The organism is Salinimonas chungwhensis DSM 16280, from assembly GCF_000378185.1.
In the GTDB taxonomy this organism is placed as follows: domain Bacteria; phylum Pseudomonadota; class Gammaproteobacteria; order Enterobacterales; family Alteromonadaceae; genus Alteromonas; species Alteromonas chungwhensis.
The window spans coordinates 729,072-915,747 of record NZ_KB899376.1 but is presented as its reverse complement, the minus strand read 5'-3'; the positions used below and the strand labels follow the sequence as shown (position 1 = coordinate 915,747).

Annotated in this window: 156 protein-coding genes and 3 tRNA genes (1 of these 159 running past the window's edge); 99 read left to right on the top strand and 60 right to left on the bottom strand. The window is 47.2% G+C overall.

All coding sequences use genetic code 11. The features are described from left to right. Together F458_RS20840 and fadR are read left to right on the top strand one after the other, a co-directional pair. The coding region (locus F458_RS20840; RefSeq protein WP_026294478.1) for a hypothetical protein at positions 1–466 on the top strand (466 nt) is incomplete at its 5' end. Positions 467–1,322: 856 nt separating this feature from the next. Then, positions 1,323–2,033 (top strand): fatty acid metabolism transcriptional regulator FadR, encoded by a 711-nt coding sequence (gene fadR, locus F458_RS0104145; RefSeq protein WP_018982120.1) that lies wholly within the window; start codon positions 1,323–1,325, stop codon positions 2,031–2,033. A gap of 63 nt (positions 2,034–2,096) precedes the next feature. On the opposite strand, the gene F458_RS0104140 is transcribed toward fadR, so the two are convergent. Beyond that, positions 2,097–3,527, bottom strand: a complete 1,431-nt coding sequence (locus tag F458_RS0104140) for a hypothetical protein (RefSeq protein ID WP_018982119.1) — start codon at positions 3,525–3,527, stop codon at positions 2,097–2,099. A gap of 310 nt (positions 3,528–3,837) precedes the next feature. On the opposite strand from F458_RS0104140, the gene F458_RS0104135 reads away from it, so the two are divergent. After that, a complete protein-coding gene (locus F458_RS0104135; RefSeq protein WP_018982118.1) occupies positions 3,838–5,460 on the top strand; it encodes a GMC family oxidoreductase in 1,623 nt (540 codons plus the stop codon). On the opposite strand, the gene F458_RS0104130 is transcribed toward F458_RS0104135, so the two are convergent. Beyond that, positions 5,432–6,046: a TetR/AcrR family transcriptional regulator gene (locus tag F458_RS0104130; RefSeq protein WP_018982117.1), complete on the bottom strand. Its 615-nt coding sequence runs from the start codon at positions 6,044–6,046 to the stop codon at positions 5,432–5,434. The two genes, F458_RS0104135 and F458_RS0104130, sit on opposite strands and share 29 nt — an antisense overlap. A 115-nt stretch (positions 6,047–6,161) precedes the next feature. On the opposite strand from F458_RS0104130, the gene F458_RS0104125 reads away from it, so the two are divergent. Continuing rightward, complete coding sequence (locus tag F458_RS0104125) at positions 6,162–7,028, top strand: crotonase/enoyl-CoA hydratase family protein (RefSeq protein ID WP_018982116.1); 867 nt, start codon at positions 6,162–6,164, stop codon at positions 7,026–7,028. Positions 7,029–7,058: 30 nt separating this feature from the next. Next, entirely contained in the window at positions 7,059–9,101 is a 2,043-nt protein-coding gene (locus F458_RS0104120) for an NADPH-dependent 2,4-dienoyl-CoA reductase (protein WP_018982115.1), read from the top strand. A 58-nt stretch (positions 9,102–9,159) separates the two neighbouring features. On the opposite strand, the gene F458_RS0104115 is transcribed toward F458_RS0104120, so the two are convergent. The 4 genes from F458_RS0104115 to F458_RS0104100 all read right to left on the bottom strand — a co-directional run bounded on the left by F458_RS0104115 (position 9,160) and on the right by F458_RS0104100 (position 12,534). Continuing rightward, a complete protein-coding gene (locus F458_RS0104115; RefSeq protein ID WP_018982114.1) occupies positions 9,160–10,251 on the bottom strand; it encodes an alkene reductase in 1,092 nt (363 codons plus the stop codon). A gap of 62 nt (positions 10,252–10,313) precedes the next feature. After that, positions 10,314–10,874: a type 1 glutamine amidotransferase domain-containing protein gene (locus F458_RS0104110; protein ID WP_018982113.1), complete on the bottom strand. Its 561-nt coding sequence runs from the start codon at positions 10,872–10,874 to the stop codon at positions 10,314–10,316. Positions 10,875–10,966: 92 nt separating this feature from the next. Continuing rightward, positions 10,967–12,094, bottom strand: coding sequence for a retropepsin-like aspartic protease family protein (locus F458_RS0104105; RefSeq protein WP_018982112.1), 1,128 nt, complete (start codon positions 12,092–12,094; stop codon positions 10,967–10,969). Further along, complete coding sequence (locus tag F458_RS0104100; RefSeq protein WP_018982111.1) at positions 12,091–12,534, bottom strand: acyl-CoA thioesterase; 444 nt, start codon at positions 12,532–12,534, stop codon at positions 12,091–12,093. The genes F458_RS0104105 and F458_RS0104100 overlap by 4 nt, the downstream gene beginning before the upstream one ends. Before the next feature lie 125 nt (positions 12,535–12,659). Here F458_RS0104100 and F458_RS0104095 point away from each other — a divergent pair, with 125 nt between their 5' ends. From F458_RS0104095 to F458_RS0104070, 6 genes are all read left to right on the top strand, one after another. Then, a complete protein-coding gene (locus tag F458_RS0104095) occupies positions 12,660–13,214 on the top strand; it encodes an elongation factor P hydroxylase (RefSeq protein ID WP_232362628.1) in 555 nt (184 codons plus the stop codon). Next, complete coding sequence (locus F458_RS0104090; protein ID WP_018982109.1) at positions 13,211–14,341, top strand: ATP-NAD kinase family protein; 1,131 nt, start codon at positions 13,211–13,213, stop codon at positions 14,339–14,341. The genes F458_RS0104095 and F458_RS0104090 overlap by 4 nt, the downstream gene beginning before the upstream one ends. A 10-nt stretch (positions 14,342–14,351) precedes the next feature. Further along, entirely contained in the window at positions 14,352–14,654 is a 303-nt protein-coding gene (locus F458_RS0104085) for a YfcL family protein (protein ID WP_018982108.1), read from the top strand. A gap of 172 nt (positions 14,655–14,826) precedes the next feature. Then, entirely contained in the window at positions 14,827–15,462 is a 636-nt protein-coding gene (locus tag F458_RS0104080) for a FlgO family outer membrane protein (RefSeq protein WP_018982107.1), read from the top strand. A 5-nt stretch (positions 15,463–15,467) separates the two neighbouring features. Next, on the top strand, positions 15,468–16,214 hold the full coding sequence (locus F458_RS0104075; protein WP_018982106.1) for a FlgO family outer membrane protein: 747 nt from the start codon (positions 15,468–15,470) through the stop codon (positions 16,212–16,214). 4 nt (positions 16,215–16,218) lie between these two features. Continuing rightward, positions 16,219–16,920: a FlgO family outer membrane protein gene (locus tag F458_RS0104070; protein WP_018982105.1), complete on the top strand. Its 702-nt coding sequence runs from the start codon at positions 16,219–16,221 to the stop codon at positions 16,918–16,920. On the opposite strand, the gene mnmC is transcribed toward F458_RS0104070, so the two are convergent. Then, positions 16,917–18,941 (bottom strand): bifunctional tRNA (5-methylaminomethyl-2-thiouridine)(34)-methyltransferase MnmD/FAD-dependent 5-carboxymethylaminomethyl-2-thiouridine(34) oxidoreductase MnmC, encoded by a 2,025-nt coding sequence (gene mnmC / locus F458_RS0104065; RefSeq protein ID WP_026294476.1) that lies wholly within the window; start codon positions 18,939–18,941, stop codon positions 16,917–16,919. The genes F458_RS0104070 and mnmC overlap by 4 nt on opposite strands. 171 nt (positions 18,942–19,112) lie before the next feature. Between mnmC and fabB the strand changes: the two genes are divergently transcribed. From fabB to F458_RS0104000, 11 genes are all read left to right on the top strand, one after another. Then, positions 19,113–20,327, top strand: coding sequence for a beta-ketoacyl-ACP synthase I (fabB, locus tag F458_RS0104060; protein ID WP_018982103.1), 1,215 nt, complete (start codon positions 19,113–19,115; stop codon positions 20,325–20,327). Between the two features lie 99 nt (positions 20,328–20,426). Beyond that, positions 20,427–21,575: a 4-phosphoerythronate dehydrogenase gene (locus F458_RS0104055; RefSeq protein ID WP_018982102.1), complete on the top strand. Its 1,149-nt coding sequence runs from the start codon at positions 20,427–20,429 to the stop codon at positions 21,573–21,575. A 65-nt stretch (positions 21,576–21,640) separates the two neighbouring features. Next, a complete protein-coding gene (locus F458_RS0104050; RefSeq protein WP_018982101.1) occupies positions 21,641–22,657 on the top strand; it encodes an aspartate-semialdehyde dehydrogenase in 1,017 nt (338 codons plus the stop codon). Positions 22,658–22,978: 321 nt separating this feature from the next. Continuing rightward, a complete protein-coding gene (locus tag F458_RS19015; RefSeq protein ID WP_018982099.1) occupies positions 22,979–27,217 on the top strand; it encodes a FimV/HubP family polar landmark protein in 4,239 nt (1,412 codons plus the stop codon). Between the two features lie 101 nt (positions 27,218–27,318). Next, on the top strand, positions 27,319–28,110 hold the full coding sequence (gene truA, locus F458_RS0104035) for a tRNA pseudouridine(38-40) synthase TruA (RefSeq protein ID WP_018982098.1): 792 nt from the start codon (positions 27,319–27,321) through the stop codon (positions 28,108–28,110). A 153-nt stretch (positions 28,111–28,263) separates the two neighbouring features. After that, complete coding sequence (gene accD, locus F458_RS0104030; protein ID WP_018982097.1) at positions 28,264–29,109, top strand: acetyl-CoA carboxylase, carboxyltransferase subunit beta; 846 nt, start codon at positions 28,264–28,266, stop codon at positions 29,107–29,109. 6 nt (positions 29,110–29,115) lie between these two features. Then, positions 29,116–30,390 carry a bifunctional tetrahydrofolate synthase/dihydrofolate synthase gene (gene folC, locus F458_RS0104025; protein ID WP_018982096.1) on the top strand — a complete coding sequence of 425 codons (1,275 nt, stop codon included), beginning with the start codon at positions 29,116–29,118 and terminating at the stop codon, positions 30,388–30,390. Between the two features lie 24 nt (positions 30,391–30,414). Next, positions 30,415–31,002 (top strand): SPOR domain-containing protein, encoded by a 588-nt coding sequence (locus F458_RS0104020; protein ID WP_018982095.1) that lies wholly within the window; start codon positions 30,415–30,417, stop codon positions 31,000–31,002. A gap of 165 nt (positions 31,003–31,167) precedes the next feature. Further along, positions 31,168–31,656, top strand: a complete 489-nt coding sequence (locus F458_RS0104010) for a CvpA family protein (RefSeq protein WP_026294475.1) — start codon at positions 31,168–31,170, stop codon at positions 31,654–31,656. 15 nt (positions 31,657–31,671) lie between these two features. Then, entirely contained in the window at positions 31,672–33,189 is a 1,518-nt protein-coding gene (gene purF / locus F458_RS0104005; protein WP_018982092.1) for an amidophosphoribosyltransferase, read from the top strand. 126 nt (positions 33,190–33,315) lie between these two features. Next, a complete protein-coding gene (locus F458_RS0104000; protein ID WP_232362627.1) occupies positions 33,316–33,984 on the top strand; it encodes a tRNA-uridine aminocarboxypropyltransferase in 669 nt (222 codons plus the stop codon). An 11-nt stretch (positions 33,985–33,995) separates the two neighbouring features. Here the strand turns inward: F458_RS0104000 and F458_RS0103995 are convergent, their stop codons facing one another. After that, positions 33,996–34,595 carry a Yip1 family protein gene (locus tag F458_RS0103995; protein WP_018982090.1) on the bottom strand — a complete coding sequence of 200 codons (600 nt, stop codon included), beginning with the start codon at positions 34,593–34,595 and terminating at the stop codon, positions 33,996–33,998. 166 nt (positions 34,596–34,761) lie between these two features. Further along, the gene (locus F458_RS0103990; RefSeq protein WP_026294473.1) at positions 34,762–37,242 is read right to left on the bottom strand and encodes a vitamin K epoxide reductase family protein; all 2,481 of its coding nucleotides are present in this window, start codon (positions 37,240–37,242) and stop codon (positions 34,762–34,764) included. Between the two features lie 173 nt (positions 37,243–37,415). On the opposite strand from F458_RS0103990, the gene miaE reads away from it, so the two are divergent. Both miaE and F458_RS0103980 read left to right on the top strand, forming a co-directional pair. Continuing rightward, a complete protein-coding gene (gene miaE, locus F458_RS0103985) occupies positions 37,416–38,195 on the top strand; it encodes a tRNA isopentenyl-2-thiomethyl-A-37 hydroxylase MiaE (RefSeq protein WP_018982088.1) in 780 nt (259 codons plus the stop codon). Between the two features lie 119 nt (positions 38,196–38,314). Beyond that, on the top strand, positions 38,315–38,983 hold the full coding sequence (locus F458_RS0103980; protein WP_018982087.1) for a hypothetical protein: 669 nt from the start codon (positions 38,315–38,317) through the stop codon (positions 38,981–38,983). Here the strand turns inward: F458_RS0103980 and F458_RS0103975 are convergent. From F458_RS0103975 to F458_RS0103965, 3 genes are all read right to left on the bottom strand, one after another. Further along, complete coding sequence (locus tag F458_RS0103975) at positions 38,980–39,588, bottom strand: OB-fold-containig protein (protein ID WP_018982086.1); 609 nt, start codon at positions 39,586–39,588, stop codon at positions 38,980–38,982. The two genes, F458_RS0103980 and F458_RS0103975, sit on opposite strands and share 4 nt — an antisense overlap. A gap of 102 nt (positions 39,589–39,690) precedes the next feature. Beyond that, positions 39,691–40,416 carry a UDP-2,3-diacylglucosamine diphosphatase gene (gene lpxH, locus F458_RS0103970; protein ID WP_018982085.1) on the bottom strand — a complete coding sequence of 242 codons (726 nt, stop codon included), beginning with the start codon at positions 40,414–40,416 and terminating at the stop codon, positions 39,691–39,693. A gap of 65 nt (positions 40,417–40,481) precedes the next feature. After that, on the bottom strand, positions 40,482–40,973 hold the full coding sequence (locus tag F458_RS0103965; RefSeq protein ID WP_018982084.1) for a peptidylprolyl isomerase: 492 nt from the start codon (positions 40,971–40,973) through the stop codon (positions 40,482–40,484). A 160-nt stretch (positions 40,974–41,133) separates the two neighbouring features. Here F458_RS0103965 and cysS point away from each other — a divergent pair, with 160 nt between their 5' ends. Next, positions 41,134–42,507, top strand: coding sequence for a cysteine--tRNA ligase (cysS, locus tag F458_RS0103960; RefSeq protein ID WP_026294472.1), 1,374 nt, complete (start codon positions 41,134–41,136; stop codon positions 42,505–42,507). Here cysS and F458_RS0103955 read toward each other — a convergent pair. The 4 genes from F458_RS0103955 to gloB form a co-directional block, all read right to left on the bottom strand. Next, the gene (locus F458_RS0103955; protein ID WP_018982082.1) at positions 42,488–42,967 is read right to left on the bottom strand and encodes a methyltransferase family protein; all 480 of its coding nucleotides are present in this window, start codon (positions 42,965–42,967) and stop codon (positions 42,488–42,490) included. The genes cysS and F458_RS0103955 overlap by 20 nt on opposite strands. Positions 42,968–42,981: 14 nt before the next feature. After that, a complete protein-coding gene (locus tag F458_RS0103950) occupies positions 42,982–44,037 on the bottom strand; it encodes an ion transporter (protein WP_026294470.1) in 1,056 nt (351 codons plus the stop codon). Positions 44,038–44,044: 7 nt separating this feature from the next. Further along, the gene (locus F458_RS0103945; RefSeq protein ID WP_018982080.1) at positions 44,045–45,733 is read right to left on the bottom strand and encodes a LysM peptidoglycan-binding domain-containing protein; all 1,689 of its coding nucleotides are present in this window, start codon (positions 45,731–45,733) and stop codon (positions 44,045–44,047) included. Positions 45,734–45,818: 85 nt separating this feature from the next. Next, the gene (gene gloB / locus F458_RS0103940) at positions 45,819–46,616 is read right to left on the bottom strand and encodes a hydroxyacylglutathione hydrolase (RefSeq protein WP_018982079.1); all 798 of its coding nucleotides are present in this window, start codon (positions 46,614–46,616) and stop codon (positions 45,819–45,821) included. Positions 46,617–46,701: 85 nt separating this feature from the next. On the opposite strand from gloB, the gene F458_RS0103935 reads away from it, so the two are divergent. After that, positions 46,702–47,502 carry a methyltransferase domain-containing protein gene (locus F458_RS0103935; protein WP_018982078.1) on the top strand — a complete coding sequence of 267 codons (801 nt, stop codon included), beginning with the start codon at positions 46,702–46,704 and terminating at the stop codon, positions 47,500–47,502. Between the two features lie 44 nt (positions 47,503–47,546). Here F458_RS0103935 and metG read toward each other — a convergent pair whose 3' ends face one another. Continuing rightward, the gene (metG, locus tag F458_RS0103930) at positions 47,547–49,610 is read right to left on the bottom strand and encodes a methionine--tRNA ligase (protein WP_018982077.1); all 2,064 of its coding nucleotides are present in this window, start codon (positions 49,608–49,610) and stop codon (positions 47,547–47,549) included. Between the two features lie 109 nt (positions 49,611–49,719). Between metG and apbC the strand changes: the two genes are divergently transcribed. The 4 genes from apbC to dcd all read left to right on the top strand — a co-directional run bounded on the left by apbC (position 49,720) and on the right by dcd (position 52,025). Continuing rightward, on the top strand, positions 49,720–50,808 hold the full coding sequence (apbC, locus tag F458_RS0103925; RefSeq protein ID WP_018982076.1) for an iron-sulfur cluster carrier protein ApbC: 1,089 nt from the start codon (positions 49,720–49,722) through the stop codon (positions 50,806–50,808). 107 nt (positions 50,809–50,915) lie between these two features. Continuing rightward, a complete protein-coding gene (locus tag F458_RS20835; protein ID WP_169334822.1) occupies positions 50,916–51,089 on the top strand; it encodes a bacteriocin in 174 nt (57 codons plus the stop codon). Between the two features lie 61 nt (positions 51,090–51,150). Next, the gene (locus F458_RS0103915; protein ID WP_018982074.1) at positions 51,151–51,402 is read left to right on the top strand and encodes a hypothetical protein; all 252 of its coding nucleotides are present in this window, start codon (positions 51,151–51,153) and stop codon (positions 51,400–51,402) included. A gap of 32 nt (positions 51,403–51,434) precedes the next feature. After that, complete coding sequence (gene dcd / locus F458_RS0103910; protein ID WP_018982073.1) at positions 51,435–52,025, top strand: dCTP deaminase; 591 nt, start codon at positions 51,435–51,437, stop codon at positions 52,023–52,025. A gap of 286 nt (positions 52,026–52,311) precedes the next feature. On the opposite strand, the gene F458_RS19010 is transcribed toward dcd, so the two are convergent. Continuing rightward, entirely contained in the window at positions 52,312–52,512 is a 201-nt protein-coding gene (locus tag F458_RS19010) for a Blp family class II bacteriocin (protein ID WP_018982071.1), read from the bottom strand. A 337-nt stretch (positions 52,513–52,849) separates the two neighbouring features. Between F458_RS19010 and F458_RS0103895 the strand changes: the two genes are divergently transcribed. Further along, positions 52,850–52,926, top strand: a tRNA-Pro gene (locus F458_RS0103895). A gap of 1,008 nt (positions 52,927–53,934) precedes the next feature. Continuing rightward, positions 53,935–55,461: a BCCT family transporter gene (locus tag F458_RS0103890; RefSeq protein WP_018982070.1), complete on the top strand. Its 1,527-nt coding sequence runs from the start codon at positions 53,935–53,937 to the stop codon at positions 55,459–55,461. 73 nt (positions 55,462–55,534) lie between these two features. On the opposite strand, the gene F458_RS19005 is transcribed toward F458_RS0103890, so the two are convergent. Further along, on the bottom strand, positions 55,535–56,305 hold the full coding sequence (locus tag F458_RS19005; RefSeq protein ID WP_018982069.1) for an NF038132 family protein: 771 nt from the start codon (positions 56,303–56,305) through the stop codon (positions 55,535–55,537). A gap of 241 nt (positions 56,306–56,546) precedes the next feature. Next, complete coding sequence (locus F458_RS0103880) at positions 56,547–58,013, bottom strand: DUF3360 family protein (protein ID WP_018982068.1); 1,467 nt, start codon at positions 58,011–58,013, stop codon at positions 56,547–56,549. A gap of 212 nt (positions 58,014–58,225) precedes the next feature. On the opposite strand from F458_RS0103880, the gene sbcD reads away from it, so the two are divergent. Beyond that, the gene (gene sbcD, locus F458_RS0103875) at positions 58,226–59,461 is read left to right on the top strand and encodes an exonuclease subunit SbcD (protein WP_018982067.1); all 1,236 of its coding nucleotides are present in this window, start codon (positions 58,226–58,228) and stop codon (positions 59,459–59,461) included. Continuing rightward, entirely contained in the window at positions 59,458–63,150 is a 3,693-nt protein-coding gene (locus F458_RS0103870; protein ID WP_018982066.1) for an AAA family ATPase, read from the top strand. Before sbcD ends, F458_RS0103870 begins: the two co-directional genes overlap by 4 nt. Here the strand turns inward: F458_RS0103870 and F458_RS0103865 are convergent. Beyond that, on the bottom strand, positions 63,126–64,370 hold the full coding sequence (locus F458_RS0103865; protein WP_040610099.1) for a methyl-accepting chemotaxis protein: 1,245 nt from the start codon (positions 64,368–64,370) through the stop codon (positions 63,126–63,128). The genes F458_RS0103870 and F458_RS0103865 overlap by 25 nt on opposite strands. A 393-nt stretch (positions 64,371–64,763) precedes the next feature. Between F458_RS0103865 and F458_RS0103860 the strand changes: the two genes are divergently transcribed. Both F458_RS0103860 and F458_RS0103855 read left to right on the top strand, forming a co-directional pair. Continuing rightward, positions 64,764–66,068, top strand: a complete 1,305-nt coding sequence (locus F458_RS0103860; RefSeq protein WP_018982064.1) for an OmpP1/FadL family transporter — start codon at positions 64,764–64,766, stop codon at positions 66,066–66,068. A 241-nt stretch (positions 66,069–66,309) separates the two neighbouring features. Further along, a complete protein-coding gene (locus F458_RS0103855; protein WP_018982063.1) occupies positions 66,310–66,666 on the top strand; it encodes a winged helix-turn-helix transcriptional regulator in 357 nt (118 codons plus the stop codon). Positions 66,667–66,673: 7 nt separating this feature from the next. On the opposite strand, the gene glpK is transcribed toward F458_RS0103855, so the two are convergent. After that, positions 66,674–68,158 carry a glycerol kinase GlpK gene (glpK, locus tag F458_RS0103850; RefSeq protein WP_018982062.1) on the bottom strand — a complete coding sequence of 495 codons (1,485 nt, stop codon included), beginning with the start codon at positions 68,156–68,158 and terminating at the stop codon, positions 66,674–66,676. A gap of 255 nt (positions 68,159–68,413) precedes the next feature. Here glpK and asd point away from each other — a divergent pair, with 255 nt between their 5' ends. From asd to F458_RS0103835, 3 genes are all read left to right on the top strand, one after another. Continuing rightward, positions 68,414–69,535, top strand: a complete 1,122-nt coding sequence (asd, locus tag F458_RS0103845; protein ID WP_018982061.1) for an aspartate-semialdehyde dehydrogenase — start codon at positions 68,414–68,416, stop codon at positions 69,533–69,535. Positions 69,536–69,754: 219 nt separating this feature from the next. After that, on the top strand, positions 69,755–70,246 hold the full coding sequence (locus F458_RS0103840; RefSeq protein WP_018982060.1) for an acyloxyacyl hydrolase: 492 nt from the start codon (positions 69,755–69,757) through the stop codon (positions 70,244–70,246). 119 nt (positions 70,247–70,365) lie between these two features. Then, the gene (locus tag F458_RS0103835; RefSeq protein WP_018982059.1) at positions 70,366–71,460 is read left to right on the top strand and encodes a GGDEF domain-containing protein; all 1,095 of its coding nucleotides are present in this window, start codon (positions 70,366–70,368) and stop codon (positions 71,458–71,460) included. Here the strand turns inward: F458_RS0103835 and F458_RS0103830 are convergent. Both F458_RS0103830 and F458_RS0103825 read right to left on the bottom strand, forming a co-directional pair. Then, positions 71,457–72,455: an NADP-dependent oxidoreductase gene (locus tag F458_RS0103830; RefSeq protein WP_018982058.1), complete on the bottom strand. Its 999-nt coding sequence runs from the start codon at positions 72,453–72,455 to the stop codon at positions 71,457–71,459. The genes F458_RS0103835 and F458_RS0103830 overlap by 4 nt on opposite strands. Before the next feature lie 73 nt (positions 72,456–72,528). Next, entirely contained in the window at positions 72,529–73,170 is a 642-nt protein-coding gene (locus tag F458_RS0103825; protein WP_018982057.1) for a DsbA family oxidoreductase, read from the bottom strand. 286 nt (positions 73,171–73,456) lie between these two features. Here F458_RS0103825 and F458_RS0103820 point away from each other — a divergent pair, with 286 nt between their 5' ends. Continuing rightward, positions 73,457–74,023 (top strand): hypothetical protein, encoded by a 567-nt coding sequence (locus tag F458_RS0103820; RefSeq protein WP_018982056.1) that lies wholly within the window; start codon positions 73,457–73,459, stop codon positions 74,021–74,023. Positions 74,024–74,344: 321 nt separating this feature from the next. Continuing rightward, positions 74,345–74,740: a response regulator gene (locus tag F458_RS19000; RefSeq protein WP_018982055.1), complete on the top strand. Its 396-nt coding sequence runs from the start codon at positions 74,345–74,347 to the stop codon at positions 74,738–74,740. Between the two features lie 145 nt (positions 74,741–74,885). Here F458_RS19000 and F458_RS0103810 read toward each other — a convergent pair whose 3' ends face one another. After that, positions 74,886–75,917 (bottom strand): endonuclease/exonuclease/phosphatase family protein, encoded by a 1,032-nt coding sequence (locus F458_RS0103810; protein ID WP_018982054.1) that lies wholly within the window; start codon positions 75,915–75,917, stop codon positions 74,886–74,888. A gap of 287 nt (positions 75,918–76,204) precedes the next feature. On the opposite strand from F458_RS0103810, the gene F458_RS0103805 reads away from it, so the two are divergent. The 4 genes from F458_RS0103805 to F458_RS0103790 all read left to right on the top strand — a co-directional run bounded on the left by F458_RS0103805 (position 76,205) and on the right by F458_RS0103790 (position 80,934). Further along, a complete protein-coding gene (locus F458_RS0103805; protein WP_018982053.1) occupies positions 76,205–76,870 on the top strand; it encodes a BON domain-containing protein in 666 nt (221 codons plus the stop codon). A gap of 290 nt (positions 76,871–77,160) precedes the next feature. Beyond that, on the top strand, positions 77,161–77,331 hold the full coding sequence (locus tag F458_RS20630; protein ID WP_018982052.1) for a hypothetical protein: 171 nt from the start codon (positions 77,161–77,163) through the stop codon (positions 77,329–77,331). A 299-nt stretch (positions 77,332–77,630) separates the two neighbouring features. After that, positions 77,631–78,509 (top strand): MlaA family lipoprotein, encoded by an 879-nt coding sequence (locus F458_RS18995; protein ID WP_051084983.1) that lies wholly within the window; start codon positions 77,631–77,633, stop codon positions 78,507–78,509. Beyond that, positions 78,499–80,934, top strand: coding sequence for an efflux RND transporter permease subunit (locus F458_RS0103790; RefSeq protein WP_018982050.1), 2,436 nt, complete (start codon positions 78,499–78,501; stop codon positions 80,932–80,934). Before F458_RS18995 ends, F458_RS0103790 begins: the two co-directional genes overlap by 11 nt. A gap of 658 nt (positions 80,935–81,592) precedes the next feature. Here the strand turns inward: F458_RS0103790 and F458_RS0103785 are convergent. Together F458_RS0103785 and F458_RS20375 are read right to left on the bottom strand one after the other, a co-directional pair. Next, positions 81,593–81,820: a hypothetical protein gene (locus F458_RS0103785; protein ID WP_018982049.1), complete on the bottom strand. Its 228-nt coding sequence runs from the start codon at positions 81,818–81,820 to the stop codon at positions 81,593–81,595. A 22-nt stretch (positions 81,821–81,842) separates the two neighbouring features. Then, positions 81,843–82,019 (bottom strand): DUF1328 domain-containing protein, encoded by a 177-nt coding sequence (locus F458_RS20375; protein ID WP_018982048.1) that lies wholly within the window; start codon positions 82,017–82,019, stop codon positions 81,843–81,845. A 242-nt stretch (positions 82,020–82,261) separates the two neighbouring features. Here F458_RS20375 and yfbR point away from each other — a divergent pair, with 242 nt between their 5' ends. Continuing rightward, positions 82,262–82,900: a 5'-deoxynucleotidase gene (yfbR, locus tag F458_RS0103775; protein WP_026294465.1), complete on the top strand. Its 639-nt coding sequence runs from the start codon at positions 82,262–82,264 to the stop codon at positions 82,898–82,900. A gap of 70 nt (positions 82,901–82,970) precedes the next feature. On the opposite strand, the gene F458_RS0103770 is transcribed toward yfbR, so the two are convergent. From F458_RS0103770 to F458_RS0103725, 10 genes are all read right to left on the bottom strand, one after another. Beyond that, complete coding sequence (locus F458_RS0103770) at positions 82,971–83,411, bottom strand: DUF2383 domain-containing protein (protein ID WP_018982046.1); 441 nt, start codon at positions 83,409–83,411, stop codon at positions 82,971–82,973. A gap of 316 nt (positions 83,412–83,727) precedes the next feature. Beyond that, positions 83,728–84,303, bottom strand: coding sequence for a CC0125/CC1285 family lipoprotein (locus F458_RS0103765; RefSeq protein ID WP_018982045.1), 576 nt, complete (start codon positions 84,301–84,303; stop codon positions 83,728–83,730). Positions 84,304–84,313: 10 nt separating this feature from the next. Further along, positions 84,314–84,565 (bottom strand): hypothetical protein, encoded by a 252-nt coding sequence (locus tag F458_RS0103760; protein WP_018982044.1) that lies wholly within the window; start codon positions 84,563–84,565, stop codon positions 84,314–84,316. Position 84,566: 1 nt separating this feature from the next. After that, the gene (locus F458_RS0103755; RefSeq protein ID WP_156824151.1) at positions 84,567–85,067 is read right to left on the bottom strand and encodes a hypothetical protein; all 501 of its coding nucleotides are present in this window, start codon (positions 85,065–85,067) and stop codon (positions 84,567–84,569) included. An 18-nt stretch (positions 85,068–85,085) separates the two neighbouring features. Further along, the gene (locus F458_RS0103750; RefSeq protein ID WP_018982042.1) at positions 85,086–85,430 is read right to left on the bottom strand and encodes a hypothetical protein; all 345 of its coding nucleotides are present in this window, start codon (positions 85,428–85,430) and stop codon (positions 85,086–85,088) included. 168 nt (positions 85,431–85,598) lie between these two features. Continuing rightward, positions 85,599–87,650 carry a response regulator gene (locus tag F458_RS0103745; RefSeq protein WP_018982041.1) on the bottom strand — a complete coding sequence of 684 codons (2,052 nt, stop codon included), beginning with the start codon at positions 87,648–87,650 and terminating at the stop codon, positions 85,599–85,601. Positions 87,651–87,672: 22 nt separating this feature from the next. Further along, complete coding sequence (locus F458_RS0103740; protein WP_018982040.1) at positions 87,673–88,125, bottom strand: response regulator; 453 nt, start codon at positions 88,123–88,125, stop codon at positions 87,673–87,675. After that, on the bottom strand, positions 88,115–89,629 hold the full coding sequence (locus tag F458_RS0103735; RefSeq protein ID WP_018982039.1) for a sensor histidine kinase: 1,515 nt from the start codon (positions 89,627–89,629) through the stop codon (positions 88,115–88,117). The genes F458_RS0103740 and F458_RS0103735 overlap by 11 nt, the downstream gene beginning before the upstream one ends. Positions 89,630–89,632: 3 nt before the next feature. Further along, the gene (locus F458_RS0103730) at positions 89,633–89,860 is read right to left on the bottom strand and encodes a hypothetical protein (protein WP_018982038.1); all 228 of its coding nucleotides are present in this window, start codon (positions 89,858–89,860) and stop codon (positions 89,633–89,635) included. 14 nt (positions 89,861–89,874) lie between these two features. After that, positions 89,875–91,209, bottom strand: coding sequence for a sigma-54-dependent transcriptional regulator (locus F458_RS0103725; RefSeq protein WP_018982037.1), 1,335 nt, complete (start codon positions 91,207–91,209; stop codon positions 89,875–89,877). A 223-nt stretch (positions 91,210–91,432) separates the two neighbouring features. Here F458_RS0103725 and F458_RS0103720 point away from each other — a divergent pair, with 223 nt between their 5' ends. Beyond that, complete coding sequence (locus F458_RS0103720; RefSeq protein WP_232362626.1) at positions 91,433–92,011, top strand: exopolysaccharide biosynthesis protein; 579 nt, start codon at positions 91,433–91,435, stop codon at positions 92,009–92,011. Here F458_RS0103720 and F458_RS20035 read toward each other — a convergent pair. From F458_RS20035 to F458_RS0103705, 3 genes are all read right to left on the bottom strand, one after another. Then, complete coding sequence (locus F458_RS20035; RefSeq protein WP_018982035.1) at positions 91,992–93,866, bottom strand: putative bifunctional diguanylate cyclase/phosphodiesterase; 1,875 nt, start codon at positions 93,864–93,866, stop codon at positions 91,992–91,994. The genes F458_RS0103720 and F458_RS20035 overlap by 20 nt on opposite strands. A gap of 214 nt (positions 93,867–94,080) precedes the next feature. After that, complete coding sequence (locus tag F458_RS0103710) at positions 94,081–94,998, bottom strand: LysR family transcriptional regulator (RefSeq protein WP_018982034.1); 918 nt, start codon at positions 94,996–94,998, stop codon at positions 94,081–94,083. A 78-nt stretch (positions 94,999–95,076) separates the two neighbouring features. After that, entirely contained in the window at positions 95,077–95,427 is a 351-nt protein-coding gene (locus F458_RS0103705) for a rhodanese-like domain-containing protein (protein WP_018982033.1), read from the bottom strand. 180 nt (positions 95,428–95,607) lie between these two features. On the opposite strand from F458_RS0103705, the gene F458_RS0103700 reads away from it, so the two are divergent. After that, on the top strand, positions 95,608–95,931 hold the full coding sequence (locus tag F458_RS0103700; protein WP_018982032.1) for an ArsR/SmtB family transcription factor: 324 nt from the start codon (positions 95,608–95,610) through the stop codon (positions 95,929–95,931). A gap of 3 nt (positions 95,932–95,934) precedes the next feature. On the opposite strand, the gene F458_RS0103695 is transcribed toward F458_RS0103700, so the two are convergent. The 3 genes from F458_RS0103695 to maoP all read right to left on the bottom strand — a co-directional run bounded on the left by F458_RS0103695 (position 95,935) and on the right by maoP (position 98,568). Further along, the gene (locus F458_RS0103695; RefSeq protein WP_018982031.1) at positions 95,935–97,251 is read right to left on the bottom strand and encodes a class II fumarate hydratase; all 1,317 of its coding nucleotides are present in this window, start codon (positions 97,249–97,251) and stop codon (positions 95,935–95,937) included. Positions 97,252–97,255: 4 nt separating this feature from the next. After that, positions 97,256–97,987 (bottom strand): PRC-barrel domain-containing protein, encoded by a 732-nt coding sequence (locus F458_RS0103690; RefSeq protein WP_018982030.1) that lies wholly within the window; start codon positions 97,985–97,987, stop codon positions 97,256–97,258. Positions 97,988–98,208: 221 nt separating this feature from the next. Continuing rightward, positions 98,209–98,568 (bottom strand): DUF413 domain-containing protein, encoded by a 360-nt coding sequence (gene maoP, locus F458_RS0103685; RefSeq protein WP_018982029.1) that lies wholly within the window; start codon positions 98,566–98,568, stop codon positions 98,209–98,211. A 310-nt stretch (positions 98,569–98,878) separates the two neighbouring features. Between maoP and F458_RS20830 the strand changes: the two genes are divergently transcribed. From F458_RS20830 to F458_RS0103650, 7 genes are all read left to right on the top strand, one after another. Beyond that, positions 98,879–99,043, top strand: coding sequence for a hypothetical protein (locus tag F458_RS20830; RefSeq protein WP_018982028.1), 165 nt, complete (start codon positions 98,879–98,881; stop codon positions 99,041–99,043). Between the two features lie 101 nt (positions 99,044–99,144). Then, positions 99,145–99,960: a LysR family transcriptional regulator gene (locus F458_RS0103675; RefSeq protein WP_018982027.1), complete on the top strand. Its 816-nt coding sequence runs from the start codon at positions 99,145–99,147 to the stop codon at positions 99,958–99,960. A 212-nt stretch (positions 99,961–100,172) separates the two neighbouring features. Further along, positions 100,173–100,529, top strand: a complete 357-nt coding sequence (locus tag F458_RS0103670) for a DUF2750 domain-containing protein (protein WP_018982026.1) — start codon at positions 100,173–100,175, stop codon at positions 100,527–100,529. A gap of 146 nt (positions 100,530–100,675) precedes the next feature. Next, entirely contained in the window at positions 100,676–100,918 is a 243-nt protein-coding gene (locus F458_RS0103665; protein ID WP_018982025.1) for a DUF2789 family protein, read from the top strand. Positions 100,919–101,064: 146 nt separating this feature from the next. After that, entirely contained in the window at positions 101,065–103,245 is a 2,181-nt protein-coding gene (locus F458_RS0103660) for a S46 family peptidase (RefSeq protein ID WP_018982024.1), read from the top strand. 203 nt (positions 103,246–103,448) lie between these two features. Then, positions 103,449–104,747 carry a ribonuclease J gene (locus F458_RS0103655; RefSeq protein ID WP_083928582.1) on the top strand — a complete coding sequence of 433 codons (1,299 nt, stop codon included), beginning with the start codon at positions 103,449–103,451 and terminating at the stop codon, positions 104,745–104,747. Positions 104,748–105,224: 477 nt separating this feature from the next. Beyond that, a complete protein-coding gene (locus tag F458_RS0103650) occupies positions 105,225–109,367 on the top strand; it encodes an EAL domain-containing protein (RefSeq protein ID WP_018982022.1) in 4,143 nt (1,380 codons plus the stop codon). Here F458_RS0103650 and F458_RS0103645 read toward each other — a convergent pair. Together F458_RS0103645 and F458_RS0103640 are read right to left on the bottom strand one after the other, a co-directional pair. Beyond that, entirely contained in the window at positions 109,364–111,607 is a 2,244-nt protein-coding gene (locus tag F458_RS0103645; protein ID WP_018982021.1) for a xanthine dehydrogenase family protein molybdopterin-binding subunit, read from the bottom strand. The genes F458_RS0103650 and F458_RS0103645 overlap by 4 nt on opposite strands. Continuing rightward, complete coding sequence (locus F458_RS0103640) at positions 111,604–112,062, bottom strand: (2Fe-2S)-binding protein (protein ID WP_018982020.1); 459 nt, start codon at positions 112,060–112,062, stop codon at positions 111,604–111,606. The genes F458_RS0103645 and F458_RS0103640 overlap by 4 nt, the downstream gene beginning before the upstream one ends. A gap of 217 nt (positions 112,063–112,279) precedes the next feature. Here F458_RS0103640 and F458_RS0103635 point away from each other — a divergent pair, with 217 nt between their 5' ends. Both F458_RS0103635 and F458_RS0103630 read left to right on the top strand, forming a co-directional pair. After that, entirely contained in the window at positions 112,280–113,956 is a 1,677-nt protein-coding gene (locus F458_RS0103635) for an AMP-binding protein (protein ID WP_018982019.1), read from the top strand. A gap of 92 nt (positions 113,957–114,048) precedes the next feature. Then, positions 114,049–114,414: a hypothetical protein gene (locus tag F458_RS0103630; RefSeq protein ID WP_018982018.1), complete on the top strand. Its 366-nt coding sequence runs from the start codon at positions 114,049–114,051 to the stop codon at positions 114,412–114,414. A 38-nt stretch (positions 114,415–114,452) separates the two neighbouring features. Here the strand turns inward: F458_RS0103630 and F458_RS0103625 are convergent, their stop codons facing one another. After that, a complete protein-coding gene (locus tag F458_RS0103625) occupies positions 114,453–115,106 on the bottom strand; it encodes a dUTP diphosphatase (protein WP_018982017.1) in 654 nt (217 codons plus the stop codon). A 387-nt stretch (positions 115,107–115,493) separates the two neighbouring features. On the opposite strand from F458_RS0103625, the gene recC reads away from it, so the two are divergent. From recC to F458_RS0103600, 4 genes are all read left to right on the top strand, one after another. After that, positions 115,494–118,811 (top strand): exodeoxyribonuclease V subunit gamma, encoded by a 3,318-nt coding sequence (gene recC / locus F458_RS18985; protein ID WP_018982016.1) that lies wholly within the window; start codon positions 115,494–115,496, stop codon positions 118,809–118,811. Next, positions 118,808–122,404, top strand: a complete 3,597-nt coding sequence (recB, locus tag F458_RS18980) for an exodeoxyribonuclease V subunit beta (RefSeq protein WP_018982015.1) — start codon at positions 118,808–118,810, stop codon at positions 122,402–122,404. The genes recC and recB overlap by 4 nt, the downstream gene beginning before the upstream one ends. After that, a complete protein-coding gene (recD, locus tag F458_RS0103610) occupies positions 122,404–124,266 on the top strand; it encodes an exodeoxyribonuclease V subunit alpha (protein WP_018982014.1) in 1,863 nt (620 codons plus the stop codon). Before recB ends, recD begins: the two co-directional genes overlap by 1 nt. Before the next feature lie 652 nt (positions 124,267–124,918). Further along, on the top strand, positions 124,919–127,306 hold the full coding sequence (locus tag F458_RS0103600) for a zinc-dependent metalloprotease (RefSeq protein ID WP_018982012.1): 2,388 nt from the start codon (positions 124,919–124,921) through the stop codon (positions 127,304–127,306). A gap of 35 nt (positions 127,307–127,341) precedes the next feature. On the opposite strand, the gene F458_RS0103595 is transcribed toward F458_RS0103600, so the two are convergent. After that, a complete protein-coding gene (locus F458_RS0103595; RefSeq protein WP_018982011.1) occupies positions 127,342–128,475 on the bottom strand; it encodes a M14 family metallopeptidase in 1,134 nt (377 codons plus the stop codon). Between the two features lie 3 nt (positions 128,476–128,478). Continuing rightward, on the bottom strand, positions 128,479–129,231 hold the full coding sequence (locus F458_RS0103590; RefSeq protein ID WP_018982010.1) for a HesA/MoeB/ThiF family protein: 753 nt from the start codon (positions 129,229–129,231) through the stop codon (positions 128,479–128,481). Positions 129,232–129,348: 117 nt separating this feature from the next. Between F458_RS0103590 and moaB the strand changes: the two genes are divergently transcribed. From moaB to F458_RS20030, 7 genes are read left to right on the top strand one after another with little or no spacing between them, the layout of a single operon-like run. Then, positions 129,349–129,861: a molybdenum cofactor biosynthesis protein B gene (gene moaB, locus F458_RS0103585; protein WP_018982009.1), complete on the top strand. Its 513-nt coding sequence runs from the start codon at positions 129,349–129,351 to the stop codon at positions 129,859–129,861. Beyond that, a complete protein-coding gene (gene moaC, locus F458_RS0103580; RefSeq protein WP_018982008.1) occupies positions 129,858–130,340 on the top strand; it encodes a cyclic pyranopterin monophosphate synthase MoaC in 483 nt (160 codons plus the stop codon). The genes moaB and moaC overlap by 4 nt, the downstream gene beginning before the upstream one ends. Then, entirely contained in the window at positions 130,337–130,582 is a 246-nt protein-coding gene (locus F458_RS0103575) for a MoaD/ThiS family protein (protein WP_018982007.1), read from the top strand. Before moaC ends, F458_RS0103575 begins: the two co-directional genes overlap by 4 nt. Beyond that, positions 130,583–131,050, top strand: a complete 468-nt coding sequence (locus F458_RS0103570; RefSeq protein WP_018982006.1) for a molybdenum cofactor biosynthesis protein MoaE — start codon at positions 130,583–130,585, stop codon at positions 131,048–131,050. It abuts the gene before it with no gap. Then, positions 131,047–131,829, top strand: coding sequence for a molybdate ABC transporter substrate-binding protein (gene modA / locus F458_RS18975; protein ID WP_018982005.1), 783 nt, complete (start codon positions 131,047–131,049; stop codon positions 131,827–131,829). Before F458_RS0103570 ends, modA begins: the two co-directional genes overlap by 4 nt. Then, the gene (gene modB, locus F458_RS0103560; RefSeq protein ID WP_018982004.1) at positions 131,819–132,499 is read left to right on the top strand and encodes a molybdate ABC transporter permease subunit; all 681 of its coding nucleotides are present in this window, start codon (positions 131,819–131,821) and stop codon (positions 132,497–132,499) included. The genes modA and modB overlap by 11 nt, the downstream gene beginning before the upstream one ends. After that, positions 132,484–133,515 carry an ATP-binding cassette domain-containing protein gene (locus tag F458_RS20030; RefSeq protein ID WP_018982003.1) on the top strand — a complete coding sequence of 344 codons (1,032 nt, stop codon included), beginning with the start codon at positions 132,484–132,486 and terminating at the stop codon, positions 133,513–133,515. The genes modB and F458_RS20030 overlap by 16 nt, the downstream gene beginning before the upstream one ends. 3 nt (positions 133,516–133,518) lie before the next feature. Here the strand turns inward: F458_RS20030 and hemN are convergent, their stop codons facing one another. Then, positions 133,519–134,886, bottom strand: a complete 1,368-nt coding sequence (hemN, locus tag F458_RS0103550) for an oxygen-independent coproporphyrinogen III oxidase (protein ID WP_018982002.1) — start codon at positions 134,884–134,886, stop codon at positions 133,519–133,521. Between the two features lie 228 nt (positions 134,887–135,114). On the opposite strand from hemN, the gene F458_RS0103545 reads away from it, so the two are divergent. The 4 genes from F458_RS0103545 to F458_RS0103530 are packed head-to-tail and all read left to right on the top strand — an operon-like array spanning position 135,115 to position 139,057. Beyond that, entirely contained in the window at positions 135,115–135,798 is a 684-nt protein-coding gene (locus F458_RS0103545) for a histidine phosphatase family protein (protein ID WP_018982001.1), read from the top strand. 14 nt (positions 135,799–135,812) lie between these two features. Further along, positions 135,813–137,039: an acyl-CoA dehydrogenase family protein gene (locus F458_RS0103540; RefSeq protein ID WP_018982000.1), complete on the top strand. Its 1,227-nt coding sequence runs from the start codon at positions 135,813–135,815 to the stop codon at positions 137,037–137,039. Then, positions 137,036–138,061, top strand: a complete 1,026-nt coding sequence (locus F458_RS0103535) for a phosphotransferase family protein (RefSeq protein ID WP_018981999.1) — start codon at positions 137,036–137,038, stop codon at positions 138,059–138,061. Before F458_RS0103540 ends, F458_RS0103535 begins: the two co-directional genes overlap by 4 nt. Before the next feature lie 21 nt (positions 138,062–138,082). Next, the gene (locus tag F458_RS0103530; RefSeq protein ID WP_026294461.1) at positions 138,083–139,057 is read left to right on the top strand and encodes an NADPH:quinone oxidoreductase family protein; all 975 of its coding nucleotides are present in this window, start codon (positions 138,083–138,085) and stop codon (positions 139,055–139,057) included. 281 nt (positions 139,058–139,338) lie between these two features. Here F458_RS0103530 and F458_RS0103525 read toward each other — a convergent pair whose 3' ends face one another. Further along, positions 139,339–140,106, bottom strand: coding sequence for an SDR family NAD(P)-dependent oxidoreductase (locus F458_RS0103525; protein WP_018981997.1), 768 nt, complete (start codon positions 140,104–140,106; stop codon positions 139,339–139,341). 237 nt (positions 140,107–140,343) lie between these two features. On the opposite strand from F458_RS0103525, the gene F458_RS0103520 reads away from it, so the two are divergent. Continuing rightward, on the top strand, positions 140,344–142,140 hold the full coding sequence (locus tag F458_RS0103520) for an acyl-CoA dehydrogenase C-terminal domain-containing protein (protein WP_018981996.1): 1,797 nt from the start codon (positions 140,344–140,346) through the stop codon (positions 142,138–142,140). 294 nt (positions 142,141–142,434) lie between these two features. Here F458_RS0103520 and F458_RS0103510 read toward each other — a convergent pair whose 3' ends face one another. The 4 genes from F458_RS0103510 to F458_RS0103495 all read right to left on the bottom strand — a co-directional run bounded on the left by F458_RS0103510 (position 142,435) and on the right by F458_RS0103495 (position 145,697). Continuing rightward, on the bottom strand, positions 142,435–142,830 hold the full coding sequence (locus tag F458_RS0103510) for a DUF3718 domain-containing protein (RefSeq protein ID WP_018981994.1): 396 nt from the start codon (positions 142,828–142,830) through the stop codon (positions 142,435–142,437). A 603-nt stretch (positions 142,831–143,433) separates the two neighbouring features. Then, a complete protein-coding gene (locus tag F458_RS0103505) occupies positions 143,434–144,339 on the bottom strand; it encodes a LysR family transcriptional regulator (protein WP_026294460.1) in 906 nt (301 codons plus the stop codon). Positions 144,340–144,495: 156 nt separating this feature from the next. Then, positions 144,496–144,621: an entericidin A/B family lipoprotein gene (locus F458_RS0103500; protein WP_408640333.1), complete on the bottom strand. Its 126-nt coding sequence runs from the start codon at positions 144,619–144,621 to the stop codon at positions 144,496–144,498. A gap of 56 nt (positions 144,622–144,677) precedes the next feature. Further along, positions 144,678–145,697, bottom strand: a complete 1,020-nt coding sequence (locus tag F458_RS0103495) for a mechanosensitive ion channel family protein (protein WP_018981991.1) — start codon at positions 145,695–145,697, stop codon at positions 144,678–144,680. A gap of 301 nt (positions 145,698–145,998) precedes the next feature. Here F458_RS0103495 and F458_RS0103490 point away from each other — a divergent pair, with 301 nt between their 5' ends. From F458_RS0103490 to F458_RS0103430, 13 genes are all read left to right on the top strand, one after another. Further along, the gene (locus F458_RS0103490) at positions 145,999–146,301 is read left to right on the top strand and encodes a 4a-hydroxytetrahydrobiopterin dehydratase (protein ID WP_018981990.1); all 303 of its coding nucleotides are present in this window, start codon (positions 145,999–146,001) and stop codon (positions 146,299–146,301) included. 170 nt (positions 146,302–146,471) lie between these two features. Further along, positions 146,472–146,548: transfer RNA gene (locus F458_RS0103485), tRNA-Met, on the top strand. 22 nt (positions 146,549–146,570) lie between these two features. Beyond that, positions 146,571–146,647, top strand: a tRNA-Met gene (locus F458_RS0103480). A gap of 389 nt (positions 146,648–147,036) precedes the next feature. After that, complete coding sequence (locus F458_RS0103475) at positions 147,037–150,381, top strand: MHYT domain-containing protein (RefSeq protein WP_018981989.1); 3,345 nt, start codon at positions 147,037–147,039, stop codon at positions 150,379–150,381. Then, entirely contained in the window at positions 150,362–151,354 is a 993-nt protein-coding gene (locus F458_RS0103470) for a response regulator (protein WP_018981988.1), read from the top strand. The genes F458_RS0103475 and F458_RS0103470 overlap by 20 nt, the downstream gene beginning before the upstream one ends. A gap of 281 nt (positions 151,355–151,635) precedes the next feature. After that, positions 151,636–152,094, top strand: coding sequence for a ribosome maturation factor RimP (gene rimP, locus F458_RS0103465; RefSeq protein ID WP_026294459.1), 459 nt, complete (start codon positions 151,636–151,638; stop codon positions 152,092–152,094). Positions 152,095–152,138: 44 nt separating this feature from the next. Continuing rightward, positions 152,139–153,632, top strand: a complete 1,494-nt coding sequence (gene nusA, locus F458_RS0103460; RefSeq protein ID WP_018981986.1) for a transcription termination factor NusA — start codon at positions 152,139–152,141, stop codon at positions 153,630–153,632. A gap of 24 nt (positions 153,633–153,656) precedes the next feature. Beyond that, on the top strand, positions 153,657–156,272 hold the full coding sequence (infB, locus tag F458_RS0103455; protein WP_018981985.1) for a translation initiation factor IF-2: 2,616 nt from the start codon (positions 153,657–153,659) through the stop codon (positions 156,270–156,272). 74 nt (positions 156,273–156,346) lie between these two features. Next, entirely contained in the window at positions 156,347–156,742 is a 396-nt protein-coding gene (gene rbfA / locus F458_RS0103450; protein ID WP_018981984.1) for a 30S ribosome-binding factor RbfA, read from the top strand. Next, a complete protein-coding gene (gene truB, locus F458_RS0103445; protein ID WP_018981983.1) occupies positions 156,743–157,714 on the top strand; it encodes a tRNA pseudouridine(55) synthase TruB in 972 nt (323 codons plus the stop codon). Between the two features lie 123 nt (positions 157,715–157,837). Then, positions 157,838–158,107: a 30S ribosomal protein S15 gene (gene rpsO / locus F458_RS0103440; RefSeq protein WP_018981982.1), complete on the top strand. Its 270-nt coding sequence runs from the start codon at positions 157,838–157,840 to the stop codon at positions 158,105–158,107. Between the two features lie 122 nt (positions 158,108–158,229). Beyond that, positions 158,230–159,594, top strand: a complete 1,365-nt coding sequence (locus F458_RS0103435; protein WP_018981981.1) for a hypothetical protein — start codon at positions 158,230–158,232, stop codon at positions 159,592–159,594. Between the two features lie 117 nt (positions 159,595–159,711). Further along, the gene (locus tag F458_RS0103430) at positions 159,712–160,200 is read left to right on the top strand and encodes a c-type cytochrome (RefSeq protein WP_018981980.1); all 489 of its coding nucleotides are present in this window, start codon (positions 159,712–159,714) and stop codon (positions 160,198–160,200) included. A gap of 64 nt (positions 160,201–160,264) precedes the next feature. Here F458_RS0103430 and F458_RS0103425 read toward each other — a convergent pair whose 3' ends face one another. Together F458_RS0103425 and F458_RS0103420 are read right to left on the bottom strand one after the other, a co-directional pair. Further along, a complete protein-coding gene (locus F458_RS0103425; RefSeq protein ID WP_018981979.1) occupies positions 160,265–161,059 on the bottom strand; it encodes a hypothetical protein in 795 nt (264 codons plus the stop codon). 252 nt (positions 161,060–161,311) lie between these two features. Continuing rightward, positions 161,312–162,865 carry a bifunctional GNAT family N-acetyltransferase/carbon-nitrogen hydrolase family protein gene (locus F458_RS0103420; protein WP_018981978.1) on the bottom strand — a complete coding sequence of 518 codons (1,554 nt, stop codon included), beginning with the start codon at positions 162,863–162,865 and terminating at the stop codon, positions 161,312–161,314. A gap of 210 nt (positions 162,866–163,075) precedes the next feature. On the opposite strand from F458_RS0103420, the gene F458_RS0103415 reads away from it, so the two are divergent. The 3 genes from F458_RS0103415 to F458_RS0103405 all read left to right on the top strand — a co-directional run bounded on the left by F458_RS0103415 (position 163,076) and on the right by F458_RS0103405 (position 166,974). Beyond that, on the top strand, positions 163,076–163,750 hold the full coding sequence (locus tag F458_RS0103415) for a 2OG-Fe(II) oxygenase (RefSeq protein ID WP_018981977.1): 675 nt from the start codon (positions 163,076–163,078) through the stop codon (positions 163,748–163,750). A gap of 465 nt (positions 163,751–164,215) precedes the next feature. Next, positions 164,216–165,142 carry a diguanylate cyclase gene (locus F458_RS0103410; protein ID WP_018981976.1) on the top strand — a complete coding sequence of 309 codons (927 nt, stop codon included), beginning with the start codon at positions 164,216–164,218 and terminating at the stop codon, positions 165,140–165,142. A gap of 167 nt (positions 165,143–165,309) precedes the next feature. Continuing rightward, entirely contained in the window at positions 165,310–166,974 is a 1,665-nt protein-coding gene (locus F458_RS0103405) for a response regulator (RefSeq protein WP_018981975.1), read from the top strand. Between the two features lie 11 nt (positions 166,975–166,985). Here F458_RS0103405 and F458_RS0103400 read toward each other — a convergent pair whose 3' ends face one another. Then, positions 166,986–168,362: a DUF2252 family protein gene (locus F458_RS0103400; RefSeq protein ID WP_232362625.1), complete on the bottom strand. Its 1,377-nt coding sequence runs from the start codon at positions 168,360–168,362 to the stop codon at positions 166,986–166,988. 276 nt (positions 168,363–168,638) lie between these two features. Here F458_RS0103400 and ahpC point away from each other — a divergent pair, with 276 nt between their 5' ends. The 7 genes from ahpC (at position 168,639) to F458_RS0103365 (ending at position 178,607) form a co-directional block, all read left to right on the top strand. Beyond that, positions 168,639–169,196 (top strand): alkyl hydroperoxide reductase subunit C, encoded by a 558-nt coding sequence (gene ahpC / locus F458_RS0103395; RefSeq protein WP_456300015.1) that lies wholly within the window; start codon positions 168,639–168,641, stop codon positions 169,194–169,196. 75 nt (positions 169,197–169,271) lie between these two features. Beyond that, the gene (gene ahpF / locus F458_RS0103390; protein WP_018981972.1) at positions 169,272–170,858 is read left to right on the top strand and encodes an alkyl hydroperoxide reductase subunit F; all 1,587 of its coding nucleotides are present in this window, start codon (positions 169,272–169,274) and stop codon (positions 170,856–170,858) included. Positions 170,859–171,051: 193 nt separating this feature from the next. Further along, positions 171,052–171,615, top strand: a complete 564-nt coding sequence (locus F458_RS20025) for a TetR/AcrR family transcriptional regulator (RefSeq protein ID WP_018981971.1) — start codon at positions 171,052–171,054, stop codon at positions 171,613–171,615. After that, positions 171,605–172,699 (top strand): efflux RND transporter periplasmic adaptor subunit, encoded by a 1,095-nt coding sequence (locus tag F458_RS0103380; RefSeq protein WP_018981970.1) that lies wholly within the window; start codon positions 171,605–171,607, stop codon positions 172,697–172,699. The genes F458_RS20025 and F458_RS0103380 overlap by 11 nt, the downstream gene beginning before the upstream one ends. Continuing rightward, a complete protein-coding gene (locus tag F458_RS0103375) occupies positions 172,696–175,740 on the top strand; it encodes an efflux RND transporter permease subunit (protein WP_018981969.1) in 3,045 nt (1,014 codons plus the stop codon). The genes F458_RS0103380 and F458_RS0103375 overlap by 4 nt, the downstream gene beginning before the upstream one ends. A gap of 142 nt (positions 175,741–175,882) precedes the next feature. Further along, on the top strand, positions 175,883–176,662 hold the full coding sequence (locus tag F458_RS0103370) for a DUF748 domain-containing protein (RefSeq protein ID WP_018981968.1): 780 nt from the start codon (positions 175,883–175,885) through the stop codon (positions 176,660–176,662). A 673-nt stretch (positions 176,663–177,335) separates the two neighbouring features. Then, positions 177,336–178,607: an APC family permease gene (locus F458_RS0103365; RefSeq protein ID WP_018981967.1), complete on the top strand. Its 1,272-nt coding sequence runs from the start codon at positions 177,336–177,338 to the stop codon at positions 178,605–178,607. A gap of 215 nt (positions 178,608–178,822) precedes the next feature. Here F458_RS0103365 and F458_RS20020 read toward each other — a convergent pair whose 3' ends face one another. After that, positions 178,823–180,700 carry a phytase gene (locus tag F458_RS20020; protein WP_018981966.1) on the bottom strand — a complete coding sequence of 626 codons (1,878 nt, stop codon included), beginning with the start codon at positions 180,698–180,700 and terminating at the stop codon, positions 178,823–178,825. A gap of 106 nt (positions 180,701–180,806) precedes the next feature. Further along, entirely contained in the window at positions 180,807–183,500 is a 2,694-nt protein-coding gene (locus F458_RS0103355; protein WP_018981965.1) for a TonB-dependent receptor, read from the bottom strand. A gap of 288 nt (positions 183,501–183,788) precedes the next feature. On the opposite strand from F458_RS0103355, the gene F458_RS0103350 reads away from it, so the two are divergent. Beyond that, positions 183,789–184,712 (top strand): GGDEF domain-containing protein, encoded by a 924-nt coding sequence (locus F458_RS0103350; RefSeq protein WP_083928571.1) that lies wholly within the window; start codon positions 183,789–183,791, stop codon positions 184,710–184,712. Continuing rightward, positions 184,709–185,722, top strand: coding sequence for an AraC family transcriptional regulator (locus F458_RS0103345; protein ID WP_083928570.1), 1,014 nt, complete (start codon positions 184,709–184,711; stop codon positions 185,720–185,722). Before F458_RS0103350 ends, F458_RS0103345 begins: the two co-directional genes overlap by 4 nt. A 76-nt stretch (positions 185,723–185,798) precedes the next feature. Here the strand turns inward: F458_RS0103345 and F458_RS0103340 are convergent, their stop codons facing one another. Next, positions 185,799–186,191, bottom strand: a complete 393-nt coding sequence (locus tag F458_RS0103340; RefSeq protein ID WP_018981962.1) for a DUF3718 domain-containing protein — start codon at positions 186,189–186,191, stop codon at positions 185,799–185,801. A 236-nt stretch (positions 186,192–186,427) separates the two neighbouring features. On the opposite strand from F458_RS0103340, the gene F458_RS0103335 reads away from it, so the two are divergent. After that, on the top strand, positions 186,428–186,676 hold the 5' portion of the coding sequence (locus F458_RS0103335) for a winged helix-turn-helix domain-containing protein (RefSeq protein ID WP_018981961.1). The gene runs 120 nt beyond the window's last position; only the first 249 of its 369 coding nucleotides appear in the window; the start codon lies at positions 186,428–186,430; the stop codon falls past the right edge of the window.

The following is a 186,676-nucleotide window of genomic DNA, read 5'->3' as shown; positions in this document are numbered from 1 at the left end:
TGTCCAATTCGACAGTCTCAAGGGTGAGGATGATAATCAATTTAGATTTGAGGTAGATGCAAATTCTCCTTCGAATGATCAGGAGGCTAGAGTTGACATATTTGCAACCAAAGCAAGCAAAGATCTTGGCGCATTTAATCAACACGCCTTTGAAACTTTAATGCATCATGATATACGGGTTATTCAAAAACAAAAGATATCCCCAGATTTAGATATTCCAGTAAGAACTTACCGTGACGATGATCATGAGAGAATGGAAAAACTCGCTATTACAGTAGATTGCAATTCGATTAAGGGAAGTACACTAACACTCGTAAGCCGATTACTAAACGGAACGCTTGGAACGAACCAAAACTCTCAATCGGCTAGCGTACTCAACAGCTCAGCCTCTGTTGACCGGATTAGATGCTCGAATACAGATATTGATCAGTTTATTCAGCGACGTTTGAATAAAGCACAAGACTGAGGGCGGCTGCACGTAGGAACAATATTAACTCTTTTTATAGAAAGCATTATTGAGCGTCTGCCCCTTGTCTTCAGCAGACCTTCGCACCAGCAGCAGTGAAGGTCTGCAATTCGCACAGAGAAGACCTCCAACTACTATTACCCGGTCTCTGGGTCATACAATCGTGCTTGCATATAAACAAGTTGAAGCACTAAGAACTAAGTTGACGCCACACTAATTATTTCCCCTACCACTGCTCAGACTATCCAGAGAGTCACGAGATTTGGTCAACAGCCTGTTGACCAAATGCTTCGTTAAGCTAGCAGAAGACAGTTTCTTAGTCTCCGTGAACGAATGAGAGCTCTGAACTATACCACCCACTATAATGAGTAGCCTTCTGGGTATTCACTTTACCGATGAATAATTAATAAGCACATCAACGACACAGATAAATCTTCTTCGCAAAGCGGGAAAGGCTGTCGCTAACACAGCCGCTGATTTCGCTTTATCCAGACGAGTATCTTCGCCATCGTTCTCCCTCTCCGGATTCAGTCTTGCACCACAGCGTTGGTAGTATCATCGATTATCAATTTCCATTCGAGATCATAAGTATACCTTTGTCATCTCATGATAGATGCGGAGTAGTTAGTTGTATCCGCCGCCTTTCCAGACGTTTGTATAACCCAGCCTTATCCTTTATTTGCATGCGCGTTCTAGCGACAGAGTATCAGTAAAGCGTGGTACGCAATCTCATCTTGCCGTAAAATCTCAATTTAAGTGGCAATGGCCACAGAGACGTTAATAAATTGTGTAAATGAAAATTCATCTGGTACAATCAGTCGAATAACCACAATAAGAATAGTTCAGGCGAATAACTATGATTTACAAAGCCCAGAGTCCTGCTGGATTCGCGGAAGAATACATTGTCGAGTCGATCTGGAGCGGTCGTTTCCCGCCGGGCACTATTTTACCTGCTGAACGCGAGCTTTCCGAACTTATCGGCGTTACCCGCACTACCTTGCGCGAGGTCCTTCAGCGTCTGGCACGTGATGGCTGGCTTACCATTCAGCATGGAAAGCCTACAAAAGTAAATAATTTCTGGGAAACCTGTGGCCTTAATATTCTTGAAACACTGGCCCGTTTAGACCAGGAAGGTATCCCCGAACTGGTCGATAACCTGCTTGCAGCCAGAACCAACCTGAGCGCAGTTTTCATTCGCGGTGCTATAAGAAATAATCCGGAAAAAGCGGTTGAGATTATTGCTCGCTATAAGAATCTTGAAGCTGACGGAATTGCATTTGCTGAATATGATTATCAGATGAACCATGACCTGGCATTAGCTTCGGGTAACAATGTGTTCGTTTTGATGATGAACGGTTTTAGGGGCTTGTATTCCAGAATTGGCGGTTACTTCTTTTCTCATGAAAGTGCCAGGGAGGTTGCCCGAAATTTTTATCAGGAGCTGCTGGATGTGGCTCAACAACATGATTATGAAAGTGTTCCGGTGGTTATCCGTAAATATGGTATTGAGTCGGGCAAAGTATGGCAAACTGTTCGAGAGGACATGCCAAAGGATTTAGTAGACTGATTAGTTGTCTCAAGGCAGACAAATAGAAGTTGAAAAGAAAAAGGTGCAGAGATTGCACCTTTTTTATGTCTTATTCCACATGTTCTGGTTTTTCTTGTCGGAGAAATAATCTGATGGTTCCCAGAACCCGGGTACCAGATCGTCCACAGCATTTGGCGCCGCGTTGGGATTGAGTTGACGAATAATTTGTTGCAGACGATCCCGGCCCATTTTTATTAGCTTTTTTCGGTTAGCTGGAAAATAAAGATTGCGTGTACGGCTCACCACCTCATCACTACCTGAACAAATATAGGTAAGATTTCTGGATGCTACCCGACACACGGGTTCAGCGGGATGCGTTGGATTCAATCTGGACACAATGGCGAATTCAAACTGCTCCTTTTCGTAACCTTGTTCATTTACCGGTATAAATGTCACCCCAAAGCCCTGGGGGAAGTAACCAACGATTTGAGTGAAGGCGTCGGCCACCTTTTTATTAACGGCACCTTTTTTACCCAGTTGTTCTACCAGCAGATAGCCCTTTGGCAATTCCTGCCGTGAGTAATCGCTTTTAGTCGAAAGAACAACAGAGCAGTAAACCTGTGGTACCTTGAGAATTTCACCCAGCCCGGTTTTAGACAAAAACGCATCCTGTACCAGTTTCTCTCTGAATTGATTGGCCGCTTCGTGCATCTTGTTATACCGGTGACGTTCTTCGCGATCATTACCAACGTAAGCAGGCATGCCAAGGCCGTTTTTCAGGTAATTCATGGTATGAGTATAATTAAGCCTTAACAGTTTTTTTCGGTCGTCAGCGTCAAGTAACCGAAATTCGTCTTTATCCTTTTCTTCGCCCAATAAAACCAACTGCGCCTCTGGATGTTGTAACCCAATATCCTGCAAAATTGCTGCGCTGATTAATGGAATAGCCAGCTCTTCTTCCCACTTTCGGCGCCAGTAATCGTTATTTTGAAAGCGATTAGCTGAGTCTCTGTACAATGACAAATACGGATGAGAAATCGCATCTTCACGGATGATGCGGTCTACCAGACGCAGAGTGAGTACAGCTTTATACAGCGGCTTGAGCCTCTGGTGGTGGCGGGCGAAATTACGCTGGGCGCCACGGGTAAGCAACATTACCGTGCCTAAAAATTTGGCACTGAGTAATTGTGTTTCTTCATAAGAGTCTGCTTCACACAAAGCCAGCAAATCTTTTGCAATGCTAGTAATTCGCGTAATTCGCGCCTGTCGTTCCTCTTCGCTGCGGGCTTTGGCGCGCTTAAGTTTTTTTTGCAAATCGACCGGAATAGCTTTATCGGAATCCCTGGCCTTAAGCCGTGCGATCTGTGACTCAATATCCCTGATATATTTCGCCGTTTCTTCCTGTAAACTAAAAAAGTGTCTGGCATCTTCAAGGACGGAACCATATCCTGCTTCTTGCGGATGCACTTTATCAATTAAGCTTTTAACATTCTGTGTATACAGACTGTCAGGATTATCAACTTTTTTATTCACGTATATCCTCACGCCGAAATACGCCACAGGAGCTTGCGCGAAACTGTAGGGATTGATGTTTACATTTAACCATTGAAGCTCTGAGCAGCGGTTACCTGCTAAACGCCAGGCGTTATATGGGCAATATTGCTGGTATTCTGGTTATTTTAAACGATAAAGAAAAATTCTTGCGTATCGATATTTATTCGTAAAAGGTTCTTCATAGATATTTTTATACCTATGGAACGTTCAGAAAAGTTATCATCTGATAAACCATCAGGCGACAGATATTTTCAGGACGTGTTTGGCGCCAAAAAACAAGGAACAGTCTGTGTCACAATCCATAGCACGTTACGACTATATTATTGTTGGTGGCGGGTCCGCCGGCGCTGTGTTAGCAGCACGCCTGTCGCAGAAAAAAGATTGTACAGTATGTCTGTTAGAAGCCGGTCAGGCGGATAAAAACCCTCTCATCCATATTCCATTCGGACTGGCGTTCTTATCCCGGGTGCGTTCGTTAAACTGGGGGTATTCGACGCAGCCGCAAAGCCATTTAAATAACCGTAGTCTATTCTGGCCCAGAGGCAAGACGCTGGGCGGTAGTAGTGCAATCAACGCGATGTGTTACATCCGCGGACAGCATAGCGATTATGATGACTGGGAAGCACAGGGCGCAGAGGGGTGGTCGTATGACGCTGTATTGCCCTGGTTTAAAAAAGCCGAAGGGTTTGAAGGTGGCGCCAGTGAGTTGCACGGCGCGAAGGGGCCGCTGAAAGTTGAAGCATTACGGCATGTTGATCCGCTATCAAGCGCATTTACTAGAAGTGGCAAGGATGTAGGGCTGCCAGTGATACCAGATTTCAACGCGCATGATCGCTATGGTCTTGGCCTCTATCATGTCACGCAGTCACAGGGCGAGCGTTGTTCAACTTCACGGGCGTATCTTAAGCCTGTGCGCACGCGTGCTAACCTGACAATTCTTACCGGCGCTCATGCGCTGAAAATTATCCTTGAAAAAAACCGGGCCGTGGGTGTTCGAGTAGCGCAAGGTGACGGCAATTTTGACCTATATTGCAATGACGAAGTCATTGTCAGCGCCGGGGCTATTAACTCTCCGCATTTATTGATGTTATCAGGTATTGGTCCTGACTCAGTGCTACGTCATCACAAAATACAGGTGAATCAGGCGTTGGAGGGAGTGGGGCGCAATTTACAGGATCATCTGGATGTCATTATTCAATGCCAGGGCAGAACGCGCCACGGTTACGCGCTGGCTCCGGCTAAAGTCGGTACATATTTTCGGGCAGCCTGGCAATATGTGTTCAAACGCAAGGGGTTACTAAGCTCAAATATTGCTGAAGCCGGGGGGTTTGCCTGTTCTTCTGGAGCCTCGCCGGATAAGCCGAATTTACAGTTTCATTTCTTACCCGCTATTTTAAAAGATCACGGCAGGCAAAATGTGTTCGGTTATGGCTATGGCTTACATGTTTGTAACCTGTATCCACGCAGTCGGGGAACGGTTTCGCTACAAAGTGCAGATCCAGCAGTGCCCCCGCTTATCGATCCTGCCTATTTAAGCGATGAGGCCGATTTAAAGGTTTTAACGGATGGTGTGAAACTGGCCCGTCAGTTGCTACGCAGCGAACAGATGCGGCCATTTTTTAAAACGGAATTGCTACCCGGTGAAGAGGTTGAGGATGATGAAGCCCTGACACGCTTTATCAGACAATATGCTGAGACTATCTACCATCCGGCTGGTACCTGTAAGATGGGCGCACCCAATGATCCGATGGCTGTGCTGGATCCTCAGTTCCGGGTTTATGGAACAGAAGGTTTGCGCGTAGTAGATGCATCAGCTATGCCCACATTAGTCGGTGGCAACACTAATGCCCCGGTGGTAATGATGGCAGAACGGGCGGCCGCGTTTATTCACGATCTACCGACGCCTGCATAAATAAGTCTGCAGCGGTATCACACATCTGATCAATGTGACTACGATCAGCATAGATACCATCAATGAGCAAACGAGCGATACCATGTAATGTGCCCCAGGTAACCTGAGCCAGACGCAGTGGTTCGGGGCCCTGCGGCAGCAACCCTGACATTTGCCAAAAGCGTGTCATTTGTACCTGAAACTGAAAACACGGAAAGGCAACAGCTTTCAAATCATCTGTTGCTGATTGCGCCTGCCACAATGTACGGCCAAACATAAGTTCATACAGCTGGGGGTGGTCGGCCGCGTAACCAATATATTCATGAATAAACTGTCTGAAGCGAGCGGCAGCTGGCATATCCTCTTGTTCAAAAATTTTTCGGGCTGTGGCATGCCACTGTCTGAAACCTTCTGCAGCGATGGCACTTAACAATGTATTCTTATCGGCAAAATGGTGATAAGGCGCGGTGCGAGAAACACCGACGTCCTCCGCCAGCTTGCGTAGCGACAAGCTATCAACACCTTCTTTGTCGATACGCCGGGTGGCCGCATCAAGCAGAGCACTGCGCAAATCACCGTGGTGATAGCGGCTGGCGGCGATACTCATTCAACAAACCTCATTTTCGTCTCCCGTAAATGCTGAGTGATATTATCTTGACAGTGTCAACATAGCCTTTTATCTTGACAGTGTCTAGTTTGCAAAATTGTTAACGGAGAGGTCGGTGAGCAAAGAAACTTCCTTAAAAGAATCAGGTTTTGAATCTTTAACGGTGACCTATCAGGAGAACATTGCCATTGTGACCCTGGACCGACCGCAAGCGCTAAATAGTATGACAGTGGCTTTCTGGGAGGAGTTTCCTCGGGCCATACGTAGCATTGATGATGAGGGCAGAGCCAGAGTAATTATATTGCAGGCTAACGGAAAGCATTTTTCAGCGGGTATGGATCTGCAGGTTTTTAACGCCATGGGTAAGTCATTTCGAGCCGACCCGGCACGCAGAGCGGAGCAAATGCGCAGAAAAGTATTGTTACTTCAAGATGCTTTCAATGTGTTGGAACGTGCGCGCATGCCGGTTATTGCGGCGGTTCATGGGGCTGCCATTGGCGGCGCAGTGGATTTGCTCTGTGCTTGCGATATGCGGTATTGCACCCAGGATGCTTATTTTTGTGTGAAAGAAACGCAACTAGGGATGACGGCAGATTTAGGGACATTACAGCGTTTGCCCCGATTGATTTCTCCGGGTCTGGCTAAGGAGCTTGCTTATACCGGCCGCAATTTCAGCGCTGAAGAGGCCCTGCGAACAGGATTTGTAAATCAGGTTTTTGCTGATAAAGCTTCCATGTATGAAGAAGTTGCTGCCATTGCAGCAACTATTGCCCAGCATTCACCGGTCGCGGTGTCTGGGACTAAAACAATGATAAATTACGCTGCTGATCACAGTTTACATGACAGCCTTGATTACATGGCTACGTGGCAGGCAGGCATGTTTCAGATGGAAGATATTCAGACAGCGATGCAGGCTCAGCAGAAGCAGAATATTCCCGAGTTTTCACCACTGAAACCTGGTATCAGCCGACTTGACGATTGAGCGTAACCAGGTAATCAAAGGAAATTTTTTATGACTAAGACCGCAACAGAGAACACCACCCCATACCCGCATTTATTCAGGCCTTTAGATCTTGGCTTCACGCAGCTAAAAAACCGTATCATTATGGGCTCAATGCATACTGGGCTTGAAGAGATGCCAGCCGGCCATAAACATATGGCAGCGTTCTATGCTGAACGCGCCCGCGGCGGGGTTGGTCTGATTGTCACAGGCGGTATCGGGCCGAATGAAGAGGGCTCGACACACCCAATCACTAAACGTCTGGATTCTGACAAGGCGGTGGCTAATCACAAAGAAGTGACCGATGCAGTGCACGAGGCTGGCGGAAAAATCTGTATGCAGATTTTGCACACAGGCCGTTACGCCTACACCGAAAAACTTGTCGCACCTTCTGCCATCCAGGCCCCAATTAATCCGTATAAACCCAAAGCGCTCACTGATGAAGAGATTGAAAATCAGATAGAGGATTTTGTTTTTACCGCTAAGCAGGCCCAGCGGGCCGGGTATGATGGCGTCGAAATCATGGGCTCGGAAGGTTATTTTCTGAATCAGTTTATTGTTACACGTACCAACCATCGTGATGATAAATGGGGGGGGGAATACGAAAACCGTATTCGTCTTCCTATTGAAGTGGTTCGTCGGGTTCGTGAGGCGGTCGGTAAGAACTTTATTCTTATTTATCGCTTATCGATGCTGGATCTTGTCGAGGACGGTTCAGACTATGACGAAGTGGTGCAGTTAGGTAAGGAAATTGAACAGGCCGGTGCGACCATTATTAATACAGGGATTGGCTGGCATGAAGCGCGAATTCCTACGATATCAACGCGGGTTCCCCGTGCTGCATTCACCTGGGTGACAGCCAAATTTCGCGCCGCGCTCTCCATTCCGGTTATTACATCAAATCGTATCAATATGCCCGAGGTGGCTGAGCAGGTTCTTAAGCGAGGCGATGCTGACCTGATTTCAATGGCCCGGCCATTCTTAGCCGATGCGGAGTTTGTTGTAAAAGCAGAGCAAAACCGTGCGGATGAAATCAATACTTGTATCGGGTGTAATCAGGCATGTCTTGATCACGTGTTTAATGGCAAGCTCACCAGCTGTTTGGTTAACCCGCGTGCCTGCCATGAATTGGAACTGACTATCCAGCCAACCGAAAAAACTAAGCGTATTGCTGTAGTCGGCGCAGGGCCCGCCGGGTTAGCTGCAGCGGTCACCGCGGCGTCGCGTGGTCACAATGTGACATTATTCGACAAAGATGGCAAAACCGGTGGTCAATTCAATATCGCCCGTCAAATTCCCGGTAAAGAGGAGTTTAACGAGACACTGCGCTATTTTGACCGACAGCTGGCGTTACATAATGTCACAGTGCGGCTGAATACCGAGGCGACTGTAGCGTTGCTGAACGAGGAGTGCTTTGATGAGGTGATTCTGGCAACCGGTATCTTACCGCGCACCCCTGAAATTCCTGGTATTGAAAGCGAAAATGTATTGTCATATGTTGATGTGATACGGGGCAAAAAACCAGTAGGTAAACGGGTCGCGATTATCGGTGCTGGTGGAATAGGGTTTGATACTGCTGAATATTTATCTCATGGTGATATGCAGCCTAGTCTGAATATTGATGAATTTATGAAAGAGTGGGGCATTGATATGACATTCTCCACCAGGGGCGGCGTAAATGGTATGAAACCTCAGCCAGAACCCTCTTCACGACAAATTTATCTATTGCAACGCAAAACCAGCAAAGTTGGAGCCGGACTGGGCAAAACAACCGGTTGGGCGCACCGTGCAAGTCTCAAGATGAAAGGTGTCACTATGTTGCCAGGTGTTGAATACGAAAAAATCGAAGATAATGGTATACAGATCAAGGTGGATGGAGAGTCGACATTTCTGGAATTGGATAATATGATTATATGTGCTGGTCAGCAACCTCTTCGTGAGCTGGCAGAGGGGTTGAATGCGCCTTGTCATTTAATTGGTGGGGCGGACAAAGCGCTGGAGTTGGATGCCAAACGGGCCATTGACCAGGGTACGCGTTTGGCGGCGACCCTGTAAGACTCTGCCACATAGATGAGCAATACAAGTACGGGCCTGTATAGGCCCGTTCAATATTTTACATATCAGCTTCATCCATAAATGGATAATCAATATAACCCTTCTCGTCGCCGCCATAAAAGGTATCGGGATCAGGCTCATTGTAGTTGGCACCGGCTTCCAGCCGCTCAGGTAAATCGGGGTTGCTGATGTAAGGCCGACCAAAGGCCACCGCATCTGCATAGCCAGATTTAACCGCCATTTGTCCGCTTAAATAGTCATAATCACCATTAGCAATATAAAAACCTTTCCATGTGTTTCTCAGACTCTCCTGAATTTTCAACTCTTTATTGCTGGTAGCCATGCCAGGAAAGCGCTCCACCATATGAAGATAGGCCAGGCGGTAATCATTAAGATTTTGAATAAAGTACGTGAATGATGTGAGGGGATCACTATCGGCAATGTCATTCTGGTTACCGATTGGAGAAAGCCGGATCCCTACATTGGCCGGATCCCACACCGACAAAACGGCATCGGTAACTTCATTGAGAAACCGCATGCGGTTTTCCAGCGAGCCACCATATTCATCTGTACGCTTATTAGTCTTGTCTCGTAAAAACTGATCGATCAGGTAACCATTGGCAGCATGAATCTCAACCCCGTCGAACCCTGCACGTTCGGCATTTTCTGCTGCCGTCCGATAGTCTTCTACAGTCTGCTTAATCATCTCATGTGTCATGGCCTGAGGCTCTGAAGCGGGTTGCTTTTCACCATCAAAAAAGACCTCGACGTCAGGCGCAATTGCAGAAGGTGCTAAGGGTTTGTCACCGTCTGGCTGGAAGTGGCAGTGACTGATACGGCCAACATGCCACAGTTGTAAGAAGATTTTCCCACCCTTCTCATGAACCGCTTCTGTGATTTCCCGCCACTTCTGAACCTGCTCAACGGTATAAATCCCAGGCGTAGAGACATACCCCTTACCCTGCGGATTAATTTGCGTAGCTTCACTGACAATCAACCCTCCAGAAGCACGTTGCTCATAATAGGTAATTGCCATATCGGCAGGAATATCCGAGGTGTCGTGCGCGCGGCTACGTGTTAAAGGCGCCATAAAAACGCGGTTGCGCACAGACGTACCGCCCATGGTCCCGCTTGAAAATAAATCTGTCATTAATACATCCTATAAATTAAGAAAAAGCCGGATAATGGTTTACCCGGCACCATCACGAGCCCTTAAGGCGTCTGACGGTCGTGCTTACCTTCACGAAGCTCTTCAACCACTTTTTTACAGAATGCTTCCATATCGTCGGGGGTGCGACTGGTCGTCAGGCCTTGGTCCACAACCACCTCTTCGTCGACCCAATTGCCACCGGCATTTAAGATATCTGTTTTAATAGACGGGAAGGAGGTTACGGTGCGGCCATTCAGGACATCGGCTTCAACCAACATCCATGGCCCATGGCAAATTGCCGATACCGGTTTATGCTGTACAAAGAAGTCCCGAACAAACTGAACCGCTTTTTCATTGGTTCTCAGTGTATCCGGGTTAAGCACACCACCGGGCAGAATCAGACCATTATAGTCATCGGCTGACACCTCATTGACCGTTTTATCAACAGGGAACATGTCACCTTTTTCATCGTGGTTCATGCCTTGGATTTCGCCGCTTTCAAGTGAAACGATTTCAACGTCTGCACCGGCAGATTTTACTTTCTCCATCGGCTCGGTGAGTTCCACTTGTTCGAAGCCATTTGTCGCAAGAATTGCTACTTTTTTACCTGTAAGAGTACCCATTAATATTACTCCTTTCACTTTGAATGTGCCGATTGCTACGGTATATGGAGGTCATATGGTTTGATTAAAATTATTAAATTTTGGGCCGGTTGTTACTGATCTTTTTTCAGGTACAACGTGTTCAGCGACTGGTCGATAAAAAATGTGAACTGACCGAGAATATTCATGCCTAGCAGACCATCTGACTCATTTTTAGCCGCTTCTGGCAGGACAAACATTTTCACATCTGGCAACACATACGGCCCGAATTGCAGTTCATCAACCTCAATAAGAGCAGCCTGACTGCTTCCAGAAGCGGTGGCAATGGTGAAATTACCAATAAACCGATAGGACAAGTGTGTTCGGATTTTTTCAAATGAAGCGGCGAATACCGCGCTTTGAGTAGCGCCCGTGTCGAGCAGCAGCGACAACTGAATATCGCCAATAAAAACAGGGGCCTCAAAATGTGTTCCTTTTCGCAACAGTGATATTGTGGCATCACTATTATCCACAACGGTACTGACACTATCAGGCTGTGTCACATCGCCGGTTGGGGCGACGACGGAGCGGGCGTAAGCGGTGGAAAATTGCCGGTGGGCCGGATCATCCACAGGCAGAGCAGCCAGAGTTGTCTGCATTAATGTAATGTTTTGCTGTTCGCCATAAGCAGTTGCCAATGCCAGTGTATAAGCACGGTTGCCGGGCGCATACTGATAAAGTGGTTCCATAAACATGGCAAGTGCCGTCCAGCTTTTTGCCTGTTTCAGGGAAGTGACGGTTTCCTTCACCAGCGTCTGTAAGCGCTGTTCAACCTGTTTGTGTTCAGCCACTGTCAGCGGCATATCGAGCATGTCATAGTAATGCAGGACTACGTCACTTAGTGGCGCGGTTAACCGCAGGAGCCGGGCTTCCAGGTACAATAATGAAACCCTATGCGGCGCGGCGTTTAAAGCCTCACGCAATGAATATCTTGCATCAGCATAGCGTTTGTTATCAATCAGACGGGCGATTCGGGCAGCCTTATCACCGGGTCGCTCGACGCTGCCAGCAGCCGGCTTAACATCCTGTACGTTGGTAAGTTGCAATGGAGGTTCGTGATTTTCCGAAGGAAGCGCTGAAGGTAGCCTGGATAGTGATTGCCTCGCAGTATCTGAAAGATAGTCAAGGCGTATCAGCAGATAAGCGTTCATCATCAATGATACAGTCAGCGCGATGCCAACGAGCCACCGGATACCAGTCATACCGGTGTTACTGCAGCTGTGTAGGTTTCTTTAAACGCTGGAGGCATTCGGCGCGGCGTACCACTGGATAACCGAGTACAGACAAATGCGGTGTGCGCTGAGAAAACCGTTTTTTTACGCCGCATACAGATAAACTGGAATTGGCGGGTTAACTGAAGACGTCCGTCGCAGGCTGTAATCCAGGTACCACAGGCAAGCGTATCGCCCAGATGACAAGCCATGGCATAGTCAAGCTCATGGCGACGAATAACCATCGCGCTGTCGAGATTTTGATAGTCTGCAAAACTAAGACCCAGAGCATTTGTGTGTGACCATGCCAGTGCCTCAAGCTGAGCAAGATAAGCCACATTATTTACGTGCTGATAATGATCGATATCTTTTTCCCGGATGTCCCAGGTCAAAGTATATGGCGAGCTAAATTTCCAGGGTAATTCGTGCATAACAGGGTTACCAGTAAATCGTCCTGTTATGCTACCCAATTTTGTTTATCCCGTCTTCCATAGTTTAATCTGCCAGGGTTTGCTAAACTTTCGCCCAGTTTTTTAAGTGGTTTGAAAGGTCAGTCTTGAATAGCATCAGCGCAAGCGAACAATGTGACGTGCAGCGGCTTATCGCGCTGTTCGATAAAACATTTTATGCTGAATATAATACCCGTCTTGTCAAAGGTGACGATGAGCCGGTCTATTTACCCGCAGGTGACACCTGTGCTTGTCATCGCATTATTTTTGCTCACGGTTTTTTCGCCAGTGCATTGCACGAAATTGCTCATTGGTGTGTAGCTGGCCCGCGCCGCCGCTTATTAGAAGATTATGGTTACTGGTACTGCCCGGATGGCCGAAACGCCGAGCAACAGAAGCAGTTTGAGCAGGTTGAGGTTAAACCCCAGGCGATAGAATGGGCATTCACGCTGGCGGCGGGAAAGCAGTTTTCAGTCAGTACAGACAATCTTAATGGCGCTGAACCTGACCGCGAGGCATTCACACTTGCGGTGAAAACACAACTACTGAGCTATGTTCGAAATGGCTTTCCATCCCGTGCACAGTATATGCTTGACGCATTGCACACAGAGTTTAACACGCCAAGACTTTTAATTGAGCAAATAGCAGGAGATGCGGCATGACGCAACGGGCCCCATTCAGACTTGGTGTACTGGTTAACCCCTATGCAGGTATTGGTGGTGCGGTGGCGTTAAAAGGCAGTGATGGCGCAGCGATCAGAGAGCAGGCACTACAACAGGGCGCAAAGCGACAGGCGCCTGAAAAAATGGCCCGGGCGCTGGAAGAGCTAATTGATGTTGCTGACCTTCGGATTTTTACTGCCGGTGGTGAAATGGGCGAACAAAGCTGCCAACTGGCTGGGCTTGAAGCTTCTGTTGTCTATCACGCTCAAGCATCGCAAACCGAAGCTGAAGATACTCAGGCCGCGGCTCGTGAATTATGTGAGCAGAATATTGATCTATTGCTTTTTGCCGGCGGTGACGGCACAGCGCGTAATTTATTTGATGACATCGCAGACCGATTGGTTGTACTGGGCGTTCCTGCGGGCGTGAAAATTCATTCCGGGGTTTATGCGGTAACGCCTTCCGGGGCTGGCAGAGTAGCCAGAAAAATGGCTACCGGTGAACTAGTCAGTGAGTTTGACGCCGAGGTCAGGGATATTGATGAAGAGGCGTTTCGCCAGGGTAAGGTAACTGCCAAGTATCACGGTGAAATGCGTGTTCCCAGAGAACTGGAGTATATTCAGGCTGTAAAAATGGGCGGCAAAGAGCATGAAGAGCTGGTGCTTGATGATATTGCCGCTTTTACAGCCGAGATGATTGAACAGGATGATACCTTCTTTTATGTGATGGGATCCGGCTCCACTGTTGCCGCGATTATGGAGGAGCTTGGCCTGGAAAACACCTTACTGGGCGTAGATGTCATTCATCGTGGCAAACTGGTCGGCGTAGATGTCACTGCAGATGAACTACTCAGAATTACTGACAGCCAGCCCGTTAAACTTGTGGTTACTCTTATCGGCGGTCAGGGCCATATTCTCGGCCGTGGTAATCAACAGCTAAGTCCGGCTTTTATACGCCGCTTAGGAAAACAAAATATGATAATTGTTGCCACCAAAGCAAAAATACAGGCACTGGAAGGCAGACCGCTGCGGTTTGATTCCGGTGACAGTGAGCTGGATGAGCAATTAAGAGGCAGCGTACAAGTTATTACCGGGTACGACGATAAAGTATTATACCCGGCAGTGTAGGAGGATTTATATGCAACCGAGCCCACTAGCAGATAAAACATTTATCGCATCTATTGAGCAAATTGAAGGCCAGCTGGACAATGTGGTCAACCATGGTAGTGATGACGAGCTGTTCATCGCCAGTTACTTGCAGGGCCACTTTGCAGTTATTGCCCGCCCCCTGGAGATGAACGAAGAGGCGTCACTGTCGCTGCTGGATAAAACAGTAACAGAAAGTCTGGAGCAGGCGTTTGTCAATAAAGAGCTAACACCGGATGATCAGGCTAAGGTCACCGCGCTATGGCGGCGTCTGATTGAGAACGCCCGGACTTAGCGGCAGGAAGAATCCTTCGACGGCATAAAATTGCCGTTTTAACCCTTAACATTTGTGTCCAGTGTGCATCTTACTCATCTCTGCGGCGTTAAGGCGACAGTAAGCCGCTGGTATGATTCTTGCCATGAGTAATCTATCAGTTGCTTATTCGCAGAGATTTTGACGCAGACCTATGAACGCACAATCATCACGTTTTTTGTTTACTTGTTTATTTTTTGGCGTCCTGTCAGGCTGCTCCCAATGGTCAGTTGCGCCCCAGCAGGCTGCACCAGTTCAGGCGCAGATATCAGCTTCGCAACCGGTTGGCCAGTCCTTGGGCAACATTGAATATCAAACGTATCTATTGGCCAATGAATTGTTCGCTGATGTGCGACCGGCCCGTCATCTTCGTTATGCTGTGGCTGGTTTTGTACCGGTTTCTTCCCTGAAATTTGACGCCAGCCAGCAATCTCCCCTGATGTTGCTAGGACATCAGTTAGAGCAGGGGCTAATCACTGAGGCAACAAAACGCGGCTATACCACTCAAGAGTTTAAACTTACGAACGATATAGTAATAGGGCAGCAAAGTGATCGTGTACTTTCTCGCAATATCGAGCAGCTGTCAGCACCGGAACGGGTCGACTTTTACATAACCGGCACCCTGGTCCATCAGCAGGGGGGCGCGGTGGTCAACGCCCGGGTTATTGAGGCAAGAACCAAGGATGTGGTAGCCGCCGCGACCCGGTTTTTTCCTGCAGGGCTATTTTGGGACACAGAGCAGGTCACTACCCGCGAGGGTCGTTTGTATCGTATTGAAACTAAGGGGTAAATCAGATGAAGTTGCACTATCAGGCGCTTGGCGTGATGACAATATTACTGACGGCTTGTACCAGCATGGACGAGTCTTCCAAGCCGGTCCCTGAGAAAACTGCTGCCTCAGAGATACAGGGTATTATAGATGTTCAGGATGCCGATCGGCAGGGCGCACCTGAACCGGCTGATTATAATGGAGATGATACCGATAGCTTTGGCGCTGTTGGCCAGCCCCGCATATATTCCAGTGTTCAGGGTGCCTACAAGGGACGCCCATTGACGCGTCACATCGGTGATTATGTCAAAAACCTGACGCAGGATCTTATTTCAAATATGGAATATGTCACTGCAAAAACACCGATAGCGGTGACCAACTTTGCCTTGCTGGATTCGAATCTGCAACAGACCAATTTATTGGGGCAGCAGATGGCTGAATCATTTGTTCATGAACTGCACAAATTCCGCATTCCGGTACTGGATTTTAAAGCCACCGATTATATCCGTGTCACCGACCGGGGGGACTTTCTGCTCTCCAGAGATTACCTTGACCTCAATGGCAGTTTGCCAATTGAATATGTGCTAACCGGTACTATGGCAAAACACCAGGGTGGTGTGATGGTAAATGCCCGCATACTGGGTATTGAGTCGCGCGCGGTGGTCGCCAGTGCGCAACTGCTCATCCCATTTTATGTTGTTGATGCATTAATTCCCAGTGATGGCGCACAGAAGCCAGGCACCCAGGATGGCGTCAAGCTGACACAGGGGTAGAGTGGTGAGCACAGGCAAATTTTTTCTTATCGGAATGCTGGCGACACTATCTGGCTGTAGCGCTATCGATGAACAGTATCATGCCATGCGGGCAGCTACCTGGGATACATCGAAAAGTGAACCTGTGATCATTCCCCATGAGGATACCGGGCTGGTTTACCGCCCGGATTCAAGAGATTTACAGCCACTGCCTGAAGCGTCTGACCCAACCCATTATCACGATCCGCTGCAGGATGGCTTTTATGCCGACCTGACCCACAAATCGCTCAATGATTATGCCGGGCAACTGGCAATGAAGCTGATGGACTCCGTCAGTGTCCTGCGACCTGATGAAAAGATAGGGGTCGCCAGCTTCGTAAGGCTTAATCATACCCTTAACGACACGACTGTACTGGGAAATCAGTTGGCTGAGTATATGCTTGGTCAACTGCAAAGCTATGGCTTGGCTGTCGTTGATTTCAAGTTATCTGACACCGTGTATGTGACCGGACGCGGCGACCTCGTAATGCATCGTGGGTTTCAGAAAATTGCTACCCAGGCCCGTATGGATCATATTTTAACCGGCACCATGGTTGAAACTCGCCGCGGTGTGCGGGTTAACGCCCGCATTGTCAATGTAAGCGAGCATGTGTTGGTGGCGAGCGCATCGATTGATGTGCCAGCATTTATGGTGACAAGTCTTAATCCCATCAGCGGGACCAATTAATCATCCAGTTGATTACGAATACACTGCCTGACTAAAAAGCGCTGCGGACTGATAGCTTGCAGTAATTTTTCAGGTAGTGGCAGTGGCTCTTCACATAACTGGCTGACTAATGTTTCAGCCATGAGAGGTGCAGTGGTCAGGCCCCGTGACCCCAGCCCGACCAACATGTGGACAGACTGTGGTTCAGCCAGTGGCATCACAGATAAAGGTTTGCCTTTTGCAAGCTCTCGCCATTGAGGTTGCTGCGCCAGGGTCGCCGGCAATGCACCGCAGGCAACCTGATGGTCTGGCAGCCCCAGTCTTACGGCAGCTCTGGCCTGACCATCTGTATCAAACTGATGGATCCAATCGTGATCGGCCAGCGCTGCACGATGCGTAGCTATATTTTGCTGAGTTTCCGAGGCTCGGACCTGAGTACTCATATCCTGTTTAACATACGTTGAGCCCAGTGCCTGACGGCCGTGACTAAGTGGTGTCATATAGCCCTTGTGACAAAGCACCGTTTTGAGCTGACTTAATCTGGTATCCTGCTGTGGAATGGCTTCCACCTGACCACGAACAGGGCGCAGAGGCAGGTACGCATTAAGCATCGTGTTTATACTTTCGGCCCCCGTGGCCATAATAATATGGTCGAATTCAAAAAATTCATCGTGCTTTTCGGCATACACACAAGCCGGGGCGCCATTAGTTATACGCGTAATTTCTCTATTACCGATAACCGTTAACAGACCGGATTGCTGCGCCTGTGTGACCATTGCCCTAACCAGTGAGGCGGGGCTGATCCAGCCGCCGGTGGCAATAAACAAGCCGCCACAGATTAAAGGCACACCTGCCAGTTTACTGGCTGCATCAGCCTCCACATGCCTGACCAGCGTGCTGGGCCAGGCGGACTTATCCATAAGTTTTTCATGTCGAATGGCTTGTTGTTCGGTAAAGTCGAGCTGTAGTACGCCACACCAACTGTGGTCAAAGTCCTGCTGTCGGGCAAGCTCATGATACACCCGCGCGGCATACATAAAGCCGTGGGCCTGAATAAGACTCGCCGGATTGGCCTGAGCATGTAACTGGGGATAGAAGCCGCCCTGGCGATTACCCGACGCACCGTCAGCAAGCGTTTCTCCGCGCGTGAGCAGAGTGACCCTTACACCTCTTTTAGTCAGCGCCAGTGCGCAGTTTACCGCTGCCAGACCGGCGCCGATAATACCAACGTGATCGCCGGCACGAACCGGTTGCCCGCCGTAGCGGTAGTAAGGCCAGTCTCGCGCAAAACGCATTGCATCCGCCGCTTTATCTTGCTTGTAAACCGCGGTAAGCATGTCACGCTTGCGTCCAAAACCTTTGGTTTTAGATATCTCAAATCCTTGTTCGAGCAATCCTCGTTTAACCACGCCGGCGGCGGTGAAGGTGGCCACTGTGGTGGTGTTTTTGGATAAGCGGGCCATTTGACTAAACAATGCCGCTGTCCACATATCAGGGTTCTTACTGGGTGCAAAGCCGTCTAAAAACCAGGCGTCCACCAGGCCAGTGACTGGTGCATGCCATTGCGGCAGGGTAGTGTGAATATCTCCCATCCAGATATCCAACGTGGTATGAAATGCGCTCAAATCTAATCGATGGCAGCCTTGTAGCGCAGCAGGGTAGTGCGACAGCAGGGCTGTTGCGGGTGCTGCAAGCTGCGGGAAATGAGCCAGTGCAGTGGCTAAATCTTCCTGCTGCAATGGAAATTTTTCGGTGGTTATAATAAATAAACGTTTTAGTGGGTGCTGCGGGTTATCCCTGCGAAATTCTGCAAATGCCTGCATGGCTACCAGGCAGTTGAGACCTGTACCAAACCCGGTTTCAGCAATGACAAAGTGGGCCTGATCATGGTCTTCCCAGCGCGCTGGCAATGCATTTCCGGCCATAAACACGTGCATGGTTTCATCGATGCCGCTGTCATTGGAGAAGTAAACATCGCCGAAGTCATCAGCAACCGGGGTACCCTGTTCATTAAAATGTACTTTTGCGTGGTCAGTTTTCAACCGAATTTCCTGCATGCGTAAGTGATTTGACTGCATGATCATAGCGTGCATGATACAGTGCGCATAGTGTTTACCAAACTTACTGACGATTTGCTGAACAGTGGGCTAAAGAGCAGACCACTTTAGCGATCAAAATCGTTACCATATGCCCATCCAGATAAAGGGTAAATTATGAAAAGAGCAGTCATTACCGGTCTTGGTATTGTTTCAAGTATCGGCACCAATAAAGATGAAGTGCTTGCTTCTTTAAAAGCAGGCAAATCGGGAATTTCATTTTCGGAACAGTTCGCTGAGAAAGGCCTGAGAAGTCAGGTTTGGGGCGATATTGATATTGATTTTAAAGAGCATATCGATCGCAAGGTCATGCGTTTCATGGGCGATGCTGCGGCGTACGCTTACATTGCCATGCAGCAGGCGATTGCTGATGCCGGTCTTGAAGAAAAAGATATCTCCAACGAGCGTACCGGTATTATTGCCGGATCCGGTGGGGCATCATCGGAAAATCAGGTCTTATCAGCGGATATTTTGCGCGAAAAAGGCGTTAAACGCATGGGGCCCTATATGGTCCCACGCTGCATGGCGTCTACTGTTTCAGCCTGTCTGGCGACGCCTTTTAAGATTAAAGGTGTAAACTATTCTATCGCCTCTGCGTGTGCCACCAGTGCACACTGCATTGGTAATGCGCTGGAGCTTATACAGTTAGGCAAACAGGATGTGGTCTTTGCCGGCGGCGGTGAAGAGCTGCACTGGTCATTGTCCAGTCAGTTTGATGCCATGGGTGCGTTATCTACAAAGTATAATGACAACCCTGCGGTGGCATCACGAACGTATGATACAGCCCGTGATGGTTTTGTCAGCTCTGGCGGCGGCGGAATGGTTGTGGTTGAGGAGCTTGAACATGCACTGGCCAGAGGCGCTACCATTTACGGCGAAGTCGTCGGCTATGGTGCGACATCTGATGGCTTTGATATGGTGGCACCTTCCGGCGAAGGCGCTATTCGCTGCATGAAGATGGCGATGCAAAATGTTGATGCCAGTATTGACTATCTCAATACCCATGGTACTTCCACGCCAGTTGGCGATGTTAAAGAGTTGGCCGCTATACGGGAAATATTTGCCAATCAGAATGTTCCTATCAGTGCAACAAAATCCATGACCGGCCATGCGTTAGGGGCCGCGGGTGTTAATGAAGCAATTTACAGTTTGCTAATGATGCAAAATAATTTCATTGCCCCGTCTATTAATATAGACAATCTGGATGAGCAGGCCGAGAGCCTGGATATCGTCACCCAGACCAGAGAAGCGACATTGAACACCATTATGTCCAACAGCTTTGGTTTTGGCGGTACCAACGCCACGCTGGTGATGCAACGCTACCAAAAATAATTATTGGCTGTGTCAGTACACCAAAAACAGCGCCCCGTGCGCTGTTTTTTTGTTTTTACTTAACCTATTATTTGCCACCCCCATAAATTCCGGATAGCTATGAAGATTCTGTACGAAGATACTATTCCAAGAGGCCGCGAATATTTCTCCACGCTAGGTGAGGCGAGAAGCTATGCTGCCGCTGATGTCACGCCGCACGCTGTCAGCTGGTGTGATTATCTGGCAGTGCGTTCAACAACACCCGTTAATGAAACGCTACTGCAGCAGGCAGAATCATTGCGCTTAGTGGCAACAGCGACGGCTGGATCTAATCATCTGGATAAGACATACCTGCAGGGGCAGGGTATCCCCTGGCATGATGCTGGCGGATGCAATGCCATTGCCGTGGCAGAATACGTTGTCAGCATTCTGTTGACAGCCCATCAACAAGAAAAGCTCGACCTGAGCCGCATTCGGGTTGGTATTGTTGGCGCCGGACATGTGGGAACCGCGTTGTCGAATTTGCTTAACGCCTTGGGTATCGCGTTTGTACTGAATGATCCGCCCCGAGAGCAAAACGGAGATAAGCGAAATTTTGTGGGCCTTGAAGAGGCTCTTTGTTGCGATGTGGTGACCTTACATGTGCCTTTTGTCAAAGACGGCTTGCATCCTACGGTTAACTTATTAAACGAAAAGCACCTGGCCGCCCTGAACAGCTCACAGCTTTTAATTAATGCCTGTCGCGGTGAAGTGATTGATGAAAATGCTTTGTTACAGCGTTTGCGATCGAGCCAGCCACCCCTGGTAGCCCTGGATGTCTATCAGAATGAGCCGCATATAAACCGTGATTTATTAGCGCACCTTTGGCTGGCGACCGGGCATACTGCGGGTCATTCTGTGGAAGGTAAATTACGCGGCACGCAAATGGTTTACGAACAGTTTTGTGAGCACGCGCAAAAGCCTGTAAAATTGCAGCTTGATGACTTTCTTGTCGCACCCGAGGCGATATCTTTTACGGCTGAAAATCCATCTATGGAAGCACTTAACTGGGATGAGCTTTGTGCGTTATTGTTGTCAATGTATGCTGTGACAGAGGACGACCACGGATTCAGACAGGCAATGAAAGAAGAAGGTCAGTTTTCAGAGTATCGCAAGCAATATCGAGTCAGACGCGAGTTTAACGCCTACACATTGCAGCTTAATGGCGTTGTTTCCGAGGGAATATTGCGGCAATTAACCGGATTGGGCTTTGTGATTGAAACTTTGTAGTTTGATAACACAGCGCCCTAACCACTACTTATTTTATTTTTTATTTAGCAGGAGTAACGCTTTTTATGTCACAAGCCTTTGATGTCGCTGTTTTAGGTGCAACAGGTCTGGTCGGTCAGATGATGATCGAGATGTTGGAAGCCCGGGGCTTTCCTGTCAACACCCTTTATCCTTTGGCCAGTGAGCGATCGGCCGGCGGCACAGTCAATTTCAGGGGTGAAGATATAGAAGTGCTTAATGCTGACGGGTTTGACTTTAGTCAGGTTCAGCTTGCATTTTTCTCTGCTGGGGGAGCGGTCTCGGCAACGTACGCTCCTATCGCCGCTGAAGCTGGCTGTGTGGTTATCGATAATACGTCGGAGTTCAGATACGATCCGGATATCCCTTTGGTTGTACCGGAAGTGAATCCCCACGCGCTGGCCGATTTTCGTAACCGTAATATTATTGCCAACCCGAACTGTTCTACCATTCAGATGCTGGTGGCGCTGAAACCTCTTCATGACGAAGCAGGTGTGGAGCGCATCAATGTCGCCACCTACCAATCAGTATCGGGAGCGGGAACTAACGCAATGGAGGCATTAGCCCGCCAGACTGCCGCGTTGCTTAATGCTAAAGAGATCGACACCGATGGATTTAGCCGGCAAATCGCATTTAATGCCATTCCGCAGATTGATGCGTTTATGGATAACGATTACACCAAAGAAGAAATGAAAATGGTCTGGGAAACCCAGAAAATTCTTGGTGACCAAAGTATTTTGGTGAATGCCACTGCGGTGCGGGTCCCGGTATTTTATGGTCATGGCGAAGCGATACATCTTGAAACCCGGGTTCCCATAGATGCTGAGCAGGTCAAGCAGTTGCTGGAAAATGCCCCGGGCGTCAAAGTGTATGACACCCCGGAAAGCTTCCCCACGCAGGTCTCCAGTGCCAGCGGCAACGACCTCGTTCATGTGGGAAGAATACGCAACGATATTTCTCATCCAAATGGTATTAATATGTGGGTGGTATCGGATAATGTCAGAAAAGGTGCTGCTACTAACAGTATCCAGATTGCAGAGGTGTTAATTCGCGATTATCTGTAATTAAGATAAGGGTAAACTTTTCAAACAGCCGGCCGATAGGAATGATACGCTGTTATCTGTTGATATATAGACAGAATACCGTTGCTGCTAGCCTGAATGCAGCGACTGGTTTATAGTCTGATTTACTGTCAGGTTATTGTGTTGTACTCCCACAATAAAAGGCTGAAATGTCAGCCGGGCACCAAGGCCCGGCTGACGCAACTTAGCATAATGATTTACGACAATCTGGCATCCTCAGAAATATTGCAACCGCCTGCGATATTTAGTGGATACACCATTTAAGCGCTGTTGGCGTCACATTTGAGGGCTTATAGGAACGCTATGAAATTGCATTTTACGGGTTTGGTTGTACTGCTTTTACTCGGCAGTTTCCCTGCCACAAATGTGGATGCTCAACAGAGACAGACCCAGCTGCGTGGCCCCAAAGATGCTACTGATCAATATTCTGGCGCAACCTACGGGCCTATTGATGAACAAGACACATTATGGCGCATTGCCAGTCGCTACAGACAAAATCCAGATTTGTCTGTGTATCAGGTTATGCAGGCTATTTACCAGCTAAATCCGCAGGCATTTGAACAAAACAACTTCAATCTGCTGGTAGATGGTGCCACGTTGCGCCTTCCCTCTGAACGGTATATTGCGCGAATAGACAAAGCCCGGGCAAAACAACGGGCTGACAAGGATGATGCGCAGTTTACCCAACTGGCAAAAGAGCCGGCCAACAACATCAAGCCAACTGTTCCTTTGGTTAATCAGGAGGAGCTTTCAGATACGCGGAATCAGATTGAAGCAAAAATAAATGCGTTGGATGCCGAGCAGGTCGAAAAATTCGAAGCATTGCGCGATCAGTTCGCGATGTCCTTAAACAATGTTGAAGCATTGCTTAAAGAAAATCGTAAGTTATATGACAGGGTAGAACAGGTTAATACCGATCTGATGACACTGCGCGACCAGGTGGAAGGGGATGTGCAGGCGCAGATGGATGAGCAGTTAGCACTGCAAAAAGAATTACTTAACATTGTCAGACAAGAGCAGTCACAACGCCAGGCCCAGGAAAACAGTGGCATAATGGCTACCCTCAGCCAGCCAGCCAGCCTGATTATTGGCTCGGGAATTTTAACGCTACTGCTGGCCGGAGGGCTAGGTGCATGGTTGCTTAAACGGCGGGATAAGGAGGCGCCTGCCACCACCGAGGCCGTCGCCTCGGAAATACCCGCAGCACCAGAGCCAGATGCTGAAATTGATGATCTTTCAACTAGTCTGACCAGTGAATTAGCCCAGGATGATGCTGATTTATCCGATGAAGAGCTCTTCAATGATGAGGAAATGCTTGACGACGTCCTGTCATCGGAGCTTGAAGAGGCACTTGACGACGAACTGGACAGTCTTTCTGATCTCGATGATGACATGCTGGTGCCAGATGAAAATATAGTAGAGGAGTTCGAAACCGGCGACACTGAGCTGGAGCAGGATGAACTTGACAGTCTCTTCGATGATGATGATGTTGCCACGTCTCCAGAGCCTGAAGAATTTGACGGTATTGATTTATCCTCGGATGACGCGCTCACTGATAGTGACGACGATCCCTCTGAATCTGGCGATTTCGACTCAGAAGCTGCTAATACATTTTCTGAACCGGTAAGTGAAGATGACTTTACTGCGACGGTGGAAGACTCTGCCCCTGGGTCTGATGAACAGTCCGATACTCCGGCCGAGGAAGATATACCACAGGCCGCATCACTTCCTGGTGCGGTAAAAGATGATGATGCCAAGCCTGAAATCAGCATCGATGACCTGCTGGAAGAAGAGCAACAAAGCATTGAAGACAAACTGGATATCAATAGCGGCCATGTGGACGAGTCTATGCTTGAAAAGCTGGACAAAGAAGTGCACGAGCAAAACGAAGAGCTGGATAGGCTGGCCGATGATATTCTTAATGAGATTGACCAACTCGAGCAGATGGGCGGTTTACCCGATGTTGAAGATGATTCGGACGATGAGCTGCTCGAGACTATGTCCACATCACCATCGCCCCAATCTATTCAGAATCTTGATGAACTGGCTGAGGGCCTCGATGATGTTAACCTTGATGAAATTGAAACTGATGAGATAAGTTCCGAAATTTTCGATGATGACATTATCGAAAAACTACAAGATGAGGAAGGCGAGTCGACAACCAGCTTCAACGACCCTATTGGTGATGAGCTGTTAGCCGAGCTAACCGCAGAGCAGGGGGAGGAAGAACAGCAACTTAACGAGCTTTCTGATGAGTTACTGGCAGAGCTTGAGTCAGGTGTGGAAATTGACGATGACGCCAGTACCGAGCTCGATGCTGCATATGGCTCTGATGAGAGTTCATCCATTGACGACCCGCTTACCGATGAACTTCTGGCTGAGCTTGAGTCGGAAATTGACCAGGCATCTGACAGCGACGAAAATGATGATACTGCTGATACACCGGAACAAAGTACAGAGCAAGATGAAACTGCAACAAGTTCGGCTGCTAGTGATGATGCATTGGAAGATGCTGAGTCGCACAGTGCCGCTGATGATACTGATATTGAACGTGTACAATCAGGCGATATTGCGAACGCAGAGGAAGAAGACACCAACAATGATGCAGCTGCGCCAGAGGCTACTGCAGTAAGTGATGAGGAAACGCGAAATCAGGATGATACCGCGCCGGACGAAGCACAGCCAGATAATGATGAATCTGCCTCTGGCCATGAAGCTGATGACAGTGTCGATGAACTCTCCACGGTTAATGAACCAGCTAATGCTGAGCCTGCTGACTCAGTCTCTTCTGATAATGTAAGCGAACCTGTTGATAATGAAGTTGAAGATACTGAATCGCCCAACACTTCAGATGCGCGTGATACCAATGACAAGCAGTCGGTCGATGCTGGGTTGGACGAAGAAGATGACGACAGCGAGAATGTCACCGCTGAGCCTGATGCTCCTGCAGTAAATAATGATGAAACAGAAGATCATTTTGACACTGCACCAGACGAAGCACAGCCAGATAATGATGAATCTGCCTCTGGCCATGAAGCTGATGACAGTGTCGATGAACTCTCCACGGTTAATGAACCAGCTAATGCTGAGCCTGCTGACTCAGTCTCTTCTGATAATGTAAGCGAACCTGTTGATAATGAAGTTGAAGATACTGAATCGCCCAACACTTCAGATGCGCGTGATACCAATGACAAGCAGTCGGTCGATGCTGGGTTGGACGAAGAAGACGACGACAGCGAGAATGTCACCGCTGAGCCTGATGCTCCTGCAGTAAATAATGATGAAACAGAAGATCATTTTGACAATGCACCAGACGAAGCACAGCCAGATAATGATGAATCTGCCTCTGACCATGAAGCTGACGACAGTGTCGATGAACTCTCCACGGTTAATGAACCAGCAAATGCTGAGCCTGCTGATTCAGTCTCTTCTGATAATATAAGCGAACCTGCTGATAATGAAGTTGAAGATACTGAATCGCTCCCCATCCCGGATAAATCTGATACCGATGACGAGCAGTCGGCCGATGCTGCGTTCGACGAAGAAGGCGAAGACAGCGAGATTGACATAACTGAGCCAGATGCTTCTTTAATAAGTGATGAAGAAACTGAAAATCATGAAGACACTGTGTCACAAGACGCACTGGCAGAAAATGACGATTCTGTCACGGTCGATGAAACAGGTAGTGAACCTGACAGTCTTTTGCATAATGATACTGTGGCGGCCGAACCAGACAATAACGCGAACGCGGCTGACAGCGATCCATTAGACGATGCACTAGCTGAATTCGATCGACAGTTTATTGATGATATACCAAGCTTTGCTGACAGCGTTACGTCGAATGCCCCTGAAGAACCTGCCAGTACGCCGTCAAAACGTGACTTTGATGATAGCGTACTGGATGTTGATTATGACAGTGAAGCCGCTGATATTGATGAATTTTCTCTTGAGCAAGAAACCGATGGCGTAGTGCCTGAGTCAGGCAGTTACGAAATTAATGATCTTAAAGATGTTCCGGGGCTCGATGATTGGTTAACCGAAAATAAAAAGGACAGTCAGCATCTTTTTGACGAGCTGGAATCCTCAGAGTTTGATGAACTGCTGGATGAAATGAGCCCGACAGAAGACAAGACAACTAGCAACGTTTCTGAAGACGAGCTCAAACTGGATAATCCTGATTTGGATCTGGCCACCCTGCTAAATGATCCCGATCTGAGTAAAAGCGAAGAAGACACTCGCGAAGAGGGGTTTCTGGATGTAGACACACTACTGGATGAATCAATGGATGATGATTCGCAGTTTGAAGAAATGCCACTTGATCTAGATGTAAGCCTGTCAGAGTTCAGTGGTGTTAGTGATGATGTGGATGTTATCGACATTGATAAAGACGCAGGGCAAAGCGCTAATCTTGATTTAGCCAGAGTGTATATTGAAATGGACGATGTACCCTCTGCCCGGGAGCTGCTCACAGAAGTGGTCGAGAAGGGAAGTGATGAGCAACAGGAGGAAGCGCGCACGCTGCTGGTTAAGCTTGGAAGATAGCAGCCTGAACCGGGGCAAGCCATGTTCGCTGTTGATTGCATCTTGGACGCGGTGTGACTAAACTTACGCGTTTTTAAGAATCTGACAACAACGAGGGTGCGATGAAGCGGTACGCTTTAGGTATCGAATACGATGGCGCAGCATATTACGGTTGGCAACGGCAACAGAATGTTCCGAGCGTACAGGCCTATCTGGAAAAGGCGTTGACCAAGGTTGCTGATACCACTATTCATGTACAGTGTGCAGGACGTACTGACGCTGGCGTTCACGCCACCGGGCAGGTGGTGCATTTTGCAACACCGAACACGCGGCCTTACAGGGCGTGGACCATGGGTGTAAACGCAAATCTGCCTGATTCAGTGGCGGTAAACTGGGCCGTAGAAGTAAACGATGATTTTCACGCCCGCTTTTCTGCTACGCACCGGCGTTATCGTTATATTATTTTCAATGCGGTCAATCGGCCAGCGATACTGAACCATGGTGTCACCCATGTCTATAAACCGTTGGATGCTTCTCTTATGCAGGAGGCTTCCAAAGCATTGGTTGGTGAACATGACTTTAGTGCTTTTCGTGCTGCGCACTGCCAGTCCAATACGCCACACAGAAATGTTACTCATGTCAATGTGACCCGTCAGGGGCAATATGTCATTATTGATATTCAGGCGAATGCGTTTGTTCACCATATGGTACGAAACATTGCCGGATCACTTATCGAAGTGGGCGCGGGCGAACAACCCACTAACTGGATAACAACATTATTAGCCAGCAAAGATCGCACCCAGGCGGCTGCAACCGCTAAACCCAATGGTTTATATCTGGTGGATGTGACTTATCCAGCACACTTTGGCATTCCCCGTCGATCTCTCGGTCCGCTTTTTTTGACTGATGATTAATGACGAAGACGTCGCGCTATAACTTCTAAGACCAGTTTTATTTTTTCGATTTTTCTGTATTGTGGTGTAATAGCGGGCTAATCAGAACAATGTGTTGTCGCAATACCAAAAATACTTACAACGCGGCACAAACAAGTAAAAGGATTCTCCACGATGAGCTGGATTCAAAAAATTCTACCCAGAACGCAAACGTCGACAAAGGGGAATGTACCGGAAGGTATCTGGACAAAATGCACTTCCTGTCAGGCAGTCTTATATAAGAATGAACTGGAAAAACTGCTGGAAGTATGTCCCAAATGCGACAATCATATGCGGATCAGCGCGCGCCGGCGGTTGGATAGCCTGCTGGATAAAAATGATCGTAAAGAGCTTGGCGCTGAATTCGAGCCACAGGATATTCTTAAATTTAAAGATTCCAAACGCTACAAGGATCGTATTTCTGCCGCGCAAAAAAGTACCAGTGAAAAAGATGCACTGATTGCCATGCAGGGAAAACTAAAAGGCATGCCAGTGGCTGCGGTAAGCTTTGAATTCGCGTTTATGGGTGGCTCCATGGCCTCAGTGGTGGGGGCCCGTTTCGTCGCAGCGGTAAATGCATGTCTTGAACACAACATGCCATTAATTTGTTTTTCTGCCAGTGGCGGTGCCAGAATGCAGGAGGCATTGATGTCCCTGATGCAGATGTCCAAGACATCGGCTGCTTTGGCGAAAATGCGCGAAAAAGGGTTACCTTATATTTCTGTTTTGACGGATCCCACCATGGGCGGCGTTTCTGCCAGCCTTGCTATGCTGGGAGATATCAATATTGCTGAACCGCGCGCTTTGATTGGCTTCGCAGGCCCTCGGGTTATTGAGCAAACTGTTCGTGAAACGCTTCCTGAAGGTTTCCAACGCAGCGAATTCTTATTGGAAAAAGGCGCAATTGATATGATCGTCGACCGCCGTGAAATGCGTGAAAAGCTGTATAGTTTGCTGGTTAAACTGCACCGGCCCGATTAATCCACTATGAACACATCTTCAAACCCTGCGCCAGACCAAAAGTCTCTGGCGCAATGGTTATCTTATTTAGAAACCCTTCATCCCAGCGTCATTGACTTAGGTCTGAACCGCATTAAGTTAGTTGCTGAACGCCTGGATATTGATGTTTCCCGACAAACCGTTATTACTGTCGCGGGAACTAATGGCAAGGGTACTACGTGTCGCTTTTTGGAGCAGGCCTGTCTGGTGCAGGGCAAAACAACGGGCGTTTACAGCTCGCCACATCTGCTTGACTACAGGGAACGGGTTAGAATCAACAATGTGAATCCTGCAGCCCGGCAGTTTTGTGATGTTTTTGAAATTATAGAAAGCGCCAGAGATGGGATTACGCTGACCTATTTTGAATTTGGCACACTCGCTGCGCTTTTGCTTATGCAACAGGCCGCCGTGGATGTCATAATTCTTGAGGTAGGTTTGGGTGGCCGGCTTGATGCAACCAACATCATTGATGCAGATCTTGCCGTGATTACTACGATTGACCTGGATCATCAAGACTGGCTGGGTGATACCCGAGAAGCCATCGCGCGGGAAAAGGCTGGTATCATGCGTCAGGGTGGGCGGGCCGTTATTGGTGAATTATCCCCCCCGGCAAGTCTAACCGACGTGGTCTCTGAATTAGCTGTAACAGCGCGCTGGGCCGGACAGGATTTTCAGACCTTTACTGAGAATGAGACCTGGCAGTGGCAAGGCTTTCATTCCACTATTAGCGAGCTTCCTGTACCTCGGATCCCGGCTCAGAATATTGCCACCTCACTGGCTGCTCTGGAAATGCTGGGCTGGTTACCAGATTCGGCAACTGTGCAGGCGCTTGTCGCCCGGGTAAATCTTCCTGGCAGGCTGGAAACCATAGCCACCCAACCGTGGGTTGTGGTGGATGTGGGACACAATCCTCAGGCTATGGCTGCGCTGCGAAAATGGCTACATCAACAGCAGTTCCATCAGCTAAGACTCGTGGTGGGAATGTTGAAGGATAAATCTATACGCGCGACATTGACAGAGCTTGCCGGATTAAACGCACACTGGTATCTGGGTACCACACAGGGCCCCCGGGGGGCTGCAGCATCAGTATTGCAGGAAAATCTTGATAATGCAGATCAAAATCAGTCAAACTGTTACACTGACGTAGAGCAGGCGTATCTGAATGCACTTAATGATGCGCAGGATGATGATATTATCGTGGTTTTTGGCTCTTTTTTGACTGTTGCGGATGTTATGCGAGCATCCTCGACAACGTCGCAATAACTCAGGTTGTAACAGGAGTATTCAGTGAGCTCGGCCCTTCAAAACCGCTTGGTAGGAACTGTCATCGTGGTGGCATTGGCGGTGATTTTTCTGCCTGATTTTCTTAATGGTAAAAAAGAAACTGTAAAGACTGATTTTGCCAGTGTTCCGGCGACTCCGGCCAAGAAACCGATTGTAGAGCCCGATACTTTTCCCTCAGAGCGGGTTGCGCGGGCTGCCCAGCGTCCGATAGAAATCGTCGATGATGTAGCCGTCGATGAGCCACGCCCTGCAAGTCAACAAACTAATGCGCAAGCATCAGCGCGGGATACCTCTGATGATCTGGCTAAGCAGACGGTGGTTAACGCGCCTGCTGATGCTGCCGACGATGCCGGATGGGTTATTCAACTGGGGAGTTTCAGGCACAAAAAGAATGTTCAGCAGTTGCTGGAAAAACTTGAAAAGGCTGGCTATCGGACCTATAGCCGGGGTATTCGTACCAACTCTGGCGCATTGACAAAAGTTTTTGTGGGTCCAGATTTAGACAAAAATAAACTCGAGAACGCGTTGCCTCATTTAAAAGAACTGACCGGGCTCAGAGGCAAAGTAACAGAATTCAAGGTTAATCAGTAAGCATTCGTTCACTGTCAAAAAATGTATACTTTTGCATCGAAATCCCCATTATCGAATTGGTTTTCGCTTTGGTAATACCCTGTGCATCTGGTAGAATGCGCGCCATCTTGACGCTGAAAACATCTGGCGTGTTCATTGATAAAAGGTATGGGCTAATTTAACGTGTTGAACTGGGTCGATTTTTCCATTATCGGTATCATTGCGATATCTACCCTTATTAGTCTCATCCGGGGTTTTGTAAAAGAAGCCATCTCTCTTATCGTCTGGTTCGGTGCGTTATTTGTAGCCAGTCAGTTTTTCGCAGATTTAGCCGTCTATTTCACCAGTATTAATGATCCAGTGCTGCGCAATGGGGCGGCAATCGCGGTTTTGTTCGTGATGACACTGATCATCGGCGGGCTTATTAATCATACTGTTGGTCAGGCCATACAGGCTTCGGGGCTATCTGGAGCAGATCGTATTCTTGGCGTGGCTTTTGGCGCCTTGCGCGGTGTGCTGATAGTCAGTGCGCTTTTATTTTTCATGGATACCTTCACGGCTGCGGCAACCGCAGCGTGGTGGCAGCAATCTTTGCTGATCCCGGAGTTTGGGATCATCATCGAGTGGTTTTTTGCATTTGTGAAAGGCAGCTCCAGTTTTTTAACTCCCGCTTAAGATAGGTAAAAACAGATGTGTGGTATTGTCGGAATAGTAGGTAAAACGCAGGTAGCGCAATCACTTTACGATGGACTCACTGTGCTGCAGCACCGTGGCCAGGACGCTGCAGGTATTATTACCATTGATCACAATCGGTTTAACCTGCGCAAGGCAAACGGGCTAGTGCGGGATGTGTTTCATACCCGCCACATGAAGCGTTTGACCGGTACCATGGGAATAGGACATGTTCGCTATCCTACTGCCGGGACCTCCAGTTCGGCAGAAGCACAGCCATTTTATGTTAACTCGCCATTCGGTATTGCGTTTGCTCACAACGGTAATCTGACCAATTCCCATGATTTGCAGGAAGAGGTGTTTCGCATTGCCCGTCGTCATATTAATACATCGTCAGACTCTGAATTGCTGTTAAATATTTTTGCTCATGAGTTACAGCAATGTACTGAATTAACGGTAAGTGCCGAAGAGATTTTTAAGGTTGTGACCCGGGTTCACGAAAAGATTCGCGGGGCCTACGCAGTAGTAGCTGCCATTATCGGGCAGGGTGTTGTCGCTTTTCGGGATCCAAATGGCATTCGGCCGCTGGCATTAGGTAAGCGAATTACTGAAATGGGCGAAGAGTATATGGTGGCCTCAGAAAGTGTCGCATTAGATGCTGTAGGTTTCACATTTATCCGTGACGTAGCCCCTGGTGAAGCGGTGTTTATCAGTGAGCAGGGTGAGTTGTACACGCAGCAATGCGCGCAGAATCCATCGACGTCACCATGTGTGTTTGAATATGTTTATTTTGCCCGACCTGACACCTTTATTGATGGTATCTCGGTTTATGCCTCTAGGGTGAACATGGGCCGCAAGCTGGGTGAAAAAATAGCCAGGGAATGGGCGGATAAGGACATTGATGTGGTTATCCCTATTCCCGAGACATCCATGGATGTGGCCTTACAGATCGCAAATACTCTGCAACTACCGTATCGCCAGGGCTTTGTGAAAAATCGTTATATCGGCCGTACATTTATCATGCCCGGACAGACGATGCGAAAGCAGTCTGTGCGCCGCAAGCTTAACGCAATATCCTCCGAATTCAGGGGTAAAAATGTATTGCTGGTAGACGACTCAATTGTACGTGGCACCACGTCAGGGCAAATTATTGAAATGGCCCGGGAGTCGGGGGCAAATAAAGTCTATTTTGCGTCAGCAGCCCCGGAAATTCGTTTTCCTAATGTGTATGGCATTGATATGCCTTCAGCCAATGAGCTGATCGCTTATGGGCGTGAGATTGAACAAATCGCAGACTTGATTCAGGCAGACGGGCTTATCTTCCAGGATATAAAAGATTTGGTCGAGGCTGTTCGAGAAGAAAACCCGGAAATAGAGCGATTTGAAACATCCGTTTTTGATGGTAGTTATATCACCGGCGATATTGACCAGGAATATCTTGAGCGTATTGATTTGGCGCGAGGTGAGTCCAGTCAGGGGCCGGTTGTCCAGGCTGAGCTGTCCAATTTAGAAATGCACAATATGGACAGTGATTAACTCTAACGCCTGCAACGAAAAAAGCCGCGCACTGCGCGGCTTTTTTGATATTATCTCCAGGACGTAACGCAATACCGACCGGCGCTTAGTCACACCACTTAACTTCTTTTCCTATTCGTGAATCACATGTCTAATTCAGTTATGACGCTTCGCAAAACAGAGCTGGCCAGCTCCACCAAGCCGTTTGTTACCCGGGGAAGCCGTGTTAAACGCTGTGAGTTATGCTTGTTACCCCAACAGCACTGTCTGTGTGCCGATAAACCGATGCAGGGTGGCCGCTGCGCAGTAATTATGCTTATGGCTAAAGGCGAATATTACAAACCTTCCAATACGGGCCGGCTGATTGCTGATGTCATTGCAGAGAATTATGCGTTTAAATGGCATCGCACAATGCCTCAGCCAGAATTAATTGCGTTACTGGACGACCCGACATACAAGCCTTATGTCATTTTTCCTCATCAATATGCGACACCTGCGCGCCGTGTAAGCGGGGTTGAGGATACAAAGACCCCGTTATTTATCTTTCTAGATGGTACCTGGCGTGAAGCTAAACGCATGTTCACTAAAAGCGCTTATTTGCAAGGATTGCCAGTGCTTGGCGTACAACCTGATTTTCATAGTAACTACCGTTTGCGGGAAGCTGCTCATGATTATCAGCTTTCTACTGCAGAAGTGGCTATAGAGGTGTTAAAAATGGCCGAAGAAAACGCTGCGGCCACGGCATTAGAAAACTATTTTACGCTATTTACCGAGCGCTACCTGAAAGGTAGGCCTGATCGAAAAGATCGGGGCTGATGGCATGTTGATTAATGAAGAAATTGCGGGCCGAACCCCGATCCCCAGACAATAATCGTCGCTGCCATCAGAACACTTAGTAACACCAGACCGCAGGTCACTACTGAGCTGGCGTAAATAAATCCCTTCTCTTCAGGTATATGCATAATAATGGGAACCCCAGAGTACAATAGGTAGACCGAGTAGGTTAGCCCCACTAATCCGACACTCATCACAAACCATAGCTGGGGATAAAGGCCGGCAAAGCCCACCATAAACAAAGGGGTGGATGTATAAGCGGCTAATTCCAGCGACTGCGTATAGGTAGGTTTTGCATCAAAAATCGCCGCAAGCTCGCGGACCAGTAATGCTAATGCCAGCACACCCAGTATGAGACCTGCGTAGAGACCAATACTGACAATCAGCGCGCTCTGTTCGGTCAGACGAATAGTATCACCGGCACCAATTTTCCAGCCAAGTTGTGTAGCGGAGTAATAGGTTACCAGGGAAGGTATGAGTGCGATGACCAGAATATGGCTTAGCGCATAAACATAATTTTCATGCTTTTTGTCGATAGTAGCCCATTCTTCTCTGGGATGCGTGTAAATGCCTAATATATGATTCAGAATCATAACCTGCCCCTGTGACGGTTGTTTACAACTGCTTAACAAATAACCTATCGCTTATAGACCAGCTAAGTCAATAAAAATAGTTGAAAAATTAATCAAAGTTGCAGGCGTTAAGAACGTTAACGAGTACCAGGGTGCTGTTAAATGGCAGCCTGGTACTCGATAACCATTACACGATGGCTTTTTCCCACTTGCCGTAACGGCATGAGATTGGTCCTCTGCGCAGACTCAGAGCAATCAGCAATGGCCCGCATACCAGACTTGATACCATTGACAGCATACTTGCCTCGTACACAAACGGTGCGGCCATCAAAGCCATTCCTAGTGGGATGAGACCATAACGGACTGCGCGACCGGACTCTGCAGTGGCGGTGATTACAACCGTCAGCGCCAGTGCTCCTATGATATGGTCAGCGTTGGCCATGCCGCCGCTGGCATCCAGCGTGACTCGGGTAAACATCAGCCACAGTCCAAGCGGAATGCAAAGTGCCAGATTCCAGGGCAGGGTGACACCGCCCATCACCATATCTTTTAAAACAATCAGCGGGCCACGCTCAAACTCACGTTCGTCACCTTGCCACTTACCTTCATCTGTATCGCCGGTAAAGAATATTCTCAATAATGGACGACCCTGCTTTTTGCGACGCCATAAAAACTCAGTTGTTGCGACTAATTCATCCAGCGAGTAGGGAATCTGAATCAACATAGCAGCTGCACCGATTAAACATAAAGTACACCAGGTTCCAATAACAATAGGTTGAATGATAATGAAGAAAATTGATACTGCCCCAAGTGGAACAATCATGATGCCAAACAGCATTACCAGCCACGGCATCGTACGCCAGCGTCTGGTCGACCCCATCAGGCCTGTAAGTATTTCCAACGCATAGGTGAGCGCCCCAAGACCGGCATCCGGCACCGGCCAGGCTTCTGAAACCTTGGATGTGATAATTTCTTCCGTACCATTTTTTCCATTGCCGGCGGCACCAGCGAAAAAAGGGTCCCAGACGGCGTCAATATGACCAAGCTGATAAGCACACAAATAGCGTGAAATAAAAAAGCCGACAAAAGCAAGCAGGATAATTGGCATCCGTTGAACCCAGCTGGAGGGATTGAAATCCCAGCCAGGAGGCACATTTGGGCCAGTTTCTGCAGCTATCAGTGAAACGCCCGGGGTCGGCCTTGAACAGACTGCAAAGCCGATGATCAGCATCCCCACTATCGTGCCGTTTAAATAGGCCGCGGCGGTGGGCGCCCAAAACACCAGTGGGGCGCTTAGCACCCATAATCCCACAGCCCCGGCAGCCCATCTGGCCAGGCTCATACGCCACGAGAGACTCAACGCCCCGAAAATCAGCAATGCGCCACCGGAAATCATGTCACTGACGACCATGCCCTGACTTTCATACCCTAGCAAAAATGGTGACGTGAACAGCCAGAAAGCCAGCCCGATGTTCATAAAGTGGGCCCAGATAAAATTGTTATGGCTGGTCTTATAATTTTCTTCGTGCTTTTCCCGAATCGTATCTGCGTTCACCTTTTTTTCCGTGGATGTCTGCATCCAGTCGGGCATTGTTATGCCATTGGCTTTATACCAGGCGGGCGGGTCGTTCTTTAAATTATCAATAAGATTGGCCAGCTCATCATAGATATGATGGCTGGGCTCCCAGCCAGTTTGGTCTTTGACTCTGGAGAGATCCAACTCATAGTGGTCGCTGGCCAGGTCGATCATAAAGGGCTTGATGAATGGCTTTTCTCCATGATCAAACGCATCCGGAACCACGGGTTCTGTTTTTTCTTCAAGCCACGCGCCCTGCTTAGCAAAAAATTGTGGGATATCGATGGTTTCCCACTCTTTTTCCCCATAAATCAAATTACCAATGCGGTTTTGCAGGGCCTGATAGCCCATAACAGAGTCTTCTCCGGCAAGCACCACATTCTGTTCGGGCAACGAACCGCGCGATAGCACCATTTGCCGGAACAAGGCGACCATATCGTCTTTATGCAAAAATGCCTGACCGGCCATTTTATCGCCACTGTAAACCCAGCTCTTGAGCTGGCGCTCGTAAATTCTGGCTATCTGATAGCTTAACGTCGGTACGGCCGTATGTTCATCGTAAAGTCCGGCCAGCCGAAGCAATGAAAAGGGAATATGGCCATGGTGTTCACGTACTGCCTCTTCGGCATTGGCTTTTGATTGAGGATACTCCCAACCCGGGGCAATAGGTGTATCCTCAGTAATTTTCTGGCCTGGGACGCCAGCTTCATGAACCAGCATAGTGGAAGCGTAGAAAAAGTGCTCGACATGAAAATCCTGTAGTAAGTCCAGAAAATGAGCGGTGCCCTGTACATTGAGTTCTTCATATAGTGGGTTAGGCTCACCGGTGAAATCAAAGTAGGCAGCAAGGTGAATCACTGACGCTATTTCATCATCGTGTTTATCACGGATTTTGCGCAGCGCCAGCGCGATGGAATCTTTGGAGGTGAAGTCGCACTGATAGCTTTCATCAGCACTATCAGACTCTACAATATCCAGCCCGATTAGATGAAATTCAGACTTAAGGGCGTTGCATAGTGCGCTTCCCACCGATCCTGACGCCCCTGTCACCAGCACGATATTCTTATCGGAAGATTTCGTCGTTGTAGCCAAATCCTTACCCCAGAACGAAAATTTGTAGTGTGACTAATGAAAACGATTGAATGTAACAATCGGGTCAGTCGCGGTAACGGTTTTCGCTGCTAAATGCCGGATAGCACTGCGTACAGCCGTTGTGCTATCATCCGACCCACTAAAATTTACTGTCAAACGGGTGTTTAACTTTCGTGTTTGATTCTTCCTTATTGCAGCCGATTAACACTTTTTTACAGGTACAAACACCGCAAAGCTGGGTTGAAAAGGCGCAGGAACCCGAAAATCTTTCAGTGGTTCTTACCGATCATCTTATCTGCGAGCTCAAAGCAGCACAGTCAGCCATGTTTCTTATTCGTCGTTATGCGGTGGATGAACAAAGCGGCCAGGCCTTGTTGCAGTGGCTCAAGCCTTACGAAGATTTTGTATACCGCAACAAAGGTGACGCAGCGATGCTATCTGCAAATGGTCGGCTCAGCAAAACCATGCTGCCCAAATCAAACTCGCTGTATGGTCAGGAACTGATTGATAAAATGGTTTTGCTTATCAAGGAAGAGTTGCACCATTTTTGTCAGGTACTTGAAATCATGCATGAGTACAACATTGAGTATAAAAATGTGCCGTCCAGCCGCTATGCCAAAGGGTTGTTAAAGCATGTCAGAACATATGAGCCTCAGGCGTTAGTAGATAAACTCATCTGTGGGGCTTATATAGAAGCAAGATCGTGCGAAAGATTCGCCATGCTGGCGCCTCATGTAGATGAAAAGCTTGGGCAATTTTATGTCTCGCTGTTACGTTCTGAAGCACGCCATTTTGAGGATTATCTGGCATTGGCGCAGAAAATCGCCAATGAGGATATCAGTGAACGTGTGGCATTTTTCGGGCAGGCAGAAGCCTTGCTTATTTCTGAGCCTGACGAGGATTTTAAATTTCATAGCGGAAGACCTGTTGTGCAGCAAAATGCATATGCATAACCTTTTGTTTATCTAACTGAACTTGTTAGTGGCTTTTAAACTACATAGAAAGATTAAAACGTTATTAATGAGCAACGGTCTAGCGGAGAATTTTGTTTCTTTAAGGATTCGGCAATAGTATGGCTAACACGCAACATGAAGCAAATGCGCCCTATACCACAGCACCTGTGCGGCTTAGCGTGCTTGAGGGATTACTGGTATTCTGCACGGCGGGACTTTATCTGCCTGTATGGTTTTTTCTCGCCAGCCGGGACATACGTGCCGTAAATGATGACGATGAAATAACGCCTTTTTTATGGTCTTTGGTGCCGTTAGTTTTTATTGTTCAGCCTATTGCCTTCAAGCGATTTTTTGTTTATTTGCGACGCGCTGAAAAACGTCTCAATATACGAAGCTGGCCATCTCTTCTGGACTATCTCTGGATGAGCCTATTTTTCTCTTGCGGGCTGTTTTTTGCGGTCGCCAGCGTGATCGAGGTAGAAACAGTTTATCGTGTAATTGTTTCTGTAGGCTCGGTGGTCATTTTCATGTTTTTGCACGCTCGACTTAATACGTTGCGTAAACGGTGTAAGACAGAATCGGTAGCAGTCAGACGGTGGGGGTATAATTCTCTTGAGTGGTTGTTGGTGCTTATTTTTACGCCAATTATCCTGTTGTTATTCTTGTACACGTATATTAACTCCGATCTGCATCAAAACCTGCGGTCAAAAAAATTACTCCAACTGGAACAGGCTCTGGAAGCTCCTCAAAATGAAGAGCAAAAAGAGAATGAAGGGTCAAAAGACTAAATTTTTGTCGCTTTCCAGCGGTTATTCTCCCAGTTTTGTACCCTGACCATGTCACCAGGCCTGAGTATCTCAGCGTCGTTTGCAGGCACCACCATCAGATACCTTGGGCAATCGGGGCTGGTGATGATTCGGGCCTCCGCGGGCTGCCTGGCAATGGCAATTCCCATAGTAATCACAGCATGCTGTCCAGCCATGTCCTCTGTTTGCTGTTTAGGTGGAAGAGTCCACAATAACCGTATCAGGTAATGCACACAGCGTTTACACAGGATCAGGCTAATGCCCCCACATAGCAGTAGCTGCAACGTCAGCGGTAACTCAGAAGCGGTAAACCACACGGCAATAATATTCAGGCCAAAAGTCACAATTACGAACAGGCTCAGAAAAGTCACCATCCAAAGCAGGAAAGGGGCTTGTTCAAGACCTGTCCAGTGTAATAAGGAGGGCATATTTTTTTGAAGCGAGATGTTATTTTCAGGAAACGTTTTATCCAGTCCAAGTAAGCTGGTATTGCAAAAAATAGCAATAACCTCTGCGACGAAAACAAACAAGACGATTACAATGGCAATAGTGAGCAAAAAAGGTAACGTAAAGATAGTGTTAGCCATAATAATACTCAGGTGAATTCAGACAATTTAATGTATAGCATTAATTGAATATAAACTAGTCTGATGAGCGTCAGAGAGCTGTAAACTTGCCGATGTTGATGATTACAAAAAGTTTCTGGTTTGTAAGTCTGTGGAATTCGGCGTGACTTTTAGTACGGAACCCTGTTCATACCAGTCACCCAAAACAATACGCTGAGCAGGCAAGCTGTTCGCGGTAAAAGTATGTATGGCAGGTCGATGGGTATGCCCATGAATAAGTCGCTGTACGTGATATTGCTCCATGACAGCAGTAACTTCTGAAGGAGTTACATCCATGATTTCCTGATGCAGATGTTTTTGCGTTTCACGGCTTTCCCTACGACCGTTTTCAGCGACACGGCGTCTGAACCATAGCGGCATGGCCAGCATCAGGCGCGGCCACCACCAACTGCGGGATTTTTTTCTGAATTTCTGATACGCGACATCGCGAGTACAAAGCTCGTCACCATGGGTAATAAGCGTTGCCTGACCGTATAAATCGATAACCGTCTGCTCATTAAGAATTGTCATGCCGGCCTTCGTCGCCCACTTTTGGCGAATGGCAAAATCCCGGTTTCCGTGAATAAAGTATATTGGTACGGATTGGCTGAGATGATAAAACGCTTTCGCCACCGCGTCATTGAACGGCGTGACATTATCATCACCGATCCAGACCTCAAAAAGATCACCCAACACATACAGAGCATCGGCCCCGCGCGCGTCTTCTTTCAAAAAGCGAAACAGGCATCCGGAAATGTCAGGTCTGTCAGCGGTAAGATGAAGGTCGGCAATGAAGTAAGTAAATGGCATGAGCAACTGAGGCGAAAGTTTAATAAGCACCGGACAGGCAAACTGTCCGGCTAAGAGTCGACTGATTAATTCAGTTCTGCTTTTTCAATAATAACAGGCTCTACTGGCACATCCTGATGGAAACCATGACTGCCGGTCTTAACGTCTTTAATCTTTTCGACAACATCCATGCCTTCTACCACTTTAGCAAAGACGCAGTAACCCCAGCCATTGACCGATTCGCTGGTAAAGTTTAAAAAGTCGTTATCTTTTACATTAATAAAAAACTGCGACGTGGCTGAGTGAGGATCATTGGTGCGAGCCATAGCCAGCGTGCCTTTTTCGTTAGCAATACCGTTATTTGCTTCATTTTCGATGGCGGCACCGGTATTTTTTTGCTCCATATCTGGGGTAAATCCACCACCCTGAACCATAAAGCCGTCAATGACCCGATGAAAGACAGTATTGTCATAAAAACCTTCTTTAACGTAGTTAATAAAGTTTTCAACGGTCTTAGGTGCTTTATCCTCAAACAGTTCTATCTTGATGTCACCAAAATTGGTTTTTAACGTTACCATGTAAATTTGCCTTTCTATAAGGTGTCAGAATGAGATTATGGTAGCCCAAATTCAGACAAAGATAAATCGGCACAATAGCTGGCTGAACAAACACTGTGACTTGCCTGCTGACAGTGCTAAACTTTGCGCCGATTTTTATTCAGAACAGGAACATAAAAAGATGCTGCACCTTTACAATACCCGTACCCGAGAAAAAGCGCGCTTTGTACCGCTCAATGAAGGGCAGGTGGGGTTGTATGTGTGTGGAATCACAGTCTATGATCTGAGTCATATGGGGCATGCCAGGACTTACCTGTCGTTTGATGTACTGGTGCGTTATCTGCGGCATCTGGGCTACAACGTAAAATATGTACGTAACATTACGGATGTTGACGATAAAATCATCGCGCGAGCCAATGAAAATAGCGAGACAGTCAGTGCGTTGACCGAGCGCACTATTGCGATGATGCATGAGGATTTTGCCGCAATTAATCTGGTAAAGCCTGATGTGGAGCCGCGGGTCACCGACCATATGCCAGAGATTATCACTATCATCGAAACCTTGCTCGACAAAGGCTATGCGTATCAGTCTGAAAGTGGAGATGTGTTGTTTGATGTCAGTAAATACGATGATTATGGCAGGCTAAGCAAACAGAACCTTGAACAGTTAAACGCAGGCGCCCGGGTAGATGTTGCAGCAGGCAAAGATGATCCCCTCGATTTTGTGTTATGGAAGTCGGCCAAAGCTGGCGAACCGGCGTGGGAGTCACCATTTGGCAGTGGCCGTCCCGGCTGGCACATTGAATGCTCAGCGATGAATCATAAGCATCTTGGTGAGCATTTTGATATCCATGGCGGAGGTTCCGATCTGATGTTTCCCCACCACGAAAATGAGGTGGCGCAATCGTGCTGTGCCTATGATACGCCTTATGTGAACACCTGGATGCATACAGGGATGGTGCAGGTGGACAATGAAAAGATGTCTAAGTCGCTGGGCAACTTCTTTACCTTACGGGATGTGTTAAAACAACACGATGCAGAAACACTTCGTTTCTTTTTGATCTCCGCCCACTACAGAAGCCAGTTAAGTTATTCATTGGATAATATCACCCAGGCACGCGCTGCTCTGGAGCGCTTGTATACAGCGCTGCGGGGCGTAGAGGTCACAGAGCAGGTCATCGACGACGATAATGAGTATCTTGTTCGCTTTGAACAGGCGATGAATGATGATCTGAATGTGCCAGAGGCGATGTCAGTATTGTTTGATGTCGCCAAAGCGCTGAACAAGCAAAAAGCCGATACTGAAGAGGCGTCTCACCTGGCCGGTGTGCTCAGAACGCTTGGTCGCATATTGGGCATTTTGCAGTCAGAGCCAGACGTCTTTTTACAGGGTGGCAGTGATGATAGCGCGGAAATTGAGGCGTTAATCAAACAGCGTAACGACGCCCGTGCCAGTAAAAACTGGGCAGCAGCCGATGAGGCGCGTGATGCGCTAACTGCCAGAGGCATTGTGCTTGAAGACGGCCCGGAGGGAACTATCTGGCGTCGTCAGTAGTTTTTATTCCCAGCCAGCGCCTCGTGCGCTGGCAATAGAGGTTATAAGCGCTACCGAAATGCGCACGTAAGGCGTGTTCTTCGGGAATAATTTGAAAGTGCTGAATATACATGCAGAACACGAATAGCGGAATAAGTGTGAGCCAGTTCGAAAGCCATAGTGACTGCGCAGTCAGCACTAACGCCATAGCCAGATAAATAGGATTGCGGGAGACGCGAAAAATACCCTGCGTAATCAGTGACGATGCGCTGTCAGGATACCTGGGATCTACGGTTGTTTGATGGTGCCGAAACTGTACTATAGCAAGGATGCCGATAAACAAAGCTATAACAAAGACCAGCACAGCGCTAATCGTCATTGCACGATGTTTCTCACCCTCAGCGTAAAAATCAGTGATCTGTTGCAGCACACCTGCTATTAGCAGCACAATCACCGGGGGAATGCGAAGGGCCATCTTCATGTGCAACATGCCTGTTACTGTTTATTGGGGTCGACCGGGTGTTCATTGACATCCGGCATGGGAACGGTTTTTGCGCTACCACTTAAGTGCGCTTTCCAGCGCTGTTGCGACACATGCGCTTTGACCAAATCAAAACATTCATCGACTACCTTCAACACTTCTTTGTCCAGCGCTTCTGTCTTGGGCGAATAACCTTTTACGCCTGACTGGATAAATTCATTGATACGCTCATCACTGACATCGCTAAGCAAATTGATCAGCGATGCGGTAACGATATCGGTGATGGTTTGCTCCAGTGTATTTTCAATGGTTTTTCCCACCACAGGCAAATAGGCCAGATTGTTGAACTGCTGGTTGTTCTTGACTGCTTTGCCAACGCTTTGTTTAACGTGTTCACGAATAACAGAGCCCTGTTCGTTATCTGACAGGCCATTGCCCATATGTTGCATAACCCCGGCAACCCATTGAGTGAGCACCGGGCGGCGCGGCGCCAGAACCTGGTCGGTAATTTTATCAATCAGCGGGGAGCCTTCCCGGATATCTTCCTGAATATCGGCCAGAATTTTTACCACGATGCGGTCGCTAAGCTCTTCTACGAACACGTCATAGTAAAACGCAAAAAAGCGGTAGGTGCGGGTGCGGTTTAAATCAATGATTTCGAACTTATGCAATCGATGTAAAATTGAAAATATACGCAGAAAACGAAACAGGCGGGTAAATGTCAGCGGAATTAGCCCGACAATATCGTACCAGTGTAACACCGGGAAAAAGTACCAGCGCAAATGTTCTTTTTGCGCTACAGATACTGCCCATCTTACACAAAACTCTGTTAAAAATATGGCGATGAAAACCAGATCAATAAGCAGAAAATTTTGATGGACAGGTTGATAACCACGGTAGACAGCGGGCAAATAAGTAGATAGCACATGTTGCATTGATGCTGTGGAATACAAGGCATCAAAAATTAACCACCCGAGATTAATTAACAGCAGAACCAGCATGAGTAAATCGACGACTAACCAGGGCCCCTGATGGCTTTTTCTTAGATTTTCCCGGTTAATCCTTAACATACCAATGCTATCCTATATTTTTAAGTCTGGTGATATCCACAAATAATTTAAGCTTTTGTCCAGGCTGAAGATAACGCTGGTTGGCAATATCATTCCAGTCTTTTATATCTTTAATTCGCACGTTAAATTTGTTTGCGATGACCGATAATGAGTCGCCTTTTCTAACGGTATAGGTAAGGGTTTTAATCACTGCATCGTTGCGCTGCGAGTCGCTTACTTTATTTACCCATACAACCAGTTCTTTGCCTGGATGAAGCGGATCGGTGGGCGCCATGCCATTCCATTTGGCCAGTTCACGGGTATCAACCTTATATTTACGACTTAGCTCCCAAAAGGTATCCCCCGACTTAACCTTGTGTACCAGTTTATGGTCGGCGCGCTGAATGTTTTGCAGCGATGCAAGCCGCTGATCCTGGGAGAGGGCATAGGCATTGAGGGCTTTTAAGGCAACAGGAACCATGATGTGGTCGCCAATGCGGATCATGTTGCTATCGAGATTGTTTACCTGACGAATTATCTTGGCGGTTGTATGATATTGGTTGGCAAGTTTCAATAAGCTATCACCACGCTTGACGGTATGCCGTACCCAGTTAAGTCGCTCATCACGATCAATACTGGCAAGCTGGCGCGTGAAATTCTCAGCTTTATCTGCAGGCAATACCAAGTGGTGAGGGCCGTCAGGGTCGGTAGCCCAACGATTAAAGCCAGGGTTTAGAGCCTGTAAAGCCTTTAAGTCCATCCCTGCTAAATCAGCGGCAAATGCCAAATCAACCTGAGAGCCAAGATCCACAATTTTTATTACCGGAACATTTTCAATGGCCGGCCAGGCAAAGTCGTAGGATTGTTTGTTCTTAAGTATATCCGCCAGCGCCAGCAATTTGGGCACATAAGCACGGGTTTCACGGGGCAGGTCCAACGACCAGAAGTCGGTTGGTTTGCCAGCCTGCTGATTACGTTTGATGGCGCGTCTGACTCTACCTTCACCGCTATTGTAAGCGGCCAGCGCATGCAGCCAGTTGCCATCAAAATATTCGTACAGGTAGGTCAGATAGCTCAATGCACCGTCAGTAGAGGCGATAACATCGCGTCTGCCGTCATACCACCATGACTGACGAATACCAAAACGGCGCGCAGTACCCGGAATAAACTGCCACATACCTGCTGCTCTACCATGGGAATAGGCAAACGGGTCAAAGGCGCTTTCCACTATGGGTAACAATGCCAATTCCAATGGCATTTCCTGTTCTTCGATTTGGCTGGTGATATAAAATAAAAAAGGCTGGGCGCGGCGGGTTACGCGGGCCATATATTCAGGATGTTTAAGATACCAGTTACGCTGAACGGCAACTCGTCGATTATCCGGTACCTCAAAGTTCAGTTGATTGGCAATGCGGGCCCAGACATCGGTGATGACCACCGGAGCGGGTTCTTTATCCAGCGCATCCTTTTCGTCCGGCTTGGCACTAACAACAAGATCTTCTTCAGGATGGATAACATCAATGACCCCGTCCTTAGCGATTTCACAATCTTGCTGATTCTTAATCGGCGTTTTGCCTACTTCGCAGCTGCCAGTTTCATCAGAGCTGGACTGAGTCTGCTCAGCTGTCTCGGGGGAGGGGTGCGTTTGAGGCGACTGACAACCGCTTAACAGCATGGTCAGTGCAATAGAAGAGTAAACAAACCACTGTCGAGACATAAAAACCGGCACCTTTATCATTCACTGTAAACCGCGAGCGGCTAAATCGAACGGTATAGTGTAATGGTAATGTTTAAAAAATGCATTAAAAGTTATCTTTCCATTGCCGAATAGCGGCAAAAACACTGACCTCATCAGTTAGTGGCTCATCACTTTTGTGAGCGGCGCGACGGGCAATGATATCTTCTTGCGTACGCATGAAAGGGTTAATATCAAACTGCAGCGACAGCGCACAGGGAACGGTGGGTTCATCATCTTCACGCAGTGTTTTCACTACCGACTGGTATTCTTTAATAGCGCTGTTTTCGGGCTCCACAGCGGCGGCAAACTCAAGGTTGGCAGTCGTATACTCGTGCGCGCAATAAACAGTGGTGTCACCTGGTAAATGCTTGAGTTTATCCAAAGAATTCAGCATTTGCTCGGCGGTACCCTCAAACAGCCGTCCACAGCCGCCATTAAATAATGTATCTCCGCATAAAAGAATGTTGTGCCCGTAAAAAGCGATATGATCTAGTGTGTGGCCGGGCACTTCGATAACGGTAAACTCAAGATCCAGTGCTTCAATGACAGTCTTATCACCTTCCTGCACGGACTGGGTAATGCCGCGAATATGGCCGCCCTGTGGACCGATAACCGGAATGTCAGGCCGCAGAGAAGCCAACTTTGTCACCCCCCCTGTGTGATCATGGTGGTGGTGGGTTACCAGGATTGCTGCGAGCTTAAGATCCCGTTCAGTCAAAAAATCCAGAACTGGATCTGCGTCGCCGGGATCCACTACCACTACCTGCTCTTCGTTATGAATACACCAGATGTAGTTATCTGAAAATGCGCGTAAAGGCGATACTTGTACGCCTTCTGGCAGCGTGTCGGTCATTGTAGACATGGCGTACCTGCTTGAGATGTGAAATGATTGAGATACTATAGAAACATAGATAAGTGACTGCAACCAGATGGATCAACGGTAAAAAATGAAATCGGCACAAATAAAGAAAGTGCCCCGGTATCCTGTCGGTTGGTCCGACCTTCCCGGTGGAGAGTCTGTGCGTCTGGCGGTTCAGTCAGTCAGTGATGAATTCAGCCAGCGCATATTCGGTTATCACTTTGTAAAGCTGGGCGCGTTAAGTAGCCAGATTGCACTAAAGCAATGTGCTATCGGTCACCAGATTTGCCAAACACCGGCGTCGGTACCCCACACCGGTCTTATTGCTGCATCCACTGAATTGCCATATGTTGAAAACAGTATTGATGGTTTTTTACTGGCGAATGAGCTGGATTTTGCTCAGGATCCCCATCAAATTCTGCGCGAAGTGGATCGTTGTCTGACCCAGAGCGGTTATGTCATTATCAGTGGCTTTAATCCTTACAGTCTGGCAGGGCTGGGAAAATATTTGCCTGAACGAAAGGGCAACATTTTGCATGATGCTCGCTTTTTCTCCTCCCACCGGGTCAAAGACTGGTTGAACCTTCTGGGTTTTGAGGTGATAGAGCAGCGCCGGATGTTGTTTTCCATGCTTTTTTTCAATCAGCGGCGTTCTTTGCCTGCTTCCTGGCAGCAAAAGCTGGCTACTTATCTGCCCTGGTGCACATCAGTATATGTGATTATTGCCCGTAAACGGGTTTTGCCTATGACCACAATCCGGCCGAAATGGAAATTAAGTCCTAATTTTCGTCCTGTGGGTGCCAGCATGTACCAAAGAGAAAATACAGCGCTTAGCACAATAAGTTCATCTGCCGGGAATGCTGAGCTATCTGATAAGCAGGTTAAATAAAAAAGGCAGCCTCAGGCTGCCTTATGGTTTAACTGTTTATTGGACTACTTGACACGCATTCCGGGTTTGGCGCCCTTGTGAGGCTCCATGATATACAACTCTTCACCACCTGGCCCTGCCGCCAGTACCATGCCCTCTGACATACCAAAGCGCATCTTACGGGGCGCCAGATTAGCGACCATTACGGTGTGCTTACCAATCAGGCTATCAGGATCATACGCCGATTTTATACCGGCAAACACCTGGCGGGTCTCACCCCCTAAATCAAGCTCTAATCTAAGCAGTTTATCGGCGCCTTCGACATGCTCAGCATTGGCTATTTTCGCCACCCGTAAATCCACTTTAGCAAAATCGTCAAAGCTGATGGTTTCGCTGACCGGGTCGCTGACCAGCGGGCCTTCAGTTTTCTTCTGTTTAGGAGCGGTAGGTTCAAGATTTTCTTTAGAGGCCTCAATCATCTTATCGATGTGTTCCATTTCTACCCGCTGCATCATAGGTTTAAATTTATTGATGGCATGACCTTTCAACACGTCCTGGCTACTTTGCCACTGTAGGTCATCATTCAGAAAATCTTCCGCTTTTTGCGCCAACACCGGCAGTATAGGCTTCAGATACGTCACCAGGATTCGGAACATGTTAATACCCAGTGAGCAAACTTCATGAGTAAACTGTTCCTTACCTTCTTCCTTAATCGTTACCCAGGGCGCATTGGCATCTATAAACTGATTAGCCTTATCGGCCAGTGTCATAATTTCACGTACTGCCTGATGATATTTACGGCTCTCGTACAAGCTGGCAATGCGCTCGGCCGCCTTATGAAATTCTTGAAGCAGCGCTTCATCAACCACATTATCAGACAATTTTCCGTCAAACTTTTTGGTAATAAAGCCAGCGCAGCGACTGGCAATATTAACCACTTTGCCAACTAAATCGGAATTCACTTTCTGGGCAAAATCAGTGAAGTTGAGATCGATATCTGCCACGCCGTCGCCCAGTTTAGCGGCAAAGTAATAGCGCAGGTATTCGGGGTTGAGGTGCTCCAGAAATGTACGCCCTTTTATAAAGGTACCGCGGGATTTCGACATCTTGGCGCCATTTACGGTCACAAACCCGTGAATATTGACGCCAGTAGGTTTGCGATAACCGGCCCCTTCCAGCATGGCTGGCCAGAACAGACAATGAAAATACGTGATATCTTTGCCGATAAAGTGATAGAGCTCTGTATCGGTGTTTTCGTTCCAGAAGCTGTCAAAATCTATACCGTGCTTGTCACAATAATTTTTAAAGCTGGCCATGTAGCCTACCGGCGCATCTACCCATACATAGAAAAATTTATTCGTGGTACCGGGAATTTCAAAGCCAAAGTAGGGCGCGTCACGGCTGATGTCCCACTGCTGCAATCCTTCCTCAAACCATTCCTGAAGTTTGTTTGCCATCTCCTCTTGCAAGGCACCAGAACGTATCCAGCTTTTAAGCATTCCTTCAAACCGGGGCAAATCAAAAAAGAAATGCTCAGATTCGCGAAGTACCGGTGTTGCTCCGGAAACCACACTGCGCGGGTTTTTGACTTCTGTAGGGCTGTAGGTAGCGCCACAGACATCACAGCTGTCACCGTTTTGGTCTTCTGCATCACAACTGGGGCAGGTACCTTTTACAAACCGGTCGGGTAGAAACATTTCTTTCTGCGGATCGTACAACTGATTGATCACCCGCTTACTGATGTAGCCCGCTGCGTCCAGACGGTTATAAATCTCTTCACAGATAGCCTTGTTTTCAGGCGAATGAGTCACATAATAGTTGTCGTATTCAACATAAAAGTCTTGTAAGTCCTGGTGATGCTCTGCCCGGGTCTTTTCCACCATCTCTTCAGGTGTAATACCCAGCTCCTGGGCTTTTAACATTACGGGGGTCCCGTGAGCATCGTCAGCACACACGCTATAAATTTCGTGGCCGCGAAGACGTTGGAAGCGGGTCCAGATATCGGTCTGAATGTGTTCCAGTAAATGGCCCAGGTGAATGGAGCCATTGGCGTAAGGCAGTGCACTGGTGACTAGTATACGGCGCTGCGCCGCCGGATCTGATGATGAAGACGATTGGGTCTGTGACATAATGACTGTTACTGTTGTTAACCGTTACTCAAAATGGGTGCAAATACTAGCTGAAAAACGCTGTTTTTGCATTACGTAATTGCTGTTCAGTAAACATTAGGGGAGCTTCATGTTTTTTCGGCGTAAAGCGAACAAATATCAGGATTTTTTTTGCAAACAGTTGGCCGCCTATTATTCCCTTGACCTCGATGAGATTAAGCCCTGGGTGGAGGCTGATGCTACAGCCGTAAACATAACTTTGCCCTTTAGCTGCGCTTCGCAACACGATGCGCTAAAACAGTATTTAGCTGGCCAGGCGGAGCAGGTAAATCTGACGGTTGACAACATACAAATTTCCCAGCAAATAAGCAGCAAAAAGACGGCGCACACACCGGTCAAAAATATTAAAAATATTATTGCGGTGGCCTCTGGCAAAGGGGGAGTGGGTAAATCCACTACCGCGGTTAATATGGCCTATGCACTTAAACAGGAAGGCGCCCGGGTAGGGATACTCGATGCGGATATTTACGGCCCATCGATTCCAATTATGCTTGGTAATGAGCAGGAGCGTCCATCCAGCGCTGACAATAAACATATGCAACCCCCAGAGGCCTGGGGGCTAGTGGCCAATTCCATCGGTTATCTGGTATCTGCTGAAGATGCAGCAATTTGGCGCGGTCCCATGGCTAGTCGGGCGTTAAAACAAATACTGGAGGAGACATTGTGGCCGGTGCTGGATTATTTGATTGTCGATCTTCCTCCCGGTACAGGTGATATTCAGTTAACCATGGCCCAGCAGGTGCCGCTCACCGCCGCAGTTATCGTCACAACCCCTCAGGATCTCGCGCTAGCCGATGCTCAAAAAGGCATTGCGATGTTTAATAAAGTTGATGTGCCTGTACTGGGGTTAATTGAGAACATGAGCTATTACCAGTGTGTTAAATGCGGCCATAAAGACGCTATTTTCTCCGAATATGGTGGGGAGATGCTGGCTGAAAAGTATGACTTACCCCTCCTGGGTGCATTACCGTTAAATACACAGATTCGGGAACATGCAGATGCCGGCACTCCGCTGGTGGTCACTCAGCCTGATAGTGAACTGGCCAGGATTTACGGTGATATTGCACGGGCTACCTCTATGAGTCTTGCCTTACACGTACCGGATGAGTCCGATAGCAAACACCTTAAAGGTGATCCCATCGCATTCAGGCCAGAATAGCCGTTGTACAGATGAAAACTATTCTAATGGCCAGCGAACATTTGTCGCTTTTTCCTATTATAGTGATATCGCGAACTGATGCGCGGTATCACTATAAAGGGACATTTATGAAACCTTTAGATATAGAAGAATTAAACGAGATTAGTGGCGGCAGATTAGATTGGGATTCCGGAGGACTGGCTGTTATCGGTCAGGGCTTTGCTGGCGGTCCCGCCACTGCCGTGTTTGGATTGGCAGTTGGTGGCGCCATGCTAGCGGTTGGTCACTATGCGCTTTCATAGATAACGACCCTGTTGGACGTCTGACCGTCAGGCGTTCATCAATTTACAAGGATAGGTACCTATGCAAAATACAGCCGTCTTTAAATTTGTTTATATACTTTTCATTCTGACCGTGGTGTTTATCTATCACCTTTCCGGCAATTTCATGATGTTTGTTGTTTACCTGGCGTTTGGGGCAGTCGCGTTGCTTAGTGTGCTGTTACATACGGTAATAAGAAAACTGGAAACAATAGAATGTCAGCTACAGGTTAATACCCAGAGCGGTAAAGAAGCTGCCCCAAGTCCTTGTCGCGGTGAGGCAGAGCACGCATAATAGCGGTATTACCGACGTTCAGAGTTTATTTTATGCGATTGTGTGACCGCGATATTTTTACTTATCTTCAGGAAGGAAAAATCGCTATTTCGCCGGCACCTGATTATGACCAAATCAGCGGGGTAACGGTTGATATCAGACTGGGCAATAAGTTTCGGGTTTTTGAAGATCACCAGGCTCCCTATATTGATTTAAGTGGTCCAAAAGCACAGGTAGAGGAAGCGCTTAACTCTGTGATGAGTGATGAAATAGCGCTGCCTGAAGGTAAAGCTTTTTTTCTTCATCCGGGAGAATTAGCACTGGCGATTACGCATGAGTCTGTCACTCTGCCTGACAATATTGTCGGCTGGCTGGATGGTCGCTCATCACTGGCCCGCCTTGGATTAATGGTACATGTTACCGCGCACCGTATTGATCCAGGCTGGTCGGGCAATATCGTGCTGGAGTTTTTCAACAGTGGGAAACTCCCCCTGGCCTTGCGGCCCTTAATGAAAATAGGCGCACTGAGCTTTGAGCTGTTATCACAGCCAGCCGAGAAACCCTATAACGCGCGGCTAGATGCAAAATATAAAGGGCAGGCGGGGGCTGATGCCAGCCGTATCAGCTCTGATTCTGGCAACTAGTGCTGTATTTAAAACAGCCGGCTATGTAGACTTTGATGTTGTGATGGCCTGCGCGGGTTTAATACACAGGTGGACAATTCCCGCGCCAACTATAGCGCCGATTGTGCAATAGCAGAAAAATAAGGGCCAGCCGCTTATCGCAGGTAAAAACAGATTTACTGCATAAATGAGTGACCCGCCAAGTCCAACGCATACAAAGAACAAGCTCACAAAAATAAGTGTTTTGAAAATGGGCATTTGACGGTCCTTTAATGAGAAGGGCACGCACTGTGCCCGGTAGAATGGTTTATTCCCACGCTTTAGTGAAGAAATAACTTGCTCCACCGCCAATAGCACCCAGTGAAGCGCCAAAAGGCCCTCCGCTCATACCGCCAATTGCACCACCGACGACGCTGCCTGCAAAACCACCCCAACTCATATCGCCCCAGCAATATTCGGCGCATCCGCCCGACACATATTTAATATCCTGTACACTTAAATTTTGCATAATTGTAATCCTTTGTTGTTATGCGCGGCCCTGTGCAACGCTTTATCAGTTTACTAAAGATCTTCCGGAATATAACTGAACCTTAGACGTGTTTTGACTCTATGCGTAGCTGATCTGGGGCGATAGTAATGTGGCGGGTTACAACGAGTTAAAATGTACCGTAATAAATATAATGAAAGGCCAGGGCAGAGCGAGAATTGACCATCAAAGTTTTCTGAGAGTATTTTTGAGAACCTATCTGATGATTATTCAGGCAAACAGTTAACAGTCAGGCTATTTTTATAGGTTTCACGTTGCATTTAATAAAAAAATGAGTAAACTTGTCCGCTCTTTCGGTCGGTGTGTGGCGCAGCTTGGTAGCGCACTGTCATGGGGTGTCAGGGGTCGGAGGTTCAAATCCTCTCACACCGACCAACTTCTCTTCTTCGAAGTGACACCCAAAGCCTTATCTGGCAAATTCTATTGTCCATTCTTAAAATTGCTAACAGTATTCAAATACTGCCCTGGTAAGTATTTTTTCGTACCCCTGTAGCAATCCTTATCCAGAATTAAGCTATTTCTCAACATCAACACTTGCCAATATGCATCTAAAGGTCCTGTTGTCTGGTGGAGTTACATCGGATTTAGCTTCTCATCTTATTTCGTGTGAAAGTCAGGTTGTGACTATTCCAAAACGTTGCTACAGCAATCTTGCAACCACTTAAACAGTGGTGCTGCTCAATTCACTTTTTGATCCGTTGCTAACTGAAACCCTATCAATTGGTTGCTAGCTTTCATCATTGCTCTTTCATCGGCTGGTTGAAGCGTTTTAACGATTCCAGATTGTCTCCATCGCCTGTGTTCTTATTTTCACCAAATAACAATAGTGCGCTTGCGATCTAAATTCACCCTTAAAAATTTGATCTAATACCAATACTCAATTATTTCACGGTACGGTTTCTCGATATTTTATAAGCAACACTGGTCTGCCTATTTATTACGATTTTATTCTGTAAAAAATTAGAAAATATTCCAATTTTTTGAATCAATAAAGAAGATGAAGACTTATTCCTATGCTTTTCGTTATAAGATGTAAAATTTATGCGTAGAAATATAGTAAAAATCATAATAGGAAAATAATTTTTTCTATCTGAAAAAAGTAACAGCAAATAGTTATTAGTAACAATAGATGCAGTCTTATTTTTGTATACAGCGTTGTTAACTTCTGTTTCGACGGAGAATTTCCGTCTGTTTATTTGATGTCTTGTAAAGGAGTTGATAACGAGTCTTAATGCATGGCGGGCCGATTGCTGCCCTGACGTCAGCGTATACGTTTAATTTAGCGTATATTTGAAATGTCAAAGAGCTCGTAAAATTAAGCTTGCTGTATTTTGCTGTTGAAGTGTGTTTATCATATAAACATGATGAATTATTGGAAAAGAAATGGAAAAAACATTAAGTAATTTCTGGGAGAAAATAACAGCCCGGATGGAACCGGCTGTATTTTTCGGATCGGCTTTTGTTGTCGTGGTTTTTTGTATTTTTGGCGGTTTTTTTACAGACACGTCTGCTGACGTTTTCGAAACCGCACAGAAGTGGGTAAGTACCAATCTGGGCAGTTACTACATGGTCATTACTTCAGGTTTTTTACTTTTTACCATATGGCTGGGTTTAGGGCCGTATCGAAACGTTAAGCTTGGCCCCCCGGATTCAAAACCTGATTATTCAACTTTCTCCTGGCTATGCATGTTATTTAGTGCAGGTATGGGGGTAGGTATTGTTTTTTGGGGTGTCGCTGAGCCTATCACCCATTATACTTCTCCGCCTTTTGCTCAGGCAGAAACCCAGGAGGCCATGGGAGAAGCAATGCGTTACAGCTTTTTTCATTGGGGACTTCATCCCTGGGCAATTTACATTATTCTTGGGGTAGCCTTATCTTACTTTCATTTCCGGCATAAATTACCCCTTGCTCCACGCGCTATTTTGTATCCACTGTTCGGCCGTAAGATTATGGAAGGTGGCGCAGGGCATGCTATCGATATCCTGTGTGTCGTTGGAACACTGTTAGGTGTATCGACATCGCTTGGACTGGGCGCAATGCAGGTTAATTCCGGGATGAGCAGTTTTTCGGATTTACCTACTGATAAAATGACTCAGATTAGCTTGATTGGTATTATTACGTTAATCGCCACAATTTCAGTTGTGGTAGGCCTAAAGCAGGGGATAAGACGACTTAGCCAGTTTAATCTCATTCTTACACTTGTTTTATTATTATTTGTTTTTGTTGTTGGGCCGACGTGGTTTATTTTGCAGGTCTTCTCCACTAGTTTAGTAGAGTATTTTCAATATCTCCCACAAATGAGTTTATTTGATTCATTTTCCGAAGATAGCGACTGGCAGGCTACCTGGACCTATTACTATTGGGGATGGTGGATATCGTGGTCGCCTTTTGTCGGAATTTTTATCGCCCGAATATCTAAGGGGCGAACCATAGGTGAGTTTGTATTCTATGTATTACTACTGCCGAGCGTCTTCACTTTTTTCTGGTTTTCAACTTTTGGCGGTACCGCGTTACACGCGCAGATGAACGGTTCTGAGATTGCGCAGGTTGTTGACAATGACGTAGGTTTTTCTTTGCACGCATTATTACAAGACCTCCCTTTAGCCAGTATAACGCTAATTTGGGCAACGCTTGCAATAATGGTGTTTTTCATCACGTCGTCTGATTCGGGGTCTTTTGTCGATGACATGGTTACTTCGGGTGGTCATCCAAATCCAGCCAAACCTCAGCGCGTATTCTGGGCTGTGTCTGAAGGCGCTGTCGCCGCAACATTGTTATTTGTAGGAGGGCTCAGTGCGATACAAAATGCATCCATATCCATGGGAGCAGTGATGTCACTTGTCCTTGTACTGGCCTGCTTTGCTTTAATTAAAGCCTTGCGGAAGGATCAGGGTAAAGATCAAAAATAACAGTCATTTACGGGCATACCGGATTAACCCAGTGTGCCCGTAAAATAACCGTATCTGAAAATCCTCACCTTAATCAGGATAACTGTCTGGTTCTGCGTCTTGCAACAAGACCAAACAGCGCGCCTGTTAACAGTAGCGCTGAAGCAGGTGCCGGAACGGAGACATTCGGCGGATTAATCTCTTCATCATTGATTTCAATATTATCGAACAAAAGCGCCGAGTCAAAACTCTGGTCATCCCAGTTAGTTACGCCCAGTGACAAGATATAGCTACCTGCTTCGCCAATGGTGTAAAACGATTCTACCCACCCTGTATTGCCACATCCATCATCGAAGCAGCTGCCACTATTGCCCCCCAGTTCAGAAAACATAGTAGCATTGTCTATAATGGTAACTTCAGTCGGATTAAGGGTAGCTGTAGGTTCAGGCAGCTCAAAGCCTGGCACTGTATTGCCCTCGGGCGTAGAACGTGCAGTAAAGAGTGTCGCCACTAAATCGCCTGTATCGGTAAGCAATTGTGCCCACGCATAATCGGCGAAACCGGCCCCGTCAGAGGTGATATAGTTGAAGAAAAAGCTCAGTTCATCACCCGCTTCAACATCAAATGCTCCGGACATCATGGTAGAGCCGTCGGTTTCCCCCCCTAATCCCAGGCCCGTCTGATCGACACCGCCATTGGTGGATACATACCCAAACTCTCCGCCCTCCGGTGAGGCGCTAATGTCACCATTAGCTGTAGTTGTGCCGAAATTCCCGGTGCCGCTCCACATCATCTCAGCCTGTGTTGCCCCCGATAGTATTAGCGCCACCGCTGCACATACTACTTTTTTATTGATTACTTTCATGCGTTAACTCCATTGTATAATGTTGAGGTACGTCTTACAGCGAGTAAGCACTAAGCATAAAGTGAACCATTAAATAAAAGTAATACTTTTCGGTAGGTTGGAAAATGAGCAGATAACTAAAATCACTCAACTGTAAAATTTTTGAACAACAAAAAAGTATTAGTCGACATTTGCTTTGTGGGTTTAGCAGCCAGCGTATTACCTGTCATCGCAACCAGGTAATACGCTGGCTACTGATAGCCTAACGGAATGTAGCAACCAGAGCAGGAACGCCTGGAAACATGCCGATGATCGCCATCACAGCACATAACACCAGAAACGCAATGCCTGGAATTATCCAGCGCCCACCTTTGCCCAGCTCTTCTGCTCTGTCTTTACAACCTACAAGACCAGCGTTGTCCAGCAACATCGCAAACGACCAGCCGAACACCGGGTTTACCAGTGCTGAAGAAATGACCACCAATGCTGCGGACTGCGTCGTTTTTCCTTCACGGGTCATTTGCATGCCAGCCTCCATCAGTGGCAGAAATACACCAACCAGTAATGCCACACTGAGTACCGGCGGCCAGACGGCTAAGTCCATAGGATAGCCCCAGATAGCCGCGATAATGCAAAGAACCCCTGTCACTACTGCGCCGGCTGGAATTGGGCGGCGTGCGATAGATGCCGGGATAATATAGGTTCCCCACGAAGACGCTATATTTCCGCCACCAAGAAGGCTGCCAACAGCCTGGCGGCTGGATGCTGCCATCATGGTGTCGTCAATATTCATGCGCACACGATCGGTGTTTGACGGGTAGCTGATTTTCTGAAAAACCTGGTGGCCAAGAAAGTCCGGCGACCACATTGCTACGGCCAGCACAGCAAAAGGCAATACCGCCACAAAATGCGACCATTCTGGCCATCCTAACTGCCAGCCAGTGCTCTCTCCCCACCAATAGGCCGGGTTCATATTAGGAATTCCCGGCTGAGTGGTAAATTCAAAAGGCGCCCCCATTAACAGCGCTATTGTTGCGGCCATGCCTGCTCCAAGCGGTATAGCCAGCCAGCGTTTTTGAATATGTTCCAGCCAGGCATACATAACGATAGTGGCAACCAGTACGACAAATGCCAGGTATCCCATTTCGAAACTTTCCGCCCAGGTAAACAGCTTTTCAACCTGGCCAATAATACCGATGAAACCCAGGTAAAGAAGCAAACCGCCACACACACCGTTGCTGGTTAGTCGGGCAAGTAAACTGCCGCCTTTGGTAATGCCGAGCAAAAAACCAAATAGGCCGATCAACAATCCCAGGGCCATAGGGTGCCCGCCCGAGGCGACGATGACAGGGACCAGGGGAATAAGCGGGCCGTGAGTACCCGCCAGATTCGCTGAGGGGTTTAAACAGCCTGAAATAAGAATGACAAACAATACCGCTGCGATAATTAACTCGAACCGAACATTTTCTATGACAAAATCAGGCGTAAGCCCAAGCGGCGCGGCAAAGGCTCCGACAATCGCTGCCACCATTACAATCTTGCCAATAGTAGCGGCCATACCGGGTACCAGGTCTTCCCATTCAAAGCGGTAATCTCTAAGGGGCAGGTTTGGACGCCAGCGTTTGGGAGACATTACCTGCAGCTCGTGCTCCAAATATTCATTACGAGAAGCAAATGCAGATCTTGGTTTACGCTGGCTGGCATAGCTGGCCAAACTTTCCTGTGACATATCGACCTCTGATTAATTAAGTGTGGCCAGTCTATGGCCCTGCCTGCGACCCCACAATGCGACCCTGGTCGTAGACGTGAACAGACAGCGGTATCACCCAGAACTGACTTATGCTGTAGGCAACACTTAAATTTTGGCTGAAAATCAGCTACATTCTTGTGCCCCTGGCTGCGTTCCAGGTCACCCGTCTGACTATCTTAAGGAGTGGTTGTTTGAAAATTCTGCATACGTCTGACTGGCATCTGGGACAGACATTCTTTACCAAAACACGCAAAGATGAACATGAGGCATTTTTGCAGTGGCTGCTAAGCGTGGCTGAGCAAGAGCAGGTTGATTTAATTATTGTCGCCGGGGATATTTTTGATACCGGTACACCACCCAGTTATGCTCGCCAGTTATATAATCAGTTTGTGGTGGATTTGCAGCACGCCGGGTGTGAGCTTGTGGTACTGGGCGGAAATCATGATGCGGTATCGGTGCTCAACGAGTCACGACAGCTTTTGTCCTGCCTTAATACTCATGTTATTGCCAGCACCGGCATCAGCTTACAGGAACAGGTGCTTACCATAAACAACCGCCGATCAGAGCCCGGGGCCATTATTTGTGCTGTACCTTTTATCCGGCCAAGAGATGTTTTGCAGAGTCAGGCTGGTGATACCGGCACAGATAAACGTCGGGCACTGGGCGAGGCGATTGCTGCGCACTATGACACGGTTTATCAACATGCGCTTGAAATTCGCCAACATCTGGGTAAGCCGTTACCCATCATTGCCACCGGACATTTGACTGCTCTGGGGGTAAGCCAGTCAGACAGTGTTAGAGACATTTATATCGGTACTCTGGAAGGTTTTGCCGCAGAGGGTTTCCCGCCTGCTGATTATATTGCTCTGGGTCATATTCACCGGCCGCAAAAAGTCGCAAAATCAGAATCAATCCGTTACAGCGGCTCGCCCATACCACTGAGTTTCGATGAACTTAAACATCGAAAACAGATAATACTGGTTGAATTTGCCGGGGACGCCGCCGCCCATATCAATCCGATTGACGTTCCGATATTTCAGCCTATGGCCTGCCACAGTGGCTCACTGGAAGAGCTGGCCAGTGAGCTGGCCAGTTATGAGCAGACCGAACAAACCGTGTGGCTGAGTCTTGAAGTTACTACGCAGGGTTATCTGAGCGACTTGCAGCAGCGCATTGCAACCATGACAGACGGACTGAATGTTGAAGTGCTGCAGCTGCGCCGAGCCCGCAACCGCCAGGCCGATACACTACGCACCCAGACCACAGAGACCCTTAGCGAGCTGAGCCCAAAACAGGTATTTGCCCGCAGACTGGCATTAGAAGAGTTTGACGACACTGCCGCCGGACAGTTGCGTAAACAACGGCTGGAGCAGCAGTTTGATGTCATCTGTGAAGCCATCAGGCACCCACAGGATGACGCACAATGAAAATCTTATCCCTGCGGCTTAAAAACCTTAATTCTTTAAAAGGCGAGTGGAAAATTGATTTTACGCATCCAGACTTTACTGCTAACGGGCTGTTTGCGATTACCGGCCAGACCGGTGCCGGTAAAACCACGCTACTGGATGCGATTTGCCTGGCTTTGTATCACCAAACGCCCCGGCTGGGACAAATCTCCGTGTCATCAAACCAGATAATGACGCGCGGTTGCGCGGAGTGTCTGGCCGAAGTGGAATTTGAGGTAAAGAATAAAGCCTACCGTGCATTCTGGAGCATGCGCAGGGCGAGAGGAAAACCTGACGGTAATCTGCAGCAGGCTGATGTCGAATTGGCAGAGGTCAGCAGTGGTAAAATTCTGGCGACGCAGGTTCGGCAAAAAATCGAGGCTACAGAGCAACTGACCGGTCTCAATTTTGGGCGCTTTACCAAATCAATGATGTTGTCCCAGGGGGATTTTGCTGCCTTTTTAAATGCCAACGAGGCTGAACGGGCAGAGTTGCTCGAAGAGCTCACCGGCACCGAAATTTACGCCCGTATCTCCCGGGCCGTGCACGAACAGCACAGTGAAGCAAAAAACACGCTACGTGAGCTCAGTGCCCGGGCCGATAGCGTTGACTTATTAGCCCCTGAACAACAACAGGCGTTGGATAACACGCTTACTGATATTCAACGTCGTCTGGCCGAGCTAGATGCGTCAGCTAATTTTTATGAACTGCACAAACGTTGGTGGCAACAGCACGACAGTGCTCAGCAACAAGTGGTTAAAGCGCAGCAAGACCTTCATTCCGCTAATGAGCAAATCGCCCGTTATAAATCTGAACGTGACCGTCTGCAACAAAATGTTCCGGCCGAAAAATTACGCAGCATCTGGCAGGCATGGAAAAATATTGAGCAAGAGCGCCAACACAATGCGACGGAGCTAGCAAACAAAAAAACAGAGTTTACTGCTGCCACCACGTCCCTCGACCAGCATTCTGAAGAGCTTGCACAGGCAGAGCAGCACCGCCAGGAAATAAACCGGCAGTCGGAAGAAGAAGAAACACTTATTACTACGCAGATTCTGCCGCTGGATGAAAAAATCGCATCGCTGGAAGCAAATATAGCGGAAAAGAGACAGGTTATTTCCTCGCTCGAGCAAAAACTTGCTGACTTTCAGGAGAAGGCAGCGGCACTGAAGGTAAAAATTGCTGAGCAGGCAAAGGAACACAAGCAGTTAAATGATTATGTCAGCGAGCACGCTTCAATGGCTGAGGTGAGTAAAAAACTCGCTGGCTGGCAGGTTCAGCTAAAGCAACTTGATGAACGCTACAAAGAGATCAGCCAGTTACAAAAAAAACGCGAAAACGTGCAGCAGGAGCAGGCGTCACTTGGCCAGAATATGGCGCAACTACAGCAATCGGAAGCCAGTCTGAAGGTCGCTCACGATCAAACTCAGGCTGCAGCACAAAGCGCCAGGCAAGCGCTTTACGTGCATAAAAAAGAGCACGGTGAGCACGCTGACATCCTGGCACGACTGGACCAGCTAAACCAGCAGTGGCCGCTGATTGAAGAGGCCAGGGCTGCGGCGGCATTGTCTACGCAACTGTTGTCACAGCAGCAACAGGCAGAGCAAAGCGAGGCCCAGAACCAGCAAGCACTGCAGAGTCTGATTGAACAACGCGAACAGCTTAGAGCCAGGTACCGGGAACAAAAGCAATTGGTGGATGATCTCACTGCGCTGGTTAGTCAGGAACAATTATTGGTTCAGTATCGCCAACAGCTTGAGTCCGGCGATGCATGTCCGTTGTGCGGTTCAACAACACATTCAGAGTTGCCGCAGGTGGATATGCCAGAAACGGTAGCGCGAAAAACTGCTGCTGAAAAGTCGCTTGCTGAACTTGAAGAGCAGGGCAGGGAGGTTCGCGAACGTATTGATTCAGCACGCCTTGAACAACAGCAAAGTCAGCGTCAGTATCAACAACTCGCCGATGATCGTATTCAGGCTCAGAGCCGCTGGCAAAAGGCCCTGCAAACACTCGGTGTGGCAAAAAAATCAGATGACGAAAATCAAGAGCACGTGTTGGCAGCTATAGAACAAGAACAAAATGAAAAAATCACCCACTGCAATGGGCTTTTGCATGCGCGTGCTGCACTGGATACGCAATGTAATCAGGCGCTAAGAGATGCTGAAAAATCACACAGCCAGTGGCAGTCTGCCGCAAACCAGAGGTTGTTTAACGAAGAAAAACATGAACATCTGCAGAGATCACTTGATGATCTCAGTAAATCAATAACTCATTTAATCACAGAACAAAGTGATACGACCGCGGCGCTCATGCGCCAGATAAAGGAAACTGGATTTGATGTGGCTGAAGACGCGCTCAGTGACTGGCTGGCCGCGCAGCAACATCAACTAACTAAGTACGAGCAAGCGCAAGCCAGGTTGTCAGAGTTAAACAGGGTATTAAGTGACAGCGAGCATGAGCAGAAAAATGCAACCGGACGATGCCATGATTTGGCGGAGCAACTGCAGGATGCGCAATCTCAGTTAGGCCACAAAGAACAGGACCATGCAGTGGCCTGCGATAACCGACACGCGTTGTTTGCAGATAATGTTGTTGCAAAAAGACGTGCCTACTGGCGAGCGCAGCGAGAGAAGGCGGAGACAGCTTACAAGCAGTGCTTAACAACGCAACAAGCGACAAGCCGGCGTACCACAGAACTTGAAACTACGCGTAATTTACTTTCCAGGCGCGAGGAGTCGCTCAGACGCGCGTATGATGCAGCGTATACAGAATGGCAGCAAAATCTCGCGGCCAGCCCGTTTGACGAAGCACAGCAGTTTTTAGATGCCTTACTTGGAGAGGATGAGCAGCAGCGGTTAAGTCAGATGCAAACTCAACAGGATGAAGCACTGGCAAAGGCCAATACATTGCTTGAACAGGCTACTCAAAATGTAAAAGATGTGCTGGCTCATCCTCAAGCTCAGGATTTCCAGCGCATAAGCTATGAAGCAGTGCACGGCGAACTTGAAAATGTGCAGCGGGAAAAAGAGTATTTGGTACAGCAAAAAGGACAAATAGGGCAGCAACTGGCTTCTGATCAGGCGCAGCGTGAGCGACACCAGACGCTTCTTCGTGATATTGAGCAGCAACAGCAACAATTTGATGATTTAAGCTATTTACACGGGCTGATTGGCTCCGCCAGTGGCGATAAGTTTCGCAAATTTGCCCAGGGCCTAACGCTGGATAATCTGGTTCACCTTGCTAACCGCCAACTGAGCCGTTTGCATGGTCGTTATCAATTAACCCGCCATGACACTGAAGGATTGGCATTATCAGTGTTAGATACCTGGCAGGGAGATGAACGCCGGGATACCAGAACGCTGTCAGGTGGTGAGAGTTTTCTGGTCAGTCTTAGTCTGGCGCTGGCATTGTCGGATTTGGTTAGTCACAAAACCAGTATTGACTCACTCTTTCTGGATGAAGGATTTGGTACCCTCGATACACAGACCCTGGATATTGCATTAGATGCATTAGATAATCTTAACGCATCAGGCAAAATGATCGGAGTAATCAGTCATATTGAAGCGATGAAAGAGCGTATTCCCACGCAAATTAAAGTTATGCGTAAAAGTGGTATTGGTACCAGCGAGCTGGCCCCACATTTTCGCTACGTACCGGACGCGCCCGCCTGACTGAAGCGAGCCAGCTGCATACGGGTTTGTTGCGCACGCTCGCTGGCTTTGCAGGCCCTTTCAGTAAGCGCATGCATTTCACTATTTAGTGTGTCACCGGTAGCGGTGATCTGGCGAACACTTTGTTTACTGGTCTCAAACCGCGATAGCAGAGCATCGATTTGGGTGGATATTGCACCTACCTGCTGGTGATTGACTGTAAAGTCACCCACCATATGATCAAACGCGTCCTGCGCAGCTACCAGGTTGGTGTGCATAAGCTGTGATTGCTCCTGCAAATCCTGTGATTCTTTACTGGTCGTAGTCACCAGGTTTTCCATATCGGTTAAAAACCGGCTGATCTCACTGGTGGCCTGAGCCACCTTGACTGACAAATGCCTGACTTCGTCGGCTACCACCGCAAACCCGCGTCCGGCATTACCAGCGCGGGCGGCCTCAATTGCTGCGTTAAGGGCCAGCAAATTAGTTTGATCTGCGAAGCTTTCAACCGTGGTCAGAATTGCCCGGACATTATTGGCATTGCCCTGCAGTCCGCTGACAGTTTCAGCAAACGCAGCCAGTACATCGTTAATACTGTGCAACTGCGCTGCGGCGGCTGAAATTGTCTGCTGAGTAGCATCTGTCTGACTTAGACATTGTCGATTATTTTCAGCCAGGGTGTGGCTGGCCTCGGCAATAACGCTGATACTGTTGCGCGCTTCATCAAAAGAACTTGCTACCTCATGCCCCAGTGTTTTCTGTTTTGACGTGTACTTTGCAGAGTCGGTCATCTGGGTTCGCATTTGATGATTGGTTTTTTCAGTATCCTCGGCCGCCTTATCAACCTCTTTTAATAGCGCACAGAGCTGATCGACGAAAAGGTTGTAAGCCCCGGATAAGTCGCGAAACTCATCATAGGTGAAAGCGGGGAGGTGACTGTGCAACTGACCTTGTTGCCGATTAATACTATTTAGCGTGCCCAATAACGCCCTGACTGGCCTTACAATAAGAATGTGCAGATAACACAGGGTAAAAGTACAAGTGACAATACTGACAAAGCCGGCGAGGATAACGGTGGTTCTGATTTGTGTAATGTCGGTGTCGGGCTGGGACGCAATGTTATAGATGATAGCAAAGCCGACGAGGTGGACCAGAAGGAGGAAAGCCAGATTGCCCACAAGCTTGCGGGTCAGCGAATAAAAAAATGTGCTTTCAATAAAGCGATAAAACGAGCCAGCCATAACCATACTGCATAAAGGTTAAAACATAACGGTAGTTGCTTTCAATTATTCGGGCAAGTCATCCGTAGATCGATGCGCAAAGAATTCACTATTCTTTGATCCCGATCATTATTTGTCAGCATAGTGCTAGTCAAACGCTACGGAATTGAAAAAGAAAATTTCGCGAAAATGCTATTAAAATGTTAAAAATGTTGTGCAAATGTATGTTAACTGCGGTTAAATAAAAAATTATCAAATTGTTCGCTCAAATAACCGTCAATTGCGACCAACGGATATTGCAGCCCACCAGACTTCTACGTAAGCTTTCCGTCATATCCGGCTTACAGTGCATGTCAGACAGATTTTATGCGCTGATTAAGCAGGCTTACTTTGGACAAATGAAAAGAGAGCTTCATGCACAAACATTCAAAACTTTTTCTTTCAGTAGGTTTGGCAGTTTCCTGTATTTCTTCAACGGCAATAGCAGCCGGTTTTCAGGTCAATGAACATAGCGCCAACGGCTTAGGCAGAGCCTTCGCCGGTCAGGCTGCAACACCTGAAAATGCAACAATTCTGACCACAAACGCGGCAGCAATTACCCAGTTTGATACACAACAGATTAGTGTGGCGGTAAGCTACATTGATCCTAACGTTGATATTTCCGGCGAAATTAATACCCAGGTAGCCTCTCCGGCAGGCACGGTTGATTTACCGGCTATGGATGGTAGTGAGCAAAACATTGCCGATACCGCGATTATTCCCGCTGCTTATTACATTCGTCCTATCAACGATAAGCTGTCGTTCGGTATAGGCGCATTTACCTCTTATGGCCTGCGCACAGATTATAGCGATGATTACAATGCATTACACTTTGCCGATGATGCAGAGGTCAAGTCAGTTACGTTAAACCCGACACTGGCATATAAAGTGACCGATACGCTGAGCCTGGGACTGGGTATCAGCACCACTTATGCTGAAGCTGAGATTTCAACCTCCACACCTAAGGCTATTGAGACAATCAGTGGTGGTATGGTGCCTGGCAACGCGACAATTGTCGGCCTGGAGGGTGATGACTGGGGCTTTGGCTGGAACGTCGGCGTATTCTGGCAACCCACGTCCACAACAGATGTCGGATTGTCTTATCGTGCTGAGACCAAACTAGAGCTACAGGGTGAAGTAAGCTCTGCACTGCGCCCTGACCTGAATCAGGGTGGGCAGCTAGATCTTAATCTCGCCGCGATTACCGAGCTGGCTGTTAATCAGCGTCTGACCGAGCAATGGTCAGTTCAGGCAAGCGTCGTGCTAACTGATTGGAGTACCTTTGAGAAGCTTGAGGCTAATCTGGATGATGGTACTGATCTGTTGCTTAAGCAGGAAAACTTCGATGATACCTGGCGCGGTTCGTTAGGGGTAACCTATAAGGTAGACGACGTCTGGACGTTACGTGCCGGTTATGCCTACGATGATGGCGCCGTGACCACGGAAAATCGTTCACTGAGTATTCCTGATACAGACCGTCACTGGATCACCGGTGGTGTCAGCTATGCTATCGATGATAGCAGCACCGTTGACTTTGGTTATGCCTATCTGAATGGACGCGAGGCTGATGTCGATAAGAGCAGCGACCGTCTACAGGCGCTTGGCGTCACCTCTACAATCACTGGCCGTCAGTCTGCTAATGCACATATTTTAAGCGCACAGTATAATCTTAGCTTTTAATGTGTTTGCTATAATCTAACCAAATGCCGGGCTCAACCCCGGCATTTTTTTATCTGCTGCTTTATAGATATATTGCCTCCAGAGCACAGTCCAGAGACTATTGTAAGTGCTACAAGGTGTGCGCTTTTTCAAATCATCCGGCATATCGACGAAAGTTTCATTTTTTGAAACGAAGAAATAAGCTATTATCACTATCCGTTTGTAGTACTAGCACTTTTTCATCGTGCCGTCGGAGAGGTTCGTGGATAAAAATATTACGCCTGAGCAGAAGAAAGCCAAGTCAATAGCCTCGGTTAGCGCTGAGCCGTGTTCGGTCGAACGCGGTATGAGAATTATCGGGGGAAAATGGACAGGTTCCGTTATCTACTATTTAAAAGACGGACCGGTAAGGTTTAACGAATTGTGTCGGCGGCTTAGCGGTGCCAGTCGCAAAATGGTAGACCAGCGTCTTAAAGAACTGGAAAAGCAGAATTTAGTTAAGCGCACCGTACTGGCCGAGCGGCCAATCGCGGTGTCGTATGAGCTCACTGAGTTTGGCTATAGCACGTTCGAAGTTCTGGAGCCGCTTCGATTATGGACCGAAAAGCACGGGCTTTGAGGTTGAGTTAATTGCAACGTATGCGTGCCACTGCTTCTTGCCAGCGTCGGTACGCACCGTCTCGCTCATCTTTTGATAAGCGCGGGACAAACACCTGCTCACATTGCCAGCACTCGGATAACTGATGCAGGTCGCTGTAGATCCCAGCCTGAAGCCCCGCCAAAAAAGCAGCCCCAACAGCAGTAGTTTCAGTTATATAGGGACGTTGTACTTCTGCCCCCAGAATATCTGCCAAAAAATGCATCACCCAGTCATTATCCGCCATGCCACCGTCCACACGCAGCGCCACCGGCCGAGCACCGTCGCTTTCCATGGCTTTTTGTAAATCTTTAGTTTGGTAGCAAACTGATTGCAGCCCGGCCGCTACAATCTCGCTGATACCGGTGTCCCGGGTCAGTCCGAGGATGGCGCCGCGGGCGTCTGGATCCCAGTAAGGTGCGCCTAATCCGGTAAACGCCGGAACCAGAAAGACACCATTATCTTTGCTTGATTTTTCAGCCAGCGCCTCTGATTCAGCGGCATCGTTTATAAACTTCAACCCATCGCGAAGCCATTGAACGGTTGCGCCGGCCATGAAAATACTGCCCTCAAGAGCGTATGTCACCTGGTTATTCAAACGATAGCCAACTGTCGTCAGCAATCGATTTTTAGATAGCATTGGTTTGGCACCGGTGTTTAAAATCATAAAGCAGCCTGTACCATAAGTGCTTTTTGCCATGCCTTTTTCGAAGCAAGCCTGGCCGATCAGCGCTGCTTGCTGATCTCCGGCGACACCCTGAACAGGAATCTCCTGATTCAGAATACTATTTTTAATCACCCCAAAGTCTGCTGCACAGTCAGTTACCTCAGGCAGCATATGTGCTGGAATATCGAAGGTTTTGAGCAGATGTTGGTCCCATTGCTGCCGATGAATATCAAACAGCATCGTTCGCGACGCGTTTGTGGCATCGGTAAGATGTGACTTTCCTTCAGTTAAGCGCCAGATTAAAAAGGTGTCAACCGTGCCAAATAACAAATCTCCCGCATCAGCCCGCGCCCGGGCTCCATCAACATTATCCAGAATCCATTTGATTTTGGTGGCTGAAAAGTACGGATCAAGTAAAAGGCCTGTGGTCTGGCTGATATAATCTACTAACGCCTGATCACGGGTCTGTTGTCGGCAATATTCGGAAGTCCGTCGGTCTTGCCAGACTATAGCCGGGTAAACGGGTTTTCCGGTGTTTTTATCCCAAATGATAGTGGTTTCCCGCTGATTAGTAATACCAATACTGCGGATGTTTTTAACTGGAATGCCAGCCTTATCCACTGCCTCTTGCATCGTGTCTACCACACTTTGCCAAATTTGCTCGGGATCATGTTCGACCCAACCATCTTTCGGGTAGGACTGACTGAACTCCTGCTGGGCCATGGCCTGAATCTTTCCCCGGGGATCAAAAATCAGTGTTCGGGAACTGGTTGTGCCCTGGTCAATGGCAAGAATATAGTCGGTCAATGTATTGCTCCTTGTTATTATTTATATGCATACACGCTGTGGGCTCCACGTCCTGCTATTAGAACGAGATTGAGTCGCAGAACGATTACTTCTGCATGAATAAGTGGCGCAGTGGCTTAAGCAAATAGCTGCTGAGCGGGTATAGCCAATAGCAAATTTGAATAACTGTTATGATGGTGCCTGCAATGTATTCTTACTAGACTAGCTTTTTAATAAGCAGGTGGTGCAGCGTCGGCTGCCAATAGGAGCGAAGTAATGAGTGAAAAGAAAGTAGGGCTGATAGGCTGGCGGGGCATGGTGGGCTCAGTACTCTTGCAGCGAATGGAGCATGAAAGTGATTTTTCACATATAACGCCTACCTTCTTTTCAACCTCTCAGGCTGGTCAACAGAGACCAACCGCAGGCGGAAAAGCTTCGGGTGTGTTGAAAGATGCCTATGATCTGCAGGCGCTGGCTTCACAAGATATAATTATTACCTGCCAGGGTGGTGAATATACAAAAGATATTTACACCCGACTGCGGGATTCTGGCTGGGATGGCTTCTGGATTGATGCAGCTTCCACGCTTAGGATGGATGACAGTGCTGTTATTGTACTGGACCCGGTCAACAAAAATGAAATTAATGCTGGTATTGCCCGCGGCGTGAAAACATTTGTCGGTGGAAACTGTACGGTGTCACTGATGTTATTGGCATTAGGCGGGCTTTTTGAGCAGGATTTGATTGAATGGGTGTCGCCTATGACGTACCAGGCAGCGTCAGGGTCGGGCGCGCAACATATGCGTGAACTTATTCAACAAATGGGCGCAATCCACCAACGGGTCAACGATAAGCTGGAAGACCCGGCTGCAGCGATATTGGACATCGATCGCGAGGTAACGGCCTGTCTGCAAAGTGATAACTACCCGATCGATGCGTTTGGCGTGCCGCTGGCTGGTAGTCTGATTCCTTACATCGACAGTCAGCTTGAGTCCGGGCAAAGTCGAGAGGAATTTAAGGCGCAATCAGAGGCAAATAAAATTCTGGGTATCAGCGCCACGCCTATACCTATTGATGGGATCTGTGTTCGAGTGGGGGCAATGCGCTCACACAGCCAGGCGCTGACGATTAAGCTTAAAAAGAACTTACCGATTAGCGAAATAGAGCGCATATTGGAGGCGCATAATGAGTGGGTTCGGGTGATTCCCAATGAGAAAGAAGCCACCATGCAAGAACTGACGCCGGCGAAAGTTACCGGCACCCTCTCTATTCCCATAGGCCGGATTCGTAAGCTCAATATGGGAGAGCAATATATTTCGGCATTTACGGTGGGAGATCAGTTGTTATGGGGTGCCGCGGAACCCTTACGCCGGATGCTTCGCATCTTGCTTGACCGATAGCCGTCTGGTAGCGAATATGCCTGATTGCCTGCCAATATCGGGAAGTTACTGAAGCCCAGAAAGACACCTTGAAGGACTTCGCTAACCCTCTGTAACAAGCAGGTTACCATTTGGTAACCTGCTGACAATTATAAAGAAAATAAAAAAGTTATAAGAAAAAATTCATCCGGTAGTAAGTATTCTCGCGTAAAAGAGCGCTTTATACTGCAGGACGTCTTTATGAATTTTTTTCTTCGCCACCTTATTATCTTTCCCTTTCTTTTTTTATCCGGCCATGCCCAGGCATCCCAGCCACAACACGTTGGTGAAGTTAAGCTCGGTGGTGCAATTTGGAATCTAATGGACGAAGCAGACAGAAATGCGGTGCACGGTGCGTTTATCTATCGACCACTGAGTTCATTTTATAATATCCAGCCCAGCGCCTTAATTATCTGGGCTGATGAAGGTCAACATTACTTTGCGATTGGTGCTCATAAGGGCTTATACCGCCAGGGCAAGTTTTCTTTGTCAGTGGCGTTTCATGCGGGTTTAGTCGATTCACCAGAGGAGCTTGGTGATAATGTTGAGTTTTATACTGCATTAGGCGCACAGTATCAGCTAACCCGAAATTGGTCTGCGGAGGTTGAACTTGGTCACATCTCTAATGGGGGACTAGGCGAAAATAATCCGGGTTCAGAAGGTTTGACGCTCAGTGTACGCTACGTTTTATAAGTTATAAAAAAACAAACGACAACTTATAACGTTTTTATTTTTTTCACTTTTTACTCATACGCGTTAAAAGTGTCTACGCTTACTATATTACCAAGTGTTAAGGGTTGGTGCGGCGGGGGATGATTAGTACCCAAAAGGTGGAAATGCAGCGTCTGCGCATGGCGGTGGTAGTAGGTCCGGTGATCATTGCTGTTTTCATGGTTGCTGATATGTCGCTGTTGCCCCGGTCGCTGTATGGTCTGTATTTGGAGAACCGGCTACTTTTTCAATTTCCTGCGGTAGCGCTCACTGTCGTGGTCGCTTTTCAGGATCGGTTTGAAAAATATCTCAAACTCGTGTTCTCAGCACTGTTGCTCTGGCTCACGTTCACAAATTTTGCGCTCATCTATCATTGTTGGCGTAGCTATCAGTTCGCCTTTCCTTATGAGGGAACTATTCTGTATACCTTCTACTGTGTATTTGCATTAAGGATACCTTCATTACTTACTCTTATTAGTTGTTCGCTTATCATGGCAGGGTTCCTGGCACTGCTATCCACAAGCAATATTTATGGCGAGCGCGGGCCTATTTCAGCTGCCTTTGTAGCGGGCGGCCTGTTCATTTGCGTGTATGCAAAATATCGACTGGACAATTCGCTGCGCAGACTGAATAAGGTCAATCGTCAACTTAAACGCTTAAGTACATTAGATTCCCTTACTGGCATCTATAATCGCCGGGCACTCATGGACGCCAGTGAAACACTACTGTCATCATCGGCACAAGAAGGCCAGGCATTTGCCGTGCTGCTGCTGGACTTAGATGATTTTAAAAAATACAACGATGCTTTTGGTCATCAGAAAGGCGATGAGGCCATTGCTATTCAGGCAGACATATTGCAACAGGTCTTTCACCGCGATACCGACGTCATTGGGCGCTACGGTGGTGAGGAGTTTATGGTGGCTAGCAGCGGTATGACTGAGACTGATACTGAACAAAAGTGCCAGGAACTCGCGGAACAATGGCAGCAACGTTCGCTGACACATTTGCCTACAGTATCACCAGGATATATGACATGTTCGGTTGGGGTTGCTTATTGTCATAATTGCGGCACGTCCAACCTGCGCGAGTTAATTCATCAGGCTGATCAAGCTTTGTACCGGGTAAAATCACAGGCAAAAGGGCATTACCATATTACCTGTGTCACAGAGGCGAAGGTTAAGCCAGAGAAATGTTAAAGTTTAACCATTAGCTTGCCTTTGTTCTCCCCTTCGAACAACAGGTTGAGACCTTCCATCGCGCTGGTTAACCCTTCTATGATGTGCGAACGATACTTGATCTGTCCTTGTTGTACGTAAGGGGTAAGTTGCTTAATAAGCGCCGGGCTCTCGTCTAGGTGATCAGGCATGGCGAAGCCCTGAATCTTTATTCTCTTTTTAATCAGCGGAAGCCAGTTAGGACCCGGCGTAGGCTCCTCCGCCTGATAATCAGCGATCATGCCACATACCACTACCCGGGCATGTTCATTCATTCTGTTAACTATGTGGCGCTGAATAGGGCCGCCGGTATTTTCAAAGAATACATCAATACGATCAGGTGTCAGTGCTTCAAGACGCGCTTCCAGGTCGTCAGTGTTGTAGTTAATAGCACCATCAAAACCGAGCTCATCAGTGATCCAGGAAGCCTTCTCATCGCTGCCAACCACGCCGATGACGCGTAACCCTTCAGCTTTAGCTATTTGACCTACAATAGAACCTACTGAGCCGGCCGCGCCGGTTACGATCAGTGTTTCACCTGATTTCGGTTCACCAATATTCAGTAAACCCTGAGTTGCCGTCAAACCTGGCAGGCCAAACACACATAATGCAGTTTCTTCATCAATGCCTTCCTGTACCTTATTCATTCCCTTTCCATCACTAATGGCGTACTCTTGCCAGCCCATCATACCCATTACTCTGTCACCTTCTGCAAAGTCAGGGTGATGGGATGTAACGACCGTACCTACACCACTTGAGCGCATGACATCGCCCAGTTCAACAGGAGCAATATAACTTTCTCTATCATCTGTCATCCAACCAAACATGGCCGGATCAAGTGACATATAAGTTTGCTTTATTAATATCTGGTTATCACCGGGTTCAGGAATATCTTTTTCTTTCACCTCGAAAAGGTACTCGCCAATTTTACCGTCTTCAGGACGTTGTTTTAGGTGAATAGCGGTATAAGTTGTCATAAATTCTCCAAATCAGATCTGTGTGTTGTAGTACGTAAAGCAAAAACCAGCGGACCAGTGATTAAGCCATACCTCACACGTCTTTTTGCGCAATTTCGGTCAGTGCATCAGCCATCGCTGATGGCTCCTGTGCGCCTGAAATCAGGTACTTTTGATTAATAACAAAAGACGGAACGGAAGTAATCCCCGCCTGCTGCCACACTTTTTCTTCATCCTGAACGGCCTGTTTATACTCGTCAGATTCAAGCACATGTTGTGCTTTATCACGATCCAATCCGACTTCCCCGACACAAGCAAGTAATACTGCTTGTTCATCTACCGATTCGGCGCGACCCAGATACGCCTCAAATAAAGCAAGTTTCAATTCTGTCTGCTTATCGAATTGCGCTGCCCATTTAACCAGCCGGTGGGCATCAAACGTGTTACAGGTATAACGTGACGCCATCTTTTCGAAATTAAGCCCCAACTCATTCGCGGCATCTATCATCTGTTGTTGGGTTTGTTCAACTTGCGACGCATCCATTTGATATTTTTTCGCTAACGCATCGGCAATCGGCTCTCTAGTGGCCTGAGAATCGGGATTGAGCTCGAACGCCCGCCAGGATATATCCGCTGTGAGATCAGTACTTTGTAATGCTTCACTCAGCCTGGCATAACCAATGGCGCACCACGGGCAGGCAATGTCGGAAATGATATCAATGGATAACGTTGTCATAGAATGTCTCGTTTAATGAGTGAATAAAGACAATGAGGATGCGGAACTGGAATTACAATAGTCGAACCAGGCTGTACACTATCTTCTTCAAAATTCTGCTTAACGTTACATCAACATCAAGCCGCACGGAGGCTGATCTTTCGATAACGCGGTTTTGTATAAGCATCTGAATTACAATCAGATAGAAATAAAAATTGGCTGTAAAGAGCCGCTACACTGAATGATCAGTTGTGCATTTCAGCTGTCGGGTATATGTTAGTAGTAATGGTAAAAAGGAACGGTAGTAGTGAGCTCATCACCTGAAGTGACTATTGTCACGTTAACAAAATCTGACATTAGACAGGCGCAAATATTTTCAGGCATAAGTCCAAAAGCGATGCGACGAGTATTCTTTGCATGGATTGCGTTTGTAGTCATTATTAGTCTGTTAGTTATTTTTGCGCCAGATTTAAGTACCTCATTCACCTTAATCACGCTGGCAACATTAGGGGCGTTTACGCTGGCTATGTTTGCTCAAAGCCGCATTTCGGAAGGATGGCCAGCTATTCTGGCGGTCAACGAACATTTGCATGTGGTGAGAGACCCGTATAAGCGAGAGTTCTTTTGTATTCGTCCCGCGATAGTAAAAGATGTCGTACCGACGACAATCAAACCTAATAAGAAAGCAATTGAATTAAGCCTGATTGCTGACAAGCTTGCTAAAACTGATATTGAAATCCTGAATAAGGCAGTCTGGCCCAGAGATTATAAACTCCTTGCGCTGGCTCACTTTATTTCCAGAGATAAAGCGTGTGCGTCGCTGAAAAACTACATAGCGTCTGCAAAAGCCGAGAGGCATTCGGCAGCTTCCTGAAATAATGTTGCGCTGTAAATAGCCAGCGATGTAAACAGTAGCCAGTGCACGTGGAAATCTCCGTAATCTGCCAGCCAACTACCTGAAAGCACATGGAGTTGCGCCTCGTGTACTAATCAAAAATTAAAATGTGTCTTTATCATGTGTGAAACAATAGTCGTCTAGTGAAGTCTTTCACAAAATAAAATTTATGGCTCGACTCGTGCTTGTTTTCACGGTTAGATAAGTGGAGAGTTGATACTTACAAGAAGCAATGAGTGCGCTCACTGTGTTAACGCAGACAAAGAAGGGTTTGCATCAAAAAAGGAAGCAGGAGGCGCCATGTCAGATAAAACTGTGTTAAATGTCCTGGTAGCAGAAGACGATCCGGTCACAGCCAGCTCGATTACCAGCGTGCTCACCGGGTTAGGGTGGAAGGTGGACTTTGCCGCAAGCGGCAAAGCGGCCTTACGGTTACACCAGCAACATGATTATGATGTGGTGCTGCTGGATGTCACCTTACCTGATATGAGTGGTGTATGTGTTTACGAAGCCTTAAAGTCGGTCATACACAGAGCGCCGCCAATACTGCTTTTAAGAGGCAATGAAACAGGCGAGGGGACGATAGTATTAAACGAAGGTGATCAGTTACTGCCCGATGTGACTGATATTAAAGATATTGTTGCGCGATGCCACGCTATGGCTACGTTTGAAACCGCTTTACAGGTTAGTGCATAATACTATTTTACTGATGACGTATATCAACCCTTGCCAGTCTCAGTGAAATAAGGCTTAGCGGGACTGTAACACGCGAACAGATTAATAATTTGTTTTTATAAACCAGCGGCCTCGTTAATTCAATGTACTAACAAGGCCGCTAATGTCACGCTTCCGGACTGGCTTTTTCTTCTGCTTCCGGCGCGGAAGAAGAAGGACAGGGATCACCTTCACGGGTCAAATGAAGGATGGTCAGCAATGGAAAATGATCAGATCCATAGCCTTCAAGGCGTTTGATTTTGACCAGATCGAAGTGGTCGGTATGAAAAACGTGGTCTAATGGCCAGCGAATCAAAGGATATTTAGCATGGAAGGTATTGAAAAAGCCGCGACCGCGGCGAGGATCTCTCGCTTTACTTAAGTTTCGGAATTTCCGAGTTGTTGGCGACCATGCGACATCATTCAAATCGCCCGCGACAATTACAGGCAACCGCTGATCTACTACGTCCTGGCCCACCAGCGTCAACTCCTCATCGCGAGGTCCGGCTGTTTCATTCTCGGTCGGACTGGGGGGCTTTGGATGCAAAAAGTAAATGATGACATCACTCCCACCAATCTCAACGGTAACCTGCATAGAGGGCACATCATCTTCAACAATGTAACGTAGCGCTTTTTCCTTAAAAGGCAGCTTACTATATAAATGCATGCCATAAAGATTTTCCAATGCGCACGGGATGCGGTGTGGGTAATCATCGTGGATGCTTTGAAGCGCTTCTTCCCAATCCTTGTTGCTTTCCAGCGTTACTAGCATATCAGGCTTGTGTTTTTTTACCTGATCTATGAGGCCCTGGTAGTTAGTGTTATGCATATACACATTGCTGGTTAGTATACTGAATTGCTTTTCACTTGAAGGCGATTTTATGCGACTGACTTCTTTGGGGCCAAATATTGTATACGGAAATACCCAAATACCCTGGTAGGCAATACACGTTAGCAATACCAGCATAAAGCCTATCGCGGTCATATCCGCGGTGTAGTAAAAATAAGCGCCCCAGGCAATAACACTGACTATCATCACAACCATTTGTTGTACGCGCGGAAACTCCCAGACGCGAATCATCCAGTGTTTGCCAGGCAAATGTGGCGCGATGGTTGTGAACACCATTAGCGCACTTACTATGCTCAGGGCTTCAAACATATTTATTCCTTGTTATTTTCTTATAGATTATGGCACGCGTTGATAAAATTTTTATTACGTATCTTCTTTACGAAATCATTTGTTTACGGTTCATTGGAGAACAAAGTTAGTGAAAAAACAACGCAATTTTGCTGGCAGGACGGGTAATAACGATTCGTTCTCGGGTAAGCATTGCATATTTACGAGGCTTTCAAAATAAAGTCCCGTTAAAACGCCAGCTAAATCAGTGCTATACCTTTTTGGCACGGGTTTGGCAGGGTGAAAGGCACTATAAAAGGAGATTAACAATGAAACGAACAATACTTTCTCTGATGGTTGCTGCCACCATGTGTACGGGCGCATTGGCCGCCGATATGAAGGCAGAAAATAATTGGGAAAAGGGTGCCAAGGATGCCTGGATTGATGGTAAAGCAGAGGCTACCTTGCTATTCAACGGCAATCTGAATTCTTTTGATATTAATACTGATGTGAAAAATGGCAAAGTTATTCTAACCGGAAACGTAAAAACGTCTGTGGATAAAAAGCTGGCGGAGGAACTGGTTATGAATATTGAAGGTGTCACCGGGGTCGAAAATAAGTTGACCGTTATGAAAAATATGCGGGGTCACGATAGTGAAATGACGGTGTCGCAGAATTCAGACCGTGACCATGATAAAGACATGGAAAAAATTGAAGATGACGCCGCGAGCGCAACCAACGAAGCGTCTGGTGAATTACTTGATGCAAAAATAGCCACTGTTATTAAAACCAGGCTTCTGATGGACTCCGATATTTCAGGTTTTGATATAGATGTGGATGTCGAGCAGGGCAATGTAACATTGACCGGTGAGGTTGGATCTGAAGCTGAGCGAGAACTGGCGATAGAAATCGCCAGCAATGCATCGGATGTTAAAAGTGTGGAAGACAATCTCGAAGTGGTTAAGAAAGACACTGACGCAAGTGACAATCAGTAGCACTTGAATTGGTCCACCAAAAAAGGCGCCGCTTAACAACGGCGCCTTTTTTCATCAAATCGTCATTTTCAAGTGTAAAGATTTCCCTGGGTTGGGAAAGAGTTATATACCCGCCTTTTTGCAGGATTCACTCTCTGGCCTACAACTTTTTCTGTATGCCGCGGTGTAACTGGGCTACGTAGAAATTTACTACTTTCGTATAAGTTGGTTCAATCTTTGAATATATCTTTGTAATCAAGACAGCATATCGTCTCGTCGAGCAGCACTGAACATCGTAAGGAATAGGTATCATGAAACTGTTAAAACCTAAACGCCAGCCACAACCTGCCAGTCGTTTCCAGCAATACTTGCAGAGTCAGCCGGTTTTCAACTGGTTTGAACGTTACGAGCAACCAGCACCAGTTGGTGAGTTTAAAACCAATGAACGTGCGAACTGGATTGCCAAGCGTGTTGGCGAATAAAATGATGCAGAGTGGGTGACCACTCTGCTATTTTTTTGTCTGCTTTTGCTTACAGCAAACGTCGTATTAAGCTAACTCTATTAAAGTACTGGTACAATACAAAAGCGACGACTAATACGGTATTTTAATCATTCCTACGCTAACCCTCGCACAAGTTAGTAAGCAAATTACCCTGCTGAATCAAATATCAAGGGTCGAAACGATCATAAATTGAATTACTGCTGTATTATTCAAAAGCTTACCCGGTACAGCTGTATTGGTGTACGCATCGTACAGCATATATAAAAAGGATTGGTACGTTGAAAAGTCAGTTATCCAGACATTTGTTGATGTCAATTTTGTTTATATTTACAACGGCCTGCAGCACCACAGAGCCGCCTTCTGAGCCCTCAGAACAAACGGCTCCACACGAGCAGAAGAAACTTGCTGATCGGCTCAGTGCTGGTGAGGACGTTGAAGTTCAGACCAGCCAAGGAAGTATTAATGTTTCACCAAATGTTGTCGCAATCACCGATGCAGGCACTGATAACTCCCCCGGCAATCCGCCGGTCTATAATGACCCCTGGGAAGATTTCAACAGAGCCATTTTTGCATTTAATAACACCACGTACGAATATGTTCTGAATCCGGCCGCTGAGGGTTATCGTTTTATAGTGCCCGCCGTAGCACGAGACAAAATTGGCAATGCGTTTAATAATATTCGTGAACCACTCAATTTACTAAGTAATGCTGCGGCGGGTCAGTTTAATGAAGCCGGCGCCAATTTAAGCCGATTTGTTATCAATTCGACGCTGGGCGTATTTGGCTTGTTTGACCCTGCTGACCATTGGTTTGATATCAAGCCCCATAAGCAGACAATAGCGGATACGCTTGCTTTTTATGATATCAGCGCTGGCCCGTATCTGGTATTGCCCATTTTAGGCCCGGGGGATTCACGAGGCGCAGTATCGCTGTTCACCGAGGGAGTTATTCACCCAGTGAATTATTTTGTGGATGCACCAGCCTCATACGGCATTCGCGCATTCGACGGGTTTGACGATTACTCTGGCCAGGCCGAAATTTACGAATCCCTTTATCAAAAAGCAGAAGATCCGTACATCTATTTCAGAAATCAATATATTCAGGGACAGCGCAGAGATGAGTACTTCCAGTACAAGCAAAGCAACAATGATAACTAAGCTTGCAACGGCGATTGTTCGCGCACGCTGGTTGATTATTTTAACGTTTGCTGCGCTGGTTGCATTTTTTGCTTATCAGATAACCAATTTCAGAATTGATGCCTCAGCAGATACATTGCTGGTCAAAAATAATACTTTGTACATACAAAATCAGGTGGTCAATCAGACTTTCTCGCCCGATGAGTTTATTTTGCTTGCGTATGAGCCAAAGGGCCATGAGCTATTCAGTAATCAAACATTTGACGACATACAATCCCTCTCCGATGAAATAAAAAAATTAGAGAGGGTAAAAAGTGTTACTTCAATATTAACTGTCCCCCTCATTAATGACACCTCTGCGCTGACTGGCGATACCGATGTTAATGCACTGACCTGGCAGCAACAACGATATAGTCCTGAGCAAATGGAAACACTCATCGAAGGTCATCCAATCTTTACCGACTTACTGATTAATAAGCAGGGGACAGCCACCGCGATACAGATTGTATTTGAAGAAAACAGTGAGCTGGCTGGTATTGAAGAACAAATTACCAGTATTCAAAAGCAAGCTCTCACAGGTAATCTTACCGATGAGCAACAGGCAAAAATCAACGCACTTCAGGCTCAGGCAGATCCGATAAGACAACAACTTTCTACTGTCAGAGAAAAAGAGATTGACCAACTCAATGAGATTACTCAAACCGTCGAAACAAGAGCAAATACCTACATGGGAGGCTCTTATGTGGTTGGGCAGCACCTCATTGATATTATCCAGTCGGACTTAAAAATGTTTGGTAGCGCTATCGCTATCGTCGTTGCACTTTTGTTGTTGCTGCTATTCCGTACTATCCGGTGGGTCATTTTCCCCTTGGGTGCTTGTGCGGTTAGCGTTACATTGACCATGGGCTTGTTTGGCTGGCTGGATATGCGCACCACTGTCATATCAGCTAATTTTGTTGCTCTTCAGTTGATTCTCACGCTGGCGGTAATGATTCATCTTATCGGTGCGTATCGGGAAATCAGCAGAGATAATCCTGACCTTAATCAATCTCAGCGCATCATCGAAACCCTCAAAGAAAAGCTGTCGCCCTGTTTTTACGCCACCCTGACTACGTCGGTGGGATTCGGCTCATTAATCTTTAGTGGCTTACAACCGGTGGTTGATTTTGGCTACATGATGTTAAGCGCCATGGGTATAACCATGATTGTCAGTTTATTGTTGTTTCCCGCGCTATTAACTATGTTGTCCGCAAAACAGGAAACATCGGAATATCAATTTATTACCGGTATCTTAGGTTACTTACGCAGAATGAATCTTGCTGCACCAAAAACAGTGATCATAACCATCCTGGTACTGTTTTTAGGTACTGCGGCTGGGATCACGCGACTGAATGTAGAAAATTCATTCATCGATTATTTTGCGAAGGATACCACTGTTTATCAGGAGCTGGCATTCGTTGATCAAGAGTTTGGCGGCTCTACACCGTTAGACATTATCCTTGATATTGGACAGTCAGATGACAAACAGCAATTAGTATTATCAGCTAAAACTGTCGGACAATTACAATTAGTTCAGGCCGCTGTTGAAGCATTCGAAGCGACTGGCAGTGTTACCAGTGTGGTTAATTTCACTGAATTAGCGAAAGATCTCAACGGTGGCAAACCGCTTACTGAGTATGAATTAACAACCATATATCGGTTGTTAGACGAGAAAGTGGCTAATCAATTAATTGGGTCATATTTTTCTGCAGAAGATAAGCAACTTCGCATGTCGGTTCGCATTCAGGATACCACTGAAGGGCTAGAACGGGACAAATTGCTGGATAACCTTAAAAACGATATTCAGGCGGTAGGCGTTGCTAAAGATGATGTCACTTTGACAAACTTATTCGTTCTTTATCAGGATATCCTGGGCAGATTGTTCGATTCGCAAATAACAACCCTAGGCATAGTTTACATAGTGCTGGGTCTGGTGTTGCTAATGATATTCCGGTCACTCAAAATAGCGTTGATAGCACTTGTTCCTAACGTATTAACAACGCTGGGTATCCTGGGGCTGATTGGCTGGCTGGGCATGCCGTTGGACATAATGACTATCACTATTGCGGCTATCGCAATGGGTATAGCTGTGGATGATACCATTCATTTTCTTCATGCCTGGCTGCAGGGCAGAAAGGAGGGGAGTGCACGCACTCAGGCAGAGCGTGCAAGTACAGCCGCATTCGGGCATACGGGCTTGGCGCTCTTGTTTACCACTACCATAATAGCGGTAGGGTTTTCACTCTTTGGCTTTTCAAATTTTATACCCAGCGTAAACTTTGGTTTTCTTACAGCAACAGCCATGATCATGGCTTTGGTCACTGACGTTACGCTATTACCGGTCCTGTTGAATAAATTCGTTGCTAAAGACAGCGCTGATGCATCTGAGCAAGACGTTAAGACGTAAGCAAGCCTTTTGGGCACATGCCATATCGGTACGCAAAAGGCCGGTATGGTGCGTTCATAGGGCGAGATATCGCACCATAGTACTTATCGCACGCCAGAAATATAGCCATCAAGCTAATCGCAGATTTTACTCACTAGATAAACATAACATCGATATGCAAATGAACTTTTCAGCGAGCCAAGACCGCGATTTGCAACGCAATCACCTATCTTCATACTTGTCATTTAATTGATAGCGCTTCAGGTAAGCTGTTAAAGCGTTAATCTATACTAGCTTTCATACTAACTTCATGCGGCGATAGCATTCCACCAAAGACTCTTTCTATCCTCGGTATCCCACCTTTTGTTTAAAAAGTAACGGGGCAACTGCATTGGCTCAGGAGATTCGGCGCATTTTAAAGGTGTATCTGGAAGTTGCTTCGAACGCTTGTAAAACGCTATGGATTTAACTTTGAAAGGGGTAAATCAAACATTGATACAGCGTCTGACAGTCATACCGCGACCATAAATAATTAATTAATGGTCACTGACCGTTTTACATTGTGGTAACCCACGTTTAAATGTAGGGGGAATGTTTTTCTGTTTGCTTGAACTTCCGGCAATTATTAACCACAAAAAAACCCGGCAATGCCGGGTTTTTCATTATTCACAAGAGAAGATTAACAATCGTCGTCTTCTGCTTCCATACCTTCTTTAACATCTTCACAGGTATCTTCTACCGCGTTGCCTGCATCTTCCATAGACTCATCAAGCTCTTCGCCTGCTTCCGTCATGGTTTCATCAAGCTCTTCACCTGCGTTTTCCGCGCCGCCATCATCACAGGCTGCTACAGATAATGCAAAACTTGCTACGAAAAGTGTTTTTAATAAATTCTTGTACGACATCATAGTCCTTGCTCCTAAATCTTAGTTATACTTTCGGCGATTTGCCGCGTAATGCATTAGCAATTAACGAAATTACCAATAGCGCTACAAAAACGAAAAACAAAAACTGGGCAATGCCTGTCGCTGCGCCTGCAATGCCACCGAAGCCAAAAACCGCTGCAATAATGGCAATAATGAAAAATGTAATAGCCCAACCTAGCATGAGTTTATCCTCGTTCTGCTTCCATTGAATGTCATCCTAAATAATGCTGGATTTGTGCCAATGGTTAACCTATTGATAAATATCGGTTTTATAATGTATTCTTGTAGAAAAATACAAATTAATCATCACTCTTACAAGTGATTTGCACTTTTTACACGAATCAGACCAATTTTGTTCATTATGATGACCAATATTGTTCATCGCTGTTACACTATCCATCTTACTTATTTAAAAAAAATACCATGTCAAAACAGAACTCAGCATTCATTGGATTGATGCAACGTGCGCGGAATGTGAAACGATGGCCTCTGATGGCGCAGTTTCAGGAAGAAATGTTGTCGACACACGTTTACGAAGCATCGGTGGTAGCACATATGCTAGGTGCTATTGCCGCAGATGTCTTTAATGAGGATGTGGAACCCGACCGTGTGGCGACTATGGCGATATTTCATGAGGGTAGCGAAATTGCAGGTATGAGCGATATTCCCAGCCCTGTGAAATACCATGATCCTGAAACCACCACAGCAATAAAAAAACTAGAGCGTCGTTTTGAAAGCATGTTATTGCAAACCTTGCCTGATGCTCTGAAAGACAGATACCAACCGCTTATTCAGCAAGATAAAGAAGATATTCATGTAAGATTAGCCAAAGCCGCTGATGTATTGTGTGCATACCTGAAGTGTGAGTATGAGATGTCCAAATCGAACAACGAATTCTCAAATGCTCTGGAAGAAATGGAAATGCAACTACAAAAATATCGTGAGATGCATACTTGCGTGGATTATTTCTGTAAAACATTTCTTGAAGGAGCCAAGGGGACACTTGATGAGCAGACCAGAGATCTCGATTGGGTAAAAAACGCTAACGATACACATTTTTAATGGTCATGGAAGACCGCTTTATTAAAAAGCGGCGTTGTCATACTTCGTATAGATAACACTATTATGCAGTCTATATTGTGGCGTTTTGTAAACAATGTATTTCATCGTGACACTGTTGCATACGAGAGCGAATTCGCCGCAATTCACTCGCATAATGTTGTGGAAGCTCTTTCTCCAACGCAACATCTACAACGTGCAGAACATCGTTCTCCAATTCTTTTAGCTGTTCTAGGCATTTACGATTATCGGATGAATCCATACACTTACGAAGAATGCCATATTCATCGTGTAAGTGAAGGGCCCAGTCTGAATCTGTAGACCCATCGGCTTCTGGCATATATGGATTCAGCGCGGAAACTGCTTCTTGCTTTTCTTCAAGCATTCTTTTGAACATAGCCTGAGTACTTTGCGAGGTGACGTTTTGAACACCATCCTTGTAAAATTCAATACCACCTTTTAATACCTTTACAATGTCAGAAACCTTGTCAACATTATCAGGTAACTGATTCATGGTTTTCCCCTGTGAGAGAAATGTAGTTGCAAAAATAATATAAAGTTTATCCGATAAGCTAATGCATGAGTTATTCCAGGTTAAATAGTGCTTTTTGAATGTCTAAATTATAATAATTAAGAAAAAACAATAAGTTATCTAAGCCTATTGGTGGTTTGCTTAATTCGGGAATAAGGATTTTTTTTACATTGAGAAGATTTTTCTAAAAAGCCTGTAAAACAGAAGCGACGGCCATTTAAAATGCGGATCATTAATGTGCAACGAGTTTAATTTGGGAATATCTAAGACAAAATAAAAAAGCCGCTGGGCGGCTTTATTATTTTGTCTTTTGAGTCAACCGCTGAAGAAGGTCATCGACTTTAAATGCATTGTCCCCGACACTAACTTTGTTGTTTCCCATCCGAGCTACGACAGAATAGTAAATATCCTGAGACTTTCTTTTTTCTGTGCGAAGATCACTGTCGCTTGGCTCGAACGGCTGTGCAACATCGTTACAGCCTGACATAGTGCATTGTTCTTCTTTTAGTACTGGAGGCAACGTATTTTTCTGCTCGCGTACAATCCGCTGTGTAACATTTGCTTTTCTTTCCACATCTGTTTTTACAATTGCTACCCACTTATAGCCCTGCTGACTAGCTATTTCTGCGGCTCGAAAAAGGGTATATTCCTGTACGATATCCGCTGGTGTATCCTCAACAGCTTTGAACATCACACGATACTGCGTATCATCTAACTGAACACTGGAATAACCATAAGCATCATTACTTTTTGCCTCCTGATAAGGAGTAGGGCCTGATGCTGTGAAGCTACTGCATGCAAACAGTGATAAACTCAGTACTAACGCGCTAAGTAGCTTAATTCCCACAACCGATTCTCTTAAATTGTTTGGCATCTAATACCCGTTATCCGATAAAATTAAAAAACGCTGTACGCGCAAAAGACATCAGTGCGAATCGACGTTTAGATTTAGGATCACTGGTGGTTGCTCCCTTAAACGCCCCATAGCCAAATATACTCAGTAAAACCGATGGTTTTGCCATCACAAGTCTGCTTTTGTACTTAGCGTCTTCAGTTGCCTGATGGGCATCAAGTTTAATTTGGGTATAATTTAGATGCGCCTGCTGAACCGTCTTAAGTTCTTTACTCAAAAACATTCTATCGGTCCTCCTTTGATTCAGGGCCAGTTACCCCGGCTTCGCCTAACAAGGCGCTCATCAGCGGTCCAATGGTAACATGTTTATAACTGGTTAAGACCATTCTGACGAAGAACGCAATCATCACGCCGTTTAAAGCAAGCAACGCAAGGGTAGTTAATCCAAGGTGAACATCAGCCCTATCCAATGCGACACCAATTGCTGCGTTAATGACTATCCAACAGATACAGGATAATACAAATGCACCACCAAGACCGATGGCGGTAACTAACGCAGATTTTTTAAGAAGCAAAGTTTCGCTGTTCACAACATCGGAAAGTGCAGCGAGCTGCGCTTTTTTAATGGTTACAACGTCTTTATAGGCATCAAATGCCTCGCGAAAAGTGGTATCTTCTAAATCTGAATGATCGGGTATGCAGGCATATGCCCAGTCGGTGTCACGGGTAGGGCGAAAAGAAACAGGCCCATGGGGCCTGAATGATGCGTTTGTAAAATCTGCCATACCTGGCTGCATCTTAACTTACTTATTACGCAGTAGTGATGTAACTAACATGCCGGCTGCAAATGCAATCCCAGCAGTCGCTACCGGATTCTCAATGGCATACTTGCGAACACCAGAGGCTTGCCATTTTTTCTCTGCTAAGCGCTTGCGAGCGGCCATATTTTCTGCCGAGTCAGACGCTGTTGCGCGAAGATTCTCTTCAGCACGTCCTGCTGAATTTGCCAATTTATCTACTGAAGAATGTAGTGAATCCTGAATTTTATCTGTCATAGGGTGAGTCTTCTCCGTTGCGCCGTTTGAATGAGTTGAATCTGTCGTTCCTGTAGCTTTAACACCTGGTGTTGTCTTTGCCTGAGTAGCCATCCGGATCTCCTTGTTAACTGAATGTATGCATACAGATAAATGCAATCCATATACCACCGCAGAAATAATTAAATTATCTTTAAAAACAACTGGTTATTATGTGTGTTTTAAATCTTACAGAGAACGCGTAGTAAAAACTGCACAACTTTGTAATTCTTTCTTAATGGGTCAGGAGCTCATCAATATGGCTAAATCATCTTTACTAACCGGCTTTAACAAAGAGTGGGAGATATTGTGGGCGACCAAATCTTCAGCTTCGGGTTCACGTCCACTTACTACTACAATGGTCGTGTTTTGCAAATGTTGCTGTAATTCATCTGCCAAATCAAACCCATGGTAGTCAGGTAATGTCAGATCGAGCAGAATAAAATCAAAATTTTGTTGCTGTACTTCTTTAATGGCAGCATTGCCTGAGTTTGCGATCGCTACTTCATGTCCCTGATGGGCCAATAGCAACTGCATTAATTCAGCTGCATCCTGATCATCTTCAATCACCAGAACTTGTTTTTTAGCGGTTAGTTGATGCGAAGCTTTGGCTTTGTCAGTTATGTGTTCTTTCGTATTATTCACCGCAACATCATTTTCCTCGTCTTCATTAGATGTGGTGTCAGGTATCGAGCTCAACTCTGCCAAAGACGGAGTCATCGTCCTGATTAAATATTTGTCGAGAATCTGCATAAGTGCGTTTTTTTCAATAGGCTTTGCCACAATATCGTCAAATCCCTCGTCCATAAGTGATTGCCGCAAACCTTTGCGACTGGCCGCAGTGATGGCAACCACTGCCGTTTTACAATTGTGTTTGCGCATAGCCTTAAGTGAATCAATGCCATTCATCACTGGCATATGGATATCCATTAGTACCAAATGAAAAGGTTTGCCTTCTTGTTCGGCCATCAAGACAGCCTCCAGTGCTTTTACCCCATTTTCAGCGTAAGCAACCTGCGCGTGGCACTGGCTCACCATATGGCCTGTAAGACGACGAAGTTCCCTTAAATCATCAACTATAAGTACCCGGCCAGAAACGTGCAGATTCATTGCGCCAGGCGAGCGAGCACTTGGCACTGCAAGATTAAGTTCATCGCGGGATTGATTCCGGATATCACCCGGATCTATGTAAAAAGAAAATACACTGCCTTTACCGAATGTGGAGTCGACCGCAATATCGCCACCCATTTTATGCACTAGTTCACGGCATATAGCCAGCCCGAGCCCTGCGCCCCCATGATTAGCTCGCATCACATCTTCAATTTGCTCAAAGGGATGGAAGATGTCATCAAGCTTATCCGGATGCATCCCAATTCCTGAGTCTTTGACACTAAACCTCAGGTACTCGCTCTGGGTTTTATCGCCAACGAAGACCTCAATCGAGATATCGATACTGCCGGCATCGGTAAACTTTACGGCATTACTGATGAGATTAATCAAAACCTGTCGTAGACGGGTAGGGTCAGCTTTGATAATTTCCGGCAGCGGAGTCTTACCATTTATAGATAAGCGCAACCCCTTATCCTTGGCGGCCAGGTTCATCAGGGAGTGTACGTCGGTCATAAAGCCGGAAAGATTGATGTCTTTAGGCGATAACTCCAGCTTATTTGCCATGATGCGGGACATATCCAGCAAATCATTTAGTAAACTTAATAGATGCTTGCCGTTGGTATGAATAATGGAAAGCTCTTGCTCCATCCTATCATTACCTTTGTCATCCAACAGAAGTTCGGTATATCCGAGAATGGATGTTAGGGGAGTGCGCAACTCGTGACCGAGATGAGCCAGAAATTTATCTTTAGCTTTATTCTGCTGTTCTACCTTGTGCCGCTCAATCCGCTCGTTTTCGATTTCACGCCGTACCATAGCGTAACGCATAGTACGCATGAATCGAGGCGTTTCTATTTCACTCTTAGTGAGATAATCAGCGGCGCCCGCTCGCATAACCATCTCATCCACTTTCGCATCAGACTGACCCGTAAGAATGACGACCGGAATGCTGATACCCTTGGACTTGATAACGTTTAGCACATCGAGCGCGTTTTCAGCACCAAGCACATAGTCAAGAAGACAAATATCAAAAAGTTTGCAACGGAAAGCTGCTACTGCCTCGGTGCTGTTAGTTACCCAGGTAATATCGAAGCGGGGTTCTTTGCATTGCGATAAGTAATCCGCCGTAAGGAAGTAGTCATCTTCATCATCTTCAATTAGAAGTACGCGGATTACATCAGTCACAGCTTATCCTAGTATTTATTGCTCAGTCGTGGGGCAGTTCGACAAATTCAATCCAATAACGCCCAAGCGCACGCATTAAATCTACCAAACCGTCGAAGTTAACCGGTTTTGTGATATAGGATGCACACCCTAAATCGTAACCGCGTAACATATCTTCTTCTTCCTTTGAGGTAGTTAGGATCACCACAGGTATGCTGCGCAGGGCCGGGTCTGACTTAATTTCCTGTAATGCTTCTCTGCCGTCCATTCTTGGCATATTCAGGTCAAGCAAAATCAGGCTAGGACGAGGTGAATCTGCAGGGTCACTATATTTACCTTCACGGCGCAAAAATTCCAGTAGCTCCACACCATCTTCTACACAGAATAAATTATTGAGAACGCGACTTTCTTTGAGCGCGTCCAAGGTCAACAAACGATCATCCTCATCATCGTCAGCCATCAAGATATTGATTGGCAAAGCCTCTTTAGCTGTCATTATTTACAACTCCTGAACTGGAAGTATTAGCGAATGGTTCACCATTCACCGGTATTACAATAGCGAACCTCGCCCCTTTGCCAGGTTCACTGGTCGCTTTAATATGACCATTATGTCGTTCGACTATGCGTCGACAAACGGCCAGTCCAATACCTGTCCCTTTATACGCACTTCGGCCATGAAGTCTTTGAAAAGGCGCAAATATTTTTTCTGCAAAGGATTGATCAAAGCCGATCCCGTTATCTTCTATGGTAATCGTCTTCCAATCAAACTCATCCACCTGATGCAGTCCGGTTAATTCACTTTCATCCGATGGCCTGGAAGAAATCTTAATAACCGGGCTAACATTTTCTTGTTTAAATTTAAGTGCGTTTGATACTAAATTGAGCAAGAGTTGATCGATTTGAGTTTTATCACCATGGATAACAGGTAACGTAGATACTTCCACCGTCGCATTTGTTTCTTCAATAACGATCTCAAGATCATCTAAAACCGATGCGACCACCGCATTGAGATCGACTTCTGAGAATTCTTTTCCGCGGGTGGAAACTCGGGAAAAAGACAGTAAATCGCTGATAAGCATGGACATCCTTTCGGCGGCGTTAAGCATTCGATTAAGAAAATCTCTGCCACGCTCATCAATTACGTCGCCATATCCGTCTTCAATCCGATTACCAAACGCGCGAATTTTGCGTAGTGGTTCCTGCAAATCATGCGACGCTACAAAGGCAAAATCCTCTAATTCGCGATTACTTCGGCCCAGTTCATCGGAATAGATTTGAAGTTCCTGGGTACGCTGTGCGATTTTATGCTCCAATTCTTCATTAATATCTTCTAATACCCGCTGATGCCGAAGATTCTCACGCATATTTATTTTGAGCAGAACAAAAATAGCCACAATCAAAAACGCTGTGGTCACGCCCGATATAATCAAGGTGTTCACAGAATCTCGCCGCAACTTCATAAGGTTAGCCAGATGTTCACCCTGCACAGTACGTTCAGATTCATCAATCTGAGAGAAGAGCGTTTCAAATCGGTCGTAAAGACGCAACCCCCGATCAGATTTTACCAGCTGAATGGCTTGCTCAAAATCTCCCTCCCGCGCTAAGTTGACTGTCAGTGCCATGTCATCAAGCTTTTTCCGACTAAGGTTAATCAGCTTTTCTATATTTGTTATCTGTCTGGGGAAGTCAGAAAATTCTGCGCTTTGTTCAGCCTCATTGATAAGGCCTTCCATACGCAACAGCGTTTTGTTGTAGTCACTCAGATAGACATCATCTTCGGTAAGTAAATAGCCGCGTTTGCTTGATTCAGCACGTAGCACGCCCATATGAAGATTATTGATAGCATTAATGACACGGGTGGTGGTGAATAATCTGGCCTCAAGTGCCGCCAGTTCGTCCAGGGTGCTAATGACATAGAACGCGTTGCCGGTGATAACAAAAATGACCACACCAACCAGGATGATCCAACTATAAATGGATTGTATTGCTCTGTTAAGCATGAATTAAGATTCCGACTGCGAATCGCTTAACGCATCCATCATTTGTGTCAGCGCGTCACTGCAATCCTTAGTACTAACAATTATTTTGTCCAAAGCCTCTTTGGCACGCTCCACTGGCACATCCCCGTCGAGAGCCATCTTTACCAGCTCTGCCTGCATAGAGATTCGATTAAGTGGCTTTCTGGCATCATGGACATGTGCCGCTACCGCGGCAAACTCTTTATCATTCATAATGTTTCAAATACCTAATCGTCTTTGCTCAGGTCACCATATGCATGTAAACGGTTGTAAAGCGTTTTGGTGCTTATGCCGAGCATTTCTGCTGCCAGGGTTTTATTTCCGTTTACCTTTTCCAGCGTGGCATAAATTAACTCTTTTTCCACATCTTCAATGGTACGTCCGGCTTGAAGAGCAGGGGTGGTAGACTGTTTCTTAGCGAACGGCGATTCGATAGTTTTAGGTAAGTCCAGTTCCGTCTTATCGGGGTCACTCATGATTGCTGCCCGATGTACAAAATGGCGCAATTCGCGCACATTACCAGGCCAGTCATATTCCTTTAAGGTTTCCAGCTGTCCTTCTTTCCAGCGGAACTGCGTTTCGTTTTCTCGATTCAACTCGTCTATGAATGCGGTAGCCAACAACGCAATGTCCTCTTTGCGTTCACGCAATGGAGGAATGGTGATGGGGAATACAGCCAATCTGAAATAAATATCTTCCCGTAGAACCTTACTTTCAGCAATGGCTTCCATGGTGCGGTTAGTGGCTGAAACGACCCGGCAGTTAACCGGGATTGTTTTGGTCCCGCCAACACGGATGACAACTTTATTTTCCAAAACGCGAAGCAGGTTAGGCTGCATGTCGATGGGCATTTCAGTAATTTCATCTAAGAAGAGGGTACCGTTCTCTGCTTGTTCAAATACACCAGACTTGCGGCCAACAGCGCCTGTAAAAGCGCCTTTTTCGTGACCAAATAACTCACTGCCGATCAATTCTTTGGAAAATGCGCCGCAGTTAGTAGCAATGTAAGGGCCTTCGACATCGGAAGCAGCATGAATGGCTTCGGCAACAACCTCTTTACCTACTCCACTCTCGCCAAGCAGCATAACATTAGCACTGGTGCGACTAACCCGCTCAATCAACTTGTAGAGCTCTTTCATCGACTTGGATTCGCCGATAAGATGGCCAAAGTACTTTTTGATCTTTGACCCAGTGCTTTGCGCCTGAATATCAGTTTTACCGGCCAGCACGGCCTCAATTTCTTCGCGCTGAATGGGCTTAACAAGATAATCTATATTGGGGCCACATAATCCTTTAATGATACCGCGCACCGATGGGTGGCCGGTTATCAGGGTCACCCGCGGGCGCTTGCCCAGAGCGTCTAGCTCATCAAATAAATGAACGCCACTTCCATCGGGCAACATGAAGTCTAAAAGAACATGGTCAAAACTTTCTTTTGTTAACCAATCCCGGGCTTCTTCAAGATTTGCTGCGGTCAGTACTTCGTGACCTAAAAATTCAATAATCGTGCAGGCGACATCAGTAAATTCAGGGTCATCGTCAACGAGTAAAACAGTTAACACAAATATTTACCTTGGTTCAATTGCTTTGCCAATAAGTAAATTACTTATCTTTAATGCAATAAGATCAGTTCGAATGCGTGTCAGTATAACGATAATGGATTGATATGGATACAGTCTTCTGCGCTGACATATTGTTGGCACAATAATCGCTTACGAATATTACATAATAGTAATTTTAATTAACAGGTAATTGCTAATGATAAGCGTGGCTGTGGAACGGTCCATGAGCTTGCACGAATTGCTCGGGAAAATGCAATGTAAAGGCGATGAAGAGAAAATCACGTTTGGCGAGTTACTCAGCGTAATGGAGAAGCGTGGTTTTGGACCTATGCTAGCTGCACCAGCCTTTATTTGTTCCACACCTATTGGCGCTATACCTGGTATACCGACGGTAACCGGTATAACTATATTTCTTATTTCACTGCAAGTTTTACTCGCGCGAAATCATCCATGGCTGCCTTCAGCCATTACTCAGATAGGCATTAATCGGGAGTCACTAAATAAAGGCATTGGCAAAGCAAAGCCCGCTGTCACCTACGTGGATAAGCTGTTGCTGCCACGCTGGTTTTTCATGCGACAGGCGTTTTTTCGCAGTCTCATCGCGGTAAGTTGCGCCATTTGCGGGTTAATGATGGTACCTCTGGAGTTGGTTCCTTTTCTGGGCTTAATACCCGCAATGGCAATCTTTATCATGGCAATCGGAATGGCAACTGACGATGGCGCTGTAGCGCTACTGGGGTTATCAGTTGCTATTCTTGGTATCGTTATGGGTACCCAACAACTTATTGAGTTAGTGAGTTAACCATAACCGATTCTCTGGCTGACAATAACGCGTTTATACGGTCGGCCGGTGTTGGTTTGCCAAAAAAGTAGCCCTGGCCGATATCGCAATTCAGGCTTCGTAACAATGTTACCTGATCTTGCTGTTCAATACCCTCAGCCACCACTTCTATGCTCAGGTTATGACAAAGCGTTATCATAGCTTCAACGATTTTTGCATCTTTGCTGTTATCAGTGATATTCATAATAAATGCGCGGTCGAGCTTAATAGTATGTACATTAAGCTCGCGAAGATAGGCAAATGAACTCATGCCAGTGCCGAAATCATCAATAGATGTTTTTAGTCCCAGTCGGTTAAATGCTTTAATCATGCGCTTACTGATTGTGACATCTACCATTGTTGCACTTTCTGTTAATTCAAATTCGAGCAGTGAAGGAGAAATGCCACTAGATCTGAGTAAGCCTTCTACAAATGGTATAAATGCATTGTCCATCAGATTATACGCGGAGAGATTTACCGCGACCGATGTAGGCGTTCCCTGATTTTCCCACTGTTTAATCTGACTTACCGCACACTCCACGGTGTAGCGCGTAAAGGCGTGTACTATGCCGCTTTGCTCAATTAAATCGATAAAATGACTGGGGGAAAGAACACCCTCATCCGGGTGATTCCAGCGCACAATAGCCTCCACACCAGCAAGCGCGCCGCTTGTCAGATTTACCTTAGGCTGGTAATAAAGCTCAAATTGTCGCTGTTGTAAGCCAGAGCGTAACTGACTACGCAACGTAACTTCTAACGTACTATTATAAGCAAGCCGATCGTTATAAACCTGAATGCCCAGACGCATACGTTTGGCTCTGAGCATTGCATTTTCAGCATTTTGAACCAGCGTTTCTATCAAGTGGCCATGTTCCGGGGCGCAGGCTACACCTATACTACAGCCGATTTCAAAAGCACTTTTACCAATATTCAATGGTTCCCTACATTCATACAGAAACGTAAAAGCACGGCTCATCACATCTTCAGCGGGCAAATCTGGAATCCAGATTATAAACTCATCACTGCGGTACCGATACAGCCTGGAATGCGCACCGGAAATCTGCCGTAAGCGCTGAGAAAATGCTTTTAATAATTTGTCTCCCATATCATGACCCAGGGCATCATTGATTTCCCTGAAACGGTCAAGGTCAAGAAACATCAATGCGCCTTCCTTATCGTGTATATCCAGGCTGGTGAGCAATGCATTGCGGTTATATAGCTTGGTAAGATTATCAATCAGTGCCATTTTCTCGAGACTTCGATTGGCTGACTCGAAGCGCCGGGCAATAAAAGCAGACATGATCAGCGCTGACCAAACCGATAACCAGAAGGTGAGAAATGCAGCAACGGATAGTCGACTGATCACACGATCGGAAATTTTTTCCATATCTACCGAACGCCATATTACGGTAAGAGGTTTACCTGAAGATAACACTGAACTGTGCACGTAATATTCATCACCACCCTCGTTAAAAAAACCGGTCTGTTTTAGTGGCTGCAAGTAGGTTTGCGGCGCGAGGCGTTCATCCCGATAAAGCTCCTGGTTATTAAGCTCAATGATGAGAATGTCTTCAGCTAAAAGAGAAAGGTCACGGGGGACCAGCGAAACTGAGTCATTGGGTTCTTCATCACTGATGATCGGCGCTAGAAGCGTCTGCACGTCACTATACTGGTCGGCGAAGGCCTGCCGCTCAAGATCTCTCTCCATTTCCACCAGAAGATTATAACCGACATAACAAAAAATACTGATAACCAGCAGTGACAGAAGAATTGAGCTTAACAAAAGCCGCTTCCTCAGCGCGCTGTCACTTTTTACCAGTTCTAGATGATCGGGCATAAGTTTGCTTACCGGTTAAACTGTGTCTGACCCAATACCCCAAGGGTATCAGCGCACTTACAGGGAGGCGGATTGGTCATCAGGTTACAAAATATTACCCGAAACGAGTGACGATGCAGAATAAGCGAGCTATCAGCGTTCATTGTACGCCCTTTGCTTTTTATTATTGTTATATGCTTTTATCGTATGTTTATAACGTCATTTGAGCGCATATTCAATTGTTATCCGCAATCGTCATACGTGTACCTGGCATTTGCATTGACTGAAACCGTAGCTCGCCAATAAATGCTCTTGCCGCCGGGCCCAGCCTGTCACCATCACTGAAACTTAAGTTGAGCAGTGCACTTCGACGCCCTCCTTTAGGCAATGCCAGTGGCGCTAGTCGGTTGTTCGCAAGACTATTCTGTATCATTGCAACAGGCAGCCAGGCATAGCCGAGTCCGCGTTCTAACATATCAATTGAGGTGCGGCTATGAGACACGGTCCAGCGTTGCTCAGCGCCCAGCCATCCAGCGTCAGTACGTCGTTCTGTTGAACTGTCTCTAACCACAATCTGTCGGTGAGACTTCAAATCCTCAACACTGATATCGCGACCTAAATGATGAAGGGGGTGCTCAGGATGAGCGACAAGCAGTAAATCAATTTCACACAACTCTTCACTGAAGCCATTGTGTAAAGGGAATGGAGATATGGCAATATCCACATCCCCCTGCTGCATTAAATCATTGGCGCCAGAAAGCACCGTCTCCATTATTTCGATGCGCAGTAATGGGTATTCTTCTGAAACCGCAGATAATGCCCGGTAAAGCATTTCTGCCGGCATAATGATATCCACCGCAACTTTTAACTGTGTTTCCACACCATGTTGTAAACTGGCTGCTACTGCTTCAAGTTTTTGCGCCTCTTCCAATAGAAAACTAGCCCGGCGCAACATCAGGCTACCAGCATCAGTGAGTTTTACGCGCCGCCCGTCGTTTTCAAACAATGTTACGCCCAACGCCGCTTCCAGTTTATGTACCGCGTGGTGAACAGTAGACTGGCTTTTGTGGACCCGTTGGGCTGCCTGGTTAAAGCCGCCCGCGTCAACTACGGCTTTAAACATGCGCCATTGTTCAAGCGTTGCTTTTAACATGCTTACCTACCATGTATGAGACATAGCAATAAATAATGCCTTCATTCATGAGGTTTTTCCATCTTCAGCATTTTCCTGTTAAGGGTTAAACGCCTTTTGTATATCTTTAATATCGCTAATCAGGGCGGTTACATTGGTATAGCCCATAGCGATCAGCTGTTCGCCAGCCAGACGCGCACGAACACCACTGGCGCAATGAAGATAAAGTGGCTTATCCGGGTTTTTGAATTGGTCAAGGGCTTTCATTTCAAGCACACCACGGGGGATCGTGTAAGAGGCCGGTACAGGCGAATCCGCCAATTCGGAAGGCTCTCTGACATCGATCAGCGCGCCCTTATTTTCTGCTAATTCTTTTCTGGCTTCTTCTGCGGTCACTGTCCGTAGTGTTTCGGGTAATGCTTCTAACCTTTCCTGAATACTCTTTAACATACTTCCTCCTAAGCCTGATTAAAATGTACTAACAGTTATAAGAAAACATTAATATGATCAGAGGTTAAGCAAAAACAACACTGTTATCTTTAGATAGCAGTATTTGTGCGACAAATGCACTTGTACAACTTCTATACTTCGCGTTTCAATAAACCTTTAACCAAACACAGCGTTGTCTGAATGTCTGCTACTATCGAAACACCTAACAATGATGTTATTTCAGAGTACGTCAATGAAGCAGAGCAATTCTTTAAATTGCTCGCGAACAAGACGCGTCTCACCGTATTGTATTCTCTTAAAGACCAGGAACTGTCTGTCTCTGACCTGCTTACTCGGATTAATGTAACTCAGCCTGTACTGTCTCAGCATCTTGCTTTATTACGCGAGGCAAGAGTAGTCGCTACCCGTCGCGAAGGTCAGGTGATTTTTTACCGCCTCACCGACGATCGGGTACTGCAAACTATCCGCCTCATGAATGCATTTTTTAATGAATCCACCGATTAATTATCATACAAGTTTAGCGGGATCCAACAGCGATTTTAGTTCTTTTTCTTCCAGGGACGTCATCTCTTTAGCTACATCCAGGATGTCCCGCTTTTCATCATAGGCACGCATAGCTATTTCCGTGCCTTTCTCGTAACCAATTTTCTGGTTTAAAGCGGTAACCAGAATGGGATTTTTCGAGAGTATTTTCTTAAGATTGTCTTCATTGACCGAGAAGGTCTGAATCGCTTTATCGCTCAAATGGGAACAAGCGTTGCTCAATAATTCGATGCTTAAGAGTAAATTCTGTCCAATAAGCGGAAGCATGACGTTAAGTTGAAAATTACCGGACTGTCCTGCCACCGTAATTGCGGTGTGATAGCCCATCACCTGCGCACATGCCATCGTTACAGCTTCTGGAATAACCGGATTCACCTTACCAGGCATTATAGAACTACCGGCTTGTAATTTAGGCATCTCAATTTCAGCTAAACCTGCCAGCGGTCCACTGTTCATCCAGCGCAGATCGTTGCTGATTTTCATCATAGAAGCAGCCAGCACATTCAACTGTCCGGCAAGTTCTACCGCGGTGTCTTGAGCAGAAATAGAGGCAAAATGATTATCGGTTACGGAAAACGAAATATCTAACTGCCGACTCAGCGCGGCGCAAACTCTCCCTCCAAACTCTTCATGTGTATTGATACCCGTACCGACCGCGGTACCACCGATGGCAAGACGACTAAGACGGACCTGGGTATCTTCCAGCCGCTGCAGGTTTTGCAAAAGCTGGGCACGCCAGCCGGACAATTCCTGGCTAAGTTTGACGGGCATAGCGTCCATTAAATGCGTACGACCGGTTTTGATGACGTGGTCGAAATCTTTCATGCGCTGTTCAATATGTGAAGCTAGCTCGCTGACCGCCGGAAGCAGGGTATTTTGTACCTGAATTGCCGCACTGACATGCACAGTTGTGGGAATAACGTCGTTGGAACTTTGACCCATATTGACATCATCATTAGGGTGTATGGTTTTACCGGCGAACTGGCTGGCCAGCGTTGCTATTACCTCATTGGCATTCATATTAGTGCTGGTGCCAGAACCGGTTTGGTATACATCTACCGGAAACTGTTCATCATGTTCACCAGCAGCAACCTGCATGGCCGCTTTGACAATTGCGTCAGCGGCATCGTCATCAAGCTTGCCAAGCTCTTGATTGGCAGTAGCGCAGGCCGCTTTCACATAACCTAGAGCATGGATAAAGGGCGCAGGCATACCTGTATGGCTTATCTTAAAGTTATCGACGGCCAGCGCTGTTTGTTTCTGATATAGCTTAGATGTCATAAAATTATTCCGCCTCCAGCAAAATTGATTCGAGATAGCCGGCATCGCCGACCTTATCCATGTCAATTTCCGGCTTATCCATTAACTGGTCGCGGGTAAGATTGACATGCAATTTATGACTGGACCAATCGATAGTGTCGATATCTTTGGGGGCAATCGCCAGTTTTTTCCCGCCGGGAAGCCAGTTGTTGGTGTCAATAACTAATAACCTAAGCGACCAACTGGAATGGTCAAAAATGAAATCGGTAATATGACCGACGTCCTCATCCAGTGTAGCCACGTCATAGCCATGGACTTCATTGCATGAGCGAAGGTGATTAGTGGTTTCTTTAGGCTCTTCAACAATGGCTTTTTCCATTTCCTTATCGGCCAGCTCGGTAGGATGAGCAAAATCGCCCCAGGCACCCGGACCAATCCAGTAATAGCCGTAGCCGAAGTATGTCGACAACGTTTCCTCGTATTCTCTGGAAAGGGGTTTATGCTCGTCAATGGAAGGACTGTCTTTGAGCTCTTGTGAAGACATATTAATAGCCAGCCATTGTTCATCGGTATCGACTTTGGATACTGAAATTGGTGAAATAACCACCTTGCGGCTCATGGGTAGCCAGCTGTTAGTATCAGCGACCAGATAACGAACCACAAAATCCTGGTCGTCGAAAAGAATGTCTTTGCAGCCGCCTATATCACCGTCTGTTGCGTGTATTGAGTAATTAGTAACCTGTTTGTGTGAAATCATTGCTTCGATCCTCCTGGTGGCTATGCGCCAAAACTAAACTGCGGCGCCTGAAGCGACTTAAGATTGAATTCGTCAGGGGCTGGCACAAGGATCACCGGCGCGGTGGAATAGGGCAGGAGTGAATGTCAATTAAACGCGGTTACTACTGCGTCACAATGGGATTGCGAACAAGCATTAAAAAGGCGATTATCAAATCGCCTTAAATATAAAATTCAGTACAACTAGCCAGCTACATCGTATTCTTCACTGACATAATCGTCATCATAGTCAGCCTGATTACTGGCCGAACTGTGCAGAGTATAAAAATTGCGCTTGCCCCGCGCCAGCTGAACATATTTTTGCCAGGCTTTTTCCAGCGTTGTCTGAGCTGCTGCCTTACCCTGTACAAAATCTACGAATTGTTTTTCGTCCTGACTTTGGGGGGACAACTCCTGCTTTTCAAGCGCCAGCAACGTTGTACCATACCGAGACAATAAATCGGCTTCACAAATACTAAAATCACCAGATTTCCTGAAGCCATAAGGAAATTTGGCTCTATCCATAAAAGGTTTAGGTGAAATGCGGATGTCGGGCGTTTTCATAGTCGTCTCACATGAAGGTAATCATCAGCGAACTTTTAGGCCAATTTAGGCAAAAAATGAAACAAAATATTTTGCTCTTAGAGAACAAAATTTTTGGTTGTTGAAGAAGCTTATTTATCGCCAGAATGCGGCCTTGTGAAAATAAAGGTGATTCTGGCGATTAGCGACCTGATGAGGATAGTGAAAGATGTAGGGCGCTATTTGTCAGCGCTAATATTTATTGTCGTAACGACAATAAATATTTGTTTTAAATTTGAACAGCAACACACATAATAAAGTTGTTAGCCATTAATTATTCTATGAGACTGTAATGAGTAAAGACTATCGTCACCAGCGGGAAGAATGGGACTCGGTAGAGAATGAAGACCATTCTGGTAAAAAGAAAGGCGGACGTCGCCATCCTGACACTGAGCGCCAGCGGCGTGATGAACTCAGACGGGAGAAGCAGAAAAGACTATACCAGGAAAGCTTTTAAACCCCTGAGTAATTTTTATAGCGTTAATCTTTGTCCTTCGGTTTACAAAGCACCCTATCTGTGACAGCTTTACGAACAGATTATTTTACTGTTCGTAAAGCATGGATATACGCTTTTTATCTACCTTCATTGAAGTTGCCAACACGCGCCATTTTGGCAAAGCCGCTGAAAATCTGTTCCTTACCCAATCAGCGGTGAGCGCGCGCATTAAATTACTTGAAGAATACTTCCAGACCACGTTATTTGTGCGTCATCGCAACAGTATCCAATTGACGCCGGCGGGAGAGAAGTTGCTCCCGTTTGCTCATCAGCTCAGTGATACGTTAAAAGATGCCAAGCGCGAGCTCCAGTTGCAATCCGGGGAATATGTGGTATGCGGGGCTACACAGCTGGCAAGTGAGCTTCAGCTTGGCGCAACGTTATCTAAAATTCATGAGTATTTTCCCGATTGGTCAGTCAAAGCAGAGATTCTGACGTTGGATAATCTTTCCAGGCAGTTGCACGAAAGAGTCATCGATTTAGCTTTTTCCTCTGAGCCGCTTAAATCAGAAGATGTGATGAGTCGTCTGATCCGTACTGAAGAATTGGGACTTTACAGCGTAGGTTCCAGCGAGATTGAAGCGCACAACTATGTTGCTATTGAATGGGGGCCGAAGGTCAGGGATATTATTTGCCAGCATTACCCTCAGCTACGTGACGCCAGATTACGGACTAATTCTCTTAGACTAGGGGCCAATACGCTCTTTGAAGAGGGAGGTTGCGCTATTTTCCCCTTGAGTTTTGTTAAACAACAGCCGCAGTTTAATGCCCAGCTTATTGAATCTCTGCCACAGATAGAAGCCAACGTTTATCTCAACCACCTGAGAAGTGTAAAACGTCCCGCACTTAATGCAATGATTAATACCTTGTTCTCCTGACTACAACGTTTGTCTGATAAGTGGTGCTGATTAATCTGCAGTGCCACGCGACTAATGTGAAGCATCTCTGATTTAAACATACGGGACAAGAGTCGCTGATCCTTGCAATGGATGACAAGTAAAAATGAAACATCAGGGCAACAGCAATGCTATTATGACATAGAGAAAAATGCTGTTGTTCTGCCGGCAAATTTTAGAAACAGGAATATACTATGGCTTTAGATGAACACCCATTACTAAACGTAAGTGCAGCGCTGCGCTTGCAGGAAACGGTTGCCGGGATCAAAGAAAATCAGAAAGTCTGGATTTTAAAAGATACTGATGGCTGCGTCATGTTGAGCACTGAAGACGAAGATGGCGTTCCGGTCTGGCCGGATGCAGGTCTTGCGCTGCTTTGGGCGACCGAAGACTGGTCACAATGCGAGCCCATGGAGATATCGTTGGAAGACTGGCTGAAAAAATGGACGCCGGGTCTGATGCAGGATGAACTATGTGTGATGGTATGCCCGGTGCCCGGCGAAGATGGTGAGGTTCTGGAGCCGGACGAGCTGGCTGAAAAACTGATGTAGCTATGAAGCAGGAAAGCCACTACTTAGTGGCTTTTTTTATCCCTCAATTGAAGTAAACATGACATCTGTCTTGATTACTTCATCTGATCTAACCTTGGTTAAAATGCGTTTACTATCAGCAAGTCAACGATTATTCAGGAGTATTTATGTATACCGAGCAGCCTACCATGGAAGATTTATTTACACAGCTGGGTCTGGACTCCAGTGAGGAAGGTATGGAAGCGTTCATCCAAAAGCATAAAGGCATGAACAACAGCCGGCATATTGAAGAGGCACCATTTTGGAACGAGTCCCAGGTAGCGTTTTTAAAACAAGCTATTGATGAAGATGCGCAATGGGTAATGCTTATTGACGATCTAAATGCGCAATTGCATCACGATCCGGCTTAAGCGTAATGGATATGACTCAGCCCGGCTAAAATAACTGTTGCAACAAATTTACACACTTTCGTTCAGTTTTTATTGTTTTGTGGGCTGGGCGCAGATGTCAATTAGGGGTAGTATCGTGACAACGACAAAACGAATAAGGAACTGTAATGTCACGAAAAATAAGTTATTTAGCTGGTTCTGTCCTGCTTGCCTGCAGTATGTCAACCGCGGCTAAAGAAGGTATGTATACTCCAGAGCAACTTCCGCAAATAAGTGAAGATCTCAAGAAGACCGGATTAGAGATATCTCCCCAATCTCTTAGTGATCTTACTGAATTCCCCATGGGCGCCATCGTTTCGTTAGGCGGATGTTCAGCCTCTTTTGTTTCTGATAAAGGGTTAGCAGTAACAAACCATCATTGTGCTCGCGGTTCAGTGCAGTATAACTCTACAGCTGAGAACAATTACCTTGAAGAGGGCTTTCTGGCCAAAACCAAGGAACAGGAATTACCGGCAGCGCCAGGCACCCGCATGTACGTCACCGTCGAATTCTCTGACGTAACCGATAAAATTCTTGGGCAGCTTAGCGACGACCTCACCGGCAGAGAACGGTTTGATGCGATAGTGGATGTACAGAAAAAACTGATACAGGAGTGCGAATCGCAACCTGGCTATCGATGTTCAGTCCCTTCTTTTTATAACGGAAAAGAATATAAATTAATCAAGCAGCTGGAAATTCAGGATGTGCGCATTGCTTATGCACCTGCGGACTCAGTCGGCAAGTACGGTGGTGATGTCGATAACTGGATGTGGCCAAGGCACACCGGTGACTTTGCCTTTTATCGCGCTTATGTGAGTAAAGATGGCAAACCGGCAGCTTATGCGGAAGACAACGTACCCTATAAGCCTGAACATGTACTTAAGGTCTCAGCAGCTGGGCTGCAGGATGGAGACTTTGTCATGGCAGCCGGCTATCCAGGCTCCACGGATCGTTATGCAAGACTGGTGGCCGTTAAACACACGTTTAACTGGCTGTATCCTACGTATATTGATTTAATTGAGACCTGGATTAAGACGATTGAGGATGCCGCGCCTGAAGGCAGCGATGCGCGAATCAAATATGAATCGACATTAGCAGGGCTGAATAACTTCTTAAAAAATACTAAGGGTCAGATTGCGGGTGCGCAGCGCGTAGGCCTTGTAAAACGTCGAGAATCTCGCGAAGCATCTTTGAATGAATGGCTGGCTAACTCGGGAATGCGCGAATCTCAAATTGAAACCATTGAGCAGCTTGATGAGGTTGAGGAGCAGCAGGCTTTACTGAGCAAACAGACATTTTGGTATCGCAATATCACCCGGCCGCAATTGCTCAGCGCCGGCCAGCGTTTATATCGTAATGCAATTGAGCAACAAAAGCCTGATGAAGAACGTGAGCCGGGATACCAGGATCGCGATCAAAGTCGATTACAGGAGAGTATGCAACGCATAGAACGCCGCTTCGACCCTACAGTTGACAAAGCCGTATGGGCAACGTTCATTAACCAGTATTTACAGCAGCCTGAATCAGCACGTATAGCTGCATTCGACGATGCTCTTGGCCTGTCTGCCGATACTTCAAAAGAGCAAGTTAGTGAGATCCTGGATCGCTATTATGCGCAGACTAAAATGGACGACGCTGATTATCGCTTAGCGATGCTGGAAAAATCACCAGAAGCGTTCAAAAAAAGCAATGACCCATTTATCGCTCTGGCAGTAGCACTGTATGACATCGAAATGGAAAATGAAGATAAAGCGAAATCCTTGTCAGGTGAAGCTAAAGCGCTTTCACCCGGTTATATGCAGGCCATAATTGACTGGCAAAAATCACAGGGAAGCCTTGCTTATCCCGATGCTAACAGTACGTTACGGGTAACTTACGGTAATGTCTTAGGCGGGTCTCCCAAAGATGGTTTGATTTACGAACCTTTCACCCGTCTCCAGGGGATTGTTGAAAAAGATACCGGAGAAAGTCCATTCAATGCGCCGGAAAAACAGCTTGCGCTGATCAAAGAAAAAACGTTCGGACCTTATGAGATGCCTTCGTTGAACAGTGTACCGGTGAATTTTTTGAGTGATCTGGATTCTACCGGTGGCAACTCCGGGTCGGCAACTATGAACGGGCGAGCCGAACTTGTAGGCCTGCTGTTTGATGGCACATTTGAAAGTGTTAATTCCGACTGGGATTTTGACCCCAAAACTACCCGTACAATTCATGTGGACACCCGATATATGCTTTGGGTAATGGAATATGTTGATGGGGCAACTAACCTGATTGATGAAATGGACGTAGTAAGAGAAGAAACGAAGTAAACGTTGAATTTTACTATCAAGGCAGAGCAGTGGCTCTGCCTTTTTTTATTCATCTGGTTTGATTGGTGCTTAAAGTAACCGATGTGACCGTTACCGGATTCAAAACGTAGTAAATAAAAATAGAGGAGGTCATTATCGTAACTCATAAACCGACAGCGAGTGATTTGTGGTTTGTACCTTTAGGCGGCACAGGCGAAATTGGTATGAACATGAACCTTTATGGTCACGATGGACAGTGGCTAATGGTTGATTGTGGTGTCAGTTTTGATGAGCCCCTCACACCAGAGTATAAGGATAAATCCGATGGTCAACGATTTGATGTAGTTGCCCCCGATCCGACATTTATTGCAAGTCAGAAAGAAAATTTATGTGGCATGGTCATTACGCACGCCCATGAGGATCATGTGGGTGCGGTTCCTTATTTGTGGCAACGGCTGCGCTGCCCGATATACACCACGCCATTTACCGCCGAAGTGCTTAGACGAAAGCTGTCTGAAACCGGGCTCGCCGGGAAGGTTCCGATTATTGAAGTGGATGAAGCCAGTTTTTGCCAAGTGGGGCCATTTCAACTTGAATGGCTGGCCGTGACACATTCAATTCCAGAACCCTATGCCATTAAAATAACCACTGCACTAGGCACCATTCTACATACAGCTGACTGGAAAATTGATGCACAGCCAATCACCGGAAAACCCTTCGATGCAGCAATGTATCGTGCGTTGGGTCAGACCAATATTCTGGCCATGGTAGGTGACTCTACCAATGCACTGAAGCCGGGTTTTTCTATTTCAGAGCGAAATTGTTACGACGGGTTGCTTGCTACGATACGACCGCTTAATGGGCGGGTGGTGGTCGGATGCTTTGGTAGCAATGTTGCCAGATTGATTTCCCTGGCGCGGGTAGCCAAAAAAACAGGCCGCTATATGGCACTATATGGCCGCTCCCTCATTAATATGTACAGCATTGCCCGTAAGCTTAATCACTGGCCGGATGATTTGACGCTCATCGACCCGGCTCATGTGGGTTATTTACCTCCGCAGGAAGTGTTGGCCGTAGCTACTGGCAGTCAGGGCGAAAGGCGCGCGGCGTTAAGCAGAATGGCCCGGGATGAGCACCACCAGTTATCATTAGATAAAGGCGACACAGTTATTTTTTCCAGTATTGTTATTCCTGGGAATGAAAATAGTGTGGAAGCGCTTATACGCCAGCTTCAGGGATTAGGTGTGGACACAATCCACAGCGAAAACAGTACTCTGCCTATCCATGCCAGCGGCCATCCGGCGGCAGAAGAACTGACCCTGATGTATAATTGGGTTAGACCGCAGATAGCCATCCCAGTTCATGGTGAACCCGAGCACCTGTCAGCGCACGCGCAAATAGCCAAAACAGCAGGAGTGCGAAAGCGCTACGTAGGCCTCAATGGCGATCTTTACCAGCTTGCGCCAATCAGTGGAATACGCCGGCAGGTTATTAAGACCGGGCGTATCCCAGTCAGGGCCTGAGAAAAATCATCACCAACCAGCATAGTTACCTTCTTAAACTATGACGCTGAGCAAGCTTAGAGAATCGCTATCCGAATGGGATAATGCTCGCCTTATTTGGGATCATTACGGTATGAACTTTTAAGATGCACTGTACGTTCAGCAGGGAAAATGCTTCGTCGTGCAGCTTCGTAAGAAAATAATTATAGTAGACCTGCGATGAAAAACTGATATGCCGTTTGTTCTATTAAACGCTTTTCATTTACGCTACAGGTATGCATTATTGGTGCAAGCAAACTCATTCTTTATTATTAGCATAAAGTCGGAGTGACAGAAAAAGTCCATTTGATATAGTCAATTCATAGGATGTTTTTATCACCTGTTGTAAGGAAAACCGTGGCCAGATTTTTTTCTATAATTTGTACACTGCCCGTGCTGTCCTTGCGGGTGGGTAAAATATGGATAGTGATATTTCTGATATGTTTGTCTGGGATAAACGTGCAGAAAGTTTTTGCGGCACCGGCGATTCAAAACGCTTCCATTCCCAGCTTATCTACCCGCCAGGGTCTGAGCCAGGACACGATAAACGATATTTTAATCGATAATACCGGCTTTGTCTGGATTGCCACCCAGGGTGGCTTGGATCGATGGGACGGTCACCACCTTATTACTATTGGCGGACCAGACAACCTTCTGATTAATGCCAGTATCGAAAAGCTATTTTTGGATGCAAAAAACCGACTCTGGATCAGTACACTGCAGTCAGGTGTTTTCACCCTTGATTTGACCACTAGTCAGGTTGAGCAGCAGTTAAAGCGGCCGGGTTTAGATATCTATGACTGGGTGCAATCCGCTTCTGATTTTGCCAGTGATGAGAAAGGCTGGACCTATGTTGCACTGGACCATGAAGTTGTTCGTATGGACAGCGACTTAGTTCAGCAGGAAATAATCTACACACTGCCAGAGCGCTTACGAAATAAAGAAGAAATTATCAGATCAATTCACCTTACCCGACATTATTTGTACGTGGCGACCTCTGATGGTCTTTATGCCATGAAACGTGGAAGTGAGAAAAATGATGCCGTCAAAATAGATTACCTGAGCGATATCGCAGAAAATGTAGACAATCGAAATACAAAATTTCTATTAGTGGACACACAGCAACGCTTTTGGGTGGCAACCGTGCGCGGCCTTTTTATGACCGATCTCAACCAACTGGAAAGTGCGCTGGTTGAAAATCGTGAAACGGAGTTTTTGCAAGTAGTTCCGGACCAGAATGTTTGGGAAATGCATGTTAAAAAAGATGGTTCTTTCTGGCTGGCCACCGATAACGGTCTTCTATCCTTAGATATGAGCAGCCCCGGCAACTGGACGACCGTTCATATGCTGGAGGCGCAAAATGGTGATACACAGCTTGCTAAAGCAAAAATTAGTGTGGTAACCGAAGATAAACTCGGAACATTGTGGCTGGGCACAGATATGGGCGGTGTGATGTTGTGGACGCCACAGAATCAAAATATTACGCACATTCAAAATATTGTAGGAAGAGAAGATAGTCCCCTCACTGATAACATCATCTGGTCAATGTATCAGGATGATGAAGGGGCGTTGTGGGCAGGTACCGACAACGGCCTGACTCGTCTGGATTTAATCAGTCTTGATTCTCGAAAATTTTTAGACTATGCGGATGGGGCGGATTTCGATGCTGCCATCTCGCAAGTCTTACCGGCCGACGAGGATCATCTTTATATCGGCAATTATTCTGGTGTGCGACTCTTTGATAAACAAAGCGGTAAGCTTATGCCAGTGCCTACGCAAAATGCCGGGGATGCGGAGATAATGGCCGGCTGGATCTATGGCATGGCGCTGGATTCTCAGGGGCGGTTGTATTTCTTGTCTCATCGGTTTTATCGCTACGACTTTACAACCCGTAGTCTGGAAGAACTAAAATTTGATCATCCTAAAATAAAGCCCTCCCGTGCGTGGGCATTTTTAGGTACCTCGCAAGCCCTCAATGGAGATATGTTGTTATCTACGCAAGACGGGGTTTGGCAGTTTGATCCGGTAACACTCACTCCAGAACTGTTGTACGAGTATCAACCCACCGAAAGAACCAGTGACGCCGCAGTCACGTCCTGGACAGCAAGCGATGGTTTACTGTGGCTCGGCTTTCCTCGATTCGGACTAATTGGTATCGAGCTGGAAAGTAAACGCGTTGTAAAAAGGTTCAATAGCGATAACCTTCTAAAAACGGACATCACTTACGGGGTTCAGGCTGATGCGCAGGGCAGCCTATGGTTTAGCTCGCACCAGGGGGTGTTTCGTTTCATGCCAGATAGTCGGCTGATTTCCTCTTTTGTTTATGGCCGGGAGATCAATGTGTCGGAGTTTAATGACAATGCGTCGGTTATGCTAAATGATGGGCGTATTGCGTATGGGTCTACTGGCGGAATTGTTATTTTTGACCCTGCGGCATTAAGCGCCGGAAACGGCAGTGAGCGTGTTAAACAGCCTATGGTTATCAGTGAGGTATCACTTGATTCACGTTCTTTGGGTATGCCTATGACGAATTTAAGTCAGACCCATCTGGACCTCAATCATGATGACTTTGGTATCGAAATTCATTTTTCCTCAACCCTGGCCAGTTTTGATGCCGCTGACAATTATGTTTATGAGCTTACCCGAAATGGCAGAATGCTAAGTCAGTCGATAACCAGTCAGGGGAAAGCCGCGTTTGCATTTTTGGGGCCTGGTGATTATGTATTTAAAGTGGCGCCTACCACCGAACGATATGGATACGAAGTCACGCCGGGTAAGCTGACATTTTCCATTCCGCATCCGCCTTTTCGCTCACCTCTTGCCTATACAATTTACGTTTTGCTAATACTGACTACTTTTGTCGCCTATATGTTTTGGCGTCAGCGAGAAATTAAAAAGGTTGCCAGAACCGAGCGCCGCTTGCGGGTAATGGGTGAAGCATTCAATCAAACCCGCGACTGGGTCATCGTCTTTGATGAGCAAATGCGTCCCATGGCAGTCAATCCGTCCTTCTGTCGTGCCCTCGGACTTGCTGAAGATGAAGCTGCCGACCATGCTCTGGCTAAGCTTTACCGGCGCAACCCTGCTATCCGTGAACAACTTTATGAGCCGTTACTGGCGATGGAACCAGGTGGTTTTTTAAAACGTGAAACCACCTTTGATACTGTCGATGGCGGTCGGCATGATGTAATCATTGATACTACAGCGGTGGCAGATGACAAAAGTCCGGAAAGTATCGATTATTATCTTATGGTTTTCAGTGACGTTTCTGAGCAGAAAGAGGCTGAGCGAAAACTGGTTAAGATGGCCAGTTATGATAGTCTCACAGGGCTGCTTAACCGAAATTTGCTAGTGGACAGGTTATCTCATGCCATCGCCAACGCCACAGAAGATAGCAGTCGCGTCGCGGTATTATTTATAGATCTTGACCGCTTTAAAGGTATTAATGACAGTTTAGGCCACGAAATGGGCGATAAACTGTTAAAAGTGGTGGCTGCACGCATGGTTAGCCTTGCCAGCCAACAGGATACCGTCGCGCGATTGGGCGGTGATGAGTTTGTAATTGTGCGAGAGCGTATAGCGTGCACCAATTCATTGAGTTCGTTCGTTGCCCACCTGATAGAAACGGTTGAGACCCCTATCGCTATTGATAACGAACTTTTATGCATCTCATGTAGTATCGGAATTTCATTATACCCTGATGATTCAGCGACGCCGAGCGACCTTATAAAGCAGGCTGATGTTGCCATGTACTGCGCTAAAAAAGACGGAGTGGATGGCTTTGCTTACTTTACCGCTGAAATGAACGAGCGTGCCAAAGAGCAGATGACGTTGGAAAACCGCGTGAAGCTGGCTTATCAGGAGGGGCGTTTTTACAATCATTATCAACCTATAATGGATACTGAATCAGGTTCCATAGAAGGCATAGAGCTTTTGTTGCGATGTGATATGCCGGATGCACCAATGGTTCCCGGTGAGTTTATACCAGTGCTTGAAGAGCTTCGTTATATCGTAGACGTTACAAGGATGGCTATCGTCAGGGCGTTGGATGACCTGGCACAATGGCAGCAAAATGGTTTTCACGGCTATGTCTCTGTCAATATTTCTGCGTTGCAATTTAAAGCAGAGTTACATTTAAGTACATTGCGCACCATGATGTACCAGCGTAACCTCACTGAGCGCTCCATGAGGTTTGAAATCACCGAAGGGTTGTTGATGGAAGACAGTAAATTTGCGCAAGAACGAATCAGAGAATTCCAGGATGCAGGTTTTCTGTTTTCTCTGGATGACTTTGGTACGGGCTATTCGTCGCTGAGCTATCTGCGAAAGTTCCCGGTGGACGTACTGAAAATAGATAAAAGCTTCATTGAAGGTATTGAAAAGGATGCCCAGGCAGCAGCACTGGTAAAAACGACCATAGAACTGGCGAAAACCTTTAATATGGAATGTGTGGCAGAAGGCGTAGAAACTGAGTCACAGGCAGAAACACTGCAACTGTTTGGTTGTTATAATCACCAGGGCTTCTACTATTCAAAGCCGGTGGAGGCAGACCAGATCACTGCGATGATTCAGCAAAACTGGTCTGCTAATATTTCCCGTTAGACGGTCAGCTTTAATGGAATGGGCAGCTCATGGATTCGCTGTCCTGTGGCCGCGAATATCGCATTTGCCAGCGCCGGGGCAAAGGGTGGTGTGGGGGGCTCGCCAACGCCACCAGGTGGCGCGTTGCTGTCTACAATATGCACCTCTATATTCTTAGGAGCATGCTGAATGCGAGCGACCTGATAATTATGGAAGTTTGTCTGTGAAATTGCTCCGTCCTGGGCGCTTATCTCTCCAATGGCACAGCTCAGACCATAAATAGCGCCGCCTTCACATTGTGCTTTTACATGATCTGGATTAACCACTGTACCGGCATCAATACATATGTACGCATTGGGGATGGCCCAGTTACCGTCTTTATCAACATCGACTTCAACCACAGTGGCAACATAACTTAAAAAAGAACGGTGAGCAGCCACACCAAGATGTCGTTGCTGTTTCTTTCTGTTTTCCCAGTCTGCCATTGCTGTGGCTTTCTCAAGCACAGCCAGTAATCGGCCGGTGTCTATCGGATAATCTTCAATAGGGTCGCCATAGTTATCATATTCTGCGCCTTCCTTCGCCAAATCAATGTGCCGGGGTTTACCAATAAGCTGCTGAAGATAGGCTTTACTATCAACGCCTGCTGCATAAGCCAGCTCATCGGCAAAGGTATGAATGGCATATGCATGATAAACATTGGCCACTGAGCGAAGCCAGCCGATTCGTACATGGTTTTCGGCTTTTCCTTTTTCTAACTGTAGGTTAGGTATATCAAACGGGTTATCAATAAAACCCAGCCGCAGTTCACCGCTACTGGGTGAATTGGCTTCTGTAGAGAAGGTGCTGCTGATGGTAGGAAAAACAGTATTATGCTTCCAGGCCACCGTATTTCCCTTGCTATCTAACCCCGCCTGGATGTGCTGTGCGCTTACGGTATGGTAAAAACCGTGTTGAATATCATCCTCTCTGCGCCAAATAACCTTCACCGGCCGACCGGCCTCACGTGCCAGCCAGGCGGCCTCGGCAGCAAAGTCAGGCTTGGCTTTGCGACCAAATCCTCCGCCCAGCAATGTTACGTGAACAGTAACATTTTCCGGGGGGATTTTAAGTACTTCAGCCACAATAGCCTGCGTAGCCTGCGGGTTTTGAGTACTGGTCCATATCTCGGCAGTATCATTACTTACTTTGGCAAGAGCAGCCGGTGGCTCCATCGGTGCCTGGGCTAATAGAGGTGCATAGTAGGTTGCAGAAACTGTTTTTTGCGCTTTTTTAAGTGCCGCAGATGCATCGCCTCGCTGGCGAACAATTTCACCGTCAGCTGCAGCCGTTTCAATGAGCGTTTTCTTTTCTGCTTCAGAGTTGTAAGTATTATGCGTGTTTTTGCTCCACGTCACTACGAGTGCATCCGCCCCCTGCATCGCCGACCAGGTATTATCAGCCAGCACGGCAACGCCTCCTAAAGGAGCGAAGTTGGCCGGTGCTGAGGCGGTGGGCATCTGCAATACCTTTACGACGCCGGCAATATTTTTGGTTTGTTTATCATCAACCGACTCAGGCTGGGTAAACATAACCGGCGGACGCTGGATAACTGCATAAAGCATATTTTCAACCGCCATATCCTGGCCGAAAGTAGTGGTGCCGCTGATTATTTTTTCCATGTCTACGCTACGTACTGCTTTACCAACGTACCGCCAGTCCTGACGTGCTTTAGGCTTTACCAGTCCCTCTTCGGGTAGTGGCAAAGTGGCGGCCACCGCGACAATATCAGCAAAGTCGACACGTTTGCCGCTTGGGGTGTGAACAACCTTATGATCTTTGCATTCGCAGTCCTCCGCATTAACTTGCCAGCCTTTGGCAGCGGCCTGCTTAAGAAGTAGTGCTGCGGTGGCGCCGGCCATTTGTAACCGGGCGAGATTGCGCCTGACACTGCGTGAGCCATCTGTGTTTTGATCGCCGTATTTTTTATCGCCATCCGCTTGCAGAGTGACGACCCTTTGCCAGTCAGCATCCAGTTCATCAGCGATGATTTGGGTAATGGCGGTTTTTATCTGCTGTCCCATCTCAGAACGATGGCAGGTTATTTCTACGGTGCCATCTGCAGTAACTGCAATAAATACATTTGGCGCAAGATGCGAATCGGCGCTTTGCGCAGCTGCTACCGCAGTGGACTTGGGAAGCAGGGTGAGACCCAGCGTCAAACCTGTTCCGGTAGCCACCTGTTTGAGAAAAGCGCGTCGATAAGGCGAATGTGTTGTCATGCTTTTTCACTCCCGGCTGCCGCCTTAATGGCTTTCTTAATTCGAGGGTAGGTACCACAACGGCATATATTTCCTGACATAGACTGCTCAATTTCCTCGTCAGTAGGACTGGGATTAGCGGAAAGCAACGCGGCCGCCTGCATCATTTGACCGCTCTGGCAATAACCACACTGAGGAACATCATTTTCGGCCCATGCAATTTGTACCGGATGGGCGTTTTTCTCGTCCAGACCTTCGATGGTGGTGATACGTTTGTCCGCCACTGCCGCCATAGGAAGTCGACACGAACGGGTGGCATCGCCGTCAATGTGAACTGTACAGGCACCGCACAATGCCATGCCGCACCCGTATTTGGTACCGGTCAAGCCGGCAGCATCGCGTAAGTACCACAATAATGGCATTTGTGGGTCGCCTGAGTAACTTTGCGTCTGGTTATTAAGGGTAAATGTGATCATAGTGATTTGCCTTGCTTGCTGATTACCTATGCGTACACCGTTTTTCCTAGAATAGCAACTTTGACAGCTTTTCGGGATGAGGATAAATCCTCAATGATAGATAAAGCTTATTCAGTAATATATAAAGGAATTATGCGAATCTGCTTGAGTGATAAAACCTGCTTATTATATATTTGTAAAAATTGCGTAAATAACGTTACACGAAAAAGGAATGCTTATGCCTCTGGATCTCGCTAATGAAACCATTACCGATGTGAACGAAACACCGGTAACAATGCTTTACAAATGGGAGCGCGAGCGGCCGGATGAAGTATTCTTAAATCAGCCCCGTGACGGGCAAATGGATACTTATACATGGCGGCGGGTGGCTGCAGAAGCGCGTTGTGTGGCAGCGCGACTAAACAGTATGAATTTGGCGCCAAACAGTCGTATTGCCATTTTTGCAAAAAATAGTGCGGAGTGGTTCATCTGCGACCTGGGTATAATGATGGCCGGTCATGTGTCGGTGCCAATTTTCGGGTCGGCCGGAAAAAATACCATTGAGTACGTGCTTCGCCATGCTGATGTCAAGTTGGTTTTTGTGGGTAAACTCGATAATCCGGAAGAGCAGATCCCGGCAATACCTGAGCATTATCACACCGTATATTTCCCCTATGACGGCATTAGCGGCACTCAGTCCTGGCAAGACTTTCTTGATTGTGAACCGATGAGTTCTTCGCCAGAACCCAATCCCGGTTCAATGATGACCATTATTTATACCTCCGGCAGCACTGGTCAGCCCAAAGGCGTGGTGCACACCTACCAGACGATTTGCTGGGCAGCAAAAAACTCACTAATTCCATTGTCAGTGGTTCATAGTGATCGACTGATGAGTTACCTGCCGCTGGCCCATATTACTGAACGTGTGTTGGTCGAACTGGCTGCCTTTTATTCAGCGCCACAGATTTATTTTGTTGAATCGCTGGAGACTTTTCAGCGCGATGTACAAACCTGTGAACCTACCTTATTTATATCAGTGCCCAGATTATGGACTAAGTTTCAGATGGGGGTGCTGGCAAAAATCCCTCAAAAGCGTCTTAACTTTCTACTTTCAGTGCCTGTTGTTAAAGGCCTCATTGCAAAAAAAATCAGACAGGGGCTGGGCTTAGATAAAGCACGCTTTTGGGCAAGTGGGTCTGCGCCGCTGGCCCCGGCAGTTATTCGCTGGTTTCATTCCATAGGTATAAATATTTCCGAAGGCTGGGGGATGACAGAAAACAGCGCTTACGGCACCGCCAGCCTGCCGTTTCGCGAAGATAAAATCGGGACAATTGGTAAAGCGTATGATGGTGTTGATATCCGAATCTCCGATGACAGCGAAATTCAGGTAAAATCACCATGTAACATGATCGAGTATTATTTGGAGCCCGAAAAAACACTCGAAGCCATGACTACCGACGGGTATCTGAAAACGGGTGACAAAGGCGCTATGGATAGTGAAGGATTTATTCGCATCACGGGCAGATTAAAAGACATTTTTAAAACCGAAAAAGGCAAATATGTCACCCCTGCGCCTATCGAGGCCGCGTTCATGGAAAACCCGCTTATCGAGCAGGTTTGTGTAACCGGAACGAATTTACCCCAGCCTATCGCGCTTTTAGTACTTAGTGAATCTGCTGAAAACCAGGACAGAGGGGATGTTGAAAGTTCACTCAAAACTACGTTGGAACAGATTAATCGCGAACTGGAAAGTCATCAGCGCGTTGACCACGTGGTGGTACTGGATGAGCCGTGGACGATAGAAAACGGATTGTTAACGCCGACGCTGAAAGTTAAACGCCATGTGCTTGAATCGCGCTACGAAGACCTTATACAAGCAAGATTTGACAGCAAAGTAGAATTTATCGATATGTAAGAGCCTGACCGGATTATTGTTTTGTTTTAACCTGGAGTAATGCATGAATGTGTATTAGTCTGTATAAATAATAACCACTCAGGTTCGTACTCATGAAATCAATTACAGTGGCGGTGTTGGGATGGTGCGTAATGACAGCACCTGGTTTTGCAACGGGCAGTTTTGAACAATCGGCGCAAAATTTGTGCGGTAAAATTCAACAATGCGCCTATAAGGAAATGGGCACCCAGGAAAACATCACGCCACAGATCCGAAGCATGATTGAAGGTGTCGTTGATTCTATGTGCGACCAGTACCTGGCACAAACAAATGCCGTGCAGCCAGGTGAAGCCCAACAAGCGGCGGTCGCGTGTCTTGATTCGCTGGCGGCGTTAAGTTGTGAGGTTTTACAAAGTGGCCAGCCGGCTACCGATGCATGCAACAAATTTGAGACAATGGCAGAAAAGTACAGCCAGTAAACTCAGGCCGGCGGCCGCTGACCCGGGTAACTGCTAATTTATGCAGGGTAGCGAAGACGCAGCCCTTCATAAACGTTGTCAGAGTAATCATCACTGTGCATATCAAGGGTTTGTAATACTTCTACCAGGTGTTCGTTATCTTCACGATCCTGCCAAACCTTAGTGTATGTGCCGTCTTTATAACCATGATCCTGACGGAAAAAGTTGAGAACATTTTTACCCACATATTGACGATACAGCTCGTCTGAGGACAGTTCGCACTGCGAGGCAATAAACACAAACAGCGGCACGCTAAAGCGTTTTGCCGCGCACAGACCTGCCATCAGCTCCAGATTTTCCAGTAAAGTCTGTTGGCTGAATTGATATGTTTTACCATCAAAGCTTACGCTGGTGACAGATTGCGCCAATTCTTCAGACAGATCTGCGGCGGATTGATCGATATCACCGTTATACCGGATGATGATATCTGACAACGCAAAGTGCCAGATATCTACCAGCTCCATTTGCAACTGGGCAATATCCTTATTCTGGGCCTTCCACCATTTCCAGCCATGATGTTCAATAGCTTCTACCGACTCGACCATCGCTGCCCGTAAAAACCCATATCCGGCATTTAGCCATTCAGGATTGACCCTGGTATTCATTTTATCCTGAAGTGTGAGCATCGTTGCGATTTGTGGTTGTGACAGCATGATAATTTTCCTGATTTATAACTTTCGCAATTGTACCTAACCCCGCCAGGCCTTAAAAGCGAGATCTTATGCGATAATCAATTCAAATGCGCCAGACTGGTGCGCCATGCACCATAATGTTTGCATTATTCCGCCAAGAAATTGTATTTAATTTTTAAGTGTATGATTTTAAATTATTTATAAGTTGTATCTCGCGAGAGTGCGCTGGCATAGTTTCTGAATAAGCTATTGTGTTATCTGAGTAACATCACAACGCAGACGGTGGTGGCATGCCAGGCAACGTGCCATTACCGTGTTGTGATGCTAATCGTAACTCTGCCCGTACAAATTTTTCGTGTCCTGAGGTTTGTGCGGGCTTTTTTTATCTGCCTGGATGTCATGATTTAAATGCCTTACTATGGCAGAAAAACCAAAAAGACATTTCAATTGCTTGCCCTTTATCCCTCAAATAAACTTGAACATTTAAGCTATTTACTTAGTGCTTTGCTTCAGCAGCAGCCAGGGCCGGTGCTACAGCCAGAAACGATTCTGGTGGAAAGTCCTGGCATGCAACATTGGCTGAATATGCAGTTTGCCCGTCAGCAGGGCATTGCTATGAATTTCCAATTTCCGCTACCCACCCGATTCATGTGGAATACGGCCCGCGCAGTGCTTGGCGAGGATAAGGTGCCGCAGCAGTCTGCTTACCGGCGTGAGGTGCTGGTGTGGCGTATTGACCGGCTGATACAAAGCGACAGTTTTTGTAACTTACCGCAGGCAGAACCGGTGTGTCGCTACTGGCAGCACGTAGAGTCAGTAGAGGAGCAGGGCGCCCGACGGTTGCAGTTTGCAGTCGCCCTGGCGGATGTACTCGAACAGTATCAACTTTACCGGCCCCAATGGCTGTTTAACTGGGAAGCAGGGGAGACTAACTGTCAGGACAGTGAGGAAGAGAGGTGGCAGGCGGAAATATGGCGGATGTTGGTTGCAGAAACGCCAATGCACCCGGCCAGACTCCACCAGGAGGCCGTTGAAGCACTGCATTCAAAGGGCTGTGATAATCTGCCACCAAGAGTTATCGTGTTCGCTATCAATACGATGGCACCTCAGCTGGTGCAATTTTTTGATGCGCTGGCTCATCATACCGATATTCATATTTTTCATCTAAACCCGTCAGTAAGTTACTGGGGTGAGGCAAAAAGTGATCGCGAGCGCGCCCGAATACTGCGGGAGCAGGGCATTGCGCAGTGGCGGGATAATACGCTGGATAACCCTTTACTGGGTAACTTGGGTCAGCAGGGTCGCGACCTGTTTAATTTGCTTACAGATTTAGAAACATTTGAAGTCAGCGCGTTTGATACCGATCCGCCGCAGGAGCAGGGACAAACAACGAATTTGCTGCATCAGATTCATCAGGACATTTTGCATGGTCAGTCTCCCGACGGTAGCTTTGCAGCTGCTGAATCGGACGACAGCGTGCTGGTGGTAAGTGCTCATAGCGCGCTTCGTGAGGTACAGGGATTACATGATAATCTGTTGTACCTGATGCAACAGGATCCGTCTATCACACCGTCGGATGTTGTGGTTATGTGCCCGGCGATTGAAGATTATGCACCGTTAATTGATGCGGTTTTTCATCGGGTAGGAACGGCGTCGCCGCAACGGCAGACCCCGCCGCGTATTGTTTGCTCCATTGCCGACCGTTCTCCGCTGGATGCCGATCCGCTTATAGCAGCTTTTATCAGCCTGTTAAGTCTGCCAGACAGCCGGTTTGAAGTGACCAAAATCATGGATTATTTGCGCCTTGATGCGATTAGAACAAAGTTTGATATGCATCCTGATGACCTGGATTTAATGCAGTTCTGGCTGGAACAAGCGCATGTTCACTGGGGTGTGGATGCCGAACACAAAAAACAGGTTACAGAAAATGCGGCCACGCAGTCTATGTTCAGTTGGTACTGGGGACTGGAGCGGCTATTGGTTGGTATGGCACTCAACGATGAAGCACAATTGACCGCAGATATGCTTAGTGTACCTCACGTGGAAGGTCAGCAGAGTATTGTGCTGGGCAAACTTATTGCCCTGATTGAACGGCTCCGGCATTTTGCCCGGCACATGACAACATACCGAAGCGCTGAGCAATGGCACACTTTTCTTACCGAGCTCAGGCAAGCCTGTTTTACCCCATCGGCTGACCAGATCGACAGCTGGGAGAGTATCGGTAAGGCAACGTCTGATCTTGCAGCCCACTGCGCTGAAGCTGGCTACACAGGCATGCTGTCCCTAAGACAGATCAGAGATATTCTTATTCGCCGCTTTTCTTCACCGGATGCCGGCAATCACTTTTTAACCGGGCAGGTCACATTCTGTTCTATGCTGCCTATGCGCAGTATTCCTTTTCGGGTAGTTTGTATTCTGGGCCTCAACGATGGCGATTTTCCGCGCCAGGCAACCCCGGTGAGTATCGATTTGATGGCTGATATGCCACGTCAGCGAGGAGATCGTTCCCGTCGTCTGGAGGATCGTTACCTGTTTCTGGAAGCCATTATTTCAGCGCGTTCACATCTGTATCTGAGTTATCAGGCGAATAGTGCGCAGGATAACAGTGAGCGCCAACCCAGCCTTGTCTTGCAGGAGTTATTAAGGATGCTCACTGCCGGATATAACTTCGACCAACATCATATTAAGCGATTATCTTTACATCCATTTAGCGTTTCTGCATTTAACCGCAGCCGGCCAGGATTTGAGCAGGGCTGGTTGCGTCTGGCGCAGGCTATTGTCGGTGATACTGGCCAAAAAGTTGAGCCAATCCAACCGCTGGACGCAGCCAGGGTGCCGGAGCAGCTTGATGCGGCCGGGCTGGCCCGCTGTTTATGTCAGCCGTTACGCTATTTCGCCAGTCAGCAACTGGGGCTTTATCTTGATAGCGAGGCGCCGGTATTAAATGACGCCGAGCCTTTTGGTGAAAGTGCGCTGACCCGTTACCAGATGCTTCATTCTCTGGTCGGACAAAGCCTGGAACAGGCATCGACAGAACCGCTGCTTGATGCTGCCAGACGCAGCGGTGAGCTACCCGCTACACCTCTTACCGATACATTACTGGATAATTATCTTGCTGGCACGCAACTGCTGACAGAAGCGATAGACTGGCCATCTGGTAAGTTGCAGGAAATGCAATTTTCATCCTCGGCTGGTGATATTGCTACCACGGCTCAGGTAACTGATAACAAACTGATGCAGTGGCACTGCGGCAGTCAGAATACCAAACGTAAGCTTGAGCAGTTTCTAAGCCTGTTGATTTTCAACGCAGCCGGTGTCGTGCTACCTCTTGAAGTTTGTTTTCTGACCTGGCCGGGGGGGCAACCTGTCCCCAGAAAGGCGATATTGAGCCCGTTAGAACCCGATGCCGCCAAAGACCTGCTTAATATGTATGCAGATATCTTTCAACAGATAAATCAGGCGCCGGTACCTTGTTATGCCGATGTGGCTATCACCATGATTAAAAAAGCCAAAACAGTGACACTCAAGGAGTGGGCGCAGGATAGCGATGCGCGGTTTGAGTGGCAGAAACTGTGGCAGGGCAGTGTGGCTGCTCCGGGCATTAAAGATGATGCGTATGCGCGCTGGTTCTATCCCGCAGGTATAGAGTTGGCAGATCTGCCCCTTGAGCAAATGGAAACGCTTTTCCGCCCCATGCACAATAATTATAAAGAGAAGAAAGTATGAGCGAAACGGACCCCAATCGCAGCCAGCCGCTGGATGTAGTGACTTTGCCGTTACAGGGCCGCCATCTCATCGAAGCCAGTGCCGGTACCGGCAAAACCTTTAATATCACCCGGCTTTATCTACGGCTTTTGCTGGAAAAGAAGCTTAATGTACAACAAATCCTGGTAATGACATTTACCAATGCCGCAACAGAAGAAATTCGGGGCCGCATTGCTCAAACGCTCGATCAGGCACTACAATACTGGCAGGCGAAACGAACCGATCAGCCTGTAACTGAGGATCCGGTCTTTAGTCGTCTGTATGACCATCATCCTGGTGAAGAGGCCGAACACGTTTTACAAGCCGCGCTACTTGAGCTTGACGATGCCTCGGTATATACCATTCATGGTTTTTGCAACCGAATCCTGGGCGAGCTGGCTTTCTCGGGTGGCGCGGCAATGAAACTGGTGCTGCAAACAGACACCCGAGAGCTGTATCTGCAGGCCACACGCGACTGGATCCGCAGACAATCAGATGCGCCTGAGGCATACAGGTTATTAGCTGCGGCAGGTTGGCATATTCCCACCCAATTTCTGGCTACGTTTGAGCGCTCCATCCGCAGTGGCCTGGTTCCGACTGTTGTCACAGAACAGCAGATTGAAGACGCCACCGCAGCTGCCTTAAAAGAGCATGAAAAGTCACTCGCGCCTGCTTTTGCAGATGTGCTGAGTGAACTTAGTAGCCACTATTCGATGCTTGCCCAAGCATTAATCGATAACGATAAAGATGTTGCGCTGCGGGAACAGCAATATGCTGAAATTATAAAGTGGCTAACGGACGCAAAATTAACGCTGGCGCCCGCCGAGTTAGGAAAATTTACCCATGGCAACCGGATGCGGGGCAAAGATGAGGTAAAAACCCTGCTGGCGCCTTTAAAAGAGTTAAGTGCAACCGTAAAATCGAAAATCGAGTCAGTGACAAAGCAGCAAACCAGTCAGCGCGAACTGGCGCCCTCCCTTGTAGTAGCGGCACAAGCTTTCAGTTTTATTCGGGCACATGTCGCCCGGCAAAAAGCCCAGCAGGGTATTGTGGATTTTGATGATCTGATAAGCATACTGGCTGAGCAGGTTGATAAGCCTGATACGGACCTTGCCCGGGCACTCAGAAAAAAATTTCCCGCTGCGCTCATAGATGAGTTTCAGGATACTGATGCCAGTCAGTATCAAATTCTTTCCAATGTTTATATACCCGGCAGTGACAATGAAATACTTTTGATGATAGGTGATCCCAAGCAGGCAATATACGGGTTTCGTGGCGGTGATATTTTTACTTACCTGGAAGCCGGTAAAAGCGCAGACTACCGCTGGATGATGGACACTAACTATCGCTCTGTGGCGGGAATGGTAAATAGCTATAACCGGCTTTTTTATGGTGCACCTTTAACCAAAACGGCAGCGCCTGTGTTTGGCTTCGGTATCCACTATGAGCCGGTCAAAGCCTCACCTTACGCAAAAGCAAACAGCATGCTATTGGCCGATCCGGCCACCGACAGGGCGCCCCTTACCTATGCAATACTTGATCGTGATGATCAGGATGACCCACCAGCTAAAGGTGTATTGCAACAACAGCTTGCCAACTGGATCGCTCAGGAGATTGTGCGACTGCTGGACGAGGCCACATTAGGAAACGACGCGCTTGCGCCACAGGATATCGCTGTGTTAGTCAGAAGTAATCATGAAGCCAGTGTTGTTCAAAACGCGCTTAAAAAAGCGGGGCTGGCATCTGTATTTCTAAGTAACCGTGAAAATCTGTTTGCCGCCAGTGAAGCGCAGGATCTTTATCGGGTACTTGATGGAATCTGGCATCCTGGTGATCACAGCCGGTTATGCGCAGCCCTTAGCAGCCCCTTGTTTGGCCTGTCCCATCAGACATTGGTGGATTTGCTGTATCATGAAAATGACCAGCTTTGGGAAACGGTGATGGACAAGGTCAGCCTGCTTCGCAGAATGTGGCAACAACGCGGCTGCATGACGTTGATCCTGTTTTTGCTAGAAGATAGTTTTCACGCAAACGGTGACGATCTTGAACGTAAACTGACTAACTACCTTCACCTGGCTGAAGTTCTGGAGCGTGAAGCGGCAACCCGGGCCCAACCGGAACAGTTGCTTATCTGGCTTCACCGACAGATAAGCGAGCCGGCGTTTGCTGATGAACACATTCAGCGGCTGGAAAGTGATGCACACCTTATTCAGCTAATTACCCAACATGGGGCCAAAGGGCTCGAATACCCGGTGGTATTTATTCCTTTTGCCAGTGACTACCGGGACCCGGTAAAAGTCGGTAACCGACCGGTTCAGCTCTTTCGTTATTACGATGACCAGACGCAGGCGCTGACTCTGCAATTCGGCGCCACTGAGCAGGCCACAAAGCGGGTCACTGAAGAAGCTGATGCCGAAGCAATGCGGTTATTGTATGTGGCTATTACCCGTGCTGCCCATCGCTGCTACCTGGGTATCGCACCATTTGATAATCATCACAAATCCCCGTTAGCCCGTGCCGTGGGCCTTGATGAAAATGGCACCTGGCAGCAGGCAGTCAACGATGTTGCTAACGAAGCCGACACGGATACATGTTACATAGACGTTGCAGCTGCCGATAATAATAAATATGCAGCAAACACCAGCCAGGCGTTGCCTGCACTGTCTGTAGATACCTTTACCGGAAAAGCCAGTGAAGCATGGCGGCTCTATTCATTTTCTGCCATGGCGCGAAAAGACCGTGTGGTAAACCAGCAGCGACGAGAACTGGAATGGTCAGAGAATACTACTGCACCGCCCACCAGTCAGGCGATGCGCTTTAGTTTCCAAAAGGGCGCTGCGGCAGGTAACCTGCTGCACGACATTCTCGAACTTATTGATTTTGAACAGCCCGACTGGCATGACAAAACGCATAATTCGGTGACGCAGATGGTGCAGCTGTTCGGTCTGGATACGCCTCAAAGCGAAGCACTTTACGCATGGCTGGATGAAGTGCTTTTGACCCCACTGAATGATGACGGCTTGTCCTTAGCCAGCCTGACGCGTTGCGCGACACTGCGGGAGGCTGAGTTTTATTTTCCCATGAGCGGCGTGAGCCAACAGGCGTTGAATCAATTTCTGGCTGATTATCGAAAAGAACAGGACCACAATGCTCAATTTTTTCCAGCCTTTGACACCCACCAGTTAGAAGGCATGATGCATGGTTTCATTGATCTAATCTTTGAGCATGATGGCCGCTATTTTGTGGCTGATTATAAGTCCACCTACCTGGGCGAAAATTATCAGCATTATTTACCCGAAGCACTGCGGTTTAATAATCAACAGCATTTATATGATTTGCAGTATTTGATTTACAGTGTAGCGCTGCACCGCTATCTGCAAAATCACTTGCCTGGATACACCCCGCAGACGCACTTTGGCGGTGTTTACTATCTTTATCTTCGGGGTATGCATCCGGATAATCTGGCGCAACAAGGCGTCTACTTCACCCGGTTGTCACCGTCAAACCTGACCGCGTTGGATGCAATTTTCGCAAGTCAGAGCGTTGTCAAACCAGTCAGGGAGAAGGCGGACTGATGCAGCAAATAGTGTACAAAGAAATTTTCGAAAAACTGGCTGGCGTCGCCTTGATTGATGGATATTTTGCGTCTCAGTTTAGCGCCGACCTGGAAGAACCAGATCGCTGTGAATGGTTTATGATACTAGTGGCTTTATCCTGGCATCAGCGCCAGGGTCACACTTGTCTAGATATCAGCATATTGGCAAATAAACATCTTTTTCATGACAGTGAAGAGGCATTACCCGGCTGGCAGTTTACTGATGCTGATACATTGGCAGCATGTATTGAAAATGGCCTGCAACATTGTGCCTACCATGAGGCGATGCGGTGGTTTTCGCCGCGCTTGTATACTCTTCGCTACTGGCAGTTTGAGAGCGAAATCGCGTCTGCCTTAAAAGCCAGAATTTCGCCTGTGTTGCTTAATGAAAAGCAGTACGCGCAGCTGAGTCGAATCTGGCCGGTTTTATTTCCGCCGTCGGCGGCCAGCGAACAAGACTGGCAGCAGATAGCCACAGCGGCTGCATTGCTGCAACGTTTTACTATTATCAATGGTGGGCCGGGAACGGGGAAAACGTATACCGTAACCCGATTGCTGCTGGCCCTGCAGTGTGCCAGTAATTGTGGCTTAACCATACAGTTAGCTGCCCCGACAGGAAAAGCTGCGCAGCGCATGAATGAGTCTGTCTCAGCGGCCCTTAACCAGCTGCGGGCTGACTTGCCTGTGCAGCTTGCAGATGCGATATCTACCGATGCAGTCACTTTGCACCGGTTACTGGGAATTTCCCGCTATGGTGTGCAAGTCCGCCGAGGCAGCGCAAATCAGCTGCGCTGTGACGTTCTTATCATTGATGAAGCATCCATGATTGATGTGGCTTTGATGGCCCGGGTTTTGCGCGCCTTGCCTGAAACAGCTTCATTAATTCTGGTCGGCGATGCTGATCAGCTTCCCGCAGTCGAATCCGGTAATGTATTAGAAGCACTTATTGATGACAGTAGTTGTGAACACATCAGCCCACGACTTTTCAGGCATCTGACAACACTGTGCCCACAGTTACCAGTGCCGGACGTTGAAGATGGGGCCCGTGATTATGTCAAAACACTGCAGACAAGTCGTCGCTTTGCCGGTGATCTGGCCGAAGTGGCGAAAGGTGTTCGTAGCAACGACGCTGAGACTGCGTGGGCGGTGATAGACCCGATCAGTGAAAACCGACTGGATGAGGTGTTTAATAATGAAGGTGTTGTCCAACTCCTGCCGGTTTTGTTTGAGCAGCAACTGGCCAGCCTGGCCCGCCGCAGCTTTGGTAGCATAAATAAAAGTAACACACCTGAACAGGCTCTGACGGCAATGCAGGCCTGTCGTTGGCTGACGCCGACGCGTCGGGGCCCGTTCGGTGTAGAACAACTCAATGCTTCTATCCAGCAGGCGCTGGGTATAAAGCTATCCAACCAACTGGCTTTACATTATAAGGGCAGGCCGATAATGGTAACGGAAAATAATTATGCTCAGCGGCTTTTTAACGGTGATGTGGGGATTATCTGGCCGGATGAAGCACGCCAGTTAAAGGCCTGGTTTGAGACAGAAACGGGTTTGCGCAGTGTAAGCCTGAGCCGCCTGCCTGCGGTGGAAACGGTTTACGCGATGACAGTGCATAAGTCTCAGGGGTCGGAGTTTGACCATGTGATGATGATCATACCACCGCCACTAAGTAGCAATATGGATGCGTTAAATACTCGTGAATTGCTTTATACAGGCCTGACCCGGGCTAAAACACGTTGCACGCTGGTAACCACAAAAAGTCAGTTTGAGCAGGTTGTGGCAAACCGCATCCAGCGTCACTCAGGCCTCCGTTTTGTGATGCAGTCTCTGCCGTCTACTTAGCCTCTGGCGGGCTCATTGGTATGGCAGAAAAGCAAAACAGCGCGCCAGGCATCCGCAGATGTTCGCAGCGCACAACGCAAAGTGTTTGTGTTGCCTGCAGGACGAGGTTGTCGAAGGAAAAATAAGTCTTTGGCGACGCTGGCAAACCGCGCAAAAACAGGTTTTCACATGTCTCATGGGCTAGCCAGCCCAGGGTCTCATTTGCTGAGACCTTCGTCAGACGGTTTGAAAAGCATTTTTCATGCAGCGTCACTGACGCGCCAAAAACTGGTTTTTCTGCAATAAGTATATTCTCTGCACTTTTGGTGCATAGCGCCGGTAAGAAAACTGTTGGTGACCCATGATTCAGAGCAGGCGAGTGACAGCACGTTGTTTGTTCACAGTAAGAAGGGCAAGAATAAAACATCAAAATAACCATGCCTGAAAAGTCAGTATGTTTAGCCTAATCGCTTTACGACAGATACACGTTGATGCAGATCAAGGCGAGCGGTTTTGCGTAATATCGGTGTGCCAGCCGGCGTAATGAAAACATGGACAATTGACTAACAATTCCGCTAGGGTAATAAAAAATCGTCAACAGGACACGGTTAACCGCATAAACCTGTGGAAAATAAAAAGGATAGTTATGTCGCGTCAGCTTTCAGGAATCTATATGCTTGCTCGTAGTCTTTTGGTAGTCATCACCCTATTACTGAGCCTCCCTGTTTTAGCCAAACAAACTGATCTGGAAGTTTTTACCGAATCGATGCAGAGGCAAACCGGCTTTATACCGGTTCATTACGATAAAAACGCTGCGAAGGTATATCTGGAAATTAACCGCTGGGCGACACCCATGTTATTTCACTCAGCACTGCCCCATGGGATAGGTTCTAACGATATCGGGCTGGACAGGGGCCAGTTGGGTGACGCGCGGTTAGTCCAGTTTGAGCGTTATGGGAACAAGGTCTTTTTGCGTCAGCTCAATACCAGGTTTCGCGCCAGTGCTGATAACCCGGCTGAGCAGCAAAGCGTTGATGAGGCATTTGCCGATTCCATCATTGCTGGCTTTGAAGTCGTTGCGCAACAGGGCGATACCGTTTTAATCGATTATACCGACTTTTTGTTAAGCGATATTCATGGTATTGCCGGGCGGTTAAGTGATACCGGGCAAGGAAACTATACTATCGATAAGGCGCGTAGCACGGTTTTCATGCAACGAACCCGGGCTTTTGAGATGAACACCGAACTGGAATCTATCGTCACATTTGGCGGCAGTGATCCGGGTAGATTTGTCAGACAGGTGACACCTGCACCTGAAAGTATCTCTGTCCACCTTCATCATTCATTTCTTGCCGCCCCTGACGATGAATACCAGCCGCGCGTCTTTCACCCATATTCAGGGTTCTGGAAAACCAGTCATTTCGATTATTCAGCGGCTATCGATGCACCGATAGAACAAAAATATATCACTCGTCACCGGCTGTATAAAAAAGATCCCCAGGCAGAGACAAGCGAGCCTGTTTCCCCCATTATCTATTATCTGGACCCGGGTGTCCCTGAGCCTGTCAAAGGCGCGTTAATGGAAGGGGCCAGTTGGTGGAATCAGGCATTTGAAGCCATTGGCTATAAAAATGCGTTTCAGGTGAAAACACTGCCTGAGGGTGCTGACCCTATGGATGCGCGGTATAATGTTATTCAGTGGGTCCATCGGGCGACCAGGGGCTGGTCTTACGGCAGCTCGATTGTGGATCCCCGAACCGGTGAAATTATTAAAGGCCATGTTACGCTGGGTTCGTTGCGAGTCAGGCAGGATTACCTGATAGCGCTGGCATTGAGCAGTCCCTTTGGTGAAGATACAACAAATACAGATGCACAGAAAAAAATGGCACTGGATCGTATCGAGCAGTTATCTGCCCACGAAGTAGGGCATACGCTAGGACTGGCGCATAATTTTGCTGCCAGCGAAAATGAGCGGGCATCGGTAATGGATTATCCGCATCCATTAATTGCCGTTAAAAATAATCAAATGGACTTTTCGAACGCTTATGACAAAGGCATAGGTATCTGGGATAAACACGCCATCTCTTACGGGTATCAGGATTTTGGCAAAGACGCCGATGTAGCCAGTGCGCTAAAAGACATCATTGAGCTGGCCAGAGAGCAGTCGCTGGCGTTTAAAAGTGACTTTGATACGCGCTCGCCGTCTGCTGCTTCGGCCAGTGGACATATGTGGGATAATGGCGATGACGCATTAAAATCCTACGGTCAGATTATTGCACTACGAGAAAAAGCCCTTAGTGAATTGGGGCTGGCAACGTTAGAGCGCTCACAGAGTCTGTCTTCGCTGGAAGACAAATTGGTACCGGTTTATCTGTTACATCGTTATCAGCTAGTGGCAGTAGCCAAACAGATTGGGGGACTTAATTACACTTATGAGCTAAAAGGGGATTACGCCCAACCAAAAGGTCAGTCGATAGTTCCGGCCCAGCAACAAAAATCAGCCATCAAGGCATTACTTGATGCCTCATCGCCTTCGTTTTTACGTCTGCCTGACGACTTGTTGTCGCTCATAACGCCCACCGCTTATGGTGATGATATCACCCGCGAACATTTTAAAGGCCGCATGGGCACACCGCTGGACCCGGTTTCGGCTGCCGAATCTGCTGCTGATTACAGTTTAGGGTTGCTGCTCGACCCGGCAAGACTGAACCGACTGTCCTGGCAAGCTAGTCAGACGCGGGGATTGCCGGGTGTCAATGCAATAGTAAACCGGGTACTGCAACAGCACTGGTATGAGCAACAGGCCGACTACGGGCTGAACAACCGGCTTGCGATGGTGTCCCTGAATGCTATTTTCCGCACACTGGAATCGGACGAACTGGCACCTGAGGTCAAAGTCGACATCCAGACCGCGCTAATGACGTTTACCCGCTGGTTGGAAAAAGACAGTAAGCTGGCGCAAGCCAGTGTACTTCATTCACATATGCAACAGTACTGGAAAACGGGGCAGTGGCCTCTGGCTTTCGATGTGAAGCCACTACCACCGGGTTCCCCCATTTGATATCTGTTTAGAAAAGGGGCGCAGAAGCCCCTTTTTTATGTGCCGGTTATGTCAAAGTACTCCGTGAACACCTTGTACAATTGCGTGCCACTTAACACCGATGCTGATGGAAAATGTAAGATAGGGATCATATCGCAGGGAGCATAAATCGTAAATGTAGCCTGTTCATTATCCAGCTCATCAATATTGAGCACTCTTGCCAGCGGTTGCCCCTTTGCCACACGCTGGCCCGGCTTAGCCATATACTCCACCATACCGCCCCATTGGGTGAAGAGGGTTTTGTACTGGCTAAGGTGAACCCCGACCCGCTGCATTACCGCTGGCTCAAAGGGGCACTGGTTAATAACGCCACGCTGGCCCAAATAAGCAAGAATGCTTTGGGCATCCTGTTTTCCCTCTTCAAAAGCGATCACTTCCTGACTACCCATTTCAAGGGTCATGGCCTCAACGCCCAAATCAATATTGGTACCCCGCGCTGCACTTAGTTTTTCCTGCAATGTCCACCAGGGGCAAAATGTCGCTTCATCCAGGGCACCGGCAAAATGATTAGGAATAAAAATGACGTGGGGAATATTAAACAGGCCGGCCGACTTTGCAGCATACTGTGGAATATAAATGTGGCGGGTGGACACCGGCCCATTATGCAAATCAAGTACGATATCTGCATCCAGCGCTAGTAACTGAAGCTTCAGATTAAGCTGCTGAGCCAGGCCAAGCCCCCAGGCAGACTCTAGTTTTTCGGTAATGGCAACACGCCAGAACTGCCTGAACTTTGCTTTTATGGTCGCGGTGCAATCAGTGTCCTGGACGGTGTGATAAAATTCATCCAACCTGTCAGGATCATAATAATAACCGCGATTCCAGTTGGTACCGTTTACCGGATCAAACCGACCCAGCGTGTATTCACCGGCTTTGATATTGGTCCCCACGGGATTACAGTTTGGTACTAAAATGATTTCACCAGCAATTTGCAGCTGTTTGAGATACTGCATTAGCTGGTAGATGACCACATTCCCCTGAACTTCTGAGCCGTGTATAGAACTTTGAATATACACGGTGGGACCAGGCTGCTGGCCGGTGAGTCGATAAACCGGAACATTCATATTGCGGCCAGAGGCATTTTGGGCCACCACAATGTGAGATTTATTGATGGTTACTGATGAAGTCATAGATTAACCCTGACAAACTGTGCATTGAGGATTTTCAGGAACAATAAACTGTTGCCACTGACCACTGAGGGCGTCAAACAATTGAAGCGTATTGAGTAATGGTTTACCGATACCTGCTATTAGCTGCATAGCAATTAATGCCTGCTGAGCACCAATGATAGCTACCACGGGAGAAAATATTCCCGATTCGGTACAACTTAAATCAGGATTGCCGGTCAGCGCACTGACGCATTCATAGCAGGATGTACCTGGTGCATAGCTGGTGGTAAACAGCTGGCCTTCAAACCGAATGGCTGCGCCACTCACCAGCGGTGTTCGGCTGACCGCACAGGCTGCATTGGTAGCAAGCCGGGCGGACAAATTGTCTGTGCAGTCCAGAACTATATTGTGAGCGCCAGCCTGGCTGGCAAGCTCGGTCAAATCAAGCCGCCGGCTATAGGTTTTGATCTGGCATGACGCGTTGAGTTGGTTAAGTTTCTGCTGCGCCGCAGCAACCTTGTACTGGCCCACGTCGGCATCAGTAAACAACACCTGACGGGGCAGGTTGGTGACCTCAACGTGGTCATCGTCAACCAGAGTGAGCGTGCCCACACCGCTAGCGCACAGCAGTTGAGCGGCGCTGCATCCCAGACCGCCCGCACCGATTATCAGCACCCGGGCGTTAAGCAATCGCTCCTGGCCCTCAAGATCGATCTGAGGCAGAACAATATGGCGATTGTAACGCATAGCCTGTGCTTGGTTGATAGGTTCTGGCATAGTAAAATTCAAAAATGTGAAATAATTCAGAAAAACAAACGTATATGCGTGGGTAAGGCACGGCTTTACGATACCATATTTGAAATGTTTTCTATGTATAATCTTGGCAGGAGTAGCATGTCTGATACCGTGACAGCCCTTAATATTGCAATACTGACTGTGTCTGATACCCGCACTGTGGAAAATGACAAATCCGGCCAGTATTTGGTGGAGGCACTGGAACAGGCCGGCCATCAACTGGTAGACAGAGCGTTGGTGAAAGACGATATCTATAAACAACGGGCCGTAGTGTCTGACTGGATAGCGCGAGACGATGTGCATGCAGTCATTTCTACCGGCGGAACAGGATTTACCGGGCGTGACTCAACGCCAGAAGCACTAAGTGTGTTGTTTGATAAAACAGTGGATGGCTTTGGCGAGCTGTTTCGACAAGTGAGCTATGAGGAAATTGGTACCTCAACGATTCAGTCCCGGGCAGTGGCCGGCTTCGCCAATAAAACGGTGATTTTCTGTCTGCCTGGCTCCACCGGAGCGTGTAAAACAGGCTGGACAAAAATTATTCAAAGTCAGTTGGATGCCAGTTACAAACCCTGCAACTTTGTGGGTCACCTGACCGGTGCAAATTCATGAGCGGCCTTAGCCATATCAATGCTCAGGGTGAGGCGAATATGGTGGATATCTCAGATAAGGCGGTTTCCACCAGAGAAGCGGTCGCAGTGGGCTATTTAAACGTGAACGATGAGGTGCTGGATGCTATCAGAGAAGACCGGGTAGCTAAGGGTGATGTGCTTGCAGTGGCGCGTATCGCAGGTATTCAGGGCGCTAAACGGTGCGCCGATCTGATCCCGCTGTGTCATCCGCTGGCCCTGTCTAAGGTAGATATTCAGTTTGATATACAGGCAGAACAAAAACGCATTGAGGTGCGGTGCCGCTGTAAACTGGCGGGAAAAACCGGGGTGGAAATGGAAGCATTGACCGGGGTCAATGTCACGTTGCTGACATTATTTGATATGTGTAAAGCCTTAGATCCATCCATGCAAATGACACAAATCGGCGTGTTGCAAAAGCAAGGCGGTAAAACCGGTCACTGGGAAAGAGCCAATCAATGATTGCTGTAAAAACATTTGCCCAGGTCAGAGAAATTGTCGGTAAAAGTGACTGGCACGTTGAGGTCAGTTCACAGTTGACCGTTTCTGAACTGACCGAGAAACTTATCATCCAGGATGCGCGCTGGAAACAAGCACTGGCAGGGCAGGTACTGGTCGCGGTCAATCAGACAATGCGAGATCTCAGTTACAGGGTGCAGGACAACGACGAAGTGGCGTTTTTCCCGCCAGTGACAGGAGGCTGAATGCTTGCGACCATCCAAACCGGCATTTTTTCGCAGCAGGTATTGTACGATACTTTGCTTGCCGATTGTGCGCAGACGCCGGGAGCCATCGTCACATTCACCGGCTTGGTCAGGGATTTTAATGCCGACGGACCCATTGAGGGTATGAGTCTGGAGCATTACCCGGGTATGACAGAGCAGGCGCTGATCAGGTTGGCTACACAAGCCATTAATCGGTTTTCGCTGCAGAATGCCGGCATTGTCCATCGCGTGGGTAAGCTGGCTAATCATGAGCAGATTGTCTGGGTCGGTACTGCCGCCAGCCATCGAAAGGCGGCTTTTGATGCTGCCGGTTACATGATGGATACGTTGAAATCTTCTGTTCCGCTGTGGAAAAAAGAATTTCAGCACGGTGGCGCACATTGGGTTGAAGCAAAAAGTTCCGACGCACAAGCAGCACTTAGCTGGCTGGATGGCTCTGAATCATGAAGCTCATTGCTCGTTTTCTGACTATTAGTTATCTGATTGCGGCAGGCGCTGTCACTGCGCAGGAAAGGCCGCCGCTGCGGCTTGCGGTAGCAGCAAACTTTGCGCCGGCTGTAAATGCCGTGCTGCAGTCTTTTGAACAGCAGACCGGTATCAAAGCCACAGTTACCGTGGCATCCAGCGGAACGTTGTTTGCACAGCTGCAACATGGTGCACCTTTCGACGTCTTTCTTTCTGCTGATGCCCGTCGGCCAGAAGAACTGGTCAGAACAAAAAAGGGTGTCTCATCCACGCTGATGGCGTACGCCCAGGGCAGGTTAGCGTACGTAACGAATGATGAGTCGGTTACCTCTTCCGATGATATGGTGATCGCACTGGAAAGCCAGCCGCGCCGTCTGGCTATTGCGCACCCCCAACTTGCGCCATACGGTCTGGCTGCCAGACAAACGTTGGAATCAGTCTCGCTGTGGCAGCCCTATCAGTCGCAGCTGGTGCGAGGCAAGAATGTTCTGCAGGCACTGCAGTATTTTGATACCGGCAACGTGGAGCATGCGCTTGTGGCGGCATCTCTGGTTAGCGGCCTGGAGGAAGGCAAAGTACTGATCCCGTTGTTTATGCATCAGCCAATAGTGCAAAAAGCAGTGGTTCCGGCGTCATCAGGCCGTCAACAGGATGCCATGCAATTTCTTTGCTTCATTTTATCGCCTGCTATTCAACAGCAATTTGCGCGCCGAGGTTATGGTCCCGTAGACAGTCCTGATGAGTGCCGCGATGAGCAGTGATATCACAGCCGTGTGGCTGACCCTTAAACTGGCCGCGATGAGCAGTCTGATTCTTCTTGTTATTGCCACGCCGCTGGCCTGGTGGCTCTCGTGCTGGCAGCATCGGCTGAAAAATATTGTGCTTGCTGTTATAGCGCTGCCGCTGATTTTACCACCCACTGTACTGGGTTTTTATCTGCTGCTGGCATTTGCGCCTGATAGTCTGATTGGCGGGGCGTGGCAGCAAGTGTTCGACCACTCATTGGCTTTTTCGTTCAGCGGTCTGGTTATAGGCTCCGTGGTTTATTCATTGCCCTTTGCCGTGCAGCCATTGTATACCGGATTTACCCAACTGGACCGGCGGTTTCTGGATGTTGGCTATACCTTTAAAATGGGACGCTGGGCGCGTTTTACACAAATAATCCTGCCTTTATGTCAATCCTATTTCCTGGTTGCGGCGGGCCTTACCTTTGCCCATACCATTGGCGAGTTCGGCGTAGTCCTGATGATAGGCGGAAATATCCCCGGTGAGACCCAGGTAATATCTATCGCTCTCTATGATCATGTTGAAATGGGGGAGTATTATCGAGCGCACTGGCTGGCGTCAGGCCTGTTGCTGTTCTCTTTCCTATTATTGTGTGTGCTGTACTGGTGCAATCGGGGAGGCGGTCGCCAGTGGAATTTTCGGTAAATCTGCGTCGCTCAACACAGTTTGTTGTTCAGGCTGAGGCCTCATTGCTCAACTTCTCGATGGTGGGGTTAACGGGGCCTTCGGGCGCGGGGAAGTCATCTCTGCTGCGAGCCCTGGCAGGCCTTGAATCATATGCCAGTGTGCGCGGGCAGTACAACGGCCAGTCGCTAACCCGCTGCCGCATTGGCCTGGTGTTTCAGGAACCGCTTTTATTGCCACATCAGACAGTAGCCCAGAACTTAACTTTGGCTCAACGGTATGCCGGCGACAACGGAATGAGCTCGTCTTATCTTTCCTATGATTCAGTCATTGCAAATTGTCAGTGCGAACATCTGCTGGCACATACACCGGCGCAATTATCCGGTGGCGAGGCCCAACGGGTGGCGCTGGCGCGGGCATTGTTGAATCAGCCCCAACTTCTGTTACTTGATGAGCCTCTTGGCGCACTGGATCTGTCGACCCGCTCTGCTATTCTAAGCTGGTTAAAGAAAGTCGCTGAAAGTGGTCTGCCGATGCTGATGGTCAGCCACGATGTCACCGACTTGTGGTTGCATTGTCAGTCCCTTATGTTTATGAACAATGGCAGCATTGAGCTGCATGATGTGCCTGGCGAAGTTATAAACACTATGTACCAGCGACACCCCTCAGCCACCGGTCAGCATGTTGCTGTGTTAGCCGGGCAACCTTGCAAAGAAACCGGCAGCGCTGGACAGCTCACGTCCTTTGAGTGTGAGGGGCAATTGCTGTGCACCAGACAACCACTGCAATCCCCTGATCGTGCAACGTTAAATGTGGCCGCCCATGAAATCGTACTGGATAGAGCATTCACCACCCCCCTTAGTCTGGATAACACATTTATGTGTGAAGTCGAGGGTATCTCGCCGGTAGTTGACCACCAGGTCAATATTACGCTAAAGCGAGGTAAAACCCGACTTTATGCGATGCTTTCGCAAGCTGCATTAGCCCGCCTGGCGCTGACTGAGGGTGATACTGTCAGGGCGTCTTTTCCCGCCTGACCATCAGATAACACGCGAATAGCGTTGCGCTGCGCCCTGCGCCGGTAAGTAAGCGTCGAAGGTGCTGCATATAGTACGAATGAGCAGTCGCGCTGTTTCATGCACCACAATTGCCTGCCCGGTAACACTTACCAAACCATCTTCGATAAAGGGTTTAAGAGCGGTAAGTTCGGCATTGAAATATTGTCTCGGACAGGTTCTTGTATATTTTTGTATAGCGTCAAAGGCTACGATGAGGTTGCACATAAGTGACTGGATAACAAATCGCCGGGCGGTGTCGTCTTCGGTTAATCGGTATCCTACCTGGGTCAGCCCTTTACCACTATCAATCTTTTCGTAATAGTCATTAAGACGTTTAGGGTTTTGACTATAAATCTCCCCAGTGTCGCTGATCGCTGATACCCCCAGGCCCAGCATGTATAAATCACCACAGCTGGTGTAACCCTGAAAGTTTCGGTGTAGCTTACCGTCGCGTTTGGCAATGGAAAGCTCATCATCGCGTAGGGCAAAATGGTCCATTCCAATCATCTCATACCCTGCACCGGTGAGGCGGCTGATGGCCAGTTCCATTAAGGTGAGTTTTTGTTCTGGTGCTGGCAGCCAGTCATCGTGGATTTTTCGTTGCGCCGCAAACCGCTTGGGCAGGTGAGCGTAACTGAACAAAGAAATTCGATCCGGGGCCATCGCTTTTACCGCTGTCAGTGTGGTAGTGAAGGTTTCGACACTCTGGTGGGGCAGGCCATAGATGAGGTCGAGGTTGACCGAGGCGATGCCAAGCTGTTGCGCGCGCCGGACTAGTTCTGCAATATGGGCGGTGTCCTGAACCCGGTTAATCGCATTTTGGACTTGCTCGTCGATGTCCTGCACACCCAGTGAAATACGGTTGTACCCTAGTTGCGCCAGCCAGGCCAGATAAGAGCCGTCAATATGTCGGGGGTCCAGCTCAATACTTATCTGAGCTGAGGCGGCGACTGTGAAGTAATGGTGTAACATGGCCATTAGCCGGGTATGCTGGGCAATAGTTAAAAAGCTGGGGGAGCCACCGCCAAGATGTATTTGTCTGACTTCACTTTGAGATGCGATGTCAGCGCGCCGGATGATTTCTTTTTCAAGATAATCGAGATAGCGGTCGGCGCGTTCCTGATGGCGCGTTACAATTTTGTTGCAGCCGCAGTAATAGCAAAGCTGGTGACAAAACGGAATGTGAATATAAATGGAAAAATCGTTTCCAGCCAGAGAACCATTTTCGTCAAGTAAATCGCAGTCCTCAAAGTGTTCAAATTGAAGCGCTGTGGGATAAGACGTATATCTTGGCCCGTTTACATTATATTTACTTACAAGTGCGCGATCGATAATGGCTGGTATATTCATGATAAACGGCTCACAGTGATGTCAGTGCGCACAGTGTAACGAAGGGAAGATGTTCAGAAATTGTTCCAGATCAAGGGATTCTGTTTTGGTCACAGTTGGGTCACCAGTGAGCAACACGGAAATTGTAAACATCATAACGCTGAATAGCTTTGCATTCAGAATAGTAATTAAACTTATACCGGGGGTTTTTCTACTATGGCACCACTATAATAATTCGCAGAAGTATCTATGACTGAGATTTATTTTGTCCGGCACGGACAAGCCTCCATGGGCCAGGACGATTATGATGTGCTAAGTCCCCTGGGTCATGAACAGGCGCACTGGCTGGGGGAGTACTTTGCCGAGCAACAGCTTCGCTTTGATCAAATGCTTAGCGGAACACTGCGCCGCCAGGTGGATACACTGGATGCGATAACGGCGGCAATGTCGGGCAGTCAGCAGACGTTACCGTCATCTGAAGCTAAGCCCTGTTTTAATGAATTTGACTTTATGCAGGTGATTAAGCTTTTTTTACAGCAAAACCCCCAATATCAGACCGCTGAACCCACCGCGAAATACTGGTTTAAAATACTAAAACATAGCATGCACGCCTGGTCTCAAAATACGTTGTCCGGTGAGCAGCAGTCAGAAAGCTGGGAAGACTTTGTCAGCCGGGTTAGACATGGTATGACGCAATGCAGTGCACCGTCGGGACAGAGGATCTTAATTGCAACCTCTGGTGGGATTATTGCCTGTGCTGTAGGTATCGCCCTGGGACTGGATGCTGAAACGATTATCCGACTAAATTTGCAGATTCAGAACACCAGCATAACCCGGCTATACCGCGGCAAAGAGCAATGGTCTCTGCATTCTTTCAACGCTATGCCTCATATGAGCTGCGCAGCGCGAGCCAAAAAAATTACATACGCTTAAATCAAGGAGCAGACATGCATTTTGAGTACAACGATAAAACAAAATCTCTTGCTGAAAAGCTAACCACCTTTATGCAAACGCATGTTTATCCCATGGAACAGGCGTATCTGGCCAGCTTTCAAACCACCGATTCTCCCTGGAAGACCCCTGCAGTGATTGATACGCTAAAAGAACAGGCCAGGGAGGCCGGTCTGTGGAACCTGTTTCTTCCGGAAGAATATTTACCTTATGGTGCCGGGTTATCTAACCTCGATTATGCACCACTGTGCGAGATTATGGGGAGAGTGCCCTTTGCCTCAGAAATCTTTAACTGTAGTGCACCGGATACGGGGAATATGGAAGTACTGGCAAAATATGGAAGTGATCAGCAAAAAGCCGCGTGGCTTGAACCCCTTCTAGCCGGTGAAATACGTTCCGGCTTTGCAATGACCGAACCTGATGTTGCCTCTAGCGATGCCACTAATATACAAACGTCAATCGTGAAAAAGGGCGACCATTATGTGATCAACGGGCATAAATGGTATACCAGCGGTGCTATGAATGAAAATTGTAAAATAATGATCGTAATGGGAAAAACTGATCCCACAGCGGCGCGGCATAAACAGCAATCGCAAATTCTGGTGCCAATGGACACGCCGGGAGTCACTGTAAAACGCCCAATGGGGGCTATGGGTTATCTGGATGAACCGGTAGGTCATGCTGAAATTGTATTCGATAATGTTTCGGTGCCGGCTGATAATATTATTTTAGGCGAGGGGCGGGGGTTTGAAATTGCCCAGGGGCGCCTTGGTCCTGGCCGTATCCATCACTGCATGCGACTTATCGGTTGCGCCCAGAGAGCTTTGGATATGGCCTGTGAGCGTGTCAGTCAGCGTGAGGCATTTGGCAAACCGTTGTCAAAACAACAGTCTGTCAGAGAGTCTATTGCCACCATGCATTGCGATATTGAACAGGCCAGATTATTAACGTTGAAAGCTGCAGACCAGATGGACCGCCATGGCAATAAAGTTGCCAAGGATTTAATTGCGGCGATTAAAATTGTTGCTCCCCGTATGGCCTGCCGGGTTATTGACGAAGCAATTCAAATGCATGGCGCCCTTGGCACCAGTCAGGACACGCCGCTGGCAGGAATGTATGCGTATGCCAGGACGGTCAGACTGGCAGATGGACCGGATCAGGTGCACATGATGCAGTTGGGCAAAAGCATTATTGAAAAGCGCGCGCAGGAGGCAGTTAAATGAGTATTCATCAACTGGATACCGATGCAATTAATCACTATCTGGATGCTAACGCAAATAGCATTGGTAAGATTACTGCGTCAAAAAAATTCTCCGGGGGCCAGTCGAATCCGACCTTTTTACTTACTACCACACAAGGTGAGTACGTTCTGCGCCGACAGCCTCCTGGCAAACTGTTGAAGTCTGCGCACGCGGTGGACCGAGAATATCGGGTTATAAAAGCACTGCAATCGTCGGCTGTACCGGTTCCTGCAGTTCACCACCTGTGCCGTGATACTGATGTTATCGGTAGCATGTTTTATATTATGGAGTATGTAAAGGGGGAAATATTCTGGGATGCAGCATTAAAAAAAGTTGCTGATAACCAGGTTCGCGCGCGCATGTACGATAATATGAACCAGGTGTTGGCGGACCTGCATGATATTGATATCGCCGCGGCGGGACTGGACGATTTTGGTCGCCCGGGTAATTACTTTTCACGGCAGGTGGAGCGCTGGACCGCTCAGTACCGGGCTTCTGAAACTACTACTCAGCCAGCTATGGAAAGCCTCATAGATTATCTAAACCAGAATATTCCAGCAGATGATGGCCAGGTAGCACTGGTGCACGGCGATTTCAGGCTGGATAATATGATTTTTACGCCCGACGCCGAGATCAAAGCGATCCTCGACTGGGAGCTTTCCACGTTAGGTCACCCTTACGCGGACCTTGCTTATCAATGCATGCAACTCAGACTTCCGGCAAACCTGCCACAGGCACCGGGACTGGGCGGTTTGAATAGAAACGAGCTGGGCATTCCCGATGAAAAAGAGTACGTGGCACGTTATTGCGAAAGACGAGGTATAGACCATATTGAAAACTGGCCATTTTATCTGGCCTTCAGCTTTTTTCGGTTGGCCGCTATTATCCAGGGTGTGGTAAAGCGCGCTCAGGAAGGCAATGCGTCCAGCGATAAGGCTCAGGAACTTGGCGCAATGGTCGGCCCGCTGGCTGATATGGCCATGAAAATTGTTAATAAGGAGTAAAGCATGTCTGAAGCAAAAACAATGCAGGCGGTGGTATGTCATGAGTTCGGCCCACTGACTGATTTGAAAATAGAAGAGACAGCAATTCCATCAATAAAGGACAACGAAGTATTAATCGATGTTGAGGCCGCCGGGGTTAATTTTCCTGATGCACTGATTGTACAGGGACTTTATCAGTTACAGCCGGATACACCTTTCACACCAGGCTGTGAGGTCGCTGGTGTGGTGGTAAAAACAGGTAGCAAGGTGTCGCATTTAACGCCTGGTCAGCGAGTGGTAGGTGTCTGTCAGATTGGCGGGTACGCTGAGCAAGTGGCGATTAATGCCGCGCAGGTTTTACCCCTGCCTGATTTTATCAACGTAGAAGAAGCTGCAGCCCTGATAACTGCTCATGCTACCGCACATCATGCATTAAAGCAGCGGGCGAATTTGCAGTCTGGCGAGACCCTGGTAGTTACCGGCGCCGCCGGAGGGACCGGTTTGGCAGCAGTACAGATTGGCAAAGCCATGGGGGCCAGGGTGATTGCGGTGTGCTCCAGTGAAGAAAAACTGGCTTTAGCCAGGCAACATGGGGCTGATGAGGGAATTAACTATACCCAGGAAGATTTAAAAGAATCAGTGAAAAAGCTCACCAACGGCAATGGCGCTGACGTGTGTTATGAATGTGTAGGTGGTGACAGTTTTGATGCCATGAGCCGGGCCATGGGCTGGGGCGGAAGATTGCTGGTGGTGGGATTTGCCAGTGGTAAAATCCCCAAGCTACCGGTTAACCTGACGCTGGTTAAAGGTTATGCTGTGGTTGGTGTGTTCTGGGGTGTATTCACGCAAAAGTCGCCGCAGGTGTTCGCGCAGAACATGCAGGAATTAATGCAATGGTACCAGCAGGAAAAAGTTAAAGTTGTTATTGATAAACAGTTTTCTCTGACAGATGCTGCGCAAGCGTTGCAATATATGACAGACAGAAAGGTAATGGGCAAAGTGATACTCAAACCCTGATAAAGTAACCACCAATAACAAAAAAGCAGCTCATAATGAGCTGCTTTTTTGTTGCAGAGCGTATCTGCGGACATACTGGATCGGCATCCTGCCATTTTAGGTAAGTCGAAACATCCGGAGCATTACAATGGCTCATAACGACGCTACAGTCATATAGTATTTGTGACGAACTACAAACTGAGCATATCGCTGTAAGATGTTCGACTATTTAACCCGCAAACGTACTATTCCGAAAGGGAAGTGATAAGACCAGAGTATGTAATGTTATACTTTAACCCCGGTTACCAGGCGCTCATTGCCCCATCAATCGCGACTGCCTGGCCGCTCATAAATGAATTTGCCGGAGAAAGCATCAGCAGCATAGCGCTAACCACTTCATTAGGATCTGCCATACGTTTCATCGGGCTACCCATGACCAGTTGGGCCCGGCTTTCTTCTGTAGTGAAACCACCCTTATCCAACAGGCTGGTGGGGCTGAAAAATGGACAAATTGCGTTCACTTGAATGTTTTTACGTCCGTACTCTACAGCAGCAGTTTTTGTCAGGCCGACGACGCCGTGCTTGACTGCTGAGTAGGGGGCGGCCTTAGGCGCACCCCCTAGTCCTGCCATCGAGCTCACGTTAAGTACATGCCCCTTACCACCTTCCAGCATCGCTGGAATTTGATATTTCATGCCCAGAAAAACACCTTTGAGATTAACATTGAATTGCGTATCAAGGGTTTCTTCATCTAATGTATGTAAAGCACCTGGAATGTGCGCCACGCCGGCGTTGTTAACTGAGATATCAAGTTTGCCATAGCTTTCTATGGCCAGTTCAACCAGCGCTTTGTGCGTTGACTGTTGTGCCACATCGCCTGTCATGCTGACCACATCACCACCGGCCTCACGCAAATCTTTTACTGCGCTGGCCAATAGCTGTTCATTAATATCAGTTAAAACCAGCTTACAGCCCCGATAGGCCAGTGCGTCGGCTAATAATCTGCCAAAGCCGTCAGCAGCGCCGGTTATCAGTGCCACCTGGCCCTGAAAATTAAGAAGTGGATCCATGATTAATTCCTTCTTGGTCTTTTGATTTAATGCAGTATTGCTCAACGTCACAGCCTTTCAATACTGAGTCACATTGGTGTCACGAATAAACATCAGCATACCGGGGATTATCCTTAGTAGTATTCAGTTTAGTGATAGTCTTTTATTAACCCAATCAACTTGGCTGATTGCACCAGCTTACTTAATATTGAACTTAGACAGAACTCAATCAGATCTGAAACCAAATACGGGAATTATATGGAAAATTATCGTTCACCGCAGCGTGATGCTGCCTTTGTTGCTTATGAGCTTTTCGACTTTCAGTCACACTACGACAAGCTGGGACTCGATGAGGTTACACCGGATTTGGTCAAAGCAATTCATAGCGAAGCGGCCAAGTTTGCGGACAACGTATTGGCTCCTATTAATCAATCCGGTGATCAGGAAGGCTGCCATTGGTCAAATGGCGAGGTAACCACGCCGGCGGGTTTTAAAGAAGCCTATCAGCAATATGTGGAAGGCGGCTGGCCAAGCATGTCGCATCCTGAAAAATGGGGTGGGCAGGGCTTACCATACTCTCTTGCCACCTCTATTGCAGAATATTTTTCCGGCGCTAACCACTCCTGGGCAATGTACCCTGGTCTTTCACAGGGATGCATATCTACGCTGCTCGCCCATGGCTCGGACACGCTCAAAGCGCAGTACCTGCCCAAGCTCATCAGCGGGCAATGGACTGGCACTATGTGTTTGACAGAAGCGCACTGCGGCTCGGATCTTGGCATGCTTCGCTGTAAAGCGCAGCCTAATGAAGATGGCTCATATTCACTTAGCGGAACAAAGATTTTTATCTCCGCCGGCGAGCACGATTTTGCTGACAATATAGTGCATATTGTACTGGCTCGCTTACCGGATGCGCCGGCTGGTACAAAGGGTATTTCCCTGTTTGTAGTACCTAAATACAACGTTACCGATGAAGGCGAGTTGGCGGATCGCAATCAGGTACAGTGTGGCAGCATCGAGCATAAGATGGGTATCAAAGCCAGTGCTACCTGCGTGATTAATTTTGATGGCGCGAAAGGGTATCTTATAGGTGAGCCCAATCGAGGTCTCAATGGTATGTTCACATTTATGAATATTGCCCGCATTGGTACCGGACTTGAAGGTATGGCGGCCTCAGAAGCAGCGTTGCAGGGCGCTTTGCGTTACGCTCAGGATCGCACGCAATTTCGTTCGCCAACCCAGAGAAGTGGCGAGCGCGCGGCTGACCCTATTATAGTCCACCCCGATGTCAGACGAATGCTGTTGACGCAAAAAGCATTCGCCGAAGGCAGCCGCGCATTAGCGTATTACTGTATGCAGCAGGTAGATATTTGTCAGCACAGTAAAACAGCCGAAGATATCCAGCTGGCTGAGTCAAAACTGGCGTTACTGACGCCAATTGTTAAAGCCTTTTTCACAGAAACCGCCCAGGAAAGTACTAGTCACGGTATCCAAATTTATGGTGGTCACGGCTATATCAGCGAGTGGGGGATGGAACAGCTCGCGCGGGACACGCGCATCAGCAGTTTGTACGAAGGCACCACGGGGATCCAGTCACTGGATTTATTGGGACGAAAAATATTGGGATCAAAAGGTGAGTTACTGGCTATTTTCCTTAAAGAAATGAGCACTTTCTGTTCATCAGTAGACGACGCTGGGCAGGCTGGCGGTTGGCGTGACCAGCTATTACAAGCAATGGAAAACTGGCAGGCATTAACCAGGCACGTTGGTAGTCACGTAGGTGATAATCCTGATGAGCTTGGAGCGGCGTCTGTGGATTACCTGATGTTTTCAGGTTATGTCACGCTGGCTTATTACTGGTTAAAGATGGCGCTGGTTGCCAAAGAGAAACTTGCAGCAGGTACCGCTGATTCCGATTTTTATCAGGGTAAAATCGAAACGGCAAAATTTTATTTCAGTCGCTTATTACCCCGTGCTGATGCCCATGCTGCTGCTATTTATGCCGGTGCCGATAGTGTTATGGGTATCTCTGAAAGCATGTTCAAAACAGAATAAGGTTAAGAGAAAAAGTATAGAAGCCAGGCTGTTGAAGTGTCCCTGGTAGTTGGATTATCCAACTATTCGGGGACTTTATATCGCGCGCTGGCTTTTTTTATTTGTAGTGCTTTTTTGATAGCGTAGAAAACCAATAAGCCAGTTTTGCGCTTTAATTAGGGCACCTGGATTCATTACAAAAAAAAACCACCTGAGCAGGTGGTTCTGGCAATAAGTTGCGGCCCCAGGGAAGAGGCCGCTGTGCGGGTATTACCCCGCAACCATGTTGAACTGATACATGGTCATGAAACAGATTTAGATACGGCTGGATAACTCACTGGCGATAGGGCTGCTCTGAAAACCATTTTCAGCAATCCAGGCTTGTAATGTCTTGCCATCAGCCTCTGGGGTTTGCAATTCGCGAGAGGGCATTTTCTTAACTAGCAGTGTACCTACATCAACAGCGTTATTTTCAATTGCTGTGCGAATCAGGCTTTTGCCGTTGCAGCTAACACCGGTGTAGTAATCGTGCAGTTTAAGACGATAATCCGACTGAACAGCACGCATTTTTTTACGTAACTCACCTTTGTCGTCAGCCTGGACAATGGTACAAATGTTTGCCAGTGCGTCTTCAACGCCCGCGTTAGCAGTTCCACAGAAGATGAATGAGGCAGCAGCAACAGCTAAAGAGGTTTTAACGATTTTCAACATGGTTTTATTCCTAAATGCTTTGTTTTACCGAGCGGGTTGTTTGTTCGGGAGCTATTAAACAAAATAAAACTGAACAGAAAAAGAACAGAAGCAATACTTTGGTATATTGATTCATACATATAAAGGGTGATTAAATGTTTTTGCGTGATTAAGTATTTGAAGTATAAAAGTTATTTGTTTATACGTAATTTAGTTGTACTTTATACTTTTGTAGCAATTTGGGGTGTTCAAAGCGTTGATTGTGTCGAAAAATGGCTGGTAATAAATGGCCTGGCACGTTTAAAAGTGCTCAATGTAACGTATGGATCCCGATGCTGTGTTGCCTTGTCTCTCATGTAAAGTCTGACTAACAGGCCGTGCTAGGCGGTTGCATTAAAAGTGCCTTACCTTAATGGTCATTGTCTGTTCTATGTAGGTCGGTTCAGTGAATTTGCCTCACTCTGGCAGTGAAATATCGCAAAGATTTAAGCATACGAAGAGATTTCAATTTCGCAAAAACATTATCAACAGTGTTTAGGGGACGTTATCGCAATGGTGGGTCAGATTGCGCGACTAATTTAGGTGCTGTTCGTCATAAAAAGTTTATGCGCTGCACCACATGAATTATTTGTGTGGCTGATAGGCTTTAGCCACTTCCATTATTTGTTCACGCATCCAGATATGAGCCTGATCATGATCAGCACTCACATGCCAATAGAGAAAATATTCTACCGGGGGTAACTCAAAAGGCAGGGGGTAAATTGCCAGATCATAATGCTTGGCGAGGTGATATGGCATACACGCGATAAGATCGGTTTTGACTATAGCACTGGGTACGGTCAAAAAATGCTGACCGCGCATGACAACACGACGCCGTTTACCAAGCTTATCCAGTTCAATATCGATAGGCCCCGGGCCACTGCGGCGGTGAGATACGTGAATGTGTCCAAGTTTAAGGAAGGTATCTAAGTCAAGACCATTTTCCAGCAGGGGGTGGTCGGGGCGGGCAAGGACTACAAATTTATCTTCGGCAATCCTTTGCTTACACAAATGAGGATCAGAGAAGGTTGATGCATCAGCGAAAAAGTCCAGACTACCACTGGCCATAGCGGCGACTACCTGACTGCGGCTGATTTCATAGTTGGTTAGTGATATACCCGGAGAAACCTCCTGTAATCTGGCCATCAATCTCGGCATGATACTGACTTCCAGTAAATCGCGACTGGCGAAGTTGAATGACTTTTCTGATGTAAGCGGATTGAATGTATGACTTTCCTGCACACTCGTGCGCAAAAGACGCAACGCCTCGCGAGCAGGTACAATAATGTTTTGCGCCACTGGTGTAGGTGTCATGCTATGTCCGGTACGCACAAATAACGGATCATTGAGCATGTCCCGCAGACGGGCCAGTGAATTGCTCACAGCAGGTTGCGTGATACACAATACATCCGCGGCTTTGGTCAGGCTACCTGCTGTATAGATAGCATCGAATACGGCGAAAAGATTTAGATCGATACGATTGAGGTTAATGGGCAGGGCCTGTTTTTCACTGGACAAAAGGAACTCCGGAACTTTTTTATATCACGCTATCTTATTAAAGAACCAATATGACATTCAAGAAGTTAATAAGGCGGGGTAGGAAATAAAAAGACCGCGGGTGCGGTCTTTTTTGTCTCTTCTCTGGTATTAGTTAGACGCATCTTCTGCGGTGTCTTCAACCGCTTCACCCGCAGATTGAATGTCTTCACCGGCGCCTTCCATAGTGGCACACCCGCTTAGCAGGGAGCCTAGAAAAGCCATAAGAATAACCATATAACGACCGTTTACTGATAACACTTTCATATTGTTTTCCTTTCATGTTGTGGTTGTTAACTTTGATCATCGGCCCCGTCATCTTCTCCAGACGCGTCAGCACGCCCTGCTGACTGAGTACTTCCTGACTTTTGACCGTTGTTGCTGGCGCCATCATGCGATGACGTTTTCGTTTCTGCTGAATTTAAAGCATTAAGCATGCCATCAAGTTGCTTTCCACCCTTTGCATCAAAATCCAAGGTGCGGATGGGGAAGGGAATAAGAATATCATTGTCGGCCAGGGCCTTTCTGACAGTAACTACGGCATCATGCCGCACACTCATGAAGCTGTGATCCCCTGGGTAATTTATCCAGAACCACACCAGTAAGTTTACACTACTGTCTCCAAAGGATGAGGCATAAACGTCAGTCTCATCTTTACGAATGACATATTCACGCTGATTGATAGCTTCAACAATAACGTCCCGTGCTTTTTCGGGATCGTCGGCATAGGATATACCTACCGGTACTTCAATGCGGCGATAACCAAGGGCGCTATAATTAGTGAGAATATTGCGAAACAAAATTTTATTCGGAATAATTTCAAGCTGACCGTGAAAGGTTTCAACCAGGGTATTACGTAAATTAATAGAGCGGACATTGCCAAATACATCATCGGCTTCAATCACATCGCCAATCTCAAAGGGTTTACGAATGCCCATGGCGATCCCGGCGATGAAGTTTTCGGTCAAGTCCTGAAAGGCAAAACCAATAGCCAGACCGACAATACCAGCACCTGCCAACAGCGAAGTAACCGTGCCCTGCAGACCCACGAAATCCAGCGCGATGAAGATTCCCGCTACCGTGATGAATGATTTAGCAATTGCGGTGAGTAAGTCCGCAATTTGACGGGACTCAAAGGCGCGACGCAAAACCCGTCGTAAAGCGCTGCCGGCACCCTTAGCGAGCAGTCCGAATGCAATAGCAATAATAACGGCCACAACCATATTGGGCAGATGTTTAATACCCCCTTCAAGCCACGTCTGTAGCTTGCCGTTTATTAGGTTGAAGACCTCATCTAGCTTGGGAAACTCCATATAAATTCTGCAGCGCCTCTCTGGGTTAATTAAGTTAACGTGTTAATTTCAATACAAATAAGTGACCGGGTAGGTTCAGTCTTAAACAGCTACATGTATCGCTGTAATACTTTACCTATGTCAGTAAAAACTACTTAGTTATTGAAAATTCGACATAATTCGCCTGTACAGGTCGGCGTACAATTTTCTGTGCGCAACAACTTGTTCTAAAATCCAATTCATATCTGGTCAATCATGTTCAGCGTGGTAGTGTCGTAAAGCGTACAACAAATTCAATCATCGAAAATAAAAGGAAAAGACCATGGCTGATAAATTGAGCGATAATGAAGTGGCATTAGCACTTGAGTCCCTGAATAAGATGGCACAAAGCGATGCCCCATGGGAGCGGCAGGGCGATAAGATTACCAAGACGTTCAAATTCAAAAACTTTATTGGTGCGTTTGGCTGGATGTCGCAAATAGCGATCTGGGCAGAAAAACTGGTACATCATCCTGAGTGGTTCAACGTTTACAATAAGGTTGAAGTGACACTGACGACCCACGACGCCGGTGGTCTGACAGAGCTTGACTTTAAGCTTGCTGAGAAAATGGAAAAGTTGCGTTAAATCACCAGATGGGCAATTTGGTGGTATAATAATCATATTGCGTGATAATTCATCGGTTAGTCAAATAAATGAAATATTTGATGATAATGCCTCTTGTTATTGGGTTGGTGCTATGTATAATACGCACCACTTGAGCAGGCCACCCAGTGGATTTGTCAGTTGTTTACAGTCGCGGGATGGAGCAGTCTGGTAGCTCGTCGGGCTCATAACCCGAAGGTCGTTGGTTCGAATCCAGCTCCCGCAACCACTTCACATTTTACCAGAACAAACGCGGGATGGAGCAGTCTGGTAGCTCGTCGGGCTCATAACCCGAAGGTCGTTGGTTCGAATCCAGCTCCCGCAACCACTTCTAAAGCCGCTTAATCTAAGCGGCTTTTTTGTGTCTGCTGTATAATTCTAAACTTCACTGTTTTTGTGTTGCCGTTCTTGCCCGGTAAAGGTGTGTGGTTTAACGAAGAAGCCTGTGGATATTTTCTTAATCTTCAAATGTAAGTTATAAATCAGCTCATCTATCTACCTCTCTGCGGTATCTCTGCTGATACTAAAGCATAAATCTGTGTATCAGTTCCTCTTCAGACAACTGATAGGATAAACACCAATAAAGTCTTTTCCCCAGCTGAAGGCTTAACGCCAGAGGCGGCTCGACCTATACCGCACACGCAGTAATATTTATTTGCGCTGTCAAGGGACTTCTTATTCCCCGGTGTTTTAATTTTTTATCGCAGGCTGCATTAAATGACTGACTGGTTACACTTCCAATTTATTAGTTCTGAGTCACCGGTAGTACTTCAGGGTAGTTATTCCCCCACGTTAGTCATGTTGTCTGTATTAATTGCAGTTTTTGCTTCATTCATGGCATTTTCAGTATCAGGCCAGGCCCGCAGCTGTGCGACCTTTTCCCAGAAGCTGTTGCTGTTGAGTGTCGGAAGTTTAGCACTTGGTGCAGGTATCTGGGGCATGCATTTTGTGGGAATGCTCGCATTCAAAATTGGCACAGAGGTGCATTACGACTGGGCAATGACCGGGATCTCTTTTATCCCTGGCTGGTTCTCCGCCTGGACAGCGCTCCTGCTAATACGGCTGTCCAGACTGCACGTTGTTCACATTATACTTGGCGGTATTTTGATGGGCGCAGGTATCGGCAGTATGCACTATGTGGGCATGGCCGCCATGGAAATGGGATCTATGCTACGCTACGACCCCGTTATGTTTGCTGCCTCTATTGTACTGGCTGTAGGGTTATCTATGCTGGCGTTGTGGATACGCTTTGGGCTCTACAGAATCGTTATTTTACAGACCAGTGCCAGAAGCATCAATGTCATCGCCAGCAGTGTCATGGGCCTGGCTATCTCCGGCATGCATTATACGGGGATGTCAGCTGCACGTTTTATCCGACCTGATAGCCCTCCTGCTACAAATGTTCCAAGCGATATACCCATAGTGCTGGCCACACTGGTAAGCCTCATTGTGGTGATTATTATTGCGCTTGTTTTCGGCGTAAGTCTGCTAATCAAATACCGCAACACCTCCGCCAGAGCACAGGAAAGTGAAACTACATTGAGAGCGATGATGAACACGGCAGTAGATGGTGTGTTGACCATTGATGGCTATGGCAGAATCGTCGAAGCTAATCCTGCAGTGAGCGACATTCTGGGCTTTTCGCCCCGTGAACTTAAGTTCTGTCCTGTCTACAAAATAATTCCTCAGGAGCGTCGCGAGGAATATATGGCGCTGTTTACTGAGGAGCCATACAGTAGTCCAATCTGGCAGCGCGTGATTGGTGGGAATCGTGATGTATTCGCGATGCATAAGTCCGGCGATAAAATACCGGTTCGGGTCGGTATTGGCCATACTCAAATCAGCCAGCAGCATTATTTCATCGCTTTTATCAGTGACATTAGAGATCGAATAAAAATGGAAAATGCGCTGCGTCAGAGTGAAGCCAAATTTCGCTCATTTTTCAATAATGTTCCCGGCATAGCATATCGCTGTCTCAATGAGCCGGGCTGGCCAATGGTGTTTATTACGGACGCGGTAGAACAGATTACAGGTTATCCGGCAAAAATGTTCGCGCTACCTAACCCGGCCAAAAGTTTTATCGATATCTGCCATCCCGACGACCTGTCTCTGGTTTCCGAGGCGGCAGAAACCTCGGGGGCGTTTACCAAAGAGTATCGGATTATTCACAAAAATGGTTCCGTACGCTGGTTACGAGAGCAGGGCATTATGGTTGCTGGTGAAGGTGACCACCCAGCCTGGCTGGATGGCTTTATTTTTGACATCACTGAACGGCGGGAAATGGAAGAAGAGCTGGTGCTTGCCAAAGAGGCGGCCGAGCAGGCAGCAGCTGCACGTTCTGCATTTGTAGCTAATATGAGTCATGAAATCAGAACGCCAATGAACGCGATTATTGGATTTAGTGATTTGTTGCTGGATGAGCCGCTAGCCGAGACACAACACAAGCATTGCGCGACCATCAATCGCTCAGCGCGATCTTTGCTGCATTTACTTAACGATGTTCTCAGTAGTGCTAAACTGGATAAGGGCAAACTCGAACTGGAATACCGTGACTTCATTCTTGCCGATGAAGTTGATACTGTCATCAGTACATTCTGGTTAGAAGCTCAGCGTAAATCCCTGACGCTCCAAGTTGACATGCAGGACGGGCTAGCCAACGCCTATCACGGGGTGCCTGAAAGGCTGCGTCAGGTATTGACGAATCTGATTGGTAATGCCGTTAAATTTACTGAAAGCGGTAGCATTACATTACGCGTCAAACAGGTCAACACTCACGTCAGATTTGAGGTCAGCGATACCGGTATAGGTATGACCGGGGACCAGTTATCACGGGTTTTTGATGCCTTCGACCAGGCTGACGCATCTATGAGCAGACGCTACGGCGGGACCGGGCTTGGGACCACTATAAGCAAACAGCTGGTTGAGCTTATGGGTGGAACGATAGAAGCAGACAGTACCATTGGGGAAGGTAGTGTATTTTGGTTCGAATTGCCTATGATGCCCGTGAAACAACCTGTCATTGACCATGTTGCGCACACTATCAATCTGGCCCCCCGTCGTATTCTGGTGGTAGACGATATAAGACAAAACAGCGAACTCATCTCTTTATTACTGGCTCGAGATCTGCACCATATTGACATTGCAGAAAATGGCGAACAGGCATTAGAAAAAATGGTTGCGACATCTTACGATGTGGTATTGATGGACCTACAAATGCCCGTTATGGATGGTTTAACTGCGGCCAGAAAACGCCGGGATTTCGAAGCGCAATATAATCTTCCCCATACGCCCATGATAGCGTTGACGGCCAGTGTACTTGTACAGGACAAACATGATGCTCGCAGGGCAGGCATGGAAGGCTTTGCCAATAAACCGGTTGATTACGAACAATTATATACTGAAATTGCCCGTGTGCTGGGCGAACTAACTGATTACAATCAGCCTGCCACGCGTGTTAAAAATAAGAAACTGATGTCAGTCAACTGGAAAAAAGGGCTCTCACTATGGGGCAGTCAGGACCGGTTTGATGCTGAACGACAGTCTTTTATTAATGAACTGCCACTTCAGATAAAAAGCCTTAAAACTGCTTTGGTCCAAGATAACAAGGATCAGGTTACTGCGCTTGCACACCGGCTTAAAGGTGTAGCTGGTAATCTTGCGTTAGAGAGTCTTCATGATTTGCTAAATAATGTTGAGCGAGGCAACCGGACCGAGCAAACATTTACCGCTATTGATGAACAAATTGAGGCAATCAGTGTTGAATGTAGTTCGCACCCAGAATCAACATCTGCCATGGCAGGGGGGATTAGTGCGAACAGTTGCGACATCTTACGTAAATTACTTAAAAAACTGTATCTGAGCGTCAGCCAGTATCAACTTGATGATAGTGCCGTCAACGAACTCAAACGATGTTATGCCGGCGACAGACAGCTTGAACTGGATGACATTCTGCGGGATACAGATAACTTTGATTTTGAGCAAGCGGCGACGGGCATTCAAGCGCTTGTAACTGTTTTAGACACTACCCCAGAAGAGGCCAGCAATGCAGCAAATAGCCCCTAAGCCTACAATTCTACTGGTTGATGATGAGCCTGTTAACCTGCGTGTCCTTAACACAATCTTAGCGCCGGATTATCAATTGATGTTTGCTAAAAGTGGAGAAGAGGCGCTTCGCCTGGCGCTTAAGAGTCAGCCGAACCTGATCCTGGCCGATGTCATGATGCCCGGCATGACCGGTTTCGACTTGTGCCTGGCATTAAAATCCGATAACGAAACTGCAAACATCCCGGTCATCTTTGTCACCGCACTGGGCGAAGACAATGATGAAGCCAGGGGCTTTGAAGTTGGTGGGGTCGATTATATTACGAAACCAGTATCCGCGCCGGTGGTGAAAGCCCGGGTTAATACACACCTGTCGCTGGTCAAGGCTGATGAGCTTAAGCGCTCTCGACTACAGGTAGTGCAGTGCCTGGGCCGGGCGGCGGAATACAAAGACAATGAGACCGGCACACATGTGCTAAGGATGAGCCACTACTCAAAAGTGCTGGCACTGGCTTACGGCTTTTCTCATGAGCAGGCGGAAATACTCCTACATGCAGCGCCGATGCATGATATTGGCAAAATTGGCATTGCCGATAATATTCTGCTGAAGCCTGGTAAGCTCACGGAGGAAGAATTTACTATTATGCAAACACACCCGCAAATTGGTGCAGAAATCTTATCTGATGCAGACAGTGAACTGCTTAAAGTAGCACGTTCCGTGGCGCTGACTCATCATGAAAAGTGGGATGGCAGTGGTTATCCTACTGGCCTGGCTGGTGAAGAAATTCCCATTGAAGGTCGCATTGTCGCTGTGGCGGATGTCTTTGATGCCCTGACCAGCGAACGGCCTTATAAAAAAGCCTGGAGTGTGGAAGATGCACTGCAACTGTTGCAAGATCAGAAAGGACGCCATTTTGAACCTGCACTGGTAGACCTGCTTATTGACAATCTTGATGAGATTTTGACTATCAGAGCCCACTGGAAAGATAGTTAGTGCAGGTTGCTTAAACGGCGCTGAATCAGTATACTATGCGCCATCGACTCGTTGGGTCCGGTAGTTATGTTGATCGTAGCGAGGGGCTTAGCCGTTTAACACGTTAAATGCGGGGTTAAATGCGAGCAACTGCCAGTCTGGTGGTTTGGGTTCAGTTTTTTTATGAAAAGCCCCGCTGGTCCGGGGCTTTTTGTTGTATTTACATTGAGCCGGTGCTGCTCAGACAGGATAATGTAACAGGTTGGGCTAATAAGCCCTTTTTTTGTTTTTGGAGGTTAGGATTGGCAAAACTTGAAGATAAACTGACCGACATGCTTGAACCTGCCGTTGAAGCATCGGGCTTCGAATTGGTAGGCGTTGAGTTTGTTCGAGCCGGCAAACACTCAATTTTGCGTGTATTTATTGATCATGAAAATGGTATCACCGTGGATGATTGTGCGGACGTCAGTTATCAGGTAAGCGCCATTCTTGATGTCGAAGACCCGATTAGCACCGAATATAATCTAGAAGTTTCCTCACCGGGTTTGGACAGACCATTGTTCAGGGAAAAACACTTCCAGCAGGCTGTCGGTGAAGTAGTACAAATTCGTCTGGTTATGCCCATGGATAATAGACGTAATTTCAAAGGACAGCTCACTGGTTGTGACAATGGCACAGTGAGTATAGACGTGGATGGCCAGCAGTTTCAGTTAGCTGTGGCGAATATCGATAAAGCTACCGTTGTTCCCACGTTCGACTAACGGAACAGCACGCGCTTTCATTAGGAAGCATTAGTGAGGCGAAAATGAATAAAGAAATTTTGTTAGTGGCAGAAGCCGTTTCAAATGAAAAACAAGTGCCGCGAGAAAAAATCTTCGAAGCGCTGGAGTTTGCGATTGCCAGTGCGACAAAAAAGAAGAGCGACGGGGATATAGAAGTACGGGTTAGTATTGATCAAAGTACCGGAGACTTTGATACATTTCGCCGCTGGCTGGTTATTCCTGACGATCAGGAGCAACAAAATCCTTATGCTGAACTGACTTTTTCAGCCGCACAGATTGATGAGCCAGACGTACAGCCTGGCGACTACGTAGAAGAGCAAATTGAGTCTATTGCCTTTGATCGAATTACCACGCAAACGGCCAAACAAGTCATAGTGCAAAAGGTGCGCGAGGCTGAACGTGCGCAGATGGTAGCCGAATACGAAGATAAAGTCGGCGAACTGGTCACCGGTACGGTCAAAAAAGTCAATCGTGATAACATTATCGTAGATTTAGGCAATAACGCAGAAGGTGTTATTTATCGCGATGACATGTTGCCACGGGAAACCTTCCGTCCAGGCGACAGGGTTCGTGGTCTTTTGTATGTTATTCGTCCAGAAGCACGCGGTGCGCAATTATTCGTAAGTCGTACTCATCCGGATATGCTGGTTGAGTTATTCCGACTGGAAGTGCCTGAAATCGCCGAAGAGACATTAGAGATCAAATCAGCCGCGCGGGATCCTGGCTCGCGGGCAAAAATAGCAGTCAAGACTAATGACAAACGTCTTGACCCTGTGGGCGCCTGTGTAGGCATGCGTGGCTCACGTGTTCAGGCTGTTTCCAGTGAACTGGGTGGTGAGCGCGTGGATATCGTTTTGTGGGATGAAAATCCGGCACAATTTGTCATCAATGCGATGGCCCCCGCTGAAGTTGCATCGATTGTTGTTGATGAGGATAGCAATACGATGGACGTGGCTGTGGAGGCGGACAATCTGGCCCAGGCAATTGGCCGTAGCGGGCAAAATGTCCGTTTGGCCAGTCAGCTGACCGGTTGGGAACTTAACGTCATGACCATTGACGATTTGAATGCCAAGCACGAAGAAGAGAACTCAAAAGTTCTGTCATTATTCACTGAATATCTGGATATTGATGAAGATTTCGCGCTGGTGCTCATAGATGAAGGCTTTAGCACGCTGGAAGAAGTTGCTTATGTTCCGGTCAGTGAACTAATGGCAATTGATGGCATGGAAGAGGAAATGGTTGAAGAGCTGCGAAACCGCGCTCGGGCGATTTTGTCTACCCGCGCACTGGCATCAGAAGAAACGATGGATGGTAAGGAGCCAACAGAGGCATTGCTCAAGCTTGAAGGCATGAGTGAGCATATTGCTTATCAGTTAGCGGGACGCGGCATCGCAGATTTGGAAGATCTGGCTGAACAGGGTACGGATGATATTAGCGATTTAGAAGAACTTGACGAAGAAAAAGCCGGTGCGCTTATTATGGCAGCCCGTAATATTGTCTGGTTTAACGAAGAGTAAGGTCAACAAGGGGATAAACACATAATGGCAGAAGTATCTGTAGAAAAACTCGCCAGTGACATCGGAACAACTGTTGACCGTCTGGTGAGTCAGTTTAAAGAGGCCGGTATGAGCAAAAATGCTGGCGACCAGGTGACTGAAGACGAAAAGCGGCAGCTGCTTGATCATTTAAGTAAGCAGCATGGCGGCGATAACGCCGCTAACGAGCCAAAGCGAATGACGCTTAAGCGTAAGACTACCAGTACCTTAAATGTGGGTAAGTCGAAGTCAGTTAAGGTTGAAGTACGCAAAAAGCGGACTTATGTAAAGCGTAGTGACGCCGATGAGCAGAAGCGTCAGGAAGAAGAAGAAGCACGCTTGAAACAGGAAGCTGAGGAGCGGGCCGCGGCAGAGGCAGAAGCTAAACGTGTTGCCGAAGAAAAGGCAAAACAGGCTGCAGAGGCGAAAAAGGCAGCTGAGCAGGCACGTAAAGAGGAAGAAGCAAAAGCCAAAGAAGCGGCAGCTAAACGACAGGAAGAAAGTGCGGAAGACGAACCTGAACTGACGGAAGCAGAAAAAGCCGAGGCGGAAGCAGCACGTCAGGAAGAAGAACGTTTGCGTAAAGCGCAGGAAGCTGAAGCTCAGAAGAAATATGAGGAAGACGCCAAGCGCGCGGCTGATGAAGCCCGTAAGCTGGCAGAAGAGAACGAAAGACGTTGGAAAGAAGAAGAAGAGCGTCGTAAACGCGAAGAGGCAAAAGAAGTGCATTTGCACTCTAACCGCTACGCACAAGAAGCTGAAGACGAAGAAGATTTGCAGGTAGAGCGCTCTTCTCGACGTCGTAAAAAGTCGAAGAAAAACGCAGGAGAACATTTGAAGCAAAGCTTTAATAAACCCGCCCAGCCGGTAGAACGTGTAGTTAAGCTTGGTGCGACTATCACGGTAGGCGAACTGGCAAGTAAACTAGCAATTAAATCCAATGCTGTTATCAAAGCCATGATGAAAATGGGCGAAATGGCAACGATTAATCAGGTGCTGGATCAGGAAACCGCAGTACTCGTAGTCGAAGAACTTGGGCATAAGTACGAACTGGTTAACGACAATGCCCTTGAAGAGGAGCTGTTGGCAGAAGGTACGAATACTGGTGAGAAAACCAATCGTGCGCCGGTAGTTACAATTATGGGGCACGTTGACCATGGTAAAACGTCGTTGCTCGATTACATTCGTCGTGCAAAAGTTGCCGATGGCGAAGCTGGCGGTATCACCCAGCACATAGGTGCTTACAAAGTACTGGCAGAAACAGGCGATGTTACCTTTTTAGATACCCCTGGACACGCAGCATTTACTGCAATGCGAGCCCGTGGTGCTAATGCAACAGATATCGTTGTGCTGGTTGTAGCGGCTGATGATGGCGTAATGCCACAGACCAAAGAAGCGATACAGCATAGTCGCGCGGCAGGCGTTCCATTGATTGTTGCGGTTAACAAGATGGATAAGGAAACTGCAGATCCGGATCGCGTCAGAAATGAATTGTCTCAGTTAGAGGTTATTTCTGAAGAGTGGGGCGGAGAGCATCAGTTTGTAAGCGTATCGGCGAAAACCGGTATGGGCGTAGACGACCTTATTGAAGCGATCAATCTGCAGGCAGAATTACTGGATCTTCAGGCTATCGAGAAAGGGCCTGGTCGGGGCATCGTAATCGAATCACGCCTTGATAAAGGCCGTGGTCCGGTGGCATCAGTACTTATCCAGGAGGGTGAGTTGCGTGCAGGTGATATTCTGTTATGCGGTGAGGAATACGGTCGTGTCAGAGCAATGCGTGACGAACACGGCAAAGAGCTTAAAGTTGCAGGCCCTTCCACGCCGGTAGAAGTACTTGGTTTGTCTGGTGTGCCGGTAGCTGGTGAAGATGCAGCCGTGGTCCGCGATGAGCGTAAAGCACGTGAAGTAGCGTCCAAGCGTCACCAGAAAAAGCGTGAGCTTAAGCTGGCTCGTCAGCAAAAAGCTAAACTGGAAAACATGTTTGCAAACATGGAAACCGGTGAGGTGGCTGACCTCAACATCGTCCTCAAAGCCGACGTACAAGGGTCTGTGGAAGCTATTGCAGAATCATTGGCTAAGCTGTCCACTGCTGAAGTAAAAGTTAATATTGTAGGCAGTGGTGTAGGTGGTATCACCGAAACTGATGCTTCGTTAGCTGCAGCTTCTGGCGCAATCGTCCTGGGCTTCAATGTCCGTGCCGATGCATCAGCACGTCGCATGCTCGAGGCTGAAGAAATTGATCTGCGGTATTACAGTGTCATCTATAATCTGATTGATGAAGTGAAAGCAGCCATGAGTGGTATGCTGGCACCTGAATTCAAGCAACAGATTATTGGTCTGGCTGAAGTACGTGATGTTTTCAAATCACCAAAACTTGGCGCGATCGCCGGGTGTATGGTGACAGAAGGCATTATCAAACGTAGTGCACCGATCCGGGTTCTGCGAGAGAACGTTGTAATTTATGAAGGCGAGCTTGAGTCGCTGCGTCGTTATAAAGATGATATGCAGGAAGTACGTAACGGTATGGAATGTGGTATTGGCGTGAAAAACTACAATGACGTCAAAGTTGGCGATCAAATCGAAGTATTTGAAACTATTGAAGTTGCTCGCGAGATCTAAACGACAACAGGCAATAGTAGAAGCGGGGGCGATACGCCCCCGTTTTTGTCTGTATTGATTAACAGGAGTAAGTTATGGCACGGGAATTTTCTCGTACTGATCGGGTCGGTCAGCAGGTACACAAAGAAGTAGCCAGCATTATTCAAAATGAGTACAAGCATCGGGTTGGTGATTTACCGCTTATTACAGTGTCTGATGTTGAAGTCTCCAGAGACCTGGCCCACGCCAAAATATTTGTTACTATTTACGGCGAAGACGTTGATGAAGCCGCGCAGGTCAAGCAACTTAATGATTATATGGGCTTTGTGCGCGGGATTTTAGCAAAGCGCCTGAGAATGCGGTCTGTTCCACACCTGCACTTTTTTCAGGATACGTCGATTATTGAAGGTATCCGAATTTCCAGCCTGGTTTCTGAAGTTGTGGCCAATGATCAGGCCAAACATCAGGATGAAGACGAAGAGCAAAAGTAGATGGGAAGACGTCGGAAGGGCCGGGCGATTAATGGGATTGTTCTGTTAGATAAGCCAGTTGGCGGTTCCTCGAACCAACTCTTACAGAAAGTACGCTGGCTATTTCAGGCACAAAAAGCAGGCCACACCGGCGCCCTGGATCCATTAGCCTCGGGTATGCTGCCTATTTGTTTGGGCGAAGCCACTAAATTTTCTCAGTTTCTCCTGGAAGCCGAAAAAGTGTATGAAGTCACCGCGCGTCTGGGTATAAGAACGACGACGTCTGATGCTGATGGAGATGTCGTGGAGGAGCGTCCGGTGGCAGTAAGTGAGGAACAGGTAGAGCAAGCATGCCTGAGTTTTCTTGGTCAGAGTAAACAGATACCCTCAATGTACTCGGCGCTTAAACATCAGGGCAAACCGTTATATTTTTATGCGCGACAGGGTATAGAAATAGAAAGGGAGCCGCGGGACATAACCATTTTTGATATGGATATTCTTGATATATCCTTACCGCATATAACCATGCGAGTGAAGTGTAGCAAGGGAACGTATATCCGGTCGCTGGTAGACGATATTGGCCAGAAACTGGGCTGCGGGGCCTATGTCACCCGTTTGCACAGAACCGTCGTTGCTGATTATCCGGCGGAAAAAATGGTCACCATCGCGCAGCTTGAAGCATTAAGACAAAGCGACGACGCACCGGTATTTGATCAAATGGATGCCCTGTTGTTACCCATGGATACCGCTGTAGCCCGTTTGCCGACGGTGTATCTTGATGATATTGAAAAAAATCGCTTTGATAATGGGCAGAGTATCGTTGGTCAGGTACATAAGGCGCCGGTGAGAGGGCAGTTTTATCGGGTTTATCATAATACTGGTTCTGCCTCAGTATTTCTGGGGGTAGGTGAGGGCGTCACTCAGCCGCGAGATCAGCCCCACCATTTAAATGATGATAGGGTATTTATAAATCCAAAACGGCGTGTGGTTTAAGCAAAACGCTGTTTTTTACTAACTTTGACTTGCGTCACACAGCCTCATCATTATAATACGCGCTCTTATTAAGCTGGCTGAATTAGTGATCGGCCTGCTTTCACTCTCAATCAGGAGAAAATTATGTCACTAACTAAAGAAGAAACCGCGAACATCATCGCTGAATACGGCGTTAAAGAAGGTGACACTGGTTCACCGCAAGTGCAAATCGCACTGTTGACCCACAACATTGGCAAGCTTCAGTCTCACTTTGCCAGCCATAAACAAGATCACCACTCACGTCGTGGTCTGCTACGTATGGTTAGCCAGCGTCGTAAGCTTCTTGATTATCTTAAAGGCAAAAATGCACAGAGCTATCTTGATCTAATCAAAAGCCTGGGTATCCGTCGCTAAGACAAGGTTTCATCAGAAAAGCGCCGATTTGGCGCTTTTTTTGTGCCTGAAATTTGCTCAGGGTGCGATTGACTTCCTGCATTGAAAAGGGGATGGTATTAGCAAGCAATAAAGGAAATGCTATGAAAACGATTATCCACGGATTGACCGCAACATTTATCACCAGTATATTTTTATCTGCACCGGTGTCAGCAAACACTCAGCTACCTCCAATCGTCAATGAATACCCCGCCTGCGATTATAAAGTAACCGATACTGTAATACGTTCGCATTCGTTACCGTCCAGGCCTGATAATTCGGACGTCGAAGAAGCATTTCAACGGCTTCTACCTTTATTACGTGAAGATGCGCAAAAGCGCGGTGCAGATAGCCTGGCGTTGACGGAAAAAAAGGTTAAGGTTAGTCAGTCAAATTCAAGTCGACTTATAGTCAGTGCGCAGTTAATAAAAAGCTGCAAAGAGACAGCTGATGTTGCATCAAGAGCGCTAACACCTCTGTCATCAGAGGGCAAACAACAGTTCGGGTTTAGCAAATCTATAAGTTTGAAGTACAAATACGAGTTTGTTATTCCTGCAAAAACACGCAAGCCTGCGTTGCCCTCCAGCACGCTCGTATCACCTGAAACCGGAATATACGGCATAGCGTTAAATTCATCAATGGACACTGTTCTGGCGCAATTTGGCACACCCACATTTATGTTTTCACCCTATCCGGAATGGAATATTTTAAGTTATGGACGTGACCATTGGCTTACTTTTCACAATAAAACACTGATGAAGATAAGTAGTGTCAGCGACTTATTCAACTACAGTTTTTTAAACCATGTTCCTTTTGATGACAGATTTGATGAAAGAAAGTGGCATGTTGCTGACCAAATCGGAAAAGACGATGTTGTGTCGGACGAACAGTACACCCGCCTCTCCGGCTATCGAGATAAAGACACAGTTCTTGAATTAAGTACGGAGGAATACTTAAAAAATAATCAGGAATATCGATCTGTAGTGTTAACTGGTTTTTCTCTGGCTACAGAGAATTTTTCTTTGCCCGACAATTTTCTTAAAGCGCTCATCGATAATAACAATGCTGTATTATCATCCGTTGCAGCGCATTTAGCCGACGATAAAAAAGCAATAACGGTTGATATGCTTAGTCAGCCGGCTTTCGGCATCACTCAAGAAGTAAGAGGTCGACGCTTTCAATTATATGACGCATTTACTCTCGTTGAAACCAGTGGTGATTCCATCTATAAAATTCATGTAGATCCTGATTATCTTAGCCCGCTGTCTTCAGATTATCGCCATTGGCAATTTAATAGTTTTTACTATGGTCAGCCGGTTGAGGATGCGCTCAGAGTTGCCGGTGAAGATGCCGAGCATTTTGGTGACTCTATTGTGATAGAACACGATAACTATTCGCTTAAACTTCTTACCTATGGGTTTGCAGAAGAAGAACATATTTATGCGATGGAACTTTTTCTTCTGCTGTAGATTTGATCTAAAACAATGCTGTGCGACATTTGGGTTAAATTTACTCAAATGTATCAGAACAACCAGTTTTTGTAGCTATACTGTGTAAAAGCCGAAGAATAACAAAGGGTAACCAGTGTGAGCAGAAATAAGATTGGTGCATGTCTAGCGGTTGTAGCACTTGCAGCCTGCAGCGATGGCGCAGATTCACCCCGCGGGTTTAGCTTGCCAGAGGGTAACGTGGAGGCGGGTAAACAGGTCCTGCTTAACTATCAATGTATTGATTGTCATCAGGTCCAGGGGCTGGATGTTCCGGAAGATCACGAATACCGGATATCTCAACCTATCAAGCTTGGCGGGACCAGTTCTCGGGTCAAGACGTATGGAGAACTGGTTACCAGTATCATCAATCCTTCGCATAAGCTAAGCCCGCGATACGCTCTAAGTCTGACCAGCCGTGATGGGCAATCAAAAATGCCGTCAATTAATGAGCAACTCACAGTGGCTGAACTGGTAGATTTAACCGCTTATTTGCAGACAAAATATAAAGTAGAACCCTATAGAATGTCTGAATATCGGCTCTACCGACTCAGAGTACCGGAGTCCGCCAGTAAGGAAGGGTCTTAAGCGTCAGCAGTGGAGACCGTTGGATTCAAAGTATTGAATTCCAACGGTGATACTAGGCCGGTAATTACTGGCCGCTTCCACCTGTACCAGAGGGTGCGCTGATTACTTTGGTTGCAATATCGCGTATCTCGCTTTCCAGTGAACTCATACGGCTCGCCAGAGCGTTGTTACGCTTTTCAATAACACTAAGCTTGTCACTTACATTTTTAACGCTGCGCGCCTGCTGAGTCTTATCATTATTGACCTGTTCAATAGCGACGTTCAGCGCAAGCAGCTCATCTGCGAGTGACGCTAATTGATTATTAATCGAGGTAAGACGGCTTTGGTGCGTATCTACATCATTCGCCACGGTTTCAATAGAACTCGTTAGAGACTTTTCCATCCCGTTGACTTTATCGTTGAGATCAGTGATCTCTTTTTGGTTTCTGCGCCACGCTGAGGCCCAGAGTTTGTCCATCTGCTCCCACAATTCCTGAGACTTTTCAGACAATTCGTTGACTTTAACCTGTAAAGCTACGGTCGATTCGCCCATTTCCTCATCGGTGGCACTCAATTTACGCTCAAGTTCTGCAAGACGGGATTCAGCATCAAGGGCCACTGCCTGTTGTTGTTGCAACAGCGTGTATAAATAATAACAACCGCCTAAGCCACCCAGTGCTATAAGCAGCGCAATAACTACAAAAACGGTGCTGGCACCTGAGCGCGGTGACTTGCTGTCGCTGGGCGGGGGAGTAGAGGAACCCGCATCCTTACCTTTGATGGTATGGGAGGCGGTATGCTTTTTTTGCTGATACTCGCGACGATCTTCGTCATCTAAGCGAATGGTGGGAAAATCATCATCTCTGGAATCGTTTGCCATATTAACTCTTGTATCCACAATTACTGGCGAAATTTGCAACGCAATATAGTAGCGCTATTTCGCGCCAATTGCCATTGTCAGCGTTTTTATCTCGCTATTGCGACCATGTCTCGACGCAAATTCACCTTCGTTAAGCCGATTATGAAACGGAAAATAAGTCGCATTATCCGGAAATTAACCCTCAGATTCAAACTGACGAAGCAATGAGTACACCGATAACAGATCAAACGCCGTCCCTGGCGTTTCAGTTGATTAGCGGTTGCCAATCCAATCCACACGGTAGAGGTCCCGCCGGCGGTCCAGGTAGTTGCGCACAGAACCTTCATTTTGCAGACGATTAAGCTTATCCAGATCAAGGTCCACAATTAAGGTCATTTCTGTGTTAGGGGTGGTCTCCGAAACAATTGCATCATGGGGAAATGCAAAATCAGACGGGGAGAAAACCGCAGTTTGCCCATATTGAATGTCGACGTTATCGACTTTAGGCAAATTACCTACACTTCCGGCAATGGCGACGTAACACTCATTCTCGATAGCCCGGGCCTGAGAGCAACGCCGTACCCGAAGATAACCATTTTTTGTGTCTGTCCAAAAAGGTACGAACAGGATTTGCATCTCCTGTTCGGCCAGCACACGGCCCAACTCAGGAAATTCCACATCGTAACAAATTAACACACCAATTTTGCCAAAATCAGTATCAAACACTTTAAGGCTATCGCCCCCTTTCATGATCCAGTCTTCTTTCTCATGGGGCGTAGGGTGCAATTTGTACTGGCTTTCTATAGTGCCATCACGTTTGCAGATATAGGCCACATTATACAATTCATCATCATCTACTACCGGCATTGAACCGGCAATGACATTGATGTTGTACGATACTGCCAGGTGTGACATCGCAGTGAGAATTTCATCAGTGTACGTGGCGAGGTGCCAGATGGCATCAATAGATGATTCCCCCGGACTCAGGCCCATCAATGGCGCATTGAAAAACTCAGGAAATAACGCCACATCACAGCCGTAATCCGAAAGCGCGTCTACGAAGTATTCGGCTTGTTGTAAAAACTCTTCAACATTATTGAAATAGCGCATTTGCCATTGAATACAACCAATACGGGCACTGGACTTTTTCCCTTCGATAAGACTAAGGGTATTAGGCTCAAAATAAATATTGTGCCACTGCAATAAGGTCGCATAGCCCTTTGATGCTTCGTCTTCGGGTAAATACGCGGTCAGAACCTGCTTTACTTCAAAGCCGTTTGACAGCTGAAAAGTAAGAATCGGGTCATAGATGTCTTTTGACTTAACCTGTTCTATGTATTCGTACGGACTCATATCGTTCGAATAATTGGCATAGTTAGGAATTCTTCCGCCAGCCATAATCGATTTTAGATTAAGGTTACGACAGAGTTCCTTACGTGCCTCATAAAGACGACGGCCCAAGCGAAGTCCTCTGTAATCCGGACAGACAATAACTTCTACGCCATAAAGCACATCGCCATTTGGATCATGGGTAGAAAGATAGGCATCACCGGTTATCTCATCATAGCTATGTTTATCGCCAAACTGATCATAATCAACGATTACCGTGATGGCGAAAGCTACGACTTTACCTTTATCTTCAATACAAATCTGACCATCAGGAAAGGTGGTTACCTGTGCTTTGAAATTTTGGTATGGCCATGCGCCACCAACATTGGCGTACACCTTATCCATCAGTGTTTTTACATCGTTATAATCGTCAAGCCGAAGGTTTCTCAATTCCAGATGATGTTCTGTATCTTCTACGCTCGTCTGGTCCTGACTCATACATTACCGCCTTACATATACAAATTTATGGGTAGGAGAATAGCATTTTGTGCTGAATCACGGGGGATTGCTACAGAAATATTGTTACAGTCAAATAATAGGTTTGGATTATCTGATGATAAAGATAATCGGGAAAGTGGGGAATCTGCTTGCCGACAATACGAAACTGTATTATAAAGCGCCACTTGATATTTACAGACATTCTCAGTCATGCAATCTCAACAAATTGTAGCGCCCGGCGCAGAGCCAGAGATAACCAGCCTTCACCTTTTTGATCAGATTAGTGATGCTTTACTTACTCAGGGCTTTGCAGTTATCCCTGATGCATTACCGACGCAAATGACCAGTGAGCTTTATCGGTATTATCGTCAGCTTAACGCGACCATTTTTGAGGAGGCCGGCATCGGACGAAAGCAGCATTATCATCAAAATGGCCGAATAAGAACCGACAAGGTCTGCTGGATAGATGGCACTTCTGAGACTGGCCGATTATGGCTCGACTGGTTGGAAATGTTGAAGGTACATCTGAACAGGCGGCTATTTTTGGGGTTGTTTTCAATAGAAAGTCACTTTGCATATTATCAGAAAGGCGACTTTTACAAGCGCCATTTAGACGCATTTCGCGGCGAGTCGAATCGGGTGGTTTCGTTGGTCACGTATTTAAATCCTGACTGGGCTGACAGCGATGGCGGAGAACTAATTCTGTACCGCGATGACAACGATAAATCGGGAATAAAAGTGCTACCCAGGCTTGGTACCCTGGTTATTTTTCTCAGCGAGGAATTTCCTCACGAGGTCAGACCGGCCAGCAAAGACAGATTCTCTGTTGCATCCTGGTTCAGAATAAATACATCCACCGCTGATAAAATCGACCCGCCTCGCTGATACAAAAAAAGTTCACCGGACCGGTAGGACTAAGAAGCAATGCCTAGTGGCTGGTAACACACGTTGTTGATGCTTATCGGATAGTAACGATGGTATGGGCTGTTATGGCTGGCCAAAACGTTCCGCTTGAGTCTGGCATAATTGCCAGGGTAGCCCGGACAGATGCAGTAGCAAATTTGTTACGGAATCTATCGTATCGAAGATACTGTTGACAGTTACTTTGAACCAATACTGCTTTGTATCCATAACTAGCGTAATGTTTATACAAATCAACCGAACTTCAATTCTGTTGAACGTTGAGGCGGCAGCGGTCCCGTTATGTACGATATACGTTAAGCCCCCTAAAAAATAAATGAAACAGATAATAATCATTTACTGACAACAATTTTGTGCACCGGCTCCCGAGCAGGCCAGTGTTATGTCATATATGGTTGCCTGATCCGGGGTACTGAAATAGGGAATGTTATGACAAGCGCATATCCACCGAGCAAGGTCCTGATTGTGGACGACAATGTTGCTAACATAGGGATGATGGCCGATGCACTGAGCGCTGAATACGATATTCTGGTGGCTAAAAGTGCGCAGGAAGGACTGACCCAGGCATTGCACGCCCAGCCCGATCTGATTTTGCTGGATGTAGTGATGCCAGTCACTGATGGTTTTGCCCTTTGTCGACAGCTCAAATCCTGTGAGCAAACCCACAAAATACCCGTTATCTTTGTCAGCGCGCTGGATACGGTAAAACAGCAGGCGAAGGGGTTTGAACTGGGGGCAGTTGATTATATCACCAAGCCTGTCCAAATTCCCATTTTGCGCGCACGGGTGCAAACCCATACCCGCTTATACCGGCAGACTGTCCAGCTCGAGGCGCTGGCGGCGACTGATCCTCTGACCAACCTTGCCAACAGACGTAAGTTTGAAGAAGCGATGAGCCAGGAAATCGAGCGCAATCAGCGTGAAAATCATGCGTTATCGTTACTAATTATTGATATCGACAAATTTAAGGATTACAACGATCGCTACGGGCACGGTCGGGGCGACGATTGCCTGGTTGCCGTGGCCCGCATACTATCGGCATGCGCAAGGCGGGGCACTGACCTGGTCAGCCGTGTCGGAGGGGAAGAGTTTGGCATTATTCTCAGTGATACAGACGCTGATGGCGCTCAGTCAATAGCCCAGGCAATTCGCGCGCGTCTGGCGGCAGCCAATATTCGCCATGCAGACAGTGAGCATGGCTATCTGACTTTGAGCATCGGAATAGCAACGGTAGATTTTGCGGCACTGGCCGGAGGCAGACCTGATAGCCGAATGTTAGTAGACTGTGCCGATAATGCCTTGTATACGGCCAAAAATGAAGGTAGAAACGGTGTCACGTTAAATCACTGGCCGTAAATCTGGATAATTTTATTTAACTGTTTAGAATGTTATGTTTTACAGCTAGGCGCAGCATATAGAATAATACGCCCTGGCAAATGTCAATCGTCATCCGTGCCTTAATTTTATCTGATTCAACAGTACGGCGGATAATTATCAGTTACACAGTGAAGTGAATTGTGCTTATGGACAAATTTCCTCCAATCACCCCGATGGCTGACTTACGGTTTTTGATTATAGATAATCAAAATCTTGTTCACGACCAGATCACTCAGGCCCTTCGCGAGATAGGTATCAAGCGGGTGAGCTGTGCGGTAAATGCTTATCATGCGCTTAGAGAATGCGAAAGGCAGCATTTTGATTTTATCCTTATTGCATTTAACATCAGTCACGATAAAGATGGCTTCCATCTGCTCGAAGAGCTGAAACATCACCACCATGTGACGCAGAAAACCACAGTTATCTTTTTAAGCGCGGAAACCAGTGCTGAGTTGGTAAACTGTATTGTCGAGCTTCAGCCAGATGATTTTTGGGTCAAACCCTTAGACCGCAAGCGGATAGAAACCCGTCTGCGCTATCTCATCACTGTTCGCAATAAATTGCATAAGTTACTACATTGTCTTTATCAGCAGGATTATTCTGCTGCAATTTACTATGCCCAAAGGCATCTTACTGATCCCGGTATGGCGGAGTTTCATCCAAGACTTCGTCGCGCGGTGGGAGAGTGTCTTATTGCTCTGCGCGAGTTCTCGCAGGCAGAAGATTACTATCGCAAGCTATTAGACAATTCGGATCACGCCTGGATTCATGTTGGTCTGGCCAGAAGCGTATTGCGCCAAAACAATTTGGAGAAAGCTGAAGGAATCGTCGAAGACTTACTTGAGCGGGATGATACGCGCTTTCAGACATTGGATTTGCTTGCCCAGTACTACCTGGAAAAGGAAGACTATACGCAGGCCTATGAAAAAATTAAACTAGCCAGTCAGCTCGCCCCGCGAAACATAGAACGCAATAAAAAGCTGTGGGACTTGGCGCGGCTAACCCGAGACCGTCATGGACAACTCAAGGCTGTGCAGAACATGGCCCGCTTTGCTAAAAACTCGATCCATGATTCGCCTGAATTGTCCTTAAATGTGGTTCGGGCGACCCTGGATTTAGCCACGTCGATGACACAACATGACGTCGATCAGCTGCTCAAACGCGCCTCGCACGATTTGCAACAGCTTGAGCGCCGCAAAGGGGCAGGGATTGAGCTGCGGGAGCAGTTGGATATCATCAAGGCGCGGATGCTTTGCCTAAGCGATAATAAGCAGCAAGCCGAAGCGATAATGAAGGATAAAAAGCCTGAATTGACTGGCACCTCCATGGAAGATAACCTTGATAAGATGAAAGCATTTCATGAGCTGGGTATGAAAGAACATTGCCTAGCTATTTTAGATAAGCTTCGTCAGCAAATTGAAGGCGATACATTCTCTTCATATGTGGTGGATGAATATCTCAAGCAGGAAGAGATTGAACGTCGTGAAATCAATTTTACGACTAAAGAGTTAAAGGAAATGGCTGCGGTAAATTACAAGGAAAATCGAATGCAGCCTGCGTATAACAACTTGCGTCAAGCTTTGCAGTTATCACCGGATAATCGGCAAATCGCACTTAGTTTGCTTAAAGTGCTCACCCAGCTCATAAAAAAAGATGTACTTTCGCAAGAACAGATTGCCGTACTTCAACAGGCTGCGAAGACACTTAACTCACACTCATTAAGTGAAGACCAACAAAAAAAATGCGATGAGTATTTCGCTATTTTACAGGTAGCATCTGAGAACATTTCTCTATCCAGCGAAGCGCAGTAGCCGCTGACTGCTTATTTTTCATCGTCGTTGCTTTCATCCAGGCCTTTACTGTTTAGCGCTTCAGTAAACAGCTGATAATCCTCCAGTACCTGCCTGGCGTAAAGAACCGCGCTGTCTGTTAACGCGTCAACATGCGCGGGAAGTATTTCACAAATTTTTTGTTCAAAACGGTCTGAGCGCCGATTTCCCCTGGCATGAGCAGTAGCCAGTGCTTTAGCACACAGTTGCGTAAATGCTGCAAATCCGCCGTTAACATTTTTTCTTCCCATCGCTACATCCTCAGGAGCAACTCCCACTCGGGCATGGTGACGAGAACGAACCAGATAGTGAGTCGACTGCCACAGTGCTTCGTCCAACAATAAATCGGGCCGACGTTCCATTTTACGCTGGCATCTGGCGGTCAGGTGAGCGGGATTAAGCCGATTGATGGGCGATAAGTCATTGAAATAATAAAGTGGTGCAGCCGCTCTTTGTTGTTTGACCTCTACGATATGACAGCGGGAAAAACTTTCTTGATTATGTGGTTTCGCCGGCCCTACCAAAAAATAAAATCGCGCCATATTCACAGAACCAGTACCAGCATTATTACGGCTGACGATGTCAATTATCTTATCATCCATAAACGGGGCGAAGGCATATTCGACTTCACGATAATAATATGGCGCCAGCGTAGAAAATTTGTCGGTGTCAGGGATAAACGCCAACCCATCCTCGGCCATGTAAATCGCTTTTGCCAATGCACTTTTTGTCACAAAATCTGTCCCACCGGCGGCACGGCTTTTCGCTTTTCTGAATAACTTGTGCAACTTGGTATCTTCAGGTATCTGATCGATAGCTGAGTGACGTAATTGCGGGTTATCAATCAGTGAAGCACAAGTTTCGCTATACGTTTTTAAAAACAACGACATTCCCTCCGCAACCTGCTGATCAGAGATTACGGGCTTTACACTGCCATTATTGGGATGTGAATAGCGGTCACCTACAATACCATTGCAAAATTCAGCAGCCAGCGGTAATGAAATCAGAAAGCGTAATATATCCCAGTGGGCGAAACCTACACAGGCATCATCAAAGTCGTTGGGGGTAAATATCACCGAGTCGCCATGGGAGCCTTCTTCTGTAACAAAGCCAAAATTAGATAAATGGCAATCTCCGGTGATGCAGGTCAGCGGTAACGCATCCAAGGCTGATGGTAGGTTGAGACTATTTCGCTGCAAGTCAGCATAGAAAAGTTGTGCCGTGCCCCGATAGAAAGCGAAAGGATTATTGCCCATCTTGGCATGTTTGCTCAGCATAGGAGTAGGGTCCTGAGCATCGATCCTGCGAATATGCCGGATGATGAAGTCTTTTCGACTTTCCTTCATAAGCGTACAGGGTGATGTAGGCACAGCTTTCCTCCCGTTGCATAAGCCGATCTATTCTGGCATTATTCGTAGTTCAATAAATCCGCGCAAAAAACGATTTATTAATCGCAAAATATAATCAAGGTATTCAAATTTACCAATTATCATTTTGTTAGCTGTTTAGCTATTCTAGATACAACTTAAAGGGGCGTTGGCTTATATAAACGAAACCGACACTCTACATATTCCGTAAACACAGTGATTTTTACCCTCGGGTAAATGTTCACTATAAATTTAACCAGATGGAGATTAACAATGGCACTGATTAACACTGCTATCAAACCTTTCAAAGCAAATGCATTTAAAGATGGCGAATTTGTTGAAGTAAGCAGCGAAGATATTAAGGGAAAGTGGGCTGTATTTGTATTTTATCCAGCTGACTTTACATTTGTATGCCCAACAGAGTTGGGTGATATTGCCGATAAGTATGAAGAACTGCAATCACGCGGCGTTGAAGTCTTCTCTGTATCTACAGATACGCACTTTACACATGCTGCATGGCATCAGTCTTCAGATACTATCAACAAAATCAAATTTGCAATGATTGGTGACCCTACCGGCGAAATTACCCGCAATTTTGATTGTATGCGTGAAAACATGGGTCTTGCTGACCGCGCTACATTCGTGGTTGACCCGGACGGAATCGTTCAGGCAATGGAAATCACATCAGAAGGTATTGGCCGTGATGCAGATGACCTGGTCCGTAAAGTAAAAGCAGCACAGTATGTTGCAGAGCACCCAGGTGAAGTTTGCCCGGCTAAATGGAAAGAAGGTGAAGAAACACTAGCACCTTCTCTAGACCTGGTAGGCAAAATCTAAATCAGATTGTGTTCTACATGGTGCGGGTATATACCCGCACCAATTTAAACTCATTTTAAAAGAGGCAGATTCAACGTGTTAACTAAAGAAATATTGCAAGCGCTGAAAGGCTATGCTGAGTCGATGAAAAAAGAGGTAACGTTTGTGCTTCAGGTTGGCGAACACAGCAAGCGTGACGAACTCGTGACGTTTCTGTCTGACATCGCCAGCGTAAGCGAAAACATTCACTTTGAAGAGCGAGATACCCATGGCGTCCTGCGTAGCTCGCTAAGCTTTATGATTGAAGCAGACGGTGACGACACCGGTATTCGTTTTTCGGGTATTCCAGCTGGTCACGAGTTTAATTCATTAGTGTTAGCTATGCTTCATGCGTCAGGCGGCTCAGAGCTGAAGATAGATGACAGTTTGAAAAGTATCGTTAAAGGTGTCGATGAAGAACTTAACTTTGAAGTCTTCATCAGCTTAAGTTGTCATAACTGTCCGGATGTCGTGCAGGCATTAAATCAGTTTGCCTTGCTTAATCCTAAAATCACAACAGAAATGATTGACGGTGGCCTTTATCAGAATGTTGTCGAAGAACGTGATATTCAGGGCGTGCCGGCGGTATATCTCAATGGTGAGTTATTTGCTAATGGCAAAGTCGATGCAGCAGTCTTGATCGACAAGCTGATTGAGCGCGACCCTGGTCTGAAAGAGGCCAATAAAGGTCAGAGTCTGCCGGTTCAGGATGTAACTGTTATTGGCGGTGGCCCTGCCGGAGTAAGTTCTGCCATCTATAGTGCCCGTAAAGGCTTACAGGTGGCGATGATTGCAGATCGGTTCGGTGGCCAAGTGAAAGATACTATGGGTATAGAAAACCTGATCTCTGTGCCTAAAACCACTGGTCCAGAGCTGGTTGGTAATCTGGCTGAGCATATGAAAGACTATGATATTTCCCTTAAAGAACACGTACGTGTCGAAAAGATTGAAAAGGGTAATATTAAGACGATTACGTTGTCATCGGGTGAGACTATTAAGACGCGTTCTATTATCGTTGCCACAGGTGCTCGCTGGAAAGAGTTAGGAATACCCGGTGAAAGAGAAAATGTGGGCAACGGGGTGGCTTATTGCCCTCACTGCGACGGCCCGTTCTTTAAAGGCAAGGATGTGGCAGTGATCGGTGGTGGTAATTCTGGTATCGAAGCGGCACTGGATCTTGCTGGTATCGTAAAGTCGGTAACCGTCTTTGAATTTATGCCCGAATTGAAGGCCGATAAAGTGCTGGTGGACCAGGCTGAAAAACGTGACAACGTGAAAATTATCCGTAATGCAGCGACGAAAGAAATCATCGCTGACAACGGCAAGGTTGCAGCGATTGAGTATCAGGATCGTGAAACTGAAGAAGTGCACAGACAACAGCTGGCAGGGGTATTTGTACAGATTGGTTTGATACCCAACAGCCAATTCTTAACGGAAACGTTAGATTTGACACAGTATGGTGAAATCATTGTTGATGAGAAATGTAATACGTCTGAACCGGGCATATTTGCTGCCGGAGACGTTACTACTGTCCCGTACAAGCAAATCGTTGTTTCTTTAGGTGAAGGGGCAAAAGCATCACTTGCAGCCTTTGAATATCTCCTTACCCATGAAAGTCAGGAAGATATGTCAGAAGTGGCGTAACTAGCTCACTCTTAGAAAAACCGGCCAATGGCCGGTTTTTTTGTGGGGAAAAAGCGATACCTGCCGCGCTTTAGTTAATGCAGAGGCGTATAAACAACGACAAAATACTCTTTCTGCTGCAGTAAAAATTGACATTTCTGTATGAATGATTTAAAAACCGACTGGTTGGTTGGTTGGTTTGTTTGGAGAAGCTATGACCCGCGATAAAACAAATTCCCGTAGTCGTATCGTCAATGCGGCTATTGATATTGCCATCAATCAGGGGCCCAAAGTGCTGACCCTCGACAAGGTCGCTGAAAAGTGTGGGATGAGTAAAGGCGGCGTAATGCATCACTTCAAAAATAAAGAGGCATTACTGGAAGCGCTACTGGCGAACATGATGGATACCTTCAAGTGCTATGAAGACGATATCGTTGCTCAGGAAGATAATCTGTTACCCATTACCCGAGTGCTGAAAAGCAGAGAACAAATTCACAATCACGTTAATCTGGATTATGCGCGCATATTGCTGGTGGCCGCCACTGAAGGAGATGCACTGATGGCGCCTATTCAGCAGCGCTTTAAGGAATTCGTGGATGAGCTCAAAGCAGATGACGCTTATTACTTCGATAGCTTGCTACTATGGCTGGCAGCCGATGGCCTGAGCTTTCAGGAGTTGATATCTGTGAGCCCGTTTAGTGAAACCGAACGCAAAGCGATTCGCCATAGACTGATTGAAATGGCTGAGTCTTTAGGAGATACCCCCCGTGAACAATAATTTCTTACGATCTGCGATGTGGCTACTCGCTGGCTGTTTAATTTTAACCGGCTGCTCAAAGGAGGCTGCTGAGAAAAACGTCCGCGCCAAACCATTGGTTCAGCTACATGAAGTAGGAGCCGATGTGCAGCCAACAGCCAGGCGGTTTGTAGCACGTGTGGATGCTTTGAGCACCGTGGATTTATCGTTTCAGGTGGCAGGTCGGATTAACCAGCTAGTGGAACGGCAGGGTATAGTAGTACCAGAAGGTGAGTTACTTGCTGCTCTGGATCCTCAGGATTACGAGCTTGCTTTGCGTCAGGCAGAATCCTCGTTGCGCAAGGCCATGTCAGATTTTGAACGGGGCAAAGAGTTGAAAAAGGAATCTTATATCAGTGATTCTGAGTTCGATGGCTTAAAAACCAATTTTGAAAATGCCGAAATCGCTGTTGAGAATGCACAGATCAACGTGGAATATACCGAGCTTCATGCACCGTTTAATGCATTGATCACCAACCGCCTGGTAGAAAAGCATTCTTATGTTCAACCCAATCAGCCCGTACTTCGTGTGCAAAATATAAATTACCTGCGCGTGCATGTTAACGTACCCGAACGCATGATGCGCATGGCCGTTGAAGAAGCTCCCCATTACCAGGTTTATCTGGAAAATAATGCAGGCGAGAAGGTCACCGGTAAGGATGGCAAGCCTGTCACATTAAGCTATCTGGAGCATCGCACAGAGGTCAACGAAGCCACACAGACGTACCGGGTCACATTTAAATTACCAAGGATTGAAGGGGTTGAACTTCTCCCGGGTATGGTACTCACTGCACGGATAGAAATTGAGCGCCCCGAAGCGGACAGCTGGTGGGTGCCGTTGACAGCGGTAGATACCTCCGGTGATAGCGAGTTTGCGCTTTGGTTATATAATGAGAAAACCCAAACGGTAACTTATCAACCGGTAGAGGTAGGTGTTATCCGCGATGAGCAGGCGCGAATTATCAGTGGCGTTTCGGCGGGACAAAAAATCATCGCAGCGGGTATCCGCCAGTTGCAAGATGAGATGGAAGTCAGACCGTTTGACAGTGAGCAGCCGGTGTTATGAAAATAGCAACCTATTCAATTAAAAATCCCCTCACCGTATGGCTGCTAATGGTGATATTTTTCGTCGGCGGTATCTTTGCGGTTATCGAAATTGGCAAACTCGAAGATCCCGCTTTTGCTATAAAGCAGGCGATTATTACCACTGATTATCCCGGCGCTACCGCTGAAGAAGTTGAAGAAGAGGTAACTGAACAACTGGAGTCCCGTATCCAGCAGCTCAGTCAACTTGGTGACATTACTTCACGTTCTCTGCCGGGCCAGTCGCAAATTACCATAAAACTGCGCGATGATTTTTCAGGTGAACAGCTGCCACAGGCCTGGGATGAGTTGCGACGTAAGGTGGAAGCAGCCACGATGAGATTGCCTCAGGGAGCCCGGCAACCAGTGGTGAACGATGACTTCGGTGATGTTTACGGCATGTACTACGCCGTTATCGCAGAGGGTTTTTCACATAAACAAAAAAGAGAATTATCATCGCGTTTAAGACGCGAAGTGCTTACTGTGCCTGGGGTTACACGGGCCCAGCTTGGCGGGGTGCCTGAGGAAACAATTTATGTCGAGGTGACTCAGGAAAAGCTTGCCAGCCTGGGCATTTCTCTTAATCAAATAGCCGGCGTTTTCCAGACAGAAAGTGCTATTGCCGATACCGGTAGTGTCAGAGTGGAAGACAGGCGCATCCGCCTGGTGATTCCTCCCAGTGATGATTCTGCTGACACTATCCGGAATCTGAAATTCGGTATACCAGGAACCACAGAACAATTGCATATCGGCGATATTGCCGACGTGTACCGGGCAGAGACCGAAAACCCCACGCAACTGGTTCGTCACAATGGCGAGGCGGCATTTACCCTGGCTATCGCCGGGCGTAGTGATAAAAATATTGTAGATATCGGTAATCGGGTTACTTCCCACTTAAATACACTGCGCGAAAAACTACCGCTGGGTGTGGAAATATTGCCAATTTATGAACAGCACAAGGTTGTGGATCAGGCTATACAGGATTTTCTGGTTAATCTTGCAGCTTCAGTCACCATTGTGGTGGCAGTATTACTATTCGTTATGGGATGGCGTGTCGGTGTCGTGGTGGGCGGTACTCTGCTGCTTACCGTGCTAGGCACCGTATTGTTTATGTGGATATTCTCCATTCAGATGGAGCGGATCTCTCTGGGCGCACTGATCATTGCCATGGGCATGCTAGTGGATAATGCTATTGTAATCGGTGAATCCATGCTGCTTAACCGTCAAAAGGGAAAAAATTCTGTTGAGGCCGCTGAAGAAGCCGCTCAGCAAACCCAGTTTCCGTTACTGGCGGCGACAGTTATCGGCATCCTGGCGTTTGCCGGTATAGGGTTATCGCAGGATACTACCGGCGATTTCATGTTCTCATTGTTCGCCGTGATACTGATTTCGTTGTTACTGAGCTGGGTGCTGGCCGTGACGGTGACTCCCTTACTGGGTCATTATTTATTTAAGGCGCAAAGTGGTGATACCGACGAAGATATTTATGATACCCGTGGGTTCAGAGCCTATAAAAAATTATTGAGCGGCGCATTACGCCACCGGCGCCTGACCATCGTGTTTCTTGTAATGACTACCGCAGCCGCAGTGGTTGGCTTTGGCTGGGTTAAGCAATCGTTTTTCCCACCTTCCAATACGCCGATCTTCTATGTTGATTATTACCTGCCTCAAGGCAGTGATATTCGTGCTACGGAAGATGATATGAAAGCCATCGAAGCAACAATTTTACAGCAACCTGGTGTTGAGAGCGTGACCAGCCTGATTGGCATGGGAGCCAGCCGGTTTATGTTGACTTATGCCCCTGAATTGCCAAACCCTGCGTATGGCCAGTTTATTGTGCGTACTGAACAGCGTGAGCAAATCCCTGCGATTATGAAAGCATTACGTGAACGCATCAACCGCTCTCATCCGCAGGCTGAAGTCTATACCCGTCGTATCTTTTTTGGTCCTGCCGAAGGTGCCAAGATAGAAGCGCGGTTTATGGGTAGTGATCCGGAAGTGTTAAGAGCGCTGGGGCAAAAAGCGCAAAATATTATGTACGCATCTGACAGTATTACAGACATACGCCAGAACTGGCGGCAGCGTGAAGTTATTGTCAGACCTGTTATCGATGAGCAGCAGGCGCGGATTGCAGGTCTATCGCGTACGGACATCGCTGACTCACTGGAATTTGCTACCGTCGGAAAGCGGGTAGGCGTCTACCGCGAAGAGGACCGACAGGTGCCGGTGGTCATCCGCCCGCCTGCTGGAGAACGCAGAAGTATGTCTTGGTTGGAAGACCGGCTGATTTATAGTGACGCGGAGCAAACCTTTATACCAGTAAGGCAAGTGGTCAAAGATTTCGAGGTGCATTCTGAAAATGGCATTATTCATCGCCGAAATCGAGTCAGAACCTTAACCGTGCAAGCCGAGCCGGTGGGTGATCTTACCGCGGCTACCGCACGGGCCACGGTGGTTAAACAAATTGAGTCGATGGCGCTGCCACCAGGTTACGCACTGGAGTGGGGGGGCGAATATGAGAGCTCCCGGGAAGCGCAGGCAGGCCTGGCAACCAAGCTACCCATTAGCTTTTTATCCATGATATTAATCACTATTTTGCTGTTCAATGCCCTCAGGCAAGCAGCGTTAATATGGATTATCGTCCCTATGTCTGTTTGCGGGGTGACAGCGGGTTTACTGCTGACCGGTTTGCCATTTAGCTTCACCGCATTGCTGGGCTTGTTGAGTCTGTCCGGGATGTTGATAAAAAATGCTATTGTTCTGGTGGATGAGGCTGATATACGTCGTACAACAGCGGATAATCTGCACGATGCCATCACCGGTGCCAGTCTAAGCCGACTGCGGCCAGTCATGCTGGCAGTGCTTACCACTGTGTTGGGTATGTTACCGCTTTTGTGGGATGCATTTTTTGCCAGTATGGCAGTGACCATCATGGCAGGGCTGACATTTGCATCATTGCTTACGCTGGTGGCGGTGCCGGTTCTTTATTCGCTATTTTTTAGCGAAAAAGATATGCATCCGTAATGTGAAAAATGCCGGCGCCTGCCGGCATTGTTTTCGCAAATAAAAAGAACCGTCGAGGTTGCATACCAGACGCTACCATTTTGATCTGAATAGGGTTACTTTAGCTAACTAACTAATTCAGCACTCGATAAGGGAATAAGTAATGAAAAAAGTGTTAACCATACTTTTGGTGGTGATTGTCCTCATCGTTGGGGCAGTCTGGTATGTCATGAGCGGGGCAGGCGACTTCATACGTACTCAACTTGAGCAGCAGGGCAGCGAATATATGGGGGCTGAGGTTTCAGTTGCCAGTGTTGAAATTGCTTACAGCGACGCGAAGATGAACATCACAGGTCTTGAGGTGGCTAATCCCGATGGCTTTTCAGACGATACTGCGATGGCCATGAATGCATTATCCTTTGATTTAGGGGCATTAGCCTCACAGCCTTATGTGGTTCAGAATGTAACGATTGACGCTCCGGATATTCTTTATGAAATGAACGGGCAAAATCAGAGCAACTTACTGGTCCTTAAAAATAACCTGCAAAACAATTTACCTGCTGGCGAACAACAGGAACAGCCGCAGGGTGATAAAGATATGCCGCGGGTAATAGTGGAAAACGTCACTATCAGCAATGCCCGCTTGCGGCTTAACTTTGAAGCTGTGGAGACCGGTGAGTTGCAGATTGATAAAAAATCTTACGAGATAACGTTACCCACCTTTAATGCCGGACCGGTAGGACAACCGAATGGGTTGCCGGCCGATCAGGTAGGCGGCGCCATTATGGAAAGTCTGTTGGATAACGCCATTGAACAGGCTAAGCAGCAAGCCCGTGAAAAACTCAAAGCCCGAGCCAGACAAGAACTTGAGAAAGAAACTGACAAGCTGAAAGAGAAAGCACAGGAAAAATTAAAAGGGCTGTTCAACAAAGGTAACGGTTAAAAAGTATTGTAAATTGCTTTAACCAAAACCCGCTGTATTCCTATATAGCGGGTTTTTTATTGTTCGAAAAGACAAATGCTGTAAGGTCTGTAATTGTCAGACGATCCTTACTTACGATAATTCTCAAGCTGTTTAGGCCATATCTTGTTTGTCTGAAAGTCCAATAATATGCATTTCTGCTGAGCTGACTATGTTTCAAAAACCCGCCAACCCGCGGTTGTTTTCTCCCTGCTAACGTACTGGTTCAAACCTGCTCCTTTCACTATCAATCTCATAGCTAAATAGTAAAGGGTCCGGTGAGTCATTTGTGAGAATTGAAAAACCAGGATTATTAGCGCTTATCTCAATTTGGGCGCCAGAGGCGCAACTTCAACGGCTAAGAATGCAAACTTATTATGTTACCGTGTTGCTAACCCGTAAGAGATACTATGGCGGTGATGCCCGGCGAAAAAAGCCACTCTTATATAACCTGACCAAAAATAAAACGCGGTTAATGGTGATATCTCATAAATTGTGAAGTAGAGAGTTGAAGCTTAAAAATCTTCCTGCGAAAGATCAGAGAATGACTATTCAGTAACACCACATTTAATATACAAAATAGAATTATTAAACGGACTTTGAATAATAATTCAGTTAAGTTAGTGATTTTTGAGATATAAAGTGGAAAGATTGTTTGACTGATCAAAATTCAAAATATCGCCGTGACATGGGAATGTTCGGGGTCTTTTTCATAGTGGTGAATGGTCTGATTGGTGCCGGTATTTTCGGGCTCCCCGAAGCACTTCATGCAGCCGTTGGCACATTTGCGCCCTGGTTGTTATTGATTGGTGGAATACTTGTTATGGCCATTGTAGTTTGCTTTGTCGAGCTCACCAGGCTCACCGACCGCTCGGGCGGTCCACAACGTTATGTGGGAGATGCGTTTGGTGCTTATCCAGGTTTTATAGTTGGCTGGACCTTCTTTGCGGCACGATTAATCAGCCAGGGGGCCAATGTACTTGTGTTGGTGGCTTATGCGGCGGCGCTTTGGCCCGTTGTGGGCGAGGGGACGGCAAAAACGGTATTGATTGTCGGTGTGCTCGGTGGACTTACCATTATCAACGTTGTTGGTATAAAAAAAGTGGTTGCCGTACTAGGTGCCATGACGCTGTTTAAGCTATTGCCGTTATTAATTTTGATGTCCATCGGCATCTGCGCCGCTGCAAATAACGGTGACGTGATATTGCCAACGTTTAGTGCGGTAGAAGGTATTGCGTTAGCAACGCTCTATGCTTTTGTCGGCTTTGAAAATGCAACTATCCCGGCCGGTGAAACAAACGATCCCAGACGTGCCATGCCACGTGCACTGACCACTGGCCTCGCTGTAGTCACATTGATTTATTTTGGACTGCAATGGGCTTACAGCCACAGTGTCATCGCGGGAACGGGAGCCAAGGCGCCACTGACTGCGTTAGCCGGCGAGTACGGAGGCGATATCGGCGCATTGCTCATCGCAGCAACTATTGTTGTAAGTGTGCTCGCTAATCTAACAGCAGGTCACACGTCAGCGAGCCGCATGCCACCAGCACTAGCAGACGATGGGTTGTTACCAGCCTGGTTTGGAAGGGTCTCCCGCTGGGGGACACCGGCCAACGCCATTATCTTCTTCGGGATAGGCGCGATTCTGTTCTCACTCTGGGATGATTTTTTAGCGCTTGCTGCGGTAAGTACGTTGGCACGATTGCTCGCTTATATCTCCTCGATCATCGCTCTGCCAATTCTGCGCCAACGTGCGGGTTATTCGGCCTTTAACACGACAATGTTAATTGCCGTACCCATTGCAATGATACTTAGCTTCTGGTTAGCGACACAGACCAGTGCGACACAATGGCAGACGCTGGCAGGCTTTGCATTCGTTGGCACGTTTCTTTTTGTTATCGCCAGAAGAAACGACAAATCAGTTTAAAGGGAATGTGTGGGAATTGTGCAATAGCGAATAAACGCAATAGTGTCTAATCAGGTATGTCAAAGTTGCATCATGGTTGGCGCTGGTGAGAATGCTTGCTGCAAAATGCTATGCAATATAATTTGGCTGAGTTACCGGCCATTGGGCACAGTAACTCAGTAAATAACGGACCAGGTTTTACTGGCGGTCAGGCATTTGCCGCTGGACTATCAGAGTTAACGCCGGTTGCGAATAAATTCAGCCACGTATCTGGCATCGACTAGCTTAAAGTTCTGATTATCAGAGGGCAGTACATTGTGGCCGTCCTGCACCACTAACAAGCCATTAGGTAATTGGGAGCCCAGGGCCCGCGAGGTTATTTCCAGGCCATCGGTTTCAGATGTGCCATCCAGCCCTGCTGCCACGTCTGCGGTAATGTTAAATGTACCAAGCAAGACATTGTCGCGAGTTGCGTAAACTGCGTAGCGATGATTGCCCTGACTGGAAGCAATGAGATACTGTTCACCGTCCACATCAAACAGAGCCATGCCTTCAATATCGGCGTGGACCTTATCATTAACCTTGGCAATCAGCTCAGGCTCAGCGTCTTTATCTACCAGCGATCGCTTCCAAATCCCGGCTGCTTCTTCTCCGTAGTACAACACGCCGTTTTCATCATCGGCCACACAGCCTTCGGGCTGTGAGGGCACAGAAAACGTTTCGATTCGCTTAGCCGAAAAATCTTGCTTCGAGCTCGATAATCTGTGCCGCTCATAATTGCCGTCTGTATCGTTTACCAACACATCTACGCCTTCTGCATGCTGGTACAGGCAAAGGCCATAAATATCGTTCAGAGAGGTCGCAATTTTGGGACCGACGCTTGCCTTTCGACTATCTGTATCCAGCCAGAATATATCTACTGTTGTGCTGGTACGGTTGCTGGCTGCCGCCATCGGTTGAAATGAACCGTCGGATAATGTCATCGTCCGAACATCCACATTATTTACCCGTCCGACGTCAAGCCGCTGCAGACGTTTGCCCTGGAGGTCATATAATTCAAGGCCGCCTTTCTTATCCGTACCTATTACAACGGATTTTTCTGGCGCGGCGTCTATTACCCAAATAGCTGGATCATCCGCCGCGTCGCCAAAACGAGCCACGGGATCCGTCTGCGCAAAGGCGGTCAGTGATGCATCTACTTGATCCCGCTGTGACGTTTTTTCTACTTCATTGTTGCTAAACTGAGCGGTATAAAGTTTCTCGCTATCATCATCGTACATGCCGGCAACCAGAAACTCGCCCAGACGGCTCAAGCGAACCGATTCGAAGGCGTATGTGTGCCCGGTTGTCTTCAGTGGTTGCTCGGAAAACTGCCCGTTTGAATAAAGCCAGATGCTTGACGATTGAGGAGAAGCCGCCGCTACGGTGCCATCGTTGTATGTTGCTACACCTTCAAAACCTGTTATATCTTCAGGCCGGTACAGCGCCCGGCTCTCATCCGCTTCCCATTGCGATGAGTAAAACAGCAAGCCAAGATTCTCATCAGCCAGCACAAGTTGTTTCTCACTCTCGTTAATTTGACAAGATGTGATACCGGCTCCGGTATTCATCGTCTTGACTAATTGTAACGATTTGCCATTGAAGTAATACTGATGAAGGCGGCCCCTGGCGTCGGTAGCCACCACATCAAAAGCCTGGTTGTTGCGTCCCATACAAACCGACTCCAGGTCAGCATCTTTTGAAGACAGAGTGGTTACTGCGCTGAAGGTTCTGGCCGAGATATCAAAACTCAATATGTCGATTGCGTAGGTATTCGTATCCAGCGCCGCTATGATTGCGTGATCGGAATTGTGTATCCGAATATCAGTTTGCGAATAGGCACCCTCATAGTTGGCCAGTGTCCTACCCACGCTATCGGTGAAAAGTAACCCCTCCGATTCGCTGGTTACCAGATAAAACAATTCCTTATTAATGGTCAGCGGGGTGAGCTGTTGGCCCGCGATAGGGAATACGGCAATGGTTGCTGCCCCTTGCGGGTTAGTCACTGAAACCCTAGGCGCAGCCTGCGATGATGAGTAAGCTAATGCTAGGGATAAAATAAGAATGCGTAACATATAAACAATAAAATCCTGTGTTAACCAGCCGTAACCGGGGGGGGGGCAAAAAGGGCTTTTCAGCGCCCTTAACTAAAAAGTAACCAAGTGAAACGTACCTGCGGTATTACATGCGCCAGGTAAAGCCAACTTCAAATGTGCGACCATACTTTTCGTATTGGGCATTTCTGTCTGGCTGATCAAAGTAATGATAATAGGGCTCGTTCGTCAGATTAACGCCGTTGAAGTACACCATCATAGAATCATCGAAATAATATTTTCCGGTAAAGTCGAGTTGTTGATGACTGTCTTCGATGCGCAGCATCTCGCCATCAAGCTCTTCAAAGTTATCGCTTTTGTATGCCAGTGTAAGCCGCAGACTAACGGTGTTATTTTCGTAGCCTACGGCCAGGTTGCCGATTTTGTCAGACTGATTAGGCAGGCGGGTTTTAAATGATTCACCATCAAGCAGTGTGGTTGCCTCTGAATCTGTGATGGCGCCATTTGCTGACAGGAGCAATCCGTTGTTGAATGTCTTTACCCAGGACAGCTCCACGCCCTGCAGACTCGCCGATTCTCCGTTGACCGGCTGAATCACCTCGTCAAATCCTTCCCATTCACTGGTTCCGGCAACATCGGCGAACACCACGAAATTATCTATATCCTTATAAAAATATCCCGCCGATAATACCCCCACAGCGCCAGGATAATACTCGATTGATAAATCAAAATTACTCGATTCATAGGGTTGAAGATCCGGGTTCCCCACTTCCGCCTCGCGCTCGGTAACAAAGGCGCCTTCATCTTCTTCAGTACTACTTTGAATTATCTGAAATGCAGCCACATCTTCGAATTTTGGACGTGCGAGTGTCTGGGTGTACGCTCCGCGAAGTAATACCTTATCGGTCAGGTCATAGCGCAAATTGATACTGGGCAGCAGGTAGTCATAGTCACGTTGCGTCGACCATGGCGTATTCCGAACGCCTTCCTCGCCAGTTTGTTCGTTTTCAACCAATTCAACACGCATTCCTGCGGTGCTGAAGTCGGTGTGTTCATAACGTAAGCCCGCCACGATCTGCAACTTTTCAAACTGTGCGGTCAGCATTCCATACGCGGCAAATATGTCTTCGTTGTTAACATAGGAGGCGCCGTTAGATTCAACTTCTGAGTCCAGCGCTGCCAGTGATAACTGTTGCCGGTTACTATTAAAATCAGTCCGCATACCCTGACGGTCAAGACCGGGTCCAAAATCGCCGAATTGCCAGTCAGGACTGCCTGTTGCGTATTGCTGTGCAGACATATCGCTAAAACCATCATCGTAAATAAATACCTGACTGTCGCGATTCTTTTCTCTCATGCGGTATTTGCTACCGAACTTCAGCTCGGTTTCTACGCCAGCAATCACTAAGGGTCGAATAACGTCGATTTTAATACTGGTTTCTGTGTCTTTGGTGTAATTATCTTCGAAGCTGACTTCATCGGTCTCATATGTCGAAAGGTCAGTAGCCGCAGCATTTTGGGTGACAACGGGGATTTGGGTATTTAGATCTGTTGTAATACTGTCATTGTCAGTCTTAAAAACATAATACAAAGCGTCGGGCTCATCTTCGTCAGATTTTGCATAGCCAAGTTGCCAGTTAATCAGCCATACGCCTAACTGATGTTCACCACCGCCACTTACTGTAAAAATCGACTGTTCTTCGTATCGGTCCTTACTTTCTCTTTCTATCTGAGAATCCTCACCCTCAAAACTATAGATATTTGCCTGTCGGTATTCGTCATCGGCAAACTGGCTGTATAGCGTGCGCAAAAAGTACTGGTTGTTAAAATCAGGTCGCCAGTCAAGGTTGACTGCACCACCAAGCCGTTCACGGTTGATATTGTATTCTCGCTGTTCCAGCTCGTCTTCACCGTTACTCTCAATGTTGTCGGAGCCCAAATCCCGATCAAACCAGGACAGCGCAGCAGCAATCCCTACTGAGTCACTGAACTTTTTGGTCATCTTAGCTGATAATTTAGGACTGGTTTTGTCAACCAGTTGATTCTGACTGGCCTGTGCCGTCACACTGGCCGTTGAACCAGGATAATCGAAGGCACTGACACTTTTCACGTCGATGGCGCCACCAATAGCGTCTGCATCCATGTCCGGTGTAACTGACTTTGAAACTTCAAGGGTCTGGATTAATTCTGACGGGATTACATCCAGGGCCACGGAGCGAACGCCTGACTCGGGAGAGGGGATATTGAGACCATTTATGGTGACATTGTTAAGGTTTGGGTCAATACCACGGATACCAACAAACCGGCCTTCGCCCTGGTCCCGCTCCAGCGATATGCCAGGCAAACGTTGTAGCGCTTCTGCTGCATTTTGGTCTGGGAACTGGCCAATTGCGTCTGCAGAGACAATAGACGATATACGAGACGATACCCGCTGTTTATTAATCGCTGAAGCCTGGCCGCTGCGTTGACCACGCACAAGAATGTCAGTTAATGAATTAGTATTTTCGCTCAGCGTTATAACGGGGGTAACTGTTTGATCATCTGTCAGTGTAACTAGCTGGGTCACTGGCGCAGCACCAAGGTAACTCGCTTTCAATGTATATGTGCCCGCAGGTAAAGAGGGGAACCTAAAGCTACCGTCGCGGCCAGACGTTGTCGTAAGATTCAGCTCTTGAAGACGAATTTGCGCGCCAGCAAAAACCCGTGAATTATCATCATTAGTAAGCTGACCGTTAATCTCGCCGGCATTAACAAAAAACGGTGCAGCCCCAAGGCCTAAGATTGCATAACAGTGACAAGCAATGCGCGAAAGTCGAAGCATAAAAATAAATCCTTCCTAACGTAGGTGTGCAATTGATGGTGGGTAAGCTAAGAAGGATAAATGACTATTGTGTGACTACCTTATGACGAGGTAGTGATAAAACGCTGATTCTACGGTTATTTCCCCGTATTGAAAAAATACTGAGCCAAATTGACCTGGTCGTTATCTAACTGATTAATATTGAAAAAATAAAATTTTTTGACATTACGGGAGGGCTTTTGCCATCAGAATGTCATATAGCTGAGCCAGAATGACCCTGTAAATCATTATAAAAATTAAGTAATCAGCATGACATTGATGACACACATTAACGTTTATCACCGAAGGTTCAACCAGCGAATTCATCTGAGTGGCGGCACTATTGTGGCGCAAGGTTTGGCCCTGTTTTTGGTCCTGTCGCATGGTATAACCAAACAGCTTGCGCACATTGACTGGCTGGATATTGTTGCTGAGGGGAGTGTTTTTATATTTGCCGCGACATGGATTATCGCTGTAATCGTAAGCAGACCAGCGGGCAAGGTTACAACGTTGATGGTCGCGGGGCTTAATTGTCTGGCATTTACCGCACTACTGGATTTACTCGATGAGCTCTTTTATTACCCTTTGGCATCACAGTGGTTAGGCATGATTGAATCAGTTCCTGCGGCGGCGGGTATGGTGATAATGACTGTGGCCCTGGTGTTCTGGCATAGGGAACAACTGGCGCTCAATGTTCAGCTTCAGCGAAGAGAAAGTTATTATCGCGATCATGAAAACATAGATACCGTCACCCAGCTTTATCCTGCTGCTTATTTTTGCGACCGCGCCGCTGATTATCAACGGCGCTTGGTTCATGCCAGTATTTTAATGGTGGATATTAATCAGTTTTCCCGCTTCAACTCACGTTTTGGTCATCTTGAAGGTAACCGTTTATTGCAGGAAGTAGGGCGCCTGCTGGTTATGCATGTTCGGCATGAGGATCTTGTTTGTCGCTATGCCAGTGACCGATTCGTGATCCTGTTACCAGATATGGAATTGCACGCGGCTAATGAGCTGGCCTCTCAGATTCAGAACTCCGTTAACCATTTGGCCTTCAGAATAGCCACCAACACAACTGCCGTTTTTCAATCTGTTCGGACCGCGGTAATCGAATGCGGACCAGAGCATGATGTTGATGAACTACTTGCCAGACTCAATCTTAAACTGACCCACTGTGAGATATCAGTGGCATGAGAAGGAATTTAACTCATGCATTGATAGCGCCGGACGCGCGAACAATTCCTGGCTCTCCTATCGCCAAGGCTATTATGGATGTCTGTAGGGCCCGTCAGATAGACGGCCACCGACTATTACGAGGGACCGGGGTTTTTGAAAATGCGCTACAGGAAGCTGAGTGTATTTCTTTTTCTCAACTGACAAAACTGATAGCCAATGCGCATAAATTGTGTAAAGGAACAGACTTTAGTTTTCAGGTTGGTCAGGCACTTGCGAGTTCACACTACGGCGGGTTACTAAGAGGATTAGAATATTGTCGGGATTTCAATCAGGTAATAAGAATTACCTCCCATTTTATGCACCTGGTCTGCCCGATAGTCGCATTTGCAATTTATCGGAAGGATAGCCAGCTTGTAATGATCATGCGCGATCCAGCTGGTAGCTATCAAAACTGGGTCTGCAAAGCTGAAATCGTTATGTCCGCACTCTATGCGCTCAGTAAACGTTGGACTGGGTCACGTCTGGGCCTTACTTTTCACTTCCCCTTCCATCGACCACGCCAGATGGCTGACTATGAGATGCATCTGGGCAGAAACCTCTTTTTTGAGCAAGATAGTTTTTCAGTCCGTTTCGACCGTTCAGCGGTTAATGCGAGATTCGAAAAATATGAACCGTATGTGAGACACGCGGTTATTGGACATTATAAAAAGACATATCTACGGGGGGTGCTGCTGCCCGAGGCAATTCGTTTATTGCTTGAGCAAACCCCACAAATCAGCGCAGCAGACGCAGCACAACTATGTGGTATCAGCGTGGCCACGCTTAAACGTAGGCTACATGAGTTGGACGTATCATTTTCACAGCTTGTTGATGCATATCGCCGCGAGCAGGCGGTATTTTTACTTAAAGATTGTCAGATGAGTAACGAGCTGAGTGCATTGAAGATGGCGATTACTGATTTGGCAAATTTTCGAAGGGCGGTTAAACGCTGGACCGGATTAACGCCGGCTGCGTTAAGAAACAGGTAGTATCTGTGTGTTTTTATCATATATAAAAAAGACGCCTTCTCATCGTGACGCCTTTTTTGCATCTCACTGATGGTAGTTAGCGGGCGGCTGCAACGCTGACCACAATATTTTCCGGTGGCAAACGGCTTATCTGGATATCCTTTATTTCCACAGAAGTTTCCGGACTAAACCTTTTTAACACGTCATAGGTGCTCTGCGCACCGTAATAACTGGCAAATTGTGACACAGTCATTCCATTGCAACGCAAACCAGCAACCAGAACCCGGTACATAGGGCCGGTATGACTTGTTCCCACGGATAACCCACGTACAGTTTGATGCATTTTCAGGCTATTATCTTCTCCTGCATGCTGGCATACAGCAATCAGGTCCTTTTCCATTTCTGCAGGATAACTTTCGGCTATGGACGGTCCCGCAAGACTTAAAGAAAGCAGACATAGTCCGGCAGACGCAACATTACATCTGATCATAATTTTTTCCTTCTTGGCTGATATTAGTTGAGATCCTTTGCGGTACCACTGCGCAGGCTTCTTAAAGCTAGTTCGCTGCTCAAAAAATTGCGCTGATGAATTGATGAAGATTTGATGATATTAAATGTTTTTACTTATCAGATGATTAATCATGAGATTGTCATTGTAAGCTGAGAATTTAATATAAGAATAATTCTATATGCTAAGCTTTATAAGCTAAATATCAGGGGACCATCATGAGTATGCACCCCGTCTTTCCTAACTATGATTCAGCCACACGCACCGTTTGCAATTCTCAGGGTGATCGTCGCGTGCTCTCTCCTCAGTGTGCATTATTGCTGGAGCTTTTTCTGACTCAGGATAATCATTTTGTTTCCCGGCAACAAATTCGTCAGCATATATGGCAGCATAACATTGTCAGCGACGATATGATTAATCACCTTGTTTGCCGATTGCGTAAAGAATTGAAGTCTGTGTCTGTGGAT

Excerpts from the sequence above, each read along its gene's own strand:
- F458_RS0103870 (WP_018982066.1), top strand. The coding sequence starts at position 59,458 with ATGAAAATCTTATCCCTGCGGCTTAAAAACCTTAATTCTTTAAAAGGC.
- F458_RS0103805 (WP_018982053.1), top strand. The coding sequence starts at position 76,205 with ATGAAACGAACAATACTTTCTCTGATGGTTGCTGCCACCATGTGTACG.
- moaC (WP_018982008.1), top strand. The coding sequence starts at position 129,858 with ATGAGCGGCCTTAGCCATATCAATGCTCAGGGTGAGGCGAATATGGTG.
- F458_RS0103420 (WP_018981978.1), bottom strand. The coding sequence starts at position 162,865 with ATGAGTCAGGACCAGACGAGCGTAGAAGATACAGAACATCATCTGGAA.
- F458_RS0104120 (WP_018982115.1), top strand. The coding sequence starts at position 7,059 with ATGACTAAGACCGCAACAGAGAACACCACCCCATACCCGCATTTATTC.
- F458_RS0103635 (WP_018982019.1), top strand. The coding sequence starts at position 112,280 with ATGCCTCTGGATCTCGCTAATGAAACCATTACCGATGTGAACGAAACA.
- F458_RS0103670 (WP_018982026.1), top strand. The coding sequence starts at position 100,173 with ATGGCTTTAGATGAACACCCATTACTAAACGTAAGTGCAGCGCTGCGC.
- F458_RS0103350 (WP_083928571.1), top strand. The coding sequence starts at position 183,789 with ATGACATTGATGACACACATTAACGTTTATCACCGAAGGTTCAACCAG.
- F458_RS0104085 (WP_018982108.1), top strand. The coding sequence starts at position 14,352 with ATGCAACCGAGCCCACTAGCAGATAAAACATTTATCGCATCTATTGAG.
- F458_RS0103495 (WP_018981991.1), bottom strand. The coding sequence starts at position 145,697 with ATGGAGTTTCCCAAGCTAGATGAGGTCTTCAACCTAATAAACGGCAAG.
- F458_RS0103945 (WP_018982080.1), bottom strand. The coding sequence starts at position 45,733 with ATGTCTCGACAGTGGTTTGTTTACTCTTCTATTGCACTGACCATGCTG.
- F458_RS0103890 (WP_018982070.1), top strand. The coding sequence starts at position 53,935 with ATGGAAAAAACATTAAGTAATTTCTGGGAGAAAATAACAGCCCGGATG.
- F458_RS0103435 (WP_018981981.1), top strand. The coding sequence starts at position 158,230 with ATGAAAACGATTATCCACGGATTGACCGCAACATTTATCACCAGTATA.
- F458_RS0103655 (WP_083928582.1), top strand. The coding sequence starts at position 103,449 with ATGAACATGAACCTTTATGGTCACGATGGACAGTGGCTAATGGTTGAT.
- F458_RS0103520 (WP_018981996.1), top strand. The coding sequence starts at position 140,344 with ATGGAAAATTATCGTTCACCGCAGCGTGATGCTGCCTTTGTTGCTTAT.
- F458_RS0104075 (WP_018982106.1), top strand. The coding sequence starts at position 15,468 with ATGAAGTTGCACTATCAGGCGCTTGGCGTGATGACAATATTACTGACG.
- F458_RS0103705 (WP_018982033.1), bottom strand. The coding sequence starts at position 95,427 with ATGTTAAAGAGTATTCAGGAAAGGTTAGAAGCATTACCCGAAACACTA.
- F458_RS0103765 (WP_018982045.1), bottom strand. The coding sequence starts at position 84,303 with ATGCCAAACAATTTAAGAGAATCGGTTGTGGGAATTAAGCTACTTAGC.
- F458_RS20630 (WP_018982052.1), top strand. The coding sequence starts at position 77,161 with ATGAAACTGTTAAAACCTAAACGCCAGCCACAACCTGCCAGTCGTTTC.
- F458_RS0103840 (WP_018982060.1), top strand. The coding sequence starts at position 69,755 with ATGAATTTTTTTCTTCGCCACCTTATTATCTTTCCCTTTCTTTTTTTA.
- F458_RS0103720 (WP_232362626.1), top strand. The coding sequence starts at position 91,433 with ATGAGCTTGCACGAATTGCTCGGGAAAATGCAATGTAAAGGCGATGAA.
- F458_RS0103545 (WP_018982001.1), top strand. The coding sequence starts at position 135,115 with ATGACTGAGATTTATTTTGTCCGGCACGGACAAGCCTCCATGGGCCAG.
- F458_RS0103415 (WP_018981977.1), top strand. The coding sequence starts at position 163,076 with ATGCAATCTCAACAAATTGTAGCGCCCGGCGCAGAGCCAGAGATAACC.
- F458_RS20375 (WP_018982048.1), bottom strand. The coding sequence starts at position 82,019 with ATGCTAGGTTGGGCTATTACATTTTTCATTATTGCCATTATTGCAGCG.
- F458_RS0103865 (WP_040610099.1), bottom strand. The coding sequence starts at position 64,370 with ATGGCTGGCTCGTTTTATCGCTTTATTGAAAGCACATTTTTTTATTCG.
- F458_RS0103640 (WP_018982020.1), bottom strand. The coding sequence starts at position 112,062 with ATGATCACATTTACCCTTAATAACCAGACGCAAAGTTACTCAGGCGAC.
- F458_RS0103665 (WP_018982025.1), top strand. The coding sequence starts at position 100,676 with ATGTATACCGAGCAGCCTACCATGGAAGATTTATTTACACAGCTGGGT.
- F458_RS0103740 (WP_018982040.1), bottom strand. The coding sequence starts at position 88,125 with ATGACAGCTAAAGAGGCTTTGCCAATCAATATCTTGATGGCTGACGAT.
- F458_RS0103535 (WP_018981999.1), top strand. The coding sequence starts at position 137,036 with ATGAGTATTCATCAACTGGATACCGATGCAATTAATCACTATCTGGAT.
- folC (WP_018982096.1), top strand. The coding sequence starts at position 29,116 with ATGAACACATCTTCAAACCCTGCGCCAGACCAAAAGTCTCTGGCGCAA.
- purF (WP_018982092.1), top strand. The coding sequence starts at position 31,672 with ATGTGTGGTATTGTCGGAATAGTAGGTAAAACGCAGGTAGCGCAATCA.
- F458_RS19005 (WP_018982069.1), bottom strand. The coding sequence starts at position 56,305 with ATGAAAGTAATCAATAAAAAAGTAGTATGTGCAGCGGTGGCGCTAATA.
- F458_RS0103950 (WP_026294470.1), bottom strand. The coding sequence starts at position 44,037 with ATGTTAAGGATTAACCGGGAAAATCTAAGAAAAAGCCATCAGGGGCCC.
- F458_RS0103510 (WP_018981994.1), bottom strand. The coding sequence starts at position 142,830 with ATGTTGAAAATCGTTAAAACCTCTTTAGCTGTTGCTGCTGCCTCATTC.
- fadR (WP_018982120.1), top strand. The coding sequence starts at position 1,323 with ATGATTTACAAAGCCCAGAGTCCTGCTGGATTCGCGGAAGAATACATT.
- F458_RS0103915 (WP_018982074.1), top strand. The coding sequence starts at position 51,151 with ATGCAAAATACAGCCGTCTTTAAATTTGTTTATATACTTTTCATTCTG.
- F458_RS0103475 (WP_018981989.1), top strand. The coding sequence starts at position 147,037 with ATGACTGACTGGTTACACTTCCAATTTATTAGTTCTGAGTCACCGGTA.
- F458_RS0103755 (WP_156824151.1), bottom strand. The coding sequence starts at position 85,067 with ATGGCAGATTTTACAAACGCATCATTCAGGCCCCATGGGCCTGTTTCT.
- F458_RS0103750 (WP_018982042.1), bottom strand. The coding sequence starts at position 85,430 with ATGGCTACTCAGGCAAAGACAACACCAGGTGTTAAAGCTACAGGAACG.
- recB (WP_018982015.1), top strand. The coding sequence starts at position 118,808 with ATGAGCGAAACGGACCCCAATCGCAGCCAGCCGCTGGATGTAGTGACT.
- F458_RS0103355 (WP_018981965.1), bottom strand. The coding sequence starts at position 183,500 with ATGCTTCGACTTTCGCGCATTGCTTGTCACTGTTATGCAATCTTAGGC.
- F458_RS0103675 (WP_018982027.1), top strand. The coding sequence starts at position 99,145 with ATGGATATACGCTTTTTATCTACCTTCATTGAAGTTGCCAACACGCGC.
- F458_RS0103370 (WP_018981968.1), top strand. The coding sequence starts at position 175,883 with ATGAAAAAAGTGTTAACCATACTTTTGGTGGTGATTGTCCTCATCGTT.
- F458_RS0103500 (WP_408640333.1), bottom strand. The coding sequence starts at position 144,621 with ATGGTTATTCTTATGGCTTTTCTAGGCTCCCTGCTAAGCGGGTGTGCC.
- F458_RS0104000 (WP_232362627.1), top strand. The coding sequence starts at position 33,316 with ATGTCTAATTCAGTTATGACGCTTCGCAAAACAGAGCTGGCCAGCTCC.
- lpxH (WP_018982085.1), bottom strand. The coding sequence starts at position 40,416 with ATGCCATTTACTTACTTCATTGCCGACCTTCATCTTACCGCTGACAGA.
- F458_RS0103410 (WP_018981976.1), top strand. The coding sequence starts at position 164,216 with ATGACAAGCGCATATCCACCGAGCAAGGTCCTGATTGTGGACGACAAT.
- F458_RS0103540 (WP_018982000.1), top strand. The coding sequence starts at position 135,813 with ATGCATTTTGAGTACAACGATAAAACAAAATCTCTTGCTGAAAAGCTA.
- F458_RS0103810 (WP_018982054.1), bottom strand. The coding sequence starts at position 75,917 with ATGTTTGAAGCCCTGAGCATAGTAAGTGCGCTAATGGTGTTCACAACC.
- F458_RS19010 (WP_018982071.1), bottom strand. The coding sequence starts at position 52,512 with ATGCAAAATTTAAGTGTACAGGATATTAAATATGTGTCGGGCGGATGC.
- F458_RS0103980 (WP_018982087.1), top strand. The coding sequence starts at position 38,315 with ATGGCTAACACGCAACATGAAGCAAATGCGCCCTATACCACAGCACCT.
- F458_RS0103600 (WP_018982012.1), top strand. The coding sequence starts at position 124,919 with ATGCTTGCTCGTAGTCTTTTGGTAGTCATCACCCTATTACTGAGCCTC.
- F458_RS0104115 (WP_018982114.1), bottom strand. The coding sequence starts at position 10,251 with ATGACAGATTTATTTTCAAGCGGGACCATGGGCGGTACGTCTGTGCGC.
- F458_RS20020 (WP_018981966.1), bottom strand. The coding sequence starts at position 180,700 with ATGTTACGCATTCTTATTTTATCCCTAGCATTAGCTTACTCATCATCG.
- F458_RS0103790 (WP_018982050.1), top strand. The coding sequence starts at position 78,499 with ATGATAACTAAGCTTGCAACGGCGATTGTTCGCGCACGCTGGTTGATT.
- apbC (WP_018982076.1), top strand. The coding sequence starts at position 49,720 with ATGTTTTTTCGGCGTAAAGCGAACAAATATCAGGATTTTTTTTGCAAA.
- cysS (WP_026294472.1), top strand. The coding sequence starts at position 41,134 with ATGCTGCACCTTTACAATACCCGTACCCGAGAAAAAGCGCGCTTTGTA.
- F458_RS0103695 (WP_018982031.1), bottom strand. The coding sequence starts at position 97,251 with ATGACATCTAAGCTATATCAGAAACAAACAGCGCTGGCCGTCGATAAC.
- F458_RS0103735 (WP_018982039.1), bottom strand. The coding sequence starts at position 89,629 with ATGCTTAACAGAGCAATACAATCCATTTATAGTTGGATCATCCTGGTT.
- modA (WP_018982005.1), top strand. The coding sequence starts at position 131,047 with ATGAAGCTCATTGCTCGTTTTCTGACTATTAGTTATCTGATTGCGGCA.
- asd (WP_018982061.1), top strand. The coding sequence starts at position 68,414 with ATGAGTGAAAAGAAAGTAGGGCTGATAGGCTGGCGGGGCATGGTGGGC.
- nusA (WP_018981986.1), top strand. The coding sequence starts at position 152,139 with ATGAATAAAGAAATTTTGTTAGTGGCAGAAGCCGTTTCAAATGAAAAA.
- F458_RS0103570 (WP_018982006.1), top strand. The coding sequence starts at position 130,583 with ATGCTTGCGACCATCCAAACCGGCATTTTTTCGCAGCAGGTATTGTAC.
- F458_RS0104110 (WP_018982113.1), bottom strand. The coding sequence starts at position 10,874 with ATGGGTACTCTTACAGGTAAAAAAGTAGCAATTCTTGCGACAAATGGC.
- F458_RS20835 (WP_169334822.1), top strand. The coding sequence starts at position 50,916 with ATGAAACCTTTAGATATAGAAGAATTAAACGAGATTAGTGGCGGCAGA.
- recC (WP_018982016.1), top strand. The coding sequence starts at position 115,494 with ATGCCTTACTATGGCAGAAAAACCAAAAAGACATTTCAATTGCTTGCC.
- yfbR (WP_026294465.1), top strand. The coding sequence starts at position 82,262 with ATGTCAAAACAGAACTCAGCATTCATTGGATTGATGCAACGTGCGCGG.
- F458_RS0103340 (WP_018981962.1), bottom strand. The coding sequence starts at position 186,191 with ATGATCAGATGTAATGTTGCGTCTGCCGGACTATGTCTGCTTTCTTTA.
- rpsO (WP_018981982.1), top strand. The coding sequence starts at position 157,838 with ATGTCACTAACTAAAGAAGAAACCGCGAACATCATCGCTGAATACGGC.
- F458_RS0103660 (WP_018982024.1), top strand. The coding sequence starts at position 101,065 with ATGTCACGAAAAATAAGTTATTTAGCTGGTTCTGTCCTGCTTGCCTGC.
- F458_RS0103645 (WP_018982021.1), bottom strand. The coding sequence starts at position 111,607 with ATGACAACACATTCGCCTTATCGACGCGCTTTTCTCAAACAGGTGGCT.
- F458_RS0104100 (WP_018982111.1), bottom strand. The coding sequence starts at position 12,534 with ATGCACGAATTACCCTGGAAATTTAGCTCGCCATATACTTTGACCTGG.
- F458_RS0103630 (WP_018982018.1), top strand. The coding sequence starts at position 114,049 with ATGAAATCAATTACAGTGGCGGTGTTGGGATGGTGCGTAATGACAGCA.
- F458_RS0104130 (WP_018982117.1), bottom strand. The coding sequence starts at position 6,046 with ATGAGTATCGCCGCCAGCCGCTATCACCACGGTGATTTGCGCAGTGCT.
- rbfA (WP_018981984.1), top strand. The coding sequence starts at position 156,347 with ATGGCACGGGAATTTTCTCGTACTGATCGGGTCGGTCAGCAGGTACAC.
- truA (WP_018982098.1), top strand. The coding sequence starts at position 27,319 with ATGAAGCGGTACGCTTTAGGTATCGAATACGATGGCGCAGCATATTAC.
- accD (WP_018982097.1), top strand. The coding sequence starts at position 28,264 with ATGAGCTGGATTCAAAAAATTCTACCCAGAACGCAAACGTCGACAAAG.
- F458_RS0103965 (WP_018982084.1), bottom strand. The coding sequence starts at position 40,973 with ATGGTAACGTTAAAAACCAATTTTGGTGACATCAAGATAGAACTGTTT.
- recD (WP_018982014.1), top strand. The coding sequence starts at position 122,404 with ATGCAGCAAATAGTGTACAAAGAAATTTTCGAAAAACTGGCTGGCGTC.
- infB (WP_018981985.1), top strand. The coding sequence starts at position 153,657 with ATGGCAGAAGTATCTGTAGAAAAACTCGCCAGTGACATCGGAACAACT.
- F458_RS0104050 (WP_018982101.1), top strand. The coding sequence starts at position 21,641 with ATGTCACAAGCCTTTGATGTCGCTGTTTTAGGTGCAACAGGTCTGGTC.
- F458_RS0104105 (WP_018982112.1), bottom strand. The coding sequence starts at position 12,094 with ATGACTGGTATCCGGTGGCTCGTTGGCATCGCGCTGACTGTATCATTG.
- F458_RS0103955 (WP_018982082.1), bottom strand. The coding sequence starts at position 42,967 with ATGAAGATGGCCCTTCGCATTCCCCCGGTGATTGTGCTGCTAATAGCA.
- F458_RS0103785 (WP_018982049.1), bottom strand. The coding sequence starts at position 81,820 with ATGATGTCGTACAAGAATTTATTAAAAACACTTTTCGTAGCAAGTTTT.
- F458_RS0103575 (WP_018982007.1), top strand. The coding sequence starts at position 130,337 with ATGATTGCTGTAAAAACATTTGCCCAGGTCAGAGAAATTGTCGGTAAA.
- F458_RS0103345 (WP_083928570.1), top strand. The coding sequence starts at position 184,709 with ATGAGAAGGAATTTAACTCATGCATTGATAGCGCCGGACGCGCGAACA.
- truB (WP_018981983.1), top strand. The coding sequence starts at position 156,743 with ATGGGAAGACGTCGGAAGGGCCGGGCGATTAATGGGATTGTTCTGTTA.
- F458_RS0103590 (WP_018982010.1), bottom strand. The coding sequence starts at position 129,231 with ATGCCAGAACCTATCAACCAAGCACAGGCTATGCGTTACAATCGCCAT.
- F458_RS0103825 (WP_018982057.1), bottom strand. The coding sequence starts at position 73,170 with ATGACAACGTTATCCATTGATATCATTTCCGACATTGCCTGCCCGTGG.
- F458_RS0103530 (WP_026294461.1), top strand. The coding sequence starts at position 138,083 with ATGCAGGCGGTGGTATGTCATGAGTTCGGCCCACTGACTGATTTGAAA.
- F458_RS0103995 (WP_018982090.1), bottom strand. The coding sequence starts at position 34,595 with ATGATTCTGAATCATATATTAGGCATTTACACGCATCCCAGAGAAGAA.
- F458_RS0103835 (WP_018982059.1), top strand. The coding sequence starts at position 70,366 with ATGATTAGTACCCAAAAGGTGGAAATGCAGCGTCTGCGCATGGCGGTG.
- F458_RS19000 (WP_018982055.1), top strand. The coding sequence starts at position 74,345 with ATGTCAGATAAAACTGTGTTAAATGTCCTGGTAGCAGAAGACGATCCG.
- F458_RS0103880 (WP_018982068.1), bottom strand. The coding sequence starts at position 58,013 with ATGTCACAGGAAAGTTTGGCCAGCTATGCCAGCCAGCGTAAACCAAGA.
- dcd (WP_018982073.1), top strand. The coding sequence starts at position 51,435 with ATGCGATTGTGTGACCGCGATATTTTTACTTATCTTCAGGAAGGAAAA.
- F458_RS0103760 (WP_018982044.1), bottom strand. The coding sequence starts at position 84,565 with ATGTTTTTGAGTAAAGAACTTAAGACGGTTCAGCAGGCGCATCTAAAT.
- metG (WP_018982077.1), bottom strand. The coding sequence starts at position 49,610 with ATGTCACAGACCCAATCGTCTTCATCATCAGATCCGGCGGCGCAGCGC.
- F458_RS0103935 (WP_018982078.1), top strand. The coding sequence starts at position 46,702 with ATGAAATCGGCACAAATAAAGAAAGTGCCCCGGTATCCTGTCGGTTGG.
- F458_RS19015 (WP_018982099.1), top strand. The coding sequence starts at position 22,979 with ATGAAATTGCATTTTACGGGTTTGGTTGTACTGCTTTTACTCGGCAGT.
- F458_RS0103490 (WP_018981990.1), top strand. The coding sequence starts at position 145,999 with ATGGCTGATAAATTGAGCGATAATGAAGTGGCATTAGCACTTGAGTCC.
- F458_RS0104055 (WP_018982102.1), top strand. The coding sequence starts at position 20,427 with ATGAAGATTCTGTACGAAGATACTATTCCAAGAGGCCGCGAATATTTC.
- maoP (WP_018982029.1), bottom strand. The coding sequence starts at position 98,568 with ATGAAAACGCCCGACATCCGCATTTCACCTAAACCTTTTATGGATAGA.
- F458_RS0103690 (WP_018982030.1), bottom strand. The coding sequence starts at position 97,987 with ATGATTTCACACAAACAGGTTACTAATTACTCAATACACGCAACAGAC.
- F458_RS0103525 (WP_018981997.1), bottom strand. The coding sequence starts at position 140,106 with ATGGATCCACTTCTTAATTTTCAGGGCCAGGTGGCACTGATAACCGGC.
- F458_RS0103625 (WP_018982017.1), bottom strand. The coding sequence starts at position 115,106 with ATGCTGTCACAACCACAAATCGCAACGATGCTCACACTTCAGGATAAA.
- F458_RS0103730 (WP_018982038.1), bottom strand. The coding sequence starts at position 89,860 with ATGAATGATAAAGAGTTTGCCGCGGTAGCGGCACATGTCCATGATGCC.
- F458_RS0104090 (WP_018982109.1), top strand. The coding sequence starts at position 13,211 with ATGACGCAACGGGCCCCATTCAGACTTGGTGTACTGGTTAACCCCTAT.
- F458_RS20025 (WP_018981971.1), top strand. The coding sequence starts at position 171,052 with ATGACCCGCGATAAAACAAATTCCCGTAGTCGTATCGTCAATGCGGCT.
- fabB (WP_018982103.1), top strand. The coding sequence starts at position 19,113 with ATGAAAAGAGCAGTCATTACCGGTCTTGGTATTGTTTCAAGTATCGGC.
- F458_RS0103710 (WP_018982034.1), bottom strand. The coding sequence starts at position 94,998 with ATGTTAAAAGCAACGCTTGAACAATGGCGCATGTTTAAAGCCGTAGTT.
- gloB (WP_018982079.1), bottom strand. The coding sequence starts at position 46,616 with ATGTCTACAATGACCGACACGCTGCCAGAAGGCGTACAAGTATCGCCT.
- F458_RS0104080 (WP_018982107.1), top strand. The coding sequence starts at position 14,827 with ATGAACGCACAATCATCACGTTTTTTGTTTACTTGTTTATTTTTTGGC.
- hemN (WP_018982002.1), bottom strand. The coding sequence starts at position 134,886 with ATGAATATACCAGCCATTATCGATCGCGCACTTGTAAGTAAATATAAT.
- F458_RS0103470 (WP_018981988.1), top strand. The coding sequence starts at position 150,362 with ATGCAGCAAATAGCCCCTAAGCCTACAATTCTACTGGTTGATGATGAG.
- F458_RS0103830 (WP_018982058.1), bottom strand. The coding sequence starts at position 72,455 with ATGACAACTTATACCGCTATTCACCTAAAACAACGTCCTGAAGACGGT.
- F458_RS0103375 (WP_018981969.1), top strand. The coding sequence starts at position 172,696 with ATGAAAATAGCAACCTATTCAATTAAAAATCCCCTCACCGTATGGCTG.
- modB (WP_018982004.1), top strand. The coding sequence starts at position 131,819 with ATGAGCAGTGATATCACAGCCGTGTGGCTGACCCTTAAACTGGCCGCG.
- F458_RS20035 (WP_018982035.1), bottom strand. The coding sequence starts at position 93,866 with ATGCCCGATCATCTAGAACTGGTAAAAAGTGACAGCGCGCTGAGGAAG.
- F458_RS20830 (WP_018982028.1), top strand. The coding sequence starts at position 98,879 with ATGAGTAAAGACTATCGTCACCAGCGGGAAGAATGGGACTCGGTAGAG.
- F458_RS0103595 (WP_018982011.1), bottom strand. The coding sequence starts at position 128,475 with ATGACTTCATCAGTAACCATCAATAAATCTCACATTGTGGTGGCCCAA.
- F458_RS0103405 (WP_018981975.1), top strand. The coding sequence starts at position 165,310 with ATGGACAAATTTCCTCCAATCACCCCGATGGCTGACTTACGGTTTTTG.
- F458_RS0103975 (WP_018982086.1), bottom strand. The coding sequence starts at position 39,588 with ATGGCTAACACTATCTTTACGTTACCTTTTTTGCTCACTATTGCCATT.
- F458_RS0103770 (WP_018982046.1), bottom strand. The coding sequence starts at position 83,411 with ATGAATCAGTTACCTGATAATGTTGACAAGGTTTCTGACATTGTAAAG.
- F458_RS0103700 (WP_018982032.1), top strand. The coding sequence starts at position 95,608 with ATGTCTGCTACTATCGAAACACCTAACAATGATGTTATTTCAGAGTAC.
- F458_RS0103860 (WP_018982064.1), top strand. The coding sequence starts at position 64,764 with ATGCACAAACATTCAAAACTTTTTCTTTCAGTAGGTTTGGCAGTTTCC.
- F458_RS0103425 (WP_018981979.1), bottom strand. The coding sequence starts at position 161,059 with ATGGCAAACGATTCCAGAGATGATGATTTTCCCACCATTCGCTTAGAT.
- moaB (WP_018982009.1), top strand. The coding sequence starts at position 129,349 with ATGTCTGATACCGTGACAGCCCTTAATATTGCAATACTGACTGTGTCT.